Source organism: Pseudomonas aestiva, assembly GCF_039908605.1.
GTDB lineage: Bacteria > Pseudomonadota > Gammaproteobacteria > Pseudomonadales > Pseudomonadaceae > Chryseomonas > Chryseomonas aestiva.
This window is the reverse complement of sequence record NZ_CP150916.1, coordinates 1,465,945-1,696,630: the sequence shown is the minus strand read 5'-3', so window position 1 is coordinate 1,696,630 and position 230,686 is coordinate 1,465,945. Positions and strand designations below refer to the sequence as shown.

At 64.0% G+C, this 230,686-nt stretch carries 202 protein-coding genes, 2 tRNA genes, 2 pseudogenes and 1 riboswitch (2 of these 207 running past the window's edge); of the genes and pseudogenes, 83 read left to right on the top strand and 123 right to left on the bottom strand.

All coding sequences use genetic code 11. The annotated features are described in order from the left end of the window. The 8 genes from AABM56_RS07765 to AABM56_RS07730 all read left to right on the top strand — a co-directional run. A protein-coding gene (locus AABM56_RS07765; RefSeq protein ID WP_347883976.1) for a four-carbon acid sugar kinase family protein crosses the window boundary here: on the top strand, positions 1-1,227 show its 3' portion. Its footprint begins 27 nt before the window's first position; 1,227 of the gene's 1,254 nt are visible here — the last part of the coding sequence; its start codon lies beyond the left edge, outside the window; its stop codon occupies positions 1,225-1,227. After that, the gene (gene pdxA, locus AABM56_RS07760) at positions 1,220-2,233 is read left to right on the top strand and encodes a 4-hydroxythreonine-4-phosphate dehydrogenase PdxA (RefSeq protein WP_347883975.1); all 1,014 of its coding nucleotides are present in this window, start codon (positions 1,220-1,222) and stop codon (positions 2,231-2,233) included. Before AABM56_RS07765 ends, pdxA begins: the two co-directional genes overlap by 8 nt. 11 nt (positions 2,234-2,244) lie before the next feature. Continuing rightward, positions 2,245-3,195 (top strand): phosphoglycerate dehydrogenase, encoded by a 951-nt coding sequence (locus AABM56_RS07755; RefSeq protein ID WP_347883974.1) that lies wholly within the window; start codon positions 2,245-2,247, stop codon positions 3,193-3,195. A 26-nt stretch (positions 3,196-3,221) separates the two neighbouring features. Next, positions 3,222-4,547, top strand: a complete 1,326-nt coding sequence (locus tag AABM56_RS07750; protein ID WP_187978850.1) for an MFS transporter — start codon at positions 3,222-3,224, stop codon at positions 4,545-4,547. Positions 4,548-4,625: 78 nt separating this feature from the next. Then, on the top strand, positions 4,626-6,038 hold the full coding sequence (locus tag AABM56_RS07745; RefSeq protein WP_347883973.1) for a sodium:solute symporter family protein: 1,413 nt from the start codon (positions 4,626-4,628) through the stop codon (positions 6,036-6,038). Next, positions 6,025-7,155 (top strand): exo-alpha-sialidase, encoded by a 1,131-nt coding sequence (locus tag AABM56_RS07740; RefSeq protein ID WP_347883972.1) that lies wholly within the window; start codon positions 6,025-6,027, stop codon positions 7,153-7,155. The genes AABM56_RS07745 and AABM56_RS07740 overlap by 14 nt, the downstream gene beginning before the upstream one ends. An 11-nt stretch (positions 7,156-7,166) precedes the next feature. Next, entirely contained in the window at positions 7,167-7,850 is a 684-nt protein-coding gene (locus AABM56_RS07735) for an SDR family oxidoreductase (RefSeq protein ID WP_347883971.1), read from the top strand. Positions 7,851-7,905: 55 nt separating this feature from the next. After that, positions 7,906-8,667: a DeoR/GlpR family DNA-binding transcription regulator gene (locus AABM56_RS07730; protein ID WP_042135751.1), complete on the top strand. Its 762-nt coding sequence runs from the start codon at positions 7,906-7,908 to the stop codon at positions 8,665-8,667. A 290-nt stretch (positions 8,668-8,957) separates the two neighbouring features. On the opposite strand, the gene AABM56_RS07725 is transcribed toward AABM56_RS07730, so the two are convergent. Further along, positions 8,958-10,286: an APC family permease gene (locus AABM56_RS07725; protein ID WP_347883970.1), complete on the bottom strand. Its 1,329-nt coding sequence runs from the start codon at positions 10,284-10,286 to the stop codon at positions 8,958-8,960. Between the two features lie 107 nt (positions 10,287-10,393). Continuing rightward, entirely contained in the window at positions 10,394-11,209 is an 816-nt protein-coding gene (locus AABM56_RS07720) for a carbon-nitrogen hydrolase family protein (RefSeq protein WP_347883969.1), read from the bottom strand. Positions 11,210-11,348: 139 nt separating this feature from the next. Here AABM56_RS07720 and AABM56_RS07715 point away from each other — a divergent pair, with 139 nt between their 5' ends. Beyond that, complete coding sequence (locus AABM56_RS07715) at positions 11,349-12,131, top strand: helix-turn-helix transcriptional regulator (RefSeq protein ID WP_347883968.1); 783 nt, start codon at positions 11,349-11,351, stop codon at positions 12,129-12,131. Between the two features lie 142 nt (positions 12,132-12,273). Here AABM56_RS07715 and AABM56_RS07710 read toward each other — a convergent pair. Beyond that, a pseudogene (locus AABM56_RS07710) lies at positions 12,274-12,608 on the bottom strand (SDR family oxidoreductase); the annotation flags it as partial. A 284-nt stretch (positions 12,609-12,892) separates the two neighbouring features. Here AABM56_RS07710 and AABM56_RS07705 point away from each other — a divergent pair. Then, entirely contained in the window at positions 12,893-13,228 is a 336-nt protein-coding gene (locus AABM56_RS07705; RefSeq protein ID WP_156045015.1) for a hypothetical protein, read from the top strand. A 329-nt stretch (positions 13,229-13,557) separates the two neighbouring features. On the opposite strand, the gene AABM56_RS07700 is transcribed toward AABM56_RS07705, so the two are convergent. Continuing rightward, positions 13,558-13,905 (bottom strand): helix-turn-helix domain-containing protein, encoded by a 348-nt coding sequence (locus AABM56_RS07700; RefSeq protein ID WP_007159148.1) that lies wholly within the window; start codon positions 13,903-13,905, stop codon positions 13,558-13,560. 319 nt (positions 13,906-14,224) lie between these two features. Here AABM56_RS07700 and AABM56_RS07695 point away from each other — a divergent pair, with 319 nt between their 5' ends. Next, positions 14,225-14,500, top strand: coding sequence for a hypothetical protein (locus AABM56_RS07695; protein WP_347883967.1), 276 nt, complete (start codon positions 14,225-14,227; stop codon positions 14,498-14,500). A 47-nt stretch (positions 14,501-14,547) separates the two neighbouring features. On the opposite strand, the gene AABM56_RS07690 is transcribed toward AABM56_RS07695, so the two are convergent. Beyond that, positions 14,548-15,660, bottom strand: coding sequence for an STY4528 family pathogenicity island replication protein (locus AABM56_RS07690; RefSeq protein ID WP_347883966.1), 1,113 nt, complete (start codon positions 15,658-15,660; stop codon positions 14,548-14,550). Between the two features lie 675 nt (positions 15,661-16,335). Between AABM56_RS07690 and AABM56_RS07685 the strand changes: the two genes are divergently transcribed. Further along, a complete protein-coding gene (locus AABM56_RS07685; protein ID WP_285387328.1) occupies positions 16,336-16,623 on the top strand; it encodes a hypothetical protein in 288 nt (95 codons plus the stop codon). Positions 16,624-16,850: 227 nt separating this feature from the next. Here AABM56_RS07685 and AABM56_RS07680 read toward each other — a convergent pair whose 3' ends face one another. Continuing rightward, entirely contained in the window at positions 16,851-18,524 is a 1,674-nt protein-coding gene (locus AABM56_RS07680; RefSeq protein ID WP_285387330.1) for a DUF262 domain-containing HNH endonuclease family protein, read from the bottom strand. A 2,212-nt stretch (positions 18,525-20,736) separates the two neighbouring features. Here AABM56_RS07680 and AABM56_RS07675 point away from each other — a divergent pair. Next, the gene (locus tag AABM56_RS07675; RefSeq protein ID WP_347883965.1) at positions 20,737-21,024 is read left to right on the top strand and encodes a hypothetical protein; all 288 of its coding nucleotides are present in this window, start codon (positions 20,737-20,739) and stop codon (positions 21,022-21,024) included. Between the two features lie 204 nt (positions 21,025-21,228). Here AABM56_RS07675 and AABM56_RS07670 read toward each other — a convergent pair whose 3' ends face one another. From AABM56_RS07670 to AABM56_RS07630, 9 genes are all read right to left on the bottom strand, one after another. Further along, positions 21,229-21,588 carry a RidA family protein gene (locus tag AABM56_RS07670; protein WP_133859603.1) on the bottom strand — a complete coding sequence of 120 codons (360 nt, stop codon included), beginning with the start codon at positions 21,586-21,588 and terminating at the stop codon, positions 21,229-21,231. After that, positions 21,549-22,715, bottom strand: coding sequence for an FAD-binding oxidoreductase (locus AABM56_RS07665; protein ID WP_347883964.1), 1,167 nt, complete (start codon positions 22,713-22,715; stop codon positions 21,549-21,551). Before AABM56_RS07665 ends, AABM56_RS07670 begins: the two co-directional genes overlap by 40 nt. 13 nt (positions 22,716-22,728) lie before the next feature. Beyond that, positions 22,729-24,108 (bottom strand): NAD(P)/FAD-dependent oxidoreductase, encoded by a 1,380-nt coding sequence (locus tag AABM56_RS07660; RefSeq protein WP_347883963.1) that lies wholly within the window; start codon positions 24,106-24,108, stop codon positions 22,729-22,731. Continuing rightward, on the bottom strand, positions 24,105-24,452 hold the full coding sequence (locus AABM56_RS07655) for a (2Fe-2S)-binding protein (protein WP_347883962.1): 348 nt from the start codon (positions 24,450-24,452) through the stop codon (positions 24,105-24,107). The genes AABM56_RS07660 and AABM56_RS07655 overlap by 4 nt, the downstream gene beginning before the upstream one ends. Then, on the bottom strand, positions 24,442-25,581 hold the full coding sequence (locus AABM56_RS07650; protein ID WP_347883961.1) for an FAD-dependent oxidoreductase: 1,140 nt from the start codon (positions 25,579-25,581) through the stop codon (positions 24,442-24,444). Before AABM56_RS07650 ends, AABM56_RS07655 begins: the two co-directional genes overlap by 11 nt. Beyond that, the gene (locus tag AABM56_RS07645) at positions 25,578-26,375 is read right to left on the bottom strand and encodes an ABC transporter permease (RefSeq protein WP_158891840.1); all 798 of its coding nucleotides are present in this window, start codon (positions 26,373-26,375) and stop codon (positions 25,578-25,580) included. The genes AABM56_RS07650 and AABM56_RS07645 overlap by 4 nt, the downstream gene beginning before the upstream one ends. Before the next feature lie 5 nt (positions 26,376-26,380). Beyond that, positions 26,381-27,253: an ABC transporter permease gene (locus tag AABM56_RS07640; protein WP_347883960.1), complete on the bottom strand. Its 873-nt coding sequence runs from the start codon at positions 27,251-27,253 to the stop codon at positions 26,381-26,383. Further along, on the bottom strand, positions 27,240-28,313 hold the full coding sequence (locus tag AABM56_RS07635) for an ABC transporter ATP-binding protein (RefSeq protein WP_347883959.1): 1,074 nt from the start codon (positions 28,311-28,313) through the stop codon (positions 27,240-27,242). The genes AABM56_RS07640 and AABM56_RS07635 overlap by 14 nt, the downstream gene beginning before the upstream one ends. A gap of 232 nt (positions 28,314-28,545) precedes the next feature. Next, on the bottom strand, positions 28,546-29,619 hold the full coding sequence (locus AABM56_RS07630; RefSeq protein ID WP_347883957.1) for an ABC transporter substrate-binding protein: 1,074 nt from the start codon (positions 29,617-29,619) through the stop codon (positions 28,546-28,548). Between the two features lie 223 nt (positions 29,620-29,842). Here AABM56_RS07630 and AABM56_RS07625 point away from each other — a divergent pair, with 223 nt between their 5' ends. After that, positions 29,843-30,736, top strand: coding sequence for a LysR substrate-binding domain-containing protein (locus AABM56_RS07625; RefSeq protein ID WP_347883956.1), 894 nt, complete (start codon positions 29,843-29,845; stop codon positions 30,734-30,736). 526 nt (positions 30,737-31,262) lie between these two features. After that, entirely contained in the window at positions 31,263-31,514 is a 252-nt protein-coding gene (locus tag AABM56_RS07620; protein ID WP_347883955.1) for a hypothetical protein, read from the top strand. 793 nt (positions 31,515-32,307) lie between these two features. On the opposite strand, the gene AABM56_RS07615 is transcribed toward AABM56_RS07620, so the two are convergent. The 13 genes from AABM56_RS07615 to AABM56_RS07555 all read right to left on the bottom strand — a co-directional run bounded on the left by AABM56_RS07615 (position 32,308) and on the right by AABM56_RS07555 (position 60,918). Continuing rightward, complete coding sequence (locus AABM56_RS07615; protein ID WP_347883954.1) at positions 32,308-34,008, bottom strand: hypothetical protein; 1,701 nt, start codon at positions 34,006-34,008, stop codon at positions 32,308-32,310. Positions 34,009-34,041: 33 nt separating this feature from the next. Next, positions 34,042-35,232 (bottom strand): dsDNA nuclease domain-containing protein, encoded by a 1,191-nt coding sequence (locus tag AABM56_RS07610; protein ID WP_347884116.1) that lies wholly within the window; start codon positions 35,230-35,232, stop codon positions 34,042-34,044. 383 nt (positions 35,233-35,615) lie between these two features. Beyond that, the gene (locus AABM56_RS07605) at positions 35,616-36,602 is read right to left on the bottom strand and encodes a hypothetical protein (RefSeq protein ID WP_347883953.1); all 987 of its coding nucleotides are present in this window, start codon (positions 36,600-36,602) and stop codon (positions 35,616-35,618) included. Then, entirely contained in the window at positions 36,599-39,373 is a 2,775-nt protein-coding gene (locus tag AABM56_RS07600; protein ID WP_347883952.1) for a hypothetical protein, read from the bottom strand. Before AABM56_RS07600 ends, AABM56_RS07605 begins: the two co-directional genes overlap by 4 nt. Then, the gene (locus AABM56_RS07595) at positions 39,370-39,969 is read right to left on the bottom strand and encodes a hypothetical protein (protein WP_347883951.1); all 600 of its coding nucleotides are present in this window, start codon (positions 39,967-39,969) and stop codon (positions 39,370-39,372) included. Before AABM56_RS07595 ends, AABM56_RS07600 begins: the two co-directional genes overlap by 4 nt. After that, positions 39,966-41,210 (bottom strand): hypothetical protein, encoded by a 1,245-nt coding sequence (locus tag AABM56_RS07590; protein ID WP_347883950.1) that lies wholly within the window; start codon positions 41,208-41,210, stop codon positions 39,966-39,968. The genes AABM56_RS07595 and AABM56_RS07590 overlap by 4 nt, the downstream gene beginning before the upstream one ends. A 56-nt stretch (positions 41,211-41,266) precedes the next feature. Then, positions 41,267-42,517 carry a hypothetical protein gene (locus AABM56_RS07585; protein ID WP_347883949.1) on the bottom strand — a complete coding sequence of 417 codons (1,251 nt, stop codon included), beginning with the start codon at positions 42,515-42,517 and terminating at the stop codon, positions 41,267-41,269. Then, complete coding sequence (locus AABM56_RS07580; RefSeq protein ID WP_347883948.1) at positions 42,514-45,141, bottom strand: AAA family ATPase; 2,628 nt, start codon at positions 45,139-45,141, stop codon at positions 42,514-42,516. Before AABM56_RS07580 ends, AABM56_RS07585 begins: the two co-directional genes overlap by 4 nt. 82 nt (positions 45,142-45,223) lie before the next feature. Then, entirely contained in the window at positions 45,224-46,984 is a 1,761-nt protein-coding gene (locus tag AABM56_RS07575) for a hypothetical protein (protein ID WP_347883947.1), read from the bottom strand. Between the two features lie 15 nt (positions 46,985-46,999). Next, positions 47,000-48,529, bottom strand: a complete 1,530-nt coding sequence (locus tag AABM56_RS07570; RefSeq protein WP_347883946.1) for a hypothetical protein — start codon at positions 48,527-48,529, stop codon at positions 47,000-47,002. Beyond that, complete coding sequence (locus AABM56_RS07565) at positions 48,483-52,760, bottom strand: N-6 DNA methylase (protein ID WP_347883945.1); 4,278 nt, start codon at positions 52,758-52,760, stop codon at positions 48,483-48,485. The genes AABM56_RS07570 and AABM56_RS07565 overlap by 47 nt, the downstream gene beginning before the upstream one ends. Before the next feature lie 68 nt (positions 52,761-52,828). Then, positions 52,829-55,672, bottom strand: a complete 2,844-nt coding sequence (locus tag AABM56_RS07560) for a helicase-related protein (protein ID WP_347883944.1) — start codon at positions 55,670-55,672, stop codon at positions 52,829-52,831. Further along, positions 55,669-60,918 carry a DEAD/DEAH box helicase gene (locus AABM56_RS07555; protein ID WP_347883943.1) on the bottom strand — a complete coding sequence of 1,750 codons (5,250 nt, stop codon included), beginning with the start codon at positions 60,916-60,918 and terminating at the stop codon, positions 55,669-55,671. Before AABM56_RS07555 ends, AABM56_RS07560 begins: the two co-directional genes overlap by 4 nt. Before the next feature lie 308 nt (positions 60,919-61,226). Between AABM56_RS07555 and AABM56_RS07550 the strand changes: the two genes are divergently transcribed. Together AABM56_RS07550 and AABM56_RS07545 are read left to right on the top strand one after the other, a co-directional pair. Continuing rightward, entirely contained in the window at positions 61,227-61,445 is a 219-nt protein-coding gene (locus tag AABM56_RS07550) for a hypothetical protein (protein ID WP_347883942.1), read from the top strand. Positions 61,446-62,067: 622 nt separating this feature from the next. Beyond that, a complete protein-coding gene (locus AABM56_RS07545; protein ID WP_347883941.1) occupies positions 62,068-62,565 on the top strand; it encodes a hypothetical protein in 498 nt (165 codons plus the stop codon). A gap of 227 nt (positions 62,566-62,792) precedes the next feature. On the opposite strand, the gene AABM56_RS07540 is transcribed toward AABM56_RS07545, so the two are convergent. From AABM56_RS07540 to AABM56_RS07495, 10 genes are all read right to left on the bottom strand, one after another. Further along, positions 62,793-62,869, bottom strand: a tRNA-Pro gene (locus tag AABM56_RS07540). Positions 62,870-62,933: 64 nt separating this feature from the next. Next, entirely contained in the window at positions 62,934-63,293 is a 360-nt protein-coding gene (locus AABM56_RS07535; protein WP_007159195.1) for a MerR family transcriptional regulator, read from the bottom strand. Next, entirely contained in the window at positions 63,274-63,576 is a 303-nt protein-coding gene (gene ihfA, locus AABM56_RS07530; RefSeq protein WP_007159196.1) for an integration host factor subunit alpha, read from the bottom strand. The genes AABM56_RS07535 and ihfA overlap by 20 nt, the downstream gene beginning before the upstream one ends. Positions 63,577-63,579: 3 nt before the next feature. After that, positions 63,580-65,958, bottom strand: a complete 2,379-nt coding sequence (gene pheT / locus AABM56_RS07525) for a phenylalanine--tRNA ligase subunit beta (protein WP_347883940.1) — start codon at positions 65,956-65,958, stop codon at positions 63,580-63,582. Between the two features lie 18 nt (positions 65,959-65,976). Next, positions 65,977-66,978 (bottom strand): phenylalanine--tRNA ligase subunit alpha, encoded by a 1,002-nt coding sequence (gene pheS / locus AABM56_RS07520; protein WP_347883939.1) that lies wholly within the window; start codon positions 66,976-66,978, stop codon positions 65,977-65,979. Positions 66,979-67,074: 96 nt separating this feature from the next. Then, positions 67,075-67,431, bottom strand: coding sequence for a 50S ribosomal protein L20 (gene rplT, locus AABM56_RS07515; protein WP_007159199.1), 357 nt, complete (start codon positions 67,429-67,431; stop codon positions 67,075-67,077). 30 nt (positions 67,432-67,461) lie between these two features. Next, on the bottom strand, positions 67,462-67,656 hold the full coding sequence (gene rpmI, locus AABM56_RS07510; RefSeq protein ID WP_007159200.1) for a 50S ribosomal protein L35: 195 nt from the start codon (positions 67,654-67,656) through the stop codon (positions 67,462-67,464). A 61-nt stretch (positions 67,657-67,717) separates the two neighbouring features. Beyond that, positions 67,718-68,251 (bottom strand): translation initiation factor IF-3, encoded by a 534-nt coding sequence (gene infC, locus AABM56_RS07505; protein ID WP_158891979.1) that lies wholly within the window; start codon positions 68,249-68,251, stop codon positions 67,718-67,720. Positions 68,252-68,271: 20 nt separating this feature from the next. Further along, positions 68,272-70,194: a threonine--tRNA ligase gene (thrS, locus tag AABM56_RS07500; protein WP_347883938.1), complete on the bottom strand. Its 1,923-nt coding sequence runs from the start codon at positions 70,192-70,194 to the stop codon at positions 68,272-68,274. A 206-nt stretch (positions 70,195-70,400) separates the two neighbouring features. Next, entirely contained in the window at positions 70,401-70,682 is a 282-nt protein-coding gene (locus AABM56_RS07495) for a hypothetical protein (RefSeq protein WP_133859623.1), read from the bottom strand. A 405-nt stretch (positions 70,683-71,087) separates the two neighbouring features. On the opposite strand from AABM56_RS07495, the gene AABM56_RS07490 reads away from it, so the two are divergent. Continuing rightward, positions 71,088-71,795: a YfdX family protein gene (locus AABM56_RS07490; RefSeq protein WP_347883937.1), complete on the top strand. Its 708-nt coding sequence runs from the start codon at positions 71,088-71,090 to the stop codon at positions 71,793-71,795. 573 nt (positions 71,796-72,368) lie between these two features. Further along, positions 72,369-73,538 carry an MFS transporter gene (locus AABM56_RS07485; RefSeq protein WP_347883936.1) on the top strand — a complete coding sequence of 390 codons (1,170 nt, stop codon included), beginning with the start codon at positions 72,369-72,371 and terminating at the stop codon, positions 73,536-73,538. Between the two features lie 296 nt (positions 73,539-73,834). On the opposite strand, the gene AABM56_RS07480 is transcribed toward AABM56_RS07485, so the two are convergent. The 4 genes from AABM56_RS07480 to AABM56_RS07465 all read right to left on the bottom strand — a co-directional run bounded on the left by AABM56_RS07480 (position 73,835) and on the right by AABM56_RS07465 (position 75,876). Then, positions 73,835-73,911 (bottom strand) — tRNA-Val (locus tag AABM56_RS07480). Between the two features lie 88 nt (positions 73,912-73,999). Further along, positions 74,000-74,512, bottom strand: coding sequence for a DUF2937 family protein (locus AABM56_RS07475; RefSeq protein WP_133859626.1), 513 nt, complete (start codon positions 74,510-74,512; stop codon positions 74,000-74,002). A gap of 18 nt (positions 74,513-74,530) precedes the next feature. After that, positions 74,531-75,304: a class II glutamine amidotransferase gene (locus tag AABM56_RS07470; RefSeq protein ID WP_133859627.1), complete on the bottom strand. Its 774-nt coding sequence runs from the start codon at positions 75,302-75,304 to the stop codon at positions 74,531-74,533. Between the two features lie 98 nt (positions 75,305-75,402). Beyond that, a complete protein-coding gene (locus tag AABM56_RS07465) occupies positions 75,403-75,876 on the bottom strand; it encodes an MFS transporter (RefSeq protein WP_187978830.1) in 474 nt (157 codons plus the stop codon). Between the two features lie 89 nt (positions 75,877-75,965). Between AABM56_RS07465 and AABM56_RS07460 the strand changes: the two genes are divergently transcribed. From AABM56_RS07460 to AABM56_RS07420, 9 genes are all read left to right on the top strand, one after another. Continuing rightward, entirely contained in the window at positions 75,966-77,987 is a 2,022-nt protein-coding gene (locus tag AABM56_RS07460; protein WP_347883935.1) for a S9 family peptidase, read from the top strand. Positions 77,988-78,040: 53 nt separating this feature from the next. Beyond that, the gene (locus AABM56_RS07455) at positions 78,041-78,796 is read left to right on the top strand and encodes an SRPBCC family protein (protein ID WP_263258969.1); all 756 of its coding nucleotides are present in this window, start codon (positions 78,041-78,043) and stop codon (positions 78,794-78,796) included. Positions 78,797-79,012: 216 nt separating this feature from the next. After that, on the top strand, positions 79,013-79,864 hold the full coding sequence (locus tag AABM56_RS07450; protein WP_133859631.1) for a MurR/RpiR family transcriptional regulator: 852 nt from the start codon (positions 79,013-79,015) through the stop codon (positions 79,862-79,864). A gap of 41 nt (positions 79,865-79,905) precedes the next feature. Continuing rightward, a complete protein-coding gene (gene ddpX / locus AABM56_RS07445; RefSeq protein ID WP_133859632.1) occupies positions 79,906-80,481 on the top strand; it encodes a D-alanyl-D-alanine dipeptidase in 576 nt (191 codons plus the stop codon). Between the two features lie 106 nt (positions 80,482-80,587). Beyond that, positions 80,588-82,153, top strand: coding sequence for an ABC transporter substrate-binding protein (locus AABM56_RS07440; protein ID WP_347883934.1), 1,566 nt, complete (start codon positions 80,588-80,590; stop codon positions 82,151-82,153). 48 nt (positions 82,154-82,201) lie between these two features. Continuing rightward, the gene (locus tag AABM56_RS07435; protein WP_133859634.1) at positions 82,202-83,218 is read left to right on the top strand and encodes an ABC transporter permease; all 1,017 of its coding nucleotides are present in this window, start codon (positions 82,202-82,204) and stop codon (positions 83,216-83,218) included. Position 83,219: 1 nt separating this feature from the next. Next, positions 83,220-84,095: a D,D-dipeptide ABC transporter permease gene (gene ddpC, locus AABM56_RS07430; RefSeq protein WP_133859635.1), complete on the top strand. Its 876-nt coding sequence runs from the start codon at positions 83,220-83,222 to the stop codon at positions 84,093-84,095. Between the two features lies 1 nt (position 84,096). Next, positions 84,097-85,080 (top strand): ABC transporter ATP-binding protein, encoded by a 984-nt coding sequence (locus AABM56_RS07425; protein WP_133859636.1) that lies wholly within the window; start codon positions 84,097-84,099, stop codon positions 85,078-85,080. Continuing rightward, entirely contained in the window at positions 85,077-86,060 is a 984-nt protein-coding gene (locus AABM56_RS07420) for an oligopeptide/dipeptide ABC transporter ATP-binding protein (RefSeq protein ID WP_133859637.1), read from the top strand. The genes AABM56_RS07425 and AABM56_RS07420 overlap by 4 nt, the downstream gene beginning before the upstream one ends. Positions 86,061-86,068: 8 nt before the next feature. Here the strand turns inward: AABM56_RS07420 and AABM56_RS07415 are convergent, their stop codons facing one another. Continuing rightward, positions 86,069-86,518 carry a YcgN family cysteine cluster protein gene (locus tag AABM56_RS07415; RefSeq protein ID WP_058762427.1) on the bottom strand — a complete coding sequence of 150 codons (450 nt, stop codon included), beginning with the start codon at positions 86,516-86,518 and terminating at the stop codon, positions 86,069-86,071. Positions 86,519-86,655: 137 nt separating this feature from the next. On the opposite strand from AABM56_RS07415, the gene AABM56_RS07410 reads away from it, so the two are divergent. Beyond that, a complete protein-coding gene (locus tag AABM56_RS07410; protein WP_133859638.1) occupies positions 86,656-87,252 on the top strand; it encodes a nitroreductase family protein in 597 nt (198 codons plus the stop codon). On the opposite strand, the gene AABM56_RS07405 is transcribed toward AABM56_RS07410, so the two are convergent. Genes AABM56_RS07405 through rnd form a run of 3 tightly spaced genes read right to left on the bottom strand, consistent with a single transcriptional unit; the run spans position 87,237 to position 89,628 of the window. Next, positions 87,237-88,178, bottom strand: coding sequence for a D-2-hydroxyacid dehydrogenase (locus AABM56_RS07405; protein ID WP_133859639.1), 942 nt, complete (start codon positions 88,176-88,178; stop codon positions 87,237-87,239). The two genes, AABM56_RS07410 and AABM56_RS07405, sit on opposite strands and share 16 nt — an antisense overlap. Beyond that, positions 88,175-88,477 (bottom strand): YcgL domain-containing protein, encoded by a 303-nt coding sequence (locus AABM56_RS07400; RefSeq protein WP_133859640.1) that lies wholly within the window; start codon positions 88,475-88,477, stop codon positions 88,175-88,177. Before AABM56_RS07400 ends, AABM56_RS07405 begins: the two co-directional genes overlap by 4 nt. Beyond that, positions 88,474-89,628: a ribonuclease D gene (rnd, locus tag AABM56_RS07395; RefSeq protein ID WP_133859641.1), complete on the bottom strand. Its 1,155-nt coding sequence runs from the start codon at positions 89,626-89,628 to the stop codon at positions 88,474-88,476. The genes AABM56_RS07400 and rnd overlap by 4 nt, the downstream gene beginning before the upstream one ends. Positions 89,629-89,912: 284 nt before the next feature. Between rnd and AABM56_RS07390 the strand changes: the two genes are divergently transcribed. Further along, the gene (locus tag AABM56_RS07390; protein ID WP_133859642.1) at positions 89,913-91,217 is read left to right on the top strand and encodes an OmpP1/FadL family transporter; all 1,305 of its coding nucleotides are present in this window, start codon (positions 89,913-89,915) and stop codon (positions 91,215-91,217) included. Positions 91,218-91,319: 102 nt separating this feature from the next. On the opposite strand, the gene AABM56_RS07385 is transcribed toward AABM56_RS07390, so the two are convergent. The 11 genes from AABM56_RS07385 to cobO all read right to left on the bottom strand — a co-directional run bounded on the left by AABM56_RS07385 (position 91,320) and on the right by cobO (position 102,385). Continuing rightward, positions 91,320-93,473 (bottom strand): bifunctional diguanylate cyclase/phosphodiesterase, encoded by a 2,154-nt coding sequence (locus AABM56_RS07385; protein WP_133859643.1) that lies wholly within the window; start codon positions 93,471-93,473, stop codon positions 91,320-91,322. Between the two features lie 159 nt (positions 93,474-93,632). After that, on the bottom strand, positions 93,633-94,364 hold the full coding sequence (locus AABM56_RS07380; RefSeq protein ID WP_133859644.1) for an adenosylcobinamide-GDP ribazoletransferase: 732 nt from the start codon (positions 94,362-94,364) through the stop codon (positions 93,633-93,635). After that, complete coding sequence (locus tag AABM56_RS07375; protein ID WP_133859645.1) at positions 94,364-94,915, bottom strand: histidine phosphatase family protein; 552 nt, start codon at positions 94,913-94,915, stop codon at positions 94,364-94,366. Before AABM56_RS07375 ends, AABM56_RS07380 begins: the two co-directional genes overlap by 1 nt. After that, positions 94,908-95,966, bottom strand: a complete 1,059-nt coding sequence (cobT, locus tag AABM56_RS07370; RefSeq protein ID WP_133859646.1) for a nicotinate-nucleotide--dimethylbenzimidazole phosphoribosyltransferase — start codon at positions 95,964-95,966, stop codon at positions 94,908-94,910. Before cobT ends, AABM56_RS07375 begins: the two co-directional genes overlap by 8 nt. Continuing rightward, positions 95,963-96,484 carry a bifunctional adenosylcobinamide kinase/adenosylcobinamide-phosphate guanylyltransferase gene (cobU, locus tag AABM56_RS07365; protein WP_133859647.1) on the bottom strand — a complete coding sequence of 174 codons (522 nt, stop codon included), beginning with the start codon at positions 96,482-96,484 and terminating at the stop codon, positions 95,963-95,965. The genes cobT and cobU overlap by 4 nt, the downstream gene beginning before the upstream one ends. Continuing rightward, positions 96,485-97,936, bottom strand: coding sequence for a cobyric acid synthase (locus AABM56_RS07360; protein WP_133859648.1), 1,452 nt, complete (start codon positions 97,934-97,936; stop codon positions 96,485-96,487). After that, complete coding sequence (gene cobD, locus AABM56_RS07355) at positions 97,933-98,922, bottom strand: threonine-phosphate decarboxylase CobD (protein ID WP_133859649.1); 990 nt, start codon at positions 98,920-98,922, stop codon at positions 97,933-97,935. The genes AABM56_RS07360 and cobD overlap by 4 nt, the downstream gene beginning before the upstream one ends. Continuing rightward, positions 98,915-99,823 (bottom strand): adenosylcobinamide-phosphate synthase CbiB, encoded by a 909-nt coding sequence (cbiB, locus tag AABM56_RS07350; protein ID WP_133859650.1) that lies wholly within the window; start codon positions 99,821-99,823, stop codon positions 98,915-98,917. Before cbiB ends, cobD begins: the two co-directional genes overlap by 8 nt. Next, complete coding sequence (gene bluB, locus AABM56_RS07345; RefSeq protein ID WP_347883933.1) at positions 99,820-100,470, bottom strand: 5,6-dimethylbenzimidazole synthase; 651 nt, start codon at positions 100,468-100,470, stop codon at positions 99,820-99,822. Before bluB ends, cbiB begins: the two co-directional genes overlap by 4 nt. After that, entirely contained in the window at positions 100,467-101,765 is a 1,299-nt protein-coding gene (locus tag AABM56_RS07340) for a cobyrinate a,c-diamide synthase (RefSeq protein WP_133859652.1), read from the bottom strand. The genes bluB and AABM56_RS07340 overlap by 4 nt, the downstream gene beginning before the upstream one ends. Further along, positions 101,759-102,385, bottom strand: a complete 627-nt coding sequence (gene cobO, locus AABM56_RS07335; protein WP_133859653.1) for a cob(I)yrinic acid a,c-diamide adenosyltransferase — start codon at positions 102,383-102,385, stop codon at positions 101,759-101,761. The genes AABM56_RS07340 and cobO overlap by 7 nt, the downstream gene beginning before the upstream one ends. Before the next feature lie 95 nt (positions 102,386-102,480). Beyond that, a riboswitch (cobalamin riboswitch) is annotated at positions 102,481-102,676 on the bottom strand. Between the two features lie 97 nt (positions 102,677-102,773). Here cobO and AABM56_RS07330 point away from each other — a divergent pair. The 4 genes from AABM56_RS07330 to AABM56_RS07315 all read left to right on the top strand — a co-directional run bounded on the left by AABM56_RS07330 (position 102,774) and on the right by AABM56_RS07315 (position 105,262). Next, positions 102,774-103,103, top strand: coding sequence for a four-helix bundle copper-binding protein (locus AABM56_RS07330; RefSeq protein ID WP_133859654.1), 330 nt, complete (start codon positions 102,774-102,776; stop codon positions 103,101-103,103). A 138-nt stretch (positions 103,104-103,241) separates the two neighbouring features. Next, the gene (locus tag AABM56_RS07325; protein WP_133859655.1) at positions 103,242-103,610 is read left to right on the top strand and encodes a YggL family protein; all 369 of its coding nucleotides are present in this window, start codon (positions 103,242-103,244) and stop codon (positions 103,608-103,610) included. 69 nt (positions 103,611-103,679) lie between these two features. Then, positions 103,680-104,513: a metallophosphoesterase gene (locus AABM56_RS07320; RefSeq protein WP_133859656.1), complete on the top strand. Its 834-nt coding sequence runs from the start codon at positions 103,680-103,682 to the stop codon at positions 104,511-104,513. Between the two features lie 131 nt (positions 104,514-104,644). Beyond that, complete coding sequence (locus AABM56_RS07315; protein WP_133859657.1) at positions 104,645-105,262, top strand: DedA family protein; 618 nt, start codon at positions 104,645-104,647, stop codon at positions 105,260-105,262. 3 nt (positions 105,263-105,265) lie between these two features. Here the strand turns inward: AABM56_RS07315 and AABM56_RS07310 are convergent, their stop codons facing one another. The 9 genes from AABM56_RS07310 to ttcA all read right to left on the bottom strand — a co-directional run bounded on the left by AABM56_RS07310 (position 105,266) and on the right by ttcA (position 113,507). Continuing rightward, positions 105,266-107,512: a molybdopterin cofactor-binding domain-containing protein gene (locus AABM56_RS07310; RefSeq protein ID WP_133859658.1), complete on the bottom strand. Its 2,247-nt coding sequence runs from the start codon at positions 107,510-107,512 to the stop codon at positions 105,266-105,268. Then, positions 107,509-107,991 carry a (2Fe-2S)-binding protein gene (locus tag AABM56_RS07305; RefSeq protein ID WP_263258965.1) on the bottom strand — a complete coding sequence of 161 codons (483 nt, stop codon included), beginning with the start codon at positions 107,989-107,991 and terminating at the stop codon, positions 107,509-107,511. Before AABM56_RS07305 ends, AABM56_RS07310 begins: the two co-directional genes overlap by 4 nt. A gap of 2 nt (positions 107,992-107,993) precedes the next feature. Further along, positions 107,994-109,220, bottom strand: a complete 1,227-nt coding sequence (locus AABM56_RS07300) for a cytochrome c (protein ID WP_347883932.1) — start codon at positions 109,218-109,220, stop codon at positions 107,994-107,996. Between the two features lie 278 nt (positions 109,221-109,498). After that, positions 109,499-109,819 (bottom strand): hypothetical protein, encoded by a 321-nt coding sequence (locus AABM56_RS07295; RefSeq protein WP_133859661.1) that lies wholly within the window; start codon positions 109,817-109,819, stop codon positions 109,499-109,501. 54 nt (positions 109,820-109,873) lie between these two features. Next, a complete protein-coding gene (locus AABM56_RS07290; RefSeq protein ID WP_068385323.1) occupies positions 109,874-110,410 on the bottom strand; it encodes a C40 family peptidase in 537 nt (178 codons plus the stop codon). 96 nt (positions 110,411-110,506) lie between these two features. Next, positions 110,507-111,178, bottom strand: a complete 672-nt coding sequence (locus tag AABM56_RS07285) for a C40 family peptidase (protein WP_252977082.1) — start codon at positions 111,176-111,178, stop codon at positions 110,507-110,509. 63 nt (positions 111,179-111,241) lie between these two features. After that, on the bottom strand, positions 111,242-112,006 hold the full coding sequence (locus AABM56_RS07280) for an NAD-dependent protein deacylase (RefSeq protein ID WP_347883931.1): 765 nt from the start codon (positions 112,004-112,006) through the stop codon (positions 111,242-111,244). Continuing rightward, positions 112,003-112,683, bottom strand: coding sequence for a DNA-3-methyladenine glycosylase I (locus AABM56_RS07275; protein WP_133859664.1), 681 nt, complete (start codon positions 112,681-112,683; stop codon positions 112,003-112,005). Before AABM56_RS07275 ends, AABM56_RS07280 begins: the two co-directional genes overlap by 4 nt. After that, positions 112,683-113,507, bottom strand: a complete 825-nt coding sequence (gene ttcA, locus AABM56_RS07270) for a tRNA 2-thiocytidine(32) synthetase TtcA (RefSeq protein WP_263258962.1) — start codon at positions 113,505-113,507, stop codon at positions 112,683-112,685. Before ttcA ends, AABM56_RS07275 begins: the two co-directional genes overlap by 1 nt. A gap of 97 nt (positions 113,508-113,604) precedes the next feature. Here ttcA and AABM56_RS07265 point away from each other — a divergent pair, with 97 nt between their 5' ends. Together AABM56_RS07265 and AABM56_RS07260 are read left to right on the top strand one after the other, a co-directional pair. Next, positions 113,605-114,225: a DNA-J related domain-containing protein gene (locus AABM56_RS07265; RefSeq protein WP_133859666.1), complete on the top strand. Its 621-nt coding sequence runs from the start codon at positions 113,605-113,607 to the stop codon at positions 114,223-114,225. Then, complete coding sequence (locus AABM56_RS07260; protein WP_263258961.1) at positions 114,173-114,745, top strand: SprT family zinc-dependent metalloprotease; 573 nt, start codon at positions 114,173-114,175, stop codon at positions 114,743-114,745. Before AABM56_RS07265 ends, AABM56_RS07260 begins: the two co-directional genes overlap by 53 nt. 43 nt (positions 114,746-114,788) lie before the next feature. Here the strand turns inward: AABM56_RS07260 and AABM56_RS07255 are convergent, their stop codons facing one another. Both AABM56_RS07255 and htpG read right to left on the bottom strand, forming a co-directional pair. Beyond that, the gene (locus AABM56_RS07255) at positions 114,789-115,526 is read right to left on the bottom strand and encodes a dienelactone hydrolase family protein (RefSeq protein ID WP_133859668.1); all 738 of its coding nucleotides are present in this window, start codon (positions 115,524-115,526) and stop codon (positions 114,789-114,791) included. Between the two features lie 55 nt (positions 115,527-115,581). Continuing rightward, entirely contained in the window at positions 115,582-117,486 is a 1,905-nt protein-coding gene (gene htpG / locus AABM56_RS07250) for a molecular chaperone HtpG (protein WP_263258959.1), read from the bottom strand. 200 nt (positions 117,487-117,686) lie between these two features. Here htpG and AABM56_RS07245 point away from each other — a divergent pair, with 200 nt between their 5' ends. After that, positions 117,687-117,968 (top strand): hypothetical protein, encoded by a 282-nt coding sequence (locus tag AABM56_RS07245; RefSeq protein WP_007159246.1) that lies wholly within the window; start codon positions 117,687-117,689, stop codon positions 117,966-117,968. A 55-nt stretch (positions 117,969-118,023) separates the two neighbouring features. Here the strand turns inward: AABM56_RS07245 and brnQ are convergent, their stop codons facing one another. The 10 genes from brnQ to sdhC form a co-directional block, all read right to left on the bottom strand. Further along, complete coding sequence (gene brnQ / locus AABM56_RS07240; RefSeq protein WP_263258958.1) at positions 118,024-119,367, bottom strand: branched-chain amino acid transport system II carrier protein; 1,344 nt, start codon at positions 119,365-119,367, stop codon at positions 118,024-118,026. Between the two features lie 205 nt (positions 119,368-119,572). Then, positions 119,573-120,460: a succinate--CoA ligase subunit alpha gene (sucD, locus tag AABM56_RS07235; protein WP_133859671.1), complete on the bottom strand. Its 888-nt coding sequence runs from the start codon at positions 120,458-120,460 to the stop codon at positions 119,573-119,575. Beyond that, positions 120,460-121,626, bottom strand: a complete 1,167-nt coding sequence (gene sucC / locus AABM56_RS07230) for an ADP-forming succinate--CoA ligase subunit beta (protein ID WP_064306646.1) — start codon at positions 121,624-121,626, stop codon at positions 120,460-120,462. Before sucC ends, sucD begins: the two co-directional genes overlap by 1 nt. A gap of 207 nt (positions 121,627-121,833) precedes the next feature. Continuing rightward, positions 121,834-123,270 (bottom strand): dihydrolipoyl dehydrogenase, encoded by a 1,437-nt coding sequence (gene lpdA, locus AABM56_RS07225; RefSeq protein WP_133859672.1) that lies wholly within the window; start codon positions 123,268-123,270, stop codon positions 121,834-121,836. A gap of 80 nt (positions 123,271-123,350) precedes the next feature. Next, positions 123,351-124,571, bottom strand: a complete 1,221-nt coding sequence (gene odhB / locus AABM56_RS07220) for a 2-oxoglutarate dehydrogenase complex dihydrolipoyllysine-residue succinyltransferase (RefSeq protein WP_133859673.1) — start codon at positions 124,569-124,571, stop codon at positions 123,351-123,353. A 42-nt stretch (positions 124,572-124,613) separates the two neighbouring features. Further along, entirely contained in the window at positions 124,614-127,445 is a 2,832-nt protein-coding gene (locus tag AABM56_RS07215; protein WP_133859674.1) for a 2-oxoglutarate dehydrogenase E1 component, read from the bottom strand. 185 nt (positions 127,446-127,630) lie between these two features. Continuing rightward, positions 127,631-128,335, bottom strand: coding sequence for a succinate dehydrogenase iron-sulfur subunit (locus AABM56_RS07210; protein ID WP_007159253.1), 705 nt, complete (start codon positions 128,333-128,335; stop codon positions 127,631-127,633). 11 nt (positions 128,336-128,346) lie between these two features. Then, positions 128,347-130,119 (bottom strand): succinate dehydrogenase flavoprotein subunit, encoded by a 1,773-nt coding sequence (gene sdhA, locus AABM56_RS07205; RefSeq protein WP_133859675.1) that lies wholly within the window; start codon positions 130,117-130,119, stop codon positions 128,347-128,349. Between the two features lie 3 nt (positions 130,120-130,122). Next, complete coding sequence (gene sdhD, locus AABM56_RS07200; RefSeq protein ID WP_133859676.1) at positions 130,123-130,491, bottom strand: succinate dehydrogenase, hydrophobic membrane anchor protein; 369 nt, start codon at positions 130,489-130,491, stop codon at positions 130,123-130,125. Next, positions 130,485-130,871 (bottom strand): succinate dehydrogenase, cytochrome b556 subunit, encoded by a 387-nt coding sequence (sdhC, locus tag AABM56_RS07195; protein ID WP_026083585.1) that lies wholly within the window; start codon positions 130,869-130,871, stop codon positions 130,485-130,487. The genes sdhD and sdhC overlap by 7 nt, the downstream gene beginning before the upstream one ends. Positions 130,872-131,218: 347 nt before the next feature. On the opposite strand from sdhC, the gene gltA reads away from it, so the two are divergent. Beyond that, positions 131,219-132,499, top strand: coding sequence for a citrate synthase (gene gltA, locus AABM56_RS07190; RefSeq protein WP_017638893.1), 1,281 nt, complete (start codon positions 131,219-131,221; stop codon positions 132,497-132,499). A 135-nt stretch (positions 132,500-132,634) separates the two neighbouring features. Here the strand turns inward: gltA and AABM56_RS07185 are convergent, their stop codons facing one another. The 6 genes from AABM56_RS07185 to ppsA all read right to left on the bottom strand — a co-directional run bounded on the left by AABM56_RS07185 (position 132,635) and on the right by ppsA (position 139,090). Beyond that, positions 132,635-133,690 (bottom strand): OmpA family protein, encoded by a 1,056-nt coding sequence (locus AABM56_RS07185; protein WP_133859677.1) that lies wholly within the window; start codon positions 133,688-133,690, stop codon positions 132,635-132,637. 100 nt (positions 133,691-133,790) lie between these two features. Then, the gene (gene sigX, locus AABM56_RS07180) at positions 133,791-134,375 is read right to left on the bottom strand and encodes an RNA polymerase sigma factor SigX (RefSeq protein ID WP_007159259.1); all 585 of its coding nucleotides are present in this window, start codon (positions 134,373-134,375) and stop codon (positions 133,791-133,793) included. Between the two features lie 55 nt (positions 134,376-134,430). Further along, complete coding sequence (locus tag AABM56_RS07175) at positions 134,431-135,255, bottom strand: mechanosensitive ion channel domain-containing protein (protein WP_133859678.1); 825 nt, start codon at positions 135,253-135,255, stop codon at positions 134,431-134,433. Beyond that, positions 135,256-135,519, bottom strand: a complete 264-nt coding sequence (locus AABM56_RS07170) for a CrfX protein (RefSeq protein ID WP_133859679.1) — start codon at positions 135,517-135,519, stop codon at positions 135,256-135,258. Positions 135,520-135,567: 48 nt separating this feature from the next. Next, a complete protein-coding gene (locus tag AABM56_RS07165) occupies positions 135,568-136,569 on the bottom strand; it encodes a zinc transporter ZntB (RefSeq protein ID WP_133859680.1) in 1,002 nt (333 codons plus the stop codon). A 151-nt stretch (positions 136,570-136,720) separates the two neighbouring features. After that, a complete protein-coding gene (gene ppsA / locus AABM56_RS07160; RefSeq protein ID WP_263258956.1) occupies positions 136,721-139,090 on the bottom strand; it encodes a phosphoenolpyruvate synthase in 2,370 nt (789 codons plus the stop codon). A 126-nt stretch (positions 139,091-139,216) separates the two neighbouring features. Between ppsA and AABM56_RS07155 the strand changes: the two genes are divergently transcribed. Together AABM56_RS07155 and AABM56_RS07150 are read left to right on the top strand one after the other, a co-directional pair. After that, entirely contained in the window at positions 139,217-140,035 is an 819-nt protein-coding gene (locus AABM56_RS07155) for a pyruvate, water dikinase regulatory protein (protein ID WP_133859682.1), read from the top strand. Between the two features lie 48 nt (positions 140,036-140,083). Continuing rightward, entirely contained in the window at positions 140,084-140,713 is a 630-nt protein-coding gene (locus AABM56_RS07150) for a LysE family translocator (protein WP_133859683.1), read from the top strand. Positions 140,714-140,999: 286 nt separating this feature from the next. Here the strand turns inward: AABM56_RS07150 and AABM56_RS07145 are convergent. From AABM56_RS07145 to AABM56_RS07120, 6 genes and pseudogenes are all read right to left on the bottom strand, one after another. Continuing rightward, a pseudogene (locus AABM56_RS07145) lies at positions 141,000-141,656 on the bottom strand (5-methyltetrahydropteroyltriglutamate--homocysteine S-methyltransferase); the annotation flags it as partial. Between the two features lie 215 nt (positions 141,657-141,871). Next, positions 141,872-142,372 (bottom strand): GNAT family N-acetyltransferase, encoded by a 501-nt coding sequence (locus AABM56_RS07140; protein WP_133859685.1) that lies wholly within the window; start codon positions 142,370-142,372, stop codon positions 141,872-141,874. Positions 142,373-142,456: 84 nt separating this feature from the next. Further along, a complete protein-coding gene (locus AABM56_RS07135; RefSeq protein ID WP_133859686.1) occupies positions 142,457-144,859 on the bottom strand; it encodes a TonB-dependent siderophore receptor in 2,403 nt (800 codons plus the stop codon). Between the two features lie 396 nt (positions 144,860-145,255). Next, a complete protein-coding gene (locus tag AABM56_RS07130; RefSeq protein ID WP_347883930.1) occupies positions 145,256-147,253 on the bottom strand; it encodes a CHASE2 domain-containing protein in 1,998 nt (665 codons plus the stop codon). Between the two features lie 10 nt (positions 147,254-147,263). Next, the gene (locus AABM56_RS07125) at positions 147,264-147,887 is read right to left on the bottom strand and encodes an OmpA family protein (RefSeq protein WP_347883929.1); all 624 of its coding nucleotides are present in this window, start codon (positions 147,885-147,887) and stop codon (positions 147,264-147,266) included. Positions 147,888-147,892: 5 nt separating this feature from the next. Beyond that, positions 147,893-148,342 carry a FecR domain-containing protein gene (locus AABM56_RS07120; RefSeq protein ID WP_133859689.1) on the bottom strand — a complete coding sequence of 150 codons (450 nt, stop codon included), beginning with the start codon at positions 148,340-148,342 and terminating at the stop codon, positions 147,893-147,895. A 267-nt stretch (positions 148,343-148,609) separates the two neighbouring features. Here AABM56_RS07120 and AABM56_RS07115 point away from each other — a divergent pair, with 267 nt between their 5' ends. Beyond that, a complete protein-coding gene (locus AABM56_RS07115; protein ID WP_133859690.1) occupies positions 148,610-149,176 on the top strand; it encodes a histidine phosphatase family protein in 567 nt (188 codons plus the stop codon). 6 nt (positions 149,177-149,182) lie between these two features. On the opposite strand, the gene AABM56_RS07110 is transcribed toward AABM56_RS07115, so the two are convergent. Next, a complete protein-coding gene (locus tag AABM56_RS07110) occupies positions 149,183-149,563 on the bottom strand; it encodes a DUF1090 domain-containing protein (protein WP_166655859.1) in 381 nt (126 codons plus the stop codon). Positions 149,564-149,611: 48 nt separating this feature from the next. Next, positions 149,612-150,421, bottom strand: a complete 810-nt coding sequence (locus AABM56_RS07105) for an inositol monophosphatase (RefSeq protein ID WP_133859692.1) — start codon at positions 150,419-150,421, stop codon at positions 149,612-149,614. A 301-nt stretch (positions 150,422-150,722) separates the two neighbouring features. Between AABM56_RS07105 and AABM56_RS07100 the strand changes: the two genes are divergently transcribed. The 9 genes from AABM56_RS07100 to xylB all read left to right on the top strand — a co-directional run bounded on the left by AABM56_RS07100 (position 150,723) and on the right by xylB (position 159,687). Continuing rightward, positions 150,723-151,163 (top strand): hypothetical protein, encoded by a 441-nt coding sequence (locus AABM56_RS07100; protein WP_133859693.1) that lies wholly within the window; start codon positions 150,723-150,725, stop codon positions 151,161-151,163. Between the two features lie 152 nt (positions 151,164-151,315). Then, complete coding sequence (locus AABM56_RS07095) at positions 151,316-151,561, top strand: hypothetical protein (RefSeq protein ID WP_133859694.1); 246 nt, start codon at positions 151,316-151,318, stop codon at positions 151,559-151,561. A 143-nt stretch (positions 151,562-151,704) separates the two neighbouring features. Then, positions 151,705-152,019: a hypothetical protein gene (locus AABM56_RS07090; protein WP_133859695.1), complete on the top strand. Its 315-nt coding sequence runs from the start codon at positions 151,705-151,707 to the stop codon at positions 152,017-152,019. A 214-nt stretch (positions 152,020-152,233) separates the two neighbouring features. Beyond that, positions 152,234-153,559, top strand: coding sequence for a sugar ABC transporter substrate-binding protein (locus AABM56_RS07085; RefSeq protein WP_068385265.1), 1,326 nt, complete (start codon positions 152,234-152,236; stop codon positions 153,557-153,559). Between the two features lie 122 nt (positions 153,560-153,681). Beyond that, positions 153,682-154,614: a carbohydrate ABC transporter permease gene (locus AABM56_RS07080; protein ID WP_133859696.1), complete on the top strand. Its 933-nt coding sequence runs from the start codon at positions 153,682-153,684 to the stop codon at positions 154,612-154,614. Between the two features lie 10 nt (positions 154,615-154,624). Beyond that, complete coding sequence (locus AABM56_RS07075) at positions 154,625-155,458, top strand: carbohydrate ABC transporter permease (protein ID WP_133859697.1); 834 nt, start codon at positions 154,625-154,627, stop codon at positions 155,456-155,458. A gap of 19 nt (positions 155,459-155,477) precedes the next feature. Next, the gene (locus tag AABM56_RS07070; RefSeq protein WP_187978786.1) at positions 155,478-156,575 is read left to right on the top strand and encodes an ABC transporter ATP-binding protein; all 1,098 of its coding nucleotides are present in this window, start codon (positions 155,478-155,480) and stop codon (positions 156,573-156,575) included. Positions 156,576-156,642: 67 nt separating this feature from the next. Further along, entirely contained in the window at positions 156,643-158,118 is a 1,476-nt protein-coding gene (locus AABM56_RS07065) for a mannitol dehydrogenase family protein (protein WP_133859699.1), read from the top strand. A 72-nt stretch (positions 158,119-158,190) separates the two neighbouring features. Then, on the top strand, positions 158,191-159,687 hold the full coding sequence (gene xylB / locus AABM56_RS07060; RefSeq protein WP_347883928.1) for a xylulokinase: 1,497 nt from the start codon (positions 158,191-158,193) through the stop codon (positions 159,685-159,687). 160 nt (positions 159,688-159,847) lie between these two features. On the opposite strand, the gene ybaK is transcribed toward xylB, so the two are convergent. Continuing rightward, positions 159,848-160,318 carry a Cys-tRNA(Pro) deacylase gene (ybaK, locus tag AABM56_RS07055; protein ID WP_133859701.1) on the bottom strand — a complete coding sequence of 157 codons (471 nt, stop codon included), beginning with the start codon at positions 160,316-160,318 and terminating at the stop codon, positions 159,848-159,850. Continuing rightward, the gene (locus AABM56_RS07050) at positions 160,315-161,379 is read right to left on the bottom strand and encodes a diguanylate cyclase (RefSeq protein ID WP_133859702.1); all 1,065 of its coding nucleotides are present in this window, start codon (positions 161,377-161,379) and stop codon (positions 160,315-160,317) included. Before AABM56_RS07050 ends, ybaK begins: the two co-directional genes overlap by 4 nt. Before the next feature lie 223 nt (positions 161,380-161,602). On the opposite strand from AABM56_RS07050, the gene AABM56_RS07045 reads away from it, so the two are divergent. Both AABM56_RS07045 and AABM56_RS07040 read left to right on the top strand, forming a co-directional pair. Next, positions 161,603-162,040 carry an HPF/RaiA family ribosome-associated protein gene (locus AABM56_RS07045; RefSeq protein ID WP_133859703.1) on the top strand — a complete coding sequence of 146 codons (438 nt, stop codon included), beginning with the start codon at positions 161,603-161,605 and terminating at the stop codon, positions 162,038-162,040. Positions 162,041-162,121: 81 nt separating this feature from the next. Then, positions 162,122-163,180, top strand: coding sequence for an oxidoreductase (locus AABM56_RS07040; protein ID WP_133859704.1), 1,059 nt, complete (start codon positions 162,122-162,124; stop codon positions 163,178-163,180). On the opposite strand, the gene AABM56_RS07035 is transcribed toward AABM56_RS07040, so the two are convergent. After that, complete coding sequence (locus tag AABM56_RS07035) at positions 163,174-164,208, bottom strand: acyltransferase (protein WP_133859705.1); 1,035 nt, start codon at positions 164,206-164,208, stop codon at positions 163,174-163,176. The genes AABM56_RS07040 and AABM56_RS07035 overlap by 7 nt on opposite strands. 167 nt (positions 164,209-164,375) lie before the next feature. Next, the gene (rlmKL, locus tag AABM56_RS07030) at positions 164,376-166,547 is read right to left on the bottom strand and encodes a bifunctional 23S rRNA (guanine(2069)-N(7))-methyltransferase RlmK/23S rRNA (guanine(2445)-N(2))-methyltransferase RlmL (RefSeq protein WP_133859706.1); all 2,172 of its coding nucleotides are present in this window, start codon (positions 166,545-166,547) and stop codon (positions 164,376-164,378) included. A 317-nt stretch (positions 166,548-166,864) separates the two neighbouring features. Here rlmKL and rmf point away from each other — a divergent pair, with 317 nt between their 5' ends. Further along, entirely contained in the window at positions 166,865-167,080 is a 216-nt protein-coding gene (rmf, locus tag AABM56_RS07025) for a ribosome modulation factor (protein WP_059232223.1), read from the top strand. Between the two features lie 117 nt (positions 167,081-167,197). On the opposite strand, the gene AABM56_RS07020 is transcribed toward rmf, so the two are convergent. Further along, on the bottom strand, positions 167,198-168,217 hold the full coding sequence (locus AABM56_RS07020) for a quinone-dependent dihydroorotate dehydrogenase (RefSeq protein WP_133859707.1): 1,020 nt from the start codon (positions 168,215-168,217) through the stop codon (positions 167,198-167,200). A 185-nt stretch (positions 168,218-168,402) separates the two neighbouring features. Here AABM56_RS07020 and AABM56_RS07015 point away from each other — a divergent pair, with 185 nt between their 5' ends. Further along, the gene (locus tag AABM56_RS07015) at positions 168,403-169,278 is read left to right on the top strand and encodes a hypothetical protein (protein ID WP_133859708.1); all 876 of its coding nucleotides are present in this window, start codon (positions 168,403-168,405) and stop codon (positions 169,276-169,278) included. 9 nt (positions 169,279-169,287) lie between these two features. Here AABM56_RS07015 and AABM56_RS07010 read toward each other — a convergent pair whose 3' ends face one another. The 4 genes from AABM56_RS07010 to AABM56_RS06995 all read right to left on the bottom strand — a co-directional run bounded on the left by AABM56_RS07010 (position 169,288) and on the right by AABM56_RS06995 (position 175,115). After that, positions 169,288-169,857, bottom strand: coding sequence for a biliverdin-producing heme oxygenase (locus tag AABM56_RS07010; RefSeq protein ID WP_178083870.1), 570 nt, complete (start codon positions 169,855-169,857; stop codon positions 169,288-169,290). 27 nt (positions 169,858-169,884) lie between these two features. Next, positions 169,885-172,296: a response regulator gene (locus tag AABM56_RS07005; RefSeq protein WP_133859709.1), complete on the bottom strand. Its 2,412-nt coding sequence runs from the start codon at positions 172,294-172,296 to the stop codon at positions 169,885-169,887. Between the two features lie 99 nt (positions 172,297-172,395). Next, entirely contained in the window at positions 172,396-172,857 is a 462-nt protein-coding gene (locus AABM56_RS07000; RefSeq protein WP_133859710.1) for a response regulator, read from the bottom strand. Positions 172,858-172,865: 8 nt separating this feature from the next. Further along, a complete protein-coding gene (locus AABM56_RS06995) occupies positions 172,866-175,115 on the bottom strand; it encodes an ATP-binding protein (RefSeq protein WP_133859711.1) in 2,250 nt (749 codons plus the stop codon). A 215-nt stretch (positions 175,116-175,330) separates the two neighbouring features. Here AABM56_RS06995 and AABM56_RS06990 point away from each other — a divergent pair, with 215 nt between their 5' ends. Beyond that, positions 175,331-176,356, top strand: coding sequence for an alpha/beta fold hydrolase (locus tag AABM56_RS06990; protein WP_263258946.1), 1,026 nt, complete (start codon positions 175,331-175,333; stop codon positions 176,354-176,356). Between the two features lie 106 nt (positions 176,357-176,462). On the opposite strand, the gene AABM56_RS06985 is transcribed toward AABM56_RS06990, so the two are convergent. The 3 genes from AABM56_RS06985 to AABM56_RS06975 form a co-directional block, all read right to left on the bottom strand. Next, complete coding sequence (locus AABM56_RS06985) at positions 176,463-181,310, bottom strand: NAD-glutamate dehydrogenase (RefSeq protein WP_263258945.1); 4,848 nt, start codon at positions 181,308-181,310, stop codon at positions 176,463-176,465. 192 nt (positions 181,311-181,502) lie between these two features. Continuing rightward, the gene (locus AABM56_RS06980) at positions 181,503-181,712 is read right to left on the bottom strand and encodes a SlyX family protein (RefSeq protein ID WP_064306679.1); all 210 of its coding nucleotides are present in this window, start codon (positions 181,710-181,712) and stop codon (positions 181,503-181,505) included. Next, complete coding sequence (locus AABM56_RS06975) at positions 181,709-182,125, bottom strand: HIT domain-containing protein (protein ID WP_133859714.1); 417 nt, start codon at positions 182,123-182,125, stop codon at positions 181,709-181,711. Before AABM56_RS06975 ends, AABM56_RS06980 begins: the two co-directional genes overlap by 4 nt. 368 nt (positions 182,126-182,493) lie before the next feature. On the opposite strand from AABM56_RS06975, the gene AABM56_RS06970 reads away from it, so the two are divergent. Together AABM56_RS06970 and AABM56_RS06965 are read left to right on the top strand one after the other, a co-directional pair. Continuing rightward, positions 182,494-183,807 (top strand): OprD family porin, encoded by a 1,314-nt coding sequence (locus tag AABM56_RS06970; RefSeq protein WP_133859715.1) that lies wholly within the window; start codon positions 182,494-182,496, stop codon positions 183,805-183,807. Between the two features lie 154 nt (positions 183,808-183,961). Further along, positions 183,962-185,668, top strand: a complete 1,707-nt coding sequence (locus AABM56_RS06965; protein WP_133859716.1) for a proline--tRNA ligase — start codon at positions 183,962-183,964, stop codon at positions 185,666-185,668. Positions 185,669-185,684: 16 nt separating this feature from the next. On the opposite strand, the gene AABM56_RS06960 is transcribed toward AABM56_RS06965, so the two are convergent. Both AABM56_RS06960 and AABM56_RS06955 read right to left on the bottom strand, forming a co-directional pair. Next, positions 185,685-185,972, bottom strand: a complete 288-nt coding sequence (locus tag AABM56_RS06960) for an acylphosphatase (protein ID WP_133859991.1) — start codon at positions 185,970-185,972, stop codon at positions 185,685-185,687. Next, the gene (locus tag AABM56_RS06955) at positions 185,972-187,219 is read right to left on the bottom strand and encodes a YihY family inner membrane protein (RefSeq protein WP_133859717.1); all 1,248 of its coding nucleotides are present in this window, start codon (positions 187,217-187,219) and stop codon (positions 185,972-185,974) included. The genes AABM56_RS06960 and AABM56_RS06955 overlap by 1 nt, the downstream gene beginning before the upstream one ends. Before the next feature lie 91 nt (positions 187,220-187,310). On the opposite strand from AABM56_RS06955, the gene arsC reads away from it, so the two are divergent. Then, complete coding sequence (gene arsC, locus AABM56_RS06950; protein WP_133859718.1) at positions 187,311-187,664, top strand: arsenate reductase (glutaredoxin); 354 nt, start codon at positions 187,311-187,313, stop codon at positions 187,662-187,664. Next, complete coding sequence (gene wrbA, locus AABM56_RS06945) at positions 187,661-188,263, top strand: NAD(P)H:quinone oxidoreductase (RefSeq protein WP_133859719.1); 603 nt, start codon at positions 187,661-187,663, stop codon at positions 188,261-188,263. The genes arsC and wrbA overlap by 4 nt, the downstream gene beginning before the upstream one ends. A gap of 12 nt (positions 188,264-188,275) precedes the next feature. Here the strand turns inward: wrbA and hda are convergent, their stop codons facing one another. After that, a complete protein-coding gene (gene hda, locus AABM56_RS06940; RefSeq protein ID WP_064306685.1) occupies positions 188,276-188,980 on the bottom strand; it encodes a DnaA regulatory inactivator Hda in 705 nt (234 codons plus the stop codon). 97 nt (positions 188,981-189,077) lie between these two features. Further along, a complete protein-coding gene (locus tag AABM56_RS06935) occupies positions 189,078-190,175 on the bottom strand; it encodes a DUF2066 domain-containing protein (protein ID WP_133859720.1) in 1,098 nt (365 codons plus the stop codon). A 285-nt stretch (positions 190,176-190,460) separates the two neighbouring features. On the opposite strand from AABM56_RS06935, the gene purM reads away from it, so the two are divergent. From purM to AABM56_RS06915, 4 genes are all read left to right on the top strand, one after another. After that, complete coding sequence (purM, locus tag AABM56_RS06930) at positions 190,461-191,522, top strand: phosphoribosylformylglycinamidine cyclo-ligase (RefSeq protein ID WP_133859721.1); 1,062 nt, start codon at positions 190,461-190,463, stop codon at positions 191,520-191,522. Then, entirely contained in the window at positions 191,519-192,187 is a 669-nt protein-coding gene (gene purN / locus AABM56_RS06925) for a phosphoribosylglycinamide formyltransferase (protein ID WP_133859722.1), read from the top strand. The genes purM and purN overlap by 4 nt, the downstream gene beginning before the upstream one ends. Positions 192,188-192,202: 15 nt before the next feature. Next, positions 192,203-192,916 (top strand): DUF3108 domain-containing protein, encoded by a 714-nt coding sequence (locus AABM56_RS06920; RefSeq protein WP_017638949.1) that lies wholly within the window; start codon positions 192,203-192,205, stop codon positions 192,914-192,916. A gap of 343 nt (positions 192,917-193,259) precedes the next feature. Further along, positions 193,260-193,439 (top strand): hypothetical protein, encoded by a 180-nt coding sequence (locus tag AABM56_RS06915; protein WP_133859723.1) that lies wholly within the window; start codon positions 193,260-193,262, stop codon positions 193,437-193,439. Between the two features lie 263 nt (positions 193,440-193,702). Here the strand turns inward: AABM56_RS06915 and AABM56_RS06910 are convergent, their stop codons facing one another. Genes AABM56_RS06910 through AABM56_RS06900 form a run of 3 tightly spaced genes read right to left on the bottom strand, consistent with a single transcriptional unit; the run spans position 193,703 to position 197,438 of the window. After that, positions 193,703-195,928, bottom strand: a complete 2,226-nt coding sequence (locus AABM56_RS06910; RefSeq protein WP_133859724.1) for a xanthine dehydrogenase family protein molybdopterin-binding subunit — start codon at positions 195,926-195,928, stop codon at positions 193,703-193,705. Continuing rightward, positions 195,925-196,911, bottom strand: coding sequence for a xanthine dehydrogenase family protein subunit M (locus AABM56_RS06905; RefSeq protein WP_133859725.1), 987 nt, complete (start codon positions 196,909-196,911; stop codon positions 195,925-195,927). Before AABM56_RS06905 ends, AABM56_RS06910 begins: the two co-directional genes overlap by 4 nt. Then, positions 196,908-197,438 carry a (2Fe-2S)-binding protein gene (locus tag AABM56_RS06900; RefSeq protein WP_133859726.1) on the bottom strand — a complete coding sequence of 177 codons (531 nt, stop codon included), beginning with the start codon at positions 197,436-197,438 and terminating at the stop codon, positions 196,908-196,910. The genes AABM56_RS06905 and AABM56_RS06900 overlap by 4 nt, the downstream gene beginning before the upstream one ends. A 316-nt stretch (positions 197,439-197,754) precedes the next feature. On the opposite strand from AABM56_RS06900, the gene paoA reads away from it, so the two are divergent. From paoA to AABM56_RS06885, 3 genes are read left to right on the top strand one after another with little or no spacing between them, the layout of a single operon-like run. Continuing rightward, positions 197,755-198,423: an aldehyde dehydrogenase iron-sulfur subunit PaoA gene (paoA, locus tag AABM56_RS06895; protein ID WP_133859727.1), complete on the top strand. Its 669-nt coding sequence runs from the start codon at positions 197,755-197,757 to the stop codon at positions 198,421-198,423. Beyond that, positions 198,420-199,400 (top strand): xanthine dehydrogenase family protein subunit M, encoded by a 981-nt coding sequence (locus AABM56_RS06890; protein WP_133859728.1) that lies wholly within the window; start codon positions 198,420-198,422, stop codon positions 199,398-199,400. The genes paoA and AABM56_RS06890 overlap by 4 nt, the downstream gene beginning before the upstream one ends. 10 nt (positions 199,401-199,410) lie before the next feature. Continuing rightward, positions 199,411-201,633: a xanthine dehydrogenase family protein molybdopterin-binding subunit gene (locus AABM56_RS06885; RefSeq protein WP_133859729.1), complete on the top strand. Its 2,223-nt coding sequence runs from the start codon at positions 199,411-199,413 to the stop codon at positions 201,631-201,633. Positions 201,634-201,649: 16 nt separating this feature from the next. On the opposite strand, the gene AABM56_RS06880 is transcribed toward AABM56_RS06885, so the two are convergent. Both AABM56_RS06880 and AABM56_RS06875 read right to left on the bottom strand, forming a co-directional pair. After that, positions 201,650-202,546, bottom strand: coding sequence for a DMT family transporter (locus AABM56_RS06880; protein WP_133859730.1), 897 nt, complete (start codon positions 202,544-202,546; stop codon positions 201,650-201,652). Between the two features lie 22 nt (positions 202,547-202,568). Then, a complete protein-coding gene (locus tag AABM56_RS06875; protein WP_347883927.1) occupies positions 202,569-203,471 on the bottom strand; it encodes a DMT family transporter in 903 nt (300 codons plus the stop codon). 105 nt (positions 203,472-203,576) lie between these two features. Here AABM56_RS06875 and AABM56_RS06870 point away from each other — a divergent pair, with 105 nt between their 5' ends. The 5 genes from AABM56_RS06870 (at position 203,577) to AABM56_RS06850 (ending at position 206,562) form a co-directional block, all read left to right on the top strand. Further along, complete coding sequence (locus tag AABM56_RS06870) at positions 203,577-204,533, top strand: LysR substrate-binding domain-containing protein (RefSeq protein ID WP_263258943.1); 957 nt, start codon at positions 203,577-203,579, stop codon at positions 204,531-204,533. A 54-nt stretch (positions 204,534-204,587) separates the two neighbouring features. Beyond that, on the top strand, positions 204,588-204,965 hold the full coding sequence (locus AABM56_RS06865) for a lysozyme inhibitor LprI family protein (RefSeq protein WP_133859733.1): 378 nt from the start codon (positions 204,588-204,590) through the stop codon (positions 204,963-204,965). Positions 204,966-205,035: 70 nt separating this feature from the next. Next, positions 205,036-205,692 (top strand): DUF2726 domain-containing protein, encoded by a 657-nt coding sequence (locus AABM56_RS06860; protein WP_133859734.1) that lies wholly within the window; start codon positions 205,036-205,038, stop codon positions 205,690-205,692. Positions 205,693-205,708: 16 nt separating this feature from the next. Continuing rightward, positions 205,709-206,035: a hypothetical protein gene (locus AABM56_RS06855; RefSeq protein ID WP_133859735.1), complete on the top strand. Its 327-nt coding sequence runs from the start codon at positions 205,709-205,711 to the stop codon at positions 206,033-206,035. 53 nt (positions 206,036-206,088) lie between these two features. Further along, the gene (locus AABM56_RS06850) at positions 206,089-206,562 is read left to right on the top strand and encodes a GNAT family N-acetyltransferase (protein WP_133859736.1); all 474 of its coding nucleotides are present in this window, start codon (positions 206,089-206,091) and stop codon (positions 206,560-206,562) included. 585 nt (positions 206,563-207,147) lie between these two features. Here the strand turns inward: AABM56_RS06850 and AABM56_RS06845 are convergent. After that, positions 207,148-208,164: a LacI family DNA-binding transcriptional regulator gene (locus AABM56_RS06845; RefSeq protein WP_133859737.1), complete on the bottom strand. Its 1,017-nt coding sequence runs from the start codon at positions 208,162-208,164 to the stop codon at positions 207,148-207,150. Positions 208,165-208,350: 186 nt separating this feature from the next. On the opposite strand from AABM56_RS06845, the gene AABM56_RS06840 reads away from it, so the two are divergent. Both AABM56_RS06840 and AABM56_RS06835 read left to right on the top strand, forming a co-directional pair. After that, entirely contained in the window at positions 208,351-208,884 is a 534-nt protein-coding gene (locus AABM56_RS06840; RefSeq protein ID WP_133859738.1) for a gluconokinase, read from the top strand. 203 nt (positions 208,885-209,087) lie between these two features. Beyond that, positions 209,088-210,440: a GntP family permease gene (locus tag AABM56_RS06835; protein WP_133859739.1), complete on the top strand. Its 1,353-nt coding sequence runs from the start codon at positions 209,088-209,090 to the stop codon at positions 210,438-210,440. Between the two features lie 4 nt (positions 210,441-210,444). Here AABM56_RS06835 and AABM56_RS06830 read toward each other — a convergent pair whose 3' ends face one another. From AABM56_RS06830 to AABM56_RS06815, 4 genes are all read right to left on the bottom strand, one after another. Continuing rightward, positions 210,445-211,998 (bottom strand): alkaline phosphatase D family protein, encoded by a 1,554-nt coding sequence (locus AABM56_RS06830; RefSeq protein ID WP_347883926.1) that lies wholly within the window; start codon positions 211,996-211,998, stop codon positions 210,445-210,447. A 61-nt stretch (positions 211,999-212,059) separates the two neighbouring features. Beyond that, positions 212,060-212,362: a putative quinol monooxygenase gene (locus tag AABM56_RS06825; protein ID WP_347883925.1), complete on the bottom strand. Its 303-nt coding sequence runs from the start codon at positions 212,360-212,362 to the stop codon at positions 212,060-212,062. Positions 212,363-212,450: 88 nt separating this feature from the next. Further along, the gene (locus AABM56_RS06820) at positions 212,451-212,855 is read right to left on the bottom strand and encodes an RcnB family protein (protein WP_133859742.1); all 405 of its coding nucleotides are present in this window, start codon (positions 212,853-212,855) and stop codon (positions 212,451-212,453) included. An 84-nt stretch (positions 212,856-212,939) separates the two neighbouring features. Next, complete coding sequence (locus AABM56_RS06815; RefSeq protein WP_133859743.1) at positions 212,940-213,191, bottom strand: hypothetical protein; 252 nt, start codon at positions 213,189-213,191, stop codon at positions 212,940-212,942. Positions 213,192-213,362: 171 nt separating this feature from the next. Between AABM56_RS06815 and AABM56_RS06810 the strand changes: the two genes are divergently transcribed. From AABM56_RS06810 to AABM56_RS06790, 5 genes are all read left to right on the top strand, one after another. Continuing rightward, the gene (locus AABM56_RS06810) at positions 213,363-214,754 is read left to right on the top strand and encodes an MFS transporter (protein ID WP_166655860.1); all 1,392 of its coding nucleotides are present in this window, start codon (positions 213,363-213,365) and stop codon (positions 214,752-214,754) included. A gap of 122 nt (positions 214,755-214,876) precedes the next feature. Continuing rightward, entirely contained in the window at positions 214,877-216,172 is a 1,296-nt protein-coding gene (locus AABM56_RS06805) for an NCS2 family permease (protein ID WP_027602630.1), read from the top strand. A 61-nt stretch (positions 216,173-216,233) separates the two neighbouring features. Beyond that, positions 216,234-217,322: a tRNA (uridine(54)-C5)-methyltransferase TrmA gene (gene trmA / locus AABM56_RS06800; protein ID WP_133859744.1), complete on the top strand. Its 1,089-nt coding sequence runs from the start codon at positions 216,234-216,236 to the stop codon at positions 217,320-217,322. 287 nt (positions 217,323-217,609) lie between these two features. Further along, on the top strand, positions 217,610-218,446 hold the full coding sequence (locus AABM56_RS06795; protein ID WP_133859745.1) for an AraC family transcriptional regulator: 837 nt from the start codon (positions 217,610-217,612) through the stop codon (positions 218,444-218,446). A gap of 178 nt (positions 218,447-218,624) precedes the next feature. Continuing rightward, complete coding sequence (locus AABM56_RS06790; RefSeq protein ID WP_347883924.1) at positions 218,625-219,218, top strand: LysE family translocator; 594 nt, start codon at positions 218,625-218,627, stop codon at positions 219,216-219,218. A 241-nt stretch (positions 219,219-219,459) separates the two neighbouring features. On the opposite strand, the gene AABM56_RS06785 is transcribed toward AABM56_RS06790, so the two are convergent. Both AABM56_RS06785 and AABM56_RS06780 read right to left on the bottom strand, forming a co-directional pair. After that, positions 219,460-220,380 carry a Gfo/Idh/MocA family protein gene (locus AABM56_RS06785; RefSeq protein WP_133859747.1) on the bottom strand — a complete coding sequence of 307 codons (921 nt, stop codon included), beginning with the start codon at positions 220,378-220,380 and terminating at the stop codon, positions 219,460-219,462. A 50-nt stretch (positions 220,381-220,430) separates the two neighbouring features. After that, positions 220,431-221,315: a LysR family transcriptional regulator gene (locus tag AABM56_RS06780; RefSeq protein ID WP_068385143.1), complete on the bottom strand. Its 885-nt coding sequence runs from the start codon at positions 221,313-221,315 to the stop codon at positions 220,431-220,433. Between the two features lie 109 nt (positions 221,316-221,424). On the opposite strand from AABM56_RS06780, the gene AABM56_RS06775 reads away from it, so the two are divergent. The 3 genes from AABM56_RS06775 to AABM56_RS06765 all read left to right on the top strand — a co-directional run bounded on the left by AABM56_RS06775 (position 221,425) and on the right by AABM56_RS06765 (position 226,810). After that, positions 221,425-222,573 (top strand): YbfB/YjiJ family MFS transporter, encoded by a 1,149-nt coding sequence (locus AABM56_RS06775; RefSeq protein WP_133859748.1) that lies wholly within the window; start codon positions 221,425-221,427, stop codon positions 222,571-222,573. Between the two features lie 152 nt (positions 222,574-222,725). Continuing rightward, positions 222,726-224,372: an acetolactate synthase large subunit gene (locus AABM56_RS06770; RefSeq protein WP_133859749.1), complete on the top strand. Its 1,647-nt coding sequence runs from the start codon at positions 222,726-222,728 to the stop codon at positions 224,370-224,372. Positions 224,373-224,896: 524 nt separating this feature from the next. Further along, positions 224,897-226,810, top strand: a complete 1,914-nt coding sequence (locus tag AABM56_RS06765; protein ID WP_133859750.1) for a methyl-accepting chemotaxis protein — start codon at positions 224,897-224,899, stop codon at positions 226,808-226,810. Positions 226,811-227,014: 204 nt separating this feature from the next. Here AABM56_RS06765 and AABM56_RS06760 read toward each other — a convergent pair whose 3' ends face one another. After that, positions 227,015-227,884 carry a LysR substrate-binding domain-containing protein gene (locus tag AABM56_RS06760; protein ID WP_133859751.1) on the bottom strand — a complete coding sequence of 290 codons (870 nt, stop codon included), beginning with the start codon at positions 227,882-227,884 and terminating at the stop codon, positions 227,015-227,017. Positions 227,885-228,035: 151 nt separating this feature from the next. On the opposite strand from AABM56_RS06760, the gene AABM56_RS06755 reads away from it, so the two are divergent. Further along, positions 228,036-228,659: a DUF998 domain-containing protein gene (locus tag AABM56_RS06755; protein ID WP_133859752.1), complete on the top strand. Its 624-nt coding sequence runs from the start codon at positions 228,036-228,038 to the stop codon at positions 228,657-228,659. A gap of 34 nt (positions 228,660-228,693) precedes the next feature. Here the strand turns inward: AABM56_RS06755 and AABM56_RS06750 are convergent, their stop codons facing one another. Further along, positions 228,694-228,954, bottom strand: a complete 261-nt coding sequence (locus AABM56_RS06750) for a DUF2798 domain-containing protein (RefSeq protein ID WP_133859753.1) — start codon at positions 228,952-228,954, stop codon at positions 228,694-228,696. Positions 228,955-229,071: 117 nt separating this feature from the next. Here AABM56_RS06750 and AABM56_RS06745 point away from each other — a divergent pair, with 117 nt between their 5' ends. Continuing rightward, a complete protein-coding gene (locus AABM56_RS06745) occupies positions 229,072-230,049 on the top strand; it encodes a LysR family transcriptional regulator (RefSeq protein WP_133859754.1) in 978 nt (325 codons plus the stop codon). Here AABM56_RS06745 and AABM56_RS06740 read toward each other — a convergent pair. Then, positions 230,024-230,686, bottom strand: partial view of a universal stress protein gene (locus AABM56_RS06740; protein WP_133859755.1) — the 3' portion only. 189 nt of this gene lie beyond the right edge of the window; only the last 663 of its 852 coding nucleotides appear in the window; its start codon lies off the right edge, out of view; its stop codon occupies positions 230,024-230,026. The genes AABM56_RS06745 and AABM56_RS06740 overlap by 26 nt on opposite strands.

Here is a 230,686-nt window from a genome sequence, read left to right as displayed (position 1 = left end):
GACCTCAGCGGTGCCGCCGACTGCGCCCTGGGCTTTGCCAAGGCCCAGGCGACCCGGGTGCTGCTCGACGCCGCGGCCCTGGATGCCCAGGCACCGGTGACGGCACTGGATCTGGACAGCCGTCGACTGGACGCGCGTGCGGCCGCCGCGCGCCATGCCGCACTGCTCGGGCACCCGGCGTTGGCGGGCGCCGCGCTCTACAAGAAGATCGACTCCACCCTGCGTGGCAATGTCGCCGCCGAGGTAGCGGCCCTCGCCCCGCGCGGCCTGGCCCTGGTTGCGCCCGCCTACCCGGCACTGGGCCGCACGACCCAGGGTGGCATTCAGTACCTGGACAGCGTACCGGTCGACCAGACCGATGTCTGGCGCAACGAAGGCCTGACCGGCAGTGCCGATCTGGTCGCTCAACTGACTGATCACGGCGTCAGCTGTGCGCGGCTGGATCTCGCGACCCTCCGTCAGCCGGTGGCCCTGGCCGCCGCCCTGCGCCGCGCGCTGGACAGTGGTCTGCCCGCGCTGGTCTGCGACGCCGAGCGGCAAACGGACCTGGAGGCACTGGCCCGGGCTTCCGCGCCCGTGGCGCAGCAGCTGTTCTGGGTCGGCTCCGCAGGCCTGGCCGAGGCGCTGCCCGCTGCCCTGGGCCTGACCGGCCACACCGCCCTCCGCCCTCATGGGGACGGCCCGATCCTCACGGTGGTGGGCAGCATGTCACGACACTCCCAGGCCCAGGCCGAGCGTCTGGTGGCGGGGAGCGGCCAACACTGGCAGCGGCTGGCCCCTGCCTGGCTGCTGGAGCCGCAGCGCGCCGCCGAGCGTACCGCGCTGGCCACGGCCCTCGCTCGGCAGCTCGCCCGTGGCGAAGACGTCCTGGTGAGCCTTGACCAGCAGGCCCGCGACCCGCGCCAGGCCGTGGCCCTGAGCCAGGCCCTGGCCGAACTGCTGCAGCCCGCCCTGCAGGAGGCCGCCGCCCTCATGGCCACCGGTGGCGAGACCGCACGCGCCCTGCTCGCCCAGGCTGGCATCACCGCGCTGGACCTGCACGGCGCCCTCGCCCCGGGCGTGGCCCTGGCCAGCACCCGCTGGCGCGGTCGCGCCCTGCGGGTAGTAACCAAGGCCGGCGGCTTCGGCCAACCCGACACCCTCCTCGACGCCTGGCGCCACCTGCGCGCCAGCCTACCCGCACAGGCCGCCACGGCCTCCCTGCAGAAGGAAGCCCACCATGTCTGAACGTCCCGTCATCGGCATCACCATGGGTGACGCCACCGGCGTCGGTCCCGAGATCATCATGAAGTCGCTGGCCCACGCCGCGGTCTACGACAGCTGTCGCCCGCTGGTCATCGGCGACGCGGGTCGCCTGGAGGATGCCAATCGCATCGTCGGCGGCCGCCTGCAGATCAACGCCATCGAGCGTCCCGATCAGGCGCGCTTCCAGCCCGGCGTGGTGGATTGCATCGACCTCGGGCTGATTCCCGCCGACCTGCCCTACGGCAAGCTGTCCGCCCTGGCCGGCGACGCCGCCTATCGCTACATCGAACGCACCGTGCAGCTCACCTCTGCCGGTGAACTCGATGCCATCTGCACCGCCCCGCTGAACAAGGAAGCCCTGCACGCCGGCGGTCATATCTTCCCGGGCCACACCGAGCTGCTGGCGCACCTCACCGGCACCGAGGAGGTGTCGATGATGCTGATGACGCCGATCCTCAAGGTCATCCACGTCACCACCCACATCGGCATCATCGATGCCATCGCGCGCATCGAGCCGGGCCTGGTCAAGCGCACCATCGAACGCGCCCACGCCACCCTGCAGCGGGCCGGCATCCAGGATCCCCTGATCGCCGTCTGTGGCATCAACCCGCACGCCGGTGAGAACGGCCTGTTCGGCTACGGGGAAGAAGAAACCAAGATCCAGCCAGCCATCGACGAGCTGCGCGCCCGTGGCTGGCGCGTGGAAGGCCCGCTGCCTGCGGACACCCTGTTCTTCCGCGCCGGTCGTGGCGATTTCGACTGCGTGGTGGCCATGTACCACGACCAGGGCCACGGGCCGGTCAAGGTCATGGGCCTGGAGGCGGGCGTCAATGTCACCGTCGGCCTGCCGGTGATCCGCACCTCGGTGGACCACGGCACCGCCTTCGACATCGCCGGCAAGGGCATCGCCGACGAGCGCAGCCTCATCGAGGCGTTGCGCCAGGCCACCGAACTCGCCAGCCGGCATCGCGCCAGCCAGGCCGCCTGAGAAGCCTGACCATGAAAGTCGTCTGCACCTCGCCCTCCTTCGCCAAGTACTCCCGGGAACCCCTAGAGTTGCTGGCCCGCCACGGCATCGACGTGGTGACCCTGCCCGCCGACATCGATGCGGAGGGTTTCATCGCCACGGCCGCCGAGTGCCAGGCGGCCATCACCGCCTTCAATGTCTTCGACGCCACCACCTTCGCGGCCCTGCCGCAGCTGCGCCTGGTGTGTAAGCACGGCGTCGGGGTCGACAACATTGACCTCGACGCGGCCCGCGCCCATGGCGTGACCGTGTGCAACGTGCCCAACTCCAACCGCCACGCGGTGGCCGACTACACCTTCGCCCTGCTGCTGGCCTCGGCCCGCCAGGTCGCCCGCGCCGATCGCGAGACCCGCGCCGGCGAGTGGCCACGGCTGTTTGGCGCGGATGTCCACGGCAAGACCCTGGGCATCGTCGGCCTGGGCAGCATCGGCAAGGAAGTCGCGCGGCGCGCCAGTGGCTTCGCCATGCGCGTCATCGCCCATGACCCCTATCCCGATCAGGCCTTCGCCGACCGCGAGCGCATCGAGTTTCGCGCCCTCGACGAGCTCCTCGCCGAAGCCGATTTCGTCACCCTGCACATCGGCCTGTCCGACGCCACTCGCCACCTGCTGGACGCACGGCGACTGGGCCTGATGAAGCCGGGCGCCCACCTGATCAACGCCGCCCGCGGCGGCATCGTCGATGAAGAGGCGCTCTACCAGGCGTTGCACAGCGGCCACCTGGGCGGCGCGGCCCTGGACGTGTTCGAGGACGAGCCGGCCAGCCAGCACCCGCTGTACGGGTTGCCCACCGTGGTGGTGTCACCGCACATCGCCGGCTACACCCCGGGCGCGCTGGACATCCTCAGCCTCACCTGCGCCCGCAACGTGGTCGCCGCCCTTACCGGCAGCAGCACCCTGGAGTCCGTCGTCGTCGCCCCCTGACCCCCTACCCCTTTCGGAACCTGATCATGGATAACAACAACAAGGCCACCAGGATTCGCTGGATCATCGCCGGACTGATGTGGACAGCGATCGCCATCAACTACATCGACCGGGTGGTGCTCTCCGCCGCCGCCCCCTTCATCAGCAAGGAATTCGCCCTCAACGCCACCGAGATGGGGCTGATCATGTCGGCCTTCTTCTGGTCGTACGCCCTGCTGCAGCTACCCGCGGGCTGGCTGGCCGACCGCTTCGGCCAGAAGGCCACCCTGGGCGGCGCGGTGCTCTGGTGGTCGCTGGCGACTGCCCTGACCGGCCTCGCCACGGGCTTCAAGTCGCTGTTCGCCTTGCGCATCGGCCTGGGCATCGGCGAGGCGGCGGCCTACCCGAGCAACGCCGGCATCACCTCGCGCTGGTTTCCCGACAAGGAGCGCGCCACCGTCTCGGGCATCTTCGACAGCGGTTCCAAGTTCGGCGGCGCGGTGGCCATGCCGCTGATCGTCGGCCTGATCGCGCTGTTCGGCTGGAAGTTGACCTTCGTCATCAGCGGCGCCCTCGGCATCCTCTGGGCCCTGGCCTGGTTCGCCTTCTACCGCAACGATCCGGAAGACCACCCGCGCATCAACGAGGCCGAGCTGCGCTACATCCGCGAAGGCCAGCGGCGCCGCGAAGGCAATGGCGAGAAGCCGGCCATGCGCTGGTACGAGCTGCTGCGCTACCGTAACGTCTGGGCCATGTGCCTGGGCTTCTTCTTCATCAACTACAACTCCTACTTCTTCATCACCTGGCTGCCCACCTACCTGGTCAAGGAAAAGGGCATGGACCTCATCTCCATGGGCTTCATGGCGGCGCTGCCGCTGCTGATCGCCATGGTGGTGGAAGTCTTCGCCGGCTGGCTGTCGGACCGCATCTACCGCAGTGGCCGCTATTCGCTGACCACGATCCGCAAGACCTTCCTCATCGTCGGCCTGCTGATGGCCTCCTGCATCGGCCTGGCCGCCTTCGCCGAGTCGGCCTGGATCGCCATCGTGCTGCTGTGCATCGCCAAGTCCGGTACCACCGTGGCTGCCACCCAGGTGTGGGCCATGCCTGGGGATATCGCCCCGCGCGGCATGACCTCGATGCTGGCCGGCCTGCAGAACTCGGTTTCCAACATGGGCGGCGTGGTCGGCCCCATCGTCACCGGCTTCATCGTCGCCACCACCGGCTCCTTCAACATCGCCCTGCTGTTCTCGGCGGCGCTGATCGTGGCAGCCATCCTCAACTACCTGTTCCTGCTCGGCCGGGTGGAACCCATCGTCACCGACGATGACCCGGAGGCGGACCTGCTGGGCGCCGGCCAACCCAGCCACTGACGTTCCTCGCCCAGGGCGTCGGCGGCCTGCCGGCGCCCTGTGAAAAAGCTCGTACAACAACAACACGGAGCGATTTCCATGCAGACGTTCGACGTGCAAAGCACCGCCATCATCATCGGGATGGTGGTGGTCTACATTCTCTTCACCACCTGGCTCAGCATCCGCCTGCGCAGCCGCACCAGCGGCGAATTCATGGTGGCCGCGCGCAGCATGCCGGCCTTCGTGGTGGGCATCCTGATGATGTCGGAATTCATCGGCGCCAAGTCCACGGTGGGCACCGCCCAGGCCGCCTTCGAGAGTGGTTTCGCCGCCTCCTGGTCGGTGATCGCCGCGGCCATCGGCTTTCCACTGTTCGGCCTGCTGATGGCGCGCAAGCTCTACGCCTCCGGCGAATTCACCATCTCCGGTTTCATCGCCCAGAAGTACGGCCTGTCCACCAAACTGATGGTGTCGATCATCATGATCTACGCCCTCCTGCTAGTGAACGTGGGCAACTACGTCAGCGGCGCCGCGGCCATCGCCACGGTACTCAAGATCAACCTGCCCACCGCGGCCTTCATCACCGCCATCGTCAGTACCCTGTACTACGCGTTCGGCGGGCTGAAGAGCGTGGCCTACGTCAGCATCCTGCATACCGCGGTCAAGTACGTGGGCGTGCTCATCGTCACGGGCGTGGCCCTGCACATGACCGGCGGCTTCACCCCGGTCATGCAGAACATGCCAGAGCACTACTTCACCTGGGACGGCGCCATCGGCGGCAGCAAGATCTTCGCCTGGATCATCGGTACCGTCGGCGCGATCTTCTCCACCCAATTCATCATCCAGGCGATCTCCTCGACCAGGAATGCCCGCGCCGCGCAACGCTCCACCTTCCATGCCTCGCTGCTGTGCATTCCCATCTCCCTGGCGCTGGGCTTCATCGGGGTCGCGTCCAAGTACCTGCATCCGGAAATGAGCAGTCTCTACGCCCTGCCGGTCTTCCTGCAGTCGATGCACCCGGTGCTGGCCGGCGTGGTGACCATTTCCCTGGTCGCCTCCATCTTCGTCAGCGTCAGCACCGTGGCCCTGGCCATCGCCTCGCTGGTGGTCCGCGACTTCTACGTGCCACTGCGCAAGCCGACGCCCGAGCGTGAATTCAAGGCCACCCGGGTGATCTCCCTGATCATCGGCTTCGTGCCGCTGTTCTTCGTGTTCTTCGTGCCCGAGATCCTCAACCTGTCGTTCTTTACCCGGGCGCTGCGCCTGTCCATCGCGGTGATCGCCATGATCGCCATCTACCTGCCACTGTTCGCCACCAACCGCGGTGCGACCCTGGGCCTGCTGGCCTCGACCATCACCACCAGCGTCTGGTATCTGCTGGGCAATCCCTATGGCATCGACAACATGTACGTTGCCCTGGCGACGCCCGCCATCGTCGTGGTCATCGAACGTCTCTTCCCCCAATCTGCCGCCAAAGCCGCCCCTGCCGAGGTCCCCCATGTCCACCACTGAAATCGCCATCGCCGGTCGCCAGGACAGCTTCCTGCCGACGCCCTATCCGCAGAACCACGCTGCCAACCTGCTGGCCCAGCCTGACGGCACCCTGCTGTGCACCTGGTTCGCCGGCACCCAGGAAGGCAAGGCCGACATCTCGGTGCTGCTGAGCCGCCGCGATCAATCTAGCGGGACCTGGAGTGATCCCGTGCAACTGTCGGACGACCCGACCCGCTCCGAGCAGAATCCCATCCTGTTCCAGGCGCCGAACGGTCCGCTGTGGCTGCTGTGGACGGCCCAAGTCGCCGGCAACCAGGACACCGCCATCGTCCGGCGTCGGCTGTCCACCGATGGCGGCCACAGCTGGGGCGCCATCGAGACGCTGATCGACACCCCCGGAACCTTTGTCCGCCAGCCGCCGGTGGTGCTGGCCAACGGCGACTGGCTGCTGCCGATCTTCCACTGCATAGCCCGCTCCGGCGAGAAGTGGGTGGGCAGCCATGACACCAGCGCCGTGCTGATTTCAGGCGATCAGGGCCGCAGCTGGACCGAACATGCGGTACCCGAGAGCACCGGCTGCGTGCACATGAATATCCAGCGGCTAGGGGACGGCAGCCTGCTGTCGCTGTTCCGCAGTCGCTGGGCCGACTTCATCCATGCCAGCCGCTCCCAGGACGGCGGTCGCAGCTGGAGCGCCCCCACACCGACGGCCCTGCCCAACAACAACTCCTCGATCCAGTTTATCCGCCTCGCCAGCGGCGAACTGGTGGTGGCATACAACCCCACCAGCGCCGCCGACTACAGCGAGCGCCGCGCCTCGCTCTACGACGAGATCGACGATGGCGACAGCCGCGTCGATCCGGTGGCGAAGGACGGTGAACGCAGCGCTGTCTGGGGCGTGCCGCGCGGCCCCATGAGTCTGGCCGTGTCCACGGACGAGGGTCAGAGCTGGCGGCGTCTGGACGTCGAGGCCGGCGATGGCTACTGCCTGACCAACAACTCCACCGAGAAGCTCAATCGCGAGTACTCCTATCCGAGCCTGGTGCAGGCGGCCGACGGGGATGTGCACCTGGCCTTCACCTACTTCCGCCAACGCATCAAGCACGTCCGCCTACCACTGGCGGCGCTGCGTTAGAGGAGACGGCGATGACGACTCAGCCTCATGCCCTGGTGACCGGCGTCAGCTCCGGCATCGGCGCCGCCATCGGCGAGCGCCTGCTCGCCGATGGCTGGCGGGTGACGGGACTCAGCCGCCGCCCGCCGGAACAGCCCCATCCGGCGCTGACCTGGATCGGCGTCGACCTGGCCGATGACCAGACGCTGGATGCCGTGCTGGCCGACATCGGCCCGCTGGACGCCATCGTCCATGCGGCGGGCTTCATGCGTACCGCGCCGCTGGGCGCGCTGGACCCGGCCGACGGCGCCGCCATGTGGCACCTGCACGTCGCCGTGGCCAGCCGGCTGGTGGATCGCCTGATCGAGCGCCTCGCCGCAGGCGGTCGCATCGTGCTGATCGGCAGCCGCACCATGCAGGGCGCGGCCGGACGCAGCCAGTACGCCGCCACCAAGGCAGCGCTGGTGGGCCTGGTGCGCTCCTGGGCGCTGGAGCTGGCCTCGCGTGGCATCACCGTGAACCTGGTGGCGCCTGGGGCGACCGAGACGCCCATGCTGCGTGATCCAGGTCGCGCCGGCACGCCGCCGCGGCTGCCCCCGCTGGGCCGCTACGTACAGCCTGAAGAGGTTGCAGGCCTGACCGCCTTTTTGCTCGGTCCGGATGCCGGCGCCCTCACGGGTCAGACGCTGACCGTCTGCGGTGGCGCCTCGCTGTGATGTGGGGGAAGCGTGACTGCGCTAGAGTAGCGCGGTCTCTCCCGATGGATTCCCCATGAAGGTCGCCAAACGTCGCCAGGCCATCCTCGAACTGGTTCTCGCCGGTCACACCAACGTCGAAACCCTCTGCCGGCATCTGGGAGTGTCGGAAGCCACGGTCCGCCGCGACCTGACCGCCCTCGCGGAAGAAGGCCAGATCCTGCGGACCTATGGCGGCGCGACTCACATCGGCACCCGTGAGCCTGAACCGTCCCTGGAGCAACGCAGCAACCAGTCCGGTCCGGAAAAGGCTCTGCTTGCCCGCGCCGCCCTCGCCCATATCAACGACCACGACACCCTGGTGCTGGACGGCGGCACCACCACCGCCGCCCTCGCCAAGCTGCTCAACGAAAGACGTGGTCTGCACGTCATCACCAACAACCTGCTGGCGGTGCCGCTGCTGCGCGATCTCCCGGAAGGGCACGTCACCCTGCTCGGCGGCGACCTGCGCCCCGGCAGCATGTCCACCTTCGGCCCGGCGGCCTTCACCATGCTGGAGCGGCTCTCGGCCGACAAGGTCTTTCTCAGCGCCGATGGCGTGGTGGCCGGCCGTGGCCTCTGCGAGGCCAGTACCGAGCAGGCGTACCTCAAGGAGCTGATGATCCAGCAGGCCGCCGAGGTCTTCGTGCTCGCCGACTCGACCAAGCTGGGGCGTGATCGCCAGCAACACTGGACGCCGCTCAAGACGGACTGGACCTTGATTACCGATGCCACGGCGACAGAGGTCCTGACCCCGTTTAGGCAGCAGGGCCTGGTTCGCGTCGAAGTGGTGTCCTGAGTGCTAACGCGCTGATCTATGTAGGGCCTTGGCGTCAGGGTCAGCCTTATAGGCGGTAGGCGGCTTGCGATCCACGCGCCAGTTTCAGTCCAGACGTGCTCTGAGTGCCATCCCTAAACCGCGTCGCCGGCGCCTGACGGCAACCGCCAACGCTTGGGCTGAGTGCATAAGGGCTACCCGCAGCCGATACGGCAATGGTTCGGTATGTGGCCATCCGGCGAAGCAGACGTACTCACACGCCTTCGCCGGCTTGGTTGGGTACCTACCCTGCGCAGTGGAAAGCGCGCTACTTACCCTTGCTCAGCTTCGAAGCTAAGGGCGGGCGGCCGGCTACGAAAACCTCCCGTCAGCCAAGCCAGATAGAGTCCACCGAGCATCAGCCAGCTGCAGCCAAGCATGATCGCCAAGCGGTCGAGGCTGATCATCAGCCAGAGCGTCGCCAACAGACCAATAAGCGGACACAGCAGGTAGAGCACCAGTTGTAGGGGGCCACGCTTTTGGGGCTGACGCGCGAAGTGAACGATCACCGAGAGGTTCACCAGGCTGAACGCCAGAAAGGCGCCGAAGTTGATGAATGAGGTCGAGGTGGTGACATCGAGCCTCAGGGCCAGCAGCGCCACTACAGCGCAGATCAGGATAGCGCCTACCGGCGTACCGAAGCGCGGGCTCAGGGTGCCCAGCAGTGCACGGGGCAGCACGCCATCGCGGCCCATGGCGAACATCAGGCGCGAGGCGCTGGCCTGCGCCGACAAGCCCGAGGTGAACTGGCCCACGATCAACCCGATCAGGAAGACCGACACAAACAGATCACCACCGATATTGCGGGCGATCTCGTAAGCGGCCGCATCGCTGCTTTCAAATTGGGTGGACGGATGGGCCAGCTGAACGAAATACGCCGTGACCACGAAGATTAGTCCACCAATCAGGGTGATCAGCAGGATCGCCCGAGGAATGGTGCGCTGAGGGTCGCGGGTTTCCTCAGTCAGGGTGCTGACCGCATCAAAGCCCAGGAAGGAGTAGCAGGCTACCGCCGCGCCGGCCATCACCAGGGACAGGTTTACGCCCTCGCCCAGGAATGGCTGCAACGACAACAGCGGCTTGCTGGCGTCGCCCAGCACGTAATGCACGCATAGCGCGACGAAGGTCAGCAGCACCAGAAACTGCACCACCATCAGTACGCTGTTGATGCCCTTGGCCAGGTGCAGGCCCACGATGTTGATCACGCTGGTGACCAGGATGAACGTCAGTACCCAAAGCGCCTGGGGCAGCTGCGGGAACGCCGAATGAAGGTAGGCCGCGCCGATCAGCCAGATCGCCATCGGCAGGAAGAGGTAGTCCAGCAACACCGACCAGCCGGCGATGAATCCGAGGTGATCGCTGATGCTGTGGCGCACATAGCTGTAGGCCGATCCCGCTACCGGAAACAGCTTGGCCATGCGCGCATAGCTTAGCGCAGTGAAGAACATCGCCACTGCAGCGGCCAGGTAGGCCGCCGATACGGCGCCGTGGGTGATCTCAGCAAGGATGCCGAAGGTGCCGAGCACGATAATCGGCGTCATGTAGGCGATGCCGAACAGCACCACCGCGCCTAGAGACAAGGATCGTTGCAGACGAGCCATTACTTGTTACTCCCATTTTATATATTGTTATGGCAGGACCGAAGTCGGCAAAAGCGCGCGGCAATGCCGCAACGGGCGCGTCTGTGGCGCCCTTCAGAAGGGAAATGTCAGGGGATCAGTAGCTCACGCACGCCATTGGCATGGTCGATACGCGTACCTGGCAGCGTCATGCGGCGCTCTTCCAGATAGCGGTAGTCGCGGCGGGCTTCAGCTAGGCGATGAAAGTCCAAGGTAATGGACTGCGCGCAGGGCTCTCGACCGGCCTCCAGCAGCAGGCTGCCGTTGGGGTCGACCACCGCACTGCCGCCCGCGAATACCAGGCCGTCATCGCCTACGCCGACCCGGTTGGTCATGACCGCGTAGGCCTGGTTTTCCATCGCCCGCGCGGTGATCGCGGTTCGGTGTGTCGGCCCGTAGGGGTCCATGTTGCCGTTAGTGACGATCAGCAGCTCTGCGCCAAGCTCGCCCAGGGCACGTGCGCTCTCCGGAAACTCGATGTCGAAGCACACCAGCAAGCCGACCCGTACGCCGTCCAGCAGCGCGGTGGCGTAGCGATCGCCCGGCGCGAACACGCCGCGATCCGACGCCCACAGGTGCGTCTTGCGGTAGGTCAGCATAATGTCCTGCCCGTCCATCAACACAGTAGTGTTATAGAACGTGCCGCCGTCGTCTTCGGCAAAACCGATGGCAACAGCCAGCCCGCGCGCAGCCGCTGCCTTGCCGATGGCGGTCAGGCTCGGGCCATTCAAAGGCTCAGCCAGGGCCGCAACGTTTTCTGGCGTCGGAAAGCCCGTCAGGTAGGTCTCTGGGAACACCAGCAGGCGAGTGCCCGTCCTGCACGCCGCGATAGCCTGCAGGGCCTGGGCGAGATTATGGGCCGTATCACCATCACGACCGGTGAGCTGAGCGAGTTCAACTTGCATGACGGGGCTCCGTTCTAGGTGTTGCATCAGGTGGGGGGCATACACAGAATGCGGACACCCCTCCGTCCGGAGTCGAGTATGGAGGCGGAGCCACACAGGCGAAATTACGCACGCGGGGTAACCCCATAGGGGTAGACAGATGACCATGACCTTGCACGACATCGCCTTCCATCAGACCGTGGCCGAACTCATCGAAGCGCTCGAACGCCCGCATTTTTGGCGTGCCATGACCCGCGCGCTGGCGCAGTACGTACATCACGACAGTTGGGTGGCCCTGGTCTTTAGCGAAGGACGCCCGCAGGTGTTGGCCGAAAGTCCCGGCGACGACGGTGCACCGGACCGGCTCTTTCAGGACTACCTGCACGGCCTGTACCTGCTCGATCCGTTCTACATCGCCAGTCGAGAGAGCCAGCGGGAAGGTCTCGTGCGCTTGAGCGAAATTGCCCCGGACTGTTTCGAGCAAACGGACTACTACCAGCGCTATTTCAGCCTCAACGTGGTCGCTGACGAGGTGCAGTTCAATGTCGCCCTCCCCGGTGCTAGAACGCTGTGTCTGTCACTGGGTTCACGGCAACACTTCCAACCTGACCAGATAGCCCTGCTCTCTCTGGTAGCGCCCTGGGTTACGGCACTGGTGCGTCAGCGCCTGAACCACGAGCCGGAACCCAGTGAGCCGACGGCCGCCCCGCCTTGGCAGGAGCGCCTTGAACGGATGGCACGCCAGGTGGAAACAGCGCTGACCGGCCGCGAGCTGGAAGTGGCGCGCCTGGTCCTCAGCGGGTACTCCAGCAAAGAGGTGGCGCGCAAATTAGCCATTTCGGCTGAGACCGTGAAAGTGCACCGCAAGCACGTCTACAGCAAGCTGGGTATCAAATCGCAGTCGGAGCTTTTCGCGGTGTTCCTGCAGGCTCAGCGCGAATGACGCCACAGATTTGCACTGCGCAGTGCAATGAAGAAGGCAACCTGGGTCAGCATACTCCTGAGGGACCTCCTGTCTGCGTGATGGTTGATCAACCGGCGGTGACATTCATGCCGCCATCGGCCATGACCATCGAGTCGACCATTCAGCTTGCGCGGTCCGAGGTGAGCAAGGCGACAATCTCGGCAATTTCCTCCAGCTGCCCAGCACGGCCAATGGGCGCGGTTTCGCCGTGCCGGGCAAGAAAACCCGGGCCGTCGCCGACCACGCCATTAAGGATGTTGGTGACGACGTCGCCAACGACGAACGCGTTGACGCGGATGCCGTGCGCGATGGCTTCGAGCGCGAGCGTGCCGGTTAGTTGGGCTAGTACGCCCCTTAGGCGCCGAGGGTGGGAAACGCACAGCCGGACGCGTATGAGGCCATGGTGACGATAGCTCCGGATTCGTTGGGCATCATTGTCTTGACGGCCTCGCGACACCAGCATTGATTCAGAGGGATCATAGCGAGGAAAGCCGGGAAGACGACTAGGTTTGCAAAGGTTTAGACCGACCCGTAGTCGTTCGGTCGGGACCTAAATCAGCCACAGCCGCCAAGGCCTGCGTTCTTTGACTGACGACCGTGTCTGAGGGCCGCCCGATGTGGGAACGCGGCGCGAGTAGGTGGCGCGCCGCGCATGCTCGCCGTGGGCTGGGCGCTGCCGGCCATCGTAAAAGGTGGCATAGCCCCCACGTATTTTTCCACCAATTAAAGATGGGTACTGTATGTCCAATAGACAGGAGCCGCCATTAGGGCTATCTGCGGGCGATTTCGATGAAGACCCTAGAGATCCGCGGCTCGAGCTGTCGCCTGCTGATATCGCGGCCGAAGTGGAGCAAATTGCTCGGTACCAGGCTGAGCTGACACTGGAGAAGACTCTGCTGGAGATCGACAAGCTCAACATCGAACTCACAGAGCTACGCGTCGACTCATTTCGAAAATGGGCCACGCTTGCAGCAGTAATCACCGGTATTATGATCACGCTTATATCGGCCTTGAATAAGGCCCCGGAGGCGCCGCCCTCCAAAGGAGTAGCGCATGAACGCACAAGCCATAAATGAGTCGAGACGCCGTAGGGTCGAAGCCACACGCGCTGAGGTTGACGCGGTCCTTGAGAAGTCTGCCAGGTACCGTAAGCGTCAGGCCAATCCTCTGTGGATAGCGGTGCCCGTACTCACCGGCGTGGCCTTTACTGCTGGCGTAGCTTATCTCGCCCACCTGCTCGTGTAACTCTGTCGCCGGTGAAGGAGCCCTCTCGCGAGGGCTTTTTTGTGCCCGCTATTCCTTCAAGCGCACAGACGCCAGGTCCCGTGGAGGAGCCGGCGCTGCTCCTTCCCAAGCATCTGCTTGAGAACCTAAGGTGCGGGAATCAAGCACCCTAGTCGCTCGCTCAACCGCGTCCCAGTCGCTGAATCAGACTTTCAAGCAACTCCATGACCAGTTGGCGATCCTCGGCGCTGAGGGTAGCCAGGCGCGTTTCGAGATGTCGGGCCTGATCCTGAGGCCGGGCACTTGCCTCGGTCAGCAAGTCTGCTGCTTCACAGCCGAATACCTCCGCCAGAGACAATAAGCGCTCGATGTTAGGCATGACCAAACCGCGCTCGATGCGCGATACCGCCTCGTTACCTATCCCCAATCGTTCGGCGATCTGCTCTTGGGTGAACCCGCAGCGAATGCGCTGCCGAGCAATGGCTCGCCCCACCAGACCTGCCAATGCCGCCGTATCGTACTCAGCCATGACGCCCTCCCTTCAACCTCAATGGTCGAGCGACACCCTGTTGACATGAAGGACATTTAAGGTTGAATATCAACCTATAGGGTTGTATTGCTAAAGCTCGCCTAGCTGCTCATGGGCAGCTAGTGAGAGGGCCGGAATCCTCTTGGTCACCAGAGACATGGCTGGCTCGGCACCTTGGGCAATAGCACTTGTAAGGCTGCTGCTAACGCTGAGATACCTCCAAACTATCCAGTGCAAGCTGAAGTGCTGAGCGACCTGCCCGGACAGGATCGATTAATCGCCCCCAGACGGACGTTAGGAAAATCGAGGTATACGCATCATGACGCACACCAAGAACACGCGGATTTATCCGCTCCCGCAGAAAGGTATCGACGCCAGCTACTTCGCAAGCGACTTGTCGGACCTTTCAGATGACATCGAGCTGCGCTTTTCCGTACTGAAGGACCTGCTCGATCAGCTTGACGCGTGCACCTTGGAAACAGATTCGCTTCGCGCCACGATTATCAAAATGACCGCGCAAGATCTGTTGGATGAGATGGTCATCATCCATCGCCGCAGCAAAAGCATTACGAACGCCTCAGCACTGGGCCTATGAGCAGTCCAAGCCCGCAGCGTGGCTCAATCATTCATAAGTCACCACGACTAGCTTTCTTCGCTGAGCTGCTCGGACTGAGCTTTGATGTCGTCGAGCACGCGCGACACCCTGACAGGCATGTTGAGCATCCTGCGAAGCGTCGCAATGTGGTTTTCAGCGACTTGGGGCGTTGAGCGCTTTGCGGGGGCTACTCGATGTGCCGGGCGTGGACGATGGTCCATGCCCAGGTCTCTGTTCGCCACGGTCTGCACTGCCGGCCTGTCCCGCAATGCATAGGGCCGGAAACCTCCCGACTGCACACGTCTGATCAAGCCAAAGGCATAGGCCACTACGTTGCGTACCCCGCCGCTACGATGTCTGGCCTCAAGCTCTGCCAATACCTGCTGACGCTGCTCCAGGGTCAACTCATCAAGTGACGTCAGCAGCTCCTGCAACTGCTCCTCATCAATTCCCGCGAGACAGGATGGAAGCGGAGCACTGCCCTTCGTGTTTTCTAGCTCTGAAGGATACGTACGTACTTTATATGTCTTACTACCGTACGTACTGTATTGGCCAATTGGTTCGTCGTGGACTTCGTTGGTCTGTGACAGACCGGTATGGGCTATGCCAGACCCCACAGGCACTGCCTTAGAGATAGGACCCATAAAGTCACCTGGGCTCCGAGCGCCATTAGTCTCTGCATCGTCGCTGCGCTGCCTTTGTTCGAACGTCTGATTGAGATGCTGCGCAATCCGCTGGATCGGATGGCCTGTCTCGTGCAGGCAGGCTTGTAATAGACGGGCAAGCGTCTGGTCGGCAGTGCATGCCTGATCAAGCACTAAGGCACGCTCATGCACCCTGTAGCGCTCGCTCATCACCTTGCCCGTCATGGGGTCACGCTGCACACCGATCAGTGTGATCCAACCCGTCAGGCGCAGTACTTTCAGAACACGTCGCGCCGTCTCATAGCCCGCCCGCTGCCCTAACGGCGTGGTGGTGAGATAGCGTCTTAGCTGGCTCAGGCTCGTAAGCGAACTGAACCCATCCGGGCCGCTCAGCATGCGCAATACCTGCCAGCCGTTGCGCTCCAAGGGCGTCAGCCGCGGATCTACCAGCAGCGCGGTTGGAGTCGTGACCCAGTCAGTCGACGCGTAGCGCTCGTGTGCGGAATATCTTGCCATTTCCTCTCCCCTACCAAGGCCTTTCGGCTGTCAGGCGAGTCTCTTTGGCACCAGCTGGTCTGTCCCGGATAAATCCGATTTAGCCCATTACCGTATTTCTGTTGCATACCAAGTGGTCTGCCGCAGACCAAAAACCGATGAGTCAGAGGTGGGGAGAGCCCCCTAGCTTAACGGCGGAGAAAGTCTAGGACTGTCTGGCAAGGCAGGGATTGGAACCGGTCTGGATGGCCTGACCACCAAACGGTCTCCACCCTGCTGCATGTCGCTCGTGATTAACCAACTGCGATCACTGCTGGGTAGAGCCAGGGACGCTTGTCACCGGTTGCGGTCATGATTTGAGCGCGGTAGATTTGGCTGGTCATGGTCAATCCCATGACTAGGTGTAGCAACCTAAAGCGTTCGAGGCGCGGTAGCGCCATAGTCAGGGAGTCGTACGTGCGCGTATTGGCTTCATGATTCTATGGCGGGCCGTGTAGGGCAGGCTTTTGCCTGGCCGGTTCCCTCGGACGCCGGTTTGCTACCCCTGCACGGTCCGCCTCCCTTACCGTGTAGCAACGGCGGGTGGCGGCTCCTTAATCGTCTGAGGAGCAGTTAAAATGCCTATATCTCCTTTCAAGCCCGAGCTCCGCCTCGGCGCTACTTGCATGCCATATACCTCTACAAAGGAGGTGTGCCATGGCTGAGAAGAAGCCCTCTGTTGTCCCCTTCCCCAGCAAGCCAATCGCGCTTAACCAAATGGATCTTTCCACTCGGTCTATCGAAGCCGATGCGGATCTTCGTGCCTCGATGCTAAGTGACCTGCTAGTTCAGCTGGCAGAGCGCGACTCCGGTCACTCTGACGAGCTGCGGCTAAAGGTTGCCTGCAACATCGCTCAGGAATTGCTAGACGAGATGGTCACGCTATATCGCCGGGCAATCTCTAGTTCCCGGTGCGCCAACGCTCAAGCGACTACCGTCGATTAGAAGCAGTGGCTGGGATGGTCTAGCAACCATCCCAGCCTTAAAAGCCTCACGCCTCCAGCTTTAAGACGTCTGACACCCAGCACCCGCTTCAAAAACATGCGCAGGTCTGTAGCCACATAGGCTGTATCTCTCGCGCAACACCTTTCGGGCTCGTTCCAGGTGTAAAGAAAGTCTCCTGACAAAGGCCCTATGCCGCACGTGTCCATACCCCACCAGATCGAAGCCGCTTAGACCAGCTTCCAGCTCTGCTGTAGCACCTTCAGTAACGTTTCTTGCCGCTGCGCCACTACCTCTGGTGTCCAGCTTTCCGCATGCAGCACCTGACTAGTCAGCGCATAGGTAGTGACACCACTACTGCCGGCAAAGTACGCCGATTTCTTGCGGTCGAAGTCATAGTTCAGCGCTCGTGAATTACGCGCCCGCGTCAACGGCACAAGGTTGGCAAGGCGATGCAGCCAGCGCCCACGCTCTTCGGCATCCGGCCAGGTCACAGCCCAGTTGCCGCTAAGGTCGACGGTCTGTGGCAGCACATGCTCGATAGTCAGTACGTTCGGCGTGTAATTGGCCGCCATGGCAGACACGAAAGAATCTAGGCGAAGGATCAGATAGTTGCGCCGGCGAGCCGTCATTTCATAGACGTTGCCGTCCAGCACCCGCAGCATCTCGTCGCACTCGATCGGTGTCAGTTCGATACAGTCGAAGAGGATGTCTTTCTGAAGGTCATCCAGCACCTGCGCATAGCGCTCGATCCGCTGGTTCACGTTCTTAGCCGTAATGTGCAGATAGGCTGCCAGACGCTCCAGGCGGGTAACGAAATCCAGTACCACTGCCGCATCACCACCATGTCGGGCTAGGAAGGCGATCGCCACGGGCAGCCAGTCGGAGTTGTCGATTCGGTTCAACCAGGTAAACAGCTCGTTGATCTTGTCGGCAGCAGCGGAAGAGACATATTGCGAGTTCTTCGCGATCAGATACGCCTCGGCGAAGGGGGCCACCACCTCCTCTACGAGCGCTACGGATGAAATTACATGGCTCAGCACATGCTCGCGGAACTCTTCCAGCAACATGCGTCGCGCTTTAAAGCGGGCGTAGATCATGCGGATATGCCCGAACAGTTCACTAAAACCATCCCGCCCAGTCGCGACCTCTAGGTCCTCCCAGCGGTCGTTGAAAGCCTCGCGCTTGGCCTCGGGCAACTTGCCGATCACCTCTGCCTTGATAATGTCCGTAGGTAGCAGATCAAGGCCGCGATTGTTTAGTACGGAAAACACCCGGAACGCCGACTGCTGGCTTGGAGTAGTCACAACTACCAAGAAGCAGCGCATTACCAAGAAGGAACCGAAAGCGATCAGACGAGATTCGTCACCCGCACACTTCGCTTCCAAGCGCTCCAGCAACAGTCGAGCGTTGCCTAGGATGTTGCGCTGCGATTCGTTGTCCAGTTGCGCCGGATCGAACTGTGCCAAATCATCGAACTTGAGCGCCTGCACATACCGAGCAAAGAATGCACGATCCCGCTCGCGCAGTGCCAGACGAGCTTTAGGCTCCAGCTGCCGCGCTACACTTCCCGGCTCGCGGATGAAGCCATTGAAGTCTGCACGGTTCTCTCCAGTCAGACGCGAGGTCAGCGTGGCCAGCAGGATGGTCAAGGTCGTAAGGCGCTGCTGCCCATCGATGACCTCAGCCAGCGGCTTACCCTCGTCCTTGATCAGTACGATGGAACCGAGGAAATAGCTATCCTCGGCTTCCTTCTCGAAGAAGTCGTACAGATCGTCGAACAGTTCACCGGCCTGATCGCGCGTCCAAGCATAGGGGCGCTGATACGGGGGGATCACATAGTCGAACTCGGAACTGAAAATTTTCGCCAACGGGTATTCGGCACCACTGATCTTCTTACTCATCTCAATTCGCTCACCTATAACGTCCCGCAACCAGCGGGAACCAAATCAGAAAAATTAAAAAATAGAGGAAGCTTGCGGTAGGGATACGTAGTGCAGAAGTGCTCTCGGCGCTCGTCTTGGCTAGCAAACCGGGCCGCTCAGCGAGGGCATTCATAAACAAATCGTTACCGTGATTACCAAGCCAAGCCCGTGCGGCAGCAACCATTGCACAGACCACGAGAGCAATCATGGTCGGCTCATCGCCGAAGTACGCGTATGAGCTTCAGCGACTCTAGTCAATATCCGATCAAGGCGAAATGCTGCGCCACCTGCCAGCCCAGCGAAAGCAGGGCAAGGCAGGCTACCGCAACAACCGCCAGGCGATTGCTGCTGGACTGACAAGGGATAGCCAGCCACGCAGGGGGGTGGTTGGGTGGTGCTGGTCGGTCGCGGGCGCTTTTCGCCGCCGCCACGTTCAGGTGGTGTTCGTTGATACAGGCACCTTCTTTTTCGCCGTATTGCACGCCCAGTGTGTACTAGTAGGGGCGCTGGACAGGTTGGTGCTGCGATCCTTTTCAGCTCGCTGTTAAGCTTGATCCTCCTGTTGTGACGCACGACTTTTCACGTCGGCCAAACGGCTTGACGAAATATTAGAATTTAAGCACTAACGGATCCGTTAAGGCGCAGCGCTCCATCAAAAGCCAACATCGGGATTTCTACTTCAACGCACACAGCTTATCGGCCGGATGGATGTGGTCTTTAGCCTAAACTCAGCTGTAAGCGGCCGGTAAGCCCAGCTGTCGAACCCTAGCGATAAGAGCACTGGTGAGCACCTGCTTTTAGCGGACGCAATCGCCCTGTCGCTAGGATTACCACGCACCAACGATATTTTTACGACGCGCTATAAACCCCAGGTCGTGCAGGAATGCCTGTAACTTGGAGCCTTAGTTTCAGTGCCGCCATCAGTCACGGAATTAACACCAACGTCATCCGCAAGTGGCTACCCATTTACCGCGATAAGGCTGTCGCGCCACTTACTGCATTTGCACTACTGCAAACCATGCCCAAACGGCACGCTGAAAAAGTGGTGGTTATCACACTGCTATTGGGTGATCAGACCCTCACTGTCAAATGATCTGTCTCCGACTCGGATGGCGACACACGCTTCATGCGTAGCTTTTCGCAACTACCCGTCTCGTGAAGGCACGTTTGATCAAACGCCAAGGCACGCTCATGCACCCTGTAGCACTCGCTCATCACCTTGCACATGGGATCACGCTGCGCACCGACGAGAATGATCCAACCCGTCAGGCGGAGCACTTTCAGAAAACGTCGTGCCGTCTCATAGCCCGCCCTCTGCCCTAACGGCGTGGTGGTGAGATAGCGTCAAAGCTGGCTCAGACTCGTAAGCGAACTCACACCGTCTGCATCACTGATGCATGCGCAAGACCTGCCACCCATTGCGCTCCAGCGGGGTCAGTCGCGGATCTATCAGCAACTTATTAGGCGTCGTGAATCATTCATTTGATGCGTAGCGCTCGTGCGCACATTAGCTTCCCATCTGCTCTCTCCCCCGACGAAAGCCTTTCAGCTGTCAGCGAGTCTCGGGGGACTGGGTTGGTCTGTCCCAGATAAATTCGATTTGGCCCGTTACCGTATTTCTGTTGCACACCAAATGGCCTGCTGTAAACCAAAAGCCGATGAGTCATAGGTGAAGAGAGTCGTCCTAGCTTCACGGCGGCGGAGGTCTGGGACTGTCTGCCAAGGCCTAGTGAGAAAGTGTCTGGATGGCCTGACCAACAAATGGTCTCCACCCTGCCACATGTCGCTCGTGATTAACGAGCCGCGATCATTGCTGGGTAGAACCGGGATGCTCGTGACCGGTTGCGGTCGCGATATGAGCGCGGTAGATTTGCCCGGTCATGGTCAATCCCATGACCGGGCGTGACAACCCGATGAACAAGGGCGCGGTAGCCTAATCGCCCACAGCCAATGCTAAGCATTCGGCTGCGTGCGTTTTATGGCGGGCCGTGCGGGGCAGGCTTCGGCCTGGCCGGTTCCCTTGGTTCCCGGTTGTCACCCCCGTACGGTCCGCCTCCATACCGCGTGACAACGGTGGTGGCGGCTCCTCACCCGAACCAAGGAGCAGCATGAATGCACCGTCTTTCTTTTAAGCCCGAGCTCCGCCTCGGCGCTATCGGCTCGCCATATACCTCTACAACGGAGGTGTGTCATGGCTGAGAAGAAGCCCTCTGTCGTCCCCTTCCCCAGCAAGCTAATCGCGCTTAACCAAATGGATCTTTCCACTCGGTCTATCGAAGCCGATGCAGATCTTCGTGCCTCGATGCTAGGTGACCTGCTAGTTCAGCTGGCAGAGCGCGACTCTGGTCATTCGGACGAGCTGCGGCTAAAGGTTGCCTGCAATATCGCTCAGGAATTGCTAGACGAGATGGTCACGTTATATCGCCGGGCGATCTCTAGTTCCCGGTGCGCCAACGCTCAAGCGATTATCGTCGATTAGAAGCGGTGGCTGGGATGGTCTATAGCAACCATCCCAGCCTTCTAAAGCGTCACACTTCCCGCTACATACGCCTTACATCGGCACCTGTCGCAACAGTCTCCATGGGTCTGTAGCAAAATCGGCTCTACCTCAAAGGAAGTGCTCTACCGGCGTTTCTTGATATAGGCGCAGTGTCTCAGCTACAGGGCGCTGATGCGGCCGCCTTCACTCCGCCGCTGCGACGATGGCGATCTCGACCAGCAATTCCGGCGCCGCCAGCTTGGACTCAACTGTAGCCCGTGCAGGTGCCTCCCCTTCCGGTGCCCAGGCGTCCCACACCTCGTTCATACCGGCGAAGTTAGCCTGGATGTCCGACAGCCACACCTGGGCGCTGAGGATGCGCGTCTTGTCCAGGCCGACCTTGGCCAGGTAGTCGTCGATCTTCTGCAGCACCTGCGCGGTCTGCCCCTTGATGTCCTGGGTGCGATCATTGGCCGTCTGGCCGCCGACGAAGGTGATACCGCCCTTGTACTGGACGACCCGGCTCATACGCTGGTTGGTTTCGATACGGGTAATGGGTTGCATATAGGCTCCTTGAGTGGCCTGGGGGTTGAGGAATCTCTGTGGAAGCGATCGATGGCAAAAGCCGTAAGATCGATCGGCGACGACTCGCCGAGCACCAGTTGCGCAACGCGCTGGCCAGTGCCGAGGCTCATCTGGAAGCCACTACCGCAATAACCAAACGAGTAGGTCAGTCCATCGGCGCGACTGCTGCTTGAGATGACAGGCAGATCGTCCTCGGTGAAGGCTTCGATACCGGACCAGGCGCGGTTGATGCCCAGATGCCTCAGGTGCGGAAAGAGATCCGTCACGGTCTGGGCGCTGGTCACGAGACGAGCGATATCGACCTCGCCGTGGCGGGCATCGTAGTCCAGGGCACCGATCAACTTGCCGCCAATGACCACCGTGCCGTTGTCGAATTGCTTGAACGACAGGGCGCGACCGGTGGCGCCGAGCACCTGCCTGCAGAAGGGCGCCACTCGATGGGTCACCATCAGCATCAGCCCTTGCGGATAGGTGGGTACCGGCTCGCCCACCTCGGCTGCCAGGCGCCCCGCCCAGGCACCTGCCGTCACGACCAGCTGGTCCGCCTCGAACTTTCCCCTGCGCGTTTCGACCTGCCAGCGCGGGCCGCGCTGGGTGATGGATAGCGCAGGCGTCTGCTCATGTAGCACCACACCCAGGCGCTCCGCCGCCTGCCGAACCGCCGTCACCACACGGTAAGGCGTCGCGTAGCCATCGTCCGCCACCCAGATGCCCCCCACCACATGGGGCGCCACCGTCGGGAGGAGTTCGAAGACCTCCTCCCGGTCAATGAGCCCCTCATGGGTGAAACCGTGCGCTTGGAGGTGGGCGACTCGGTCCCGACATTCCCGCAGCTCCTCGTCGGTTTCGGCCAGTTTGAGCTGGCCGCTGGCGACAAAGCTCGCGTCCGTCCCCACTAGCTCCGGCAGGTTGTGCCAGAGTTCTCGGGACGCCAACGCCAGGGGAATTTCCGCGAGATGGCGACCGAGCGTCCGCACCCCGCCAGCGTTCACGCCGGAAGCATGCCGGCCGGCATAGTCGGCTTCGAGTACGATAACCCGCACACCACGCTGCGCGAGATGCCAGGCCGTGCTCAACCCATGCAGCCCGGCGCCAATGACGATCACGTCTGCCGCCCTGTCAGCCACTGGCGAGCTCTCCCAAGGTAATGGGCTTGATCGGTGGCCGAATGCGGTAATAGCCCACCTCGTCGGGCGTAAGTCCGCGGGACTTGGCAATGATCTCGGTGACGGTCAGTCCGCACATGCGCCCCTGACAGGGGCCCATGCCGCAGCGCCCGAAGGATTTCGCCTGATTGGGTCCGCTGCAACCCAGCTCGACGAAGCGTCGGACGTCGCCCGCCGTCACTTCTTCGCAGCGGCAGATGGTGACGTCGTCACGCGCAGGAATCCGGTTCTCCTCGCGCGGGCGATACAGGGCATCAAGGAAGGGGCGAATGCGCAGGTTGCGCTCCAGCTCGGCGCGCAAGGGCGCAGCCTGGGCATCGCGCTGGGCCGGGGTGAGCTGGCCGAGGGTACGCGCCAGCCCCAGCGCGGCAAGCCGCCCCTGCAAGGCGGCGGCCTGGGCACCGCCGATACCCGCGCCATCACCGGCCACCGAAATGAAGGGCACATCAAGGGCTCCCCATTGATCGGTTTCCGGTACGAAGCACAGTTGCGCATCATCCCAGCGATGCTGAGCCCTGAGCGCCTGGGTGAACTGGATATTCGGTACCACGCCCTGGTGCAGCAGCACGGTGCTGGCCGACACCCGTTGTGCCTGCCCGTCGACGACGAAGCTGAGCGCCTGGGCCTGCCCTTCCCCCTCGACCTGTAGCTGCTCGGCACCGGTGTAGTGCGGGACCTCGCCTTTGCGCAGGGCGCGCAGGAGCGAAACACCCTTGCGCAGGTAGGGCCAGGCCCGCAGCGCTGCCAGCAGGTGCCCGCGGGCGCGCCAGTAGTCCTCACGGCGACTGGTGTCCACCAGGGCCGCAATGGGTATGCCCGCCCGCAGGTATTGCCAGCCGAGCAGATAGAGCAGCGGTCCGCACCCGGCCAGCACCACCGGTCCCTGCGGACCAATGCCGGCGGTCTTTAGCAGGATCTGCGCGGCCCCGGCGGTCATCACCCCAGGTAGAGTCCAGCCGGGAATGGGAAAGGGCCGCTCCATGGCGCCGGTCGCCAACAGCACGGCCCTCGCGGCGAAGGAACGTACCCGTCCGTCCTTGAGGTAATGCACCTGACGCTCGCGGGTGATCTGCCAGACGGACGCACCCGCCTCGTGGCGCACGGTCGTGCTCTTCACCGCATCCGCCAAGTGGGCGCCGTCCGCATAATCCGGCCCGAGCAGCGTGCGACGCGCGGGTGAGGCGCTGTCGATACCGCGATAGATCTGCCCGCCGACCGCGGCCTGCTCGTCGAGCAGCACGACGGAAAGACCTAGGTCCGCCAGGGTTCGCGCCCCGGCCATGCCAGCCGGGCCCGCGCCGATGACGACGATGTCCTTAGGTTCGAGATTCATGGCTGCACCTCCATCACCACGGGTTCGGCAGCGGTGAAGGGCAGCTCCCGGGCGCCCTGCTGCGAACGGATGCGCATGCCGTCGGCCGCCTCGATCAGGCAACTCTGCCGACTCGGCACCCCGTCGATCTCGACCAGGCATTCGAAGCACACGCCCATCATGCAATAGGGCGCACGGGCTTCACCGCCCACCGGGGAGGTGCGGAAATGCCGTACGCCGGCCAGCAGCAAGGCGGCGGCAACCGTGAGACCGCTCGGCACCTGGAAGGCCTGGTCGTCGAAGGTCAGGGTGATGAGGTGGCCGCCCTCAGCATCGATGCGGCGAAACAAGGAATCAGTGGGCATGGGAAAACACCTCCCCCGTGAGAAAACGTTCGCTGGCGAACACCGCCAGTTCTTCCGGCTGTTCACCGCCGCGGACCCAGGGCGCGATCCGGGTCGCGTGCGCCGCGGCCAGGGTCACGCCGCTGTGGCAGGTGACGACGAAGGCACCGGGATGCGACGCGGACTCCTGATAGATCGGATAGCCGTCCGGGCTCATGACACGCAGGGCGCCCCAGGCGCGCACCAGGCGCACGTCGGCCAGCAGCGGGAAGGTGTTGACGCCACGCTGGGCGATCCTGGCGAGCACGTCGGTGGTGGTGAGGTCGTTGAAGCCGACCTCCTCCATGGAATCGCCGAGCTGCACACTGCCCTCGTCGGTCTGGCGCACATTGATCGTCGGGTAGTCCAAGAAGGGACGAACCCGCTCACTGACCAGCACCTGCCCACGATTCGGCGCGACCGGGGCATGCAGTCCGACCTGCTCCCCCAGCGGCCGATTGCCCAGGCCCGCTGCCAGCACCAAGCGCGGCGCGGTGAAGCGTTTAGCGGAAGTAACCACAGTGAATTCGCCCGGCGCGGAGTCGATCCGCTCGACCGGCATTCGCCCCAGCACCGTCGCCCCGTGGTGCTGCGCTCCCGCATACAAAGCCCGCAGCAGCTTGAGCGGATTTACGTGGCCATCCATGGGCATGTAGCTCGCCCCGACGACCTTCGGTCCGATGCCGGGCAGGCGTGCCCGCAGATCCGCCTGATCCAGCATCTCGAAGGGGTAATCGCCCAGACCGGCCTGCATACCTGCCAGCCGCGCCTGCCGCTCCGCCAATTCCTGATCGGAAAAACACATGTGAAAGCCGCCGGGCTGCTTCAGGCGGACATCGACGTCCGTCTCTGCCAGCAGATCCTCGGCCAGCCCGGCCCAAGCCAATGCCGAGGAACGCGTCCAGCGAGAATATTCGAGGCGATCAAAGCCCTTGCCCTGCACCCAGACCAGACCGAAGTTGCCCCGGGAAGCGCGGAAGGCGTCATCGCCCTGATCGAGTACGAGCGTTTTGGTACCGGCCTTCGCCAGGCCATAGGCGACCGCCATGCCGACCAGTCCACCGCCAACCACGATGACCTCTGCCGAGGTGGGTACGCTGCTGTCGTTCATTGCTTCTCTCCGATCAGCACCCGATCCAGGCCGACGAGCCGATCGAGCAGCAGCATCACCGCCAGGGTCCCCAGGATCAGCACCGTGGAGGCCGCCGTGATCAGAGGATCGATGGTCTGGGAGATCTGGTTGTACATGGCGACCGGCAAGGTCGTGGTGCCGGGTGTGGCGACGAAGACCGTCATGGTCAGCTCGTCGAAGCTCTGGATGAAGGCAAGCAGCCAGCCGCCCACCACGCCGGTGCGGATCCGCGGCAGGATCACCCGCCAAAAGGTTTGCAGCCGGTTGGCGCCCAGGGATAGCGCCGCATGCTCCGCATCGCGCTCCAGGCCGATGGTGGATGCCAAGGTCAGGCGCAAGGCATAGGGCAGCACGACGATGACGTGAGTGATGCTCAGCGCCCACAGCGAACCGCCCACCTGTGCAAGGGAAAAGAAGCGCAGGAAGGCGATCCCCAGCACCACCGAAGGAATCATCAGTGGCGACATCAGAAAGCCAGTGATCGCCCCGCGTCCAGGAAAGTCGTAGCGACTGATGGCCAGCGCCGCGGGGACCGCTAGCAGGGTGGCGACCGTCGCCGACACCAGGCCCAGCTTGAGCGACAGCCAGAAGGCATCGACCATTTCCTGGTTGGCCCAGAGCGCCTCAAACCAGCGCAGCGACAGGCCACCGGAGGGCAGCGAGATGAAGCCTTCGCCGGTAAAGGACACCGCCATCACCACCACCAGCGGCGCGACGATGAAGGCGATGAAGAGCGTATGAAAGGCAAGGGAGAAGAAACCGTTCCGATACATGGCGATCACTCGAAGACGTGTTTGAAACGGCGCTCGGCCAACCGGCTGCAGCCCACCACGATCACTAGGTTGGCGATCAGCAGCAGCACCGCGATGGCAGCGCCCAGCGGCCAGTTCAGCGAACCGAGGAATTCGTCGTAGGCGGCCGTCGCCACCACCTTGAGGCGTCGCCCGCCGATGATCGCGGGGGTGGCGAAGGCCGAGGCCGCCAGGGCGAAGACGATGATCGAGCCCGATAGGATTCCCGGCACGATCTGCGGCAGCACCACCCGCCTGAAGGTCGTCATCCGCGAAGCGCCCAGCGACAGGCCGGCCTGCTCCACCTGCAGATCGAGCTTTTGCAGGCTGGCCCAGACGGCGATCACTATGAAGGGCACCAGCACATGGGTCAGCGCCAGCACGACACCGAACTGAGTGAACATCATGCGGATCGGAAAATCGATGATGCCCAGCGCCTGCAACGCCTGGTTGATCAGCCCGTTGTTGCCCAGCAGGATGGCCCACCCTAGGGTGCGCACGACGACCGAGATGAGCAGCGGACCGAGCACCACCAGCAGGAACAGCGATCGCCAGGATGCCCGCATGCGGGCGATGATGAGGGTCTCCGGCACGCCGATTAGCACCGCGCAGACCGTCACGGCGAGCGCCATTCCTCCGGTACGCAGAAAGATCTCGTGGAAATAGTCGTCGCCGAATACCTCTAGGTAGTTGGCGAGCGAGTACACTGGGATCACACCCTTGCTGTCGCTGAACAGGTTCAACGACAGCATGGCCGTGAGCACCAGCGGCGCCGCCAGCAGGGTCAGGAACACGAGGAGCGCAGGCCCGGTCAGCAGCCAGGGAGCGCTGCCAACCCGTTCAGCATCATAGGTGGTCATGGGACACCTCCCGTCCTAGTAGGCGCAGGTCATCGTCCAGCCAGGTCAGGCCCACCTCCTCCCCTTCCAGCGGCGGCGGCGCGCCGAGGTTCGGTTGCGTCAGATTCACCGGCCCCAGGGGGCTCTCGACACCGATCAGCCAGAGATTGCCCAGGAATACCCGCATGCGCACCGTGCCACGCAAGCGCGCTTCGGCCGGATCGGCCAGGCGAATCTTTTCCGGCCGCAGATAGACATTTACATCGCCGTCGAACTGATGCCCCTCATGAGGGATATGCAGCATCAGACCGTCGACCTTGACCTCGTAGCAGCGCGGCTTGCGGGTCTGGACGGCACCGGGGAAGGCATTGGTCTTGCCCAGGAAGCTCGAGGCGAAGGGCGACTGGGGCCGCTCGTAGGTCTCGAACGGCGAGCCAATCTGCACGATGCGCCCACCGTGCATCACCGCGATGCGGTCGCTCATGGTCATCGCCTCAACCTGGTCATGGGTGACGAGGATGGTGGTGATACCCAGGTCGCGCTGGATGGCGCGCAACTCGATGTGCATGTCCTCGCGCAACTTGGCGTCGAGGTTCGACATCGGCTCGTCCAGCAACAACAGGTCCGGGCGGATTGCCAGGGCACGCGCGATGGCCACCCGCTGACGCTGCCCGCCCGACAACGCCTTGGGATAGCGCTCGCCCAGGCCCTGTAGCCGAACCATGTCGAGCGCCGACTTCACCCGCTCCGCCCGGTCGCTACGCGACACGCCGCGCATCTCCAGGCCGAAGCTGACGTTTTCGGCCACGGTCATGTGGGGGAACAGGGCATAGCTCTGGAACACCATACCCAGTCCGCGCTTTTCCGGCCGGACATGGGTGATGTCTCGCCCGTCCAGCACGATGCGCCCGGCGGTGGGCTGTACGAATCCGGCAACGCTCTGCAGCGTCGTGGTCTTGCCGCACCCCGAAGGGCCGAGCAGGGACAGAAATTCGCCTTTCTCCACTGCCAGGTCGAGCCCGGCGATGGCGGTGAAGTCACCATAGGTTTTGACGAGGCCGTCGAGGATCAGGAAAGCCATGGGCATGCCTCCGGCGATCACGAGGGCGTGATCGCTGTTCGTCCAAGGGAGGTGGGAGCGACTGGTTCATAGGTGGAATCCAGCGGCTCGATCTTTGAGCGAGTTGGAACCGGACGATGGCGAAATGGACTCAGGACCTGCTGCTACAGCGGGCGGAGGAATAGCCCGAAGCCACCCTCCTCTCCACTCGCAATCCCGCTGTCACTTCATCGCCGTCTGGTGGACACGCCCTCTACCGCTCGATGGTCCTGTTCCAGCGCGTCGTCCACTCGGAACGCTTCTGGTTGATGGTGTCCCAATCGACCTTGAGCAGGCTGTCGACCTTTTCCTGTCCGTAGGGCATACGGGCAGCCAGTTCTGGCGGCAGCTTCACGGTGCGATTCACCGGTGCGAAGCCGTTACTTTCGGACTGGATCTTCTGGATTTCTGGCGACAGCACGTACTGAATGAATTGCTGGGAGAGTTCGGACTGCGCATTGGGCGTGACGGCGCAGGCGGCGACCTGGAGCGCTACGGCGCCCTCCTTCGGATAAATGAACTTGAGCGGAAAGCCGGTGTTCTGCAACGCCACCGCTCGGCCACTGCCGTACACCGCCATGAGCACATCACCGTTCTGCATCATCCCGTCCATCTCGCCCGGGGCACTGGCCCAGGCCAGCACATTCGGTGCGATCTTCTTCTCGAACACCGCGAAGCCCGGATCGATGTCTTTCTCGCCGCCGCCATTCAGCCGCGCCATCTCGATCAGCGAATGCAGCCCGTAGGTATTGGTGATCGGCGGCATGCCCAGCAGCTGCCGGTACTTCGGATCTTCAAGGTCGGTCCAGGACGTCGGCGCCGCCCACCCGCGTTTCTCGAAGGCTTCTTCGTTGTAGCCGATCCCGGTGGCCACCATCCCTACTGCCGTGGCCTCGGGACTCAGGCGCGCCAGGGGATACAGGTCCTGGTAGACAGGTGCATCTATGAGCTTTTCGCAGAAGCCCAGCTGCAGCGCCTGGTACATGGGACCATCGTCCATCATGGCGACGTTGATCTGCTGCCGTCCCTTCTGCGCCTGCAGCTTGGCCAGCGTTTCCGTCGAGTTACCCGATACATAGACAACCTTGACCCCATGCGCTTTCTCGAAGGCGGGAATGACGCGGGTCTTGTACATCTGCTCGGTGGAGCCGCCGACGCCCGCGACATACAGCGTCGTTTCAGCATGAGCGGGAAGCGTCATGCCAGCGCCGGCTGCGGCCAACAGCAGCGCGGACAGACCCTGACGCCAGGAGATGGATGAGGTACGGACGAGATACGGACCGGTCACGGGCAATGCTCCCTTTTTTGCGTTGCGGCAGATCGAGAACGTCGTGAGGACACGACCGGAAGATCCAGGCATCCGCCTCCGAGGACATCGCGGTAACCGCCATTCGGAAACGCTTTCTTTTTATGGGGCCATTTGGCTTGTGACCGAGTATTGTCAGCCTAAACCCATAGGGTCAAATACGAAGGTACGGGTTAAGTATTCATATTTGATATGGAGAGCTCTGTTGAATCTCAGACAGATCGAAGCCTTCCGCAGTGTGATGCGTCTAGGCTCCATGACCGCGGCCGCCGAGGCACTGCACACTTCGCAGCCCAACGTCAGCCGGTTGATCGCACAGCTGGAGCTGAGCACCGGACTCAAACTGTTCGAGCGCGCGGGGGTACGGCTGATACCCACGAAGGAAGGCAGCGCCTTCTTCCAGGAAGTAGAGCGGGCCTACGTAGGGTTGGACAGCCTGCGTCAGTCAGCCAAGAACATCCGCAATCTCGGAACCGGCCGACTGCGTATCGCCGCTGTGCCGTCCACCGGACTCACGCTCATTCCACACGTCATCAAGGACTTCGTTGCGACCCGTCCAGAGCTGACCGTCTCCCTGCACATGAACGCCTCGCCCACAGTGGTGCAGTGGGTGCAGTCTCAATTCTGCGACCTGGGCGTAGTAGTCCAGCCCAGCGACGCCGGCCCTCTGGAGACGCTGCTCATCACCCGGCTCCGCGCCGTCTGCGTCCTACCGCCAGGCCATCGCCTAGCGTCACGGGAGGTCGTCAGGGCTCAGGATCTCCACGGTGAGAACTTCGTCTCCCTCTGCCATGGCGACGGCACCCGCGAGCAGATGGACAGGGTCTTCGATCAGGCTAGTGTGGAACGCAAGCTCGCCGTGGAAGGCCAATACAGCTCCATCACTTGCGAGATGGTCGCCGTCGGCATGGGCACCGCCCTCATGAGCCCGAACGTCGCCCAGGATTTCTTGCACAAGGGCATCACCATTCACCGATTCGAGCCCGAGCTGTTGTTTCCGGTTTACGTGGTTGCTCCCGCGGGGTCGGGTCAAACGCCGCTGGCAACAGACTTTATTCACGCGTTGCAACAGCATTATGCAGCGCACTTTCCGCACTGAGGGCTGATTACAATGCCCCGCTATTCACCTGATGAGAGCAAATTTTTCGCCATCAGGAGTATCGCTGAAAGCACCAACTTGCTTAATAAAATCGTGTTGGTTTTCCCTAAGTAGTCAGCAAGATATGAGGCCATTCATGCGTCTAACTGTTGCTAATGACCTACCGCAGGTTCGGACGCTCTAGACCGACCGAGAGAGTGCCAGGCTTAACCGCCTCCATGCATAAGCCTCATAGCTGAACCCTAACAGCCAGAGCTTGTGCTTTACAGCTTCCCGCTCTTTCATGGGACAGAGTTCAACGATTGTGTTACAAAAATATCAAATATAAAAATCAAGCGCCTTTGAGTAGCTGATTTTCACGTCGGTAGAGCCAGAGCGGCATGACATTCGTACTTCGAACATCGAAGTACTAAAAAGGCTCGCAATCCGCGCAATAGATATGCTCCAAAAGATGTTTGGTACCCCTTCGCAGGCACCAGTCATCTGAATGAAGGTCATAACCTTTGCACACACACGAGGAGACCACATGGCTATCAATGCAGAACTCAAAGCTGAAATCTTGCGCCGCCTGTATCACTCGCATCAAGAAGGCCTGGGTAACGAAATTCTCGATAATCATCACGGCGAAGAGGCAGTCATGGATGCCCTTCAGGACCTGCAAGAGCATGGACTCATCCAGAAAGGCCATCTTTCGGTAGACACCCAAGGACTGCGCTCTCTGACGCCGCCCATAAAGCTGACGTCCGCTGGGGCGGATGTAGCAAAGGACGTTGAGTGATCAGAAGGGCCTAACGCTATCGTTGGGCCCTTCTCCATCAGGCGTGCTGATTCAGCAAGAACGAATGATCGAAGATGACCGGCTACCTGATCGCTGCACGGGCGTCAGGAATACGTCCTAATTTGACATTGATAGTAGTTAGGCTGCAGCAGAAAAAGAAGGTATTGGCAGACGCAGCAACACCGAGCCTCAGGCTTTTTTACACTGTACGGACCGTCAAGATTTAGTAGAGCCCACTGCGCCCACTTCGCTCACAGGGTCGGCTTGGCTACCAGCCGGCAGCCTCATCTCAGGACTGGATTCTGGTTGGCCCTGTGCGTGGCCGCCTGGATATGAACACAACCACCGATGGATCTGATCCCAGCCCAGAAACGAAAAAGGCCCAAGCTACTAATTGCTGAGCCTTCTCGTTAATTTGCTCGGGACGGAGTGATTCTAACACTCAACCCCTTGCACCTATGCGAATAAGGTAGCAGCGAAGAGGCAGTGCTGCCCATGAAGGCGCCGATTCGCATAGAGTTGGGTTGATGGCCAAGCAAGGAAAAAGGCTGTTCTTTCTTTGAGGTTGTCCAGATGTACCGGGATGGATTTCCACCGCCTGCGCCTTGGCCAATGCAGCAATCTCAATATCCCTGATTCAGCCAGGCATGACGCTCCAAAGACGAATTTCGCTGTGCCACAGCTGGGCGGACTCAAAAGTGCTTCCAATACGCTGATAAATGGTCCGCTGCCGCCTAAGTCCACAGCAGCTCAGACAAGAAGACTACCAATCCGCCATCTCGTCGCCCAGGTCCTAGGCATCGGTTTTCATCGTCGCGTACATCTCCTTGAGCATTGGCTCGACAATGCGCTCTGCGTCCTCCCATTGATCCTCCCGCAACATCGAGTACTGAATGTCCAGGTGTATTTCCTTATCGAAGGGAAAATCCGTTGAGGTTTCTAAGCCAACAATTAGCTGGATGTCCTCTGGCAGCTCCTTGGAGATGAACTGAAGCACAGCTGGAAGATTGATGTCGTCTTGAGCTTGTTGGTTTGGTGAATCAATGACGATGGGTATGTCATACGTGCCCGTCGCACCTTGGCAGGTCCGCCACAAAGCGGCATAGTAGGCGAGAATCGACCGAGGACCTCCGCTTCCTGATAGATCCGGGCGACCTGTGAGCTTCATTTTCGATGCATCGACATAGGGCAACTGCAGTGCAATACGTCCGGTCACGTAGAAGGATCTAAAGTCATCCAATATCGCTCGCGTTCTTTTCGCGGCACGCAACGACTTCATTTTCTCATCCAAGGCGTCGACCGCACTGAGAGCCATATCGATGGCCTCTTGCAGATCCTTACGCTCGGCTTCGAAGGCAGCGAACGCACTCTCTGCGCCCATGCTGCTGACGACGTCCTGGAACTTGAGTTCTCCTTTGCGTGTATCTAAAAGCCTCGAGATACGCTGATAATTTTCGTTGAGCATGCTCAGTTCTGCCAACGCGTTGCCGCATCGATGCCGTACTCGGGTTGCGTCATCCCTAAGACATCCAGCGAGCTCACGGAGCACACGCGCGTCCTCGGCGAAATTGAGCAAATCGAGGAACGACTTTGTGTGCTCAGCATTGCAAGTCGGACAAATCAGCGGCTCCGAATGTCCGGCACGTAAGTACTTCGTATCTTGGCCATAAGCTGCGAGCGCATCGTCGGCCAATCGAATCTGTTGCTCCAGACTCGAAAGTAAGTCTTGCTCGCGGACAACCGCACCTCGCAGCACTTCCTGCTTCTGATTGAGCTCGTTGACCTCTTGGGTTAGCAGAGCAATCTCATCTGCAAAATTCTCGGCTCTGACCTTTGGCCCAGAAAAGGACAACGTGCGACTAAATCGCTCTATAGCACGCTCAAGGAGCTTGTACTCACGTCGATATTCCTCAAGAACCTTAGATTCTTGAGCCCTCTCAGCTCTAGCACGATAGTACTCTGGGGGACACACACCGGTGAAATACTCCAAAATGGCGCCCCAAGGGGAGCTGAATCTTCTAAGCCCGCCAAAGGTGTTCCACTCAGACTGCCAACTGCCGTCCTGGTTTACATAAAAGGGCAAGAAGAAACATGCAGGGTCGGCGGGCCGAATCTCAGACTCCTTCTTGTCGGTGAACATCAGGTTGAAGTCAGTAACCTCACAGAAGTTCTGAGACCACTCTCCGAAATTCGAGGTCGCGACAATCATCTCGCGATTGGCATGGAACAATGCGCGCCGCCCACTCTGGTGAAGTGCAAAGAAGTGACGACCATCGATTGAAAACTCGAGGAGGGAGGCTGTGCTTTCATCCCAAGCCTCCAGCTTACCCTGAGGTTTGGCGCCAAGAGTCTCAAAGAGACTCCGAATCAGACTCGTCTTGCCTGTGTGGTTCCTTCCCCTCAACAGATTCTTCTTCGGGTGGAAGTTGACGTGCCTTGCTTTCTTGTCGCGATGCGAGAGCAGCCAGATGTTTTCGAATCGGAAGCTTTTCATAGTTCTTAGTTCTCAGGCTACGAACGAGCAGTCTCAGTTCGGGTCCACGCATTTTTTAATAGCCCTCATCGCAAAGCGCGCTAGGAGTTCTGCATCGCGAAAGCCGGTGAACTCCCTTCTCAGCGCGGATAACGCTGCCTCCAAATACGGGCGCAGGTCAGGTCCGTGCGTATTGGAGTTGAGCCAAGAGTCACAGAAATCATGAAGAGGCTGAACGGCGGGCAGTGTTGCGCCCGTGAGCCGCTCTCGAACGACTCGGGCTGCCTCCGCGCGCATAGCAGTTACCATCATGAAATCCATGCCCTCCTTCTGCAATTGCGCAAGCCAGTCGTTTAAGTGGGCAGAGTGATCTGGGATGCTCTCAAGTGCACCGAGCGCAGACATAAACTCCTGTCTTGAGAACCCACGCTGCTTCACAAGCTCGTCAAAGTTTGAACAAGTATCGGTATGGCGGCCCAGAGGAGAAATCTTCGTCACAAGAGATTCCACAAACGACGCGGCCTGGCCCGCATGAGGCGGGCTGCGCACCGTTAATAGATCCAGAGCCGACTTGATTACATGACTGCTGGGCTCATCAGGGTGAATAGCGACCTTCTTCAACCTGAGCTTCGTTAGATCCGGAGCAGGCGAGCCGGTTTCACAAAGCAAATGCAGCGCTTGAGTCAATAAATGCACATGCTCTGGAGCGAAATCTGCCAACGAGCAAGGCATCGACGTTGCGGCATTTCCTCCGGCTGCTAGGGGAATATCGCAGCCAGCGTTTGAGATGAAGTACGCTTCGACAGGAAGTGTATCGAAGGCTGCAAGACTGAGCTGAAGCTTCCCCAGTGCGCTGTCACTGACCTTTTTAAACGTAGGTGCTGCCGCCTTTGATGCTGACTTTAGGCTTTTCTTTTTAGGAGGCGTCGATGTCCCAGTAAGTACGGACCAACTCCACTCTCCACGATCCTTCTTCTTCACCTGATAAACACGGGCACGCGCGGGAGAGATTACTGAATCCAGCTCCGTGACATCTTGCACGGTCTCAAAAAGAAGCAAGAAGTCCGGCTCATTCGCCTGCTCCATTTCCACCATTCGGAGCACTGCCCACCAGCGCTGAAAGTCCACGCCCTTAGCGCCGTGACCTCCGCCAGTCTCCGTTAGGCCAGGTTTGTTTGCGACGAGCAGTATCTCTCTGGCGCCAGCCGATGTCGTCAAGGCACCCTCCCTATACGCTATTGCCACCCACGATGGCGGCCCCAACAATTCCACTTCAGCATTATCGGTCACATTCGGGGGGGCTGTAAAGAACGCGAACTTGCCGCTTACTTAATATATTTCCCATATTGTAAGAATCCGTATTGCGAGCGGCCAGGAAGGACCGCCCTGTCTGCTTTAGATGAAGTAGCGACGAGGCTTTGGTAACGGCGTGCTAGAGGAAAGGGAGAAGGATGCAGCACAATCGTCGGAGCTCTACCCCGAGGCTGAAGCACTGCCGCTACGACCATATCCGAAATCAATCCTGCCAAACGCACTTGGCTGAAACGCTCGACGCACCCGTACCGCAATCATTGGAGCAACTTTCTTTTTTCGCATTTCCCAATAGAGCCGCGCCACATGGCCCAGACCTACAAGTTATCCGGATTGAACGGAATGGCCGCTTCATCTGAACGACCCCTAGCAATTTCGATCAGCTCAAGGTTGTCTGACTGATCTTTATTCACGAGATACTGAGATTTTCCTGGCAGTAAAAACACACTCTCCTGCTCCAATGCCAAGCCCGTGCCTTGCAGAGCATCACACAGCTCGGCCAACTCGCTGGGCATGCCCAAAGCTCGCAGACGCCTAACCGCATCCTGATAGTTCGCCAAGCTGTCCTGCCAAATCTGCTGGTTGCCATACAGACTCAACCGCACCTGCCAATCCGGCATCAGCCAGAATTTGCAGGCGTCCCCCATAAGCTCATATAGCCGGGCGAAGTTCTGCAGCCCAATTCCGTCGTAATCAGGGAACAGGATCACCTGTGAGGCGCGCGGCCTCTCGGCCAGCCAGGTCAGCAGCAGGCCGCTCAGCTGTCCGGAGTAGTAGCACACAGTGCCGCTCGAACCGGCAGGCAACCAGCTGATGTCGTCGAACAGGGCCTGGTTCTCGATCAGCCACAAGGGCGCAGCCGTGTGCCAATCATCGTCGATCTTCACCGCCAGGGCGGCAGCGCCACATGTCTGCGTCAGCTGCGAAACATCGAGCACTACGCCTTTGCCATCACGCCAATACTGCCCACCATTGACGGCTTTGAGCAGCAGATACTGAACCGCGTGCCGCGCAGCACCGCTTTTACTATCGCGGTTACGCACCACATTGAGTGCACGCAGCGGGATTTCGCCGGCCGGCCGGCCTGAGTGAGCCGGCCTGAGTTTGGACAGGTGGACCTCAACTTGCTCAGGGGCAGCGATTTGATAAAGGCTGCCGCGACCACTGACCGCCAAACGCACCGCCTGGGTTCTACAGGCAAACTCCTCCAGCGCACGGCGCTGCGCCATCGTCAGCTGGCTGGCAGCCAGCTTCCCGCCCGCACCAAGCAGCTTCCCCAGTGCATCGGCCAGTGAGCGGCTCATACGCCAGTCTCCACCACGCGCGGCTCCAGCTCCTGCCAATTCTTGCGACTAACGTGATTGTGTCCGCCGTAGCGAGTGATTGGTACGCAGTAACGAACGGTTGCCAGCGGCGCGGGAGAGGCGAAGATAAGCGCAAAACCGAACTCAGCAGCCGTTTCGATCAAACTCGTCTGGTTCGGCCCATCTAACGCCAGCGCCTCATCCAGGTAGCAGGCAGCCCGAACCGAATAGCGCTTGTCCTGCATCTGGTGCAGCAGCGCCAGCCCCGTGACTAGCTTTGCCATCAGTACAGTACCGTTGGAAGCTGCGCTATCCAGATCAGCAAAAGACTCGGGCTTAAGGCCCTCCTTGCCAACGATGAAGCTCAGGCGAAACAGATGCTCAACAGCCAGACCACCTCGGGCATCACCCTCTCGGATAAGCAGGGCCTTCGCCCGCGTGAGACTCTCATCATCGAGCACACTCCCGTGGTCGAACAGCTCAAAGCTCTGGCCTGAATCCACCTGCTCCGCTGTGTTGATGAGCGCCTCGATCGCCCAGACCAGCTCCTGCTCGTCTTCAGGCTCGATCTTGAATACCGAAAGATCGGACAATTGACGCCGGCCAATCAACTGGTTGAATTGGCGCATCTTGGCCTTGAAATCGTTCAGGCTGCCTCGCAATTGCCGCAGGCACGCCGTGACGTTGACCACCGCTGTGCGCACCTTACGCTCGATGGCCTCGAACTCCTGGGGCAGATGCCGGCCAAACTCGACCATCAGGCGGATCTCTTCGTCCGGATCGTCGGCCGTCTGAAACTTGGTCAAACCACCCGCGTGCAGCTCGGCGAGCAGCCCACGTACATCACTTTCAAGGTTCAGCAGCCGGCCGCAGTCCTGCTGATACTCTCGCAGGTGCTCGGCCAGCTGCTCAATAGCCAGCTCTGCAGTCCCAACCCACCTGTGATGGGGCAGATCCGCCAGATAGCTGAAGATAGGGTCACCATCGCTGCGCCGATCGCGGCCGTTACAGATCCCCCCGTGCTGGCCGTCGAGCTCATCCTGCTGCTTACGTATGCCCTCTAGCTGTTCACGAAGACGCTGCACCTCGGCCCGAACACCTCTCAGTTTGGTCTCCAGATCAGCCAAAGCGCTCTGGCAGTCCCGCAGAGAACGCTCGCGCCCAGCCCAACGCTTGCGCAAGGTGGCGAGCTCATCAAAAGCTTCTAGATCGCGTAGGGTCTGCTGGTAGTCATGCTCTCGTTCAAGCTTCAGCGCCTCAGCTGCTCGAATCTGCTCCGCAACCTGTAGCTGCTCATCGAACTGAGCCAGCTGGCGCTGAAGATCGTACAACTCCTGATCGATTTCTTCAGCGCTGCGCTGGCGGTGCTGATCGGGCAGGTCAGCCAACTGCAGATCCAGTCCCGGCAGCTCAAGGCAACCAGCCTGGCTGAGCCATTTTTCAAGGCTTTGACGCAGCTGCTCGCCGTTTAGCCGGAAGCCGCTCTCCGACAGCGTCATGACCTCCTGTGCAAACAACCGGTTCAGGGCAGCCAGCTGCTCCGCGTTCAACTCTTGCTGCAGATGTTGATACAGGCTGCCCGTCAGGCTTGCTCTTTCGCGGCCGAGCCGCTGCACGTACTGCGTCATCCTGTTGCGCTCGCGGACAATCTCATTGAGGCTTCGACCCTGCACTCCGGCAACAAGCGCAACCTGGGCCTCGTAGGCTGCACGCGCATGATCGATGCTACGCTCCAGCGTCTCGCGTCGGTCGATCAGCGCGAACCGGCGCTCCAGTTCAGCCTGCCGGTCATCCTCGCGTTTCAGCACAGCCTCAGTCTGCAGACTGCGCTCACGGGCAGTTGACCACTCTACCCGGTCATGTTGCAGCTGCTCTTCGGCCTGCTCGATGCTTGCGCGGGCCTGTTGCAGGTCAGCTGAGCGAGACTGGTAATAGCTCTGCCAATCCTGTAGCGCCCGATCGATCAGAGGCCGGAAGTGAAACAGCTTGCCGCGCAACTGCAAGCGCTCCTCCTGCAGCGTTTCAAGAAGGCCGATACACTCCAGCAGCTTCATGGCCGCTTGGTACTGCTCACGGTCGGCATTTACATCAGCGAAAGCTTTGTCCCACTCCTGTTTGAAGTCGATACCCGCATCAGAAAGATCTCGGTGAAAGATCTGCAGCAGGTAGTCCTTCACCTCTTTGGATTGAAGCTTGTCCAAACGCAGAGTTCGGGTGAGCACACGCTGGAATACCTCAGCGTGGCGCGCCTGCTCCAGGCGAAACACCGTAAAATCACCGTTATCTCCACGCACCCGCCGGCTATTGCCATACACCATGCTGGTGAATTCGCTACCGCTGTAGCGTTGGGCGAGCAAGCCGCGAGTGGCCAAATGACTCAGCAACTGCGGTTGAGCCACCAGACAGCCGTCATCGCGCCGATAATCGTCGAGATTCAGCTGGCCACGGTAAGCGAAGTACTCATAGTCGTTGCTAACACCCTTGCCAACACATCCCAGCACCACATTGCCTGAATCGGGCAGCAGCACCTCCAGCAGGATGTAGGCGCTGTTGTTGGGGAAATAGAAACGCCGACTGCGCTCTACGTCGTAGGCACCAAAGTCCATTCGTCGTCGATCGATGATCAGCAAGAACTGCAGAGCATTGATCAGACTGGTCTTGCCTGTATTGTTGGGGGCCACCAATGATACAGACGCATCCAAAGGTAACTCTGCGCGCTCGTAGCCTGCACTGTTAAGCAGCACCAGCCTCTGAAATCCATAATCCATCATGCCGGCTCATCCTTTTCGCTGGTCTCGATGGCACCGGTCACATCAACACCCTCTTCAAGCTCGTCGTCCTGCTCCCCGGCCAGCTTCACAAAATGGTCCAGATACCTCCAGACGGCAGGTAGTAGCCGCCATCCTCCAGCAGCTGACTCTGCAAAACCATACACGCAAGCACGGTCAAGCAGCCCTACGAGCGACTCTTCCTCTAGCCCCTCAGCCAAAAGCAAGTCGTGACCACGCTCCAGCAACTTGGCCAGCACGGCGCGATCAATGATCCAGTCACCGAAGCGGTGCAGGTGCATACCTTCATCGGCCTTCAATTCGAACAGCAGCATAAATAACAGCGCCAGCTGGCGTGTGGTGCGGCTGACGTTGCTGCTCGCATTGTCGAAGTGGAACCAGGCAAACCCGCGCCTATCCACGTGCAGTGTGAAGCCAAGACGCCCGAACAGCTCCTGGTACTGCTCCTGCTCTTTCTCGAGCTCAGCCCACAGAATGGGGTCTGCAATGTGATTTAGGTGCTTGCCCGCATTGAACAACTCGAACAGCGGCCCAAGGCTCGGCAAGCGCCCCAGATGAAGTGTGACGGCTTGATTCATCGTGCGGGTATTCCATGAGGGTAGTGAGTGACGCGCAGCCGATTAAGGTCAGTACTGATCTTCTGGTCGTCCTGCTGGAACTCCAACTCCCGCTCCCTGACAAGCTCGTGGTAAAGGCGAAGGACAGTGGCATCATCCAGATAGGAGTAGTTCGTCCGTATCCAGTCAAGCAAGCTAGGCACAGGGCCACTGGCAGCCAGGCGCTCGCGCAGTTCGACACCATCGACGAACTGCAGCTCCGTTGCTGACTCAGCTGGAGCCTCATCGGGGAAAGCCTGACTCAAAGGCTCATATGCCAGGGCCTCAGCCATGATGGTGAGCACCTCATCGCCAACCGTTACCCGCCGGGGACGCTCTGCGCGCCAGACAGGGAAGTCAGGTTGGCGGAATGTGCGCGACAAGCCGCGCTTTCGCACCTGTCCGATTAATTGGCTGACGGCAGCAGACAGGCTGTTATGCCGCCTGAGCTCTTCACGCAACGGTAAAAGCGTGTCACTGCACTGCTTAAGCACCTCCCGGCCCAGCCGACGCAGTTCTTTGACCTGAAAGCCGGTCTGACGTACCAGCATACGTAAGGTGTAAAGCGCACCCTGAACAACGAGTTTCTCCTGGCAGTAATCAATCTGCCGCTCTGCATCCTCCAGCAAGCGGTAAAAGCTGCCGGACGGGCCACTATCCATCATTTCCGCTATCGGCTCGATGTAGTCATCATAGGCCTGCAGCACTTGACGATAACGCCGCTCGGCCGGCACATGAGCCTCAGTGCTCTTGGCTTTCTCGGCGATCTCGAGAATGGCGTGGCGATCCTGATCCAGCTGCTGGGCAATCTGGCGAAACAACTCGGTAAGCTGTACAGCGCACTGGCGCAGTAGATCCAGGTCTTTACCCTCGATCGCCTCATTCAGGCGCTCAGTAGCATCGCGAACTCCTTGTACTCGAGCCTGGAGCACTGCAGATAGGCCAAGCTCATGCTCTCTGGTCAGGCCACGGACGAATTCGAGCACGTAAGGATTTAGGTGCAGCAGCTCATCCCTTGGAAGCACTCGGAGAATTTCGCTGTTGATCAACGCTCGCAGAACAGTTTCCCGGGCGTCTCCCGACATGCTGGGATCGACCTTGCCGATCAGCGCCAGCACCTGCACTGCTTCAAAGGCTGGAATCTCACGAGATCGCTGTACAAGCCATTCGACCACCGACCAGTGGGTATATAGAGCGAAAACCAGAGAGCGTGGGCTAGCCATAGGCAATCTTCATCCTCAATCCTTGGTGAAACGGCCACATCGGCGTGCCGCATACATCAGCCCTCAACAACCCAGCTGCGTAACTCGTCGAAAACGGCATCACTACTAATCAACACGCCCGCCAGATCAATGCTGTAGATCGCAAGCTGAACTTCCGATCCCTCGATAGTTAGCTTTTCACGCAGCCCAGGGCTTACACCTTCCATAGCCGGGTAAATTAACGCCAACCTTTGACATTGGTAACGCAAGGCATAACTAACAAGCTGGTATAGATCAGCCGAGGCAATGCCCAACATGCGCTCTTCAGGGCTCAGGATCTTCCACTTGGCATCGGCAATAAGAACCACCTGCGCGCCCTTCAAGACAGAAACATCAGGCCGCAACTGAAACACTCCTTTCCCCACCTGATTAGAAACTAGGAAGCGACGTGGCCCCTGCGGCTGGATCTGCAGCCCCTTGAAAGTGCGGCGTGCTCTCCAAGTAACGTAGCTTTCGAACAGTCGGTTCATGTCAAACATTAACGCCAGAGCAGGCATACCACCGGCGGTAACGTTAGGGTGCAAACCACGCAGAAATTCCGCACAACGCTTGAAGATTGGCTGCCAGCGCTGATTCAGCCGATCAAAATCCAATGCCTCCACCTGCTCTGGCGTGAAGGAACGGCTTGATGCAGGTGCCAGGTGGGCAAGTAGCTCATTGAGTCCACGCTTGATGGCCGGGTGATGAGTTCGATGCAACAGCATGACCACTACATAGCTCAGTACTTGGTTGTATGGGTTGTCGATATCGAACTCATCGAAGCGACAATGTACACGCTGAGGCGAGAAGGCGTTGAGGCGCACCTGCCTGACCAGATCGATACGCCCGCGCACGGTTGCTAACTCATCCTCCATCGGAACATATCGACGGATCAACCCAAGTTGCATCTGCTGAGCGACCATGCCGCGAAAGTGCTCGATGAAGACATCAAGCAATGCATGCCGCTGTTGACCCAGTGTCGCCTCCCCAACCTGCTGCGGCGGCAGTGCCCCGGTCACCTGCAACAGCCGCACTAGTACCTGTTGGCAACGCAGCACGTCCCGCTCTTGGCGGGCGATCTTGGGGAGCACCTCGATAGCCAGGTCCCCGAGCTGAATGACCCCGCAAAACTGGGTGAACTTCACAGCAGCCCGGCGCCACTCAATCGCACGCGCTGGCAGAGAATCCGCAAGCCGTTCTAGAAGAGCGGCCTGATGTACATTGAGTGACTGACCACCTCCAGATCGAATGGGCAGCCACTCATGCTCGAGCACCTGCAGCAACGTCATACCAGTGGCTCATAAATCTTGCGGACAGCCTCCGGCGTGATCTCATCAGGCGCACAGATCTGAAAGCGCTGCGTCTCTGGCAAGCTATCTTCCAGCTCGCCAAAAACATCGATCGCTGAGTCCGTGAACTCGCGGACGATTTGCAACTCAAGGGGAGCCTTTACATCCCCAAAGATCAGCCGAATCCGCTGCCAGTCGTTATAGAACGTCTCCTGCAGGAGTGGGATGACTTCCCGGCAAAGCACACCACGCAGCCCCTGCATGTCTCGAACGCGAGTAAAGAAGGCATGGCCGATGGTCTGATCCCGGTGCAATAGGTAGGAGATTCGGCGATTAATCGTGTCAAGCAGTGCACGCAGGTTCAGTACGCCCCCCTCACCATCAGGGATATAGCCATCGCCCTGAGCCCCGGAAATCACTAACGAGTCTGGCATCAGCTCGCGGAACTGAAAGCGCCGCCGCAATGCCGCATCCAGCAGCGCAATTGAACGATCAGCAGTGTTCATACTGCCGTAGATATCCAGATTGCGCGGCACCCCGAAGTGCTCCCCGGAGTAAGGCAGCGTCAGCTCCATACCATCGAGTAGAAGACCGTCCGAATCATAGTGCGCACGCTTATCGACCTCGATCAGCGTGATCAGCTCACCCAAAATCTTGGCCACATTTCCGCGATTGATCTCATCGATAAAGATCGCATAGCGATGTTGGGGATCTTTCCTTGCACGCTCGCACAGGCGTTTAAAAACACCAGGTTTGACCTCATAAATAATCCCCTGCCCCCCAGCCGCAAGCTGAGGGCGAATTCCTTCGATAAAGTCCTCATAGCTGTATGACTGGTGAAAAGTGACAAACTCATAACGCTTGAATTGCTGCTCAGCGGCATTATGAGGCCCGCGCTTGATCAGCTCTGCACGTTCGACCCACTCAGCGCAACTCTCCTTCCAGTCCCCCGCAAGGATCCAGTTGCCCTGGTGATCCCTGTCGAATACATACGGCGCTCGCCGCGCTGATGCGTCTCGTTGAACGGTTGTCGAATCCAACACTGCATGACTCTGCAAAGCCTCCCAACAGGTAGACCTCAGACTGCTATTACCCGCTCTGAACTTAGCCTTGGCGAGAAAATAATCATGCTCAAGGAGCTGGTTAACACTCGCTTTGCCATCCAGCACATACAGCGCCATAAAAAGGACTTGCCACCAGGCCGCATCCTCCACGTTGACCCCAAGCCACTCCGCCAACGTCAGCTTGCTGATTGACTCCTCGTACATGGGAAGACGCGATCTTAGGCTATGCGTCTTACCGGTACCGGGCGGACCGAAGAAAATTAGATTACGCGCTGGTTCGACGAGCAACGGCTTGCTGCTATAGGGCTGTTTAGGCGGTGCAGGCTTTGCCAATGCACTCCAGCGCTTCATGAGTGCAGCAGCAACTTTAGGCTTGATTTCGATACCGGAGGATTGGGGGTTCCATTGCTGATCGTCAGCACCCAAGGCTTCCAGTTCGCTCCAAGAAACATAGCCGTCCTTGTGGGGATCACGCAGATCAATAATATGGATATCTACGTAATCCAGCATGCTGCCCTGGGCAGCTTTAGTCTCATCCCAGTGGGCATCTTGATAAGGCCCGTTAACAATACTGCCGCAGGCAATGATTCCCTTCGGATCAACCCCCCTGCGAAGTAGAAATGCAGCGTCTCCGAGTTTCACCGCGCTACTGGTACAACTCCAGCGCACGATAAGCTCGCCACCCTCCAAAACCTTTTGACGATCCTGCGCAAACTGGCTCCAGGCATAGCGTGATGGATTCCAGCAAAATAACCAGGTGCCTGGCTGAGGCCGCCACCGTTCAAGCCAGGGACTCTCGTAAAAATCCACCTCTGGACCTACGCTGGCCTCTTCTGCCTGGCGAATAGCAAGCAGGCTCTTATCCAGATCGATTAGACGCCAAGCCTTGACCGTGGTGACCGCCAGCTCTTTGTAAGCTGCCACAACCGCAGCCTTGTCATTCGGGCTCGCCATCCGCTCGAAGCGCTCAGGGAAAAGCAGGTGTAGTAAGATATGCCGCATCTGTCGCCCACGAGCCCATGGCTGAGCATCCAACCATTCAGCACACCCCCAAGGCTCGCGTAGATATTGCTCACGTTGTCCCTGTGGCAGCTTCTTGAAAGCGTCGACCATCCGGATCAACCAAGCCAACTCATCGGCGCGATACCGATTGAAACCCTGCCCAGCCGATCCAAGCCCCGTGATCACCTCATCAGTCATTAAGGGCTGAGCAACTGGGAAATCGCTTCCGGACCAACTCCATACGTACTCAATGTTCTCGCGCTTTTTACCCGCGCTCACATTGCTCTGGAAAAGCATCAGCACCCAGAGCATTTCGGCCATCAGCTGGATAGCCTCCGGCGAAGCCTCAGCCAGCTGCCCTTTGAGCTTTTCCAGAAATACTGCAGAGGACTCATCAGGACTCTCGACGAATCGCTGACGCAACTCATCCAATAGGTCAGCGGTCCAGCGCGGACCGACTGCAAAGAGCGATTGTCCACCGATGAGGCATTCCTGCTTCCACTGCTCGAAAGCGGCAAAGATGGGCGTTGCATTGTGAACGGGGTTGTAACGCGACATAACACTCCTTTATTTCAACGCTCAGCTATCTGTTGCGCGCGAATGATCAAGCTGGTTGCTCAACAGCCAACACTACCCTCGCTCAGTGGCTATAGAAGCCCGAAAGCACCGGCTGACCTTGAACATCACCCGCAGTAACTCGCGCTTTGCCCTGAAGCGAAATCAGACTCTTGCGCGCACCTCCCAGGGAGACAGCAATCCGCGGGAAGTCATCCTCAAGCTCCGGATATTCCTCCTGCAGCCACCGCGGGAAATCGGGAGCGTGGATCCGTGACACTGATTGCCCATTGAGATCAAGCTGGCCGCTCGCCAAAGCTTTCACCATCGGCAGCTTTGCTCCACCGCCGGTAAGTACTATGGCCAAGCCCCCGTTCTTTTGAGCTACCTGAACCCAACTGGAGTCCACACTGCTCAGTACATCCAAGAGACACTGTTCCAGATCCTGAGAAAACTTCTGAACGGCCTCGAGCTCCATGAACTCCTGTAACGACACATCAACGAGCTCACCTTCCAGCAACCGGACAGTCAGGAAGCCATCGTTAAAAAGTGCTTCCTTGTAATCGCGCATCCTCAGAGACAGGTCACGTTGAGTTTTCAGTTTTCGCGAATGATCGTTACCAACACCGCCCTTACTGAGCAACAAGTGAATTAGTGCCTGGTCGAGGTAGTTGCCCGCTCTGGTAATGCCTCGCGCGGACCCATCTACCTCAAAAGCCTGACGAACTGGCGTATTCGGGTTGGACTGCAAACGGTACAAGCTCATATCGCTAGTGCCAGCGCCAACGTCTACGACCAAGGTTACGCTATTGGTGCTACCAGCACTACTTAACAGGGCATTGGCAACGCCCAATGGCTCGGTTATCTGCTCAGTGACAAATTCATAGCTCCGTACTTCATTTCGCAATTGCTGCACTGCACGGATGAACGCACCAAGCGGCAAGCCGCTCTGCAAACGGTCACCCAAGGTATCAGCCAGCACCTGGGCCTCACCTAGCAACACTCGCAGCCGAGCTGCCACCTCTCGACTTTTTTCTTTCTCAAAGCAGGGCATAGCAAATCGGCGCTTAAGGTTGCGCGGCATATCGTGATCAGTCAGGCACTCATTGACCGTCCAGGTCATGAAGGTCAGATAGGCCAGGAGCAGGTCACCGAACAGGATGGAAATATCAGTAGGGTTGTAGGGCGTAGGCACGGGACTATGCAACGCATCCTCGGAGAGGAACCGCTTGACGTTGTCGACCCGCATGCGCTCGCCCTCACCGGCCTCCACTAGCGAAAAATCTACTGCGTTCTTGCCAAACCACAGCGTCCCGCCGTTATCGATATACACGGAGGAAATCAGCATGGTTTCACTGACCTCGGGCTGATCTCCCGGAATGCCGAGGTTCAGAACGTGAATCTCCTCGTAATCGTCTGCGTCAATCACCAGCGTTGCTTTGGACATGGCCGTGCCAAAGTCCATACAGAGCCTGGCATTCTCAGGTGCCTCAGGCAGCTCAAATACACTCAGATCGAGTTCAGCGGACAGACTAGGGGGGCTCTCCTCTTTTCCCCCTACAAAACTGTCCGGCTGAGCTTCGGCTTCGGCTTCGGCTTCGGCTTCGGCTTCGGAAATGATCGTCTGCGATGTTGGAGCAACAATCACTGGCGCTATTACTACGTCGGGACGCTTTACGACTACCTGAGGCGCCCCCTCCAACAGTGCTAAGGCATACTGCAGAGCCTCAAGCTCGTCTTCCGTAAGAACCCCGGGCAGCTCGAACTGCTGGGAGTCCAGAGGTTTGATCCGACGCAGCAGGTTTTTCAGCAGGATCCGCGCTTCAATACATTCCATCATGGCCATCCTTGTGTCTTTTGATCAGTTGTGCGGCTCGACTCGAGGCTTGATAAGCATTTTGATACTGCCGCCAAAGTCCTTCTGAATCCCATCGCGAACCACCTTAACCGAGCGAACACCCTGGCGAACGTCGCTCAGCAACTCATGTTGCAAGGGGTTGAACTCCACAACCTCGCCCTTGAGAGCGGTTTTGCTTAAACGTCGCATACGCGCCAGCATCAAAGCATTACGTGCGATATCAGCGTAACCTGCAGCGGCACCTGTAACCTTCTCAGCCGAAATCGGGTCATTAATTTCAAGTAGAGGCGCTACTGAGTCCCGTAATGCCTCCATGAAAGGTTGGGTGTTGAGCACCTCGATCAAAAGTTCGCCGATCATCTGGTCTTCAGAAATACCCACCTTGTGCACCACGGCACGCGAACTACCAGTGACAACGCCGGCATTGACCCACCACTGGCGCACCTCAGGATCGAGCTCCTGAGCTTTATCAAAGTGGCGAGTCAGATCCTTCATCAGCTGCGCCTTGGACAGGTACAAGGACTGCATCACATCCATTAGCGACTTGTCGGTTTTACCCTGGCGGGCCAAAACTAGCGCGGATTCACGCAGGCATAGATTGACCGCCTCACGGCTACGCGAATGGTTAAGGAATTGAATCCAATGAGCGCGACCCAGCAGGCTGCGTGCCCGCCCTATCACCTGATAAGTGTCCGAGAGCATGGCATGGGAAAAGCGCAGCTCAATTAACCGCAGCAAGAGGTCAAAAGAATCATCCACGATGCTGAATAGCAGACTCTCATCCACATCTTTGTTATCACCTTGCAGCAGTGCAGCGACCCACTCACTCAATGCCGCACCGGATTGTCCGCCCGGCTCGAACGAGCCACCTCGCAATACCTCCAGCCAAGCTCCGCTGATACGTCGCGCACGGCGTAAACGCGACTCGGGATTGCTGATCTCTTCCAACTGCTCCAGCGCCTCGACATGCGCCGCCCACGCTTCGGCAACACTCGCAAAGCGCTTCAACAGCAATTCGATGAGCAGTTTTCTGGGCTTCTCTGCAGTATCCAGCACCACAGATTCGCGAAGCGCATAGTCATTCAGCCAGTAAGTATCCAGCTGCAACAAGCATTGTGCGGCATACGCCTTGCCGTCACTGTCCAGCCCTTCCATGCTCGGCAGGTCATGGTCGGGCGATAAGGCAACCACAGCGCGGTTTACCGCGCCTTCGCGACCTCTGGCCACCGCAGCCAGCCTCCCCAGCACTGCCAAGGCCTGAAGACTGGCCGCTTCATCATCCTCAGCCTGTGACAACTCTTCGACCCGAGCGAGGACCTTGCTCAACCCCTCATCTTTAAGAAGAGCCTGGATCTGCAGTTGCGCCATGCTCTGGGTCAGCAGCTTGTCCAGCTCGATCAACGACGCGGCATCAGCGATGGCACGCAATTGCTGCATGACCGGATCGACTTCGTTTTTCCCTTGTGCGCTCATCTCAATCCCCATCTCAGTGCTTCGTAGCGCGACCAGAGAACTCAGCGGCAAGCCGCTCATACTCCGCCATCACCCGCACCTGCGTGCGGTACTCACCGAACTCGGCCAGCTCCTTGCGTTTAAGGGTCGGGAAGGTGACAGAGGGGTAGTCCTCAGGCATGACATTCTGCGGGTCGAGGATGTAGAGCAGCTCGTCGCGGGTCAGGCCGTAGAGGTGGGCGTAATAGGCGTCCAACTCGCACTTGAACTGGTGGCGGCGGTCGGGGTTCCAGGGGAAGGGCTCGCCCTCATAGCCCAGATCCTCGGCGAAAGGCTTGAGGTCATGGGCGGTGTAGGCCAGTTCCAGCACACGCGGGACGATATAGTCCAGGTCAGCTTCGGTGTAGGAACCGGGAGATAGCACTGGAAGTTGCTCAATGTAATAAAAGCTGAAGTTGACCCCCCCCACTTTCTGACGAGCAATCCAATCAAAAACCAAGCTATCCAGATTTGCATACAAGCCTGCCACCTGTGCTGCGCTAGGCCCTTTCGGCTGCATGAGGAAATAACTATCTCCGACCGCAGACCAAGGAACGAGTCCAGAGATCATGGTTCGCTCGTCCGTATTTCGGCAGCTTCGCCTCCACCCCAGCAAAAACCTCGGGCACCGAACCCGCAACAGCTCCTGCCCCCAGCGTAATGCCGCATCCTTGTACTCGCTCAGCACTCCAGGCAACAGGCCATGCAGCTCCTCGGCATCCAGCGGCGAAGCAGCCTGCAGGGCTTCGGCGGCGCGGGTATCGCGCTGGACGAACAGATCCTTGCCGCTGGCTGGGGCGAAGCGCTCCAGCAGCTTGTCCACCACCGGGTGCCCCTGCGCCAGCGCCGCGCCGAGCGCCCACTGGCCGAGCAGCTCGAAGGCGGCTTCCAGCTCACCCTTGTTGTAAGCCTTGACCAGCTCCTGCGGTGCGGTGCTGGTACGCAGCACCACCTGCCACTCCTCCACCCAGTATCGCGACAGCGGCAGGCAATCGGGCTGCTGCTTTTCCGCGTCGGTCATGTCGCGGGAGGTCTCGCCATCGCGCTCATAGGTGGCCCAGCGGTGGTCGTAGTGGTGCGCCAGCTTGCCCTCATAAAGCGGCAGGTAACGCACGCCATGCAGGGTGATGCTGTTGCCCTTGAGGATGCCGCCCTGCTCCATCAGCTCGTTATAGGTACGGAACAGGTAACTGGCCGTGTTCATCATGAACATCAGCATAAAGTTGATGCCCCACGGGTTGACCTCAGGCTGATCGCCATTGGCCTTGCGGATGAATACCCCGGCTCGCCGATAGAACTTCTTGGTCAACTCGGCATCAGCCTGCGAGCGGAATACCGGGCAGGTCATTGTATTTGGATTGAGCAGCGTGAACTCGTCTGGCGTTAACGAGAAAATGCGCCGTTCATCTCCAACCTGGTCCGTGCTGGTCGCAAAAAACTGAAGTGATGCTGAGTTAAAGCCACGCCCAACGGTGAGCGCACAAAATTTGTAGCTTCGGTGAACACCCTTGAAAAGCCCTTGGCTATTCTCAAAGTCAACTAGGCTCACTAGGCGCTTATCTTCAATCAGATGCCTGAAGAAGTACTGGGTGAAGGAGTCTGTTGCGATTCCCGAGGGGACGATCAAACCCGCACGCCCAGTTGGACCGTGCAGCTGGGTGGTCATTTCGGCAAACAGAGGAGCTAGGTTGATACGGCCGTGACTGGTATACGGATACCTGTCTGAGCCATGCACGAAGGACTGGCCTCTCACCACAGCATCACGCACCGTCTCGAACTCGCTGTAAAGCGTTGGGTTAGCCGACGAAAGTTCTTCGATCATCCGCTCACGCGCAGCCATATGCTGCGCGTTGGCAATCTCCGGCGCACGGGAAGCAAAGAACTCCTGCGGATCGAACTGCAGCATTTCCCACGGCGGATTCCCCAGCACCACATCAAAACCAGCGTGCTCTCGTTCGAACACCTGCGGAAAGGCCAACTGCCAGTGAAAGAAGTGCTGACGGCGGGCGATGCCCTGCGCCAGCTCGGCCACATCCGGGCTGAGCTGGCCCTGATGAGCGGCGATCAGTTCCTGATTGGTGGGGATCAGCAGTTGGTGCTCGGCATCCTTGGGCACGAAGAAGGCCGCGGTGTAGAGGTCTTCCAGCAGCCGCGCCTGGCGGGCTTCATCGCCCTGCTGCGCGGCCTGCCAAGCGGCCTGCTTGGCGGCGACCTGCTCGACGGTATCTTCCGGTAGCGCTTCCCAACTGCTGGCCAGGCTGCCGCTCATGCGCAGGCTGACAGCCAGCTTTTTGGCTGCCTGCTTGTTGCGCTTCTTCGCCTCGCTGGCAATGGTCTTGCTGTCGCCAGTCAATACCTTGTAGGCATCATCGGGAATGCCCGCCTCCAGCACTGTCGGATCGAACACCCCAATCAGCGCGTTACCACACTGGATATGCGCATCGAGAAAGCCCAACGGTTTGCCTGGCTCCAGCGCCTCCAGCCACAGGGCCGTCTTGCACAACTCGATAGCCATCGGGTTGAGGTCGACGCCATGGATGCAGTGCTGCACCACTTCACGCAGCGCATGGCGATACTGCTCTTCCGTGTATTGGTCACCCTGAGCATCCAATTCAGCCACTTTCGCAGCCAAACGGCGTGCGGCTGCAAGCAAGAAGTGACCGCTGCCACACGCAGGGTCACACACCTTGATCGACAGCAGTGCGGCACGCGGCTGCTCAGGATTGGTTTTGAAGCGATGTTCGATTACAGGCAGTAGTGCAGACTTAATTAGCTCCTGAACCAGGCTGTCCGGGGTGTAATACGAACCACTGGTTTTACGCGCATTACCCTGATCGCTTTCACCTTCAGCATCGCCGATAAAACCGAACTGCCAAGGTGAAGTCGCTGGATTAACGCGCGGAATAAGTTCAAGCAAGGACTCGTACACCGAACCCAGTTCTTCGGTATCCATGTCCCGATAATTGATGCGGGTGGCGCCAGTCTTACGTTGTGCCCAGGTCACGGCACGAATGGCGCTTAGTAGCGCCTTGTTGCCGAGCTGGCCAGTGTCTAGATCAGGACATTGGTTGCTGGCAAACAATCCACCCAGCGCTGGCAGGCCAAGTAGGGGCTGACCGCTGTGCAAGGCTGTGAAAGTGGTACTTAGGGCCTGCCAGAGATCCGCATAGCCGTCGTAGAAGCGCCGTTTGCGTGCCCGCTCGCGCAAGAGGCTAAGACTGTAGCCTTGGACATACAACCGGCGTGCCTCTGCTGTAGCGGTAGCCGGATCATGCAGGATGTTGCGATCCTCAGCTGTGAGCAGGAACAGCAGACGATAGACCAGGCGCAGTAACTGCTGGAAGTAAGCGTTCGGACTGAGCTGCCCGCTGGACAGCGCCTCGCGCAGAGTTTGGTTGGCCGGATGAGCGACAAAGCCGGTGCCCAGCTCACGCAATGCCTGCTCTACTCCGGCGCGCAGATGCTCGCGCGCGCGCTCGCCCTCTTCAACCGCCTGCTCGCGCCACTGTTCCAGCCAGCACTGGGCGATTTTTCCGTTCAGGGATAGAAAACGACTGCCATGCAGCGTTAGCCAGAGTGCAACAAAGTCAGAGTACAGGTCGTCTTCGAGCAGGCGGGCTAGGTCCACTTCAACAAAGGCTGGGCGCGTCATCGACGGGTTATCACGCAGAATGCGCAGAACCAGGCCGTTACTTACAATGCCCCAGAGTGCCCCTGAGCTGGCGTTCAGATACTCCTGCAGCAAACCTTGCGGCGAGCGACGGCGGCCCTCATCCCCGAAAGCTGGATGGCTCTTGTCGAGGCTGAAATCAGGGTTCGTAAGCACCATCGGAATATGGGCTATACGGCGGCGCTCATGACCAACATTCTCGCCCAATGCAAAGCAAGAATCGGCCAAATCCTGCTCAACAAAGCCTGCCTCGTGGGTCAGAGGAAAACGCCGCTCACCCAGATAGCGTGGATTGCGGCAGGGTTGCAGATCAGTGAAGGCGAACACATGCTGGAGTAAGGGAACCAGAAAACGCTCTACAGCCAGCGCGGTTCGGTCAGTATCTTGTCGTTGGCGGGCTTCGTTGAAAACTTCCCACTCTGCCTTGGCGATACGCCAGTAACGACTGATCTCATCGCGGAGTTTCAGGGTGCGATGCAGGCCATAGTCAGTGCTGTCCTGCCCTTTGAGTTTGAGCTCGCGCACGGCATTAAGAAACTCGCCGGGAAAGATACCGCCTTCGATACGCAGGCTGTCGAATTCGCGGTGGATAGTGCGGGTCATGGGGTGATTTCCATTACTAGTTTGCCGGCCAAGGCCTGCAAACAATCATTCATTGCTGTCTGGGTGCTTCAGATCAGTTGAGCGTCCGGCATCAGTACGTAGAGACCTACCACATCAACAGGCAGCTGCGGATAAACGTCGTAGGTGCCCTTGGCTTTGGCGGCATCGCGCACTCGGCGGTGATCTCTCAGCAGCTCATTGGCTCGCTGACTAGCAATCTCGTCGAGTGCCGGCTGCCAGGTCTGCACCTGCTGTAACGCTTGTTCAACCTGGCGCTGGCGCATCTCAGGGGCCATGTTGCGGCTCACTGGCTGCTGCATCAGCACAAGTATGTCCGCAGGGGAAATCACTTGCGGTGCGCTTTGCCCGCTTACGACAACCGCGATGGCCTCCTCAGCCAGCAGCTCGCGGCGCTGGCTGGCACGTGTCATCGTCAGCTGGGTTCGCAGGCGCACCAGTAGCACGGTGGTCCGGATGGCAACCGCTTGGGTGAACCAAGCCCCTACCCGACTGGCTACTGCATTGCCGTCCCCTTTTAGCGCCTCCTCAGCCAGCTGATCAGCCAAACCATCCACTAGTGGATGCGTGCGGTGTACATGCTCCGCTGCGCCTGCCGGCGGGTAGCTGAAGTCGATATTACGTAGGCTTTCGATACCAGACTGGGCCAAACGCTCACGCAGCGACTCGGGTAGTTCGCCGTACGGAAGACGCATAATTTTCTGGTACTGACCTAGCGGCGCATTCAGCGCCTGACAGGCAGCGGTAACGAAACGACGTACATCCGCGTCGTTGCCCAGCACCTCGGACATGCGTGCGAACTCCGGAATTACGTCCTCTGGCTTAAGTGCCCGCTGAGCGAAAATAGTTTGGTTGCGGCGCGCCTTGTCTTGGGCGTTCTGCCATTTGCTCTCAAAATCGTCCTCGATCGACTGTTGACTGTCGAAGCCAAAATCCAAAGAAAAGTTGTGCTTCATCTCGTCACGAGTCATCAGCACCGTCTGCATAATGGCTTGGCTAATGCGGGCTTCATCCTCAGGCATTGGTACAGAAATGCCCAGCGCCTTGCGGATGCTCTCGGCCTTACGAATGATGACTTGCAGAACAGCACCGTCGACCGGATTGTCTTCGCCGTAAAGGGTCATAGCCCTAACTTTGCTTGCGCGCTGGCCAAAACGATCAACACGGCCTTCACGCTGCTCGTGACGAGTCGGGTTCCATGACAGGTCGTAATGCACCACGGCATCGAATACGTCCTGCAGGTTGATACCCTCAGAGAGACAGTCTGTGGAAACCAGGATTGCCGGCTTATCGATATCGCGTAGAGCAAGAATCTGCTCCTCACGCTCGCCGGGACTGAGCTCGCCAGTGACACTCCCTACTTCGTGTTCTTTGAAAAGAGGCTTTAGCGCGGCAGCCACGTAGTGAGCGGTGGCGATGTAGCGACAGAACACCACCGGCTTGTAGCCTTGTTTGGTTAGCGCCTTGATCTCGACGATCAACTGCTGCAGCTTGGGGTCGTTATCACCTGCCAGGCCATCTGCCCTACTCACCAGTTTGCGCAGACGCTCGGCATCCTCGCCCACCACGGCACCCGGCTCGATATCGTCGGTGGACAACCCCAGTTCACTGGATCCATCAAGAACGGTATTGATGCCAATAGCCTCGATATCGGCTAGCTGGTTGGAATCGCTAACAGTTCCATCAGCTGCGGCGCGCCTGAGGCGTGTCTGTAATGCACGCACAGCCGCGGCAGGCGATGAAGAAATACACCTCAACAACGCGAGCGCGGCCCACCAATTTAGACGCTGGTGCAGCGTATCCAGCCCCTCAGACTCACGAACCAACTCGCGAGCGTAGTCGAGCACTTCGTTGAAGAGCGCCCCCCAGGCGCCACTGAGCTTATAGGTTGACTCGGCTGTTTCTCGCTGCGGAAAGCTGGTGCTGTCCTGCCATTCGCTGATGTCGATGCGGCGGCGTTGAACCAGGTGATCACCGAGCTGCTTGTACAGCGGGTGGTCGGCACGGGACACATCCTTCAAACCCACAAAAGCCGGATTCAAAAGGCCAAGCAGGTTGTAGTAAGCATCCTCGTTGCCGCTATGGGGAGTGGCGGTAAGCAGTACCAGGTGACGCTCGGTGTTATCGGCCAAAGCACGTAGCAGACGATAACGCTGATGCTTGCCGCGACTAATACCTTCAGCACAGGTGTGGGCTTCGTCGACGATAACCAGTTCAGGACAGGCGTTCTGAAACTCATCACGACGTCGGTCAGACTTGATGTAATCCAGGCTGACCACAGTGAATGGGTATTCCGTGAAGATTGAGGTGTGAGTCTGCAGACCACGCTCCAATCGTTCGACGGTGCCAGTGGTTACCACCTCTGCGCGGATGTTGAACTTGCGCTGCAATTCGTCCTGCCACTGCTCACACAGGTGAGGCGGGCAAAGCACGGCGAAGCGCTGGATCTCACCCCGATCAAGCATTTCTCGTGCGATCAGCCCTGCTTCAATGGTTTTACCGATACCGACATCGTCAGCGATCAGCAGGCGAATCACTTCGTGCTTGAGCGCCATCAGCAACGGCACCAACTGGTAGGCCCGCGGCTCTACATTGATGCGCCCGAGCGCACGGAACGGACCAGCCCCAGCGCGCAGTTTTAGCAGCAAGGCATCGCGCAGGAGCAAAGCTGAACTCTGCGTGCCACGTTGAGCTTGGTTAGCATCAGGCAACGGAAAAGTAGCCGGCTTGGGCGGGTCTCGTTCAAGCAGCGCATGGATGACAATCACATCGTCGTCCGAACCACCGAGTGAGCGCAGGTGTAAGCGTGGGCCGTCGGACTCGGGTAACACAATCCATTCGCGCCCGCGGGCACTCACGATGCTGCCGGGCTGAAACTCCTGAAAAGCGCTCATGCGCGAATATCTCCAAAAACGTCCGGATAGCGGCGCACGACATCGGGCCAGTAGCTGGTATCACGGGTAAAACGGATGACTGTATAGCCGTAATCGGATAAGTCACGAGTCAGCTGCTCATCAAAGGCACGCTGACCCGGCTGCTCGTGTTGCGGGCCGTCGATATAGATCAGCGCCTGCGCATCCTGGTAAACGAAGTCCGGACGAGTCTGCAGGGCTTTTAGATATCGCTGGGCTAAATCCGGCTTGCGTAGCTGGTGCTGCTCGATGAAGTCCAGCCAAGCCTGCTCCAAACTGCTAGCAGACTGCCAGCGCAGGTTAGCCATGTGATCTTGCCCCTCACCGTCGAGGTGACCGACCTCCAAGGTACCTCCCGCCAGTGCGCAAAGCAGGTCAGTGACTTCGTTGAGTTTGCGATCCAGCAGCTTGTGGTCAGGCTGGTTGTGGTAACTGAGCAGGCAGCGGTAGCAGGCGGCATCGCACTCCTCGCTGGCGTTCTCCAGCGTGACGGGCGACCAGCTGTCGTCCGGGCTGCGGTAATGCATGATCTCCAGCGCCCGTCGGGCGACGCGCGGCAGGCCGGCCGGATCGGTAGCCAGCCGGGTGAGCACACCGGCACCGCCTTCAGCCGACTCGTAGAACAGCATGCTGTTGCGCTCGTCCCGGCCGGGCATCGGCTCGACCATAAGCTCGCTTTCCTCCAGCTGAAACTCGGCCTCGATGCCGCGCTTGAGGGCGTACTGCAGGGTGGCCATCGCGTCTTCATCCAGCGGCAGCGAAGGCTTGATCAACAGGATGTTGCGGCGATCCTCAACGAAGGGCGAGATGCGCTGAGCCTGGATCTTGTCGAGTTCGGCGTTCTCGTTCTCTTCCTTGGGTGCCTGTTCGTCATTACTCCAGTAGCCGCTGACCGGATCGATCTTGAAGCCGTAGATCTCCGTATCCCTGCGCCGCCGCCAGCCCAGGTTCATGCGCCACACCGTAGCGGCCGGGGCGTATTGCAGGTCGAGCAGCGACGCATCGCCCTGCAGCATCAGGCTGCGCACCACCTTTGGCACGCCGTTTTCTTCCTGGAACTGCAGGGTGGTACGCACCTCGTAGCCCTGGCGCATGCGCTCTTCTTCGTCGCAAGTGATGCGGGTAGCGCGCTGGGTGCTGACGTTCTCGATGCGAAACAGGTTGTTGATGACCTTGCCGCCAGCCAGTGGCGCCTGGCAGGACAGGCACTGCTCGTAGTGGCGCTGGTTGCGAAAGTGCCCGTAGCCGCAGGCCGGGCACAGCAGGGCCTCCTCGGTGACGATCCGTGCCTCGTTCGCTCCCTGGTTACGCACGCCAAGGATCACCCGCTTGACCCGGTACTGGCTGCCTTCGTGGTAGATCAGGCTGAGCGGCCCGAACTCGGAGATAGCCAGGAAGCGCGGACGGGACAGCACGCTGTCGCGACCAACGCCGCCCATGCGTCCTGGGATGAAGGCGGATAGCGGCAGGCGCGGGAAGTTGTAGCCGGGCAGGAAGCCCTGGCTGGCCAGATAGCGGTAGGTCTCGAAGTCCGAGTGGCTGCCGCCGCTGGTTTCCAGCAGCAGGTTGTGCTGAATCATTGCCTCGCGGTGACGGCGCTCGGCGATCTTGCGCTCCTTCTCGGGCGCAGCCGGGTTGGTCATGATCGCGCTGGCTTCGTCGATTTGCCGGCGCGTGGAGGCGTATAAATCACGCCAGCGCTGCAGGGCCTTATCGAAGCGCAGGTAGGCGGAGCCGAGCTTGGCATCCAGCCACTGAGCGGCGGCCTCCTCCACCGGCTTGCCGCGCTCCAGCCAGATGCCCTGAGCACTGGCCAGCTCGCCACGCAGCATGTGCAGCAACCGGGTACCGCGCTTGCACGCACTCGCCAGCGCGTTCTTGTTGCCTAGGGCGACCAAATAGTCGTCGAGTAGCGGCATCTCGCTGGGGTTTTCCATGTCTAGCATGGTGTTGATGGTCGAGGGCAGCTTGCAGCCGGTTTCCGCCAGCCAGGTGGCGAACAGGTGGCTTTCCACCAGATCCTCATTGGCCAGGTCGAGGGTGGGCGGGCTGACCTCGCCGTAAACCATGCGCCGCGGCTCCTGGAAGAAGTACTGGTCGTGCGGACTGAGCGCCGCGCAGTAGGTGATGATCAGCGCCGGCTGCCCGGAACGCCCGGCCCGGCCGCTGCGCTGGGCGTAGTTGGCCGGAGTCGGCGGCACGTTGCGCAGGTAGACGGTGTTGAGCGAGGCGATGTCCACGCCCAGCTCCATGGTCGGCGAACAGAACATGGCGCGCAGATCGCCAGCGCGGAAGCGCTCTTCCCGCTCCTCGCGTAGCTCCGCCGGTACCTGGGCAGTGTGTTCGCGGGCTTCGAGGGTGAACAGGTCTCGCTGCTGGCTCTCCAGCATGTCGGCCACGCCGTTGTAAAGCCGCTGAAAATAGGGGTTGCGGGTGACCGTCTGGTTGAGCGGATTGGGCTGCGGGCTGCCTGTCCCTAGGCGCCAAAGCAGCGCCTCGCCGAGCACCTGATAGCCGCGGATGCCCTTCTCCAGCTCAACGCCGTCGATCAACCCATAGCTTTCGACGATATCCAGCAGGTCCTGGATGAACTGCGCGTAGTTGGCCTCGGTCAACGGCTCATGGTGGCCGCCCTCCCAGAAGGACGGCGCCTTGATGGCCTGACCGAAGCGGGTACGCAGGCCAAGGGTCACGGTATTTAGATCCTTGCGCGGCTTGCTCAGGGTGGCGTAGCCGGCTTCGGCGAGCATCTCATCCTCGGTGAAAGCCCAGGGCTCCTTGAGGTGCTGACGGCTCTTGTTCTTCCACTCTTCGAGATTGTAGCGATCGAGGTAGCGGGTTTTGATGCACAGGTTGCGGCGCATGACGTCCAGCAGCATCTGTACCAGTTTCTGCCGCACCGCCGGGCTGGCCAGTGCCAGCATCGGGTGAACCTGACGCTCGCCGGGTGATCCCGGCCTGGCGGTGCTCTGCCAGCGGGTATCGTCGCTGCACAGGGACGGCAGATCCTCATACTCAATACGCAGCAGATCGAGCTGTTCGAGGTTGGGATTGTTGAAGCGCCATCCGCGACGCAGGTCGAAATACAACCGGTAACCGAGGATATTGCGCATGGTTTCCTCGGCATCGCGGCGCAGCCGAGGCGCGATGTTACCGGAGTTCTGCAGGTATTCGCTGCGGATCAATGGGTCATCGATGGCAAAGCCCAGGGCTTGGAAGACCTGTTGAGTGATCTGGCTGTCGCTGAGCGGATCGTTGCCACGCTGGCGCATGCAGCTGAACAGGGCACTACGCATCAGCAGGATCTGCATGAAGTCGTTGAAGTGTCCGGCCTGCAGGGATGCGTCCTGGCGGTTGTCGGTGAAGCCGAGCAGCTTGCGGGCATCGGCGGCCAGCTCGCTGTCCGCTCCAAGCATGTAGCGCAGGGCGGAAATGCTCAGAATGGTAGTGGCCGAGCTGCGGCCTTCACCGGACAGACCAGACAGCCGCGTCCAATCCCGACCGCGCGACTGGTTGGCGCCGCAGCACAGACAGAAGCGGAAGCCGCCGGGGATGAACCAGCTGCGCACACCCTGCAGGTGGCTCTGCCCGTTGCTGGCGACGAACACCTCCTGCGGCTGGTACTTGCGGTAGGCCGGCTTGATGCGTGGCTCCCTTCCGGCCAGGTCCACCCAGTTTTCTGGGTAGCTTTCGAGGTTTTCCCCATTCCAGCTGCGCTCGGGATCCGTCATCAGGAAACCGTGTCTCACGTCTTCGTCGTCGTGACTGGTCTCCTTGATGCTGCGCGGTGCAAAGGCACGGCTACCCTCCTCGATCTCGTCCCAGACCGGGTAGTACTCCTGGCCGCAGTTGCGGCAGAAATGCACACTGTAGAAGCGCCGCTCGCGGTCCCCGGCCACTGCAAGCTGGCCGGACAGATCCAGCTTGCGGGCACCGGGCGCCTCCAGAGTCGCGAACAGGTCGGCGGCACCGGAGACGAACTGGTGCAGGCGAAAGGCGAACAGCGGCTTGCCGTTGACGTCCTTGCACTGGTAGGCGGTCAGCAGGAACTCGGACAGATAGGCAGCGCACTGCTCGCTCGCGACACCACTGGCCTCGGCCAGCTCACCGGCAGACTCTTCAATGCTCAGCGGCTTGGCGCGTACCCAGCGGCCTTCGGTGTGCGACAGGCCAAGAGTTAGCTCCACCCAGGCGGAAATCGGGTGTTCGCGCAGACTCTTGAAGTCGGGGGTCTGCGGCACACCGGCAGCGATAGCTTTGGCTAGCACATCCGCAGCAGGAATCGTCAGCGCCGGCGTTACCCGCTGCAAGGTCTCAGTGATGATGTTTTCAGGTTTGACCGCTGCGCCGAAAATCTTGCTGGCAACCTCCGCCACCACCTGGTTGCGCTGGGCCAGGGGGCCCTGGGTCGACATAGTGGCCGAGGTGCCGATGCACAGCAGGTTGCTATTGAGGCGCTCGCGCACCCTACGCACTAGCATGGCGACGTCCGCGCCCTGACGGCCACGGTAGGTGTGCAGCTCATCGAGTACCAGGAACTGCAGCCCTGCCGCTGCCTGGATGATGGCACGATCTTGCTCGCTCTGCCGGGTCATCAGCAGCTCTAGCATCATGAAGTTGGTAAGAATGATGTCCGGCGGAATGACGCGCATCCGCTCGCGCTCCTCGGACTTCTCCTGGCCGGTGTAGCGGCCATATGTCACCGGGCGTTTGCCATCAGCATAACTAGCCAGGAACTTCTCCAGCTCCTCGCACTGGCTGTTGGCCAGGGCGTTCATCGGATAGATGATGATGGCCTTGATGCCCGGCTTGGCGCCTTGCTCCTTGCCCTTGAGGATCGCATCGAAGATCGGGATGAAGTAGCTGAGCGACTTGCCCGAGCCGGTGCCGGTGGTCAGCACATAGCTCTCACCGGCCTGGCAGCGGGTAATCGCTTCCTGCTGGTGCTTGTGCAGGCTTGCCGGCACGCCCGGTTTGCCGCCTTCCTTACCGAAACGAAAGATGTGCGCGCATTCGAGATGCAGGATGCGGCTGGCTACCAGCTGCTCGACGTTCTGCCCGGCAACGAAGAACGGGTTGACCTGGATAAGCGGCGATGGCCAATAACGCCCAGTGCCGTACTCGGCATCCAGGTAGCCGCGGATGTCTTCCGCCCTCGGGTTGGTGAAGCTGCGAGCGAACTGCTCGTAGTCGCGTATGACCTGATCGCGAAAGCTAAATGCATCCACCTTGATGCGCTCCTTAGGCTAGAAAGCTAGTGGGACATTAATCCCTTATATCTGCGCCGCATCTTAACTGCATATGAGACTCAATAGACGAGCCCCTTGAAACACCGGACACCGTTTCCCGCTTACCATAAGGGATAGGCAAACGGTCGTGTTTATGGCTACCAGCAAGTCAGACATATCGTAGTGCTCGGCCAGGAGCGGCGTCGCCGGTGGACGGTCGAGAAGAAGCTCGCCATGGTTCGTGAGACCAGCTACAGCGTCTAGGTGGTTACCAGGCGCAACCACCTCAACCCCAACCAGCTGCTCCATTGGGCAAGCTCTACCAGAACAACAGCCTGTCGGAGTCAGCGCAGGAGAAGCCGGCGTCTAGCTCAGACCTGGCTGACGCGATGAAGCAGATCCGTGAGCTGCAATGGATGCTGGCCAAGAAGACCATGGAAGCCGAAGTGCTCAAGGAAGCCTTGGAGATCGCCCGCTCGCGAAAATGGATTGCACACTCACCCCTGTTGCCGGGTGACGACCGGTGAAGCTAATCAGTGAAAGTCTCGGTGTGTCGCGCTCACAACTGACGGCTCGAATCAAGCTAGTCCCTAAATACGAGAAGCTCGCCGCCAGCGCGCGCTCGACGATACGGCGTTGGTGGAGCGAATCAACCTAGCCATCGCGGACTTGCCCAGCTATGGCTATCGCCAGGTATGCGCGCTACTGCGACGCCGGGCTGAGCAGCAGGTACCACCTGCCGCTAATGCCAAGTAGGGCTCATGCCTGTGCTCCGGCCCAGCAATGATGACCTCCAGCAGAAAGCGGCCATCCGGGCCACATGCTGAAACCGCCCTTGAATAACGCTCAAAATACAGAACCATGCCGGATCCAAACTAAAAAAGCAGATATTTTGCACTCTGTATTTTTCATGTCAGTTTTATATATCTGTTACTTATAAAACATACTCTTAATACTTTACAGAAATAGAGCATCCAGAAAGCCGCTCACGCCCCCTGCGCGGCGCTTTCATGAGGAAACGCCAGCACGGCGATTGCAGAGGACGTCAGAAATATTCTCAAGGACGGAGAACCCAGCCATGAGGTCGTAGAGGAGATCATTCGACACCTAACAAGGACTGAGCGCGGTCTCGACCTTATAAAGCGCCTCATGAATGCCCTTCGTCAGCACAGGTATCGCTCATTTGAGAAGGGCAAGATAATATGCACGTTTGCCCTGCCAACCAGCACCAAGAAGGCCCTGCGCAAAAATGCAGAAAGGCTGGGCAAGAGCGAGAGTGACCTCGTTGACGAAGCCTTTAATCAGTCCGAGAGGTTAATTGAGGAACACCGGCAGCGGGAACAGCGGCTTGAGAAAGCGCGCGAGCTTGAGCGCAAGCGGGCGAAGCAGCGCATCGAGTTACTTAGGGTCAAACACCACGAAGCGATGAGGCAAATCCAGAAGCTCGCGACATGCCTCTCCATCTGGGAGCTGGCTCTTAGGGCGGAGCATCCCGAGATCAACGTCGATCACGGCATGCTGCCCGATACAGCGAAGGAAAAGACCAGGCCGTCAAGAAAGCCATCAAAACCGCTGTGGCCAGGTGGGACTTTCTCCAGGCGAGGGTATGACAGCCGAGGTATCCACCTCCACGTAACGCCACAGTAGTGACCAAGCCCTGACCCTCTCGGAGGCTATCGCTTTCTTCGGCGCATTCGTTGCGGCAGAACTGGGTCGCCTATAGGTAGTAGTCCTTCTCAACCTGCTCCAGTGCAGCGAAAAAGGGGTGAAAACCCGCGGTGTACCGAAAAGTGGGGCAAAAATCGGAAGCCCTCAAAAACCACCTGACATAAAAAATCCAGTCACCGCTAAGTGACTGGATTTTTTGGGGTTTATGGTCGGGACGGAGTGATTCGAACACTCGACCCCTTGCACCCCATGCAAGTGCGCTACCAGGCTGCGCTACGCCCCGACTGTGTTCCTCTAGGGAACGGCGTGCATCTTACTGCAACGCTTTGATTAATGGAAGCTTTTTTTCACTTCTTCAGTACGACGAGGACTTCTTCGAGTTCACTGATCATCTGGCGGATGAGCTGGTGGTATTGCGAACCCTCGTCGCGGGTCTCGTCGCCCTGGGTGAGGCGCTGGCGCGCCCCGCCGATGGTGAAGCCTTCGTTGTACAACAGGGAGCGGATCTGGCGGATCATCAGCACGTCGTGGCGCTGGTAGTAGCGCCGGTTGCCGCGGCGCTTCACCGGGTTCAGCTGGGGAAATTCCTGCTCCCAGTAGCGCAGCACGTGCGGCTTGACCAGGCAAAGGTCGCTCACCTCACCGATGGTGAAGTAGCGCTTGCCCGGTATGACCGGCAGCTCGTCGTTATGACTTGGTTCCAGCATAGGCCTCGACCCTGGCTTTGAGTTTCTGCCCGGGGCGGAAAGTCACCACACGGCGCGCCGTGATGGGTATCTCCTCCCCTGTCTTGGGATTGCGTCCGGGGCGCTGGCGCTTGTCGCGCAGGTCGAAGTTGCCGAAGCCGGACAACTTGACCTGCTCGTTGCTTTCGAGCGCATGACGAATTTCTTCGAAGAACAGTTCGACCAATTCCTTGGCTTCACGTTTGTTCAGACCGAGCTCTTCAAACAGACGTTCGGCCATCTCAGCTTTCGTCAGGGCCCCCATGCGCTATTTCCTTAAGGTGGCGTTGAACCTTCTTTCCAGAGAAACGAGGATTTTCTGCGTCGTTTCGTTGACTTCTTCATCGGTTAATGTGCGCGATGGATGTTGCAAGGTCAAGCCGATGGCGACGCTTTTTCTATGTGGATCAATGCCTTTGCCTTGATAGACGTCGAACAGACGCAGCTCCTTGAGGCCTTCTCCGGCGTTTTCGCGGATGTCAGCCAAGAGGTCGCCTGCGGCTACGGTTTCGTCCACCACCAGCGCCAGGTCACGACGCACTTCCGGGAAGCGCGACAGCTCGCCAAAGCGCGGCAGGCTGCCGGTGGTCAGGGCATCCAGGGCCAGCTCGAAGAGGAACACCTGACGATCCACGTCCAGTTCGCGCGCCACTTCCGGATGCAGGGCACCCAGGTAGCCCACTGGCTGCCCTGCCCTTTCGATCAGTGCAGTCTGCCCCGGGTGCAAGGCCGGATGCTCGCCTGCGACGAAGCGGAAGTCAGAACCCGCACCCGACTGGGCAAGCAGTGCTTCCACATCGGCCTTGACGTCAAAGAAGTCCACCGCCTCACGCCCGGAGGACCAGCTTTCCGGCAGACGTGAACCGCAGACCGCACCGGCCAGGACATTTTCCTGCACCAGGCCTTCCAGCTGACCGACGAATCTCAGCCCCGACTCGAACAGCCGGACGCGGTCCTGCTGACGGTTGAGGTTGTACTGCACGGCCTTGACCAGACCGGGCCACAGCGACGAGCGCATGGCGGCCATGTCGGTGGAGATGGGATTGGCCAGCATCACCGGCTGCGCCTCAGGGGCGAACAGACGGAAAGTCTTTTCGTCGATGAAGCTGTAGGTGATGGCTTCCTGGTAGCCGCGAGCCACCAGCAGGCGACGCAGCTGGCTCAGCTCGCCCTTGCTCTCGGGCAGGGGCTGCGGCGCCAGGCGGGCCTGGGGGAAACGGATCGGCAGCTGGTTGTAGCCATAGAGGCGCGCCAGCTCTTCGATCAGGTCCACTTCGATGCTGATATCGAATCTGTGGCTGGGCACGCCTACCTGCCAGCGACCGGCTTCCAGGCGCGCTACGGCCAGACCCAGGCCGCTGAGCAGACGCTCGACCTGGGCATCGTCCAGGGTCAGACCCAGGACGCGCTCGATGCGCTCGGCACGCAGCAGGATCGGCTCGACCTGCGGCAGGTGCTCGGCACTGACGGCCTCGATGACGTGACCTGGTTCGCCGCCGACGATGTCCAGCAGCAGGCGAGTAGCACGCTCCATGGCCTTGCGCGCCAGCTCGAAGTCCACGCCCCGCTCGAAGCGGTGGGAGGAATCGGTGTGCAGGCCATAGGAACGGGCCTTGCCGGCCACGGCGATGGTGTCGAAGAAGGCGCTTTCTAGGAACAGGTCACGGGTACCGGCAGCGACACCGCTGTGCTCGCCCCCCATGATGCCGGCGATGGCCAGGGCGCGTTCGTGGTCGGCGATCACCAGGGTGTCGTTGCGCAGCTCGATGTCCTGGCCATCCAGCAGCACCAGGCGCTCGCCGGCATCGGCCAGGCGCACGCGGATGCCGCCCTTGATCTGGTCCAGATCGAAGGCATGCATGGGCTGACCCAGTTCGAGCATCACGTAGTTAGTGACATCGACGGCGGCGTCGATGCTGCGCACGCCACTGCGGCGCAGGCGCTCGACCATCCAGTCCGGCGTCGGACGGGACAGGTCGACGTTCTTGACCACGCGACCTAGGTAGCGCGGGCAGGCCTGAGGCGTCAGTACCTCGACCGGGCGGGTCTCCTGGTGCGTAGCGGCTACGGCCTCGACCTGCAGTGGCTCGACCGTGGCGTTGTACAGGGCACCCACTTCCCGCGCCAGACCGGCAATGGACAGGCAATCGCCGCGGTTCGGGGTCAGGTCGACGTCGATGATGGCGTCGTCCAGTTGCAGGTAGCTGCGGATGCTCTCGCCCACCGGCGCGCCGGCCGGCAGCTCCAGCAGGCCGCTGTTGTCGTCACTGATCTGCAGTTCGCTGGCCGAGCAGAGCATGCCGTGGGATTCCACGCCGCGCAGCTTGGCCTTCTTGATGGTGAAGTCGCCCGGCAGCGTGGCGCCGACGGTGGCGAAAGGCACCTTCAGGCCCGCGCGCACATTGGGCGCGCCGCAGACCACCTGGAAGGATTCCTGACCGTTGCTCACCTGGCAGACGTTGAGCTTGTCGGCATCGGGATGGCGCTCGACGGAGACCACCTCGCCGACGATGACGCCCTGGAAACGCCCGGCCGCCGCTTCGACGCCGTCCACTTCCAGGCCGGCCATGGACAGCCGGGCAACCAGATCCTCGTGCGTAGCCGTAGGGTTCACCCAGCTACGCAGCCATTGTTCACTGAATTTCATAGGACTCCCGTCTGGCAGCTAGCGGAATTGCGCCAGGAAGCGCAGATCGTTGTCGAAGAAGAGGCGCAGGTCGTTGACCCCGTAGCGCAGCATGGCCAGGCGCTCCGCGCCCATGCCGAAGGCGAAGCCCTGGTACTTCTCCGGATCGATACCGGCCATGCGCAGGACATTGGGGTGGACCATGCCGCAGCCCAGCACTTCGAGCCAGCGCGAAGCCGGTTCGCCCTCGCGACTCGGGCGGCGGATGTCCACCTCGGCCGACGGCTCGGTGAAGGGGAAGTAGGAGGGACGGAAGCGGACTTCCAGCTCTTCCTCGAAGAACTCGCGCAGGAAGGTAACCAGGGTGCTCTTAAGATCGGCGAAGCTGACTTCTTCGTCGATCACCAGGCCTTCGACCTGATGGAACATGGGCGAGTGGGTCTGATCGCTGTCGCAGCGATAGACACGACCCGGACAGATGATGCGGATCGGCGGCTGCTGGCTCTCCATCGTGCGGATCTGCACCGGCGAGGTGTGGGTGCGCAGCAGCATGTTGGCGTTGAAATAGAAGGTGTCGTGCATCGCCCGCGCCGGGTGGTGGCCGGGGATGTTGAGCGCTTCGAAGTTATGGTAGTCGTCTTCGATCTCGGGACCGGTGGCGACGCCATAGCCGATGTTGGCGAACAGACGCTCGATACGCTCCAGGGTGCGAGTGACCGGATGCAGGCCACCGGAGGCCTGACCGCGCCCGGGCAGGGTTACGTCGATGCGTTCCGCGGCGAGGCGAGCGGCCAGGGCGGCCTGCTCCAGCGTCGCCTTGCGGCCGTTGATTGCGTCCTGGACACGTTCCTTGGCGGCATTGATCAGCGCGCCAGCCTGGGGACGCTCCTCCGCGGTGAGGTGGCCCAGGGTCTTCATGATCTGGGTCAGCTCACCCTTCTTGCCCAGGTAATTGACCCGGAGCTGTTCCAGGGCATTGGTGTCTTCGGTGTGCCGCACGGCCTCCAGTGCTTGGGAGACCAGCGCATCCAGGTTTTCCATCTAGGGACTCCAGATACAAAATAGGGGAAGAGCTATGAGGCTCTTCCCCTATTGATAACGTTGCTTCGCGCCAGAGGCGCGAGATTGCCGGGGGGCTTAAGCCAGCGAAGCTTTAGCTTTCTCGACAATCGCAGCAAACGCCGCTTTTTCGTTCACGGCCAGATCGGCCAGTACCTTGCGGTCGATCTCGATGGCCGCTTTCTTCAGGCCGGCGATCAGACGGCTGTAGGACAGACCGTTGATACGAGCACCAGCGTTGATACGAGCGATCCACAGAGCGCGGAACTGACGCTTCTTCTGACGGCGGTCACGGTAGGCGTATTGGCCTGCCTTGATTACCGCTTGCTTAGCGACGCGGAAGACGCGCGAACGGGCACCGTAGTAGCCTTTTGCGAGCTTCAGGATTTTCTTGTGACGGCGACGAGCGATAACGCCACGCTTAACACGAGCCATGAGTAACTTCCTTTAAATTCTTAACCAGGATTAACGAAGGCGCAGCATGCGCTCGACCTTTTGGACGTCGGATGCATGCATCAGCGACGTACCGCGCAGCTGACGCTTACGCTTGGTGGTCATCTTGGTCAGAATGTGGCTCTTGAAAGCGTGCTTGTGCTTGATGCCACCAGCAGTTTTCACGAAGCGCTTCGCAGCGCCGCTTTTGGTTTTCATCTTTGGCATGTTCAGATACTCCGCATTGAGTGATTACGCATAACAGCAAGGCCTGCCAGTGCCCTGGTAGTTACTTTTTCTTCTTGGGGGCGATGACCATGATGAGTTGGCGTCCTTCCATCTTAGGATGCTGCTCAACGGCGCCGTGTTCGACGAGGTCAGCTTCGACCCGCTTCAACAGCTCCATGCCCAGCTCCTGGTGGGCCATCTCCCGGCCGCGGAATCTCAACGAGACCTTGGCTTTGTCCCCCTCGGTTAGGAAACGTACCAGGTTGCGTAGTTTTACCTGGTAATCCCCTTCTTCCGTCCCTGGACGAAACTTGATTTCTTTGACCTGAGCCTGCTTCTGGTTCTTCTTCGCCGCCGCGACTTGCTTCTTCTTCTCGAAGACATGCTTGCCGTAGTCCATGATCCGGCAGACCGGAGGTAGGGCGTCGGCGGTGATTTCCACCAGATCCAGCTTGGCGTCTTCAGCAGCCTGCAGGGCCTCCTGGATGGAGACGATGCCTACTTGCTGACCATCGGCGCCAATAAGGCGAACTTCCCGGGCGGTGATATTTTCGTTGATCGGTGCCCGGGGTGCGGCTCGCTTGTCTTGTCTCATGTCACGCTGCTTGATAGTGATTACTCCGAATCTTGCCGGCCACGCCGGGAAACCGCTTGCGTGAGCAGCTCGCGGAAACGCTCGACGGGCATGGAGCCTAGGTCAACGCCTTCACGGGTACGCACGGCAACGGATCGTGTCTCAACCTCCCGGTCTCCAATAACCAGGAGATAGGGAACCTTGAGCAAAGTATGCTCACGGATTTTAAAGCCGATCTTCTCGTTTCTCAAGTCGGCTTTGGCTCGGAAGCCCTCAGCGTTCAATTCGCCGACGACCTGCTGGGCAAAATCAGCCTGCTTGTCGGTGATATTGAGCACCACCGCCTGGGTCGGAGCGAGCCACGCCGGGAACAGACCGGCATAGTGCTCGATGAGCATGCCGATGAAACGCTCGAAGGAACCGAGGATGGCGCGGTGCAGCATCACTGGACGCTGACGGCTGTTGTCCTCGGAGATGTAGCTGGCATCGAGACGCTCCGGGAGGTTCGGATCGTATTGCAGGGTACCACACTGCCATTGACGACCCAGGCAGTCCTTGAGGGTGAATTCGATCTTCGGCCCGTAGAAGGCGCCCTCGCCCGGCTGGTATTCCCAGTCCAGACCCGAGGCATCCAGCGCATCGGCCAGGGCCTTCTCGGCGCGATCCCACAGCTCTTCGGAACCGACGCGCTTGGCCGGCCGGGTGGAGAGCTTCATGATCACGTCGGTGAAACCGAAGTCGGCATAGACCTGCAGGGTCAGCTTGATGAAGTTATCGGCTTCCTGCTTGACCTGCTCCTCGGTGCAGAAGATGTGGGCGTCATCCTGGGTGAAGCCGCGCACGCGCATGATGCCGTGCAAGGCACCGGACGGCTCATTGCGGTGGCAGGCACCAAATTCGGCCAGGCGCAGTGGCAGGTCGCGGTAGGACTTCAGGCCCTGGTTGAACACCTGCACATGGCAGGGGCAGTTCATCGGCTTGATCGCGAAGTCACGACTTTCCGAGGCCGTGGTGAACATGCCTTCGGCGTAGTTGGACCAGTGACCCGAACGCTCCCACAGAACGCGATCGACCACCTGGGGCGTCTTGATCTCCTGGTAGCCGTGGTCGCGCTGGACCTTGCGCATGTACTGCTCGAGCACCTGGTAGACGGTCCAGCCATTGGCGTGCCAGAACACCATGCCGGGCGCCTCTTCCTGCAGGTGGAAGAGATCGAGCTGCTTGCCGATGCGGCGATGGTCGCGCTTCTCGGCTTCCTCGATGCGCTGGATGTAGGCTGCCAGCTGCTTCTTGTCCGCCCAGGCGGTGCCATAGATGCGCTGCAGCTGTTCGTTCTTGGCGTCGCCACGCCAGTAGGCGCCGGACAGCTTGGTCAGCTTGAACGCCTTGAGGAAGCGGGTGTTGGGCACATGCGGGCCCCGGCACATGTCGACGTATTCCTCGTGGTAGTACAGGCCCATGGCCTGCTCCTCGGGCATGTCGTCGATCAGGCGCAGCTTGTACTCCTCACCCCGGGCCTTGAACACCTCGATGACTTCGGCGCGCGGCGTCATCTTCTTGATGACGTCGTAGTCCTTGTCGATCAGCTCGCGCATCCGCGTCTCGATGGCCGAGAGGTCATCGAGGGTAAAGGGACGTTCGAAGGCGATGTCGTAGTAGAAGCCTTCATCGATCACCGGGCCAATGACCATCCTGGCGGTCGGGAACAGCTGCTTGACCGCATGACCCACAAGGTGGGCGCAGGAGTGGCGGATGATCTCCAGACCGGCCTCGTCCTTGGCGGTGATGATCTGCAGATTGGCATCCTGCTCGATGACATCGCTGGCATCGCACAGCTGGCCATCAACGCGACCGGCGATGGTGGCCTTGGCAAGACCTGCGCCAATGGACTGGGCGACTTCGGCCACGGTGACGGGCTTGTCGAATGGACGTTGGCTACCGTCTGGGAGAGTAATGACAGGCATGGCGCCTCCTCAACTCAGTGGTGACCCATACCAAGGGCCACATGGTGGGATTGGCCAGTAAGCAGCCGCACCGCTGGAAATCCCGCCGCACAGTGGCAGGGCCGCAAGGCATTCCGGGCGACACGAAAGGATCACTGGAAAGTTTGGGACGGAAATCCTTTCAGAAACTGAGACCTAGCGCAACCTCGCAAGGGACTGCCGTCTCTCTAGCGGGCTGCGTCGGGGTACTTCTTGAGGAACTGCTTCTGCATTTCCTGGCAGTTTTCCATCAGCGCCTGGCGATCCGCCGGCGAGGTGTCCGCGGCATTGGCCCGCGCCAGGCACTGGTCGATGGCCTGCTGCTCGTTGGCGCGGCTGACCGGTGTCGCATTGTGGCGATAGACGTAGATGATGGAGCCGAAGATCACGACCGCGAACAGGATCGACAGCAGGATCAATCCCAGGCAACCACCCTTGCCGATCTGCCGGCCTTCACCACCCTGCGTCATCACTCGCTCCTCGCGGTAACGGGCCTGCTCGCGCCTGGCGAAGCAACGAAGCCCCAAGAAAAATCGTCCGCCAGTCTACGTGAAAACCCGGGGCCTCACGACCGAGGCAAGCGGTCACACCCCTACTCGGGAGCCCTGCAGAAGACCGACGCGGACTTTCGGAAAGTTCTACCGCGCCAAACAAACTCACGCCGGACTTGATCAAATATGTACCTTGATCAGGTACGGCAAGTTCACCCGGATTTATCCACGCAAACGTGTTCAGCGGCCATTCAAGAAAAGCCCTGCTCTTATTAATCCAGTGTTAAGCGATACGGCGGAGTATCGATTCCAGGCACTGCAGAACTTGGTTCTGGTACCTGAGCGATAGCCTTACTTCAATTGCATATCCGCTGGAGGCAGCAAATGAACGTCAAGAACACACTGGCAAAGAGCATGCTGGTCGTCGCCATCGTAGCCGCCTGCTCGTCTGCGGCCATCGCCGCGAACCAAGCCCCCTCGGCAAACGAGCTGGGCAGCTTCCAGGCCCTGTCCACCCAGGGGCAACGGGCCTTCACCGACATCTCCGTAGCGCGCCTGGAACTCTTCCAGGGGCAAACTAAGCAAGCGGTGTCCCATGTCAAGGACGCCCAACAGGCACTCAAACTTGCGCAGTCGGATAATACCGCGCTGAAAAAAGCCGCGAGTGAATTACAGGTCAAGGACAATCAAGGCAAGGCCGATACCAGTACCACCGTAACGGCCTGGTTGCCGATCTGGGGCGATACCGTGGTGCAGGACAGTTATATGGCCAGCCCGCAGAAAGTTAAGGCCGTGGCCGATGCCAATAACAAACTCAAACATGGCGACGCCAAGGGTGCTGCGGAAACCCTGCGCCTGGCCGATGTGGATATCGATACGGCCATTGCCCTGGCACCGCTCAAGCAGACCATGACGGACGTCGACCAGGCGGCCAAGCAATTGGCCAGCGACAAGTTCTATGAGGCCAACCTGACGCTCAAGCAGGTTCAGGATGGCGTGCGCTATGCCTCGACGGCCCTGGACTTCACGGCGAACAAGCACGGGCTGCAGCCGGCAGGCTCCTTCACCGAGACCGTTACTCCGAGCAGCTGATGGCTTGGGACGCACAACAGGGCGATCGCAAGGTCGCCTGGTTAAACGAGCCGATACCCAGCACTTCCGGCTCGATCACGGCGTGCAGCACGGACAAATACGAAAAGGGCGACCGCTTGGATCGCCCTTTTCCAATGCCCATCAAACGCCCGATTTCGTTTGCCAGGTCCGACGGGCCCTGAACCAATACCCCTTCTGCAAAAAGCTTTGGTAGGGCCCGCCAACAGCCGTCGGCATCGAAAATCTCAAGGTGCATGGACCTAGGCTGCCGCTGTACCGGAGGCAGTCGGTACGGCTGACACCCGAGCCTGTCGACGGGTTGAAGCACTGTTCCGCCCATAAATTTCCAGGGCTATCACCCCCCCTCTCTGCAGGCAGAGCTACCAGACCCTGGCCGCTACCTCGACGCCAGCCGGCTGCCAACCCGCTCGGGACAGGCACAGCCGACTCACGCTACGCCTACCATGCATGATATGCACGATTGTGCGTGGTATTGCTTAATCATGCATGATCAGCTCACACTGGTACGAGGTGTTATCACTCCTGCCGACACCTTATTCCGGAGCATGGCCCATGCAACACGTGCAACTCGCCGCCCAACAGCCTTCGGGGGCAATCGAGCAATGGGCGACCCGCGCCGGCTTTCTCATTGCGGGTTCGGCCATGGCCGCGTGGGCACCCCTGGTGCCCGTCGCCAAGGCGAGGATCGGCGCCGATGATTCGACGCTAGGCCTTCTGCTGCTTTGCCTGGGCCTGGGATCCATTGTCGCGATGCCCATCATCGGCATCCTCGCCAGCCGCTTCGGATGCCGCGCGGTGATCGCGACCAGCTCGGTGGCACTGGCGCTGGTGCTGCCGCTGCTTGCCGTCGCCGATTCGCCTCTCGGCATGGCCATAGCCCTGGCCCTGTTCGGGGCCAGCGTTGGCGCCCTGGATGTCGCAATCAACATCCAGGCCGTGATGGTCGAGAAGGACAGCGGGCGCAACATGATGTCCGGCTTCCACGGCCTGTTCAGTGTCGGCGGGATCGTCGGCGCCGGCGGCATGAGCGTTCTGCTGGGGGCTGGAATTCAGCCGCTGGTTGCGACCCTGGTGTTCAGCGCGCTGTTGATCGTTCTACTCGCGGCCTCAATCAAGGGTCTGCTGCCCTACGGCAATCATGACGCCGGGCATACTCCGCTGTTCACACTGCCGCGCGGGATCGTCGCCTTCATCGGCCTGCTCTGTTTTCTGATCTTTCTCGGCGAAGGCGCGATCCTGGACTGGAGCGCCCTGTTCCTGATCGATGCGCATGGCGTCGACCCGGCACAGGCCGGCTTCGGTTACACGGTATTCGCGTTGGCGATGACCATTGGCCGCCTGACCGGCGACTGGATCGTGAAGACGCTGGGTGGCCTGAAAGTGGTCGTAGGCGGCGGCCTACTCGCCGCGGCAGGCTTCCTGATGGCGGTCCTGGCACCTACCCAGCCCTTTGCCTTCGCCGGCTTCCTGCTCGTCGGCCTCGGGGCGTCCAACATTGTCCCCGTGCTTTTCAGCGCCGCCGGCAGGCAGACGCGGATGCCCGCAAGCCACGCCATCGCAGCTATTACCACCATCGGCTACGCCGGCATTCTCATCGGTCCAGCCGCCATCGGCTTCGTCGCGCAGCATTGGAGCCTGAGTGCGGCGTTGCTGCTGGTGGGTGGAGGGATGGCGTTCGTGGCGCTCACGTGGCCGATGACTGCCCGGCAGCGAGACGCCTAGCGCCTCGCCTTCCCGGGGGCAAAGACCCTGGCCCAGCAGCACGCCATTGGAATGACTCAGGTCATGCAGCATGCCGAGCAGCAGCGCCAGCGGCCTGCCGAGAGGGCCTGGTGGCTACTCAAGGGCAGCTGGCGACGGTGGAATGGCGGTGCCGCGCTATTGGTCATCAGCCCCAAATCGCCAGGACGGATCTGAAGCCCTGACCACTGGGTACTTTCCCAATCCATCCCCAAACGAAAAAAGGCGACCCTTTCGGATCGCCTTTTTTCTTGCCCGCCAGCAGTGCGGGCTTTGTTTGGTAGGCACGATTGGATTCGAACCAACGACCCCCACCATGTCAAGGTGGTGCTCTAACCAACTGAGCTACGTGCCTGCTGTGGGTGCGCATTCTACAGCGCGGGACTTTAGCGTCAAGCCCTTTTTTCAGCTAAACGCCTGAAAACGTGAAATTTTTTAGATGGCTAGGACACCCGGCGGGCTGGACGCCGCGGATAGAGCAGGATTGAAAGCCAGAGCGCGAGGGTTTCCACCGTCACCGCCAAGGCCAACCCCAGCCCTATCCCCCAACCGATGGCTTCGGGGGTAAGCACCACCTGATAGCGATACTGCTGCAGGGTCTCGTTCCGCAATTCGGCGTTAGGTGCTACCAGGATGTGCCAGGCCCGCTGGTACCAGGGCCCCTGCAGCGCCTGCCACTCCTCGTTGAACAGCGCATTACGGCGCAGCAACACGCCGAGGCTGTCGGCATCACTGCGAAAGACCGGATCCTCGCTGGCCCGGTAATGCGCCAGCAAGCCGTCGAGACTGCCTTCGAAATACTGTTGCGCGGTCCGTCTGAAACCGCTCAGGGCCTGATCGGACTCCAGGCGATGGGCATCCACGCGCTGCTCGTAGTCGAGCATGAAGCCGGGAATCTGTACCCCTACCAGCAAGGCCAGGGTGAACAACAGCAGACGAATATAACTGCGCAGCATCGTGGTGTGGCTTCCTGTCTAGACGCGGCCCTGGGAGACGATCTCGCCATCCCACCAGAGATGCCATTCCCCTGGCTGGTGCAGGGTCCAGACCTCGTCGGAGGTCAGCGGCTCGGTGGCGATGATGGTGACGACGTCCTTGGGCGAGGTCTCGGCCTTGAAGTCGATGTGGACTTCCGCATCGCGCAACTGGGCCGGACCGAAGGGGGCGCGGCGGGTGATATGGGCCAGCTTGGTGGTGCAGAAGCTGAACAGCCAGTCGCCGTCGCTGAGCAGGCAGTTGAAGACGCCCTTCTTGCGAAAGCCATCGCAGGCGTTCACCAGCTGCGGCAACAGCATCTCCACCGGGACGGGTTCGGGAAAGCGCTCGCGGACCTGATCCAGCAGGCTGCAAAAGGCCGTCTCGCTGTCGGTATCGCCGACCGGCCGGTAGAAGCGCGGCTCGGGATGGAAATCCTGCAGCTGGCCGTTATGGGCAAAGCTCCAGTAGCGTCCACCCAGTTCCCGCACGAAGGGATGGGTGTTGGCCAGATTGACCGACCCGACGTTGGCGTGACGGATATGGCCGATTACCGTATGGCTCTTGATCGGGTAGCCTTGGACCAGCTTGGCCACCTCGGAATCGGCGCCTGGCAGGGCATCCTTGAACAGGTGCAGTCCCCTGCCCTCGTAGAAGGCCACGCCCCAGCCATCCCGATGCGGACCGGTGCGGCCGCCGCGCTGCATGAGGCCCTGGAGACTGAAGACCAGATCCGTGGGCACGTTGGCACTCATGCCCAGCAATTCGCACATGTCCGTCCCTCCGGGGTGGCTGCCTAGTTCAACGGCGGCTGCAGCCGCTGCCCTTCGCCAGCATGCTGAAGGGGTCACGTCCCGGGCGCAAGCCTGGATTACAGGCGGGGTTCGACGCGCTCGCCACGTCCCCGGGGTTCGCGGCGCTCGACCGGGGCTGCCGGGGCCCGCGGGGCCACCGGCGATTCCGGTTGCGGATCATCCGTCGGCGCCGCTGCGGCGACCGGCGCCGGACGCGGATGGGAGCGCCGGTACAGCCAGCGACAGAGGACGAAGATCAGATAGAGCACTATGCCAATGGTGCCGGCGGCCGCCAGGTTGGCCACGGCCGACCAGGCGCTGTTGCCCACCTTGAACACCAGATCCAGCACCGTCACGGCGATCGCCGGGGCGTAGAGGCCATGCTCGGCATCCACCAGGGCCGGCGTCACCAGCAGCACGGCCACCACCAGCCGGATGGGTTCGCGCAGCCAGCGCCAGAGCCAGCCGGTGGCCTTGAAAGACACCACCAACAGCAGCAGCGCGGCGATGGCGTAGACGGCCCAGGCGATCAGGTACTCTTGCTCGGTCATTGCGATCCATGGCGATAGCGGAAAGGAGAAGCCTATGATAGCGGTTTTGCCCCGCCCGCGTGCTCTTGCGCGGCGCCCAAGGAGCCCGCATGACCCAAGCCCCCATTGCCCGCCGCGCCCCCGGTGACGATCCCTACGCCTGGCTGGAGAGCCGCGACGCCCCCGAGGTGCTGGCGCACCTGGAAGCCGAGAACGCCTACCTGGAAGCCGAGCTGGCACCCGAGGCCGCCCTGCGCGAACAGCTGTTCGAAGAGATCCGCGCGCGCATTCGCGAGACGGATCTGTCGCTGCCCGTCCCCCGCGGCGACTATCTCTACTACCAGCGCACCCAGGCCGGTGACGAATACGGCCGTAACTATCGCTGCCGTCGCCCCGCCAATGGCGACCTGACGCCCGATCCGGCGACCGAGGAGCTGCTGTTCGACGGCAATGCCATCGCCGACGGCGGCTTTCTTTCGGTCGGCCGGTTCACCATCAGTCCGGACCAGACCCGCCTCGCCTACAGCCTCGACCAGGTCGGCGACGAGACCTACCGGCTCTATGTGAAGGAGCTGGCCACCGGCCTGGTGACCGAACTGCCCTTCGAGGAGTGCGACGGCAGCCTGACCTGGGCCAACGACAGCCGCACCCTGTTCTTTGGCGAGCGCGACGAATCCCATCGTCCGCACAAGCTCTATCGCTACCACCTGGGCGATGCCGAGCCGCAACTGGTCTTCCACGAGACCGACGGGCGCTTCTTTCTCGGCTGCTATCGTTCGAGCTCCGAGCGCAAGCTGCTGCTGCTGTCGCACAGCAAGACCACCAGCGAAGCCTGGGTGCTGGACGCGGATCGGCCGGACGAGGCCTTTGTCTGCCTGGCGCCCCGCGAGGAAGGTCATGAGTACTTCCCCGATCATGGCGTCGATGGCTGGTACATCCGCAGCAATCAGGACGGCATCAACTTCGCGCTCTACCAGGCCGCCGAGGACAGCCCCACGCGCGCGCACTGGCAGCCGGTGGTGCCCCATGACCCGCAGGTGATGCTGGAGGATGCCAGTCTCGGCGCCCAGGCGCTGGTGCTGAGCCTGCGCAGCGCCGGCCTGCCGATTCTTGAGGTGCGGCCCTACGGCCAGGCGCCCTATCGGGTCGACCTGCCGGACGAGGTCTACAGCCTCGATGCCATGGACGTGCTGGAATTCAACAGTCCGGTCATGCGCCTGCGCTACGAGGCGCTCAATCGTCCCGCCGAGATCCGCGAACTGGACCTGGCCAGCGGTACCCAGCGGGTGCTCAAGCAGGTCCCGGTGGAAGGCCCGTTCGACGCCGATGCCTACGAGAGCCGCCGCCTGTGGGCCACCGCCGCCGATGGCACCCGCATCCCCATCAGCCTGGTCGGTCGGCGCGACCTGCCGCAAAGCGCCCCGCTCTATCTGTATGGCTACGGCGCCTATGGCCACAGCCTCGATCCCTGGTTCTCCCATGCCCGCCTGAGCCTTCTGGATCGAGGCGTGCGCTTCGCCATCGCCCATGTGCGCGGCGGCGGCGAGCTGGGTGAAGCCTGGTATCGCAGCGGCAAGCTGGAACACAAGCAGAACACCTTCGACGACTTCATCGCCTGCACCGAGCATCTGCTGGAACAGGGTCTGACGACGCCGCAACAGGTGGTCATCAGCGGCGGCAGCGCCGGCGGTCTGCTGATCGGTGCGGTGCTCAACCAGCGTCCGGACCTCTATGCCGCCGCCATTGCCGAGGTGCCCTTCGTCGACGTGCTCAACACCATGCTCAAGCCGGACCTGCCGCTGACCGTGACCGAGTACGACGAGTGGGGCGATCCGAACGAGGCCGAGGTGCGCGCGCGCATCGCCAGCTACGCGCCCTACGAAAACGTCAAGGCCCAGGCCTATCCGGCCATCCTGGCGGTGGCCGGCTATCACGACACCCGGGTGCAGTACTGGGAAGCCGCCAAGTGGGTGGCGCGGCTGCGCGAGCGGCGGACCGATCAGGCGCCCCTGCTCCTGCTCAAGACCGAATTCGGCGCCGGCCACGGCGGCATGAGCGGGCGTTACCAGGCCTTGCGCGACGTGGCCCTGGAATACGCCTTCGTCTTCCGGGTACTGGGCCTGACCGGCTAGGGAACGGCGGGGGCTCTGGGCAGGTCTTTTCCACAGCTAAAGGAGAATCTGCCATGCACCTAGATGCCCCCACTCCCACTCTCGCTCCTCCGCCTCGCGACGCCGCTGCCATCAAGGGCGTCGAACGCCTGGCCTCCGTGGCCGGCGGTGGCCTGCTGATCAGCCGCGGCCTGGCGCGTGGCGGTCTGCTCGGCCTGCTGACCGGCGCCACTGGCGCCTGGCTGCTGAAACGCGGCCTGCGCGGTCACTGCTCGATCAAGAGCACCCTGACCAAGGTGCGTTTCGAGCGCGACGTCCGCCGTTCGCTGGCCTGGCATTCGGCAGCCTCCCAGACCCGCCGGATCGTCATCGCCCGCCCCCGCGATGAGCTCTATCGCTTCTGGCGCGACTTCTCCAACCTGCCGATCTTCATGCGCCATATCGAACGCGTGGACGTGCTCAACGACCGCTATTCCCACTGGGTGGTCAAGGCGCCCATGGGGCGTTTCGAATGGGACGCCGAAGTCACCGACGACGAACCGGGCCGGCTGATCGGCTGGCGCTCCTGCGGTTACGCCGGCCTGAACAACCTGGGTTGGGTCAGCTTCGCCGATGTGCCCGGTGGCACCGAGGTGACGGCAGTCATGGCCTACGAGCCGCCAGCCGGGCGCCTCGGCCATCTGTTCGCCCGCCTGCTGCGTCGCGACCCCGGTACCCGCATCGCCCAGGACCTGGCCGAGCTGAAGGTGCTGCTGGAACGCGCCCATGCGGTCGGCGATCACTATGGCGCCGTCGAGCGCACCTCGCACATGGAGTCGCCGCTGGGCTGACCTCAGGCTGTAGCGCGGCGTCTCGTCCGGGACGCCGCTACCCTCCTCCCAGGCCATTCAGCCCCGATTGGCTTATCTCGTAGCGACCCCTGAATCCGCTTTGCGACACCTCGGTGACAACCGGCGTGTGGCCTCTTGCGACGCCTGGAAAAGCGATGTTAGCTTTCGAACAACAGAGCTTTTAATGACAGCTCGATAACATTGCGGATCCACACCTTGACCAAGCCGCTGTTCTTCCAAGCCCTCGAAGGTGCCTTCGCCGACCTTACGCCCACCGGTAAACGCGTCGCGGGCTACCTGTTGGCCAATCCGGAGAAGCTGCCCTTCGAGACCGCCGACAGCATCGCCCAGCGCACCAACACCACCGGCATTTCCGTGGGCCGGCTGCTGCGCTCGCTGGGCTATCGCAACCTCGACGACGTCAAGCAGAGCCTGAGAGACGAAGGCCTGGAAGCCTGGCGCATCACCGACCGCTTCAGTGCCTTTCGCCAGCAGAGCGGACGCAGCGACGCCCTGGACCGCTCCCTGGCCGCCGAGCTCGCCGCCATCGAAGACGTCTACCAGCTGGCCCGCGGACCGGTGTTCGAACAGGTGGTCCGGCAGCTGACCGGCGCGGACGCCGTGTTCATCGCCGGTATCCAGACCACCCGCGGGGTACTCGGCAGTTTTCACAGCCTGCTGGAATACATCCGGCCCAAGGCCTTCTATGTCGATGGGCTGTCGGGCACCTACGCCGACATCTTCAACAGCGGCTTCGCCCAGCCCTACCTGGTGGTGGCCGACTTTCGCGCCTACTCCAGCGTGACCCGCAAGCTCTGCGAGAGCGCTCGCGATGCCAGGCTGCCCATGGCGCTGATCACCGACTACCACTGCCCCTGGGCCCGGGATTACCCCGCCGACCTGCTGCAACTGCGCCTGGAAGTCGACCAGTTCTGGGACTCCCTGGCGCCGCTGGCCTGCCTGCTGAACCTGCTGGTGTCGGCAGTGGCGGATCGCTCGGGCGATGCCCTGGAACAACGGCTGGCCAGCAACCGCGCCCTGCAGCAGCGCTTCGGGCAATTCGAATGAGCCCTGGCCCTCTTCTTCACCCCAAGGAAGCACCCCGTACCGTGAACCATCCAGAACTCGTCGAGATCGACGCCGACCACTACGGCGTAGCCATCCACCTGGTCTATGCGACCGCCGACAACCTGGCCGGCAAGGTGCTCTACCAGGACGCCCACTGCCTGCTGCACCGGGATGCCGCCGGCCGCCTGCAACGCGCCAGCGCGCTGGCGCAACAGGCCGGTCTGCGTCTGCAGGTGCTGGATGCCTACCGCCCGCCCTATGCCCAGCAACTGCTGTGGCGGGTGCTGCCCGACGCCCAGTACGTGAGCGATCCGGCGCAGGGTTCGCACCACAGCCGCGGCGTGGCAGTGGACGTGACCCTGCTCGACGAGGCCGGTGAACCGCTGGACATGGGTACCGGCTTCGACGACATGCGCGAGCTGTCGCATCTGTTCAATCCGGCGCTGCCCGCCGCCGCCCAGCGCAACCGCCTGCTGCTGCTGGGCATCATGCAGAGCGCCGGCTTCACCTTCATCCCCAGCGAGTGGTGGCACTTCGAACTGCCCGACGCCCGTCGCTATGCGCTGATCGACTACCACCATCTCAGTCAGGAGGAGCTCGCCGCCCTGCTGAACTGATCCTGCCGGCGACCGGGTCATTCGAATCCGGCGCCGCGAGCCCTTCGCTCGACCGCCTTGCCCACTGCCGAAACACCCATAAACCCAAACAATCCGAGGTACCGGCATGTTCTCGTCTTCGCGCACCCACGTTTCATCGGCGTCCCGCGTGCTCGCCCTGGTTTCCCTGCTGGGCCTCGGCGCCTGGCAACCGGCCAGCGCCGCCACCGCGACCGACACCCTGGTCATCGGCAAGCCTGCGGATCTGCAGACCGTCGATCCGGGCGTGACCTTCGACAACAACGACTGGACCGTGACCTACCCGGCCTACCAGCGCCTGATGCGCTACAAGGTGGAAGACAGCAAGGGCAGCACCGATGTCGAGGGCGACCTCGCCAGCGGCTGGACCGTATCCCCCGACAACCTGGTGTGGACCTTCACCCTGAAGCCCGGCAACAAGTTCGACGATGGCAGCGAGGTCACCGCCGAGGCGGTCAAGTTCTCGGTCGAGCGCCTGATGAAGCTCAAGCAGGGCCCGTCCAGCATCTTCCCGGCGGACATGACGGTGACCGTGGTGGATCCGCAGACGATCAGATTCACCCTGCAGAAGCCCTTCGCGCCCTTCCTCTTCGCCCTGGCCCACGACGGCGCCAGCGTGATCAACCCCAAGGTGGCCAGCACCCACGGCAAGGACGTGGACGCCTGGCTGGCCGGCCATACCGCCGGCTCCGGCGCCTATCGCCTGGCCGCCTGGCAGAAGGGCCAGTCGCTGACCCTGGAGCCCAACCCGCACTACGCCGGCCAGGCGCCCACGCTCAAGCAGGTGGTGATCCGCATCATCGCCGAGCCTTCGGTACGGCGCCTGCAACTGGAACAGGGCGATCTGGACATCATCGAGGACCTGCCCGAAGACCAGGTCAAGGCGCTGGCGCAGAAGTCCGGCTTCGTCACCACCGCCTACCCCTCGCTGCGGGTGACCTACCTCTACCTCAACAACAGGCGCGCACCCCTGAACGACGTCAACGCGCGCAAGGCCGTGGTCGACTCCCTCGACTACCAGGGCATCGTCGAAGGCATCGCCATGGGCAAGGCCAAGCTCATGAACGGCCCGATCCCGGACGGCATGTGGGGGCATGATCCGAGCCTGCCAATGCCCAGGCAGGACCTGGAAGCCGCCCAGGCCGCCCTGGGCAAGGCGCCCAAGGTGCGGGAGCTGCAATTCCTCTACTCGGACAAGGATCCGGCATGGGAGCCGATCGGCCTGACCCTGCAGGCGGGCCTGGGCACCCTGAGCGTCAACCTGAAGATGGAGAAGCTGGCCAACGCCACCTTCCGCGAACGCCTGGGCAAGGGTGACTTCGACGTCGCCATCGGCAACTGGAGTCCGGACTTTGCCGACCCCTACATGTTCATGAACTTCTGGTTCGACAGCACCAATGCGGGACTGGCGGGCAACCGTGCCTTCTACAGCAACCCCAAGGTGGACCAGCTGCTGCGCGACGCCGCCAGCGTCAGCGACGTGGCCCAGCGCAAGGCGCTGTACCAGGAGGCCCAGAAGATCGTGGTGGGCGACGCCGCCTACGCCTACCTCTACCAGAAGGCCTACACGGTGCCGATGCGCGCCGCGGTCAAGGGGTACGTGTTCAACCCCATGCTCGAACAGGTCTTCGATTTCGCTGCGATGTCCAAGTAAGGGCGACGGGTGCCGGCGCGCTCCGGCACCCGCCTCGCGAGGTATGCCATGGCCTTCTTCCATCTGCTGCGCAAGCAGCTGACCGATATCCTCATCGTGGTGATCGGGGTGTCCCTGATCACCTTCGTCATCTCCCACCTGATCCCGGGCGATCCGGCGCGGCTGATCGCCGGCGAGCGTGCCAGCGATGAAATCGTCGCCGGCATCCGTCAGCAGCTGGGCCTGGACCTGCCGCTCTACCAGCAATACTTCCGCTACATGGGGGACCTGCTGCAGGGCGACCTGGGCCAGTCGATCCGCACTCATCGCCCGGTGCTGGAAGACTTGCAGCTGTTCTTTCCGGCCACCCTGGAGCTGGCCCTGGCCGCGCTGTTACTGTCGATCCTCATTGGCGTGCCCCTGGGCGTGCTCTCGGCGGTCTACAACAACCGCTGGATCGATCACATCAGCCGTACCCTGGCGGTGGCCGGCATCTCCACCCCGGCCTTCTGGCTGGGCCTGGGGCTGATCGTGCTGTTCTACGGGCACCTCGGCTGGCTGCCCGGCGGCGGGCGCCTGGACCAGGGGCTGACGCCACCGCCAGCGGTGACCGGCTTCTATCTGATCGATACCCTGCTGGCGGGCGATCTCACCGGCTTCGTCAGCGCGGCCAGGCACCTGTTGCTGCCGGCGGTGACCCTGGCCTTCGTCAACCTGGGCGTCATCACCCGGCAGATCCGCGGCGCCATGCTCGAACAGCTGGGCGAGGACTATATCCGCACCGCCCGCGCCTATGGCCTGTCGCAGACCACCGTGGTGCTGCGCCACGCGCTGCCCAATGCGCTGATTCCCTCCATCACGGTGATCGGCCTGGCGCTGGGCGACCTGCTCTATGGCGCCGTGCTCACCGAAACCGTGTTCGCCTGGCCGGGCATGGGCGCCTATGTGGTCAAGTCGATCCAGGCGCTGGATTTCCCGGCGGTCATGGGCTTCGCCATCGTGGTGTCCTTCATCTACGTCCTGCTCAACCGCTTCATCGACCTGCTCTACCGGCTGGTCGATCCCCGCATCGGCAAGGTGAACTAGCATGACGACCCTGATCGCTGCGCGCCCCCGCTGGCGCGAGCAGACCGCCTGGCTGGCCTGGCGCATCCGCCGCAATCCGCTGATGCTCACGGGACTGGTGATTACCCTGCTGGTGCTGCTGTGCATGGTTGCCGCGCCCTGGCTCGCGCCCTATCAGCCCAACGCGCTGAAACTCACCGCCCGCCTGCAGGCACCCAGCGCCTTGCACTGGTTCGGCACCGACGAGGTGGGTCGCGACCTGCTGAGCCGGGTGATCTACGGCAGCCGCCAGTCGGTGGGCGTCGGCCTGTTCGTGGCCTTTGCCGCCTGCGCCAGCGGCGGCCTGCTCGGCTGCCTGTCGGGCATCGTCGGCGGCGCCTTCGACCGGCTGATGATGCGCCTGATGGACATCATCCTCTCGGTGCCTTCGCTGGTGCTGATCATGGCCCTGGCCGCCGCCCTCGGGCCGAGCCTGTTCAACGCCATGCTGGCCATCACCCTGGTGCGCATTCCCTTCTATGTGCGCCTGGCGCGCGGCCAGACCCTGAGCATCCGCCAGCTGGCCTACGTCCAGGCGGCGCGCACCTTCGGCGCCGGCAAATGGCACCTGGTGCACTGGCACGTGGCCCGCAACGCCATGCCGCCGCTGCTGGTGCAATTCAGCCTGGACATCGGCAACGCCATCCTCATGGCCTCGGCGCTGGGCTTCATCGGCCTGGGCGCCCAGCCGCCCACCGCGGAATGGGGCGTGATGGTCGCCAGCGGCCGCAATTTCATCCTCGACCAGTGGTGGTACTCGACCTTCCCGGGCCTGGCGATCCTGGTCACCGCCATCGGTTTCAACCTGCTGGGCGATGGCATCCGCGATCTGCTCGATCCTCGCCAAAAGGGCAAATGACATGGGCCAGCCCGTTCTGCACATCGACCAGTTGAATCTGGAGTTCCCCGGCTTTCGCAGCAGCGCCAAGGCGCTCAACGGCGTCAGCCTGAGTGTGGCCCCCGGCGAGATCGTCGGCGTGGTGGGCGAGTCCGGTTCGGGCAAGTCGGTCACCGCCATGCTCACCCTCGGCCTGTTGCCCCCCGGCAGCTACCGGGTCACCGGCGGCAGCGTCAACCTGGTGGGCCACGACATGCTCGCCTTGAGCGAGCGCCAGCTGATGGAGGTGCGCGGCCGCGAGGCGGCGATGATCTTCCAGGAGCCGATGACCGCGCTCAACCCGACGCGGCGCATCGGTCGCCAGCTGCTGGACGTGATTCGCCGCCATACCGCGCTGGATGCCGCCCAGGCCCGCGCCAAGGCGATCGAGCTGCTCAAGGACATGCACATCGCCGATCCCGAGCAGATCCTCGAACGCTATCCCTTCGAGCTGTCCGGCGGCATGCGCCAGCGCATCATGATCGCCCTGGCCTTCTCCTGCGATCCGCAGCTGCTGATCGCCGATGAGCCGACCACCGCGCTGGACGTCACGGTGCAGCGCCAGGTGCTGCTCCTGCTGCGCGAAAAGGCGCGGGCTCGGGGCACCGCCATTCTGCTGATCACCCATGACATGGCCCTGGTCGCGCAATTCTGCGATCGCGTCTATGTGATGTACGCCGGCGGCATCGTCGAACAGGGGGCTACCGCGGCGGTCATGCAGGCACCTCGGCATCCCTATACCCAGGGCCTGATGGCCTGCCTGCCGGAAAAGGCGGTGCCGGGCAGCGACCTGGCCAGCATCCCCGGCCAGGTGCCCAACCTGACCCAGCTGCCTGGTGGCTGCAGCTTCAAGGATCGTTGCAGTCGGCGCCATGAGCGCTGCGAGACGCGCCCCGCGCTGCTGCCCACGGACACCCCCGATCACCTGAGCGCCTGCTGGCTGCAGGCGGAGGACGCCCCGGCATGAACACCCTTGCTCCGCCTGCCGTACCGCTGCTGGAACTCAGCGGCGTCGAGGTGCGCTATCCGGTGGGCCGCGACTGGCTCGGGCGCACCAAGGGCCAGGCCCATGCCCTTAACGGCATCGACCTGCGGCTCTTTCCGGGTGAGACCCTGGGCGTGCTCGGTGAATCCGGCTGCGGCAAGAGCACCCTGGCCCAGGTCCTGATGGGGCTGGTGGAGCCGGTGGGCGGCACCCTCACCGGCGCCGCCCGTGGCGAGCGCAATATCCAGATCGTCTTCCAGGACCCCCAGTCCTCGCTGGATCCGCGCCTGCCGGTGTGGAAGCTGATCACCGAGCCGCTGGTGGTACGGGGTCGCAGCTCCACCGCAGCCCTGCGCGCCCTTGCCGAGCGCCTGGCGGTGCAGGTCGGTATCCGTCCCGAATACCTGGATCGCTACCCGCACCAGTTTTCCGGTGGTCAGCGTCAGCGCATCGCCATCGCCCGGGCGCTGTCGTCGGACCCGGACGTCATCATTCTCGACGAGCCCACCTCGGCCCTGGACATCTCGGTGCAGGCCCAGATCCTCAACCTGCTGGCCCAGCTGCAACGCGATCGCGGCCTGACCTTCGTGCTGATCTCCCACAACGTCTCGGTGGTGCGCCACCTGGCCGACCGGGTGGCGGTGATGTACCTGGGGCAGATCGTCGAGCTGGGGGCGGCGGCAGAGGTGCTGGAGCAACCCAGCCACCCCTATACCCGGCTGTTGCTGGAGGCGGTGCCGCGGCTGGATCAGCCGCTCACGGGCGATGCCGCGGCGCAGCGCACCGAGTTGCCGGGCAACCGGGTGCTGCCGACGGGCTGTTTCTTTCGGGATCGCTGTCCGCAGGCGGGCGCCGGTTGCGAACGACCCCAGGCACTGCTGCCAGGCACGTTGGCGGAGGTACGCTGCCATCGCGCGGCGGACCTGGCCGTACCGCTGCGGACCAGCCCTGTGGTGGCCTGAAGCCGTTATCAGCCCGCGCGGAAGATCAGATAGTCTTCCCAGTCGTCTTCGGCGACCTGGGTCTCGCTGAGCATGCGGCCGGACTGGGAGATGCCGGCCTTGTGCACCGCCTCGCGGTCGTCGCAGATCAGCGGGTGCCACTCCGGCAGATCCTTGCCTTCGGCCACCAGGCGATAGCCACAGGTGGGCGGCAGCCAGGCGAACTGGTCGGCCTGGGCCGGCGTGAGCTGGATGCAATCGGGAACGAAGCGGGTACGCTCGGCGTAACGGCTGCACTGGCAGGTCTTGAGATCCAGCAGTTTGCAGGCGATGCGCGTGTAGTAGACGGCGCCGTCGTCCTCGTCTTCGAGTTTCTGCAGGCAGCACAGGCCACAGCCGTCGCACAGCGACTCCCATTCCTGGGCATCGAGCTGATCGAGGGTCTTGCGCTTCCAGAACGGCTGGGTGATGGCGGCCATGGCAGAGATCGTGGCAAGGAAAGGGGGCGCGCAGTCTAGTGCCGCACGCCGCGAGCGCCAAGCACCGTTCGCGCCCTTGTCGACTCCGCCCGACCGGATTACCGTGCCGGACTCCCCTTTCCTCCCGTGGTGAAGCCATGACCAGCAGCAGCCGTACGCCCCAGTATCCCGTCGATTCCCAGTTCGTCCAGCGCTGGTCGCCCCGCGCCTTCGACCCGGTCGCCATCGAGGAGGAGACACTGCTCGGCTTCATCGAGGCCGCGCGCTGGGCGCCGTCAGCCTTCAACGCCCAGCCCTGGCGCTTCCTCTATGCACGACGCGACGACGCCCACTGGGCGCTGTTCCTGTCGCTGATCAGTGAATTCAACCGCGGCTGGGCGCAGCACGCCTCGGCGCTGGTGATCATCCTGTCGAAGACCACCCTGCTGCGCGCCAGCAGTGGCGAGGAAGTCCCCTTCCCCAGTCACAGCTTCGATGCCGGTGCGGCCTGGGCCTACCTGGCGCTGCAGGCGACCAACGCCGGCTGGCACGCCCACGGCATGGCCGGGATTGATCGCGAAGGCATCCAGCGTGAATTGAAGGTGCCGGCGGCGTTCAAGGTCGAGCTGGCGGTGGCCATCGGCAAGCTGGGCGACAAGGCCAGCCTGCCGGAGTCCCTGCAGGGGCGCGAGTTGCCCAGTCCGCGCCTGACCGTCGAAGAGCTGGCGGTGGCCGGCCCCTATACCTTCGACTGAGCGGCCAGGTCGACGGCGCCACGCAGGGGCTGCCCCTGTTGCAGGCGCTGAAGATTGTCGAGAAACAACCGGACCGCCGCCGCCGGCGGCGTGGGCCCGGCGACATGGGCGGTGAGATGCAGGTTGGGTGTCTGCCAGAAGGGATGCTCGGCCGGCAACGGCTCCTGGCGGAACACGTCCAGCACCGCCCCGGCCAGCTGCCCGCTCTCCAACGCGGCGATCAGCTCGGCGTCCACCACGCTGGTGCCGCGTCCGGCATTGATGAACAAGGCACCCGCAGGCAAGGCGGCGAAGAAGTCCGCATCGTAGAGATCCCGGGTGCTGCCGCTGTCCGGCAACAGATTGACCACGAAGTCCGCATCCCGCGCCGCCTGGCGCAGTTCCGCGAGCGTCACCACCCGGGCAAAGCCAGGCAAGGTTCGTGCACTGCGGGCGACGCCGGTGAGGATCATGCCGAACGGCGCGAACAGGCGGGCGATGTCCTGGCCGATGTCCCCTGCCCCGACCAGCAACAGCCGCCGCCCGGCCAGGGTGCCTGGCGCCCGGGTATCCCAGCGTCCTTCCTGCTGACTGAGCTGCCGCGCAGCCACCTGGCGCTCAAACTGCAGCAGATAGGTCAGGACGTATTCGCCGATGCTCTGGCCGAACAAGCCCACCGCCCTGCTGAAGCGATAGTCGCAGGGCAGATCCGCCGCCAGCAGCGGTGCGTAGCCGGCCCAGGTCGATTGCAGCCAGAGCGGCTTGACGCCCTGGCGCAACAGGGCCGCGGCGCGATCGGGCTGGCCGAGCCAGTAGCACGACTGCTGTGCCAGACGCACGGCCTCAGCCGGGTCCGCCGGTACCTGCAGGTCCAGCTCCGGCGCCCACTGGCGCCAGGCAGCGGCATAGCCGGTCGGCGCGTCCTCCAGCAGCAGGACGGCGGTCATAGCGGATCGTTGAGCCGCAGCAGTTCTTCAGGCAGGTGCTCGAGGTAGTCATCGCGCTCCAGCTCCGGCGGCGGCATCTGCAGGTGATAGCCCTGCTTGGCGATGTTCTCGAGGACCTTGGCGACGTCTTCCCGTGCCAGCTTGCGCTCCGGGGTCAGCACGAATTCGAAGGCCAGCGCCGGCGGGCCGAAGGCTGCGAGCAGCCCCTCGGGGACGGGTTTCAGGCCCTTGAGCTTGTCGACATAGAGGTACATTTCCGGCTTGTGCGGACTGCGGTAGATGGAGCAGAGCAATTTCATGGGGTGTCTTCCAGGGGCACCGGCGGGGTGCGTTGCGCCTGCAGGTGAGCGAGAAGGGCCTGGCCGAAGCGCTCGCGACGCCAGCCGCGCAGATTCGCCGGCAACTGGTAGTCGCCAGCGGGCCAGCCGGTGAGCAGCAGGGCTTCAAGCACCTTCTTGCGCAGCATCAGTTCCGGCGCCATGCCCAGGGCCTCGGCATCCCGTTCGCCGATGGCGCGCAAGGCCTTGAGCAGCGGCGACGCCTCGTGGGGCAAGGGTTCGGCCTGCAGCGCCGGCCATTGCTCAGCCGGGGTGGCGGCGCCTTCGGCGATCAGTTCCAGCAGGGTATCGCCATCCTGGCGCACGGTGCGCGGATGCATGTCGTCGATGCGCGCCAGGGCCTGCTTGTCGGTGGGCTGGAAACGCGCCAGCGGCCACAGCGAGCGCTCGCGCAGCACATGGTTGCGTGGCTGGTCGCGCTCGCGGGCCTTGACCTCGCGCCAGTGGCAGAGCACCCGCAGCACTGCCAGTTGCTGGCGCGACAGGCGCCAGGCCAGCTTGACGTCGCGATAGGCTTCCCAGGGATCGCTGATGCGGCGCAGATTGGCCACCAGCTCGGCGCCATCCTCCAGCAGCCAGGCACGCCGCTGGTCATCCAGGCGCGCGTCGAGATAGAGATAGACGTCGACCAGATAGGTCACGTCGGCCGCCGCGTAACGTTCCTGCAACGGCGTCAGCGGCCGTTGCAGCCAGTCGGAGCGGGTTTCGTCCTTGGGGATGTCGATCTTGAGCACTTCGCCGACCAGCCGCGAGTAACCCATGGAATGGGCAAGCCCCAGATAGGCCGCCGCCAGCTGGGTGTCGTACAGCGGCTGCGGCAGGCTGCCGGTCAGGCGCAACAACACTTCCAGGTCTTCGCTGCAGGCGTGCAGCACCTTGACCACCGCCGGGTCCTCCAGCAGCGCGGCGAAGGGTGTCCAGTCACCGATGCACAGGGGATCGACCAGGTAGGCCTGTTGGCCGTCGCCGATCTGAATCAGGCCGGCCTTGGGATAGAAGGTGTCGACCCGCATGAATTCGGTGTCGAGGGCGATGAAGGGCAGGGTCTGGCACCGCGCGCAGAGGGCGGCCAGCGCCGCGTCGTCGCGGATCCAGTGAGGGGCAGAAGTCAAGGGCGCACTCCGAACAGATGAGCCGACAGTATAAGCCACCCGGGCCGGTTCTTCGGTGCCGCTTGACGCCCCCGTCACGCACCGGGAAGCGTGGCATTCAGCGGCTTTCCAGGCGGGTTCGTCGGATGAACGCCTGATGACCGCCCCGAACCAAACGTGACCGAATAGTTTTTTTTGTATTCGCAAGCCGGGCCTGCTAAAAGCTGAGTGTGCGCAGGTACTCACTCGGACTTGGGAATCCGCGGAGGTAAGCGCTTCTCGCCTTTCAATGGAGCTGCAAGAGCATGAAAACAATAAAACTGACCCTACTTGCATTGGCCGTTTCGAGCGCTTCCGGCTATGCCCTGGCGAACGGTCTGGCTATCAACGAACAGAGTGTCAGCGGGATGGGTACCTCCTTCGCCGGACGCTCTTCCTCCGCGCAGGACGCTTCCACCGTTTATGGCAACCCGGCCGGCATGTCGCGCCTGGGCCGCGAGGTGTCCCTCGGTGGCGCCTACATCCACGCCAAGATCGACATCAAGGACGCCAGTGGCCGCTACGCCAACGGCCAGGCCGTCCAGGGCAGCAACGACGGCGACATGGTGCCCAACTCGGTGGTGCCCTTCGGCTACTTCGTGACGCCGGTGGATGACCGCCTGCACTTCGGCCTGGGTGTGTACGTCCCCTATGCGCTGATCAGCAACTACGAGCACGCCTTCCAGGGTCGCTACCAGGGTCAGGCGAGCAAGGTGGAAGTCATCACCATCCAGCCCACCGTCAGCTACAAGATCACCGACAAAGTTTCCATCGGCTTCGGTCCGACCATCAACCGCATCGAAGGCAAGCTCAACAGCAACGTCAACTTCGGCAGCACCCAGGATGGCCAGGTCAAGATCGATGGCGACGATACCGCCTATGGTTTCAACGTCGGCCTGCTCGCGGACCTGACCGATGACCTGACCTTCGGCCTGACCTACCACTCCAAGGTCACCTACAAGCTCAAGGGCAACACCGAGGTCACAGGCGCCAATAGCCAGGCCAGTCCGATCACCAACGCCCTGGTCAGCCGGCTCAACGGCAAGTATGACGCCAGCCTCAGCATCACCCTGCCGGAAAGCAGCGATGCCTCCTTCACCTACCGTCTGAACAACGACTGGACGATGTACGCCGGTGCCACCTGGACCCGCTGGAGTCGCCTGAAGTCGATCGACGTGGAGAACGAGGGCACCCCCACCCTGCCGGTGCTGGGTTCGCCCCTGGCGACCGTGACGGAAGAACTCAACTGGAAGGACACCTGGTCCTACGCCATCGGCGCGGCCTATCAGCTGAATCCCCAGTGGGTGCTGCGCGCGGGCATGGCCATCGACCCGTCCCCGACCGACAACGGCGACCGCAACGTGCGCATCCCGGTGGGCGATCGCAAGACCTTCTCGGTGGGCGCAGGCTGGTCGCCGACCAAGGACATGACCATCGATGTGGCCTATGCCTACCTCTGGGAAGACGACGTGTCGATCAATCGCCCCGCCACCTCCACCAAGGCCGGCTACAGCGCCAAGTACGACAACAGCGCCCACGGTCTGGGCGCCCAGCTGACCTATCGCTTCTAAGCCTCAGGTCCGCTACCGAGGCCGCCGCCAGGCGGCTTCGTGCTTTCCGGGACCGGGATCGCGCACCAGCCATCCGCGGCGGCGAACAGCCGCGATCCTGGTCTAGGCCCTGAGCCCCCAGTAACCCTGCTCCTGCTCCGCGTACCAGCGCTGGAAGTCGTCCAGCGACAGGGCGCCGGCCACCAGCTGGCCCTGGATCTGGTCGCAGCCCAGCTCGGTGAGGACCTGCAGGGCCTGGCGGGTTTCCACGCCTTCGGCCACCACCCGCAGCCCGCGCAACTGGCCGAGCTGGACCAGCAGCCTGATGACCTCCTGATCGCCGGGCAGCTGGCAGTGCTCGATGAATTGCCGATCGATCTTCAGCTCGTCGATGGGAAAGCTGCTTAGGCAGGCGAGCGAGGAATGTCCGGCGCCGAAGTCATCCAGCGACAGCTCGAAGCCCATGGCCTTGAGCTGGCGCAGGCAATCGAGCACCTGCACCGGATTGCTCATGGCGCGGGACTCGGTGATCTCCAGGCAGAAGCCGGCGGCGACGGCGCCGGTCTCGTCCAGCAGCCGGCCGATGCGGGCGATGAAGGCCGGATGCTCGAGGTCCAGCAGTGACAGATTGACGTTGAGCTTGAGGGCGCCCAGCTGCCGCTCGCGCTGCAAGCGCATGCAGCGCTCCAGCACCCAGAGGGTGATGTCGCAGATCTTGCGACTCTGCTCCGCGATGCCGACGAAGGCGTCCGGCTTGAGCAGCCCCAGTTCCGGATGCTGCCAGCGGATCAGGACCTCGGCGCCTTCCACGCGGCCGTCAGGCAACGCGATCTTGGGCTGCAGATAGAGGCGCAGCTGATCGTGGTCCACGGCCAGGTCCAGGGCGTCGAGCATGGCGATGCCGAGCTGGCGCTGACGTTCCTGGTCCGGATCGTGGAAGGCGAAGGGCAGCTGGCGCCGGCGCGCATCCTGCAGCGCGGTCTCGGCGTTGGCCAGCAGGGCCTCGGCGCTGGCGCCATGCTCGGGGTAGCAGGCGATACCGAAGGTGATGCGCAGCGACACCCGCTGGTTACCGCTGACGAAGGGCTTTTCCACCAGGTTGCGCAGCGACAGCAGCGCCGCCTCCGCCGAGGCGTCGTCGAACCAGGGCAGCAGCAGGACGAAGGTGTCGGCGCCGATCCGCGCCACGCCATTCTCTTCCGGCGCCGCGACCCTCAGCCGACGCGCGAGGTGGCGCAGGATCTTGTCGCCACCTTCCTGGCCGAGCAGTTCGTTGATGTTGCGGAAGTTGGCCACGTCCAGCAGCAGCACGGCAAAGCGCCCAGCCGCGGCATGCTCGATGCGCTGGCGAATCTCCAGGACCAGCCGCACCTGGTTGGGCAGCCGGGTGAGCATGTCGCGAAACGCCAGCTGGCTGATGCGCCGCTCGCGCGCGGCCAGGGCGGCGCCCATCTGATTCATGGCGCGACCGAGCCTACCGACCGGATCGCGGCCTTCCTTGAGGCCCAGCTGATAGTCGCCATCGGCGATGCGTTCGGTGGCCTGACCCAGACGGAGCAGATAGCGATTGAGTGCGCCTGCCAAGATCCGGCTGACCAGAGCGCCCATCGCGAAGATGATCGCCCCTATGAGCAGCGAATCCAGCAGAGCCGACTGCTCCGCCGCTGCTATTCCTTCCATGAACATGTCCGCCCCTATGACGACTGCCTGCCCGTTCTGTCCTGGAATGGCCAGGAACAGCGAACGGAAACTGCCAAAGTTATCCTGGTATTCCGCGAAACGCGGTTGATGATCGGCAAACACCGCTGCGAGTTCCGGGGGTGCCTGCTCGTAGAGCTGGCGATAGTCGCCGAAATAGCCAACGCGGATTTCCTCCTCGTTGGCCGAATCCATGATGAAGCGAAAACTCGAGCCTTCCTTGACGAAGGCATAGAGCGAGGCCAGCCCGGCCTTGCGGGCATAGCGATCCAGGGTGATTAGCGTCCGCTGGTAGCGGTCGGGATCGGCCTGGACCGGATCCTGCAATTGGGCGAGATAGTCCTCGCCGAGAATTTCCGGCAGCGCCAGGGCCGCGCTCATCAAGCGATAGTCGATGCTCTGGCTGCTGGCTTCGCGCGCCTGGTGGTAGCTGTGCAGAGTGAACAGCAGGGTGCCCAGGGCATCCACCAAAATGAACGCCAGAAAGAACTTGGCGAACAGGCTGCGTGGCTTGAGGCGGAGCCGCGACGCGGGGGCAACTTCCCGAGGCGAGGCGGCGCTGTGAGGCGCATCGAGCATTGGGGCTCCTTGTCCAACTGACGACGACTCCCCCTGGACCCGCTCGTGCCGAGGCGGTTTCGCTGGACGCGCAACCAGGCGCCTTCTTAACGGTTTAACCGATGTCGTTCAAGGACCAAGGTCGCAAAATCCCGGGTGCCTCACGCTTGGGCCGATTTTTCAGCCCAGCGTCAGGGCCAGCGCGACCAATACCCCGGTCTCGGTGAATTCCAGCAGGGCCCCGGCGGTATCGCCGGTGGTACCGCCGAGACGCTGACGCAGGGCGCGTCGCACCAGCAGCGCGACCCCGGCGGTGACCAGCAGTGCGGTCCAGCCCTGGGGCAGCAGGAGGATGGCTAGCGCGCCCAGCAGCAGCACCCGAGTCAAGGTTGTCCGCGGCAGGTGGCGACTGAGCAGTTCGCCCAGACCGCCAGGACGTACATAGGGGGTGGTCAGCAACAGCCAGGGCAGCGCCAGGCGACCGGCCAGGGGCGCTAGCCACAGACAGCCCGGCGCGTGCGGCAGGAGCACCACCAGGGCGCTCCATTTGAGCAGGAGGGTCAGCAGCAGCGCCAGGACGCCCATGGGTCCGCAGGCCGGATCCTTCATGATGGCGAGGGTCCGCTCGCGATCGCCATAGCCGCCGATCCAGGCATCCACGGTGTCGGCCAAGCCATCCAGGTGCAGGCCGCCGGTGAGGATCACCCAGCCGGCCAGCACCAGGGCCGCCTGCAGGAAGACGCCGCCCGCGGCGCCCAGCCAGGCGATCAGACTGAGGAGCGCACCCAGCAGCAGGCCGACCGCCGGATACCAGAGCACCGAGCGGCCAACGGCCTCGGCGGGCGGCACGCCGGGCAGCCGGACCGGCAGGCGGGTCAGAAACTGCACGGCGATCAGCAAGGGTAGCGGCATCAGCCCTCCTCCAGCGCCAGTGGCTGCAGGGTCGCGTAGGGCGCCTCGACCTGCAGCAGGTCCCTAGCCGCCAGACCCCGCTGGCGGGCCAGCAGCAGGCGGATGACGCCGCCATGGGTGACGATCAGGCTGCGGTGGCCCTGCAGCCGGGGCCGCCAGCGTGTCACCGCCCCCAGGACCCGTTCGGCGAAGGCCGCCACGGGCTCGCCCTCGGGCGGGGTATAGGCATAGGGATCGGCCCAGAACCGCCCCAGGGCCTCCGCCTGGTCCTGCATGAGCTCCGCGGCGCTACGACCTTCCCAGGCGCCGAAATCCAGTTCGCGCAGATCCGCTTCCAGCACCAGCTCGGCGCCCTGCTCCGCCGCCAGCCACTCGGCGAAGCGCGCGCAGCGCTGTTGCGGCGACGTCAGGATCAGCTCGAAGGGCGGCTGCGTGGCGACGGCGGCGCGCAACTGCGCCCAGCCCTGCTCCGCCAGCGGCGGATCGAGGCGTCCGCGAAAGCCTTCGGGGCCTTCGGTGACGCCATGGCGCAGCAGCCAACAGTCAGTCATGGGCGCGGCTGGAGACACTGGCTTCGGCAAAGGTCGCCATCTCGCTGTGCAGGCGGCAGGACAGTTGCAGCAGCGGCACGGCCAGCGCCGCACCGCTGCCTTCGCCCAGGCGCAGGCCGAGGTCCAGCAGCGGCTCGCCGCCCAGCGCCAGCAGCACCGCGGCATGGCCAGGCTCGGCACCGCAGTGGGCGAACAGCAGCCAGTCGCGGGTAGCGGGTTGCAGGCGCTGGGCGCAGAGCGCTGCCACCGAGCAGATGAAGCCGTCGATCAGGGTCGGCAGGCCCTGTTGGGCACAGGCCAGATAGGCACCGGTCAGGGCCGCCAGCTCGAAGCCGCCCAGGCGGCGCAGCAGCTCGTAGGGATCGTCCAGGGCGTCGCCATGGCGCAGCAGCGCGCGCTGGATGACCGCCACCTTGCGCGCCACCCCATCGGCGTCCAGGCCGGTACCGGGCCCGGCCAGGGCCAGCGGCGAGGTATCCAGCAGCACACTGGCAATGGCGCTGGCGGCGGTGGTATTGCCGATGCCCATCTCGCCGCCGATGAACAGATCGGCACCCCCGGCGCAGGCACGCAGGACGGCGTCGCGCCCGGCCTGCAGCGCGGCCTGGCACTGCTCATGGGTCATGGCCGGGGTCAGGGTGAAGTTGGCGGTACCGCGGCCCAGGGGCAGGTCGATGATCCCGGGCAGGGCTTCCAGCGGCGTGACGGTACCCAGGTTGATGACTTCCAGGGCGGCGTCCAGTTGCCGGGCGAGCACGCTGATGGCGGCCCCGCCACGCACGAAGTTGCGCACCATCTCGGCGGTCACGGACTGCGGATAGGCCGAGACGCCCTCTTCCACCACCCCATGATCACCGGCGAAGACGGCGATGGCGGTCCGCTGCAGCAGTGGCCGCGGCGTGCCCTGCAGGGCCGCCAGCTGGATGGCCAGCACTTCCAGATCGCCGAGCGAACCGCTCGGCTTGGTCAATACCGCCTGCCGCTGGCGCGCGGCTTCGGCGGCGGCGGTATCGGGTTGGCGGCAGGGTCCTTGCCACCAGGGCATGCTCATAGCAGGGTTCCTTTGAGGGTGAGGGGGAGACCGGCGACGGCCAGCACCACGCGCTCACAGCGCGCGGCCAGGGCCTGGTGCAATTCGCCGGCGGCATCGACATAGCGGCGCGTCAGCTCGCCCAGCGGGACGACGCCCAGACCGGTTTCGTTGCTGACGAAGATAAGGTGGCCGGGCAACTGCGGCACGACCTCGAGCAGCTCCGCGCAGGCATTGTCGAGGCGCCGGGGATCGTCGAGCAAGAGCAGATTGGTCAGCCAGAGGGTCAGGCAGTCCACCAGCAGGCAGGCATCCGGCGCCGCCAGAGCTTCCAGGCGTTCGGCCAGCGCCAGGGGTTCTTCCACCAGCGCCCAGTGCGCCGGCCGGCGGGCGGCATGGCGCTCGATGCGCCGGGCCAGTTCGGCGTCGTTGCCGCCGGCGGTGGCAATATAGGTGACGGCAAGGCCGGACTCGGCGGCCAGGCGCTCGGCCAGGGCGCTCTTGCCGGAGCGAGCGCCACCGAGGATGAATTCGCGCATCTAGAGCTCGCAGAGGGCGCGCAGGCGCCCGGTGTCCAAATGGTGTTCGACCAGATCGGCCAGGCGCTCCAGATCGCGCTCGCGCAGGGCGTGGTAGTCCAGCTGCTGCGGTTCGGCGAGACCCGCCCAACGCAGCAGGGCGACGCTGGCGGCGGGCGATTCGAACAGGCCGTGCAGGTAGGTGCCCAGCACCTGGCCGTCGTCGCTGAGGCTGCCATCCACGCGGCCATCGGCAAAGCGCAGCACCGGCCGCTCCAGGGCCGGGCCCTGGCTGACACCGGCATGGATCTCGTAGCCGGCCACCTCGGCGTCGCCGTCGCTCAGCCAGCCGTGCACGTTGCGCAGCTGCTTTTCCGCCGCTAATTCGGTGCTCATGGCCAGGAGGCCCAGACCGGCGCTGTCACCCGGCGCGCCTTCCAGCCCGAGAGGATCGGCGATCCGCTCGCCGAGCATCTGGAAGCCCCCACAGATCCCCATCACCCGCCCGCCGTATCTCAGGTGGCGGGTGATGGCCGCGTCCCAGCCCTGGGCGCGCAGGAAGGCCAGGTCGCTGCGCACGCTCTTGGAGCCGCCGAGGATGATCAGGTCGGCGGCGGGCAGCGCCTCGCCCTGACGGACGAACAGCAACTCCACCTGGGGATGCAGGCGCAGGGGATCGAAATCGGTGTGGTTGCTCAATCGCGGCATCACCGGCACCGCCACCCGCAGACGCGGTCCCTGCTTGGCGACCTGGCCGGTGGCCAGGCGATCCTCGGCTTCCAGGTGCAGGTCGTGCAGATAGGGCAGCACGCCGAGCACCGGCTTGCCGGTACGGGCTTCGAGCCAGTCCAGCCCGGGTTGCAGCAGCGCCAGGTCACCGCGGAAGCGGTTGATGATGAAGCCGGCGACGCGCGCCTGCTCGCTGGGTTCGAGCAGGTCGAGGGTGCCGACCAGATGGGCGAAGACGCCGCCCCGGTCGATGTCGGCCACCAGCAGCACCGGGCAGTCCACCGCCTCGGCGAAGCCCATGTTGGCGATATCGCCCTGGCGCAGGTTGATCTCGGCCGGCGAACCGGCGCCCTCCACCAGCACCACCTGATAGCCCGCCGAAAGGCGGGCATGGGAGGCCAGCACCGCCTCCCGGGCTATCGGCTTGTAGGCGTGATAGGCCTTGGCATCCATGCTGGTGACGGCGCGACCGTGAATGATCACCTGGGCGCCGACATCGGTGTTGGGCTTGAGCAGCACCGGATTCATGTCGGTATGGGGCGCCAGGCCGCAGGCCTGGGCCTGGACCGCCTGGGCCCGGCCGATCTCGCCACCATCGGCAGTCACGGCGCTGTTGAGCGCCATGTTCTGCGGCTTGAAGGGCACCACGGCCACGCCCTGGCGATAGAGCCAGCGGCACAGGGCGGCCACCAGGGTGCTCTTGCCGGCGTCGGAGGTGGTGCCCTGCACCATCAGCGTACTCATAGGGGACTCCGGTAGCTGGCGAGGCCCTGGTCCAGGCGCTGCCAGCCGGACTCGTCGCCGGGCAGCCCGAATCTCAGGGCGCCAAGCGCGGGAAACAGGCGGGTAAGGATGGCCTGGCGGGCCAGGTGTTCGTGCAGCTCCGCGACGTCCGCGCGCTGCAGCAATTGAAAGAGGGCGCAGCCACCGCTAGGCGCGAGGGCGTGCCGGGCCAGCAACGCCGCCAGGCGCTCACCGGCCTTGAGCAGCGCCTCGCGCTGACGCTGCTGGCCCGGCTGATCGGCCAGCAGTTGCCGGGCGAGATGACGACTGGGGCCGTTCACCGTCCAGGGACCCAGTTGCTCGTCCAGCTGCGCCAGCAGGCTCGGCGCCGCCAGCACGAAGCCCAGGCGCATCCCGGCCAGTCCGAAGAACTTGCCAAAGGAGCGCAGCACGATCAGCCCGGGCAGATCGCTGAAGGGTGCAAGACTCGCTGCCGGGGTGGGATCCATGAAGGCCTCGTCCACCACCAGCCAGCCACCGCGGCGTTCGAGGCGGGCGTGCCAGTCCAGCAGCCGGGCCGGCGACAGGCGTTCGCCCGTGGGATTGTTGGGATTGACCACTACCACCACGTCCAGCTGGTCGAGGTCGGTCGCGATCCGGGCTTCGCCCCACTCCAGCACCTCGTGCCCGGCGCGACGCCAGGCCAGGGCGTGTTCGGCGTAACAGGGCGCCAGTACCGCGACCCGCGCGGGTGCGCGCAGGGTCGGCAGTGCCTGGATGGCGGCCTGGGAACCGGCCACCGGCAGCAACGCGCTGGCCCGGTAACAGGCACCGGCAGCCTCCACCAGGCCGTCATCGGGCTCCGGCAGCCGGGCCCAGGCACTGGCCGGAATCTCCGGCAGCGGCCAGGGCCAGGGGGCCAGACCGGTGGACAGGTCCAGCCAGTCGTCCAGGGGAATGTCGTAGCTGCGCGCCGCGCGCCGCAGCCGACCGCCGTGCTCAAGCAAGCAGCAGTCCTCCCAGGGCGATCAGCGCGGTCCACAACCAGGCGCCACGGCGCACCAGTTTCAGGGCACGGGTGATGGCCAGGAAGGTCGGCACCGGTCCACGGCCCAGCAGCGGACGCTCGTGCCATTCGCCGTGGTAGCGAGCCGGGCCGCCCAGGCTCACGCCCAGGGCGCCGGCACCGGCCGCCATCACCGGACCGGCGTTGGGGCTGTCCCACAGCGGTGCCTGGGTGCGCCAGCTTTCGATGGCGCTCCAGAAGCGGCCGAGACCGGCATAGGTCAGGGCCACCAGGCGCGCAGGAATATAGTTGAGGACATCGTCCAGCCGCGCCGCGGCCCAGCCGAAACGCTCAAGGCGCGGCGTACGATAGCCCCACATGGCGTCCAGGGTATTGGCCAGGCGATAGAGCACCACACCCGGGGCACCCAGCAGGGCGAACCAGAACAGCGCGGCGAAGACGGCATCACTGCCATTCTCCAGCACCGATTCGGTGGCGGCGCGGGCCACGGCGGTCTCGTCCAGCTCGCTGGTCTCGCGGCTGACCAGGTAGCCGACCCGCCGCCGTGCCTCGGGCAGATTGTTGCGTTGCAGGGCGCGGGCCACCGGCTCGGCGTGCTCGCCGAGGCTACGCAGTCCCACGGCCAGATACAGCGCCAGGGGCTGGATTATCCAGGCCAGCCAGTCGAGCTGGCAGAGCAAGGCGGTGAGCAGCACCCAGGGCAGCACGGCCAGGCTCCAGGCCACCACGCCATGGCTGCGCCAGCCACGGCCACCGGGATTGAAGCGGGCTTCGAGGCTGTCGGCCAGGCGCCCGAACAGCACCAGGGGGTGGGCGCGGCGGGGTTCGCCGAACAGCAGGTCGAGCAGCATGCCGCTGACGACCGCGAAGGCCAGCATCATGGTTTCTGGCCCCAGTGATTCTCGAAGACCAGCTCCTCCAGCGGCCGCCCCTGGCGCCAGCCCTCCTCTTCCAGCATCGGGCGCGGATAGAAGGCTTCCACCGGTCCCAGGCAGAGGATGGCCGCCGGCTGCGCGCCTTCCGGCATCTCCAGCAGGCTGCGCACGGCTTCCGGCTCGAACAGCGACACCCAGCCCATGCCCAGGCCTTCGCAGCGCGCCGCCAGCCAGAGATTCTGGATGGCGCAGGACAGCGAGGCCAGGTCCATCTCCGGCAGGGTACGACGGCCGAAGACATGGGCTTCGCGGCCGTCCATGAGCGCGGCCACCAGCACCTCGGCGCAATCGAGGATGCCCTGCACCTTGAGTTTCATGAAGTCGTCGCTGCGCTCGCCGAGGGCGTCGGCGGTGGCGCAGCGCTCTTCTTCCACCAGCTCGTGCAGGCGCTGGCGCAGGGCCGGATCGCTGATGCGCAGGAAGCGCCAGGGCTGCATCAGCCCGACGCTGGGCGCCTGGTGGGCGGCACCGAGCAGGCGGGCCAGTTGCTCGGGGGGCACCTCGCCACCGCAGAAGTGGCGCATGTCGCGGCGCTCGGCGATGGCTCGGTAGACGGCGGCTTGTTCGGCGGGGGTATAGGGGGTCGTGGTCACGGCTTGAGCATCGCGGCGGCCGCGGCGGGTGCCGACGGCATGTAGAAGTGAATATAGCTGGCGGTGAGGCGACCGTCGCGGTAGACCGCCTCGGCGACCGCCTTGCCGTTGGGGCACAGCCCGCGCGCCCAGGGCACCTCGGATGACTCGAGGGCCGAGTGATGATAGGTGTGGCCACGCAGGGTGCCCTGCTCGAACTCCACCGACTGCAAGGCCAGGGCGGTGAGGCGCGCCTGCATCCGCGCGCTGCCCGGCAGCAGTCCGAGCAGGCTGGCGGATTCGCCGGCCTTGTCGGTCAGTTCGTCGAGCAGATAGAGCATGCCGCCGCACTCGGCGAGGATCGGTTTGCCGGCCGCATGGTGGGCGCGAATGGCCGCGCGCATGCCCAGGTTGTTGGACAGCGTCTGCAGGTGCAGCTCGGGATAGCCGCCGGGCAGATAGAGGCTGTCCACCGCTGGCAGCGCCGTGTCGGTGAGCACGGAAAAGAACTGCAGCTCGGCGCCCAGGGCGCGCAGCAGATCGAGATTGGCCTGGTAGATGAAGGCCAGCGCCGCATCCCGGGCCACGCCGATCCGCACCCCCGCCAGCAACGGCTCGACCACGGTCGGCGGCGGTGCGGCAAAGGCCACTGGCGGCGGCACTTCAAGGGTGGAACTGGCGCCCAGGGCATCGGCCGCCAGGTCGAGACGACGATCCAGGTCGGTGACCTCGTCGGCCTGGATCAGCCCCAGGTGACGACTGGGCAACTCGATGCCGGCATCGCGCGGCAGGCTGCCAAAGAAGGTCATGCCCGCTGGCAGGCTGCCGCGGATCAGTTGCGTCTGCCGCGGACTGCCACTGCGATTGGCCAGCACCCCGGCGAAGGGCAGGCCCGGCCGATAGTGGGCCAGGCCATAGGCCAGGGCGCCAAAGGTCTGCGCCAGGCCGGCGGCGTCGATCACTCCCAGCACCGGTACGCCAAAGCGCTCGGCCAGGTCGGCCGCCGAGGGCTGGCCGTCGAACAGGCCCATGACGCCTTCGATGAGGATGAGATCGGCCTCCCCCGCCGCTTCCCACAGCAGGCGCCGGCTCTCGGCCTCGCCGATCATCCACAGATCGAGCTGGTAGACGGGTGCGCCGCTGGCGCGGGCGAGAATCATCGGATCGAGAAAGTCCGGACCGCACTTGAACACCCGTACCCGCCGCCCCTGGCGGGCGTGCAACCGGGCCAGGGCAGCGGTGACGCTGGTCTTGCCCTGACCGGAGGCCGGAGCGGCGATCAGCAGCGCCGGGCAATGCCGCGTCTCGCCTACCATTCGATACCCTGCTGGGCGCGGACGCCGGCCTGGAAGGCATGCTTGACCAGACTCATGTCGGTCACGGTATCGGCGGCCTCGACCAGCGCCGGCGGCGCACCGCGCCCGGTCACCACGACATGCTGGTGCGCCGGGCGCCCGGCCAGATCGGCCAGCACCTGATCGACGTCCAGGTAGCCGTGCTTGAAGGCGATGTTGAGTTCGTCCAGCAGCACCAGGCCGATGGCCGGATCGCGCAGCAGCTCGACCGCCACCGCCCAGGCCGCGGCAGCCGAATGCAGATCGCGGGCCCGGTCCTGGGTATCCCAGGTGAAGCCCTCGCCCATGACGTGGTAGCGCACCTCGTCCGGGAAGCGCCTGAAGAAGAGTTGCTCGCCGGTGTCGCGGCGGCCCTTGATGAATTGCACCACGCCCACCTTCATGCCATGGCCGAGGGCACGCGCCGCCATGCCGAAGGCCGAGCTGCTCTTGCCCTTGCCGATGCCGGTGTGGACCAGCAGCAGGCCGCGCTCGTCCTGGGCTTCGGCGATGCGGGCGTCGATCACCGCCTTCTTGCGCACCATGCGCGCACGGTGGCGCTCGTCGCGCTCGGGGCTGGTCGAATCGGGGCTATCGGTCATGGGTGGTTCTCCGGGTGCGGGCGCGGCGGAGAAACGGGCAGAGACGCCGCCCGCGCAAGGCAGGTGGCGACGCCGCGCGACGCCCTCCGCATCGCCGAGATGAACGCAAGCGTGGCCGGTCTCCGGGCTGGTGAGCCGATGCCCTGGGGGCATCCGCTGCGCCCCTTCCCGGCCAGGGCCAGTGGGTGTCGCGCAGCTACTGCTCAACTACCGTTGCGGGGGCAGCGCCGGCTCGACCGGCTTCCCTGTTTCACCCCGGCGAGGCGGGGCACCACGTGCAAGGGCGCAGGGTACGGACTACCCGGGAGAGCGTCAATCGATCGCACCGGCCGAACTCGGCGCCAGCCGACCGGGTCCACCCTAGGCACCCCACACCAGGAGCTACCGGATGAACGATGCCACTCTCGCCGCCTGTATCAAGGCCTGTCTCGACTGCGCCGCCGCCTGTGAAACCTGTGCCAGCGCCTGTCTGGGGGAAGCCAATCTGGACATGATGCGCGACTGCGTCCGCCTGGACCGGGACTGCGCCGATGCCTGCCGCCTGGCCGCCACCTTCATGCAGCGCAATAGCGACCGCATCGCCGAAGTCTGTGCTCTGTGCCTGGCCACCTGCCGCGCCTGCGCCGCCGAATGCGGCAAGCACAAGGCCGATCACTGCCAGGCCTGCGCCCGGGCCTGCGAAGCCTGCGCCGATGCTTGCGCGGCCATGGCGGCCTGAGCAGGTCCTTCCGCTACTGCGCCCTCCGGTCGCAGGCAAAAAGGTCCGGCCGACCCACCGCTGGAGCGGTCGGCATTGGCATTACCCGTCGACGCCAGGGATAATGCCCGCCCTTTAATCGATATCCAGGCCTTCGCCATGACCGATACCAACCAAGATCCCCGTTTGAGCCGCATGAAGCGTCGCCTGCGCAAGAAGCAGTACCTGGGCGAATTCCAGGAACTGGCCTTTGAAATCAAGGTGAGCTTCAAGAACGAACTCAGCGAAGACGATCTGGACACCTTCCTGGGCGACTTCATCGACTACGTCGAAGAGCGCACGCTGGACTACATCGGCGGCTTCGACAACGCCTGGGTCGAAGGCACCATCATGGCCAACAAGCGCTACACCTCGCCCACCGCGGAAGACCGTACCGCCCTGCTGGACTGGCTCAAGGCCCGCACCGAAGTCGGCGAAGCCAACGCCTCCGAGCTGCATGACGCCTGGCACCACGACGGCGAAGTCTAACTAGCCTTCGCCGGATCGCTTGGCGCCCGTTGCGGTCGTAAAGGGGAATCCGTTGGAAACCAGGTCCTCATGACGACCCTCCTGCAAATCTCCGATACCCACTTCGGCACCGAGCAACCCGCCGTGGTCGCGGCTCTGGAAGCCCATGTCCGCGAACACGGCGCCGATGTTCTCATTCTCTCCGGGGACATCACCCAGCGCGCCCGGCGCGAACAATTCGCCGCAGCCAAGACCTTTGTCGAACGCTTGGAAAGCCACGGCATTCCGCAAACCCTGGTGATCCCGGGTAATCACGACCTGCCGCTGTACAACGTCTTCGCGCGTTTCCTGACGCCCTATGGCAACTATCGCCACCATTTCGGTCAGGATCTGGAGCCCAGTATCGAAAACGACGAGCTGTTGCTGGTCGGGCTCAACACCACCGCTCCGCAACGCCACAAGGATGGCGCGGTAAGCACCGAGCAGATCGAGCGGGTGGCCGAGCGCCTGCGCCGCGCCGGTCCGGGCAAGCTGCGCATCGTCATCGCCCACCAACCCTTCGGCGCCCTCGAACTCAGTGACCTGAGCAATCTGCAGCACAACGCCGATCACGCCCTGGCCACCTGGGCCGACGCCGGACTGGATCTGGTGATGGGTGGGCATATCCACCTGCCCTATGTGCTGCCGCTGAGTCGCCAGTACCCCACCCTGCCCCGCGAGGTCTGGATCGTCCAAGCCGGCACCGCCCTCTCCTCTCGCGTGCGCGGCACCTCGCCCAACTCCTTCAATCGCCTGCTGGTCGGCGAAGGGGCGAAGAAGACCGTGGACGTGGAACGCTGGGACTTCCAGGGCGATCGTTTCGTCGTCGGCGAGCGCCACGCACTGCGCTGGCAGGCTGCTCAGGACGCTCTGGCGAAAAGTTGAGGCGTCCAGTCGGGGGCGCCGATGCGCGCTCCTGCGCACTTCCAGCAATGGAAATTGATTCAAGCTGTTGAAACGGCTGGCAGGCCACGGGCGCCAAGTAGTCTTAGGACTTTCGGCAAGAGTGGCCTCCCATGGAATCCCTGACGCAATCGCTGCTTGGCTTTATCGAAACCCACCAGGCCTGGGCGCCGCTGCTCGTCGGCCTGCTCGCCTTTGGCGAATCCCTGGTGCTGCTGGGCGTCTTCATTCCGGCCACGGCCCTGCTGCTGGTGGTCGGCGGCCTGGCCGGCTCCGGAGTGCTCTCGCCGGTGCCGCTGGTGCTGGCCGCCATCGTCGGCGCCATCCTCGGCGACATCTGCTCCTACATCATCGGCCGCTGGCTCGGTCCCAGTATCGTCCACCGCCCGCCCTTTCGCCGCTATCGCAAGCAGGTGGCCAGGACCCGGCTGTTCTTTCGCCGCTATGGCTTCTTCGCGGTATTCGGCGGGCGCTTCCTGACTATGATCCGCAACACCGTGCCCCTGGTGGCCGGGATGATGGCGATGAACCAGCTGCGCTTCCAGTCGGCCAACGTGCTTTCGGCCATCGTCTGGGCGCCGCTGATGATGGGCCCGGGTTATCTGGCGGCCAAGGGCGCCAACCACTTCAGCTTCGCCGGCAACGAGTCGCTGTGGATCGGCGCGGCGATCATCGCCGTGCTGGGCGCCGGCGCCGCACTGTTCTTCAAGCAGCGGCTGAAACGCGTCTAGCGGCTAGCGGCTAGCGGCTAGCGCCTCGCGCAGACGCTGGCGATTCAGCGGTACCTCGCGCAGGCGCAGACCGGTCGCTGCCGCCACGGCATTGGCGATGGCCGCGGGGATGGCCGCGGTGGTGGCCTCCCCGGCCCCCACTGCCGGTTCTTCAGGCCGATCGATCAGCTCCAGTTCCAGCTCGGGCAATTCGTTGAAGGTCAGCGGCGGATAGGCACCCCACTCCAGGCTGGTCACTCCCTGGTGATCGAAACGCACCGCCTGCTTGAGGGTCCGGGCGATGCCCTGGATCACGCAGCCTTCCAGCTGATTGCGCAAGCCATCCGGATTGACGATCAGACCGCAGTCATGGGCCACCACCACGCGGGTGACCCGGATCCCCGTCGCCTCGCTCACCGCCACCTCGACCACCGCGGCCACATAGGCGTTTTCGTTTTCGTAGTGCAGGAAGGCCAGCCCCTGCCCTTTCGCCTGGGCACCGTCCCAGACCTTTTCCTGCCGGGTGGGTGGTTGCCAACCGGCCTTGGCGGTGGCGGCCTGCAGCACCGCTCGTGCGCGAGGGTCCTGCAGATAGCGCAGGCGGAATTCCAGCGGATCGACCCCGGCCGCCAGGGCCAGCTCGTCCATGAAGGATTCGTTGGCAAAGGTATTGCCGACCGCTCCCAGAGCGCGCAGGGCCGAGGGTCGCAGCGGCGAATCCCCGGCTTCCAGCCAATGGGTCGCCACCTGGACGTTGAGCAGGTCGTAGTCCAGCGGCGCATTGCGATTGCCACCGCCCCGCCCACCCTTGAGCGGCAGGTTGTAGGCCAGCTGCCCGGCGAGCAGCGCCGCCTTGCCGGTCTGGCCATTGGGTCGGGTCAGGTGGGTAGGCGTCCAGTTGGCGAAGCGCCAGGCGAGCAGATCACCAGCCGCGCTCAGGCCACCCGCCAGACGCAGCAGCATGGCCGGGCCCTTGGGATTCCAGCCGTGCTCGTCGGCCCGACTCCACTGCACCCGCACCGGACGGCCGCACAGCTTGGACAGCAGCGCCGCATCGGCCGCCGCGTCATCGGCGCCGTTATGGCCATAGCAACCCGAAGCCTGCTGATAGATGACATGGATACTGTCTTCCGGCAGCGCCAGCAGATCCGCCAGTGCCGCCCGGAGCTGGTAGACGCCCTGGGTACCGCTCCAGACCGTGGCGCCGTCGGCACGCACGTCCGCCACCGCGCAGGAGGGACCGATGGAGTCATGGTTCTGATAGGGCCAGCGATACTCGGCGTCCAGCCGCTGCGCGGCATTCGCCAATTCGCCCGCGACATCGCCGGCCTCCTGCTGGATGTCGGCCGGTCCGGCCTTGGCTTCCAGCTGGGCGTAGAGTTCGCCCGGCAGCGGCAGATCCGGCACCAGGCTCCAGTCCACCCGCAGCGCCGCCGCGCCCTGCCGCGCCAGCCAGGGCTGCTCGGCCACCACCGCGACGAAGGCGCCTTCGTACACCAGCTGAGCGCCAGCCGGCAGCGCGCTGGCATCGATACCGCGCAGGCTCACCCCCGCCAGCCGCGCCGAACCGGTGCAGGGTGGCCGTATCACGCAGCCGTGCAGCATGCCGGGCAGGCGCCGGTCGTGGACGTAATCGAAGCTGCCAAACAGCTTGGCGGGGATGTCCTCGCGCGGCACCGAGGTGCCGACTAGGCGGTAATCCTTGACGGCGCGGGTACGCACGGCCTGATTGACCAGCCGCCCCAGGGGTCGTCCGCCCACCAGTTCGCCATAGCTGACAAAACGCCCGGTGGGATCGCCGCGATAGACCACGCGGCCATCCACCGTATCCACCACCGCCAGATCCAGCCCCAGGCGTCGCGATCCCTCCAGAAACAGGAATTGCCGCGCGCTGGCGGCGGCCTTGCGCAACTGGGCGCCGCCCACCTGCAGACTCTTGCTGCCGGCGGTGATGCCCTGGTCCGGGGTCAGCCGGGTATCGCCCTGGATCAGCCGGGTGGCGGCAAAGGCCACGCAAAGCTCCTCGGCCACGATCTGCCGCAACGCCGTGCTGACCCCGGTACCCAGTTCCACCTTGCCGCTGTAGACGGTGACCTGGCCCTGGGCATCCACCGCCAGCCAGGCGTCCAGCTGGCGCTGATCGAGGGTCTTGGCCAGGTCCGCCGGGTCAGCCGGTGCAGGCAGCACCTGGGCGGCGACCGGTCGCTGCAGGCTGAAGCCCAGCAGCAGCACTGCGCTGCCGCCGAGAAAGGCACGTCGCGACAGCGTCATGCCGGAGCCTGCCCGTCGCGCAGGAGCACCGCCGCCCGCTTGACCGCCCGCAGGATGCGATAGTGGGTACCGCAGCCACAGAAGTTGGCCGCCAGCGCCTGGCGGATCTGCGCATCGCTGGGATCGGGCACGCGTTCGAGCAGCGCCCGGGCGGTCATCACCATGCCGGGGATGCAATAGCCGCACTGCGCCGCCTGTTCCTCGATAAAGGCCTGCTGCAGCGCGTGCGGCGCCTCAGGCGTACCCAGACCTTCCAGGGTCAGCAGCTCGCGACCGGCAAAGGAGACTGCCGGCAGCAGACAGGCACGCACCGGCTTGCCATCCGCCAGCACCGTACAGGCGCCACACTCGCCCAGGCCGCAGCCGAACTTCGACCCCTTGAGACCCAGTTCGTCACGCAAGGCCTCCAGCAAGGGCATGCGCGGATCGACGTCGAGTTGTCGCTGCTCGCCATTGACCTTCAATTCGATGGCCGCCACCGCTATTTCTCTCCTTCGCGCGCGGCCGCCACGTCCGCAGGACGGATGTCGGCGGCGTGACCGCCAAAGCGGCGGCCGATGTAGGTGGCCAAGTCGGCCAGTTGCTGATCGCTGAGCAAGTCCCGATAGGCTGGCATGAAGGCATGTTCGGTCCGCCCCTGGCGATCGAGGCCGTCGAGCAGGACACGCACCAGGTTGGTCCCCGCGGGATCGCGCACCGCCGAATAGTTGCTGAAGGAGCGCGGATAGGGACCAGCCGGCCCCCGGTCGTCCGGGGCATGACAGCTGGCGCAGGCGGATTGCAGCAAGGCCGCGCTTTCCGCCTCGGCGGCGGTGAGCGGCCCGGTTTCCCCGGACGGCTGCACCTCGGCCCGCGCCGGCACCGCTCCGGGCTGCGCCGGCAGGGTCCGCAGATAGGTGATCAGGGCGCCGAGGTCCGCATCGTTCAGATGACGGGTACCGCCGCTCACCACTTCGGCCATGGGTCCCGCCGCCACGGCTTCGCCACGCTGATGCCCTTCGCGCAGATAGCTGGCCAGTTTGGCATCGCTCCAGCCGCCAAGGCCGCGGGGATCCGCGGTGAGATTCCAGGCGGTCCAGCCTTGCTGGGTCGCGCCGGCATAGGCCCGGCCGCTGTCGAGACCCTGGCTCCAGGTCCGCGGCGTATGGCACTCCTGGCAGTGTCCCACCGCCTCCGCCAGGTAGGCGCCCCGCGCCACCTGAGCGTCCGTCACGGCGGGCAGTGGACCCTCACGGAAGTTCAGCCATTTCCAGCCACGGATCAGCGCGCGCTGATCGAAGGGAAAGCGCAGCGCGTTGGCCGGCGGTGCATAGGGCACGGGGCGCTGGACCTGCAGGTAGGCGAAGATGGCCGCGACATCCTCGTCGCTCAAGCGGGTAAAGGCCGTATAGGGAAAGGCCGGATAGAGCTGCTCACCCTCGCGCCCGAGGCCTTCGTGCAAGGCCCGGCGAAACTCGTCTGCCGTCCAGTCCCCCAGTCCGTGTTCGCGATCCGGGGTGATGTTGCTCGAATAGAGACGGCCAAAAGGCGTCTCGAAGGCGACGCCACCGGCGAAGGGCGCGCCATCGGGACGGGTATGGCAGCCCTGGCAGTTGCCCAGGTGGGTCAGATATTCGCCACGCGCCAGGGGCGTCTCGTCGGCGTGGACCAGCGCGGTCCTGGACAGGAGCAGCATCCCCGCCAGCAGGGGCAGGGCCAGGGATCTCATCAGCTCTCCTCGTGAGGTCGAATCGGACTGGCCGATTACGCCGTGGCTTTGCCTTCATCCTAATCGCAGCGGCAAGCCGCCGTGACGTTCGCCCCCGGAGGTGAGATACAGACGACAGTTTCGACCCGCACCTTGACGACGGCCTTTACATTCCCACCCTGGTCCGGCTTCGTCCTGATGCGTGCCCTTGGAACGCTGCCTGCCTCGGATCCTGATTACCTGCACTCCGAACAGGAAGGAAACCACCCAGACGTGAAACTCTACAGGGGTGGTATTACTCAACGCTTGGGCACGAAGCCATCGGGCTTGGCCGCCAGCCAGTCAACGAACTGGCGAATGCGCGGATCGCTGAGCAGCAATTCGCGGCTGTTGTATTCCAGCGCCAGGGTCTTTTCGTCGAAGGTCTGGTGGATATGGTTGTGGCAGGGCCGGCAGACCCAGAGGGTGGCGGTGATCCGGCTGATGCGGTCGAATCTCTTGCGCACGTAGGCCTTGTCGTGCAGCGAGCGAGGGATCAGATGATGGCGGGTGAGCGGCGCCGCCCGACCGCACAGCTCGCAGCGAGCCGGCTGGGGCGGCAGACGTATCGCCTGGGGCATGATGGGCTCCGCACGGGCTGGATACCCATTCGAGCGGCCCGGGCGAAACGGGGTTCAATAGCCGCCGGCGAGACTCGGCGTGACCAGCACCCGCTTGGCCTGCAGGTAGCTGTTCTGCCAGTAGGGCTTGGCCAGGCTGTCCAGGCGCACGGTACCGCCGGTACGCGGCGCATGGACGAAGCGCCCCTCCCCCACATAGATACCGGCATGGCTGACCTGACGGCCACCGGCGGTGGCGAAGAAGATCAGATCACCGGGCTGCAGGGCGTTACGCGCCACATTGGGCGAGCCGAGGGTGATCATCTCGCGGGTCGAGCGCGGCAGGGTCACGCCAGCCGCATCGCGATAGACGTAGCCGATCAGACCGCTGCAGTCGAACCCACCGGCCGGGGTGTTGCCGCCGTAGCGATAGGGGGTGCCGACCAGGCCGATGGCCCGAAAGAGTACATCGTTGGCCGCCTGGGCCTGGCTTTCCAGCAGGGGACGGGAGACGACCGGGGCGGCCGGTGCGGGGGCCTGGGGCGGCCTGCCGGCACAGGCGGCCAGCAGTACGAAAGCGCAATACAATCCGAGGCGAGCCGCATGCGGCATTGGAGACATCCTTAGTTATCCATCGATCACCGTCGGCCTGCCACGCAGCCACGACGGGTCCTCGAAGCGCACCGGCGAAGATCGCGGCGATACGCCTCAGCGCAATACGCGCTTGCCTTCCAGGAAACTCACCTTCCAGTACTGGTCGTTCAGGCTGTCCACCCGCACCCCGCCGCTACGACGACTGGAGGAATGGATGAACTTGCCTTCGCCCATGTAGATACCGGTGTGACTGACCCGGCCACGGCCGTTGCTATTGAACAGCAACAGGTCGCCAGGTTCCAGGTCGTTCTTGCTGACTACCGGTACTTCGAGATCGATGATCTCGCGGGTGGAACGCGGCAGGGTCATGCCGGCGCGCTCGCGAAAGACGTAATTGACGAAACCGCTGCAGTCGAAACCGGCCAGGGTGCTGCCGCCACGGCGATAGGGCGTCCCCACCAGCTGGGTGGCACGATTGAGGATCTGGTCCGCCAGATTCGGCAGCGCCTGGCGCGGGCCGACCTCGCGCTCCCAGTCGAGCTGATGCGGCGATTGGGTATGCGGAAAGACCGGACGTTGCTGAGCACCCTCGGTCTCCACAGGCGCGGAGCCGTTACCAGCGCCACCCAGACCATGCAGCGAAGCGGTCTGGAACGTCCGGGAAGTATTGGAAGAATCCTGGCTAACGACGGCATCGGGACTTTGCGGCGCACTCGCACAGGCGGCGAGCAGACAGACAAAAGACAGGGGCACGAGGGGTGCGAGGCGGTTCCTTGGCATGGGCACGACCGTGTCGTTTTTTCAAAGTTTCGACACCTTGCCGACCTGGATCACAGATGGCAAGTTTTTTTAGCCCTCGATGTGACTCAAAAGCCGAGGAAGGACGTCTACGGCCCTTTTTTCCAGTTGAACGGTCGCCAGGCCACGCAGCGACGAACGGTCCGGGTTGATCTCGATGAGGTCACCACCCTGCGCCAGGGTCTGCCCGATCGGCGCCTGGATATAGCCGAAGGCAGCCGTGGTGCCGACGGCGATCACCAGGTCGAAGCCCTCCTCCACCGCCTCCTGCAGACGCTGCAGTTCGGTGACCAGCAAGGCTTCCTCGAACAGCACCACGGGTGGCCGCAGCATGCCGCCGCAGGAGGGACACCGCGGCGGCAACGGACCGGCCAGGTAATCCTGAGTCTCCTCGACGGCCTGCGCGCAACTCATGCAGGCGAGCGGCTCCAGTTGTCCGTGAATCTCGATCAGCCGCTCCGATGGAAAACCCGACTGGCGATGAAAGCCGTCGATGTTCTGTGTCAGTACCCAGCTGCCGGGATGTCGAACGCCGAAATCGGTGATCGCCTGGTGCGCCGCATTGGGCACGGCCGCGGCGCAGGCGCGGCCGAGTTGCGTCAGATAGCGCCAGCAGAGCTCCGGACGCTGCCGGAGCATGCTGCCGGACAGCGCCGCCTCGATGGGGATGCCTTCCTCGGTGAGGCCGTTGTACAGCCCGCCGAGGCCGCGATAGGTCGGCAGTCCGGAGTCGGCGGAAAGCCCAGCCCCGGTGATGAACAGCACCCGCCCGGCCCGCGCGAGCAGACCCCGAGCGCGGGCCAGGGCGTCAGTCAATGATTCACCGTCAGGGCCAGCATCACCGACAGCTGGCAGAGCGGACGCCCGCTCTGTTCCTGCCAGAGGTTGAAGGCCTCCTGCATCTTCTGCCGATCACGCTTGGCGGTAGGCGCCTTGTCGAGGATGTTCTGCGCCTTGAGCGCCGTCACCACATCGTCGGTCGCCAGGAAGGTGTCCTTGCCGGCCATGCGCAGGAAGCGCTGCGCCGACAGGCCGCCCAGCTGGTTGCCACGCTTGGTCAGTAGCTCCCACAGGCCAACGATGTCCTCTGTCGGCCATTCGGCCAGCAACTGACCGAAGCTGCCGTGGCTGCCGTGGCTGCGCTGGAAGTCGAGCACCATCTGGGCGTTGATCGGCACGCTGCGCAACTTGCCCAGGTGGCGGATCAGCCGCGCATCCTGCATCAGCCGCTCCAGGCGTTCGCCGCCCATGAGCACCACCTTCTCCGGATCGAAGCCGAAGAAGACCTCCTCGAAGGCCGGCCACTTGGCATCCACCAGGCTGTGCTTGAGTCCGGCGCGAAAGATGCGGCGGGTCAGTAGCGACAGATAGCGGTCATCACCCACCGACCTCAGGGTCGCGGCGTCCACCGGTTGCGGCAGTCGCGCCTCCAGGGCCGCACGCGAGCCACAGCGGTTGAGGGCGTATTCGAGCAGCCAGGCGTAGTCCCGCATCAGAGATTCATCACCTGGACGAAGCGCGGGGTCGCGCTGTCATCGATCTTGAGACTGACGAAGTCGAACAGCTCGCGATCGGCCAGCTGCGAGGGCACCACGTTCTGCAGGGCGCGGAACATGATCTCGGTGCGCCCTGGCGTCTTGCGCTCCCACTCCAGCAGCATCTCCTTGACCACCTTGCGCTGCAGGTTTTCCTGGGAGCCGCAAAGGTTGCAGGGAATGATGGGGAATTCGCGCAGGACGGCGTAGGCCTCGATGTCCTTCTCGTTGCAGTAGGCAAGCGGGCGGATCACCACATTGCGGCCGTCATCGGCGCGCAACTTGGGCGGCATGGCCTTGAGGGTGCCGCCATGGAACAAATTGAGGAAGAAGGTTTCTACCATGTCATCGCGATGATGGCCGAGCGCCATCTTTGTCGCGCCGATCTCGTCGGCGAAGGTATAGAGGATGCCCCGGCGCAGGCGCGAGCACAGCGAACAGGTGGTCTTGCCCTCGGGGATCTTTTCCTTCACCACGGAATAGGTATCACGTTCCAGAACGTGGTACTCGACCCCCAGTTCCTGCAGATACTGGGGTAAAACGTGTTCAGGAAAGCCCGGCTGCTTCTGGTCGAGGTTGACCGCCACGATCTCGAAGCGAATCGGCGCGACCTTCTGCAGATAGAGCAGCATGTCGAGCAGGGTGTAGCTGTCCTTGCCACCGGACAGGCAGACCATGACCTTGTCGCCGTCCTCGATCATGTTGTAGTCGGCGATGGCTTCGCCGGTAAGACGGCGCAGGCGTTTTTGCAGCTTGTTCTGGTTGACCGAAAGGATGCCCATGGATGAATCCGCGAAAGGAAAAAACGAAAGGCCGGCATTTTACGCGCAAAGCTTCCGCCGCCCTACCCCGAACGTCAGTCCGCGGCGACCGGCAGCCATGAGCGAAACCCAGGCGCTCATGACGGCGCTCCATCAGGAACTGCTCGGGGCCCAGACCAGCCTGTCGGAGTACGAGTTGCTGCAGGCCTTGCGCCGGGCGGGTTCGCCCCTGGTGCCGCCGCGCCCGGTGACCGACAACTACGAACTCTTTCGCCTGCATTTTCGCGTCTTCAATGCCCTCTACCAGCTGCGCGACCAGTTGCGTGCCGAACAGCGCGCCGAACTGATCATCAGCGCCCTGCGCATCGAGCTGCGACCCTATCTGCGTGCCCGGCCCGGGTTGATCGTGGCCGATCCGCTGCGCGCCTATTACCTGGATCTCACCCAGCTGGAGACCACTACGCCGGAAGACGTGGCCAACCTGCTCAATCACTTCTGGGCGCTGGTCAATGGCGAGTCCGAACTGCTGGAAGCCCTGCGCCTGCTAGGCCTGGATCGTTCGGCCGACTACGGCCAGATCCGTCGCCGCTATCGCCAGCTCGCCAGTCGGCACCATCCGGATCGTGGCGGCAGCACCGGTCGACTGCAAACCATCAACGCGGCCATGGATACGCTGAGGCGGCACTATGGCCACCAGCCGACCGCGGACGCTAGGGCGCAGGCACCAGCTTCGGCATAATCACCCGCCTCGCCAGAGGTTGCCCATGCCTGAACAACTCCACGCCCGGGTCGAAGACTGCTATCGGCAGGCCGAGGCCTTCTTCAAACGTCGCTTCCCGCGCCCTGACGTCGGCCTGGCCCTGCGCGGCCAGCGCGCCGGCGTCGCCCATCTCACCGAGAACCGGTTGAGATTCAACGGGCAGCTCTATCAGCAGAATCGCGCCCACTTCCTCGAACAGACCGTGGCCCACGAGGTGGCGCATCTGGTGGCGCACCAGTTGTTCGGTGGCAGCATCAGGCCTCATGGCGAGGAGTGGCAGCTGATCATGCGTGGTGTCTATGGCCTGCCGCCGGATCGCTGCCATACCTACGAATTGCCGCAACGGGCCCGCACCCTGTACCTGTATCGCTGCAACTGCCCGGACGGTCGCTTCGAATTCACCGCCCAGCGTCACGCCCTGGTGCGCAAGGGACGGCGCTATCTGTGCCGACGCTGCCGCGGGCCCCTGGATTTCACCCAGGAAGTCATCCGCAGCTGACCCTGCCGGGCCCGACCCGGGCTCCGGCAGACAACGAAAATCATCAGCCCTGGGCGAAGACTTCGTCGAACAGGTTGTGCATCGCCAGGAAAGCACGCTTAGCCACCACCGGGTGATACTGCTGCTTGCCCGGATTGTTGGCTTCGGGATCGGTGAAGGAATGCACCGCGCCGCCATAGCTCAGCAGTTGCCAATCCACCTGGGCGGCATCCATCTCCTGGCGGAAGCCGATGAGCTGCTCGTCCGGCACCATGGGATCGGCGGCGCCGTGCAGCACCAGCACCGGACCGGTGATGCGGGCCGCATCGGCCGGGTTGGGCGTATCCAGATTGGCGTGGAAGGTCACCACGGCGCTCAGCGGCGCCCCATCGCGCGCCAGTTCCAGCGCCGCGCAGCCGCCAAAACAGAAGCCGATGGCAGCGATCTGGTGGACGTCCACCGCCGCCGTCTCGGCCTGGGCGAGCAGCGCCGCATGAGCCGCCTGCATGCGCTGGCGCAACAGCGCGCGATCACCGCGGATCGGCGTCATGGCCGCCAGGGCCTCGTCGGCATTCTGCGGGCGCACATTGCGACCGTAGAAATCCACGACCAGGTAAGCCAGGCCGTCGGCCTCGGCCAGCGCCTTGGCCTGGTCGACGGCGCCATGGGACACTCCCATCCAGTTGGGTGCGAAGAGCACGCCCGGACGAGTCGGATTACTGCTGGTGGCGTACACCAGCTGGCTCTCGAACGGCTGGCCATCGATTTCGTAGGCAACGGGTTTTACAGTGACTTCGACCATGGGGTCCTCCAAAGGGTAGATAAGAAAAAGCCCGCCGAGGCGGGCTTCTCCATCTTCAAGCGGACAATTCCACCAGCAGTTTGTTTAACCGGCGGACATAGGCGGCGGGATCCTTGAGGCTGTCGCCCGCAGCCAGCGCAGCCTGATCGAACAGGATGTGCGACAGGTCGGCGAAGCGGTCCTCGTCAGGCTCGCCATCGAGTTTCTCGATCAGCGGGTGCTGCGGATTGATCTCGAAGATCGGCTTGGAATCCGGCGCCTTCTGACCGCTGGCTTCCAGGATGCGGCGCATCTGCATGCCCAGATCCTGCTCGCCGATGGCCAGGATCGCCGGCGAATCGGTCAGGCGATGGGACACGCGGACTTCGCTGACCTGGGCCTCCAGGGCCTGCTTGAGGCGCTCCACCAGGCCTTCCTTGGTCTTGGCGACCTCTTCCTGAGCCTGCTTGTCTTCTTCGCTGTCGAGCTTGCCGAGATCCAGATCGCCACGGGCGACATCGACGAAATGCTTGCCGTCGAATTCGGTGAGATAGCTCATCAGCCACTCGTCGATGCGATCGGTCAGCAGCAGCACCTCGACACCCTTCTTGCGGAAGACTTCCAGGTGCGGGCTGTTCTTGATCTGGGCATGGCTCTCGCCGGTCAGGTAGTAGATCTTGTCCTGACCTTCCTTCATCCGGCCGATGTAGTCGGCCAGGGACACGTTCTGGGCATCGTCGCCATTGTGGGTCGAGGCGAAACGCAGCAGGCCGGCGATCTTCTCGCGGTTGGCGAAGTCTTCCGCCGGACCTTCCTTGAGCACCTGGCCGAAGTGGCCCCAGAACGACTGGTACTTCTCCGGCTCGCTCTTGGCCAGCTTCTCGAGCATGTCCAGCACGCGCTTGGTCAGCGCCGACTTCATGGAGTCGATCACCGGATCCTTCTGCAGGATCTCGCGGGACACGTTCAGCGACAGGTCGTTGGAATCCACCACACCCTTAATGAATCTCAGGTACAGCGGCAGGAACTGGTCGGCCTGGTCCATGATGAAGACGCGCTGCACATAGAGCTTCAGGCCCTTGGGCGCTTCACGCTGGTAGAGATCGAAGGGCGCACGGGCCGGCACGTACAGCAGCGAGGTGTATTCGAGCTTGCCCTCGACCTTGTTGTGGCTCCAGGTCAGGGGATTCTCGAAGTCATGGCCGACGTGCTTGTAGAACTCCTGGTAGTCCTCGTCCTTGAGTTCGGTACGCGGACGGGTCCAGAGCGCGCTGGCACGGTTGACGGTTTCCCACTCGGCGGCGGTCGGCTGCTCGTCCTCGCCACCCTGCTGCTCCTTGGGCAGCTCGATGGGCAGGCCGATGTGGTCGGAGTACTTCTTGACCACGTTGCGCAGGCGCCAGCCATCGGCGAACTCGGTTTCCTCGGGCTTGAGGTGCAGCACGATGCGGGTACCGCGTTCGGGCTTGTCGAAGTTCGCGACCTCGAACTCCCCTTCCCCCTTCGACGACCAGTGCACGCCTTCGGCGGCGGGCTGGCCGGCACGGCGGGTGTAGACGTCGACCTGATCGGCGACGATGAACGCCGAGTAGAAGCCCACGCCGAACTGACCGATGAGGTTGGAATCCTTCTTCTGGTCGCCGCTGAGATTCTTCAGGAAATCGGCGGTACCAGACTTGGCGATGGTGCCGAGGTGAGCGATCACCTCTTCGCGGCTCATGCCGATGCCGTTGTCTTCAAGGGTGACCGTGCCGGCCTCCTTGTCGAAGCTCAGGCGAATCTTCAGCGTATCCCCGCCTTCGAGCAGTTCGGGCTTGGACAAGGCCTCGAATCTGAGCTTGTCGGCCGCGTCGGAGGCGTTGGAAATCAATTCGCGCAGGAAGATTTCCTTGTTGGAATACAGCGAGTGAATCATCAGGTGAAGCAGCTGCTTCACTTCGGTCTGGAAGCCTAGGGTTTCCTTTTGAGTCTCCACACTCATGCTACGAACTCCGCTATCGATAGGTACGCACCAGATGCCTGGCGATGTCGCGGAGATGGGGGCGCCCGATGACATTTCAACCTTGGCGCGCTCGGTTCGCGATGCAAGTAGGAATTTGCGCGATGCCTGGGCTAGACGCGGAACTTAACTTTTAACGGGGCGCTCGAACGGCTGTCGTGTAGTTCATAAGGAGAAAACACATGAAAAAGCCCTTCGCTATTGCCCTGCTCTTCACTGCCGCCTTCGGCCTCGCCGCCTGTGACAAGCCTTCCGAAAACAAGGCTCAGGATGCTGCCAAGACCGAACAGAAAGCCCAGGAAAACCTGAACAAAGCCGCTGAGCAGAGCAACAAGGCCGCTGAGCAGCGCAACGAAGCCGCCAACGAGGCTGCCAAGGAGCAATCCAAAGGCGAAGCCACCTCGGTCAGCCCGGCAACCGGTACCGCCAACGGCAACGCGCCGGCTACCCAGCCCAAGCCGTAAGCTGTCTGGATATGAGAAAAGCCCGCTTATGCGGGCTTTTTTGTGGGCGGCTGATTCAGGAACGCGAGGGATCCGGTTCGACCTCGTCCTCTTGAACGCGTTCGCCAGGCCGCAGGCTTTCCAGCGTCAGGGCGACCAGCCCCACCACCACGGCCGGCAACAGCCAGCCCAGCCCCGAGTCGGCCAGCGGCAGCCACTGTACGGCACCGCTCAGATAGCGCACCGTCAGGTGCGCCGCCTGCAGGCCATCGAGGATGCCGAAGGCCAGGGCCACCAGCAGCACCGGCCCGAGGATGCGCCCGGGCGCCACCCAGCGGGCGGTGAAGAAGCTCATCACCACCAGGGCGATGCAGGGCGGATAGATGGCGGTCAGGATCGGCACCGAGATCTGGATCAGCTGGGTCAGGCCCAGGTTGGACACCAACAGCGAGAACGCCGCCAGCAGGACCACCAGACTGCGATAGCTGAACGGCAGGAATTCGCTGAAGAACTCCGCGCAGGCGCAAGTCAGGCCCACCGCGGTGACCAGGCAGGCCAGGGTGATCAGCACCGCGAGGAAGTCGCTGCCGACGCTACCGAAGGTGTGCTGCACATAGGCATGCAGGACCTCGGCGCCATTGCTGGCATGGGGCACCAGCACTCCGCTACCGGCGCCGAGCTGGAACAGACTCAGGTAGACCAGCACCAGCCCTGCCCCGGCAATCAGCCCGGCGATGATGGTGTAGCGCGTCAGCAGCTGCGGCGCCGTCACGCCACGGGCACGAATGGCGTTGACGATGACGATGCCGAATACCAGGGCGCCCAGGGTATCCATGGTCAGGTAGCCGTTGACGAAGCCCTGGGACAGTGCCCGCGAGGCGTAGTCCGGTGCCGCCGTGGCAGGACCGCCAGCCGGCCAGAACAGCGCGGCGCCGCCCAGTACCGCCAGCGCCAGGATCTTCAGCGGACCGAGAAAGCGCCCCACGGTGTCGAGCAGGCGTCCCGGATAGAGCGAGACCACCAGCACCACCAGGAAATAGGCCAGGCTGTAGAGGAACAGCGGTATGGGTCCGTTGCCCAGCAGCGGCGCGACGCCGACCTCGAAGGACACCGTGGCGGTGCGCGGCGTGGCGAACAGCGGGCCCACCGACAGGTAGCAGACAATGGCCAGGGTGCGGGCAGCGGTCTGGCCGAGCGGCTTGCTCAGGGCGTCCATGCCGCCTCCGACCCGTGCCAGGGCGATCAGCGTCAGCACCGGCAGGCCGACAGCGGTCAGCAGAAAGCCCAGGGCAGCGCTCCAGACGTGCTCGCCCGCCTGCAGACCGACGATCGGGGGAAAGATGATGTTGCCCGCGCCGACGAACAACGCGAACGTCATGAATCCAAGGGCCAGGACATCCCGGCTTTGCAAAGCTTTCATGGAAGGCAGTACCAGCAATGAGGAAAACGAGGCAGCCCGCCCTCATGGGAGCAGGTCTTGGCGGGGCCACGGGGTGGCCGTTGGAGCGGAAGGTTGCCATCCTAACGAATTACCGGCGAAAAGGCAGCCGGCAGCTGATGAGGCGTCATGGTCGCGCCCATGAAAAAGGCCGCCCGAAGGCGGCCTTTTCTATCGTCAGTCAGGCTCAGGCCTTCTTGACTTCCCAACCGGTCAGCTCGGCCAGGGCCTTGCCGATGTCAGCCAGGGAACGCACGGTCTTCACACCCGCGTCCTGCAGGGCGGCGAACTTCTCGTCCGCAGTACCCTTGCCGCCGGAGATGATGGCGCCGGCGTGGCCCATGCGCTTGCCGGGCGGTGCGGTGACACCGGCGATGTAGGACACCACCGGCTTGGTCACGTTGGCCTTGATGTAGGCCGCGGCTTCTTCTTCAGCACTGCCGCCGATCTCGCCGATCATCACGATGGCTTCGGTCTGCGGATCTTCCTGGAACAGCTTCAGGATATCGATGAAGTTCGAACCCGGAATGGGATCGCCGCCGATGCCCACGCAGGTGGACTGGCCGAAGCCGGCGTCGGTGGTCTGCTTCACGGCTTCATAGGTCAGGGTGCCGGAGCGCGACACGATACCGACCTTGCCCGGCAGGTGAATGTGACCGGGCATGATGCCGATCTTGCACTCGCCGGGGGTGATGACGCCGGGGCAGTTCGGGCCGATCAGGCGTACGCCCAGCTCGTCGCACTTCACCTTGGCATCCAGCATGTCGAGGGTGGGGATACCCTCGGTGATGCAGACGATCAGCTTGATGCCGCCCAGTGCCGCTTCCATGATGGAGTCTTTGCAGAAGGGAGCCGGCACATAGATCACCGAAGCGTCGGCGCCAGTGGCTTCGACGGCTTCACGCACGGTGTTGAACACCGGCAGACCCAGGTGGGTGGAGCCGCCCTTGCCGGGGGTCACGCCGCCGACCATCTGGGTGCCATAGGCGATGGCCTGTTCGGAGTGGAAGGTACCCTGGCTACCGGTGAAGCCCTGGCAGATGACCTTGGTGTCTTTGTTGATCAGGACGCTCATTACTTACCCTCCGCGGCCTTGACGACCTGCTGGGCAGCGTCGGTCAGGCTGGTTGCCGCGATGATGTTCAGGCCGCTTTCGGCCAGGACCTTGGCACCGAGTTCGGCGTTGTTGCCTTCCAGGCGAACCACGACCGGCACCTTCACGCCAACTTCTTTCACGGCGCCGATGATGCCTTCGGCGATCATGTCGCAGCGCACGATGCCGCCGAAGATGTTGACCAGAACGGCCTTCACGTTGCTGTCGGACAGGATGATCTTGAACGCCTCGGTCACGCGCTCTTTGGTCGCGCCACCACCAACGTCCAGGAAGTTGGCCGGCTTGCCGCCGTGCAGGTTGACGATGTCCATGGTACCCATGGCCAGACCGGCACCGTTGACCATGCAGCCGATGCTGCCTTCCAGGGCCACGTAGTTCAGTTCCCACTTCTGCGCATGGGCTTCACGGGCGTCGTCCTGCGACGGGTCGTGGAAGGCGCGCAGCTTGGGCTGACGGTAGATGGCGTTGCTGTCGATGTTGATCTTGGCATCCAGGCAGTGCAGGTTGCCGTCCTTCTTGATCACCAGCGGGTTCACTTCCAGCAGCGCCAGGTCGTAGTCCTGGAACAGCTTGGCCAGACCGACGAAGATCTGGGTGAACTGCTTGATCTGGTCACCTTTCAGGCCCAGCTGGAAAGCCAGGTCGCGACCCTGGTAGGGCTGAGCGCCCACCAGCGGATCGATGGTGGCCTTGAGAATCTTTTCCGGAGTGTCGTGAGCGACTTTCTCGATGTCCACGCCACCTTCGGTGGACGCCATGAACACGATACGGCGGCTGGAACGATCGACCACGGCGCCCAGATAGAGCTCCTGATCGATGTCGGTGCAGGATTCAACCAGGATCTTGGTGACCGGCTGACCGTTGGCGTCGGTCTGGTAGGTCACCAGACGCTGGCCCAGCCACTTGGCGGCGAATTCCTTGGCTTCTTCCTTGCTCTTGACCAGCTTCACACCACCGGCCTTGCCACGGCCACCGGCATGTACCTGGGCCTTGACGACCCACTCGTCGCCGCCGATACGGCCGCAAGCCTCGTAGGCCTCCTGGGGGGTGTCGACAGCGTAGCCTTTGGAAACGGGCAGGCCGTATTCAGCGAACAGCTGCTTACCCTGATACTCGTGGAGATTCATGCTTGTCTACCGTCTTCGTTGGGTATTGCGCATTCGACGCTGTGCGTTATCCGAGCCGTCCTCCGGACGGTCGCGGGCACCGCGCCACCTGTGACCCCTGCCCTAGTAAGGTGTCTCACACCCCACTAACAAGAGTCCGAGGTGCCTTCCTGCGGTGGAGCCCTGAGGCTCCACGGCGGTCGGCAACCCCGTGGTTCTGTAAATCTCTTACCGCTTCTTGCGATTCACCGCGTGGATCGCATGACCGTTCACCGCCAGGGCGGCTTCGTGCAGCGCCTCGGACAGCGTCGGGTGCGAGAACACCATCATGCCCAGGTCTTCGGCGCTGGAGCCGAATTCCATGGCGATGGCGCCTTGCTGCACCAGTTCCGCCGCGCTCGGGCCGACCACATGGACGCCTAGGACGCGATCGGTCTTGGCATCCGCCACGACCTTGACGAAGCCGGCGGTGTCGTTGGCCGCCAGGGCACGACCGCTGACCGCGAAGGGGAAGGTGCCGACATTGACTTCGACGCCTTCGGCCTTCAGGGCCTGCTCGGTCTTGCCGACCCACGCGATTTCCGGGTGGGTGTAGATCACCGAGGGGACCAGATCATAGTTCATCTGGGCCTTGTGACCGGCGATGCGCTCGGCAACCATCACGCCCTCTTCCGAGGCCTTGTGGGCCAGCATCAGACCACGCACGCAGTCGCCGATGGCGAACACGCCCGGCACGCTGGTAGCGCAATGGTCGTCGACGTAGATGTAGCCACGCTCGTCGCTTTCCACGCCGCTGTCGGATGCCAGCAGGTCGGTGGTGACCGGACGACGGCCCACGGCGACGATCAGACGATCGAAGGTGATCTGCTTTTCTTCACCGGCTTCGGTGTAGTTGACGGTGACTTCTTCGCCGTTCACTTGGGAACCGGTCACGCGAGCACCCATGCGGATGTTCAGACCCTGCTTGGAGAGGATCTTGTAGGCTTCCTTGGATACCTGCTCATCGGCGGCGACCAGGAACTTGTCCAGGGCTTCCAGCACGGTGACTTCGGCGCCCAGACGGGCCCAGACCGAACCCAGTTCCAGGCCGATGACGCCGGCACCGATCACGCCAAGACGCTTGGGCACGCTCTGGAATTCCAAGGCGCCGGTGGAGTCGACGATGACCTTCTGGTCCACCGGAGCCGGCGGGATGTCGATGGGACGCGAGCCGGACGCCAGGATGACGTTCTCGGCCTCGACCACCTGGACGTTGCCGTCCAGACCGGTGACTTCGACCTTCTTGCCGGACAGCAGCTTGCCGTTGCCTTCCAGCAGGGTCACGCCGTTCGCCTTGAACAGGGTGGCCACGCCGCCGGTGAGGTTCTTCACGATCTGGTCCTTGCGGCCGATCATGGTGGGCACGTCGATGGTGACGTTCGGCGCGTCGATGCCGTGGACCTTAAAGCCCTCGTGGGCCTCGTGGTACTTGTAGGAGCTGTCCAGCAGCGCCTTGGAGGGAATGCAACCCACGTTCAGGCAGGTGCCGCCCAGGGCGACCTTGCCTTCCTTGCCCTTGTAGCGCTCGACACAGGCCGTCTTCAGACCGAGCTGCGCGGCGCGGATGGCGGCCACGTAGCCACCAGGGCCTGCGCCGATCACCACTACGTCGAATTTGTCGCTCATACACTAATCCCCTTGGAGCAGCTTCAGGCAGGAAAACTTGAAGCGGTGCGTGGCCCCTGCCCCGCACCGCGAGAGCCGGATCAGATGTCCAGCAGCAGACGAGCCGGGTCTTCCAGCAGGTCCTTCATGGTGACCAGGAAGGTCACGGCTTCCTTGCCATCGATCAGGCGATGGTCGTAGGACAGCGCAAGATACATCATCGGCAGGATCACGACCTGGCCGTTCACCGCCATGGGGCGCTCCTGGATCTTGTGCATGCCCAGGATCGCGGTCTGCGGCGGGTTGACGATGGGCGTGGACAGCAGCGAACCGAAGACACCACCGTTGGAGATGGTGAAGGTACCACCCTGCATGTCGTCCATGGTCAGCTTGCCGGCCTTGGCCTTCTTGCCGAAGTCGGCGATGGTGCCTTCCACTTCCGCCAGGCTCATGAACTCGGCGTTGCGCAGCACCGGAACCACCAGGCCACGGTCGCTGGACACGGCCACGCCGATATCCTGGTAACCGTGATAGACGATGTCGTTGCCGTCGATGGAGGCGTTGACGCCCGGCTGACGCTTGAGCGCCTCGGTGGCGGCCTTGACGAAGAAGGACATGAAGCCCAGGCGCACGCCATTGTGCTTCTTCTCGAACATGTCCTTGTACTTGGAGCGCAGGTCCATGATCGGCTTCATGTTGACCTCGTTGAAGGTCGTCAGCATGGCCATGCTGGACTGGGCTTCCACCAGGCGCTCGGCGACCTTGGCCCGCAGGCGGGTCATGGGCACGCGCTTCTCGGTACGGTCGCCAGCAGCGGTCACCACCGGAGCGGCGGCGGCAGCGGGCTTGGCAGCCGGAGCGGCGGCGCCGGACTTCTTGGCCTCGACAGCGGCGACGGCGTCTTCCTTGGTGATGCGACCGCCCTTGCCGGTGCCGACCAGGGTAGCCGGATCGATGCCGTTCTCTTCGGCGATCTTGCGTGCGGCAGGAGCCAGAATCGGGTCTTCTTCACCACCGGCGGCCGGCGCGGCAGCCGGAGCGCTGGCAGCGGTCGGCTGGGCAGCCGGCGCGGCGGCGGCAGTGGCACCCTCTTCCACGCGAGCGATGACCTCTTCGCTCAGCACGGTGTCGCCTTCGTTCTTCAGGACCTCGGCCAGGACACCATCGACAGGTGCCACGACTTCCAGCACGACCTTGTCGGTCTCGATGTCAACCAGCAATTCGTCACGCTTGACCGCTTCGCCCGGCTTCTTGTGCCAGGTGGCGACGGTGCCGTCAGCGACCGATTCCGGGAAGGTAGGGGCTTTGATCTCGATAGCCATTCTATGAATTTCCTTAGTGATCTCTAGTAGTCGCGTGGCGAATCAAACGGAGAAAGCATCGTTCAGCAGTTTTTCCTGCTGCTCGGCGTGCATGGAGGCATAGCCGCAGGCCGGTGCGGCGGACGCATCGCGACCGGCGTATTCCAGACCCAGACCCTGCTTGTAGGCGGACACGGCGCGGCGCATGTGATGCTGGCTGCAGTACCAGGCACCCTGGTTCATCGGCTCTTCCTGGCACCAGACCACGCGCTCGAGGTTCGGGTAGCCCGCGAGCACCTCGGCCAGATCGTCTTCCGGGAACGGATAGAGCTGTTCCAGACGCACGATGGCGATGTCCTGGCGATTCTCGCTGCGGCGCTTTTCCAGCAGGTCGTAGTAGACCTTGCCGCTGCACAGGACCAGGCGCTTCACCTGCTGGGCATCGATCTGATCCAGCTCGTTGATCACGGTCTGGAACGAACCGTGTGCCAGGTCTTCCAGGGTCGAGATGGCCAGCTTGTGGCGCAGCAGCGACTTGGGCGTGAGCACCACCAGCGGCTTGCGCAGCGGGCGGATCACCTGACGACGCAGCAGGTGATAGATCTGCGCCGGCGTGGTCGGTACGCAGACCTGGATGTTCTGCTCGGCGCACAGCTGCAGGTAACGCTCCAGACGAGCCGACGAGTGCTCCGGACCCTGACCTTCGTAGCCATGGGGCAGCAGCATGGTCAGGCCGCACAGACGACCCCACTTGATCTCGCCGCTGGTGATGAACTGGTCGATGACCACCTGGGCGCCGTTGGCGAAGTCACCGAACTGGGCTTCCCAGACCACCAGCGCATTGGGCGTGGTGGTGGCATAACCGTATTCGAAGCCCAGCACCGCTTCCTCGGAGAGGAAGGAGTCGTAGATCTCGAACGACGGCTGGTCTTCAGCCAGGTGCTGCAGGGGCACGTAGGGTACGGCGTCCTTCTGGTTGTGCAGCACCGCGTGACGGTGCGAGAAGGTGCCACGGCCGACGTCCTGACCGGTGATGCGGATCGGATGGCCTTCGTGCAACAGGGTGGCGTAGGCCATGGTCTCGGCGAAGCCCCAGTTCAGGGGCAGGCCGCCAGCAGTCATCTTCTGGCGGTCTTCGAGGATCTTGCCGACCTGACGCTGGACCACGACGCCTTCCGGAACCTGCAGCAGCTTGTTGGCCAGGTCCTGCAGGGTCTTGAGGTCGAAGCCGGTGTCGTGCCGGGCGGTCCAGGCGTGGCCGAGGTAGGGTTTCCAGTCGACGAACAGGTCGCGATTGGGTTCCTTGACCAGGCTGGCCACCACGTGACGGCCCTCGTCGAGGGCGCCGCGATAGGCTTCGAACTGCGCCTGGACCTGCTCGGCGGTGACCACGCCGGCCTGGGTCAGGGCATCGGCGTAGAGATCGCGGGTGGTGCGCTGCTTGGCGATCTGCTGGTACATCAGCGGCTGGGTGCCGCTCGGCTCGTCGGCCTCGTTGTGGCCGCGACGGCGGTAGCACACCAGGTCGATGACGATGTCACGCTTGAACTGCATGCGGTAGTCGACCGCCAGCTGGGTGACGAACAACACCGCCTCGGGATCATCGCCGTTCACGTGGAAGATCGGCGCCTGGATCATCTTGGCGACGTCGGTGGCGTACTCGGTGGAGCGCGCGTCTTCCTGGCGGTTGGTGGTGAAGCCCACCTGATTGTTGATGACGAGATGCAGGGTGCCGCCGGTCTTGTAGGCGCGGGTCTGCGACATCTGGAAGGTTTCCATGACCACGCCCTGGCCCGCGAAGGCCGCGTCGCCGTGGATGGCGACGGGTACGACCTTGTCGCCGGAGCGATCGCCGCGGCGATCCTGGCGGGCACGTACCGAACCTTCCACCACCGGAGAGACGATCTCCAGGTGCGAAGGGTTGAACGCCAGCGCCAGGTGGACTTCGCCGCCCTGGGTCATGACGTTGGAGGAGAAGCCCTGGTGGTACTTGACGTCCCCGGAGCCCAGCTCGACCAGCTTCTTGCCTTCGAACTCGTCGAACAGGTCGCGCGGGTTCTTGCCCAGGGTGTTGACCAGCACGTTCAGGCGGCCACGGTGGGCCATGCCGATCACCAGCTCCTTGACGCCATAGGAACCGGAACGCTGGATGATCTCGTCGATCAGGGGAATCAGACTCTCGCCCCCTTCCAGGCCGAAACGCTTGGTGCCCGGGTACTTGGTGCCCAGGTACTTTTCCAGGCCTTCAGCGGCGGTCAGGCGCTCCAGCAGATGGGTGCGGACTTCAGGGGAATACTGCGGGCGGCCACGGACGCTTTCCAGGCGCTGCAGGAACCAGCGGCGCTCCTCGGAATCGACGATGTGCATGAACTCCGCACCGACCGTGCGGCAATATGTCTCTTGCAGCGCATCCCTGATTTCACGGAGAGTTGCCTCCTCTTTGCCGATGAACAATTCACCGGTGCGGAAGGTGGTATCCAGATCGGCATCGGTCAACCCATAGTGGTTGAGCAGCAGATCGGCAGGCGGCTGACGCTTCCACAGACCCAGGGGGTCGAGTTGGGCAGCCTGATGACCCTGCAGACGATACGCCTGGATCAGACGCAGGACTTCGACCTGCTTCTTCTCGTGTTCGGAACTGACGGTACCGGCCGAAACCGGTTGAGCTCGTCGCTGGTTCTTGCCCAACAGCACGAAATGGTCACGGATCGCGGAATGCGCGACGTCCGGCGAATTGCCAGTGACCGCAGGCAGCTTCTGGAAGTAGGTGCGCCACTCTTCCGGCACAGCGTTGGCATCGTGCAGAAACAGCTCATAGAGCTCTTCCACATAGGCAGCGTTACTGCCGGACAGGTGAGCGCTGTCCCACAGTTGCTGCATCTGACTTTCGTGCATCTAGTTCACCCCTTCGGCAGAGATAGCATCAGCCGATAACCAGTCTCGACGCGAGACCTGGCCTCCCTACGGCTGCGCCAATGCCCGGATGCTGTTCCGGGTATCCCTGAATGGACATTGGTTGAATCAAGCTATCGAGGTCGCTAACGAACCCGCCCGGCACAACTGGCCGGGCGGGACGTGGATCAGGTACCGCTCTGCAGCAGCATCGCCCGCACATGGCCAATGGCCTTGGTCGGGTTCAGCCCCTTGGGACAGACCGCCACGCAGTTCATGATCGACCGGCAGCGGAACACGCTGAACGGATCGTCCATGGCCGCCAGACGTTCCTGGGTCTTGGTGTCACGACTGTCGGCCAGGAAGCGATAGGCCTGCAGCAGCGCGGCGGGGCCGAGGAACTTGTCGGGGTTCCACCAGAAGGACGGGCAGGACGTCGAGCAGCAGGCACACAGGATGCACTCGTACAGACCATCGATCTTCTCGCGGTCTTCCGGGCTCTGCAGGCGCTCGATGGCTGGGGCCGGAGTCTCGTTCTGCAGGAACGGCTTCACCTTCTCGTACTGCTTGTAGAAGATGCTCATGTCGACGACCAGGTCACGGATGACCGGCAGGCCGGGCAGCGGCCGCACGACCAGCTTGTCGTTCTTGACCACGGCCGACAGCGGCGTGATGCACGCCAGGCCGTTCTTGCCGTTGATGTTCATGCCGTCGGAGCCGCACACGCCTTCGCGGCAGGAACGACGGTAGGAGAAGCCTTCATCCTGCTCTTTGATCAGAGCCAGGACGTCCAGCACCATGAGGTCCTTCCCACCGGTATCGACCTGGAACTCCTGCATGGACGGCAGGCCGTCCTGATCCGGGTTGTAACGATAAACGCTGACTTTCAACATGGTGGTCACCTTTAGTAAGTCCGAACCTTGGGTTCGAACATCGGTACGGTCTTGGGCGCGAAGTTGACTCCACGCTTACTGACCCGCTTTTCACCGGGGAAATAGAGGGTGTGGCACAGCCAGTTCTCGTCGTCACGCTCTTCGAAGTCTTCACGGGCGTGAGCACCACGGGACTCCTTGCGGTTTTCGGCGGCGATGGCAGTCGCTTCGGCCACTTCCAGCAGGTTCTGCAACTCGAGCGCCTCGATACGGGCGGTGTTGAAGCCCTGGCTCTTGTCGTTGATCTTGACCTTGGCGATGCGCTCGCGCAGATCGGCCAGCTCGGCGATGCCCTTCTGCATGTACTCGCCGGTGCGGAACACCCCGAAGTAGTTCTGCATGCAGGTCTGCAGCTGCTTGCGCAGCGTGGCGACGTCGTCGCCAGTGGTCCGCTCATTGACGCCGGACAGACGCTGCAGCGAGGCTTCCAGGTCGCTTTCCGAAGCACCGCGGTGCTCGATGCCGTCCTTGAGCGCCTTCTCCAGATGCAGACCGGCCGCACGACCGAAGACCACCAGGTCCAGCAGCGAGTTGCCACCCAGGCGGTTGGCGCCGTGCACGGACACGCAAGCCACTTCGCCCACGGCGAACAGGCCTTCGATGATTCTGTCGTTGCCGTTGGCGTCCTGAGTGATGGCCTGACCATGAATGTTGGTGGCGATGCCGCCCATCATATAGTGGCAGGTGGGGATCACGGGCACCGGCGCGACGACCGGGTCGACATGGGCGAAGGTCTTGGACAGTTCGCAGATGCCGGGCAGACGGCTGTGCAGCACGTCTTCACCCAGGTGGTCCAGCTTCAGCAGCACGTGATCGCCATCCGGACCGCAACCGTTGCCGGCCAGCACCTCCTTGACCATGGAACGGGCGACCACGTCACGGCCGGCCAGGTCCTTGGCGTTGGGCGCATAGCGCTCCATGAAGCGCTCGCCGTGCTTGTTGATCAGATAGCCACCCTCACCACGGCAACCCTCGGTGACCAGCACCCCGGCGCCGGCGATGCCGGTGGGGTGGAACTGCCACATCTCGATGTCCTGCACCGGCACGCCGGCGCGCAGCGCCATGCCGACGCCGTCACCGGTGTTGATCAGGGCGTTGGTGGTGGAGGCATAGATACGGCCCGCGCCGCCGGTGGCCAGCACGGTGGCCTTGGCCTTGACATAGACGGTCTCGCCGGTCTCGATGCAGATGGCGATGACCCCGACGATGACGCCGTCCTGGTTCTTCACCAGATCCACGGCGTACCACTCGTTGAGGAATACCGTGTTGTTCTTCAGGTTGCCCTGATAGAGGGTGTGCAGCAGGGCGTGACCGGTACGGTCGGCCGCAGCGCAGGTCCGCGCGGCCTGGCCGCCCTTGCCGTAGTCCTTGGACTGGCCGCCGAAGGGACGCTGATAGATGCGGCCCTGCTCGGTGCGGGAGAACGGCAGACCCATGTGCTCGAGTTCGAAGACCGCTTCCGGGCCTACGGAGCACATGTACTCGATGGCGTCCTGATCACCGATGTAGTCCGACCCCTTGACGGTGTCGTACATGTGCCAGCGCCAGTCATCGTTCGGGTCGGCCGAGGCGATGGCGCAGGTGATGCCGCCCTGGGCGGACACGGTATGGGAACGGGTCGGGAAGACCTTGGTGATCACCGCGGTCTTGTGACCGGACTGGGCCAGTTGCAGCGCTGCGCGCATACCGGCGCCGCCGCCACCTACGATGATGGCATCAAACGAGATATGACGAATTGTGGACATAGATCAAACACCCCAGAAGATCTGCACGCCCCAGACGAAGAACGCAAACATCGCGAACCCGCATACCGCCTGGAATAGGAAACGCACGGCGGTAGCGCCCTTGCCGATAGCCATGGTGGTCAGGTAGTCGGTGGAGATGGTCCACATACCAACCCAGGCATGAACGCAGACGGACACCAGCGCCAGCAGGCTGAAGATGCGCATCAGGGTGTGGGAGAACAGGCCGTGCCATTGCTCGAAGGTGAGCCCTGGGTGAAGGATCAGGTAGCCGATGATAAAGAGGAAGTAGACCGCAAGGACGACTGCCGAGACCCGTTGAGCCATCCAGTCGTAGAGACCGGAACGCGAAAGATTGGTGACGTTGGTTACCATACCCAAACCCCTGCCAGAATGATCAGAACTGCGGAAATGACCAGCACAAGCTGCGCACCCAGCTTGCCACCCTGCAGGGTTTCGCCGGCGCCACCATCCATGATCAGGTGCCGAATGCCGGCGACCAGGTGGTAGAGCAATGCAGACAGCAGACCCCAGATCACGAGCTTGACCAGCGGATAGGCCAGAAAAGCTTTCACTTGGCCGAAGCCTTCCGGACTGCCCAGGGACAGGTGCAGGCCATAAAGCATGACTGCAATGCCGAGGAACAGGATGACGCCGGAGATACGGTGAAGAATCGAGGTATAAGCTGTGATAGGTAGTTTGATGGTCCTGAGATCTAGGTTTACAGGTCGTTTGCTATTCACGGCTTCTTTCACACTGAGGGCCCAATTGCGGTCGGGCTAGTTATAGGAGATTCCACATCTGCTACACGCTTCCTGTTGGAAGCGTCTCGACCGCTCGGCATCAGCTCGCCGACCCGGTACGGTCGGGCGAGAATTATAGACAGTTAGCCTACTCATGACAAACGCGGATGCCCGATTCCGACGTCGCCAGCTGATATTCAGAAGCCTGCGTGTTAAGGTCTTTTCGCCGCACAATCCGCCCAGAAAGAGCCTTTAGGGTGATATTTTCGTAAATTGACTTTCAAATTTATCCCTCTATAGTGGGCGAGGCCCTGAGTGGAGGGTTTATTGATGATTTCAAAGCAAAATAAGGAGGCCTAATGGCTGACAAGAAAGCGCAGTTGATCATCTCGGGAGCGGATCCGGTTGACCTGCCCGTTATGTCCGGCACCCTTGGCCCGGACGTGATCGATGTTCGCAACCTCACCTCCACTGGTGTGTTCACCTTCGACCCGGGCTTCATGTCCACTGCCTCGTGCGAGTCCAAGATCACCTATATCGATGGTGACAAGGGCATCCTGCTGCACCGTGGCTACCCGATCGAGCAACTGGCAGAGAAATCCGACTATCTCGAGACCTGTTACCTGTTGCTCAAGGGTGAATTGCCGAACGCGCAAGAAAAAGCGCAGTTCGTTGACACCATCAAGAACCACACCATGGTTCACGAGCAACTGAAGAACTTCTTCAACGGCTTCCGCCGCGATGCGCACCCCATGGCGATCATGTGCGGTGTGGTCGGCGCCCTCTCGGCCTTCTATCACGACTCCCTGGACATCACCGATCCGCAGCACCGCGAGATTTCGGCGATGCGCCTGATCGCCAAGATGCCGACCCTGGCAGCCATGGTGCACAAGTACTCCATGGGTCAGCCGATGATGTATCCCCGCAACAACCTGGGATACGCGGAAAACTTCCTGCACATGATGTTCAACACCCCGTGCGAGGAAAAGCCGATCAGCCCGGTGCTGGCCCGCGCCATGGATCGCATCTTCATCCTGCATGCCGACCATGAGCAGAACGCCTCCACCTCCACCGTCCGCCTGGCCGGTTCGTCGGGCGCCAACCCCTTCGCCTGTATCGCTGCCGGTATCGCCGCCCTCTGGGGCCCGGCGCACGGTGGAGCGAACGAAGCGGTACTGAAGATGCTGGACGAGATCGGCGATGTGGCCAACATCGACAAGTTCGTGGCCAAGGCCAAGGACAAGAACGATCCGTTCAAGCTGATGGGCTTCGGCCACCGCGTCTACAAGAACTTCGATCCGCGCGCCACGGTGATGAAGCAGACCTGCGACGAGGTCCTGGCCGAGCTTGGCATCAACGATCCGCAGCTGGAACTGGCCATGCGCCTCGAAGAACTGGCGCGCAAGGACCCCTACTTCGTAGAGCGCAACCTCTACCCGAACGTGGACTTCTACTCCGGCATCATCCTCAAGGCGATCGGTATCCCGACCAGCATGTTCACCGTGATCTTCGCTATGGCGCGGACCGTCGGCTGGATCTCGCACTGGCAGGAAATGCTGTCCGGTCCCTACAAGATCGGCCGGCCGCGCCAGCTGTACACCGGCGTTGCCCAACGCGACATCTCGGACGATCGCGGCTGATCGATCCGCCAGAAAGAACCCCGCTTCGGCGGGGTTTTTTATGCCTGTAGCACCTTAATCGAAGTCGGGCGCGAGAAACGTTAGGCATGAAAAAGCCCGCACTAGGCGGGCTTTTTCGAGTCTGGATCAGGCAGCTTACTTGGCCTGAGCTTCGACTTCGGCTTCTACGCGACGGTTGACAGCGCGACCGGCTTCGGTAGCGTTGTCAGCAACCGGGCGGGATTCGCCGTAACCAACAGCATTCACGCGGCCGCCCTGCACGCCGTACTGGTTAACCAGGACGTTACGCACGGCGTTGGCACGACGCTCGGACAGCTTCTGGTTGTAGGCGTCGGTGCCGACGGAGTCGGTGTGGCCTTCAACGGTGGTCGAGGTCTGCGGGTACTGCTGCATGAAATCAGCCAGGTTCTTGATGTCGGCGTAGCTGTTGGGCTTGACCACGGCCTTGTCGAAATCGAATTTCACGTCCAGCTCGACGCGAACGGTTTCGGCAGCAGCCGGGCAGCCAGTAGCGTCAACGGTGACGTTGGCCGGGGTGTTCGGGCACTTGTCGACGTTGTCGCAGACGCCGTCGTTGTCGGAATCGGTGCAGACGTCAGCAACGGGGGCCGGAGCCGGAGCCGGAGCGACTTCTTTCTTGGTGGAACCACCGAAGTTCAGACCAACACCTACAGCAGCGCTCCACTCGGTGTCGCCGTAGTCGATGTTGTAGTTAGCTTGCACGCCGGTACGGGCATACAGGTTCTCGGTGAAGTAGTACTTCAGGCCGGCACCCAGGTTGGCGTAGGTGGAGTGATCACGACCACCTTCGTTGATGTCGCGGTTGCTGATGGACTGGTGAGCGAAGCCACCGGACACGTACGGACGCAGGCCGACGCCGGGCTGACCGAAGTGGTAGTAGGCATCTAGAGCGGCCAGGCTGCCCTTGATGTTCTTGTGACCCAGGTCGTGGTCGCCACGGGCGTTGTGGTACTCACCGTAGGACAACGCCAGCTCAACGTCATCAGTCAGGAAGTAGCCAACGGAACCGCCGTACAGGTCAGCATTGGTCATGTTGCGCTGGCTGTCGGTGAACAGACGGCTGCCGAACAGCTCGGTCTCGACGGCGCCTTGACCTTGTGCCAGGGCGCTCAGCGAGGCGCTTGCCAGCAGGGAGCCGATAACGACGCCCAAGGTGCTCTTCAGTTTCATCCTTTGTATCCCCATTTTAGTGGTACTAATTCCGGCAATCTCCGGAGGCTTCGACAACAAGTTTTCGTGAAGTTCAAAAACTTACGACCGACACATCTGGTCAGCCCTCAACTTCAGCTGCGAACTTGTCACGCAGTTTGTCGAGTGCCCGCTTGTACCGCATCTTGGTGGCACTGAGGCCCATGTGCATGATGTCGGCGATCTCCTGGAACTCCAGCTCGGCGACGAAGCGCAGCACCAGAATCTCCCGATCGACCTGACCCACATGGACCAGCCAGCGATCCATCCCTCCCTTCTCTTCCAGCTTCGGCGCCCGTTCCTCGGAGGCTTCCTCCATCGGATCCAGACTTAATGCCTCTACCAGCCGCCGCTTGCGACGTTCCTTGCGGTACTGAGTGATGCACTCGTTGTAGGTGATGCTGTACAGCCAGGTCTTGAATTTCGATTTCCCCTCGAAATTCTTCAAACCGTAAAGCACCTTCAGCATGATCTCCTGGCAGACATCGTCTGCATCCCGGTCGTTCCCCAGGTAGCGGGCGCAGACGTTGAACAGGGTGCGCTGATAACGGCGCATCAGTTCTTCGTAGGCTCGCGTCACGTGGAAGAGTTCACCATGCGCGCGCTGGACCAACTCTTCATCACTGAGCGTAGTCGGGTCGTAGGCATGAGGGGCAGGCTTGTTCAAGACGGAGTTGGCTACCAAAAAGTGGCGGGCATGATAGCCATCTCCGCGGCGCCTGTCAGCGGCTGCGCACCTGAGCCTCCAGTAATAGACGGTTCGGAACCGAAACGATATCGCCCTCTTCGGTCATGATGAGGGTCTTGGCAGTCCCGATTTCCTCGATCTCGCCTTCGACGTCCGCCAGGGTCACCCACTGGCCGACGTCGTAGAGTTCGCGCACGTAGATGCCGGCCAGAATCTGCGACACCAGTCCCCGGCTGCCCAGCCCCAGGGCCAGGGCGGCGGCCAGGGCGAAGGCGGTCAGCACGATGGCGATGACCAGATTCAGCAGCTCGGTCTTGATCTCCAGCTGACCGACCGCGACCGAAATCGAAATGATGATGACCAGGCCCTGGGCCAGGCGCCCCAGCCCCGCGGCGTAATCCAGGCCGACACCCTCGGCGGCGCCGTGGACCAGGCCACTGACCAGTTGCGCCAGCAGCACGCCAACGATGAGCACCAGGGCGGCACCAAAGATCTTGGGTACATAGAGCGCCATGACGTCCAGGGTGGAGGACACGCGCTGCAGGCCCAGGGATTCGGCGGCCGACACCAGGAACACCAGCAGGACAAACCAGTAGACGATCCGGCCGATCAGGGTGGTGACCGGGATGCGGATGCCGATCTTGGCCAGCTGTTTGGTCACACCGGCACCGGCAAGGATACGATCCAGGCCGAGCTTGGCGAGGACCTTCGACAACACGGTGTCGAGAATCTTGGCGACGGCGAAGCCGGCGAGGATCACCACCAGGGCGCCGAAGACGTTGGGGATGAAACCGGCCACCTTGCTCCACAGGGTGGTCATGGCGGACAGCAGACTCTGGGTCCAGATATCGAATTCCATCTACTTCAGGATCTCCGGGGAAGATTCGCTACGCCGGGTGCGACGTGAGCGCGGCTTCAGATGAGGGGCACCGTTGCCCAGCGCCAGCAGCAGCACCGATACCCAATGCCGCCCGATCAGATCGAATAGCGCACCCGCGCCCACCTGGCGGTTGGCGGTCTTGAGCACGCGGTGCAATCGCGCCTGGTCATCGCCCTCCTCGTCCTGAGCGTTGGCCGGGGTATTGAGGAGCGCCTTGAGGGACGCTTCGAAAGGATCGTGCATAAGCACCTCGCTGGTCGTTTCCTCTTGACGCAACGAGGTGGAGGCGGGTCACAGCCAGCGCAGTCGGCGAAACAGCCAGACCTGGAAGATCGACACCGCCGCGATCAGCAGGCAGGCGGCCACGAAGCCGAAGGGAGACGACGAACCTGGCAGGCCGCCCATGTTCATCCCCAGCAGACCGGTGATGAAGCTGATGGGCAGGAAGAAGCCGGTGATGATGGCCAGCAGATAGAGGGTGCGATTGGTCTTTTCCGTGGTCGCCCGCTGTTCGGCGTCCTGCAGCAGCGCCACCCGCTCGCGCATGACCTCGAGTTCTTCCAGGTTGCGCACCAGGCTGTTGTGCAATTCGCTCCAGTACCCCTGACTGGCCGCCTCGACGAACCAGGCGGGCTTGCCGCGGGCCAGATCGCCATAGATGTCGCGCTGCGGGGCCAGGTAACGGCGCAACCCGGTCGCGCGACGCCTGAGGGTGAGCACCTGGGCATGGTCGGGCAGGCTGTTCTCGTCTTGGTCGACCTGCTCTTCGAGACCATCGAGCTGGTCGGACAGGCCGCGCACCAGGTCATCGACCCGGCTGGTCATGTAGCTGGCGAGATAGAGCACCAGTTCCTCGGCGCTCTGGGCGCCGATGCCCGCTTCCAGGTCTTCCTGGACTTCGGCGGCAGCCTTCATGGGTCTCATGCGCAGCGAGATCACCCGGCGTTTGTCGACGAATACCCGCAGCGACACCATGTCTTCGGGCACGGCGCCAGGATTGAGGTTCACCCCGCGCAGGAACAGCAGCAGGCTGTCGTCGGGCTGATTGACCAGCCGCGGGCGGGTCGCCTCTTCCAGCAGCAGGTCGCAGGCGAATTCGCTCAGGCCGCTGGATTGCCGGAGCCAGGCCTGGGCTTCGGGAACGCTGCGATCCCAGTGCAGCCAGAGCACCTCGCCGGGGCCCGGCTCGGCCTCGGCCAGTTCCCGGCGGCTAAGGCGTCTTCCGCCGCCACGGCCATCGAGGAGATAGCCATAGATGAGACCCTGTTCCACATCGCTGTCGTACTGCTGCATCTGACATCTCTTGCAGGGATCGCGACCGCTTCCGCTCGGCGATCCGGCAAAGGTGGACCTGGGCAGGGCGCAGGCGCCACCTTCGTGGGGGAATGAGGGAGTTAATCCTGGAAAGGCTCACCCCGCCTGCCAGGCGGGGTGAGCCCTGGGATCAGGCGTTGCCTTCAGCCAGGAAGAACCAGGTGTCGAGCACGGAGTCGGGGTTGAGCGAGACGCTCTCGATGCCCTGCTCCATCAGCCACTTGGCCAGATCCGGGTGATCCGAGGGGCCCTGACCGCAGATGCCGATGTATTTGCCGGCCCGGTTGCAGGCGGCGATGGCATTGGCCAGCAGCTTCTTGACCGCCGGATTACGCTCGTCGAACAGGTGGGCGATGATGCCGGAGTCGCGATCCAGGCCCAGGGTGAGCTGGGTCAGGTCGTTGGAGCCGATGGAGAAGCCGTCGAAGTGCTCGAGGAACTCGTCCGCCAGCAGGGCGTTGGAGGGCAGCTCGCACATCATGATCACGCGCAGGTCGTTCTCGCCGCGCTTGAGGCCGTTCTCGCCGAGCAACTCGACCACCCGTGCCGCCTCGTCCAGGGTGCGCACGAAGGGCACCATGAGCTCGACGTTGGTCAGGCCCATCTCTTCGCGCACCTTCTTCATGGCGCGACATTCCAGCTCGAAGCAGTCGCGGAAATTCTCGCTGATATAGCGGGAGGCACCGCGGAAGCCCAGCATGGGGTTCTCTTCCTCGGGTTCGTAGAGCTTGCCGCCGATCAGGTTGGCGTACTCGTTGGACTTGAAGTCCGACAGGCGCACGATGACCTTTTTCGGCCAGAAGGCAGCAGCCAGGGTGGCGACCCCTTCCACCAGCTTCTCGACATAGAAGCCGACCGGATCCGAATAGCCGGCGATACGCTTGTCGACGCTTTCCTTCACCTCGAAGGGCAGGCTGTCGTAGTTCAGCAGCGCCTTGGGGTGCACGCCGATCATGCGATTGATGATGAATTCGAGGCGCGCCAGACCCACGCCGGCGTTGGGCAGCTGGGCGAAATCGAAGGCACGGTCGGGGTTGCCGACGTTCATCATGATCTTGAACGGCAACTCGGGCATGGCATCCACCGAGCTCTTGCGGATGTCGAAGTCCAGCTCGCCTTCGTAGATCAGGCCGGTATCGCCCTCGGCGCAGGAGACGGTGACGGTCTGGCCTTCCTTGAGCAGGCTGGTGGCATTGCCGCAGCCGACCACCGCCGGGATACCCAGCTCGCGGGCGATGATGGCGGCGTGGCAGGTACGACCACCCCGGTTGGTGACGATGGCGCTCGCGCGCTTCATCACCGGCTCCCAGTCGGGGTCGGTCATGTCCGAAACCAGGACATCGCCAGGCTGGACGCGGTCCATCTCGCTGACGTCGCGGATGATCTTGACCTTGCCGGCGCCGATGCGCTGGCCGATGGCACGGCCTTCCACCAGCACCTGGCCCTTGTCCTTGAGCAGGTAGCGCTCCATGACGGTGGCGCTGGCCCGGCTCTTCACGGTTTCAGGACGGGCCTGGACGATGTAGAGCTTGCCGTCGTCGCCGTCCTTGGCCCACTCGATGTCCATCGGCCGTCCATAGTGGCGCTCGATGATCAGCGCCTGCTTGGACAGTTCGGTGACCTCAGCGTCGGTGATCGAGAAACGCGCACGATCCGCGGGCTCGACATCGACGTTACGGACGGAGCGGCCGGCCTTGGCTTCTTCGCCATAGACCATCTTGATCGCCTTGCTGCCCAGGTTGCGCCTGAGGATGGCCGGGCGACCGGCTTCCAGGGTGGGCTTGTGGACATAGAATTCGTCCGGGTTCACCGCGCCTTGCACCACGGTCTCGCCCAGGCCATAGGCGGCGGTGACGAAGACCGCATCGCGGAAGCCGGATTCGGTATCCAGGGTGAAGAGCACGCCGGCGGCGCCGGTTTCCGAACGCACCATGCGCTGCACGCCGGCGGACAGGGCGACCAGCTTGTGATCGAAGCCCTGGTGGACGCGGTAGGCGATGGCGCGGTCATTGAAGAGGGAGGCGAAGACTTCCTTGGCCGCGCGAATGACGTTGTCGACGCCGCGGATGTTGAGGAAGGTTTCCTGCTGGCCGGCAAAGGAGGCATCCGGCAGGTCTTCGGCGGTCGCCGAGGAACGCACGGCCACGGCCAGATTGGGGTTGCCGGCCGAGAGCTCGGCGAAGGCCCGGCGAATCTCGGCGTCCAGGTGCTCGGGGAAGGGTGCGTCCATGACCCACTGGCGGATCTGGGCGCCGGTCTTGGCCAGGGCGACGACGTCGTCGACATCCAGGGCATCGAGGGCGGCGTGGATACGCTCGTTCAGCCCGCTCTGCTCAAGGAAATCGCGATAGGCCTGGGCCGTGGTGGCGAACCCGCCCGGCACGGAGACGCCCGCGTTGGCCAGGTTGGCGATCATCTCGCCGAGAGATGCGTTCTTGCCGCCCACGCGCTCGACGTCGTGTACGCCAAGCTGCTCCAGTGAAATTACATACTCGTCCAAGGTCTTCTCTCCATCTTGTGTCTTTGTGGGAAAGCAGTACGCCTCGGCGCCCGCCCCATGGACAGTGGACGGCGGTAGGTTACAGTGCAGCGATCCCTGCCCCGTACGCCACCAGGACGTCCCTCCATGCAACGAACCGCCTTTTTCATTTCCGACGGTACCGGCATCACGGCCGAAACCCTCGGTCAGAGCCTCCTGGCCCAGTTCGGGGACATCACCTTCAGAAAGATCACGCGCCCCTACGTGGATACGCTGGACAAGGCCAGGGCGATGGTACAGCAGATCAATGCCGCCGCCGTCCAGGACGGTGCGCGACCCATCATCTTCGATACCATCGTCAACCGTGACATCCGGGCCATTCTGGACCAGTCGAACGGGTTCATGATCGACATCTTCTCCACGTTTTTATCCCCGCTCGAACGGGAACTTTCCGCCGAATCTTCGTATTCGGTAGGGAAGTCACATTCGATCATGCACAATAGTCACTACATGGAGCGGATCGAGGCCGTCAATTTCGCACTCGAAAACGACGACGGCGCCCGCACGACCCACTATGCGCAGGCCGATCTGATCCTGGTGGGGGTCTCGCGCTGCGGCAAGACGCCGACCTGCCTCTACATGGCGCTGCAATATGGCATCCGCGCGGCGAACTATCCGCTGACCGAAGAGGACATGGAGCGCCTGCAGTTGCCCGCCTCGCTCAAGACCTACAAGGACAAGCTGTTCGGGCTCACCATCGACGCCGAGCGCCTGGCGGCGATCCGCCACGAGCGCCGGCCCAACAGTCGCTATGCGAGCTTCGCCCAGTGCGAATTCGAACTGCGCGAGGTGGAGAGTCTGTTCCGTCGCGAGAACATCTCCTTCATCAACACCACGCATTTTTCCGTGGAGGAGATTTCGGCGAAGATTCTGGTGGAGAAAGGCGTGGAAAGACGGTTTAAATAGCCGACCACCCTCCTCTTCAGCGCCTGCGTGGCGCGCCAGGCGACCGCCATGAACCTCGTCGATGCCCTGCTGTTCTTTCCGGTCGCCCTGCTCATCGCCCTGACCCCCGGCCCCAACAACTTCTGCTCGCTCGGCAATGGCATCCGCCATGGCGCGGTGACCGCGGGCTTGGCGGCCCTGGGTCGCGATGTGGCCTTCGTGATCTTCCTGGTGATCTCGGCGGTGGGCCTGGGCGCCATGCTGCTGGCTTCGGAGACGGCCTTCACCGTCATCAAGTGGATCGGCGCGCTCTACCTGCTATACCTCGGCGTGAAGAGCTGGCGCAGCCGGGCCTTCGACGGCCTGGACCTGACCGAGACCGGGGCGGCCCAACCGCGGGCGCTGCATCGGCTGATGCTGCAGGAATTCCTCATCGGCATCAGCAATCCCAAGGCGATCCTGCTGTTCGCCGCGGTCTTTCCGCAGTTCATCGATCCCAGCCAGCCGACGACCCAGCAATTCGTCTACCTGGGTGGCACTCATCTGTTCGCGGAAATGGTCGCGGCCTTCATCTATGGTCTGTTCGGCCGGCAGATCCGCCGCTTCATCCGCGGACCCCGTGGGGTCCGTCGCCTCAACCAGGCTACCGGAGCCTTCTTTGCCGGCGCAGGCGGTCTGTTGCTGACCGCCCACCGCTGATTCAGGACGACACCAGCCCGGACTGGGCGGCGCCCAGCTTGGCCAGGGCCGCTTCGATCGCCGACCAGGGCTGCTGCCTGGGCGCTACCGGCTTGTCCACGGCTGCCTGGCGAGCGGTCCGCACCAGAGCGTTGAATTCGGCTGTCAGAGCAGCGGCCTGGGCCGTGTCCGCATCTCCGGTAAAGACCACGGGCGACAGCCAGAGGCGCTCCTTCAGGCGTTCGCCGATCTGGTAGGCGAATTGCAGCCGCCGCTGCTGGCCGATCTGCCCGGCCTCGGTGTCTTCGACCAGGCCCAGCGACAGCGTCTTGTAGGCCGGCAGCCGATCGAGCAGACCCTGCTGGGCCTGGACCGAACGCGGCCAGTCGACATGCAGCCCCTCCACCGGCAGAGCGGTAGCCAGGCCCAGGTTGTCGATCAGGTCACCGTGACGCACGCCCAGCAGCTTCTTCAGCGGCTCGCGCTGCAGCAGGTTGTAGGCCCTTTCGAAGGCGGTACGCCAGGCCAGCGGCAGCTCCAGCGCCAGCAGCGGCTCGTCGAGCTGGATCCATTCCACGCCCTGGGCGGCCAACCGCGCGAAGATCTCGCCGTAGACCGGCAGCAGCGACTCCAGCAGCTCGAGGCGGTCGAAGGCGGGATCGAGTGCGCGACCAAGCCACAGATAGCTCAGCGGCCCGAGGATTATCGGCTTGACGGCCAGACCGAGCGCCTGGGCCTCGGCGACCTCATCGAAAAGCTGTTCCCAGCCGATGGCAAAGGACTGGTCCGAGGTGAATACGGGAACCTGACAGGTGCCGGCGAACCCGTGATCGTCCGCCGGCTCGACATGGGCGGCAGCGCCTACCAGATAGGAGTGCGCCAGCACCCGATCGCCCCAGCCAAAGTCGCCTACCGTGAGCCACTCACAACCCGCAGCCTGCTGGGCACGCCACGCCTGCCGACGCTGCTCGCGTTCCTGGGCGATCAGGGCGGCGCGGTCGCAATTGTCGAGAGACGCCAGGGACGCGTCACCCTGTTGCTCGCTGCGCGCGGAACCCTGGGAATGAATCTTGACCATTGCACACCTCCACCTGACAGGCTAAAGATTGTCTTCCCGCGCGACGCATGAAACAAACTCAGGTTTCTCGTGATTAACTCAAGTTTCTTTCATACACCCGATCAGGGCTTGAAGCGCGCCATGCTGTAGACGTCGGTGAACACCCCATCGCGCAGGGCATAGCGCCGCAGCAGACCTTCTTCTTCGAAACCGAGCTTGCGATAGAGCGCCAGGGCCGGCTCGTTGTCGCTGAAAACCGTCAGCTCGACCCGTTGCAGATTCATCCAGTTGTCGGCGAGGTCGAGCAGCGCCGTCAGCAGCTGGGTGCCTATGCCCTGCCCCTGGCAATCCCGGGCCACGCCCATACCGATGGCACCACAATGCTGGCGGCGAATACGCGGCTGCTGTTCGAGACTGGCGCTGCCCACGACCCGCCCCTGCTGCAGGGCGACCAGCGCCACCCGGCCTTCGCGCTCGGCACTCTGCCGTTGCCGCCATTGCTCGGCGGTCTGATAGGGCAATTGCAGCACCTGTCGCGCAACTACCGGATCGCCATAAAGGGCGGCCAGGCCCTCGGCGTGACGATCGGCATAGCGTTCCAGGTGGACGAGCGAGCTGGACATGGGTGGCACTCCTTCGCGGAAGTCCGCAGCTTCGCCCAGGTCCGGGGGATTGGACAAGGGCGAAGCGTGCGAGTCACGCGCCGGTTACAGCGTCCACTTCAGGCTGAGCATGACGTTGCGGGGATCGCCGTAGGTGCCACTTCCGGTACCCGTCGGGATGCCCTGCCAGTATTTCTCGTCGAAGATGTTGTTGAAGTTGACCCGGCCATCCCAGTGCTCGTTGAAGCGGTAGCCGGCCATCAGACCCACCAGGGCATAGCTATCCTGCTTGGCTTCGCCGGTGCCGACGCGCTCGAAGGTCTCGCTCTGAGCCTGCAGATCGGCACCGATACGCCAGTTGCTCAGGCTACCCGTGAGTTGGTAGCTGGTGGCGGCCTTGAACAGGTGCTTGGGCTGCTCGGGCGCGAAGCGGCGATCCTCGTAGGTGACATCCTTGGTGTATTGGCTGAGGACCAGGGTATAGGCCGCAGACGCCTGCCAGTTTGGCGTCAGTTGGCCGGAGATTTCCGCGTCGATACCGCGACTGCGGACCTCGCCCGCAGCGCTGTAACAGCTCTGCGCGGGGTAGCCAGGGCAGAAGGTGGCCTGGTTGGCTGGCAGGTAGGCACGATTCTCCTGGATGGTGTCGAACAGCGCCACGGAGGCATTCAGCGCGCCATCGAAATAGGCACCCTTGAGACCGATCTCGTAGCTTCTGCCAGTCATGGGCTCGAGGACCGAACCTCCGGAGTTCTGCTCGCTTTGCGGCTTGAAGATCTCGGTATAGCTGGCATAGACCGAATAGATGTCGTTCAGGTCGTAGATGATGCCGGCATAGGGCGTGACTTCGCGGGTGGCCTTGTAGTCGTTGTCGCTGTAAAGGTTGTCGAAGTCATACCAGCTGACTCGTCCCCCGACGATGACGTGCAGCGGGTCCACCGGATTGAAGCGCGCTGCCGCATACACCGCCTCTTCGGTGGTGGTGTTCTTGCTGGCATAGGGTGTCAGGCTGTCCTTGGCCGGCTTGGGGATGCTGCTGGGGCGGAAGTTGTAGATGTCCACCGGAGTGGCACCCGAGTAGCCGCCACGCTGATAGAACTTGTCCTGCCGCCGACTGATCCCGGCCATCAGTTCGTGCTCGCGACCCAGCAACTGGAAAGGCCCGCTCACCGAAGCATCAAGGTTGAGCTGATCGGAATCGGTGCGATAGGCGCCGGAGGCGGTACCAAAGTCACTGACCGAGCTGTAGCTAAAGTCCGCGGCCGTGGACGTCAGGTAGTTGGAGTAGGTATCGGAATTGGCCCAGACCTGCTGCGCCGCCAGCTTGGCCTTCCAGCCGTTGTCGAAGGTGTGGGTGATGTCGGAGAACAGGGTGTAGTTGTCCTGATCCCAGTAGGCCCAGTCGCCGCTCAGGAAGGTAGAGCGCGACAGGTGCAGGTTTTCCCCATTGGGACCGCTGGGCAGGCTGCCCCAGTCGGAGGTCTTGTCCTCGCGCTGCTTGGACGCGCCGATGGTCCAGGTGGTGGCGTCGCTGAGATCCGCTTCGAGGACGCCATAGAAGGTCTGGCGCTTGCGCTCGCGCACGTCCTGGAAGCTGTGGCCGTCTTCATAGGCGGCCACGGCGCGACCGCGCAGGGTGCCGGCTTCGTTGAGCTTGTTGGAGGCGTCGACCTCGGTACGGTAGCGGTCCCAGCTGCCGGCGCTGGTGGTGACGCTGACCTGGGGGAAGGCGGTCGGGCGCTTGCGCACCAGATTCAGGGTGGCCGAAGGATCGCCGGCGCCGGTCATCAGGCCGGTGGCACCGCGAACCACCTCGACACGGTCGTAGATGGACAGATCGGCCGAGGACAGACTGTCGAGGGTGAAGGTCCCGGCCGTGGTGGGCAGGCCGTCGTACATGACGTTGTCGATGCGGAAGCCGCGGGAGAGAAATTCCTGGCGGTCGCCGCCGAATTTGCGCAGCGTTACGCCCGGGGCATATCTGACCACATCATTGAGATCGGTCATGCCCTGGTCTTCCATGCGCTGCCGGGTGATGACGCTCACCGACTGCGGCGTCTCCCGGATCGACAGGGGCAGGCCGGTGGAGGTGCTCATGGCGCCGGTGGTGTAGGAGCGTGTCCCTTCGGTGGTCGTCCGGCCCGTCAGGGAGCCATCGTCCGCGCTGATGGTGGTGGCCTCCAGCGCCACGCTGCCGGCCGCCGCCTGGGTGGCCACCGGGGCGACGGTCGCGACCGAGCCGCTGACCGAGGCCGCCAGGCCACTGCCCGCCAGCAGGCGCTGCAGGGCGACATCCGGCTCCATCCGTCCCGCCAGTGCCGGGGCTCGCTTGCCCACCAAGGCAGCAGGATCGTAGTTCACCTGGAAGCCACTCGCGCGCGCGAAACTCTGCAAGGCATCGGCCAGCGGCTGCGCCGGTTGCGACAGCGCCACGGGGGCGGCCTGGGCGAGGGTCGCCACGCCCAGGGAGACGGAAAGCGCGATGAGACGAAGTGAGAAGAGCTGCATGTCGTTGGTCGTCCTCTAGGGAAACACCGACCCGTCCGTACCCCACGTAAGGACTCGCTGGAGGCTTTCCAGGGACCGGTATCCATTGCCGTCTTGCGCGGCGGAACGCAGGCTATGCAACCTGAATGCATCTGTAAATGCAAATTAATATCATAAGCGAACGCAAATCAGCCAATTCATCTGAGGAAGCGCTCAAGGACGCGCCTCTGCCGGTATCAGCCTTCCATCGCCCTGCCCGGGCTATTTTCGAGAAAATGTTTCAAGGAAACAGCGACTGCCCTGCCTGCCTTGTGTGGCAGTAGGCAAAGCTGTTGCGCGAGCGGTGGTCTGTCGCTGTTGTGAAGGCGGAATTGGAAATGGAGGGCTGGGAGAAGCTGCAGACGGCGGCGGGCCGGTTCAGACCAGCCGCCTGGAGCCACCCACCCCCTCGTCGTGAAAGCGCTGGGCGATGGCGCAGATCTGCGGCTCGATGGCCAGGAAGGCGTCGAGCACCAGGGGATCGAAGGTGCTGCCGCGCATCTCGCGCATCATCTGCAGCGAATGCGCATGGCTGAACGGCTCCTTGTAGCAGCGCCGACTGATCAGGGCGTCATAGATATCGGCCACCGCCATGATCCGGCCGGCCAGCGGGATGCCGGTACCGGACAGTCCGTTGGGATAGCCGCTGCCATCCCACTTCTCGTGGTGGGTGCTGGCGATCTCGGCGGCCAGGGCGAGAAAGTTGTCATCCTCCAGATGGCTGGCCGTGCTGAGGATGATCTGCCGACCGAATTCGGCATGCCGCTGCATCACCTGCATCTCTTCCGGGGTCAGCCGACCGGGCTTGAGCAGGATGGCATCCGGCACGCCGACCTTGCCGATGTCGTGCAGGGGCGCGGACAGGAACAGCAGCTTGATGTAATCGGGCGTGAGTTGCTCCGGCGCGTGGCCGGACAGCCGCAACTGCTCGGCGATGGCGCGAACGTAGTACTGGGTGCGCTTGATATGGGCACCGGTCTCGGGATCGCGGGTTTCGGCGACCGCCGCCATGGACTCGATGGTGACCTGCCGCGAGCGTTCCAGCTGCCGGCGCCAGCGCTCTTCGTGCTGACGCGCCAGGATGATCCGGGTGATCAGCGCCAGCGCCGAGAGCATCGCCACCAGCAGCAGAGGCGCGGCCAGCGGCAGGAAGACGTCATGGCGAACGAACAGCCAGGCGCCCAGCAGTTGCGGCAGGACGATCAAGGCGGCCGCCAGCAGGGCGAAGCGACGCTGACTGCGATTGAAGAGAAAGCCAACGGCGAGAAGCAGGCCGCCGGTCAGGCATAGCACCAGTTGCAGCACGCCGGCGAACTGGGGAATCCGTACCAGGGCATCGTCCAGCAGGTCCTGGGTCAGGGCGGCCTGCAGCCTGACACCGGAAAAGATCTGGCCCAGCGCCGTCGTGTGCAGGTCGTTGAAGCCTGCGGCCGAGACGCCGACGAAGACGACCTTGCCCTTGAGGGTGGCCGGCGCCACCGCGCCGCTGAGCACCGCCACTGCCGAGACCTCCGGATAGTGCTCGGCCCCGCCGTGCAGCCGCAGCAGCGTCTGGCCGTCGCGATCGAGTGGCAGCCGGTGATCGCCGAGTCGCAGCGTCGGCCCGGCAAGGCCGCTCTCCACCACCGCCTCGTTCAGCCCCAGGGCGCGCAGGGTGGCGGCCAGCGCCAGACTCGGATAGAGGATGCCCTGGTGGCTGAGCAGCAGGGGGACGCGCCGCAGGATGCCATCGCTGTCACGCTGGCTGTTGATGAAGCCGCTGAAGCGCGTCTGGCTGGCGATGGGGGCCACGTTGTCCAGCGCGCCGCTGGCTGCGGGCAGCTGAAGGGCGTCGAGGTCGCCGGTGAAGCCGACCCCTGGCCGCAGTCCGCCGGAGACGGGTTGCTGCAGATCGAGAAAGAAGAAACGGGCGCCGACGGCCCCCGTCTGCCCCATGACGTAGCCGAGATAACCGTCATTGTCCTGCAATTCCACAGGCACCCCGGAAAAGTTCAGGTCCACACCGAAGTCGTCGCGGAAACTCTGCTGCAAGGCCTTGAGCGAGGTCCGGTCCGGCTCGCTGAACAGGACATCCACGGCGATCGCCGCCGGCTCGGCCTCAGCGATGCGGGAGAGCAGCTGAGCGACCCGGTAGCGGGGCCAGGGCCACTGCCCGAGCGCCGCCAGACTCGCCTCGTCGATGGTGACCACCTGGACATCCGTGGCATCCTCGGTGCTGGCCGCAAGGCGACTGAGCTGGTCGTAGGCCAGGCGATCGAGGTACTGCAGCGGCGGCAACTGCGCCAGGGCAGCGAGGCCGAAGGCCAGCGACAGCCCCAGGCTGACCAGGAACATCCAGGGCGCGCGCCGGCGCAGCAGGGTCGCAACGGAGTTCATGCCCGCGAACCTAGAGAATCAGGACTTCGACACGCCGGTTGCGCGGCTCGGATTTGCCGGGACGGGTCGGTACCAGAGGCACGGTATCGCCGAAAAACTCGACATTGATGCGCAACTTGGGATCGAGCCGCTGCAGCAGACCGGCCACCTTGCGGGCACGCTGCCCCGAGAGGTCGAGGTTGTAGGAAGGCGCTCCCGAGCCATCCGCATGGCCGAAAACCGAAATCTCCGTGGGGATGCGCTGCCGTGCCTTTTCCAGCACCTCAGGAAGGAGCGCCTTGGACTGCGGCGTGAGCTCCATGCTGTCGGAGAGGAAGTTGAGGATGTAGGTCTTCGGCGGCGACGGCTGAGCCGCCAGCACCTGTCGATGCTGCTGCTCGAAAAGGGGTTGGGCCACCGCCTGCACAGCGGTCGGCGCCTGCCCCGGTGCGCCCACCGTGACCTCGCCGAAGCCCTGGTCGATGGCCTGGCGACCGGCCGGGCTGGTCACCGAAACGGCGCCGACATGGCCGTCTTCATCGGGCATGAGGATGACTCGCGTCTGCGGCGGCGGCGGACTGGCACAGCCGCCCAGCAGCAGCGCGGACAACAGCACGCTCAGTAGCAGACGCCCAGGGGACGCGACAGCGACCATCGCGTTCATTGGGCCTGGACCAGGAAACGGGTGCCGCGCACGCCGATGGTAGCGGTCGGCGTTTCGATCTTGACCGTGTCGGGGGCGACCTTGCCGATCTTGCCGGACGAGTAGATGGCGGAGCCCTTGGTCAGGTATAGCGAGAAGCCATAGCGACTGCGCTTGGGCTCGAAGAGATAGTCACGCAATTGCACATCGGCGTCGCTGCCCAGGGTGAGCAGGGTGCCGTCGAGAAAGACGATGGCGGCGGTGGCATCCGGACCGGCCTGCAGGCGATCGGCCACCTCCAGGGTGGTACCGGCCTGAGCGTCCAGGGTGGCATTCTGGCGCACTACCTTGACGTTGCCCGAGACGCTCTTGATCAGCGCCACATGCGCCTCTTCCGCGGCCGTGACCGGCGCAGACCCCAGCAATTGCAGCCCGAGCAGCGCCAATGCGAACAGTGTTGTCTTCATGCTTTCCTGGTCCCTGGATGGAAGGGCGTGGCCGCCGTGGGGGCGACGGATTGCCGGCAGGACCTCGGATGGAACCTTGAAGCGGCCTGCTGCGCAGCGGTCAGGGCTCCAGACTCGTGAACCCAGTCACCTTCTACCAGATAAACAAGCCAAGCGGCACGCAAAGTAGTACGAATGGCACCTGGCCACTATTCATGCCATCACGACCCCGCGAGACGAACGGCACCGGCAGCGGTCTAGTGAGCAATCTTTCCAAGGTTACCTTTCATGCAGATCATTCTGGTCCGTCACGGCAAGCCCGATCTATCCAGCAAGGCCCGCTGCGCTCCAAGGGAGATGAAGGACTGGGTCGCACGCTACCAGAAGGCGCCGGTGCCCGCAGGCCAGGAGCCCGCGGAGACGCGGCGGCTGGCGCAAGAGGCGGGTTATGTGGTGAGCAGTCCCCTGAGTCGCTGCGTGCGCTCGCTCGAGTACCTGATGGGGCGCCCCGGCAGCCCGGTGGATGACCGCTATGCCGAAGCCCACCTGCCCTATCTGGAGCTGGATACGCCGCGACTGCCGGTCAAGGCCTGGCGCCTGCTGTTCAGATCCGCCTGGTTCGTGGGTTTCGCCGCCCATACCGAGTCCATCGGCAGTTCCTCGGTACGCGCCGGCCAGGCGGCCGATCACCTCATCGAACTGGCCGAACGCCACGGTTCGGTACTGCTGCTGGGGCACGGCATCATGAACGTGCTGATCGCCTGGCAGTTGCGCAAGCGCGGCTGGCGCGGCCCCCTGCACCTGCTGCTCAAGGACTACTGGAAGCCGAGCATCTATCGCAAGGAAACGCGCTGAGATCGCTCAGCGGTCCGCCCTGGCGCGGGCCTCTTCCAGTTCACGGCGCGCCTCGGCCAGCTTTCGGGTGCGCACCTGGATCTTGTCGGCGTCGCCCTTGGCCTGGGCGCTACGCAGATCCCGTTCTCGCTCGGCCACCTCGCGGCTCCGGGCCTGGATGACGTCCAGCCGCTGCTGGCGCAGGCCGGCGTCGGTGCAATGCGCTTGCACCGCGCCGAGTGCCCGCCGCAACCCCGCCAGCCGCCCTGCATCGCCTTGCGCCTGCGCCTGGGCGATCTGCCGCTCCAGCGTCAGGCGCTTCGCCGCGCAGCCGCCGTCGGCCGCCACAGCCAGGCCGGGCAGCAACAGGGTGGTCGCGAACAGCACTGTCCTGGTTCGATCTTTCATCGGCATTCCTCCGGACATTGAAAGGCGAGCGCTTCCGGGTCGTTTCGCTCAAGCGTCCAGCGACGGCCCGACCAGCGCGGCGAGCTGATCGTAGACGCCGGGCGCTGCCACCAGCAGGGGATTGCCATTGATCAGGCCATCGTTGCGCAGGAAGGCGTTGTGGCGCCCCCCTGCCTCCTGGATCAGGACCAGGCCCGCCAGGCAGTCCCAGCCATGGATCAGGGTTTCGTAATAGCCGATCAGCCGGCCGGCGGCGACATAGGCCGTCATCAGGGCACCCGAGCCATTGCGGAAGAATTGCCCCCCCTCGGCGAGCAGACCGGTCACGAACGGCAGGAAGTGTTCCTTACCGCGTCTATGAGTGGTACCCAGCCCGGTCAGGCCCTGGCGGATCTCGGTGGCCGCATGGACGCGCAGCGGCTGGCCATTGACGAAGGAGCCGTGCCCGCGCAGGCCGTGGAAGAGTTCGTCGTGATTCGGATCCATGATGGCGCCGAGCAAGGGCTCGCCCTCGTGCATCAGGCCTATGGACAAGCACCAGTTGTGCAGGCCGTTGAGAAAGGGCGCGGTGCCGTCGATGGGGTCTATGACCCAGAGGTAGGGCGCGGACAGGTCGGTGGCGCCGCCCTCTTCGCCCAGCAGGCCATCCTCCGGAAAGCGCTCGCTCAGGCGTTGGCGGATGAGCTCCTCCAGCGTCTTGTCGGCGATGCTCACCACGTCCTGCAGGTCGCTGCCCTTGTGGTCCACCTGCAGCGCACCGCGCCGGCGATAGAAGTCGAGGCCGAGCTGCGCCGCTTCCCGGGCGATGTCCTGGACAGCGCGGTAGCGTTCGGCGATGGCGGGGGCGATAGCGGTCATGAGCGCTCCTGGAACGGGAAAAGGCGTCAGGGTGCCAGTTCCACCGGTGGAAAAGAATAGTCGCGATCCTGCCCGTCAGCGCCTTTGACGCTGGCCCCGGTCAGACCGCGGCCGTGCACTGGCCAAATTCTGCCGATGTCGGCAAAGGTCCGACTAGAAGCCCCTGGTCATGGCCGTGTCATCTCGGCGGCGCAGGCTGTCGGGTATTGGCACTCAGGACGGCGAAATGCAGCGACGGACCGCACCAAATCCGCCCGCCGCCGTCAGAACAGTTGAGTGCTCGTTGTACCGGGAGGACGCCATGACCGCACAAACTTCGCTATTCCACGGCAATGGTCAGCTGCAGCAGTTGCGGCGACTGATTCCCAGACAGCACTTCGAAGGTCTGGAACGCCATCTCGAGTTGCTGTCGCAGGAATTTCCGCTCTTCGATCATCCGCCGTTGAGCATCGATTGCGCCGTTGCCGAAACCCTGGAGAACCTTGGCATTCGTGCCTTCCAGTGGCAGGGCAGCTGCGATCTGCCGCAGCGGATGGCCCTGGGCAGTGCCCTGATGGGCGAAGGATTCATGGCTCAGTCCAGTACGCCGGAATACACCCTCTATCTCAACGTGCGAGGCGAGAAGGTGCTGTTGCGGCAAGAGCCCGCCGGTGGCCAGACCCTGGTCAGCCTGGTGTCGGATTGCCCACCGCTCTTCGCTTATCTGGCGGCCAAGCACCGCGAGCCGCTACCGGTCGCCTGAGCGACTCGCCATCCGCTTGTCGGTAGCGTGACCGACCGGTATCGAGGATGACGAACGGGATCACAAATACGCAGTAACGTCAGACTAAGCGGGAACCAAATAGGCAGTGGAATGGTAGATTCGCGCTTCGGATCTACCAGGAGACCCAAGGAATGGGAATTCGTATTCTGGCCAGCGTCATCGCAACCTTCGCCGCCTTCCATGCCGAAGCTGCCACCCTCCCCGCCGTACCGCCGCTCAAGCTGGCGGACCTCACCCTTCAGGTCCCCCTCTCGAGTACCGATGCCATCCCTGCCAGAACTGACGCCCAGTTGCGCGACAGTCGACAGCCAGTGAATGGCGCCCGCTGGCTGAATGAACATCGGACCCTTGCTCAAGAGCAACGCTGGGTATTCTAGTCCGTTGGATTGATGTCGACGGATGGTTTCCCATTCGTATGCTTTTTGATCCTGCCTGGGGAATGAATCGCTTTTTTGCAGGTCCGTCTGGTTCTACGGGCAGCTCAACTCTTCTGCCCTTTCAACCTGCACGCGGAGCCGTCATGAAACGCCTGTCCCTTCTCCTGTTCGCCGCCCTGTCGGCCTGCAGCTCGGCTCCCACCCAGCCCCCGGCCGATCCGTCGCAATTCGGCGGCCGTACCCAGGAACAACTCCGGCAGAGTTTCGGCTCGCCGCAGCGGGTCGCGCAGCTCGATCGCCTGGTGGTCTACGAATATCGCAACCTGCGCGCCCCGGGCAGTGCGACGCCGGTCTATTCCTTCCTCATCGAAAACGAGCGGGTGATCGAATCCACCCCCGGAACCTTGCAGCTTTATCGCGAGGACGGCATCACCAAGGTCAAGGCGGAAAGTCTCTAGGCAGAGCCGCCGGCCGGATCGCGCGTCCCGCGCAGCCTGCGCGGATGTGCAAAAAAATACCGATTTTGGTGTCTTTCAGCATTTGTTTCCCGGGCGGCAACGGGCTGTAATCGGTCCGTGGCTTCCGCTGCAAAGGCCGTCACAGCCGGCCGCGTAGTGGGTTACAACAACAAGAAAAGCGTCTGCTGCAGTTGCACAGGACGCGGAGTGCAAGATGAAAACAACACCAAAAGCGCTTTTATTGTCCGCTGTCACCCTCTCTGCAGGCCTGACCTTCTCGCTGGCCCTCCAGGCCGCTGAAACGGTCACCATCGCCACCGTCAACAACAGCGACATGATCCGCATGCAGCGGCTGTCCAAGACCTTCGAAGAACAGCACCCCGACATCAAGCTCAACTGGGTGGTGCTCGAGGAAAACGTGCTGCGGCAGCGGCTGACCACCGACATCGCCACCCAGGGCGGTCAGTTCGACGTCCTGACCATCGGCATGTACGAGACCGGCCTCTGGGGCGCCCAGAACTGGCTGGAGCCCATGAAGGACCTGCCCGCCAACTACGACCTGGACGACCTCTTCCCGTCGGTTCGCGAAGGCCTGTCGGTCAAGGGCACCCTCTATGCGCTGCCCTTCTACGCCGAAAGCTCCATAACCTATTACCGCAAGGACCTGTTCCAGCAGGCTGGGCTGACCATGCCCGCCCAGCCCACCTGGACCCAGATCGCCGAGTTCGCCGGCAAGCTGCACCAGCCGGACAAGGACCAGTACGGTCTCTGCCTGAGAGGCAAGGCCGGCTGGGGCGAGAACATGGCCCTGGTCACCACCATGGCCAACGCCTTCGGCGCGCGCTGGTTCGACGAGAAGTGGCAACCGGAATTCACCGGCCCGGAATGGACCGCGGCGGCCAACTACTACGTCACCAACATGAAGAAGTACGGTCCGCCCGGCGCCTCCAGCAACGGCTTCAACGAGAACCTGGCGCTGTTCAACAGCGGCAAGTGCGCCATCTGGGTCGATGCCAGCGTTGCCGGCTCCTTCACCATGGACAAGAGCCAGAGCAAGGTCGCCGACAGCGTCGGCTTCGCCGGCTCGCCGCGCGAGGTCACCGACAAGGGCTCCTCCTGGCTGTACGCCTGGTCCCTGGGTATCCCGACCTCCTCCAAGCACAAGGATGCCGCCAAGACCTTCGTGACCTGGGCCACCTCCAAGGACTACGCCAAGCTGGTCGCGGACAAGGACGGCATCGCCAACGTGCCGCCGGGTACCCGCAAGTCCACCTACAGCCAGGCCTACATGGACGCGGCGCCCTTCGCCAAGGTCTCGCTGGACATGCTGCAGCACGCCGACCCGGCCCATCCCTCGGCCAAGCCGGTGCCCTATGTGGGCATCCAGTACGTGACCATCCCCGAGTTCCAGGCCATCGGCACCTCGGTAGGCAAGCTGTTCGCCGCGGCCCTCACCGGGCAGATGTCGGTCGAGCAGGCGCTGCAGGCGGCGCAGCAGTCCACCGCCCGGGAAATGAAGCGCGCCGGCTATCCCAAGTAGCGCTGGAGCCCTGGGTCCGCACCCCGCGGACCCAGGCCTAGCGGCTTTTCCTGCCTGATCCGTCGCTGGCGTCGCGAGACGCCAGTGCCTCGTCACGGCCCACTGCCTTGCGGAGCATCGCCATGCAGACCTCCACCCTCAAGACGCCCGCCGTCGAAACCCCTGCCGCTCCCGCCCGTCGTCAACGCCGTCGTGCTAGTCCCGGCTGGTTCCTGATCAGTCCTTCGGTGGCTCTGCTGCTGGTGTGGATGCTGGTGCCCCTGGGCATGACCATCTGGTTTTCGCTGATCCGCTACAACCTGCTCTATCCGGGCGAGCACGCCTTCGTCGGCCTGGAGAACTTCGAATACTTCGTCACCGATGCCGGCTTCTGGCCCGGCATGAGCAACACCCTGCTGCTGGTGGGCAGCGTGCTGCTGATCAGCGTGGTCTTCGGCGTGCTGATCTCGGCGCTGCTGGAAGCCAGCGAGTTCCTTGGCCGCGGCATCGTCCGCGTCCTGCTGATCTCGCCGTTCTTCATCATGCCCACGGTCAGCGCCCTGATCTGGAAGAACCTGATCTTCCATCCGGTCTCCGGCATTCTCGCCGCGGTCTGGAAACTCTTCGGCGCCACCCCGGTGGACTGGCTGGCCACCCATCCGCTGCTGTCGATCATCCTGATCGTGTCCTGGCAGTGGCTGCCCTTCGCCATTCTCATCCTGATGACCGCCATGCAGTCGCTGGATCAGGAGCAGAAGGAAGCGGCCCGCCTGGACGGCGCCGGGCCGCTCGCCATCTTCTGGCACCTGACCCTGCCGCACCTGGCGCGGCCCATCGCCGTGGTGGTGATGATCGAGACGATCTTCCTGCTGTCGGTGTTCGCCGAAATCTACACCACCACCAGTGGCGGTCCGGGCTTCGCCTCCACCAACCTCGCCTACCTGATCTACAACCAGGCCCTGCTGCAGTTCGACGTCGGCCTGGCCTCCGCCGGCGGCCTGATCGCCGTGCTCATCGCCAACATCGCCGCCATTATCCTGGTGCGGATGCTCGGCAAGAACCTGACCCAACAGTGAGGACCCTGACATGCTGACGCTCAAGCAATCCCGGCGCCTGCAGAGCCTGCTGCTGGGCCTGCTCGCCTGGCTGGTGGCCCTGGTGCTGTTCTTCCCGATCTTCTGGATGGTGCTGACCAGCTTCAAGACCGAGATCGACGCCTTCGCCACGCCGCCGCAGTTCTTCTTCACGCCCACGCTGGAGAACTATCTGACCATCCAGGCGCGCAGCGACTACTTCCACTTCGCGCTGAACTCGGTGGTGATCTCCTTTGGCGCCACCCTGCTGAGTCTGCTGCTGGCGCTGCCGGCGGCCTATTCCATGGCCTTCCACGAGACCAAGAACACCCAGCGCCTGCTGCTGTGGATGCTGTCCACCAAGATGCTGCCGGCGGTGGGCGTACTGGTACCCATCTACCTGCTGGCCAAGCAGTTCGAACTGCTCGACAGCCGGCTGCTGCTGATCGCCGTCTACACCCTGATCAACCTGCCGATCGTGGTCTGGATGGTCTACACCTACTTCAAGGACATCCCCAAGGACATCCTCGAGGCCGCGCGCCTGGATGGCGCCACCACCTACCAGGAAATCGTCCGGGTGCTGCTGCCGATCGCCAAGGGCGGCATCGCCTCGACCATGCTGCTGTCGCTGATCCTCTGCTGGAACGAGGCCTTCTGGTCGCTGAACCTGACCTCGTCCAACGCCGCGCCGCTGACCGCGCTGATCGCCTCCTACTCCAGTCCCCAGGGACTGTTCTGGGCCAAGCTGTCGGCCGTCTCGACGCTGGCCTGCGCGCCCATCCTGATCTTTGGCTGGATCAGCCAGAAACAACTCGTCCGCGGCCTGTCGTTCGGCGCGGTGAAATAAGAACAAGAGGACTCCTGTCATGGCCAATCTGAAAATCCGCAGCCTGCGCAAGGGCTTCGACTCGCTGGAAATCATCAAGGGCGTCGACCTCGACATCAACGACCGCGAATTTGTAGTCTTCGTCGGCCCGTCCGGGTGCGGCAAGTCAACCCTGCTGCGCCTCATCGCCGGCCTGGAAGAGGTCAGCAGCGGCACCCTGGAGCTGGACGGTCGCGACATCACCGAAGTGTCGCCGGCCAAGCGCGACCTGGCCATGGTGTTCCAGACCTATGCCCTCTATCCGCACATGAGCGTGCGCAAGAATCTGTCCTTCGCCCTCGATCTGGCCAAGATCGACAAACAGGAAGTGGAGCGCAAGGTCGCCGATGCCGCCCGCATCCTCGAGCTGACGCCGCTGCTGGAGCGCAAGCCGCGTCAGCTCTCCGGTGGCCAGCGCCAGCGGGTGGCCATCGGCCGCGCCATCGTCCGCCAGCCGAAGATCTTTCTGTTCGACGAACCCCTGTCCAACCTGGACGCCGCCCTGCGCGTGCAGATGCGCCTGGAACTGGCGCGTCTGCACCAGGAATTGCAGGCCACCATGATCTACGTGACCCACGACCAGGTGGAAGCCATGACCCTGGCGACCAAGGTGGTGGTGCTCAACGGCGGCCGCGTCGAACAGGTCGGTTCGCCCCTGGAGCTCTATCACCATCCGGCCAACCTCTTCGTCGCCGGCTTCCTGGGCACGCCGAAGATGGCGTTCTTCAAGGGCAAGGTGGTGGCCACCGACGCCCAGGGCGTGGAGGTGGAGCTGGCGGCCGGTCCGCGGCTGCACCTGCCACGCCGTGGTGACGACCTCGCGATCGGCAGCCCGGTGACCCTGGGCATTCGCCCGGAACACCTGCGCCTGGCCGCCGACGGCCAGCTGCCAGTGATCAGCGACGTGGCCGAACGCCTGGGCAGCGACACCTATTGCCACATGGTCACCGAGGCCGAGGAGCCGCTGACCGTGCGCGTGCCGGGTGACTGCGCCGTCGCCTACGGCGAACGCCAGCGCCTGGCGCTGGACGTCGACTTCTGCCACCTGTTCGACGAACAGGGCCGCGCCGTGGCGCCGCTGCTGCGCAAAGCCGCCTGACCCCTCTCCCCTTTCCTGCCCCGGCGCCCCGCACGCGCCCGGGGCATCGCCTTGCAGGATCGCCATCGTGAAACTCAATCGCCAGCACCTCGAACAACTTCCCGACTACATCGCCAAGCCCGGCTATGCCGCCTGCCAGCTGCGTCAGGGCATCGTCCACATCGGCGTCGGCGGCTTCCACCGCGCGCACCAGGCCATCTACACCGAGGCCCTGCTCAATCAGGGCCGCGACCTGGACTGGAGCATCTGCGGCGTCGGCCTGCGCGCCGAAGACCGCGCCATGCGTGATGCCCTGGCCGGCCAGGACTATCTCTACACCCAGGTGGTGCTGGCCGACGAGCCGGACACCGAGGTGCGCGTCGTCGGCGCCATCAGCGGCATGCTGCTGGCCGAAGACGGCACCCAGACGCTGATCGACAAGCTGGCCCATCCCAGCACCCGCATCGTCTCCCTCACCATCACCGAGGGCGGCTACTGCATGGATGACAGCACCGGCGAATTCAACTTCAAGCTGCCCCAGATCCAGCACGACCTGCAGCATCCGGGCGATCCGCGCAGCGTCTTCGGTTTCCTGCTGGCGGCCCTGGCCAAGCGCCGCGCCGAGGGCACCGGTCCCTTCACCGTGATGTCCTGCGACAACCTTCCGCACAATGGCCAGGTCACCCGCAAGGCCCTGCTGGCCTATGCCGCCCTGGTGGACGAAGAGCTGCACGGCTGGATCGCCGAGCACGTCAGCTTCCCCAACGCCATGGTCGATCGCATCACCCCCATGACCAGCACCGCCCATCGCGAGGCACTGCTGGCCGAACACGGCGTCGAGGACGCCTGGCCGGTGGTCTGCGAGCCCTTCCTGCAGTGGGTGCTGGAAGACAGGTTCGTCGCCGGTCGTCCGGCCTGGGAAGACGTCGGCGTCCAGTTCACCGATGACGTTACCCCCTACGAGGAGATGAAGATCAAGCTGCTCAACGGCAGCCATCTGGCGCTGACCTACCTGGGCTTCCTCAAGGGCTACCGTTTCGTCCACGAGACCATGGCCGATCCGCTGTTCGTGCGCTACATCCGCGCCTACATGGACGAGGACGTGACCCCGCAGCTGGCACCGGTGCCCGGCATCGATCTCGACCAGTACAAGGACACCCTGATCGAGCGCTTCTCCAATCGCGCCATCGCCGACCAGCTGGAGCGGGTCTGCTCCGATGGCTCGTCGAAGTTTCCCAAGTTCACCGTGCCGACCATCAACCGCCTGATCGAAGACGACCAGGCCATGGATCGCGCCGCCCTGGTGGTGGCCGCCTGGGCGGTCTATCTGCGTGGCGTGGACGAGACCGGGGCGACCTATCGCATCCCCGATCCGCGCGCCAATTACTGCGAGGAACTGGTGCAGGATCAGAAGAATCTCACCGAGCGCCTGCTGGGCGCCGAGGAAATCTTCGGTAAGCACATCCCGAAATCCGCGGCCTTCGTTGCCGCCTTCGAGCGGCAGCTGTACAACTTGCGTACCCACGGGGTCAGCGCCACCTTGCAGACCCTGCTCGGCGACTAGCCCTGGCAGAAAGCTGCCTGCTCAGCGTCGACTTTTCAGACAAGCCCTAACAACAACAAGGAGCGGCCAGGCATGAAGTTTCTCGGGATCGACTGCGGCACCCAGGGCACCAAGGCGGTGATCCTGGATGTCGAGCGCGGGGTGGTACTGGGCGAAGGCAGTGCGCCGCACCCCTTGACCGAGGCCGCCAACGGCCGTCGCGAGCAGAATCCGGCGGACTGGATCCGGGCGCTGGTGGCGGCCACCCGCGCCGCTCTGGCGCAGGCCGGCAGCGATGGGCAGGACATCCTCGGCGTCGGCGTCTCGGGCCAGCAGCATGGTCTGGTACTGCTCGACGACAGCGGCAAGGTCCTGCGTCCGGCCAAGCTCTGGTGCGACACCGAATCCACCCCGGAAAACCAGCGGCTGCTGGACCACCTGGGCGGCGTGGAGGGCTCCATCGAGCGCCTGGGCCTGGCCATCGCGCCGGGCTACACTGTCTCCAAACTGCTCTGGACCAAGGAACAGCACCCGGAGGTGTTCGACCAGATCGACCAGGTGCTGCTGCCCCACGATTACCTGAACTTCTGGCTGACCGGCCGCGCCGTGGCCGAATACGGCGACGCCTCGGGCACCGGCTATTTCAATGTGCGCACGCGCCAGTACGACCTGGAGTTGCTGCGCCATATCGACCCCAGTGGTCGCCTGGAGCGCGCCCTGCCGGAGTTGATCGAAGCCGACCAGCCGGTCGGGCGGCTGCGACCGGAGGTCGCCAGCCAACTGGGCATCAACGCCCAGGCGCTGGTCTCCAGCGGTGGCGGCGACAACATGATGGGCGCCCTGGGCACCGGCAACAGCCGCGCCGGCCAGATCACCCTGAGCCTGGGCACCTCGGGCACCCTCTATGGGTATTCCGACGAACCTCGCATCAGCGAGCATCCCGCCGTGGCGGGTTTCTGCTCGTCCAACGGCGGCTGGCTGCCGCTGATCTGCACCATGAACCTGACCAATGCCAGCGGCCAGATCCGCGAGTTGCTCGGCCTGGATCTCGCCGAATTCACCCGTCTGGTGGCGGAGTCGCCCATCGGCGCGGAGGGGGTGCTGATGCTGCCCTTCCTCAATGGCGAACGGGTACCGGCGCTGCCGACCGCCACCGCCAGCCTGCATGGCCTCACCGCCACCAACCTCACCCGCGCCAACCTGTGCCGGGCGGTGGTCGAGGGAGTGAGCTTCGCCCTGAGATACGGCTTCGATCTGCTGCGCGACCTGGGCATGCCCGGCGACACCCTGAGACTCATCGGCGGTGGCGCCAGGAGCCCGGTGTGGCGCCAGCTGATCGCCGATCTGATGAACACCCCGGTGGTCTGCCCGATCCACGGCGAAGCCGCGGCCCTGGGTGGCGCGCTGCAGGCCGCCTGGTGCTGGAGTCGCGAACAGGGGCATCCGGAGTCGCTCGACAGCCTCACCGAGCGCTGCGTGCATCTGGACCCGGCCAGCCGTGCCGAACCGGATCCCGCACGGGTCGCCGAGTACGAAGCGGCCTACCAGCGCTACCGGCAGCAGCTGCGTGAGAACTACGGAATAGCCTAGCGGGCAGAGGGGGTGGAAAACGCCAGGCGGTTTTCACCCTACTGGAGGTCGGCAACCAACCCGTCGCTGGGTGGACAACGACGCAGCCTTGTCCACCCAGCAGCCCGAGCGCGCGTGGAAAACGCTACGCGGTTTTCCACCCTACCCGAAAGACAGGCGCTCAGGCCTTGCCGATCGGCACGAAGGGCGCATCCAGCAAGCGGGCGAGGTCCGTAGGTGCCAGGGCCACTTCCAGCCCCCGGCGTCCGGCGCTGACATGGATGCTCGGCAACTCCGCCGCAGACCCGTCGATGAAGGTACGCAGCCGCTTCTTCTGTCCCAGCGGACTGATACCGCCGACCAGGTAACCGGTGCTGCGCTGGGCCTGGTCGGGCTTGGCCATCTCCAGCTTCTTGACGCCGGCCGCCTGGGCCAGGGCCTTGAGATCCAGGGTCCCGGCGACCGGCACGATGGCCACCAGCAACTCCTGCTTCTCGCTCGCCGCCAGCAGGGTCTTGAACACCGTCGCCGGCGCCAGACCGAGTTTTTCGGCGGCTTCCAGGCCGTAGGAGGCGGCCTTGGGATCATGGTGGTAGCTCAGCACCTCGTGGGGCACCTGGCTTTTCTTGAGCAGTTCTATCGCCGGGGTCATGCCAGCACTCCTTGGGGATCGGCCACCTCGGCCCGCCCGCGGCCCTGCGCCTTGGCCCGGTAGAGGGCGAAGTCAGCGGCCTGCAGCCAGTGGGCGACGTCATCGTAGGCCCGGTCGAATCCGGCGACGCCGCAGCTCATGCCGACGCGGACGTTCTGGCGATCGCCAGGGCCGCCCGCCTGCATCTCGTGCAAACGCTCCTGCAGCCGCCGAATCAGGTCCAGGGCCCGTTCGGGCGAGGTGTCGGGCAAGAGGATACCGAATTCATCGCCACCAAAACGACCGGCCAGGTCGCTGGTGCGGATGGTCCGGGCCAGCAGGCCGGAAAATTGCCGCAGCATCTCGTCACCGGCCTGGTGACCGAAGCGATCGTTGACCAGCTTGAAGTTGTCCAGGTCGATCATCACCAGGCTGGCCGTGGCGCCGCTGCGCTTGCAGCGGGCGAATTCGCGCTGCAGCAGCTGATCCCAGTGGGTGCGGTTGTGCAGGCCGGTCATGCCGTCCTGCTTGCTGATCAGCTCCAGCTCCTGCTGGCGCCGCGACAGCTGCCGCGTTAGGCGAAAGCTTACCAGGCCCAGGGCCCAGGGATAGGCGACGATCATCGGCAGGCAGGCATAGATCTGCGCGGTGGAGGTCTCGAGGACGACCGGATGGCGCAGCACCACCAGGCCGACCAGGATGCCCGCCAGCTGCGCGAGCAGGCCCCGGCGCCAGAACGCCAGGCCACCGGCGCCGAGCATGTTCATACCGGTCATGGCGAGCAGGGTCACGCTGGGCAGGAGATTGAAGCCCATGCTCGCCGCCCAGAAGCCGGCCGAGCCGCAATCCAGCAGCAGATTGCCCAGCTCGGCGCGATAGGGATCGCGCGCGCGGGCGGCGCGCCAGTAGGCGAGCGGCGACCAGCACAGCGCATTGGCCAGCAGCAACAGCCATAGGCCGATGGACACCGGCTGGGTAAGCTGCACCGAGACGATGCAACTGAGGCTGAGCAACAGACCTATCGCACGGGGTAGCCAGAGCCGCCGGGCAAAACTGCGGCCACGCGTGAGCACATCTGGCATTGACGATCCCCACTGCGACGGACGATGAGAGGTCGCGCATTATCAGTGGATAAGGGCAAAACGCCAGCGACCCGCGACTTGAGCGTCGTTTTTCGAAAGTTGCGACGCGCCTCAACACTGCCAGAAGGAAACATCGGGTGACACGCACAACGGACGAACAGCCTTGAACCTCGGCCTGACCGGCCTCATCCAATGGTCAGGCCCGTCAAAAAGAGGAAGCCGCATGCAAGTCCAAGTCAACAGTGATCACAACATCGAAAGCAGTGCCGGTTTGCAGAATTGGGTGGCGTCCGTGGTGGAAGACCGCCTGGATCGCTTCGACGAACTCCTGACCCGTGTCGAGGTACACCTCAACGACGAAAACGCCGGCAAATCGGGTGCTCAGGACAAGCGGTGCCAGATGGAGGCCCGTATCAAGGGGCACCAGCCGCTCTCGGTAACTCACAAGGCCGATTCCCTCGACCTGGCAGTGGAAGGTGCAGCGGACAAGCTGCTGCGAGCCATTACCCACCTGTCCGGCAAACTGGAGAAAAAGCGTCTTTCCAGCGGCGAACTCAATGACCCCCTGGCCCTGGAGGACTCCGAGGAGTTCAAGGACTCCCTGCGGCAGGACGAATTCCTCGAAAGAGAGCAACTGGCTCACGATCACGAGTTGAAATAGGGCAACCTCTGGTTTCCGCGTTCAACCGAGGCCGCTCCCTGAGCGGCCTCGCTCTTTTCCACCCCGGCACAAGGATGCCTCATGCCCTCCCCCTTTCGCGTCGCCCTGATCGGTTACGGCTTCGTCGGTCAGACCTTCCATGGTCCCCTGCTGGGGTCGATTCCCGGTCTTAGCCTGGAGCTGGTGGCCTCACGGGATGCCGCGCGCGTACAGGCCGACCTGCCCAAGGTGCGCGTCACCGCGGACTACCTGGCCGCGGTGCAGGATCCGGCCATCGACCTGGTGGTGATCGCCTCACCCAACCAGACCCATGCACCCCTCGCCAGCGCCGCCCTGGCCGCCGGCAAGCACGTGGTGGTCGACAAGCCCTTTACCGTTACCCTCGCCGAAGCCAGGCAACTGGCCGCTGAAGCCGAACAGGCCGGCCGGTTGCTGTCGGTGTTCCAGAATCGCCGCTGGGACAGTGATTTTCTCGGGCTGCAGGCGGTACTCGCCAGTGGCGCCCTGGGTGAGCTGACCAGCCTGGAATCGCGCATCGAGCGCTTTCGTCCCGAGGTACGCACGCGCTGGCGCGAAGCGGCACTCCCCGGCAGTGGACTCTGGTTCGACCTCGGCCCCCACCTGCTGGATCAGGCGCTCTGCCTGTTCGGCCTGCCCGAGCGCCTGCAGGCGCAGCTGGTGCGGCAGCGCGCCGGCGCCCTCACCGACGACTGGTTCCAGGTGCAACTGGACTACGGCACCCGTCAAGTGACCCTGAGAGCCGGGATGCTGGCGGCAGGCGGTGTGCCGCGCTTTCTCGCCCAGGGTACCGCGGGCAGCTGGATCAAGCAGGGAGCGGATTGCCAGGAAGACGCGCTCAAGGCCGGCGTGCGCCCCGGTGGTCCGGACTGGGGCCAGGATCCGGATTCCGGCTGGCTCATCACCGGCGATGGCGAACGCCAGGCGTTGCCGACGCCGGCGGGCGATCACCGCCGCTACTACCTCGCCCTGGTCGAGGCCCTCGCCGGGCGCGCCGCCAATCCCGTCCCTCCGGCCCAGGCCTGCGCGCTGATGGCCCTGCTGGAAGCCGCCCAGCGCTCCTCGGCGGAAGGTCGGGCCCTGCTGCCCGAACTCACCGCCGCCGAACGCGCGTCCTACTGACCGGCCACCCACTGCGGACGCCGTCCCGCCAGGCGTTCGCCCAGCTGGCGCAGGGTGCGGGAGAGGCGTCGCTCGATCCATTCGTAGCTCCCCCAGGCCAGCAGCAGGATCACCGGGAGACAGACCGCCAGGGTCTGGTAGGGGCTGAAACCCCACTGCTGGTGCAGCCAGTAGTCGCCCAGCCAGAGCACGATGACGTGCACCAGATAGACCGAATAGGACCAGTCCCCCAGCGCCTTGCACAGGCGCGAGCCGGCGAACCAGGGCTCGAGGATCACGCAGGCGCCCACCAGGACCGCACTGGGCACGCCCCAGGTCAGCAGGCGCCAGGGATGGTCGGCCGGAAAGGCCACCAGGCAGGTCAGGGCCGCCAGGGCCGCCGCCAGCGCCAGCGGCCGGGGTCCGCGCAGGGCGCCGCGGCGATAGAGCGCGGCCAGGCTCACGCCCAGCAGGAATTCGAAGATGATCGGATTGCGATAGAAGCTGCTGACAAAGGACTCGCGGGCCAGCACCAGGCTGACCAGGATCACCAGCAGGCTGACCACGCCGATGCGCCAGCGCTCGGCCACGCCAAAGGACAGGGCGAACAGCAGGTAGAACAGCATCTCGAAGTTGAGCGTCCAGCCCACCGGCAGGATCGGATAATGGCCGAAGCCCGCGGGGTTCTCGCTGGGAATGAAGAACAGCGAGAGCAGCAATTCACGGGCGGCGACGCCATAGATGGGCATCACGTCGCTGGCCAGATAGAGGATCAGCGCCGTCACCGCGGTGTACAGCCAATAGGCCGGGACGATACGGGCGATGCGGTGCCAGAGGAAGGTGCTGCGCCTGAGCGATCGGCCGGCGGTGGACAGGTAGATCACGAAGCCACTGAGCACGAAGAAGATATCGACCCCGACCTGTCCCCGGGTGGAGAGCAGATGACCGCCGAGGCTGTCGGCGTGGAAGTCGAAGAACACCTGCATGAAGTGATGAAAGACCACCAGCCAGGCGGCCAGGGCCCTGAGAGCCTGCAGTGAAACCAGCATTGTAGAACCTTTCCCTCCTCGTCCCGCCAGGCACGACCCAGCGCCGCGCCGTCATTGTGGACGGCATGGCGGGGTCGGGTGTTCCCGGGAAAAGGCTGGATTGCGCCGGGTCACAGGCTGAACGGCTCGATGCCCGACCCGTTCAGCGGCAGTTCAGGCGGCGGACCTCATTGCAGGCTGAACCGCCAGGCGCGATGGATCTTGGGATTGCGCGCGAAGTCCGGATCCAGGGTGCTGGCGCTGATCTCTTCGACGCGATAACGCTCGGCGAGGCCTGCGTCCAACTCGAACTTGCGGAAGTTGTTGGAGAAGTACAGCACGCCATTGCGACTCAGGTGGGCCATGGCCGAGTCGATCAGGGCGACGTGATCGCGCTGGACGTCGAACACCCCTTCCAGACGCTTGGAGTTGGAGAAGGTCGGCGGATCGACGAAGATCAGATCATATTCGCCACGATCGTTTTCCAGCCAGTGCAGCACATCACCCTGCTCCAGGCGATGCCGCTCGGAGAAGCCGTTGAGGGCCAGGTTGCGCCGGGCCCAGTCCAGGTAGGTTCGCGACAGGTCGACGCTGGTGGTGCTCCGCGCCCCGCCTACTGCGGCCTGCACCGTGGCGGCACCGGTGTAGCAGAACAAGTTGAGGAATCTCTTGCCCTGGGCTTCCTGGCGCAGCCGCAGGCGCAGCGGACGGTGATCGAGGAACAGACCGGTATCCAGGTAATCGGTGAGATTGACCAGCAGCTTGGCACCCGCTTCTTCCACCTGCAGGAACTCACCCTGGGCGGCCTGGCGTTCGTACTGCTTGGTACCACTCTGTCGCTCGCGCCGCTTGACCACCACCATTGACGGATCGATGTCCAGCGCCTGGGGAATGGCCGCCAGGGCATCGAGCAGACGGGCCTGGGCCTTGTCCGGATCGATGGAGCGCGGCGGCGCGTATTCCTGCACGTGCACCCGATCGCCATAGAGATCCACCGCCACCGCATACTCGGGCATGTCGGCGTCATAGAGGCGATAGCACTGCACGCCCTGGTTACGCGCCCACTTGCCGAGCTGCTTGAGATTCTTCTGCAGGCGATTGGCGAACATCTGGCCGCCCTCGCTGAGCTTGGCCGGCTCGGCCGCCTGGTCGGTGGTCGAACGCTCGCCGTTGCGGCTGCCAGTGACGAACTGACGGGTCTCGACCTCGAACATCAGCAGCTTGCAGGGCAAGGCGCCGTTCCAGAAGGCGTATTGCTTGTGGCTGCGGATGCCCATGCGCTTGCCCAGCTCGGGCGCGCCGGTGAAGACCCCCGCGCGCCAGCCCAGGCAGGCCTGACGCAGCCGCTCGCCGAGATTCTGATAGAGGTACAGCAGGCTGGCTTCATCGCCCAAGCGCTCGCCATAGGGCGGGTTGCAGATCACCAGGCCGGTCTGGCCCTTGTCCGGCCGCGGCTCGAAGCTGGCGACCTCGCCCTGGTAGACCTTGATCCACTCGGACAGCCCGGCCCGCTCGATGTTGTTGCGCGCCGGCTGGATCAGTCGCGGATCGGCTTCGTAGCCACGGATCCAGGTCGGCGCCTTGGCCAGACCCGCAGCGGCGCGGGCTTCAGCCTCCTGATGCAGCTGCTGCCAGAGCGCGGGCACGTGGCCCAGCCAGGCGGAGAAGCCCCAGCGCTCGCGGCGCAGGTTGGGGGCGATGTCCGCCGCCATCAGGCCGGCCTCGACCAGAAAGGTACCTACCCCGCACATGGGGTCGGCGAGCGCGCCGCCGGCCGCGGCCAGGGCCGGCCAGCCGGCGCGGATCAGCACCGCGGCCGCGAGGTTTTCCTTGAGCGGCGCGGCGCCCTGCTGCAGGCGATAACCACGCTGGTGCAGACTCTGACCGGAAAGATCCAGCGAGAGGATGGCCTGGCCACGCTCCAGGTGCAGGTGAACACGCAGGTCCGGGGCGATCTTGTCGACCGTGGGCCGCTGCCCGGTGCGCTCGCGCAGGCGATCGACGATGGCGTCCTTGACCTTGAGGGCACCGAAATGGGTGTTGTCGATGCCGGCGCCCTGGCCACTGAAGCCCACCGCCAGGGTACCGTCGGGGGCCAGGTGTTCTTCCCATTCCACACCGTGCACGCCCAGGTACAGGCCCTGGGGATCTTCCACCGGGAAACGGGCCAGCACCAGCAGCACCCGGTTGGCCAGGCGCGACCAGAGGCACAGGCGGTAGGCGTCCGCGAGACTCGCCTCGCCGCGCACCGCCGCGGTCTGGCTGCGGGCTTCCTGCAGGCCGAGGCCCTGGGCCTCTTCCAGCAGCAGGGTCTCGAGCCCCTTGGGACAGGTGAGGATGAGTTGTTGCATCGCGGACATCGTTGAATCCATAGGTTAGCGCGAGGAGCTTTCTGCCTTTGGTCGGATTGACCGCCAAAGACAGCTCCTCGCGAGAAGGTTTGACTGCGTCTCAACAAGCCGCAGTGACGGCATTCCAGCGGCGGTTTATCGCCATTTCATTTCGATTTGATTACGGCTTATAGCTAAAAGGTCGTTCCCAGCCGGAGCCCCTTTGGTTAGTAATTGACCACCCGCAGCGCGAAGGTGCGGGGCGGATGTCAGGACGCCGGCTCTGGCATCCAGGCCTGCAACGGGCCATGGACAATCTGCAAGTCAACCTACGAGGGCACTACCCTATGAGAAGACTCAAGCGTGATCCAATGGAACGAGCTTTCCAGCGTGGTTATCAGCACGGCATTGTGGGCAAATCGCGGGACCTCTGCCCCTTCACCCAGGACGCCGTCCGGCAGGCCTGGCTCAATGGCTGGCGTGAGGGCCGTAGCGACCAATGGGACGGCTACGTAGGCACCGCCGGTCTTCAACGCATGAATCAACTTCAAGCCGCAGGCTAATTCGATTTCACTAGCGGAAGCCCCGGGCTTCCACAGCGTTCTGGTTTCTTTCCAGTCAGATCCTCTCCCGGGATCAGGGACCCGGTCCCACGGGGGCTCCCAGCGAGCCCCCTCCCCTCAGGGGCGCGCCGCGGCGATCGCATCCACGGCTTCCCGGATCAACGCCGGTCCGCGATAGATGAAGCCGCTGTAGAGCTGCACCAGACTGGCGCCCGCCGCGATCTTTTCCGCCGCATCTTCCCCGGACAGGATCCCACCCGCCGCGATGATCGGCAGTCGACCACCCAGCTCAGCGGCCAGCACCCGTACCACATGGGTACTCTTCTCCCGCACCGGAGCACCTGACAAGCCACCGGCCTCGGCGGCATAGGGCAGATTCTCCACCCCTTCCCGGCCCAACGTGGTGTTGGTGGCGATGATGGCGTCCATCCCGGCCTCGCGAATCGCCTGGGCGGTCAGCACGATCTCTGCATCGGTCAGGTCCGGGGCGATCTTGATGGCGATGGGCACCCGCCGGCCGTGCCGGACCGCCAGGTCTTCCTGACGCTGGCGCAGGGCTTCCAGCAGGCTCTTGAGCGCATCGCCGAATTGCAGGCTGCGCAGGCCGGGCGTGTTGGGCGAGCTCACGTTCACCGTGATGTAGCTGGCGTGGGCATAGACCCGCTCCAGACCGATCAGGTAGTCGTCCACCGCCCGTTCCACCGGGGTACTGGCGTTCTTGCCGATGTTGATCCCCAGTACGCCCTGGAAGCGGGCAGCCTTGACCCGCTCGATCAGGACATCCACGCCCGCATTATTGAAACCCATGCGGTTGATGATGGCGTCGGCCTGCTCAAGGCGGAACAGCCGCGGCTTGGGATTGCCCGGCTGCGGCCGTGGCGTCACGGTACCGATCTCGATGAAGCCGAAGCCCAGACCGGCAAAGCCGTCGATGGCGGCGCCGTTCTTGTCGAGTCCGGCGGCCAGACCCACCGGATTGGGAAACTCCAGACCCATGACCTGCACCGGCAGCCGGCCCGGCCGCCGACCGAGGCCCGTCAGGCCCAGCCGACCCGCGGCGCCGATCAGGTCCAACGCCAGATCATGCGATCCTTCGGGAGACATTTTGAAAAGCAGAGGACGGAGCGCGTCGTACATGGCGGACTCACAGGCAATTCGGAAAGCGCGCATTATACAGGCTTGCCACCCGCCATACGTCGCTCGCCCCGAACTCGAACGGTCACTCGCACAAAAGATCCTACCTTTCAGGAATCATTTGACGATAACGCTGTCTGTCCCACGCTAGAATCGGTCGTGCAGTTCCTATCCGCCCCGGAGACCTCATGAGCAACAGTGCCAACCTCCTGGGCAGCCCCTGGTCTTCACTGGCCTTGCATCTGCATCCCTCGCTGGCCAGTCGCCGCATTCAGCGTTGCCTGGAACGCCTGGCCGATGCCTTTCTCCCCCTTCCCGCGCCCAGCGCCAGTCTTTGGTGGGATGAAGGCCACCCCCTGCATCTGCTCCTTGGCCTGCCACGCGCCGCCCTGTCCGGTCCGACCCAGGAAATCAAGAGTCGCGCCCATGCCCTGCTCAGCCAGCTGGTGATCGTCGATACCCAGCAGGTCGCCGCCCTGGACCTGCGCGCCATTGAAGGCCTCTGCCAGCGGCTGGGCGACAGCGCCTCTGACTCCGCGGTGCAACTGGAAGAACTGGCCGCCCTGCCTGCGGCTCGCGAGCAGGTCCGGATCATCGGCTATCGGGATTTCCAGGCGGCGCTCTATCGCACCCTGCCGAATCTCTCTGCGGAGCAGCCCTTGCGCCTGCGCCAGGCCAGTTGGCGAGGTACGCGGCTGTTCCTGGAAAACGAGGCGGCCACCACCCTCGCCCTTGCCAGCATCATCGCCTACGCCCGCATCCGCGGTATCGCCGTGGAAGTGCCGGCGCAGATCCAGTGCCTGAGCCTGGATCAGGCGGCCATCAACCGCCTGCAGGAGGCCTTCGCGGTCTATGCCCTGCCCAATGCGGTCTGGAATCACCCGGACTTCGTCCAGGTGCTGCTGGGGTTAAAGCTCGACTATGCCCGCCTGCCGCTGCCCGCACCTGGCCAGGATCTGGAGTGGTTGTTGCTACCCAATGAAGTGGCGACCACCCGCGTCCTCGCCGAGATTCTCGAACGCCTGGGTGCCGCCGAGGTGATCGGCTATCTGCAGGCGTTCTAGGCAAGCGTCTCAGCCGGCAGCGACCGCAGGCGCGTGACGCTGCCCCGCCGCCAGGAACACCTCGAAGGCCAGGCGCTGACCGGCCAGCATCGCCGGATGCAACTGCGCGTCGCTGCCCGCCTCGTCCAGTCGCTGCAGGAATCCCGGCCAGGCACCGGTGGGCGGCACATGTCCTAGATAGGCCCGGGCGTCGCGCACCGCCTCATCAGGACTCTCGCCGGCATGACGATCCAGCAGTCGCGAGCCCAATCGGGAACCCTCCAGCACATAGGCCACCCCCCAGCATTCCCCTTCGTCGAGCAGGCGCTCGAGGACGACGGGTTCGGGACTGTCGGCGGCCAGACGCTGCAGATCCTCCGCCAGCACCCCGCGGCGGCGACGCTCTGCCCAGTCGGGCAACAGCCGCTGGATGCCGGAGCGCTCCAGCAACTCTTCGAGGCCGATCAGGGCCTGGGCATGGGCCTGGAGAAAGGCGGTGTAATGGGGTCGCGTCTGCAATTCATAGCGGCCAAAGGTGGCATCGACCTGCTGGTGCAGGGCACCGCCCTCGGCACGCAACATTTCACGGATGGTGGACACGCAAATACCTCGTAGTGACCGCGGTTTTCAGAGCGGCGAAGGCTGGGGCTTCTCGCCGCGCAGGGCGGCCTGCAGCCGTGCGGCCAGATCCGCCTCGCGAAAGGGCTTGGGCACGATGAATGACTGTTCGGGATCGAGTTCGCCCAGTTCGGCGTAGCCGGTGATGAAGACCACCGGCAACTGCGGCAACCGCTTGCGCACCTGGCGAGCCAGCTCGGCACCATTCATGCCGGGCATGGCGAAATCGGCCAGCAGCAGATCGATCTGCGGATCACGCTCCAGGGCGCTCAGGGCGGCGAAGCCGTTGCTGGCCTCCACCACCTGATAGCCGAGATCCGCCAGCAGCGCGGCGGTCACGTTGCGCACTGCATGATCATCGTCGACCAGCAGGATGCGTCGCTCGGCGGCCTGTTCGTCCCGACCCGGGGTCGGTAACCCGACCGGATCCACGGCATCTTCCGCCTCGGTACGCGGCAGATAGACCAGCACCGTGGTGCCGCTGCCCATCTGCGTCTCGATGCGCACGCCACCGCCGGACTGCTTGGCGAAGCCGAACACCTGGGCCAGGCCCAGACCGGAGCCCTTGCCCACCTCCTTGGTGGTAAAGAAGGGTTCGAAGGCCTTGGCCAGCACCTCTTCGCTCATGCCGGTGCCGGAATCCTGCACCGCCAGCAGCACGTACTCACCCGGCTCGGGTTCTTCCGGGCGCTGGGGTGGCTCGCTGATGGTCTGGTTGGAGGTGCTCAGCCGCAGGGTGCCGCCGACCGCCATGGCATCCCGGGCATTGATCGCCAGATTGAGGATGATGAGTTCGATCTGGGTCGGGTCGACCAGGGCATGCCAGCAATCGGCGCGCAGGTGGGTCTCGATCCAGACGCTGCCACCCATGGTGCTGCGCAGCAGTTCGAGCATGCCTTCGACGGTTTCGTTGAGCTTGACCGGCTTGGGCGCCAGACGCTGACGGCGGGAGAAGGCCAGCAGCTGGGCGGTGAGCTTGGCGCCCCGCTCGCCCGCTTCGCGGATGTTCTGCACCCGCCCCTGGGTCTTGTCGCTCGCTTCGAGGCGCGTCAGATCCCGCTCGAGGAAGCTGGCACTGCTGAGCACCACGGTGAGCAGGTTGTTGAAGTCATGAGCCACGCCGGCGGTGAGTTGACCCACGGCCTCCAGGCGCTGCATCTGCTGCAGGGTGTCTTCCACCCGCTCGCGCTCGTCGATCTGCTCGCGCAACTGGCGATTCGCCGCGGCCAGCTCTTCCATCGCCAGGACTTCGGAGGAGATGTCCCGTCCGGAGCAGTAGGTCATGCCGGCATCCGGCACCGCCGTCCAGGAAATCCAGCGATAGCTGCCGTCGCGGTGGCGGATACGATTGACGAAGCGCTGACTGGTCGCACCGGTGGCCAGCTGCTTGAGTTCGTTGTCGGTGATGAAGCGCTCGTCGGGATGCACCAGCGCCAGCAGCGAGGAATCGAGCAGCTCCACCCGCGACCAGCCCAGATTTTCTTCCCAGGCCGGGTTGAGCGCTACCAGGGTGCCGTCGGGTTTGCACACCAGCAGCAGATCGCGGGTGAGATCCCAGGTCCGATCGCGCTCGCGGGTACGCTCCTCGACGCGCTCACCGAGACTGACGTTGAGTCGTTCAAGTTTCTCCGCGGCGTCGCGCTGCTGGGTGATGTCGAGCATCACGCCAAGGAAGCGGGTGCAGACGCCAGCATCGAAGAAGGGCTGGCCGCGGGTCTCGACCCAGCGCTGGGCGCCATCATCAAGGCGGATGCGGTATTCGCTGCGGTAGTCGTCGTCGCGCTCGTCGGCGCCCGCCTGGCGGACCGTATCGAGAAAGCGTTCGAGGCCATCGCTGCCGCACAGGCGGGCGAACACCTCGAGATCGACCACCGCATCGGCCGGCAGGCCGAACATGGCCTTGCAGCGCTCGTCCCAGACCAGCGTACGGCTGGCCGGCAGATACTCCCACATGCCCAGCCGGGAGGCGTCCATGGCCAGGCGGGACCTGACTTCCAGGCTGTGCAGAGCCTCTTCGGCGCGGCGCCGCTCGCGGCGCTCGTGCACCACCAGCAGTGCCCGCTCGACCGCCTTGGCCAAGAGCTCCATGCTCTGCTTGAGCACATAGTCGTTGGCGCCCAGGCGCATCATCTCCACCGCGTGCACTTCACCGAAGATGCCCGAGACGAAGATGAAGGGGGTTTCCGGCGTCAGCGCCCGCGCCACGCGCAGGGCCTCAGCACCGGAGAAGCCCGGCAGGATGATGTCGGAGAGAATGATGTCGTAGGTCTGCTGGCTCAGCGCCAGGGTCAGACCGGTACGTTCATAGACGATCTTGGATTGCAGCTCGAAGCCGTGCCTTTCCAGCTCGATCAGGATCAGCTCGGCATCGAGCTTGCTGTCCTCTACCAGCAGGATCTTGATCTGTTTCGAGAGCGGCATAAACGGACGTCGGCCTTGAATCTGTTCACTCAGGGAAGCCGGATCGCGCATATCGGCCGGTCGCGGATGACTGGATGCGGATGCACTGATCTTCACTCGCTAGCGGCCAATGCGCCTGGTGACACGACGCGATCCTGGCGGCGGCTCATTGAGCACGGCCCAGAATACGCCGAGGTCGCTGATCGCGGCGACGAAATCACGAAACTCGACCGGCTTGACCACGTAGGCATTCACGCCCAGCTCGTAGGCCTTCTCCAGATCCGGCTCTTCCCGTGATGAAGTCAGCATGACCACGGGAATGCTGCATAGCTCAGGCGTCCGACGAATCAGTTCGAGCACTTCCAGGCCATCGACCTTGGGCAGCTTGAGATCCAGCAGCATCACGGCAGGATTGCCCGGCTCGCGATCGGCATGGGGTTCGCGCCTGAGCAGATAATTGACCGCTTCGGCACCGTCACGCAGGACCACGACATCGTTGGCCAGCTGGCTGCGCTCCAGAGCCACCAGGGTGAGCTCCAGATCGTGCGGATTGTCTTCGACCAGCACAATGGGTTTGAGCATGAACAGAACTACCTTTTGTGTACCGGGGACGGACGTTGTTTGGGAAGGGCGAAAAAGAAGGTAGCGCCCTCGCCGATGGCACCCTCGGCCCAGACTCGACCGTCATGACGCTCGATGATGCGTCTGACACTGGCCAGACCGATGCCGACCCCTTCGAATTCATCGGCATGGTGCAGGCGCTGGAAGACGCCGAACAGCTTGCCCACATAGTCCATGTTGAAACCGACACCGTTGTCCCGAACAAAGATGATGTCCTCGGAATCACTCGGCAAGGTGCCGATCTCGATCACCGCCGGTTCTTCGTAGCGACTGTATTTGATGGCATTGGCCAGCAGGTTGCGCAAGGCGAGATGGACGAATGCGGCATCGGCGATGACGACAGGCAGGGGGCCGATGTGCCACTCCACCTGCCGCTCGGCATAGTCCGGGGCCATCTCTTCGCGAATGGCTTCCACCAGGGCGGTCAGATTGACGTCGGAATAGCGGATCGCCGCCCGCCCCATCTGCGAAAAGCTCAGCAGGTTGTCGACCAGGCTGCCGGCGAAGCGCGCCGACGACCCGATGTTTTCCAGGAAGCGCCGCCCCCGGTCCGACAGCTTGCCGCCTTCGATGTCGCCCAGCAGCTCGGCATAGCCGGCGATGTGGCGCAGCGGCGCACGCAGGTCGTGGGACACGCTGTAGGAGAAGGCCGCCAGTTCCTTGTTGCTGCGTTGCAGCTCCTCGGCCAGCTCGGCCATCTCCTCGGCCTTGCGCAGGACGATCCCGCGCACCGCATTGCGCAATTCGATGGCGCTTTCCAGCTCGAGCGGCGACCAGGGTAGCGACAGGCCGCGGACCGTCTCCTGCCAGAGCACGAAACTCTGTCGGGGCGACAGGCGTCCATCGCTACCTTCCTGCTTGGCTGGCCGCCCGGCCCAGTTGACCACCTGCACCAGCTCGCTGCGAAACCAGATCAGATAGTGGGAATGCAATTCGGAAATGGGTACGGCAAGCACCCCGGCCGCATACTGGGCCAGCTGTGGCAGCGCGGCGATGTCCTTGGCCAGGTTGTCGGTGACGTAGTGATCCTTGACGTTGACCGACAGCCACTCGACCAGGCTATCCACCACGTCGCGCGGCGGCGCCTGGCCGATCAGCTCAGTGCCGTCGGAGGAAATGATGGCGGCGCCCTGTGCCCGGGCGAAATCCAGATAGACCTGGGGCAGCTCCAGCAGTCCCTGGCAGACGCTGTCGCGGTCGGCCATGGTCGAGAGCATCTGCACCATGGCTTGACGCAGCGCCAGTCGAAGATCGGATTCCGCGTGGGTCTCGGCGGCATCGATCTGCAGCGACAGCACCCGACCGAACAGTTCGCAGGCGGTCCGCGTCTGGAAGGATACCCGCTGCGGCTGGCGATCGTGACAGAGCACCAGACCCCAGAGACGGCCGCCGACCACGATGGAAACCGACATGGAGGCCAGGGTGCCCATGTTTCTCATGTACTGCAGGTGCACCGGCGACACGCTGCGCAGTTGCGCGAAGCTGAGGTCGAGCGGCTGGCCGGTCAGCGGATTGGTCTGCGGCTGCAGCGGCGACGGCTGGTAGTAGGCGTTGCCGATCACCCGGATGCGGTTGGCCAGGTACAGGCGGCGGGCCTGTGCCGGGATGTCCGAGGCGGGAAATCTCAGCCCCAGATAGCTGGGTACGCCGGGATCGCACTCCTCGGCCAGCACCTGTCCGTGACCTTCTTCGTCGAAGCGATAGATCATGGTGTGGTCGAAGCCGGAGATGCGCTTGGCTTCGCGCACCGCGAGCGTGGCGATGGCATCCACGGTTTCGGCCTGGTGCAGTTGTTCGATGAACACCCGCACCATGGGATAGAGGGTATTGAGGCCGAGCCGGCTGTCCACCGGCGCCTCGAATTCGACGATCAGCACCCCACCGAAGCGATGCATGAACAGCGCGAAGGTCTGCCGCTGCGGCCCCAGGGTGACGTCGCCCTGATAGATGGGATTCTGCTCTTCCTGGGTCAGGGCCCCGAGCATGGCCGGCAGATCGCACCCCGGCAGCAATTCGCCAAGCGTGCGACCCAGTACATCCTCCACGGCGACGCCAAGGTACTCGCGCACGTTGGCGCTGGCCTGGACAATGCGCAGATCCGGCTCTTCCACGGCGAACAGGAAGCCATGTTCCTGGATACTGCCGGGAATGTGGATCGGCTCATTGGCACAATCGGCCAGAGCGTCGGGCTGCGTCTTGGAAGGTGACTCGAGCGCCAAACCGGGAACCTCGTGTGATCGGGAAGAAGCGCAGGGAAAGCGGTGCGCCGAATTGGAAACAAAGGTCATCCAGACTATCAGACCCGGGGCGGGAGGCGAAGCGAAACGGCCCGCAGCCCGGACACCCGCAGCAAGGCCGACAGCGTTCGAGGCGCGATCCGGAATCTTCTCCACCGGCGTCCGGTCGGAACTGGTTTAGCCCCAGGATCCTGCCCATGTCCCTGCGCCTCGCCCTCCCCCTGGCCGCCCTGCTGCTGAGTCCGCTCAGCCAGGCGGCGCCCGTCTATGGCGAACGTCTCGAAGGCTTCGCCTACGACTACCCGGTCAGGACCTTCAGCTTCGACTCCCAGCGACAGCCTCTGGAAATGGCCTATCTCGACGTCGCGCCGAGCGGAAAACCGAACGGGCGGACCCTGGTCCTGCTGCACGGCAAGAACTTCTGCGCCGGTACCTGGGCGCAAAGCATCCAGGTGCTGAGCGCTGCCGGCTATCGGATAGTGGCGCCGGACCAGATCGGCTTCTGCAAGTCGAGCAAACCGGCGCACTATCAATACAGCTTCCAGCAACTGGCCGCCAACACCCGCGCCCTCCTCGACCGCCTAGGCATCGCTCGGGCGACCCTGATCGGTCATTCGACCGGCGGCATGCTGGCGACCCGCTACGCCCTCCTCTATCCCGAGGCCACCGAGCAGCTGGTATTGGTCAATCCCATCGGCCTGGAAGACTGGAAGGCACTGGGCGTGCCCTATCGCAGCGTCGACCAGTGGTATGCCCGGGAGCTCAAGACCTCGGCCGCCGCCATCCGCGACTACGAGCGCAGCACCTATTACGCCGGCCAATGGTCTCCCGCCTACGATCGCTGGGTGGACATGCTCGCGGGTCTCAACGAGGGACCGGGCAAGGAGCGGGTGGCGTGGAACTCCGCCCTGATCTACGACATGATCTACAGCCAGCCGGTGGTCTACGAATTCGACCGACTGCGCATGCCCACCCTGCTGCTGATCGGCCAGCGCGATACCACCGCCATCGGCAAGGATGCGGCGCCGGCCGCCCTCAAGGCGCAGCTGGGCCACTATCCCGAACTGGGCAAGGCGGCGGCGCAGCGCATTCCCCAGGCGACCCTGGTGGAATTCCCGGAGCTGGGCCATGCGCCGCAGATGCAGGCGCCGGAACGCTTTCACCAGGCGCTCCTGCAAGGGCTGAGCGCCCTCAAGGCACCCTCGACCCAACCGAAACCCTGAGCTGATCCAGGCACAAAAAAGGCGGCGTCCCCAGGGGCACGCCGCCTTTGCTATCGTCTGATCGGGTCAGGGCATCCGCGATGACCACTCGCGAATGCCCGTCACCTCAGACACTGCTGCTGGCGAGATCCGCCAATTCACGACTGGCGACGCTGTACATCGCATAGTCCTGACCGCTGGCATTGCGCAGATCCACCAGCAGACCGCGCCAGCGTTCCACCGCCGCCCGGTGACGCTCCAGCCATAGCGACAGCCGGGCTTCCGGATCACTGGGCGCCTCGCTCAAGTTGAGCATGCCGATGGTGATGGTGCGTTGCTGGAGATCCACCTCGTCGCGGAACGCCTCGCGGGCCAGGGCCTGCCAGGCATTGGCGACCGGCAACTGGTTGAGCTGCTGTTGATACCAGGCCAGATCCAGCACATCACCCGCCGCGAACCAGGTGGCCGCCACCTCCAGCGGATCCTGGGCGGTGACCTCCGCGGCCTGGATCACCGGCAACAGGGTATAGATGTGGTTGGTCCCGGCGACGACCCGTGCCAGCAGTTCAGGCACGCCCGCCTCGGTGTAGGCGCGGAAGCGCTCTTCCCAGTCCTGGCGCGGTTCGCCCTGCAGCAGCTCGTCCAGCCGTACGCCCAGCGCGGCGATACGTGGCCCGAAGAAGGCCGCCACGGCGCCCGCGTCCAGGCCACTGCGATGGCTGCGCAGGAACCAGCGGGTCGCCCGCCGCCCTAAGCGCATCAACTCGCTCATCAGGCGCAACTGCAATTCGGCCGGCACCTGATGATCCAGGGCCTCCACCTGACGCCACCAGTGCGGCAGGTGCAGCACATCGCGCATCACCACATAGGCGCGGGCGACATCGGCCGCGCTCATGCCGGTGGACTCGCACAGGCGCTGCACGAAGGTGATGCCCATGTGGTTGATCAGGTCGTTGGCGATCTGGTTGGCGACGATCTCGCGCTTGAGGCGATGGCGCGCCATCGCCTCGGGGAATTGCTCGGTCAGGCGCTGCGGGAAGGCGCCCTGCATGTCCCGGGCGAGGTATTCGTCGTCCGGCATCGAAGAGGCCAGCAACTGTTCCTTGAGGTCGATCTTGCTGTAGGAGATCAGCACCGACAGCTCGGAACGGGTCAACCCCTGCCCCTTGGCGGCGCGCTCGGCCAGCACCTCGTCGCTGGGCAGGAATTCCAGGGTGCGATCCAGCTTGCCGCGACCCTCGAGATCCACGATCAGCCGCTGGTATTCGGCCAGGTGGGTCCGCGCCCGATATTCCGCCAGGGACAGGGCACCGGTCTGCATGTAGTTGTTGGCGACCACCAGCTCGCCGACCTCGTCGGTCATCTCGCCCATCAGCGTGTTGCGCTGCTTGACGGTCATGTCGCCAGCGGAGACCACGTCGCCCAGCAGGATCTTGATGTTGACCTCGTGGTCGGAGCAGTCCACGCCACCGGCGTTGTCGATGAAGTCGGTGTTGCAGGCGCCGCCGTGCAGGCCGAATTCCACCCGTGCCAGCTGGCTCATGCCCAGGTTGCCACCCTCGCCGATCACCTTGGCGCGCAGGTCGCAGCCGTCCACGCGCAAGCCGTCGTTGGCCTTGTCGCCGATGTCGGCGTGGGTTTCGAAGCTGGCCTTGACGTAGGTGCCGATGCCGCCGTTCCAGATCAGATCGACCGGCGCCTTGAGCAGCGCATTGATCAGTTCGTTGGGCGTCAGGTGATCGGCCTGCAGAGCGAAGCGTGCCTTCATCTCGGGGCTGATGGCGATGCGCTTGGCGCTGCGCGGGAAGATGCCGCCGCCCTGGGAGATCAGGCTGGCGTCGTAGTCGGTCCAGCTCGAACGTGGCAGGTTGAACAGCCGCTCGCGCTCGACATAGCTGCGTTCGGCATCCGGATTGGGATCGATGAAGATGTGCAGGTGGTTGAAGGCCGCCACCAGCTCCAGGCTCCGCGAACGCAGCAGACCGTTGCCGAAGACGTCGCCGGCCATGTCGCCGATGCCCACCACGGTGACCGGATCGGTCTGCACATCGATGCCGCACTCGCGGAAGTGGCGCTGCACGCTGACCCAGGCGCCCCGTGAGGTGATGCCCATCTTCTTGTGGTCATAGCCCGCCGAGCCACCGGAGGCGAAGGCGTCGTCGAGCCAGAAACCGTAGTCTTGGGCGATGCCGTTGGCGATGTCGGAGAAGGTCGCGGTGCCCTTGTCGGCCGCCACCACCAGGTAGGGATCGTCGCCGTCGTAGCGCACCACCGCAGCCGGCGGGACCACCTCGCCATCCTTGAGGTTGTCGGTGATGTCCAGCAGGCCACTGATGAAGATGCGGTAGCAGGCGATCGCTTCGGCCTGGATATCGTCACGGGAGCCACCGGTCGGCAGACGCCGCGGCACGAAGCCGCCCTTGGCACCCACGGGGACGATCACCGAGTTCTTGACCTGCTGCGCCTTGACCAGGCCCAGCACCTCGGTGCGGTAGTCTTCCTCGCGATCCGACCAGCGCAGGCCGCCGCGGGCGACGCTGCCGAATCTCAGGTGCACCCCTTCCACGCGTGGGCTGTAGACGAAGATCTCGTAGCGCGGCACCGGGCGCGGCAGCTCGGGAATGGCCTTGGGATCGAGCTTGAAGCTGAAGTAGGCCTTGGGCTTGCCGGCGGCGTCGGTCTGGAACACGTTGGTTCTCAAGGTCGCCTTGATCAGGTCCAGATAGCGCCGCAGGATGCGGTCTTCGTTGAGCACCGCCACATCGTCGAGGGCGCTGAGGATGGCCTGCTCCAGACGCTGCTGCTTGTCGTCCAGGTCCTCGCTGGTCATGCGCCGTGCCAGGTAGAATTTCATGCGGAACAGCCGCACCAGCTCCCGGGCGATGTCGACGTGGGCATTGAGGGTGGCGGCGATGTAGCCGATGTCGAAGCCGATGCGGATCTGCTTGAGATAGCGCGCATAGGCACGCAGCACCGCGACGTCCCGCCAGGGCAGCCCGGCAGTCAGTACCAGGCGGTTGAAGCTGTCGTTTTCCGCCTGGCCGTCCACCACCTGGACGAAGGCGTCCTGGAAGGTGTCGTTGAGTTGCTGCAGGTCCAGCTCCAGGCCGGCCACGGTGGTGAAGGCGAAATCGTGGATCCAGTAGCGGCGGCCATTGCGATGGCGCAGCTCGTAGGGGAATTCGCCGAGCACGCGCAGACCGAGATTTTCCAGGATTGGCAAGACGTCCGACAGCGCCAGGGGCGTATCGGCATGGTAGAGCTTGCAGTGCAGGATGTTGTCGCCGGTCTGGGTCAGTGGCTGGTAGAAGCCCATGGCCAGACGGCGATCATCCTTCAGGTCCAGCAGGTGACGCATGTCCACCACGGCCAGGTGCGGAGCGAAGCGCTCGCGATAGCCAGCCGGGAAGCCCAGCGGATAGTCGGCCAGGATGGAAGTGCCCTGGGCTTCGCCGAAGCTGTCCACCATCAGGCTGGCGAAGTCGTCCTTCCAGCTGCGACAGGCCTGCACCATCTCCTGCTCCAGGCGCGCCGGATCGACGTCCTGCGGCTGCAGCGGATCGACCCTCAGGATGAACTGCACCCGCGCCAGCACGGATTCGGAGAAGAAGGTCCAGAATTCACAGTCAGTGCCATGCAGGCGATCCATGAGGATCTGCTGCATGCGCTGGCGCACTTCGGTGGAGTAGATGTCGCGCGGCACATAGGCCAGGCAGTAAAAGAACTGACCATAGGGATCACGGCGCAGGAAGACGCGGACCTTGCTGCGTTCCTGGATCTGCACGATGGCCATGGCCGTGCTGAACAGATCGTCCACTGGGGTCTGGAACAGATCGTCCCGCGGCAGGCCCTCGAGGACCTGGGCCAGTTCCTTGCCGAGGTGGGCGCTGCTGTCGAAGTCGGCGCGGCGACGCACCTCGTCGACCTTGCGGCGGATATAGGGAATCTCCCGCACGCTGTCGTTGTAGACGCTGGAGGTATAGAGGCCCATGAAGCGGTGCTCGCGCACCACCCGGCCGCTGGCATCCACCTCGCGCAGGGAAACGAAATCGGGATAGGCCGGGCGATGCACCCGGCTCGGGTCGGCCGCCTTGGCGAAGGACAGCAGCACCGGCTCGCGCAGATAGCGCAGCGGATCACCGGACAGCGTGATCTCGGCGGTCTCGGGCCGGCCACGCAGGCGGCGCGACAGCCCCAGCAGGGAATCAGGCACATAGCGCTGAATCGCCGTCTCGCCATCGCCTTCGACAGTGAATTCCTCGTAGCCGAGGAAGGTGAATCTGTCGTTGCGCAGCCAGTCGAGGAAGGCCTTCACCTCGGCCAGTTCACCCTCCTCCACACCGGCCGGACGCCGATCCAGCCAGGTCAGCAGATCGGCGACCTTGGCCTTCATGGCCGCGAAGTCACCAACGGTCAACCGGACCTCGCCGAGGATCTCCTGCAGCGCCGCCTCCAGGGTGCGCAACTCGGTGGCGGCCGCACAGCGGTCGATCTCGAGGAACATCAGGGCTTCGCGGGTGACCCCTTCGCCCTGCTGGCCCTTGGGCAGCAACTCGAGCAGGCGACCCTGGGCATCCCGGCGCACGCTGAGGACACTGTTCTGCAAGGTATGGACGCTATAGCCATGGCGGTTGAGCTCCATCCGCACCGAATCCACCAGGAAGGGGGAATCGGCGTGCAGCACCTCGACCACGGTGTGGCTCGATTGCCAGCCGTGCCGCTCGTAATCCGGATTGAAGACCTGCACCCGCGGCTCGGCCGGATCGAAGACGTCCAGCAGGCGCCAGGCCGACAGCACGCAGCCGACCAGATCGGACAGCCGACGCTGGGTGAGTTCTTCCAGCGGGACGATGCCGAAGAACTGGGCGGTGAAGCGATCCAGTTGTTCGAGGGTATCCCCTTCGACATGGGCCGCGAGGGCATTCTTGAGTTGTTGTTGGAAATCCGCTTGGCTGGCAGCGGTGAAAAACGCCATAACCGTACTCCGTCCTGAAGGTGCTGTGGGCTTCGCTCCGCAGAGGACAGGCCTCTCCCGGAGCGAGTTCCACAAGGGACGAGGCCGGACTGCACCAAAAAAGTGCAAGGATGCAGTGCCGCTAGAGTAGCCGGCAAAGCCGCCTGCGCACGTACGTCAGGGCGACAACAAGATTCAGCTGCGGAACGGATCTCAATAGTGCGGCGGCGGGGCTTCGTCCGGCATGCCGCCACCGCCTGCGCTCTGCAACTCCGCCTGGCGTTCGGCCAGCATGCGGATCTGCGCCGCGCAGCGATCCAGGGTCCGCTGCTGCTCGACGATGATGTCGTTGAGGGTCTGGATAGTGTCGTCCTGGAAAGCCTGGCGCATCTCCAGGTCGGCGATACGTTCTTCGAGAGTCATGCCTGTGCCTCCTGTTCAAGCTGCACCCGCCAGCGCTCGGCCGCGGCATGGCCAGCCTCGGTAGCATAGGGCTCGCGTGGCGAGTGCCCCCACACCGGGCCGGGCCAGGCCGGATCACCTTCCTGCCGCAGCAGGACATGCAGGTGCAATTGCCGGACAACGTTACCCAGGGCGCCGATGTTCAATTTGCGGTCAGGGTGAGCGTTACGCAACACCTGGGCAACAAGTGTCACCTCTCGCCACAGTTGTGCCTGGTCCCGCGGTGACAGGTCGAGGACCTCGGTAACACCTTCGTGACGGGGCACCAGCACTAGCCAGTCATAGCGGCGATCGTTCAGCAGCAATACCTGGCACAGCGTCAAGGACGTCACTTCCAGGGAATCGCCGGCCAGTCGTGGATCTATTTGGAACATCTCATCTCCTGCTAACACCAGTCAGCACTAAAAGTGTGCACGGCTTGGGGAACGTGAAACCTTTGGTGTCACAAAGGTGCAATCAACCCGCCCGAAACTGCCCGTCACCCGGGGAGAGGCCTGACGATAGACAGGCGGGCTCGGCGTTTGGGGATTTGTGCACGCTTTTTGCTATCACGATCCGGGTACGACGATCGGACGGGAACTCTTAAAGAGCTTTCTTAAGAGTCACGGTTAATCCGCTCATCACACGCAAAATTTTGATGAAGCCTATCGCCCCTCTGAGAGAGGTGCTATATGTGCCGCCATTAGAACAAACAGCCACGGCTGACACGATGGCTGACTTTCAACCCAAAGGAGCATTTCTGATGCAAGCGATGAAGTGGAGCATTCTCGCCCTGGCCGTAGCCGCAGGGACCACTCAACTGGCTTTCGCCGACCAGCAGTCCGAATCCAAGGGCTTTGTCGAAGACAGCAAGCTGACCCTGTTGAACCGCAACTACTACTTCAACCGGGATCTCAAGAACGGCGCCAACGATCGTAAAGATTGGAGCCATGGCTTCCTGATGAACTACGCATCGGGCTTCACCCAGGGCACCGTGGGTGTCGGTGTGGATGCCTTCGGCTACCTGGGCCTGAAACTGGACGGCGGCCGCGGCCACGTCGGTTCCGGCAACCTGCAGATCGACAGCGACGGTCGCAACAAGGACGAGTACTCCACCGCTGGCGCCGCAGTGAAACTGCGCGTCTCCAACACCGTCCTGAAGTACGGCAACGTGCAGCCCACCTCCCCGGTCTTCGCCGTGGGTGGCAGCCGCCTGTTCCCGCAGACCGCTACCGGCTTCATGCTGACCAGCGAAGAAATCGAGAACCTGTTCTTGGAAGCTGGCCACATCACCGCTGCGCGTGACCGCACCAACACCTACCATGACGGCAACTTGGGCGCGACCTACGCGTCTGGCATCACTGCCGGCTCCGCCGACTACCTGGGCGGCAAGTACAAGATCAACGATCAGCTGAATGCGTCGCTGTACTACGGCCGCATGGAAGATCTGTGGAACCAGTACTACGCCAACGTCAACTTCGTGCAGCCGCTGGCGGCCAACCAGGCACTGACGTTCGACTTCAACTACTACTACACCAAGGACGCTGGCAGCGCCAAGTTGGGTGATTTCACCAACAATGCCTACTCGCTGGCCGCCGCCTACAGCATCGATGCCCACACCTTCACCCTGGCTTACCAGGGCGTGAGCAGCGACTCGCCGTTCGACTACGTCGGCGTCGGTGGCAAGGGTGCCAACACCGGCAACGGTGGCGACAGCATCTTCCTGGCCAACTCCATCCAGTACTCCGACTTCAACGCCTCCGGCGAGAAGTCCTGGCAGGCGCGCTACGACCTGAACATGGCCACCCTGGGCGTACCCGGCCTGAGCTTCATGGCCCGTTACATCTACGGTCACGACATCGACGCGCCCAAGGGCGGCACCGCCTACGCTGGCCTGTACCAGGACGGCGACAAAGAGCGCGAGACCAACGTCGAAGCCAAGTACGTCCTGCAGAGCGGCCCGGCCAAGGACCTGTCCTTCCGCGTCCGCCAAGCCTGGCACCGTGGCGACGCCAGCACCGGCGGCACCGTCAACGAGTTCCGCCTGATCACCGAGTACCCGCTGAACATCCTCTGATAGAGGCCAGCGTCACTCGCACGATCCAGCAGCCCGGCATTCGCCGGGCTGTTCTTTTCCGACCCTTAGTCGGTGCTACCCGCGTCCCTGTACGCCCTGCCCCACCCCGCCGTACAATGCCGGTCCCGTCTCGATGCCGACAGACCGCCTAGCCATGCGTACCAGCCAGTTCCTGCTGTCCACCCTCAAAGAAACCCCTTCCGATGCCGTGGTGATCAGCCACCAGCTGCTGCTGCGTGCCGGCATGATCCGCAAGCTGGCCTCCGGCCTCTATACCTGGCTGCCGCTGGGCCTGCGCGTGCTGCGCAAGGTGGAAGCCGTGGTGCGCGAGGAAATGAACGCCACCGGTGCCCTGGAGGTGCTGATGCCGGCGATCCAGCCCGCCGAGCTGTGGCAGGAATCCGGTCGCTGGGAGCAGTACGGCCCCGAGCTGCTGCGCCTGAAGGATCGCCATCAGCGCGATTTCTGCGTGGGCCCGACCCACGAGGAAGTCATCACCGATCTGATGCGCAACGAGTTGAACAGCTACAAGCAGCTGCCGATCAACCTGTACCAGATCCAGACCAAGTTCCGTGACGAGATCCGCCCGCGCTTCGGCCTGATGCGCGGCCGCGAATTCGTGATGAAGGACGCCTACTCCTTCCACCTGAACCAGGCGTCGCTGCAGCAAACCTACAACGCCATGTACCAGGCGTACTGCAACGTCTTCAGCCGCCTGGGTCTGAATTTCCGTCCGGTGCAGGCCGACAACGGCTCCATCGGTGGCAGCGGTTCCCACGAATTCCATGTGCTGGCCGGCTCCGGTGAAGACGACATCGCCTTCAGCGACAGTTCCGACTACGCCGCCAACATCGAGAAGGCCGAGGCCCTGCCGCGGGAAACCGCGCGCGATGCCGCCAGCGAAGAGTTGCGTCTGGTCGATACCCCCGACACCAAGACCATCGCCGATCTGGTGGAGAAATTCGGTCTGGCCATCGAGAAGACCGTGAAGACCCTGGTGGTACGCGGGGCCGAGGAAGGCAAGCTGGTCGCCCTGGTGGTGCGTGGCGATCACGAACTGAACGAGATCAAGGCGGCCAACCTGCCGGAAGTCGCCAGCCCCCTGGTGTTCGCCACCGAGCCCGAGATCCGCGCGGCCATCGGTGCCAGCCCTGGCTCCCTGGGCCCGATGAATCTGTCGATTCCCTGCATCGTCGATCGCTCGGTCGCCCTGATGAGCGACTTCGGCATCGGCGCCAACCAGGAAGACAAGCACTACTTCGGCGTCAACTGGGAGCGCGATCTGCCGCTGCCCCAGGTCGCCGACCTGCGCAACGTGGTGGCCGGCGATCCGAGCCCCGATGGCCAGGGTACCCTGGTAATCAAGCGCGGCATCGAAGTGGGCCATATCTTCCAGCTGGGCACCAAGTACAGCGAGGCCATGAAGCTGTCGGTCCTGGGCGAGGAAGGCAAGCCTACCCTGCTCACCATGGGTTGCTACGGCATCGGCGTGTCCCGCGTGGTCGCCGCCGCCATTGAGCAGAACCACGACGAGCGTGGCATCCGCTGGCCGGCTGCCCTGGCACCGTTCAACGTCGCCCTGGTGCCGATGAAGTACGAGAACGCCGCGGTGAAGGACGCGACCGATCGCCTCTATGCCGAACTGAAGGCCGCCGGCTTCGATGTGCTGCTGGACGACCGTGACAAGAAGACCAGCCCCGGTGTGAAGTTCGCCGATATGGAGCTGATCGGCATTCCCCATCGCCTGGTGGTGGGTGAGCGCGGCCTCAATGAAGGTCTGGTCGAATACAAGGGCCGTACCGACAGCGACAGCCAGAACATCGCCCTGGCCGAGATCGTCGACTTCCTCAAGGCCCGCTGAGGGCTACCGCTCCAGGTCAGGCGTCCGTGCGCCTGACCTGGAAGTCGGTGAAGCCTTCACCGCCCACCTCTTCCAGCACCACCCCGGTCACCCGGGCCGCTGCCGGCCCCTGCCAGAGCCAGCGTTCCAGCTGGGCAAGTGCCTCGACCGAACCCTCCAGGTGGCACTCCACCCGGCCATCCGCCAGATTTCGCACCCAGCCGGTGACGCCCAGGCGCTGCGCCTCCTGCCGCGTGCTCTCGCGGTAATAAACGCCTTGGACGCGGCCACTGATCAGGCCGTGACGCGCCGCTCCGTCTCTCATCATTGGGCGCCCCTCTCTTCCAGCACCTGCGCGACCTTGAGCCAGTGGGCCACGCTGCCGGCGAGCAGTTCATGACGCTGTGCCTGCAGCCGCGCGAAGGCTTCCCGCAGCTGCGGATACCAGTCACCGGGAAAACGTTCGGCGGGCGGCCAGCAGTCCGGTGCGGGAGGCGCCCAGGGCGCGCGATCCAGCAGGTCCAGTAGCGCATAGCCATGCAGATCGCGGCAGAGCACCCAGTGGCCGCTGTCGTTCTGGCACACCAGGCGTTCCTGTTGCAGGAAGGCCAGCACCGCGTGCCATTCATGCTCCGGCAGCTTCCAGCCGGCCTGGTGCAGCCGTCCCAGGTGCAGGCTGGAGCCGCTCTGCTGGCGCTCCAGAAAGGCCCGCAGCACGGCGAGCAGGATGAAGAAGGCCGGCAAGGGCGCGCGGCGCCAGTGATGGGTGGTGGACAGGCTGCAGACCACCTCCGCGCCCAGCAGCACGATCAGCCAGCAGACATAGATCCAGACCAGGAACAGCGGCACCGTGGCGAAGGCGCCATAGATCAGCTGGTAGCCGGGAAAGTAGAAGACATAGAGACCGAACAGACTCTTGGCCGCCTCGAACAGCACCCCGGTCAGGGCCCCGCCGATCAGCGCGTGGCGCAGCGGGACCCGGGTGTTGGGCACGGCCGCGTACATCAGGGTGAAGGCGGCGATGCTGAACAGCAGCGGCGTGACCTTGAGCAGCGCCTGGGCGCCGGACATCCCGTAGGAGCCGAACACCAGAGCCACCGAGGCCAGGTAAGTGCTCATGGCGAAGCCGGCGCCCAGCAGCAGGGGCCCCAGGCTGAGCACGGCCCAGTAGAGCAGGAAGCTGGAGACCCCGCGCCGCGGAATACGCACGCGCCAGATGTCGTTGAAGGTCTTTTCCACCGTCACCAGCATGAAGAAGGACGTCACCGCCAAGAGGGCCACGCCCAGCCAGGTCAGGTGCCGGGCCTGCTCGATGAAGTTGCGCAGGTATTCCTCCAGGGTCGCCCCGGTGGAGGGCACGAAATTGCGGAAGATGAAGGCCTGGATCTGCACTTCGGTGCCCTGGAAGGCGGGTATCGCCGAGAGCATGGCGAAGGTCACGGTCATCACCGGAACCACGGCGAACAGCGTGGTGTAGGTCAGGGCCGCGGCGTTGTTGGGCGCGCGATCCTCGATGAAGCGGTCGGCGAGGTAGCGAACGAAGGACAGCAGTTCACGCAAGCGGGCCGGCATTGGCGGTTCCTCGAAAGGCACGGTCAAGGGCTGGCGCGGCAGTCCTCGCCAACCCGCTACAATGGGCATCTTACCTTCTATGGATCAGCCCATGAGTGAAATCGTCCTCTATCACAACCCTCGCTGCTCGAAATCGCGGGCAGCGCTTGAGCTGCTGCAAAGCCGCGAGCTAGCCGTGTCGGTGGTGCCCTACCTGGAGGCGCCGCCGGATGCCAGCGCCTTGCGCGAGCTGCTCGGCAAGCTGGGCCTGGAGGCGCGCCAGTTACTGCGTACCGGCGAGGAGGCCTATCGCGAATTGAACCTGGCCGATCCGGCGCTGGACGAAGAAGCCCTGATCGCGGCCATGGCCGCCCATCCCAAGCTGATCGAAAGACCCATCGCCGTGTGCGGCGAACGCGCCGTCGTCGGTCGTCCCCCCGAGCGTGTCCTGGAGATCCTGCAATGACCCCCGAAGCCTACGTCCTGGTGCTCTACTACAGCCGCCATGGCGCCACCGCCGAGATGGCTCGCCAGGTTGCACGCGGGGTCGAGATGGCCGGCATGGCCGCGCGCCTGCGTACGGTGCCGGCGGTGTCCGCCGAGTGCGCTGCTGTTGCCCCGGCAGTGCCCGAGCAGGGTGCGGTCTATGCCACCCTCGATGATCTGCGCGACTGCGCTGCACTCGCCCTGGGCAGCCCGACGCGCTACGGCAACATGGCCGCCGCCATGAAGTATTTTCTCGACGGCACCAACAGCCTCTGGCTGACCGGTGCCCTGGTGGACAAGCCCGCCGGCGTCTTCACCTCCACCGCCAGTCTGCACGGTGGTCAGGAGAGCACGCTGCTGTCCATGGCCCTGCCGCTGCTGCATCACGGCATGCTTATCACCGGCCTGCCCTACAGCGAGAGCGCCCTGCTGGAAACCAGGGGGGGCGGTACGCCCTATGGCCCGAGTCATTTCGCCGGGGCGGATGGCAAGCGCGCGCTGGACGAACAGGAAACGGCGCTGTGCCGGGCCCTGGGCAAGCGCCTGGCGACCCTGGCGGGTCGCTTGCAGAAGAAGTAGGAGCCGGCGCGGCTACCAGCCCATGATTTCCTTGACGAAGGGAATGGTGAGCTTGCGTCGCGCCTGCAGTGACGCCTGATCCAGACGTTCGAGCATGTCGAACAGGGCGTCCATGCTGCGGGTATTGCGTGAGAGGATGAAGCGGCCGACCTCGTCGGTCAGGTGCAGGCCGCGGCGGGAAGCGCGCAGCTGCAGGGCGCGCAGCTTGTCTTCGTCGGACAGCGGGCGCAACTGGAAGACCAGCGCCAGGGTCAGCCGCGACTTGAGATCGGCCAGCTGCACCGGCAATTGCCGCGGCGCCGCGGTGCTGGAGATCAGCAGCCGCTTGCCGGCATCACGCAGACGATTGAACAGGTGGAAGAGCGCCTCTTCCCAACGCCGCTGGCCGGCCAGGGCGTCGAGATCGTCGAGGCAGACCAGCTCGCACTGCTCGAGGTTGTCGAACAGCTCGACGCCGTAGTCGGCCAGTTCGCCCATGGGCAGGTAGATGGCGCGCTCGCCCAGTTCCTCCAGGCGGTGACAGGCGGCCTGCATCAGATGGCTGCGACCGGCGCCCGCGCCACCCCAGAGATAGATCAGACTTTCCGTCCAGCCGGCATCCGCATCGCAGAGACGCTCGACATAGCCGAGCGCCGCGGCATTGGCGCCAGGGTAGTAATTGACGAAGGTGGCGTCGTCACGCAGACGAATGCCCAGGGGCAGCTGTAAAGGCATCATGCCAGCTCGAACGGCTCTTGGCAGTTTCGCGAGGGCGCCAAGTCTAACCAAATCCCGGGTCCCTCGCAGCAGCCGCTTCAGTCTTGGGTGTCGGCCCTCATGGCCAGCGGAAATACAGGGTGGTACGCGCCGGCTGAGCGGATGGGCCCGGCTGGGCCGCAGGCGCGTTCGGCGTGGCCGTGGCGTCGACGGGCGTGCCCGGGGTCGCCGCTGGCGGAGTGGCAGGCGCAGCATTGGCGGCAGGCGCCGAGGCGGGCTGCAGCCCGGCAAGACCGAGTTGCGCCTGCAACTGGTCGGGATTGGCGGTGAGGTCGTAGGTCAGCTGAGTCCCCTCGATCTTGACCAGGCGGCTCGACAGAGGCTCCAGGACTTTCTGCAGCTGGGCATAGCGCTCGAAGTTGGAATTGTCGGCCACCAGTGTCAGCGGCTGGGTGGTGCCCGGACGGGAAACGAATTTCTTCGACAGGCGCGCGGCCACGTCCTGCAATACCGCAGCCGCCAGGGCGTCCTGATCGGCCGCCTGGCTGCTGCCCTGCTCCGCGGCGCCGTTGTTCCACAGGCGCCACTGGGCCTGCCAGCCATTGCCCTGGGGCTTGGCGTGCACCGCCAGCAGGGCATTGGCGCCATAGCGCTCGGAGGCCTGGCGCAGGGCGGTCGGGTCGTTGGCGTCGATGTTGGCGGCAGTGCCGGCCAGTTGCTCGTTGAGATCGGCCAACGGCAGGCGGATCGGCAGGCCGGCGCGCTGGGCGCCACGCTGGACGCCGGTGCTGGCGGGCTGGCCATCACCCACCAGGGTCGCCCCGCTGTCGGCGTCGTTGAGCCACCAGATCATCACCACCGGACGATTGGCGCCCCATACCGAGAGCCCCGCCTGGCCCAGGGCACGCTCGGTAGCGGCCGGGTCGAAGTTGGCCACCAGCACCTCCGGCGGGCCGGCGTCATAGCTGTACTGGCTGATCAGGGATTCGGGCGCCGCCAGGGCACTGGCAAGACCCGGGGTCTGGCCGGCCTGGGGATTGCCGGTCAGGCGTCCGGCCAGCACCTGCAGGGCGCGCTTGAGGGCGGCATTGCGCTCGTCCGGTTGTTGCGAGGTCACCGGCTCGCGGACCTGGTAGAGGTTGTCCACCACCTCGGCGCGGGCGAGCGGACTCAGGACCAGCAGCGAGGCAAGCAACGGAAGGACGAGACGGCGCATGGCGATTCCATAGAAAGGGCAAGGGGCATACCTTAAAAGCCGCCCGATCCGCGAGCAAGGGCACTGGGTCGCGGGCTGCGCAGAAGGTAGCGGAAGAGACTGCCCGCCCGGCGAACGGATGGGCGACCAGGCTCAGACCACGGCAGGCTGGCCGGGTGCCATCGCCGCCCGGACCGGAGGCCGCGGCCGGCCGCGTGCTTTGGCACGGCTTCTGGTAAAATCGCCCGCCTCATTGCCGGCTGGCGCCAGCCGGCTCGTTTCGCCATTAGCCAAAGGCCAGGATTCATGAGCAAACAACCCCAGCTGAGCTACAAGGACGCCGGTGTAGACATCGACGCCGGTGAGGCTCTGGTAGAACGCATCAAGGGCGTCGCCAAGCGCACCGCCCGCCCGGAAGTCATGGGCGGCCTGGGGGGCTTCGGTGCCCTGTGCGAGATCCCGGCAGGCTATCGCCAGCCGGTACTGGTCTCCGGCACCGACGGCGTCGGTACCAAGCTGCGCCTGGCCATGAACCTGGCCAAGCACGACAGCATCGGCATCGACCTGGTCGCCATGTGCGTCAACGACCTGGTGGTCTGCGGTGCCGAGCCGCTGTTCTTCCTCGACTACTACGCTACCGGCAAGCTCAATGTCGACGTCGCCGCCCAGGTGGTGACCGGTATCGGTACCGGTTGCGAACAGGCCGGCTGCTCCCTGGTGGGCGGCGAGACCGCCGAGATGCCCGGCATGTACGAAGGCGAAGACTACGATCTGGCCGGCTTCTGCGTCGGCGTGGTGGAAAAGTCCGAAATCATCGACGGTTCCAAGGTGGCCACCGGCGACGCCCTGATCGCCCTGCCCTCCTCCGGCCCGCACTCCAACGGCTATTCGCTGATCCGCAAGATCATCGAGGTGGCTGGTGCCGACATCGAGAACATCCAGCTCGACGGCCAGCCGCTGACCGAACTGCTGATGGCGCCCACCCGCATCTATGTGAAGCCGCTGCTCAAGCTGATCAAGGACACCGGCGCGGTCAAGGCCATGGCCCATATCACCGGTGGCGGCCTGCTCGACAACATTCCGCGTGTGCTGCCCGAAGGCGCCCAGGCGGTGCTCGACGTGGCCAGCTGGCAGCGTCCGGCGGTGTTCGACTGGCTGCAGCAGCAGGGCAACGTCGACGAGACCGAGATGCACCGCGTGCTGAACTGCGGCGTGGGCATGGTCATCTGCGTGGCCCAGGATCAGGTCGAAGGCGCCCTGCAGGTGCTGCGTGCCGAGGGCGAGCAACCCTGGGTCATCGGCCGTATCGAACAGGCCGCCGAGGGCGCCGACCAGGTCGTGCTGAACAATCTGAAACAGCACGGATGAGCCCTGCCGACTGCGCCGTGGTGGTGCTCATCTCCGGCCACGGCAGCAACCTGCAAGCCCTGCTCGACGCCGCGACGCCACCCGTGCGGATCGCGGCGGTGATCGCCAACCGCGCCGAGGCCTATGGCCTGGAGCGGGCCCGCCAGGCGGGGATCGCCACCCGGGTGATCGATCACCGCGAACACGGCGATCGCGACAGCTTCGATGCGGCCCTGGCGGCCGCCATTGACGCCCAGGGTGCTGATCTGGTGGTCCTGGCCGGCTTCATGCGCATCCTCACGCCCGCCTTCGTGCGGCGCTACCAGGGTCGCCTGCTCAATATCCATCCCTCGCTGCTGCCCCTGTACAAGGGCCTGCACACCCACCAGCGCGCCCTCGATGCCGGCGATGCCTGGCACGGCTGCAGCGTGCATTTCGTCACCGAAGAACTGGATGGCGGTCCGGTCGTCCTGCAGTCGCGGGTGCCGGTACAGGCCGAAGATACGGCGGAGAGCCTCGCGACACGGGTACACGCCGCCGAGCACCTCCTTTATCCTGTGGCCGTGCGGTTGTTCGCCGAAGGTCGTCTGCGGCTGGGTACCCTGGGTGCCGAGCTCGATGGCGAGGCACTGCCGCCTACCGGGGCCACGTTGCCGTCGCTGACGGCCGCGGCCTCCCTTTCCTGATCCAAGGAGAAACTGATGCGACGTCTGTTGTTCCTATTGGCCACCCTCTGCAGTGCCTCGGCCTTCGCCTTCGACCTGCAGCCGTTCACGGCCAGCTACACCGCCGACTGGAAGCAGATGCCGGTCAGCGGCTCGGCCGAACGCTCGCTGGAGAAAGAAGCCGATGGTCGCTGGGAGCTGAAGTTCGAAGCCTCCATGCTGGTCGCCGGCCTCAACGAGTCCAGCACCTTCCGCCACGAAGGCGAAGCCTTCCTGCCGGACACCTACCAGTACAAGCGCAGCGGGCTGGGCAAGAGCCGCGAGAGCGAGCTGACCTTCGACTGGGCCGCCAAGAAGGTCACCGGCAAGGACAAGGACGATCCGGTCAGCCTGCCCCTGGATCGCGGTCTGCTGGACAAGTCGACCTATCAGCTCAAGCTGCAGCAGGACGTGGCCGACGGCAAGAAGAGCATGAGCTACCAGATCGTCGACGGCGACAGCATCGACACCTACGACTTCCGTGTCATCGGTCCGGAGCGCATCCGCACCCCGCTGGGCCTGTTCGATGCCATCAAGGTGGAGCGCGTGCGTGATCCCACCAAGAGCAGCCGCAAAACCGAACTGTGGTTCGCCAAGGACTGGGACTATCTGCTGGTGCGCCTCTACCAGCAGGAGAGCGACGGCAAGGAATACCAGACCAGCCTCAAGGAAGGCTCGGTCAACGGGCGCACGGTGAAAGGCGCCAACTGATCCTGGCGGCAAGCGAAACGCCCTCTTCGGAGGGCGTTTTCCTTTATCCACCAAGCGGGCGTGGTTGCTGTCTCAGCAGTAAGGCGATGCGTATCCAGCAGCCCTCTTCTGGCGTTTTACAGAGGCGCCTATCGCGGCCATGGGCCGCTCCTACATACTTGCTGATCCTGCAGGAGCGGCCCAAGGCGATGATGCCGCCGCCGGATAACAACTGCAGGCGCGACAGATTGTCGCAGAAGTTGTAACGACTTGTTGCCGAGATACGCCTTGGTCCTGAAGCGAAACGCTCTAGTATGGGTTTTCAAGCCCTGCCGTAGTGCGGGCTCGACCAAGGAGATACAGCATGACCATTACCGTAACCGAACGTGACGAAGACCATATGTCCCGCGAAGCCCGTGGCCTGGGCATGCATCTGTGGGACGTGAAACAGGAAGGGGAATTGGTCGGCGTCTACCAGAGCGAAGCCGATGCCCTGGAGTACAAGGAGCAGATCGAACACGAAGGCGCGTCGCACGCCGAGTGAGTCGAAAGACCTTTTTACCGACTGCCTGAAAAAGGCCCGTCTCTTGGAGCCGGGCCTTTTTCGTTTCACGGCGGAGCGAGGGGTTGCGGTAGGAGGGGTTGAGCGTAGCCAAGCCCAACATCACCTGGCCCAACGGTGTGCTCGGCATCCCTAACCCCAGCCCTCTCCCAGGGGGAGAGGGCTGGTCTGGCATAGGTCAGTGTCCCGTAGGTTGGGCTGAGACGGCTTTATCGTCGAACCCCAACATGGCCCCAACCTCGCCCTTAGTGCAGCAGCTCGTCGGCGAAGACCTTGTCCAGGGTGATGGGCAGATCCCGGACCCGCTTGCCGGTGGCGTGGAAGATGGCGTTGGCGATGGCTGCCGCCACCCCGACGATACCGATCTCGCCAATGCCCTTGGCGCCCAGCGGATTGACGATCTCGTCGTGCTCCTCGACGAAGATCACCTCCAGCTGCTGGATGTCGGCCTGCACCGGGAAGTGGTATTCGGCGAGGCTATGGTTCATCCAGCGACCTTCGTGGGTGTCCATCATCCCCTCTTCCTGCAAGCCCATGCCGATGCCCCAGACGATCCCACCGGCTACCTGGTTCTCGCCGGTCTTGAGATTGAGGATGCGGCCGGCGGCCACCGCGGTGACCACGCGACTGACCTGGACGCTGCCGAAGTCTTCGTCGACCTTGACCTCGACGAACACCGCCGAATGGGTACCGGTGGCGTAGTTGTCGCGCTCTTCCGCCGGCTCGGCGCTGGCCAGGGTTTCCATGGACGGCGAACCCGAAGTCTTGAGGATGGCGGTGAAGTCGACGCGCTGGGCCGGATCGGTCTTGAGACTGATGCCGCCATCGGCGAACACCACCTGCTCCAGTTCGGCCTTGGCCAGCGGGGAGTCGTCCATCTCCTTTGCCGCATCCAGCAGTTGCTGACGCAGCTGGTCGCAGGCCAGTTTTACGGCGGTGCCCACCGAAGACACGGTAAAGGAACCGCCTTCGAGGGGTGCCTTGGGCAGAGTGGAATCACCGAGTTTGAAGGTCACCTTGTCCAGCGGCAGACCGAGGTTCTCGGCGGCGATCTGGGTCATCACCGTATAGGTGCCGGTGCCAATGTCGGCCGTGGCACTGGCCACCACCAGGCTGCCGTCGATGTTCATCACCGCCTTGGCGGTGGCAGGTTGCTGCATGGCTTCCCAGACCCCGGTGGCCATGCCCCAGCCCACCAGCTGGTTGCCGTCGCGCATGGAACGCGGCGCCATGCTGCGCTGTTCCCAGCCGAAACGCTCGGCCGCCTGGCGATAGCATTCCAGCAGTTCCTTGCTGGAATAGGGCTTGCCCTTGGCCGGATCCGTGTCGGTGAAGTTGCGGATGCGCAATTCCAGCGGATCGATGTCGGCGGCATAGGCCAGTTCGTCCATGGCGCTTTCCAGCGCATAGACACCCAGCACCGCGCCGGGGGCGCGCATGTCCAGCGGGGTGTAGACGTCCAGCGCGGCCAGTTGATAGGCCAGCTTGACGTTGGGACAGGCATAGAGCGACGCCGACCAGACCAGCACCATTTCGGTGAAGTCTTCGAAGCGCGAGGTGATGCCGAGGGCGCTGTGGTCGATGGCCTGCAGCTTGCCGTCGCTGTCGCAGGCCAGCTTGATCTGCTGATAGGTCTCGGGACGATAGCCGAAGGTGAACATCTGCTGGCGGGTCAGGGTCACCCGCACCGAGCGCTTGAGCTGCAGCGCGGCCATGGTCGCCAGGACCAGCTGGTATTGCGGACGCAGACCGGAACCGAAGGCGCCACCGACGAAGGGCGAGATGACCTTCACGTCGCCTTCGCCCAGACCAAAGATGCTGCTGACGAACTGGGCGCTGTTCTGCACACCCTGGGTCTTGTCGTGCACCGTCAACTTGCCGTCCTTGTGGTAGATGACGGTAGAGGCATGCATCTCCATGGGGTTATGGAATTCCGCCGCGGAGTGGTATTCGGCTTCGATGCGGGTAGGCGCCGCGGCCCAGGCTGCCGGGGCGTTACCCCGATTTTCCGGCAACTCCATGGGCGCTTCGTGGGCCTGGTCGCGAGCCTGGGCCAGGTCGGTGGCGTGCTCCTCTTCGCTGTATTGGGCACGGATCAGCGCGGCAGCGTGGCGCGCGGCCTCGAAGGTCTCGGCCACTACCAGGGCGATGGGCTGGCCACTGTAGAGGATGCGGTCGTTGTACAACGGCCGAAAGGGCTTGCCGTCAGCCGCATCCATGTCGGTATAGCTCTCGTCATAGCTGGCCATCTTGGGTCGATTGAGGTGGCTGAGCACCTCGATGACACCGGGCTGGGTCAGGGCTTCGCTGACGTCCAGGCCGAGCAGGCGACCCTTTGTGATGGTGGCGTTGACCACGAAACCAAAGGCCAGATCCGGCACGCTGAATTCGCCGGCATACAGCGCCTGGCCGGTGACCTTGAGCGGACCATCGACGCGGGGAACGGCTTTTTGCAGATGGACGACGGTCATTGCAGGGTACCTCCGGCGGCTTCGGTAAGGGCACGCACGATGGCGCGCCGTGCCAGTTCGATCTTGAAGCTGTTATGGGCGAAGCCCTGGGCGCCTTGCAGCAGGCGATCGGCCAGCTGGCCGAAGGCCGCCTTGTCCGCCACCTGGCCGATCAGTGCCTGTTCGGCCTCCGGCAGCCGCCAGGGCTTGTGGGCCACGCCGCCCAGGGCGACACGGACCTGCTTGATGCGCTCGCCATCCAGCTCCAGGGCTGCCGCGACCGAGACCAAGGCGAAGGCATAGGAGGCGCGGTCGCGGATCTTCAGGTAGGCGCTGTGGGCGGCCAGGCTTTCCACCGGCAGGGTCACGGCGGTGATGAGTTCGTCGGTGGCGAGGTTGGTATCGCGCTCCGGGGTATCGCCGGGCAGCCGATGGAAGTCGGCGAAGTCGATGACCCGCTCGCCGTTGGGACCGCTCACCTCGACTCGGGCTTCCAGCGCAGCCAGGGCCACGCACATGTCCGAAGGGTGGGTGGCGATGCACTGCTCGCTGTGGCCGAGGATGGCGTGGATGCGATTCTGCCCTTCACGAGCGCCGCAGCCGGAGCCGGGTTCGCGCTTGTTGCAGGGGGTGCCCACGTCATAGAAGTAATAGCAGCGGGTGCGCTGCAGCAGGTTGCCGCCGGTGGAGGCCATGTTGCGCAATTGCGGGGAAGCGCCGGCGAGGATGGCCTTGGCCAGCAGCGGATAGCGACGTTGCACCTCGGGGTGGTAGGCCACCTCGGCATTCTTGACCAGGGCGCCGATGCGCAGACCGCCTTCGGCGGTGGTCTCGACCTCGCGCAGGGGCAGGCCGTTGACGTCGATCAGTTGCTCGGGACGCTCGACGTTTTCCTTCATCAGGTCCAGCAGATTGGTGCCGCCGGCGATGAAGTGGGTCTGGGGGCCATGCTGGCGGATGGCATCGGGCACGGCGTTGGGCTTGGCATAACCGAAGCGGTTCATTCGCGACCCTCCCCTTGCTGGCAATCCGGACGCGCCCGCTCGATGGCGGCGCGGATGTTCCGATAGGCCCCGCAGCGGCAGAGGTTGCCGCTCATCTGCTCGGCCACCTCGGCCTCGCTGTGGGCGTGGCCCTCCTTGAGCATGCCGATCGCCGAGCAGATCTGCCCAGGGGTGCAATAGCCGCACTGGAAGGCATCTTCGGCAACGAAGGCGGCCTGCATGGGGTGCAGCTGGTCGCCCTGGGCCAGGCCCTCGACGGTGGTGACCTCGGCGCCGTCCTGCATGACCGCCAGGGCCAGACAGCTGTTGATGCGGGTGCCATTGACCAGCACGGTGCAGGCGCCGCACTGACCATGATCGCAACCCTTCTTGGTGCCGGTCAGGTCGAGGTGGTCGCGCAGGAGATCGAGCAAGGTGGTCCAGGGCTCCACGGCCAGTTGCAGCTGCTTGCCGTTGAGGGTCAGGGCGATGGTATGGGACTCGGGTTCGGCCAGGGGCTGAACCTGGCGCGCGGGGGTGGCGTTCATGGCGGACCTCACGGTTAAAGCCGCGGGGTGCAGATTGCCCCCGTGGTCGGAATAGGCGGTGGCAGCGAAGGGCCACCTCAGGTAAGGGACTGTCCCCGACCGGAACCGGTTCAGCACCCCTGCCCAGCGGTATTCAACGTAACGTTGAAAGCCGCTCAGCGAAACGGTAAGAGTCCCGATCCAGAGCCTTTCCTCGGCGTCAGGACATATTCGGTATGGCGCCTGTTCATGCCAGCAGCCCAGTGGCCTGAACCCCACTGCCACCGGGGTAGTCATCAGAACTCCCGTGATGTGCCCTAACGATGAGAATCCGACCATGGCTTCCGACTCCGATGCACGCTGGCGCCTGTCGCGGCGGCAGTTTCTCGGCACCTCCGCGGTGCTGGTGGCGACCAGCGCCATTCCCGGCTACACCTTCGCCCAGGCCAGTGGTGGCGCACCCCTGACGCCCCAGGCCATCGCCGCGCGGCTGCCGCAACTGCTGCCGCTGACCCTGCAGATCAATGGCGAGGCGCGCAGGCTCAAGGTCGACAGCCGTACCACCCTGCTCGATGCCCTGCGCGAGAACCTGCACCTCACGGGCACCAAGAAGGGCTGCGACCATGGCCAGTGCGGCGCCTGCACGGTGCTGGTGAACGGCCAGCGCATCAATAGCTGCCTGAGCCTGGCGGCCATGCACGAAGGCGACACCATCACCACCATCGAAGGCCTGGGCAACGCCGAGCGCCTGCATCCCATGCAGGCGGCCTTCCTGGCCAAGGACGGCTTCCAGTGCGGCTATTGCACCCCGGGGCAGATCTGCTCGGCGGTGGCTCTGCTGGACGAGGTCAAGGCCGGCATGCCCAGCCATGTCTCGACGCGCCTCGACGGGCCGATGCGGCTGAGCGAGGAAGAAATCCGCGAGCGCATGAGCGGCAACCTCTGCCGCTGCAGTGCCTATCCCAACATCGTCGCGGCCATCCAGATGGCGGGGGGCCAGGCATGAGGGTCTTCGACTATCAACGCGTGCAGACCGAAGCCGATGCCAGCCGCCAGGGCGCCCAGGCCGGCAGCCGCTTCATCGCCGGGGGCACCAATCTGCTGGACCTGATGAAGCTGGAAATCGAAACGCCCAGCCAGGTGCTGGACATCAATCGCCTGCAGCTGGACCAGATCAGCGCTACCCAGGAGGGTGGCCTGCGCATCGGTACCCTGGTGCGCAATTCCACCCTGGCCGCCGACCCCCGGGTACGGGGGCGCTATCCGGTGCTCTCCCGTGCGCTGCTGGCCGGCGCCTCGGCGCAATTGCGCAACAAGGCCACCACCGGCGGCAACCTCCTGCAGCGCACCCGTTGCTCCTACTTCTACAACACCGCCATGCCCTGCAACAAACGCCAACCCGGCAGCGGTTGTGCGGCCCTGGGCGGCTTCAATCGGATGAACGCGGTGATCGGCGCCAGCGACCAGTGCATCGCCGTGCATCCCTCCGACATGGCGGTGGCCATGCGCGTGCTGGACGCCACGGTGGAAACCCGGGAAGCCACTGGCCGCACCCGGCGCATTCCTATCGCCGACTTCCATCGCCTGCCCGGTGACACCCCGCAGATCGAGACGGTGCTGCAACCCGGCGAACTCATCACCGCCGTGACCCTGCCGCCGCCACCGCCCGGCATCCAGGTCTATCGCAAGGTGCGCGATCGCGCTTCCTATGCCTTTGCCCTGGTGTCCATGGCGGCCATCGTCGAGCTGGACGGCACGCGTATCCGCAGCGGTCGCGCGGCGTTCGGCGGCCTGGCGCACAAGCCCTGGCGGGTGGCGGCGGCCGACCGGGCCTTTGCCGGCCAGACCCTGGACAGCGATCTGGCGGCCGTGGGCGATGCCCTGCTCGCCGGAGCCCGTGGCCATGGCCACAACGATTTCAAACTCGAGCTGACCCGTCGCATCCTGCGCGCCGGGGTGGCCGACGCTCGCCAACAGGCCTGAGGACAGCAGCATGGAAATGAATGAACCCGCTGGCCGCAACCTGATCGACGAGAATCGCGGCGGCCTGATCGGCAAGCCCATCGATCGCGTCGACGGCCTGCTCAAGGTCACCGGCCAGGCGCCCTACAGCTTCGAATTCCGCAACGATCGCGTCGCCTACGGCTTCATCGTCGGCGCCACTATCGCCAAGGGCCGCATCCGGCGCCTGGACACCTCGGCTGCGGAGAGCGCGCCCGGTGTGCTCAGCGTGCTGACCTATCGCAATGCGCCGCGCCAGGCCGCCCGCGAGCCGGACAACAGCGGCCGCTTCACCCGGCCCAAGCCCTACCTGGACAGCGACCAGGTGCGCTATTTCGGCGAACCCGTGGCCTTCGTGGTGGCCGAGACCTTCGAGGAGGCGCGCCTGGCGGCGGCCCTGGTGGAGATCGACTACGCGGCCGAGCCGGGCGTCTTCGACCTGGCCGCCAACCTCGGCCAGGCGGTGAAGCCGCCGGATGCCGATCAGCCCACCGACACCGCCTCGGGCGATGTGGATGCCGCCTTTGCCCGGGCGCCGATCAAGCTCGACGAGCGCTACACCACGCCCTACCACATCCATGCGCAGATGGAGCCCCACGCCAGTCTCGCCCAGTGGGACGGCGACCGGGTGACGATCTATTGCTCCACCCAATTCGTCGAGCAGGCGCAGAGTTGCGTGGCCAATACGCTGCAGCTGCCCAAGGACAAGGTACGCATCGTGGCGCGCTATATCGGTGGCGGCTTCGGCGGCAAGTTGCCGATCTATGCCGATGCCCTGATCGGCGCCATGGCCGCCCGGGCCATCGGCCGGCCGGTCAAGGTCACCCTCACCCGCCAGCAGATGTTCCAGATCACCGACCATCGCTCGGCCACCGTGCAGCGCATCCGCCTGGGTGCCGACCGCGATGGTCGTATCCAGGCGATGGCCCACGAGGGCTGGTCCCATTCCGCTCGTGGCCTGACCTACTACGAACCCACCGGCCTGTCCTCGCGTACCCTCTATGCCGGCGATGACCGCCTGGTAGCGCACCGCATGGTCGAGCTGGATTTGCCCGAGTCCGGCTCCTGCCGGGCGCCCGGCGAAGCCGTGGGGATGCTTGCCAGCGAAAGCGCCATGGACGAGCTGGCGGTCATGCTCGCGCTCGATCCCATCGAGCTGCGCATCCGCAACGAACCCAGCCAGGACCCGGAAAAGCACATCCCCTTCTCCTCCCGCAAGCTGGTGGAATGCATGCAGGACGGCGCCCGCCGCTTCGGCTGGACCAAACGCAATGCCAAGCCCGGTCAGGTGCGCGACGGCGACTGGCTGATCGGCATGGGCATGGCCGCGGCCAGTCGCGCCAACATGCTCAGGCCGTCCCAGGCCGGGGTCCGCCTGGAGGCCGATGGCACGGCCACAGTGAAGACCTCGATGACCGATATCGGCACCGGGACCTACACCATCCTGGCGCAGATCGCCGGCGAGTCGCTCGGCTTGCCGGTGGAGCGAGTCAAGGTGCTGCTGGGCGACAGCGACGATCCGGCCGGGGCCGGCTCCGGCGGCTCCTTTGGCGCGGCCAGTTCCGGCTCCTCGGTCTATGTCGCCTGCGAGAATCTGCGCCTGAAGGCGGCGCAAGCGGCGGGCCTCGATCCGGCCAGCGCCCGCTTCGTCGGTGGCCGGCTGATCGCCGACAACGGCAGTCGCGACCTCGCCGAACTGGCGCGCGAGCACGATCTCCAGGCCATCGGCGAGATCAAGCCGGGGCAGACGCTCAAGGACTATTCCCAGCAGGGCTACGGGGCCTTCTTCGCCGAGGTGGGGGTGCACGCCCTCACCGGCGAGATCCGCCTGCGGCGCATGCTCGGGGTGTTCGCTGCGGGGCGCATCCTCAACGAGAAGACCGCCTATTCGCAGATGCTTGGCGGGATGATCTGGGGGGTGGGCAGCTCCCTGCACGAAGAAGGGGTAATCGATACCCGCCACGGCCATTTCGTCAACCATGACCTGGCCGACTACCACTACCCCTGCCATCTGGACATCCCGGCCATCGAAGCCCATTTCCTGCCGGAAGTGGATGACAAGGCCAATCCGCTGAAGATCAAGGGCGTCGGCGAACTGGGCATCTGCGGCGCCGGGGCCGCCCTCACCAACGCCGTCTACAACGCCTGCGGGGTGCGCATCCGCGACTATCCGCTGACGGTGGACAAGGTGCTGGCCGGACTCAAGACGGCCTAGCGACGGGCGGCGCGGTTCAGCGCGCCGCCTTGCTTCCCGCCCGCGTTGCCAGCAGCACCCCACCGATGGCGATGACCATGGCCACCCAGGCCAGGGGCGGCAGGGTTTCGCCCAGCAGCAGCCAGGCGCTCAGGGCGGCGCCCGGCGGCACGCAGAAGAACAGCGCACTGACCCGCGCCGCCTCGCCGGCGCGGATCATCCACACCAGCAGGCTGATGGCCAAGAGCGAGTTGGCCAGCACCAGATAGGCCAGGGCACCGATGAAGGCCGGCGCCCAGTGCACCGGGCTATGCTCGAACAGCAGCGCCAGGGGCGCGCAACACACCAGGCCGACGCTGTACTGCACCAGGTTGTTGGTGACCGGATGCTGGGCCACGCCCAGGCGCTTTTCGTAGAGCACGGCGCTGGTCATGCCCAGCAAGGCGCCGACCGCCAGGCAGATGCCGAACAGCGACTCCACGGCGACGCTGGCGCGCGCCACGATCACCCCGATGGCGCCGAGCAGTCCCAGGGCCAGTCCCAGCCACTGCAGCGGCGCCACCCGCTCGCCCACCAGCAGGGGCGCGCCCAGAGCCACCAGGATGGGTTGCAACGAGGCGACCATGGCCACCACGTTGGCCGAGGCACCCATCACCAGGGCGCCATAGCTCATGCCAAAATAGACGCCCTGGATCAGAAAACCCACCACCGCCAGATTCGCCCATTCCCGCCGGGTGCGCGGCAGCGGCGGACGCAGGAGCAGGAAGGCGATCAGCAGCACGCTGAAAGCCAGGGCATAGCGCATCGCCAACAGGGTGAAGGGGGGCGCATAGGCCAGGCCCACCTTGGACACGGCGAAACCGGCGGACCACAGGGCCAGGAACACCAGGGGGATGAGGCGCAGTAACCAGGGATTCAGCGAAGTGGACGACATCGGACGCTCAGGGCCAGGCGAGTCAGCGGGACGCGACTCGCGAGCGGGAAGGATAGCTGACGATCAGCAGGCCGCTGAGCACCAGGGCCGTGCCGGCGAGAAAGCCCGGCCCCGGAGTCTCGCCCAGCAGCCAGACGCCCATCAGCACACCGAACAGCGGCGTCAGCAGGGTCAGCACGCCCAGGGGCGCCGCGCGATAGCGACTGAGCAGGACGAACCACCCGAGCAGGCTGATGCCGGCGACGATGAACACCTGGAAGGCCAGACTCGACCAGGCCAGGGAATCCAGCCCGGCCAGATCCAGTCGCTTGCCAAGCGGCAGGGCCAGCGCCAGCAGCACCACCCCGGTCACTCCGAGTTGATAGAACAGGGTGCGCAACGGCGGCGCCTCGGCCAGGGCGCTGCGGCGGATCAGCACCGTGGTGGCGCCCCAGGCGGCACCGCCGACCAGGCCGATCAGGTCGCCCTGCCAGCTGGTGCCGCCGCTCGGCTTGCCGACCAGGAAGGCGCAGACCACGCCACTGGCCGCCAGCAGTATGCCCAGCCACTGGCGTCCCGACAGCCGCTCGCCTGGCACCAGCCAGTGCAGGCCGCAGGCGGCGAACAGCGGCGCCGTATAGATGAACACCACCATGTGCGCGGCGCTGGTGTACTTCAGGCCCACCGCCATGCAGAGGAACTCCAGGGCGAACAGCGAACCGGCTAGCAGCCCGGGAATCAGCGTCCGGTCACGGCCCAGGCAGCGGATGCCGCGCCAGCGCGCCAGGCCATAGAGCAGCCCGGCCGCCAGCAGCGAACGCCAGCCGATCTGCAGCAAGGGGTCCACCTGCTCGGCGATGGCCTTGATCGCCGTCTGCTGCAGGCCCCAGACCAGGCAGAGCACCAGCATGACCAGCACGGCGGGGAGGTCGAGATCCTTGCGCATGGGCGTCGTTCCAGGAAAAAAGTGAGCCTGCAGGATGACCGTGGCTGAACAGGTCGGACAAACGATGTTTAATGGGCGTCAGGCTCAGGAAAATTAAGGCTCAGCGTGACCACTGCCCCTTCCCTCAACGCCCTGCGCGCCTTTGCCGCCGCTGCGCGACACCAGCACTTCGCCAAGGCCGCGGACGAGTTGCATGTCACGGCCGGCGCCATCAGCCGGCAGATCCGCCTGCTCGAAGCCGAGCTGGGGCAGCCGTTGTTCGAGCGCCTGCCCCAGGGCGTACGGCTCACCGCCCAGGGTCGCGCCCTGGCCGGGGAGATCGCGCCGCACCTCGACGGCCTGACCCGCGCGGTCGCCCGGGCCCGGATCAAGAGCAGTGTCCTGACCGTCAGCGCGCCCCCCACCTTTGGCCAGGAATGGCTGTTGCCGCGGCTGGAAGACTTCCAGCGCCAGCATCCGGATATCGAGGTCTTTCTCGACGCCTCGTCCGCCATCGTGCCGCTGGGCACCGAGGGCGGTGCCCAGGCGGCGATCCGCTATGGCCGCGGCGACTGGCAGGATGGCGAGACGCGCCTGCTGCTGCGCGAATGGATCTTTCCGGTGTGCAGCCCGGCGCTGATCCCGGCGCCGCTGACAGGGCCCGCTGCCTTGCTGGACTATCCGCTGCTGCATGCCGAATGGCCCGGCGGCTGGCGTTCGGGTCGCCCCAGCAGCCGGTCCAACGCCTGGCAGGACTGGTTCGCCAGCCAGCAGGTGCCCCTGGGCGACAGTCTGCGCGGTCCGCGCTATTCACTGAGCGGCATGGCCCTGCAACAGGCGGCCGCCGGCAAGGGCGTGGCGCTCGGCGGCGGCGTGCTGGCCCAGCGCCTGCTGGCCAGCGGAGCCCTGGTCCGCCCGCTGCCGGATCGGTTCGACCAGCTGTCGGCCCAGGCCTACTTCCTGGTGTTGCCCAAGGGCGCGGTGGATGCACCAGTACAGCGCTGGATCGACTGGCTGCTGGTGCAGATCCGCCATTTCCGCGAGACCCAGGGCGAGCCGCAGGAGACCGGCGGCGCCTGGTGAGCGCCGGGCTTTTACGGCAGTCTAGGCGGCCTGCCCTTGCAATAGTCAGCCTGCATGATCACCTGTCGCCTGTCCGCCCTGCTCGCCCTGCTGCTCTCGACCGCTGCCCTGGCCGCCGAACAGGCCCCGGCCACCTGCGATCGCCAGGGCAGCGAGTCGCAGCTGGCGGCCTGCGCCAGCCAGGACCTGGCCGTGGCCGAAGCCCGGCTGGCCGACGTCTACGGGCGCCGGCTGGCGGGTCTCTCCGCTGCGCAACGCCCCGCTTTCGAACGTCTGCAACACCTCTGGCAGGACGATCGCGCCCCCCGCTGCGCCACCGCGACGCGGGGTTTCCAGGGCGCCATGCAGCAGCTGCAGTATCTGAGTTGTCTGAAGTCGGTGACCCTGCTGCGGCTGGACGATCTGCAACGGCAACTACCGCGGCGCGACTGACACTTCGTCGCCACCGCTGCTGTCCGGCGCCGGAACTCACTATCATGGCGCCCCGCTGTTGGAGTTCGAGATGTACGAGCGTTACCTGCCCCTGCTGGTCCTGGCCGGACTGCTGCTTCTGGGGGCGCTGTGGTGGTGGCAGCGCCGGCGCCAGGCCGCCTTTCCCTACCGCCAGGTCGAAGCCCTTTTCACTCCCGCCGAACAGGCCTTTCTCACGGTGCTCGACGAAGCCGTGGGCGACGACTACCGGGTGTTCGGCAAGGTGCGCATCGCCGATGTGGTCCAGACCCTGCCGCTGCGCGACCGCCGCCGCTATCTGATCGCGCAGAACCGTATCAACTGCAAGCACTTCGACTTCGCCATCTGCCGGCGTGACGACCTCGCCGTGCACGCCGTGGTCGAACTCAACGACAGGTCGCACCTGCAGCGCCATCGCCAGCAGCGCGATCGCTTCGTGAGGTCGGTGTGCGAGGCCGCCCAGTTGCGCCTGGTGGAGATTCCCGCGGCGGCGCGCTATTCCGCCACCGCCGTGCGCGATGCCGTGTTCGGCGGGCGCCGTCCGCGCACCCGGGTAGCGCCCCCCAGCCAGGCGCTGGCGCCGGAATGCCCGGAGTGCCAGGCTCCCATGGTCCGCCGTCGCGCGCGCAGCGGTCGCCACCAGGGGCGGGAATTCTGGGCCTGCTCGAACTACCCGGATTGCCGCGCCCTGCTCGACATCGACGACTGACCAAGGGGCCCCTGCCATGCGTTATCCCACCACCCCGGACGGACGCTACTTCGTGGTCAGGGGCCGGCTCTGGCGCTGCGCCGATCCCAGCCTGCCCGCCGATCGCCGCGACGCCCTGACCCATGAGCTGATGGATGCGCGCCGCCAGGTGGGCGTAGCCAAGCGCCAGGTTGACGAGGCTGCCCTGCGCAGCGCACGCGCCGCGGTGGACGCCGCCAAGCACGCCCTGGGCGAGCGCGGACCGGTCTGGTGGACCGACGGCGAACCCGACTACAACCGGCGGATGGCCCGGAATACCCCCTATGCCGACTGGTACCGGCAGCTGGATGTCGAGACTTCCTGAGCCGCACCGCGCGGCGTAAGGTGAACGGCTGAATCCTCTTGCGAGCACCGCTCTTGCGTATCCGCCCCGCCTTCGTCACCGACCTCGCCGCCATCTGCCGGCTGGCCGAACAACTCGCCGAGCAGCATCACCGGCAGGCGCCGGCGACCTTCGCCAAGCCCTCCGGCGGCTGGCGCGACCAGGACTACTGGGCTGCCCAGCTGGAGCCGGAAGACGGGGTGCTGTTCGTCGCTGACGCCAGCGACGAACTGGTCGGCTTCGTCACCGCACGCCTGTCCGATACCCGCTCGATTTCCTTTCTGCAGCCGCTGATCCTCTGCCGGATCGGCACCCTGGTGGTGTCTGCCAGCCACAGACGGCAGGGCGTGGGTGCGCGGCTGCTGGAAGCCGTGGAAGCCTGGGCCCGGGACAACGACGTCGACGAATTGCGCCTGGAGGTGATGGAGTTCAACGAGGACGCCCAGGCCTTCTATGCCCGCCAGGATTTCCAGGGGCAGTCGCGGATTCTGGCCAAGGCGTTGCGGTAGGGTTGGCTGCCGCGCGATCGCGGCCATGAGTGCGATGGACCAGCACCCTCACCCCAGCCCTCTCCCAGGGGGAGAGGGGGTTAGCGGAGCGGTCGGCGGCCACCGCGCAGGACCCTGTAGCTTGGGCTGAGCGCAGCGAAGCCCAACAGACCTACTCCAGGCGCCCACTGTTGGGCATCGACGATGGCACCATCTCAACCCAACCTATACCGGCACCGTAGGTTGGCGCTGAGCGCAGCGAAGCCCAGCACACCCACTCCAGGCGCCCACTGTTGGGCTTCGACGATGGCACCGTCTCAACCCAACCTACATCGGCACCGTAGCGTGGAAAACGGCGTAGCCTTTTCCACGAGGAGCCCGCCACGAGGGCTTGCCTCACACCCGCCCTTCCCAGGAGAGAGAGCAGACGCTTGGAGCGGATGCTCGTTTTCGATGGCTCAGGCGATAAGAAAGCTGCTCCCAATGGAGACATCGACACCTACTGCGAGTAACTGTCCTATCGCGGCCATGGGCCGCTCCTACAGGAGAGATCGGTACCTGTAGGAGCGGCCCATGGCCGCGATGATCCGACGCGAGCGACCAGCCCTACACACTCTCCCGACTCACCAGCTCGAATCCCAGATCCACGCAGGTCGGTTGGCTGCGGCCGTCGAGCAGCCCCAGCAACAGGGTCGCGGCCTGGCGCCCTACCGCGGCGCGGGGGGTCTGGATGGAGGTCAGCCGGGGCACGGTATGCGCCGAGCCGGGCAGGTCGTTGAAGCCCAGCACCGAGATCCGTTGAGGTATGGCAATGCCCAGCCGCTGGGCCTCGAACAGCGCGCCCTGGGCCAGGTCGTCGTTGCAGAAGAACAGGCCGTCGACCTCCGGCCGCCGGGCCAGCAGTTCGCGGAACTGGCGGGCGCCCAGGCCCACGGATGACGGCTGTGGATCCAGCACATCCAGACTCGGGTCATAGCAGCCCGCCGCGCGCAGCACCTCGCGAAAGCCCTCGCCCCGGGCCAGCGCCCGCGGGTCGAGCTGGGCAGCGACATAACCCAGGCACTTGCGCCCCGCCGCCAGCAGATGCCGCGCCGCCGCGGCGCCGGCGGCGTGCTGGGAAAAGCCGACGCTGGGCACCGACCCCGCCGGATCCAGCTCCATCATGTGCACTCGCGGCACCCCGCTAGCAGCCAGCAGCTGGCGTGCGGCGTCGGTACGGTCGAAGCCGGTCAGCAGCAGTCCGCGGGGCTGATAGGCCAGGTAGTTGCGGATCAGCTTCTCCTCTTCCACGGGATCGTAGTGGTAGTTGCCGATCAGCACTTCCAGGCCACGGGGACGCAGCACCTCGTGGATGGCCTCCAGCGGCTCGATGAACAGATGGTTGGACAGCGAGGGGACCAGCACCACCACCGAATGCCCCTGGGCGGAGGCCAGGGCGCGGGCGGCCGGATTGGTGACATAGCCAAGGCGCGCGGCAGCTTCCTGCACGCGGGTGACCAGCTCGGGCGCCACGCTGGCGACACCGCGCAGGGCACGCGAGGCCGTGATGGGGGAAACACCAGCCTGCAGCGCCACCTCGGTAAGGGTGGGCCGACCGGAACTACGAGAACCCGTTCGATTCATTGTTATGGTTTCAGGCTTGTCAGAGACGGAGAACGCGCCTAAGGTAGCGCTGTCTCACCAGACACTACAAGCCTGGCGTGCCCTTCCAGGACACGTCGGCATTCGGCCTAACAAGATCGACAAGAACTGGAAGCCGCTACCTTTTTCCTTTTCCGGGGTAGCGCTGTCTCCAGACCGGAGGTGACGATGAACATTCCCATTCCCGCGCTGGTGGTCATGGGCGTCGCAGGCTGCGGCAAGAGCAGCGTCGGCGCGGCCATTTCCGAGCAGGACGGTGGCCGCCTGATCGAAGGCGATGCCTTCCACCCCGCCGCCAACATCGCCAAGATGAGCGCCGGCATTCCCCTCGACGATGAAGATCGCGCTGGCTGGCTGACCCGCCTCGGTGAGGAACTGGCCGCCGCCGTGGCCGCGGGCGAACGCCCGGTACTCACCTGCTCCGCGCTCAAGCGCCGCTACCGTGACCAGTTGCGCCAGGCCGTGCCCGGTCTCGGCTTCGTCTTTCTCGAACTGACTCGCGAGACCGCCGCCCAGCGCGTCGCCAATCGTCCGGGGCACTTCATGCCCGCCAGCCTGATCGACAGCCAGTTCGCCGCCCTCGAAGCACCCCACGGTGAACCGGCTACGCTGGTAGTGGATGCACGCGACAGCCTGCCCGCCATCGGCACCCAGGTGTCGGCCTGGTGGACCACCTCGGCGCGCCTGGCCCAGCCGGCCTGACGAGACAGCGCTATCCATTCCAACCCTTGGAGTCTGTTCAAAGTCTCGCGAGCTAGAGACAAACAAGGCGAAAAGGGCTGAGGAAGCGGAGTTTACGAAGGGTAAATGAGCATTCCGAAGCCATTTTCAACGCAGTTTGGCCGACGCGCAGCAGACTTTGAATAGGCTCTTACAACGCCCACAACAACAATAGGAGAGGCGCCATGTTCGGCATGGACCACAACAGCTTCCTTCTGCTCGACGCCCTGGTCACCATCATCGGCCTGGTGCTGCTGATCACCAAGTTCAAGGTCCATCCCTTCATCGCCCTGACCATCGCCTCGGGCTTTCTCGGCCTGACCTCCGGCATGCCGGTGGAAAAGGTCATGAAATCCTTCCAGGACGGCTTCGGCGGCGTACTCGGCTTCGTCGGCATCCTGCTCGGCCTGGGCACCATGCTCGGCAAGCTGATGGCCGATTCCGGCGGCGCCGACCAGATCGCCCAGACGCTGATCCGCGCCTTCGGCATCAAGCGCGTGCACTGGGCGATGATGTTCGCCGCCTTCCTGGTGGGCATCCCGTTGTTCTTCGAGATCGGCTTCGTGCTGCTGGCACCCCTGGTGTTCATCGTCGCCCGCCGTACCGGGCTGTCGCTGGTCAAGCTGGGCATCCCGCTGCTGGCCGGCCTGTCCGCCGTGCATGGCCTGGTGCCGCCGCACCCGGGTCCGCTGCTGGCGGTCGGGGTGTTCGGTGCCGACATCGGCAAGACCATCTTCTATGGCCTGCTGGTCGGCCTGCCCACCGCCATGATCGCCGGTCCCCTTTTCGGTGCCTGGATCTCCAAGCGCATCCCCGGTTCGGCCAACCCCGAACTGGTCGCCCAGATCGCCCAGGAGACCGACAACCGCAATCTGCCGGGCTTCGGCATCACCGTCTTCACCGTGCTGCTGCCGGTGATCCTGATGCTGCTCAAGGCCTTCGCCGACATCTTCTTCGCCGCCGACAACCACTTCCGCATCTGGATGGACTTCATCGGCCACCCCATCACCGCCCTGCTCGCCGCCCTGCTGCTGAGCTTCTACAGCTTCGGCACCGCCTGCGGCTTCTCTCGCGAGAAGATCGTCAAGCTGCTCGACCAGAGCCTGGCGCCAGTGGCGGCCATCGTGCTGATCGTCGGCGCCGGCGGTGGTTTCAAGCAGATGCTGGTGGCCAGCGGCGTGGGTGAGGTGATTGGCAACCTGGCGGTGCAGACGCAGATCTCGCCGATCCTGCTGACCTGGCTGGTGGCAGCGGTGATCCGCGTGGCCACCGGTTCCGCCACCGTGGCGACCATCACCGGCGCCGGCATCGTCGCCCCCGTGGTGGCGCTGATCCCCGGTGTGAACAAGGAATTGCTGGTACTGGCCGCCGGTGCCGGTTCGGTGATCCTCTCCCACGTCAACGACGCCGGCTTCTGGCTGGTGAAGCAGTACTTCAACATGACCGTGGCCGAAACCTTCAAGACCTGGTCGATGATGGAAACCATCCTCTCGGTGGTGGCCCTGGCCTTCATCATGCTGCTGTCGCTGTTCGTCTGATTCGCTAGGCCGGGACGGCCCCTGGCCGCCCCGCCTCCACCACGAAGCTCGCCCGGGTGCCGCGTCCGGCATCCGGGCGCGTTCGATCACTGATGGTGCGCAGGTCCACCTGCAACCGCTCCCGCGTCAGCTCCAGGGCCAGATAGCCACGCTCCCGGCTGTCGAAGAAGCGCACCTGGGGATTCTCCGGCAACAGCGCCTGGAAACGGCGGTAGTCCGGTCCGTCCGAGGTGATGGAGGTGCCGACGAATTCGCTCGCCACTACAGGACTCCGCTCGTCTTCCGGCTCGCGGTGCAGGTCCGTCACCCAGAAGGAATGGATGTCCCCGCCCAGGGTTACCGGATTGGCCAGGCGACTGTCGACCATGGCCGCGAGCAGCCGCTCGCGAGTCGCCGGATAGCCGTCCCAGCCATCGGTCCAGCGCGCCGGATCGCCATCCGACAGCCGCTGCCGCAGGGGTGCCAGCAGGAGATCCTTGGCGATCAGATTCCAGCGGGTGGCATTGTGGCGAAAGCCATCCAGCAGCCAGCGCTCCTGCGCCTGCCCGAGCATGCTGCGCGTGGCGTCCCGCAGACCCGGGCAATCCGGGGCGACCAGCTGGCCACCGCGGGTCCTGGCCGTCGCGCAGGCCGGTTCGCTGCGGTATTGCCGACCATCGAGCAGATGGATCTCCGCCAGGTCACCGAAGCGCCACCGGTCATAGAGACGCAACGCCGTGCCCTGGGTCCGCCACCCGCGCAGTGGCGCATGTTCGCGAAAAGCCTGGTAGGCAGCCTGCCGCCGCGCGGCGAAGGCAGCCAGACTGACCCTGGGGTCCGCCGCCCAGGGACCGGAATAGTCGTTCTGCACCTCGTGGTCGTCCCAGGTCATGAGACTGGTGACATTGGCGTGCAGGTACTGCAGATCGGGATCGGTGCGGTACAGCGCATGGCGCCGGCGGTAACTGGCCAGGTCCCGGGCTTCCGGCAGGCCATGCCGACGCACCGCCGGCAGCGCCAGGGGCACGTTGACCTCGTAGATATAGTCCCCAAGGAACAGCGCCAGATCCGCCTGTTCGTCCGCCATGTGCCGATAGGCGCTGAAGAAGCCCTTCTCATAGTGGGAGCAGGAAGCGGCCACCAGCTTCAGGCGCTGCGGAGCGCTGGCTGACGGCGGTAGCGTAGTGGCGCGCCCGATACGACTCTGGTGGCCCAGCGCGGTGAAACGGTACCAGTAGGGCCGTCCCGGCAGCAGACCGGTCAGGGGGATGGACAGACAGAAAGCAGACTGTGGCTGTGCCTGGATTACTCCGCGCTGCACCACCTGACGCAGCCCCGGATCCAGGGCCACTTCCCACCCAGCCTTGACCGGACCATGCAGACCGCCCAAGCCGTCCTCGGCCAGCGGATCGGGCGCCAGGCGGGTCCAGATGACGAAGCCGTCGGTGGCAGGATCACCACTGGCGACGCCCAGGGTGAAGGGATCCGGCTGTGGCGTGCGAGCGCTGCAACCGGCGAACCAGGGTGCGCTCAGACCCAGGCCGAGCAGGCCCAGCGCTTGACGTCGAGAGGTACTCATCCAGGCCTCCAGGAAAAGAGGCCAGGGTGGCTCAGGCAGGTGACAACGGCATGTCGGCGGCTCAGGCCAGCGGCAATTCTTCGAGGATCATGACCTGTGGCGCATCGACCAGCAGACCGTCCAGATCGCTCAGCAACTGCTTGAAGTGAGGGGTTTGCTCGTGCTCGGCCAGGGCTTCGCGACTGGCCCAGCGTTCGACGAAGACATAGCGATCTGCATGGCTCGGATCGCGGTGCGGGGTATAGAAGTGACAGGCGGCTTCGGCGCGGGACGGCGCGACGATGGCACGCATGGCGTTTTCGACAGCCTCGGCCTGGCCGGGTTTGGCCTGCAGGATGGCGACGACACGGATTTCACTGGTCATGCAAAAAACTCCAGAAGGGGTGCTTCAGCCTGGCGGCTGGACATCCCGAATGCCACCGGGGCCGAGGGCCGGCCCCGGTCATGGTGGATCACTGTTTGGCTTTGACGATCTTGTCGATCACCGCATTGCTGCGCTTGATCAGCACATAGTCGGAGCCGATCTTGACCCATTGGCTGTCTTCGCCCGGCTGCTCCAGACCATGCTTCTTGAAATCCTTGATCACGTACTCGTCACGGATGTACTTGCGCGGCGCCCGGCCACCCTCTTCGAGTTCAAAGGTAGGATGATCAGGGTCGTGGGTGACCGCCTCATCGCTCTGACTGGCGTCCTTCTTGTTGACCTTGTTCTGGTACTGCGAGCTGGTGGGCTCCGAAGCGGCCTTGTCGGCGGCCGGCTTGGTTGGGGTCATGGATTCGGGCGCTGCCTGGACGTGCAGGGCTCCGGTCAGGACGACGGCGCCCAGCGCCAGGGAGAGCAGTGATTGCTTGGTCATGGGGTGTTTCTCCTCTGCGTTCGAGGTTTTGACCCCGGGGCCGGAGAAAAAGCTCCACGAATACCTACGGTTGCGCTGCTGGCCTTACAACCGTTCGTCCCGGTCGGCCTTTACCAGGGTCAGCACCCGCGGCAACTGGCGCGAGCGCTCGGTGGAAAAGGCGTCCAGCGCGCAGCTCAGCCGATAGGACTGCTGACTGAGTCGCGAGGCTTCCTGGCGCAAGGTGAGGAAGTTGAGGAAATAGCGCTGGTGCTGACGCTTGGCCTGGCTACCCCGTTCAAGCAGGCGCCGGGCTTCCGCCATGGCCACGATGTGGCTGTCGGTCACGTCCTTCATGCAACGGTTTCCTCGTGGCGATGACAATTATCGAACCTGTTTCTTCTCGACTTTAGCAGCCCGTCCGAACAGGGTGGTGAATCCTTTGACTTTTTATCGGCAAGCCAGGGCTGGCGTGCCTTGCGACGCCTCAGGCAGAGTAGCCCACCCCCCTGCCCAGAGGTGCAGCCCTTGGAACGCTGGAAGCTTCTCGCCGGCCTGGTGAGCTTCACCTTTTTCATGGAAAACCTGGACGCCACGGTGATCGCCACGGCGCTGCCGCAGATGGCCCTGTCCTTCGGCCGCGATCCGGTGGACCTCAACCTGGGCATCAGCGCCTATCTGCTGGCGATCGCCGTGGGCATCCCGGTGAGTGGCTGGATAGCCGAGCGCTTCGGTCCCCGCCCAGTCTTCACCCTGGCCATCGGCGTCTTCACCTTGGCCTCGCTGCTCTGCGGCATGGCCCAGTCCCTCGAACACTTCATCGCCGCGCGCATCCTCCAGGGGCTCGGCGGCGCCCTGATGGTGCCCGTGGGGCGTCTGGTGGTGCTGCAGGTCACCGAGAAGCACGAGTTGGTGCGCGCCATCGCCCTCATCACCTGGCCGGGCCTGGTGGCTCCCGTGCTCGGCCCGCCCCTGGGCGGCCTGATCACCACCTATGCCGACTGGCGCTGGATCTTCTACCTCAACCTGCCGCTGGGGTTGATCGCCCTGCTGCTGGCCTGGCGCCTGGTGCCCACCGACCTGCCGACCCAGCGCCATCCGCTGGACTGGCGCGGCTTCCTGTTGCTGGGTGGCGCCTGCGTGGCCTTCATGTGGGGCGTGGAGCGCCTCGGCCAGAACCATGGCAGCCTGGGCGTTAACCTGGCCTGGATGGGCATAGGGCTGATCCTCGGCACCAAGGCGGTGCGCCACATGACCCGGATCGAACGCCCGCTGATCGATTTTGGCACACTGCGCATCCCCACCTACCGCGCGGCCATCCTCGGTGGCGGCCTGTTCCGCGTCACCATCGCCACGGCGCCCTTCCTGCTGCCCCTGCTGTTCCAGCTGGCCTTTGGCCTGGACGCCTTCCAGGCCGGCCTGCTGCTCCTGGCACTGTTCGCCGGCAACCTGGCGGCCAAGCCCTTCACCACCGCCACCATGCGCCGCTTCGGCCTGCGCACCATCCTGACCGTCAACGGCCTGCTCAGCGCGTTCAGCCTGCTGGCCTGTGGCCTGCTCACCCCGGACTGGCCCTTGCCGGCGATCCTGCTCCTGCTGTTCTTCAGCGGGGTGTTCCGCTCGCTGCAGTTCACCGCCAGCAATGCCCTGGCCTTCGCCGACATCCCCAAGTCGCGGCTGAGCCATGCCTCCACCCTGTTCAGCACCAATTTCCAGCTGGCCATGGGCCTGGGCGTGGCCATCGCCGCCCTGCTGCTACGCGCCTCGATGGACTGGCACGGCCACCTCGATCCGCAACTGGCGGACTTTCGGCTAGCCTTTTGCATAGTGGCCGTGCTCGGCATCCTGAGCACCCTGGATGCCTTCCGCCTGGCCCGCAACGCAGGCGATTCGGTCAGCGGCCATACCTCTGGAAGTTGACCAGGCGGACAGGGCTCCAGGCGATGTCGATTGGGGGTTAGGGCTTAGCGTCTTACCCGTGTTTACCGACCTGTTATGATGCGCGCCTTTTTCCGATCAGACCGGCGCGCACGAGGCATCCCATGCTGGAAAGACTCTTCCAACTCAAGGCCCACAACACCTCTGTCCGCACCGAACTGCTGGCCGGGGTCACCACCTTCCTGGCCATGGCCTACATCCTGTTCGTCAACCCGAGCATCCTCGGCGCCACCGGCATGGACAAGGGCGCGATCTTCGTCGCCACCTGCCTGGCCGCCGCCATCGGCTCGGCGCTCATGGGACTCATCGCCAACTACCCCATCGCCCTCGCCCCGGGCATGGGCCTCAACGCCTTCTTCACCTACACCGTGGTCCTGCACCTGGGCCATACCTGGCAGGTGGCCCTGGGCGCGGTATTCCTCTCGGCGCTGATGTTCTTCCTGCTGTCGATCTTTCGCATCCGCGAATGGATCATCAACAGCATCCCGCTCCCGCTGCGCTCGGGCATCGCCGCCGGCATCGGCCTGTTCCTGGCGCTGATCGCCCTGCAGACCGCCGGCATCGTGGTGGGTAATCCGGCGACCCTGGTGGGCCTGGGCGACCTGTCCAAGCCGGGTCCGCTGCTGGCCATCCTCGGCTTCTTCCTGATCGTCGTGCTCGAGGCGCGCAAGGTCACCGGCGCGGTGCTGATCGGCATCCTGGTGGTCACCGTGATCGCCATCGCCCTGGGCGTCAGCGCCTTCGGCGGCCTGGTCTCCATGCCGCCGTCGCTGGCACCGACCTTCCTGCAGCTGGACATCCGGGGCGCCCTGGACGTCGGCCTGATCAGCGTCATCTTCGCCTTCCTGTTCGTCGACCTGTTCGACAACTCCGGCACCCTGATCGGCGTGGCCAAGCGCGCCGGCCTGATGGGAAAGGACGGCCATCTGCCGAAGATGGGCCGCGCCCTGATCGCCGACAGCTCCGCCGCCATGTTCGGCTCGCTGCTGGGCACCTCCACCACCACCAGCTACATCGAATCCGCCGCCGGCGTTTCCGCGGGCGGGCGTACCGGCCTCACCGCCGTGGTGGTCGCGGTGCTGTTCCTGCTGGCGCTGTTCTTCGCTCCCCTCGCGGGTAGCGTGCCAGCCTTCGCCACCGCCCCGGCGCTGTTCTTCATCGCCGTGCTGATGACCTCGGGCCTGGCCGAGATCGAGTGGGACGACCTGACCACCGCCGCCCCGGTGCTGGTCACCGCCCTGGCCATGCCGCTGACCTATTCCATCGCCAACGGCATCGCCTTCGGCTTCATCACCTGGACGGTCATCAAGCTGCTCTCCGGCCGTACCCGCGAGCTGAATTCGGCGCTGATCGTGCTGTCGATCCTGTTCGTCATCAAGCTGGGCTGGTTCAACGCCTGACCCCTCCCCTCGGGGCTCCGGCCCCGAGGTCTCCCCCGCCCCACCCTGCTCCGGATCTACCATGTCCCAACCCTCCTTCGTTCCCGCCGACTACCAGGCTCAACTCGACGCCAAGGCCGACCGCCTGCGCGAACTGCTGGCGCCTTTCCAGGCCCCCGAGCCGGAAGTCTTCGCCTCGCCGCTGCAGCACTACCGGCTGCGCGCCGAATTCCGCCTGTGGCGGGATAACGAGGAACGCCACTACGCCATGTTCGCCCCGGGCGACAAGCGCACGCCGATCCTCATCGAGGCCTTCCCCATCGCCAGCCAGCGCATCAACGATCTGATGCCGCGCCTCAAGGCCGGCTGGCAGGCGGACGTGGCGCTGTCGTTCAAGCTGTTCCAGGTGGAATTCCTCACCACCCTGAGTGGCGACGCCCTGATCACCCTGGCCTACCACCGCCCCCTGGACGCCGCCTGGCAAGCCGCCGCCGAGCGCCTGGCCGCCGACCTGGGCGTCAGCCTGATCGGTCGCTCCCGCGGCCAGCGCCTGGTGATCGGGCGTGACCATGTGCTCGAAGAACTGGAGGTGGCCGGGAGGACCTACCGCTATCTGCAACCCGAAGGCGGCTTCACCCAGCCCAATGGCACCGTCAACCAGAAGATGCTGAGCTGGGCCCACACCGCCCTGGGCGAGCGTGACGACGATCTGCTGGAGCTCTATTGCGGCAACGGCAACTTCACCCTGCCGCTGGCCAGCCGGGTCCGTAAGGTACTGGCCACCGAGGTGAGCAAGACCTCGGTCAACGCCGCCCTGCACAACCTGGCCAGCAATGGCGTGGACAACGTCACCCTGGTGCGTCTCTCCGCCGAGGAACTGACCCAGGCGCTCAACGAGGTCCGTCCCTTCCGCCGCCTGGCCGGCGTGGATCTCAAGAGCTACCAGTTCGGCACCGTCTTCGTCGACCCGCCCCGCGCCGGCATGGACCCCGACACCTGCGAGCTGACCCGCCGCTTCGAGCGCATCCTCTATATTTCCTGCAATCCGGAGACCCTGGCCGAGAACATCGCCCAGTTGCAGGACACCCACCGCATCACCTGCTGCGCCCTGTTCGACCAGTTCCCCTGGACGCACCATATGGAAAGTGGGGTATTGCTGGAGCGGCGTTGAGCATCGAGCTAGCCCGCGTGGAAAAGGCTGCGCCGTTTTCCACCCTACCCAGGGGCTGAGCGCCCACTCCTTGGGGGTCATTAAGCCGTAGGTTGGGCTGAGACGGCCCTATCGTCGAAGCCCAACAGGTCCGGGCAGCGTTGGGCTTCGCTACGCTCAGCCCAACCTACACGAGCCCCGTCTTGACACCCCTCTCTCTCGGGGAGAGGGCGGTTTCAAAGGCTCAACGTGGCGACAATCATCGCTAAAGAACGCATGCTGAGCCTTCAGATCAGTCAGCATCGATCATGGCGCCCAGCAAACTCCCTTTCGTGCGACCGCTGCCCTGCAAGCAACCAGGCATTGAAGCGATGGTGGCCGATACGTCCTGCACCTTCGCCCGTCATACCCACGACGACTTCGGTATCGGCCTGATCCACCGGGGCGCGCAGAAATCCCTGAGCGGTCGAGGGCTGGTCGAGGCCGGTCCAGGGGATGTCATCACGGTGAATCCCGGTGAGGTACACGACGGGGCCCCCCTGGATGAAACCGGCCGAGCCTGGCGCATGCTCTATCTACAGCCCAGCCTGGTCGCCAACATGGGACAGGAGATTCTCGGGCATGCGCGCCAGGTGGAGTTCAGCCAGCCGCGGCTTGCCGATAGACGCCTGTCACAGGGCTTCGCCAACGCCTTCATCGCTACGGTGAACCCAGTCACCGAGGCCAGCGCCCTGGCATGGGAACAGAACCTCATCCTGTTGCTGAGCGGCTTGCTCCAGCCCAGACCAGCAGAACGTTGCGTCATTCCAGCCGGCATTGCACGCGCACGAGAGCAGCTCGATGACGCTCCGCTGATGGCACACACCCTCGCCGAATTGGCTGACGCCACCGGGCTGAGCCGCTATCAGTTGCTCCGCGCCTTCACCCGAGCCACCGGACTTACACCCCACGCCTATCTCATCCAACGCCGACTTCAGCAGGCACGTCGTCTGATCGCAAGTGGACTGTCGCTGGTCGAGAGCGCCGCAGCTACGGGCTTCGCCGACCAGAGCCATCTCACTCGTCTGTTCAAGCGTACCTACGGCTACACGCCTGGCGCCTACGCCAAGGTGGCAGCCCACCTGCAATTTCGTTCAAGACGCTGAATGCCAATGCCAGCCAGGCTAAGACCCTGCTCCCCTGACAGGTATCAGCCGTGCACGCACCCAAAGATTACCCCCCGGCCTCGCGCCAGACAGCTACAGACATCGGCCGTGGCGCCTGGGCAGCCGTTATAGGCCAGGCGTTTTCTGAGGCGAGTCACCCGTCATGACACTCGACTTCTTGCTGACCACCTTCATCGTGGTCGCGTCGCCAGGGACAGGCGCCCTGCTGACGATAGCGGTCGGCACCACCTATGGCCGCCGCGCCGCGCTGTTGGCCGCCGCAGGTTGTACCCTCGGAATCCTGCCTCACCTACTGCTGACCCTTTGTGGCCTGACAGCGCTGCTACAAACCCGACCACTAGTGCTGGAGGGTCTGCGCTATCTGGGAGTGACCTATCTGCTCTATCTGGCCTATCGGCAGATCCGCAATGCCAGCGCCCTGAGCGCGGGCGCTACCTGCCCCAGCGGGGATCGACAGATCATCCGGCAAGCCGTCCTGCTGAACCTGTTCAATCCCAAGCTGACCCTGTTCTTTCTTGCCTATCTGCCGCAATTCCTGGACCGGCAATCCGCCGTGCCGCTCACCCAGGTGCTACTGCTGTCCGGGGTGTTCATGGGTATGACGTGGGTGGTATTCACCCTGTACGGCCTGCTTGCAGCGCAGATGAGGACGCGCCTGGTTGCCAGCCCACGCCTGGCGCAAGGCCTAAGTATCGGTTTCGCCTGCGCCTTTTTCGGCATGGCCATCCGCTTGTTGTGGACGAGCCTATGAGGGGATGCGAGGCGTAGCCCTGTTGGACTTCGCTGCGCTCAGCCCAACCTACAAGAGCACACCATGACGCCCCCTCTCCCTTGGGATAGGAGACCGAGCCGTAGGTTGGGTTGAGACAGCTTCACCGTCGAAGCCCAACAGCCAAGTTCCCCTGTTGGGCTTCGCTACGCTCAGCCCAACCTACAGGAGCCCATCATGACGCCCCCTCTCCCTTGGGGAGAGGGCCGGGGTGAGGGTCGCCCTACTCATGAAACTCCGCCACCGTCTCGCGACGGCCATAGAGGAAGGCATCCGCCACATGGCGCAGCGGGGCCACGTCCACATCGGAGCGGTTCTGGGCGACCAGCTCGGCGAAGCGGGCATAAAGGCCGGCGTACTCCCGGTCCGGGCCCTGGTGGCTCAGTTGCCCGTCCAGGTACAGCTCGCTGCCGCCCTTGCTCAGGGTCAGCCGACCGCCATCGGTGTCGACATGGATGTCCCAGGTCTGGGGACCGGTCTGCAGGAAGTCGAAGTCGGCGGCGATGGGCACGCCGGCGCTGTCGACGAAGGCCAGTTGCGCGGCCACCGGGGTCTGGCAGTTGCCGGGCACCTGCAGCGTCGCCTCCTTGAGAAAGAACGGCCGTGGCAGGATGGTGGTGACGATGGACAGGGCATTGATGCCCGGATCGAAGACGCCCATGCCGCCCGGCTCCCAGATCCAGGCCTGACCCGGATGCCAGACGCGCACGTCTTCCTTCCACTCGATCCGCACTGCCTGGATGCGCTTGTCTTCCAGCCATTCGCGGGCTGGCTGGACGCCCTGGGCATGGCGGGAATGCCAGGTGGCGAACAGCGACAGACCCGCCATCTCGGCCTGCCGCGTCAGGGCTTCCACTTCACTCAGGGTCGCCCCCGGCGGTTTTTCCAGCATCACGTGCTTGCCCGCCGCCAAGGCCTCGCGGGCCTGTTCGTAACGTACCGCCGCTGGCGCGCAGAGCGACACGGCGTCGATCGCCGGGCCGTCTTCGAGCAGGGCGCTCAGGCTGGGATAGTGGGCGACGCCGTCGAGCTGGGCGTTGCGGCTGGCCACGGCGACCAGCTCGTAGTCAGGATTGGCGGCGAGCGCCGGCAGGTGCTGGTCACGGGCGATCTTGCCCAAACCGACGATGGCTATTCTTATCATGATCGTCCTCGGTAGACGGTAGGAGTCCGCCGCCTAGGATCGGGTAATCATCACACCAAAGCAACAGCTTCGCGGTCGGTCTGCAGGCTCTCGCGCAACTCCAGCCAGCTGCGCAGATTGGCCCCCTCGCGGCCCTTGCGCCACATCAGCCAGGTGGTGGCCTGAGCGAAGCGCGCCTGGATCGGATGACGCTGCACCCGCTCGCGGCCGGGCAGGCTGTCGAGCATGGATTCCGGCATTAGCGCCACCCCGCCGGTGATCACGCAGGCCAGCATGCTGTGGTAGGACTCGATCTCCATCACCGGTCCGCTGGGCACCCCCGCCGCGGCGTACCAGGTGTCCAGGTAGCGTCTATAGGAGCAGCCGGCACGAAAGCCGAACACCGGGCGTCCCGCCACGTCGGCCGGTGAACGCACCGGACCGAGTTCCAGCCCGGTGATCAGCACCAGCCGCTCCTCGAACCAGGGCTGGCCTTCCAGCGCCGCGTCGGGCGCCGGGCCGTCCACCAGGGCCGCGTCCAGGCGACCGGCCAGCAAGCCTTCCACCAGTTCGCCGCTGGGGCCACTGTGCACCTGCAGGTTCACCTTGGGATAGCGCTGGTGATAGCGCGCCAGCAGCCCTGGCAGATGGATGGCCGCGGTGCTGAACATGGACCCCAGGACGAAGGTACCGGCCGGCTCGCCGCCCTGCACCGCGCTGCGCGCCTCGTCGGCCAGGGCGAACAGGCGATGGGCGTAGTCCAGCATTCGGTGGCCGGCGGCCGTCAGGTGCAGCCGCTGGCGTTCGCGCAGGAACAGCTCCACCCCCAGCTTGTCTTCCAGCTGGCGCAGGCGCGTGGAGAGATTGGACGGCACCCGGTTGAGTCGCTCGGCGGCCTTCACCAGGGAACCTTCCTCGGCCACCGCCTGGAAGATGCGTAACTCTGCGAACTCCATGGATCACCACCTTTCTCTTTAGCTGAACATCTATTTCTCTATTATTCGTTTTTATTGATCAACTTCAAGGCCTAGGCTGTACTCATCCGCTCGCTATTGGAGTCCTGCGATGACCGCCACTACCCGCCTGCTGGCCTGCCTGCTGGCCCTGGCCACCGCCATGGGCATCGGCCGCTTTGCCCTTACCCCCGCCCTGCCCCACCTGATCGCCGAGGGTCAGATCGACCTCACCGGCGCCAGCCTGCTGGCCGCGGCCAACTACCTGGGCTATCTGCTCGGCGCCCTGGACGCGCTCTTCGCCCGTCGGACCCATGCGCGCCTGGTCGGGGGACTCTGGCTCTGCGCCGGCCTGACCCTGGCTTCCCTGCTGGCCGATGGCCTGGCCGCCCAGGCGCTACTGCGCTTCGGCACCGGCCTGGCCAGCGCCTGGGTACTGGTGATGGTGACCGGTCTGAGCCAGCCCCTGGCCGCCGAAGCCGGCCGGCCACGCTTGGGCGCCCTGGTCTTTACCGGGCCCGGAGTAGGCATTCTCATCAGTGGCCTGATGGCCCTGGTCAGCAATCGCCTGGGTGGCGATTCCAACCAGCTGTGGCTGAGCTACGGCCTGCTTGCCAGCGTGGCCACCCTGGCCCTGCTGCCCCTGCTGCCGCGGCGTGGTCCCGCCACCCCGCTGCCTACCACCGCCGCGGCGCCGGCCAAGCGCTCGCCCGCCTTCAACCGTTTGATCCTGGCCTATGGCCTGGTGGGCGTCGGCTACATCCTGCCGGCGACCTTCCTCTCGCAGATGGCCGCCAGCCGCTTCCACGGCCAGTGGCAGGCCGACCTCTTCTGGCCCGGCTATGGCCTGGCGGCGGCGCTGGGCGTGGTACTGGTCAGCCTGAGACGCCCGGGCACCGATACCCGCCGCTGGCTGATCGCCACCCTCTGGCTGCAGGCCGCGGGTGTGCTGCTCTGCCTCCTGCCGGGCAGCCTGGCGCTGTTCCTCGGTGTGCTGCTCTGCGGTGGCCCTTTCCTCGCCTGCATGCAGTTGGTGATGCAGTACGGCCGCGAGTTGGCACCGGCCACGCCGCAGCGCAATGCCGGGGTGCTGACCGCCAGCTTCGCCAGTGGCCAACTCGTCGGTCCGCTGCTCGGCGCAGCCAGCAGTCATTTTGCCGGCGACCTGCAACCGGCCCTGGTGATCGCCGCGCTGGGCCTGCTGTTCGCCGGTCTGCACCTGCGCCACGCCCGGGCCTCGCTCCAGCGCTGCGTCGCCTGAATCGTTTCCGCTGCGGCCTTTCGTCACAGAAGTAAAACTGGGTGGTTCCTTGTTTTGAAATGTTTCGCCGTTCCTGAGTACAGTGACCGCCGCGCCTCATAGAGGAGGCGCCTCAGGCGCTCGCCACCCACCCTACAAGGAACACGACACTCATGATGAAGGCCTCCGATCTGGTCGTTCGCTGCTTGGAAAACGAGGGTGTGGAATACATCTTCGGCATTCCCGGCGAAGAGAACCTGGACCTGCTGGAATCCCTGCGGCGCTCCTCGCAGATCAAGCTGATCCTGACTCGCCACGAGCAGTCCGCCGGCTTCATGGCCGCCACCTACGGCCGCTTCACCGGCAAGACCGGTGTCTGCCTTTCCACCCTCGGTCCAGGCGCCACCAACCTGGTCACCGCCGGCGCCTACGCCTACCTGGGCGGCATGCCGATGCTGATGCTGACCGGCCAGAAGCCGATCAAGAAATCCAAGCAGGGGCGTTTCCAGATTCTCGACGTGTGCCGCATGATGGCGCCGCTCACCAAGTACACCCACCAGTTCGCCTCCGCCGACAACATCCCGTCGCGCATCCGCGAGGCCTTCCGCCTCGCCGAGGAAGAAAAGCCCGGCTCCGTGCACCTGGAACTGCCGGAAGACATCGCCGACGAGCACACCGAGAGCCTGCCGGTCCCGCCGAGCCTGAGCCGCCGTCCGGTCGCCGAAGCCAAGGCCATCGCCGCCGCCGTCTCCAAGCTGGAAAACGCCCGCAGCCCGGTGCTGGTACTGGGTGCCGGCACCAACCGCAAGATGACCGCGCGGGTGCTGCGGCAGCTGATCGAGAAGACCGGCATCCCCTTCGTCACCACCCAGCTCGGCAAGGGCGTGGTCGACGAGCGCCATCCGCGCTTCCTGGGCAACGCCGCCCTCTCCGCCGGTGACTTCGTGCACCGCGCCCTGGAGTCCGCCGACCTCATCGTCAACATCGGCCACGATGTTATCGAGAAGCCGCCGTTCTTCATGACCCGGGGCGGCACCGAGGTCATCCACATCAACTTCCGCTCCGCCGAAGTCGATCCGGTGTACTTCCCCCAGGTCGAGGTGGTCGGCGACATCGCCAACGCCATCTGGGAGATCAAGGAGCGCATCGAGGTCCAGCCCACCTGGGACTTCGACCGCCTGCTGCACATCCGCGAAGCCAACGAGGCCCATGTCGCCGAAGGCGCCACCGATGACCGCTTCCCGGTCTACCCGCAGCGCCTGGTGGCCGATCTGCGCAACGTGCTGCCATCCGACGGCATCGTCGCCCTGGACAACGGCATCTACAAGATCTGGTTCGCCCGCAACTACAAGGCCTACATGCCCAACACGGTGCTGCTGGACAACGCCCTGGCCACCATGGGCGCCGGCCTGCCGTCGGCCATGGCCGCGCGCCTGGTGCATCCCGGCACCCCCATCGTGGCGGTATGCGGCGACGGCGGCTTCATGATGAACAGCCAGGAACTGGAAACCGCGGTACGCCTGAAGATGAACCTGGTGGTCATCATCCTGCGCGACGACGGCTACGGCATGATCCGCTGGAAGCAGGCGCAGATGGGCTTCGAGGACTTCGGCCTGGACTACGGCAATCCGGACTTCGTCCGCTACGCCGAAAGCTACGGTGCCTACGGCCATCGCGTGGAAAGCGCGGCCGCCTTCGCGCCGCTGGTGCAGCACTGCCTGGACACCCCTGGCGTCCACGTCATCGACTGCCCAGTGGACTACTCCGAGAACGACCGCATCCTGCATCAGGACATCAAGGAACGCAGCGCGGCGGTCTAATCGGCCAGCCCGGCGATCCAATTGACGCCCCGGCCTCCAGGCCGGGGCGTTTTTCATTGCGGCCGAAGGAAATACCCCGTCCTCTCCGGACCCTCAATCCACCACTCATATCGTCAAACTAATAGACGGGAAAACTCAGTAAAAACAAACAGATACGACATGGGATCACTCCGGATACTGCCGAATATCCAGGTAATCACGCAGCCTATCGTCCAGATTCGAATATTACGGCGATTCGCGTTCTATTAAGCAGGCCTTAAGAATCGTAGCCATGGATATGCCCGTCCTTGAGCCCTCGCTGTCGCCTGCCATCCCCTCGGCGCGGTGGCGGATCGAGCGCCAAAGGCCCGACGATTCCTTGGGGCCAATCCGTGGTTACCCGCACAAGCGGCCAAGCGCCCCTTCGCACCGACCGGTCCTGCCGGGCGGTTGACGAATCGACAGAGGCTGCCGTAACCGCGAAGCACGAGGCGCGAGGTCTCCAGGTCCGCACCTTCCAACGCTCCGCTATCCAGGTAGTCCACATGCAGCAAGTTGGCTGGAATCCATTAAGCAATATAAGCGTCAGGGCCAAGCTGGGCCTTGGCTTCGCCCTGCTCATCGGCATGATCCTGCTGGTGGCCTACACCGGCTGGTCGGCCACCGATACCCTGCGCGATCGCAGCGAGCGCATGAACGATATCGCCGGCTACAGCACCCTGGCCCGCGACATGCGCATCGAACGGCTGGTGTATTTCACCAAGGCCGATGACGCCCAGGCGGCCAAGTGGCTCGCCGCCCTGGACAAGACCGAAGGCCAGCTGCAGGCCATCCTTCCACACTTCAACTCGCCAGCGAACAAGGCCTTGCTTGACGAGGCCGGGGCCGCGCTCAAACGCTATCGCGACTTCTACAACCAGACGATCACCGCCACCCGCGAGCGGGAATCCATCCGCAAGATCGCCAGCAGTGCGGCAGAGGCAGCCAATGCCCAGTTGCTGACATTGGCCGAAGAGGCGAATGGCGAGACCGGTCGTCCTGCCGATCGCCAGCAGTTGGCGACGCTCTTCATCGGTGTGCAGCGGATGAGGGTCGATTTCCGTGGCTACGCCACCGCACCCGGCAAGGACAGCGAGCAGACCGCGCGCACCTCCGTCAATGCCGCCCTCACCCAGGCCAAGGCGCTCGGCGCCACGGCGTTGCCGACCGAGACCGTGCAAAAGCTCGTCGATGAAATCTCCGGCTACGGGCAGCGTCTCGATCAGTTGGTGGCCGCGCAGGCGCAGGTGGATCAGGCACAGGGCGGTATCACCACGACCATCACCACCCTGCTCGGCATCGCCGACAAGCTCACCGGCATCCAGCAGGAATTCCGCACGGCCGACGTGGCCGGTGCCCGTCAGCTGCTGCTGATCTGGCTGGCCGTCGCCATCGCCCTGGGCCTGGCCTGTGCCTGGCTGATCACCCGTTCCATCGTCAAGCCCTTGCAGGACACCGTGGCCTTGGCCGAGCAGGTCGCCAACGGTGATTTCACCCATCAGCAGCAGGTCACCCGCAAGGATGAACTGGGCGCCCTGCAGACCAGCATGCAAGGCATGACCGGCAACCTGCGACGCCTGATCGGCGAGGTACGCGACGGTGTGGTCCAGGTGGCCAGTGCCGCCGAACAGCTGTCGGCGGTCACCGAACAGACCAGCGCTGGCGTGCAAGCGCAAAAGGTCGAGACCGACCAGATCGCCACCGCCATGCAGGAGATGACCGCCACCACCCACGAGGTGGCGCGCAACGCCGGAAACGCGGCCAAGTCCGCGCTGGAAGCCAGCCGCCAGGCCCTGCAGGGCGAGCAGTCGGTGAGCAAGGCGGTCGACCAGATCCAGGTGCTGGCCCGGGAAATGGAATCGACCAAGACGGCCATGGCCACCCTGCGCGGCCATGCCGACAGCATCGGCGGCGTGCTCGACGTGATCAAGGCGGTTTCCGAGCAGACCAATCTGCTGGCGCTCAATGCCGCCATCGAAGCCGCCCGCGCCGGCGAGGCGGGACGCGGCTTCGCCGTGGTCGCCGACGAGGTCCGCGGTCTGGCCCAGCGCACCCGCTCCTCGACGGACGAGATCGCTCAGCTCATCACCGGTCTGCACCAGAGCACCGACCGCATGGGCACGGTGCTCGACCACAATGTGCAACTGACCGAAAGCAGCGTCGGCCTGTCGCGCGAGGCGGGCGAGATGCTCAAGCGCATCACCCGCTCGGTGAAGGACATCGAGTCGATGAACGAACAGATCGCCTGCGCCGCCGAGCAGCAGAGTTCGGCTGGCGAAGAGATCAGCCGCAATGTCACCAACGTCCGCGACATCTCCGATCAGACCGCCGCCGCCAGTGAAGAGACGGCTTCCTCGAGCATGGAGCTGGCCCGCATCGGCGTACGCCTGCAGGAGATGACGGCGCGCTTCAAGGTGTGATCCTGACGGACGCTCCTTCCCCTCACCCCGCCCCTCTCCCCAAGGGAGAGGGGCGCCTGGGATGGACTTGCAGCGGGAAGGAAAACGCGGCACAGAAGGTAGGTTGGGCCGAGCGCAGCGAAGCCCAACACCTGTCGGATGAATGCTGAACCGTCGGGCTTCGACGGTGGAGCTGTCTCGGCCCAACCTACGGCTGGATTTCTTTCACCTCACTCTCGCCTCTTCCAGCAACCACCGCTCGAAGTTTGCCAGCGCCGGATCGCTCTCCTCCGCTGGACGGGTGACCAGCACATAGCGTTCGCGCAGTTCCGGCAGGACCGGCCACGGCGCCTGGAGCCGCCCGGCTACCAGCTCTTCCTCAATGTAGTGCTCAGGTACCAGGGCCATGCCGAAGCCGGCCTTGGCGGCCTCGATCAGCAGCGAGTAACGATCATAGGTGGGGCCAGCCGTCGGGGCGCCCAGGGATAGCCCTGCAAGTGCGGCATAGCGGGTCCAGCTGTGCGGGCTCTCCCGCTTGTGCAACAGCGGCAGGCTGACGGGAGGCTGGTCAGCCAGACGGGGATGACAGACCGCCACCAGTTGCGCCTCGAACAGCCGTTGCACCCTCAGGTTCTGCCAGCTCGGATGCTCGTAGTTGATCGCGGCATGCAGACCGCTGTCTTCCAGGGCAAAGGGCTGCGTCCGCTCACGGAGGTTGACCTCGATGTCCGGATGGCGCTCGCGGAAGCGCGCCAGCAGGGGAATCAGCCAGCGACCGGCCAGGGTCGGGATAACGCCGATTTCCAGTGCCGTGGCGCCGCGGGCCTGGGCTATCAGTTGCTGGGTATGGCGCTCGATGTCGGCGAGCGCAGTGCGCATATGAGCGGCATAGCCGGCACCGGCGGCGGAAAGCTCGACGCGATTGCCGACCCGATTGAACAACCGGACGCCCAGCGCAGCCTCCAGCTTGGCGATCTGCCGGCTGATCGCGCCCTCACTCAGTGCCAGCTCCTGCGCGGCCTTGGCGAAACTGAGATGGCGGGCGGCCGCTTCCAGGGCCACCAGCGCCGTGGTGCTGGGCAGGCGTCTAGTCATCAGCGGTCATCCTTGGCAGCGGAACGGCACAGGATGACGCCTGGGCAAGCTGCCTTGCAAAAAAATCGGTAACGCTCGCCGCCAGCGCCTCCTAGCATGAGCGGATCTCGAGACCCAGGAAGCGCGCGCCATGATGACGAGGACGTCCACCTTGAACAGGACCGATCGGGTTCTGCTGGGCATGGGTCTGGTGATTCCTGTCTGGTTGGTGATCGGTGTAGGACTGACCGCCCTGGCCTATCCCGGCTATAGCCATATGGACCATGCCTTGAGTCGGCTGGGTGCAGTCGATGCCCCCACCCAGGGCTTTTCCGCCTGGATCAACAACATGCCGCTCGGTGTGCTCTTCGTGCTGGCCGGCCTGGGCCTGGTCCGTCGCTTTCGCAGATCGCGCCTGGCCTGCCTGAGTGCAGCCCTGATCCTGCTGCATGGCCTGGCCAGCTTCGCCACCGGGTTTTTTCCGTGCGACCAGGGCTGCGCCCCGGTGCAGCCGTCGCGCTCGCAAGCGCTGCACAACCTGGCGGGCCTGGTGATGTTCCTGTCGCTGACCCTCGCCAGCGCACTCTGGGGCTGGCTCGGCAGGCGCCTGCTGGCCTCGCCGGGCTTTGCCTGCTTCTCGATCCTCTGTACCGGCATGGCGCTGGTCACCGCGGCCCTGATGGCCGGAGCGGTCACCGACGGCCAGGGCTTCGGCCTGTACCAGCGCCTCAATTACGCCGCGGGCGTCTGCTGGCTCGCGGTCTTGGTCTGGCTGGCCCGGCGCGAACGCGGGTAATCGACGACCCACGGCGAGCGCCACAGCGGACGCCTCAGCCCTGTACGGTCAGGGCGACCAGTCGCGCCACCAGCGGTCGTACCAGCAACACGCAGACGAACGCCGAAGGCATCGCCACCTGATAGGCATTCATCACATTCCTCAAGTAATGGGCATCGAACCCGAACTCGGCCAGGGTGATCACCAGGCACATCAGCAAGGCCATGATGGTCGACATATAGAGCGCGAACACATAGGGCGTCACACCCTTGGGCAGGCGTCGTCTGGCGGGAAGCGCTGGAGTCTGGGAATTCATCGGCTAGTCTCTGGTGGATGAGCGAGGCCAAGCTAACAAGCACCGGAACCGGCCGGTAGCCGCCTCGTCGTTGGTTCACCTTCAACAGAAATCAACGAATACACCGACAGGAATCTCGTGGACATCCTGGGTTTGATCAGTACCTACATCAAGGTCGTGGAAGCCGGCAGCATCGCCGGGGCTGCCCGCGGCCTGGGCCTGAGTGCGGCCGCGGTGAGTCAGAGCCTGACCCGGCTGGAGGCCCATCTGGGCGTGCGCCTGCTGTCGCGGACCACGCGCCGCCTGGCCATGACGGAAAGCGGCGCCCGCTATTTCGACAAGGTCCGGTACATCCCGCAGGAGGTCGAGAGCGCCGCCCAGTCGGCGACCCTGGAAAGCGAACCCCAGGGCGCGCTGCGAGTGGCGACCACCGCCGCCTTCGGCCGGCATCTGCTGGCGCCGCTGCTGCCGACATTCAAGCGCCGCTATCCCGGCATCGACATCGAACTGATCGGCTCCGATCGGCGCCTGGATCATCGCCTGGAACAGATAGACGTCAGCCTGAGGATCAAGGCGCAGCTCAGCGACAGCCTGGTCGCCCGGCGCATCGCGTCCCGCGCCTTCCTGTTCTGCGCGGCGCCCGCGTATCTGGCGCACGCGGGCACGCCACACACTCCGGAAGACCTGCAGCAGCACGCCTGCCTGCTGTTTCGCTACCCTACCGACGGTCGCTATCTGCCCTGGCGGTTCGAGCGCGACGGCCAGGTCTTCGAGGCGGCCACGCGCCCCGGCTTCGTCTGCGACGACATCGACATGCTGGCGCAGATCGCGGTGAACGGTGGTGGCATCGCGCGCCTGGCGGACTTCGTCGCCCTGCCGCTGATCGAGGGCGGGCAGCTGGTACCGCTGTTCGGCGCAGAGGGCCAGGGCGTCACGTCGGCCCGGTCGGAAGCCATGGATATCTATGCCTGCGTCGCCGAACGCTCGGCACTGACCGGCAAGGTGCGCGCCTTCATCGACTTTCTCGAACAGGCCTTGCAGCCGAAATCCGGCCAGGGCCCTGGTCGCGATCCTGACCAGGGCCGCGCGCTCAGGCGCGCAGTACCAGGATGTTGATGTCGGTGTGCCGCAGCATGTGAGAGGTCTGACTGCCCAACAGGAAGCGCCTGGCGGCGGAATGGCTGTAGGCGCCCATCACCAGCAGATCGCCCCGGGTAGCCTGGACCCGATTGGGAATCACCTCTTCCGGATGCCCGGGAACGAGCTGCGTCGTCACCACACTGCCACAGGACCTCAAGAGATCCGCGGCGGCTTCCAGTCCGGCCAGCCGGGCCGGAGTGGCGTCGCCGACCTGCAGGATCTCGCCTTCGAGCCCAGACAACAGCAGGCTCTTCGCGACACGTAACAAGCCCTGATGGGTGGCTTCGCTGCCATCGTAGGCGACCAGAAAGCGCCGGGGCTCGGTGAAGTCGGTAGCGCAGACCAGGATGGGTTTGTGCAGCGTCCGCACCACCGTTTCCAGCTGGCTGCCGATGCCACGACTGCCAGAATGCTGCCCGCGCTTGCCGATCACCAGCACACCCAGCTCCGCCTCCAGCTCGTGCAGGGTATCCGCCAGATAGTCATGGCGCTGGAGCGTCGTTGGGACCGCCGCCACGCCTCGCTCGCGCAACCGCTGCAGAGCCCCATCCAGCAGCGCCGCGCCGTCAGCCCGCGCCAGACGGGCACGCTGCTCGTCCAGGCGGGCCAGCTC

Bases quoted from the DNA above. Each gene is read 5' to 3' on its own strand.
- AABM56_RS06875 (WP_347883927.1), bottom strand. From the start codon at position 203,471: ATGCGCAAGGATCTCGACCTCCCCGCCGTGCTGGTCATGCTGGTGCTC.
- AABM56_RS06980 (WP_064306679.1), bottom strand. From the start codon at position 181,712: ATGACTCTCGAAGAACGTATCGCCGACCTGGAGATGCGCCAGGCTTTC.
- AABM56_RS06835 (WP_133859739.1), top strand. From the start codon at position 209,088: ATGTTCGGCATGGACCACAACAGCTTCCTTCTGCTCGACGCCCTGGTC.
- AABM56_RS07080 (WP_133859696.1), top strand. From the start codon at position 153,682: ATGCAGACCTCCACCCTCAAGACGCCCGCCGTCGAAACCCCTGCCGCT.
- AABM56_RS07620 (WP_347883955.1), top strand. From the start codon at position 31,263: ATGGCTATCAATGCAGAACTCAAAGCTGAAATCTTGCGCCGCCTGTAT.
- AABM56_RS07425 (WP_133859636.1), top strand. From the start codon at position 84,097: ATGGGCCAGCCCGTTCTGCACATCGACCAGTTGAATCTGGAGTTCCCC.
- AABM56_RS07210 (WP_007159253.1), bottom strand. From the start codon at position 128,335: ATGTTGAAAGTCAGCGTTTATCGTTACAACCCGGATCAGGACGGCCTG.
- AABM56_RS06905 (WP_133859725.1), bottom strand. From the start codon at position 196,911: ATGAACCGCTTCGGTTATGCCAAGCCCAACGCCGTGCCCGATGCCATC.
- AABM56_RS07040 (WP_133859704.1), top strand. From the start codon at position 162,122: ATGCCCTCCCCCTTTCGCGTCGCCCTGATCGGTTACGGCTTCGTCGGT.
- AABM56_RS06970 (WP_133859715.1), top strand. From the start codon at position 182,494: ATGCAAGCGATGAAGTGGAGCATTCTCGCCCTGGCCGTAGCCGCAGGG.
- ddpC (WP_133859635.1), top strand. From the start codon at position 83,220: ATGACGACCCTGATCGCTGCGCGCCCCCGCTGGCGCGAGCAGACCGCC.
- odhB (WP_133859673.1), bottom strand. From the start codon at position 124,571: ATGGCTATCGAGATCAAAGCCCCTACCTTCCCGGAATCGGTCGCTGAC.
- AABM56_RS07120 (WP_133859689.1), bottom strand. From the start codon at position 148,342: ATGAAGACAACACTGTTCGCATTGGCGCTGCTCGGGCTGCAATTGCTG.
- AABM56_RS07560 (WP_347883944.1), bottom strand. From the start codon at position 55,672: ATGAGCGCTTTTCAGGAGTTTCAGCCCGGCAGCATCGTGAGTGCCCGC.
- AABM56_RS07380 (WP_133859644.1), bottom strand. From the start codon at position 94,364: ATGCCGCTACCCTTGCTGATCGCCGTGCAGTTTCTGACCCGCCTGCCG.
- AABM56_RS07635 (WP_347883959.1), bottom strand. From the start codon at position 28,313: ATGGCTTTCCTGATCCTCGACGGCCTCGTCAAAACCTATGGTGACTTC.
- AABM56_RS06910 (WP_133859724.1), bottom strand. From the start codon at position 195,928: ATGACCGTCGTCCATCTGCAAAAAGCCGTTCCCCGCGTCGATGGTCCG.
- AABM56_RS07410 (WP_133859638.1), top strand. From the start codon at position 86,656: ATGACCAGCAGCAGCCGTACGCCCCAGTATCCCGTCGATTCCCAGTTC.
- AABM56_RS06885 (WP_133859729.1), top strand. From the start codon at position 199,411: ATGGAAATGAATGAACCCGCTGGCCGCAACCTGATCGACGAGAATCGC.
- AABM56_RS07045 (WP_133859703.1), top strand. From the start codon at position 161,603: ATGCAAGTCCAAGTCAACAGTGATCACAACATCGAAAGCAGTGCCGGT.
- AABM56_RS07110 (WP_166655859.1), bottom strand. From the start codon at position 149,563: ATGAAAGATCGAACCAGGACAGTGCTGTTCGCGACCACCCTGTTGCTG.
- AABM56_RS07460 (WP_347883935.1), top strand. From the start codon at position 75,966: ATGACCCAAGCCCCCATTGCCCGCCGCGCCCCCGGTGACGATCCCTAC.
- AABM56_RS06805 (WP_027602630.1), top strand. From the start codon at position 214,877: ATGCTGGAAAGACTCTTCCAACTCAAGGCCCACAACACCTCTGTCCGC.
- thrS (WP_347883938.1), bottom strand. From the start codon at position 70,194: ATGCCTGTCATTACTCTCCCAGACGGTAGCCAACGTCCATTCGACAAG.
- trmA (WP_133859744.1), top strand. From the start codon at position 216,234: ATGTCCCAACCCTCCTTCGTTCCCGCCGACTACCAGGCTCAACTCGAC.
- AABM56_RS07000 (WP_133859710.1), bottom strand. From the start codon at position 172,857: ATGCTCAAACCCATTGTGCTGGTCGAAGACAATCCGCACGATCTGGAG.
- AABM56_RS06855 (WP_133859735.1), top strand. From the start codon at position 205,709: ATGCGTTATCCCACCACCCCGGACGGACGCTACTTCGTGGTCAGGGGC.
- AABM56_RS07570 (WP_347883946.1), bottom strand. From the start codon at position 48,529: ATGAGCGGCTTGCCGCTGAGTTCTCTGGTCGCGCTACGAAGCACTGAG.
- AABM56_RS07140 (WP_133859685.1), bottom strand. From the start codon at position 142,372: ATGTCCAGCTCGCTCGTCCACCTGGAACGCTATGCCGATCGTCACGCC.
- AABM56_RS07595 (WP_347883951.1), bottom strand. From the start codon at position 39,969: ATGAATCAAGCCGTCACACTTCATCTGGGGCGCTTGCCGAGCCTTGGG.
- purM (WP_133859721.1), top strand. From the start codon at position 190,461: ATGAGCAAACAACCCCAGCTGAGCTACAAGGACGCCGGTGTAGACATC.
- AABM56_RS07185 (WP_133859677.1), bottom strand. From the start codon at position 133,690: ATGAAACTGAAGAGCACCTTGGGCGTCGTTATCGGCTCCCTGCTGGCA.
- AABM56_RS07650 (WP_347883961.1), bottom strand. From the start codon at position 25,581: ATGAACGACAGCAGCGTACCCACCTCGGCAGAGGTCATCGTGGTTGGC.
- AABM56_RS06795 (WP_133859745.1), top strand. From the start codon at position 217,610: ATGGCGCCCAGCAAACTCCCTTTCGTGCGACCGCTGCCCTGCAAGCAA.
- pheS (WP_347883939.1), bottom strand. From the start codon at position 66,978: ATGGAAAACCTGGATGCGCTGGTCTCCCAAGCACTGGAGGCCGTGCGG.
- pdxA (WP_347883975.1), top strand. From the start codon at position 1,220: ATGTCTGAACGTCCCGTCATCGGCATCACCATGGGTGACGCCACCGGC.
- AABM56_RS06985 (WP_263258945.1), bottom strand. From the start codon at position 181,310: ATGGCGTTTTTCACCGCTGCCAGCCAAGCGGATTTCCAACAACAACTC.
- AABM56_RS06965 (WP_133859716.1), top strand. From the start codon at position 183,962: ATGCGTACCAGCCAGTTCCTGCTGTCCACCCTCAAAGAAACCCCTTCC.
- AABM56_RS07660 (WP_347883963.1), bottom strand. From the start codon at position 24,108: ATGAATCTCGAACCTAAGGACATCGTCGTCATCGGCGCGGGCCCGGCT.
- AABM56_RS07050 (WP_133859702.1), bottom strand. From the start codon at position 161,379: ATGCCAGATGTGCTCACGCGTGGCCGCAGTTTTGCCCGGCGGCTCTGG.
- AABM56_RS07090 (WP_133859695.1), top strand. From the start codon at position 151,705: ATGAAACGCCTGTCCCTTCTCCTGTTCGCCGCCCTGTCGGCCTGCAGC.
- AABM56_RS07150 (WP_133859683.1), top strand. From the start codon at position 140,084: ATGAACCTCGTCGATGCCCTGCTGTTCTTTCCGGTCGCCCTGCTCATC.
- rlmKL (WP_133859706.1), bottom strand. From the start codon at position 166,547: ATGTCCGCGATGCAACAACTCATCCTCACCTGTCCCAAGGGGCTCGAG.
- sucC (WP_064306646.1), bottom strand. From the start codon at position 121,626: ATGAATCTCCACGAGTATCAGGGTAAGCAGCTGTTCGCTGAATACGGC.
- AABM56_RS07325 (WP_133859655.1), top strand. From the start codon at position 103,242: ATGACCGATACCAACCAAGATCCCCGTTTGAGCCGCATGAAGCGTCGC.
- AABM56_RS07435 (WP_133859634.1), top strand. From the start codon at position 82,202: ATGGCCTTCTTCCATCTGCTGCGCAAGCAGCTGACCGATATCCTCATC.
- AABM56_RS07155 (WP_133859682.1), top strand. From the start codon at position 139,217: ATGCAACGAACCGCCTTTTTCATTTCCGACGGTACCGGCATCACGGCC.
- AABM56_RS06830 (WP_347883926.1), bottom strand. From the start codon at position 211,998: ATGAGTACCTCTCGACGTCAAGCGCTGGGCCTGCTCGGCCTGGGTCTG.
- AABM56_RS07085 (WP_068385265.1), top strand. From the start codon at position 152,234: ATGAAAACAACACCAAAAGCGCTTTTATTGTCCGCTGTCACCCTCTCT.
- AABM56_RS07275 (WP_133859664.1), bottom strand. From the start codon at position 112,683: ATGCGGGACTACGCCTGGCTGCTCGAATACGCCCTCAACCGCTGTGGC.
- AABM56_RS07165 (WP_133859680.1), bottom strand. From the start codon at position 136,569: ATGCAGCAGTACGACAGCGATGTGGAACAGGGTCTCATCTATGGCTAT.
- AABM56_RS07115 (WP_133859690.1), top strand. From the start codon at position 148,610: ATGCAGATCATTCTGGTCCGTCACGGCAAGCCCGATCTATCCAGCAAG.
- AABM56_RS06935 (WP_133859720.1), bottom strand. From the start codon at position 190,175: ATGCGCCGTCTCGTCCTTCCGTTGCTTGCCTCGCTGCTGGTCCTGAGT.
- AABM56_RS07535 (WP_007159195.1), bottom strand. From the start codon at position 63,293: ATGCTGGAACCAAGTCATAACGACGAGCTGCCGGTCATACCGGGCAAG.
- AABM56_RS07330 (WP_133859654.1), top strand. From the start codon at position 102,774: ATGAACGATGCCACTCTCGCCGCCTGTATCAAGGCCTGTCTCGACTGC.
- hda (WP_064306685.1), bottom strand. From the start codon at position 188,980: ATGATGCCTTTACAGCTGCCCCTGGGCATTCGTCTGCGTGACGACGCC.
- purN (WP_133859722.1), top strand. From the start codon at position 191,519: ATGAGCCCTGCCGACTGCGCCGTGGTGGTGCTCATCTCCGGCCACGGC.
- AABM56_RS07315 (WP_133859657.1), top strand. From the start codon at position 104,645: ATGGAATCCCTGACGCAATCGCTGCTTGGCTTTATCGAAACCCACCAG.
- AABM56_RS06765 (WP_133859750.1), top strand. From the start codon at position 224,897: ATGCAGCAAGTTGGCTGGAATCCATTAAGCAATATAAGCGTCAGGGCC.
- AABM56_RS07290 (WP_068385323.1), bottom strand. From the start codon at position 110,410: ATGCCGCATGCGGCTCGCCTCGGATTGTATTGCGCTTTCGTACTGCTG.
- AABM56_RS07695 (WP_347883967.1), top strand. From the start codon at position 14,225: ATGACGCACACCAAGAACACGCGGATTTATCCGCTCCCGCAGAAAGGT.
- AABM56_RS06920 (WP_017638949.1), top strand. From the start codon at position 192,203: ATGCGACGTCTGTTGTTCCTATTGGCCACCCTCTGCAGTGCCTCGGCC.
- sucD (WP_133859671.1), bottom strand. From the start codon at position 120,460: ATGAGCGTCCTGATCAACAAAGACACCAAGGTCATCTGCCAGGGCTTC.
- cobO (WP_133859653.1), bottom strand. From the start codon at position 102,385: ATGACCGATAGCCCCGATTCGACCAGCCCCGAGCGCGACGAGCGCCAC.
- AABM56_RS07340 (WP_133859652.1), bottom strand. From the start codon at position 101,765: ATGGTAGGCGAGACGCGGCATTGCCCGGCGCTGCTGATCGCCGCTCCG.
- rplT (WP_007159199.1), bottom strand. From the start codon at position 67,431: ATGGCTCGTGTTAAGCGTGGCGTTATCGCTCGTCGCCGTCACAAGAAA.
- AABM56_RS07400 (WP_133859640.1), bottom strand. From the start codon at position 88,477: ATGAAATTGCTCTGCTCCATCTACCGCAGTCCGCACAAGCCGGAAATG.
- cbiB (WP_133859650.1), bottom strand. From the start codon at position 99,823: ATGATGCTGGCCTTCGCGGTCGTCAGCGGCATGCTGCTCGACCTGCTG.
- infC (WP_158891979.1), bottom strand. From the start codon at position 68,251: ATGAGACAAGACAAGCGAGCCGCACCCCGGGCACCGATCAACGAAAAT.
- ihfA (WP_007159196.1), bottom strand. From the start codon at position 63,576: ATGGGGGCCCTGACGAAAGCTGAGATGGCCGAACGTCTGTTTGAAGAG.
- AABM56_RS07100 (WP_133859693.1), top strand. From the start codon at position 150,723: ATGACCGCACAAACTTCGCTATTCCACGGCAATGGTCAGCTGCAGCAG.
- AABM56_RS07255 (WP_133859668.1), bottom strand. From the start codon at position 115,526: ATGGTCGAAGTCACTGTAAAACCCGTTGCCTACGAAATCGATGGCCAG.
- paoA (WP_133859727.1), top strand. From the start codon at position 197,755: ATGGCTTCCGACTCCGATGCACGCTGGCGCCTGTCGCGGCGGCAGTTT.
- AABM56_RS07420 (WP_133859637.1), top strand. From the start codon at position 85,077: ATGAACACCCTTGCTCCGCCTGCCGTACCGCTGCTGGAACTCAGCGGC.
- AABM56_RS07260 (WP_263258961.1), top strand. From the start codon at position 114,173: ATGGCCACCAGCCGACCGCGGACGCTAGGGCGCAGGCACCAGCTTCGG.
- AABM56_RS07070 (WP_187978786.1), top strand. From the start codon at position 155,478: ATGGCCAATCTGAAAATCCGCAGCCTGCGCAAGGGCTTCGACTCGCTG.
- AABM56_RS06975 (WP_133859714.1), bottom strand. From the start codon at position 182,125: ATGTTCCAAATAGATCCACGACTGGCCGGCGATTCCCTGGAAGTGACG.
- AABM56_RS07705 (WP_156045015.1), top strand. From the start codon at position 12,893: ATGTCCAATAGACAGGAGCCGCCATTAGGGCTATCTGCGGGCGATTTC.
- AABM56_RS07475 (WP_133859626.1), bottom strand. From the start codon at position 74,512: ATGCTGCGCAGTTATATTCGTCTGCTGTTGTTCACCCTGGCCTTGCTG.
- AABM56_RS07735 (WP_347883971.1), top strand. From the start codon at position 7,167: ATGACGACTCAGCCTCATGCCCTGGTGACCGGCGTCAGCTCCGGCATC.
- AABM56_RS07135 (WP_133859686.1), bottom strand. From the start codon at position 144,859: ATGCAGCTCTTCTCACTTCGTCTCATCGCGCTTTCCGTCTCCCTGGGC.
- AABM56_RS07490 (WP_347883937.1), top strand. From the start codon at position 71,088: ATGAACGTCAAGAACACACTGGCAAAGAGCATGCTGGTCGTCGCCATC.
- AABM56_RS07075 (WP_133859697.1), top strand. From the start codon at position 154,625: ATGCTGACGCTCAAGCAATCCCGGCGCCTGCAGAGCCTGCTGCTGGGC.
- AABM56_RS07170 (WP_133859679.1), bottom strand. From the start codon at position 135,519: ATGCACGATCCTTTCGAAGCGTCCCTCAAGGCGCTCCTCAATACCCCG.
- wrbA (WP_133859719.1), top strand. From the start codon at position 187,661: ATGACCCCCGAAGCCTACGTCCTGGTGCTCTACTACAGCCGCCATGGC.
- sdhA (WP_133859675.1), bottom strand. From the start codon at position 130,119: ATGTCCACAATTCGTCATATCTCGTTTGATGCCATCATCGTAGGTGGC.
- AABM56_RS06775 (WP_133859748.1), top strand. From the start codon at position 221,425: ATGACCGCCACTACCCGCCTGCTGGCCTGCCTGCTGGCCCTGGCCACC.
- AABM56_RS07310 (WP_133859658.1), bottom strand. From the start codon at position 107,512: ATGACGCTGTCGCGACGTGCCTTTCTCGGCGGCAGCGCAGTGCTGCTG.
- AABM56_RS07730 (WP_042135751.1), top strand. From the start codon at position 7,906: ATGAAGGTCGCCAAACGTCGCCAGGCCATCCTCGAACTGGTTCTCGCC.
- AABM56_RS07590 (WP_347883950.1), bottom strand. From the start codon at position 41,210: ATGGCTAGCCCACGCTCTCTGGTTTTCGCTCTATATACCCACTGGTCG.
- AABM56_RS07470 (WP_133859627.1), bottom strand. From the start codon at position 75,304: ATGTGCGAATTGCTGGGCATGAGTGCCAACGTGCCCACGGATCTGGTC.
- lpdA (WP_133859672.1), bottom strand. From the start codon at position 123,270: ATGAGCGACAAATTCGACGTAGTGGTGATCGGCGCAGGCCCTGGTGGC.
- AABM56_RS07105 (WP_133859692.1), bottom strand. From the start codon at position 150,421: ATGACCGCTATCGCCCCCGCCATCGCCGAACGCTACCGCGCTGTCCAG.
- AABM56_RS07725 (WP_347883970.1), bottom strand. From the start codon at position 10,286: ATGGCTCGTCTGCAACGATCCTTGTCTCTAGGCGCGGTGGTGCTGTTC.
- AABM56_RS06815 (WP_133859743.1), bottom strand. From the start codon at position 213,191: ATGAAGGACGTGACCGACAGCCACATCGTGGCCATGGCGGAAGCCCGG.
- ttcA (WP_263258962.1), bottom strand. From the start codon at position 113,507: ATGGGCATCCTTTCGGTCAACCAGAACAAGCTGCAAAAACGCCTGCGC.
- pheT (WP_347883940.1), bottom strand. From the start codon at position 65,958: ATGAAATTCAGTGAACAATGGCTGCGTAGCTGGGTGAACCCTACGGCT.
- AABM56_RS07545 (WP_347883941.1), top strand. From the start codon at position 62,068: ATGAATGCCCTTCGTCAGCACAGGTATCGCTCATTTGAGAAGGGCAAG.
- AABM56_RS07465 (WP_187978830.1), bottom strand. From the start codon at position 75,876: ATGACCGAGCAAGAGTACCTGATCGCCTGGGCCGTCTACGCCATCGCC.
- AABM56_RS07745 (WP_347883973.1), top strand. From the start codon at position 4,626: ATGCAGACGTTCGACGTGCAAAGCACCGCCATCATCATCGGGATGGTG.
- AABM56_RS07655 (WP_347883962.1), bottom strand. From the start codon at position 24,452: ATGCCCACTGATTCCTTGTTTCGCCGCATCGATGCTGAGGGCGGCCAC.
- AABM56_RS06915 (WP_133859723.1), top strand. From the start codon at position 193,260: ATGACCATTACCGTAACCGAACGTGACGAAGACCATATGTCCCGCGAA.
- cobT (WP_133859646.1), bottom strand. From the start codon at position 95,966: ATGAGCATGCCCTGGTGGCAAGGACCCTGCCGCCAACCCGATACCGCC.
- ybaK (WP_133859701.1), bottom strand. From the start codon at position 160,318: ATGACCCCGGCGATAGAACTGCTCAAGAAAAGCCAGGTGCCCCACGAG.
- AABM56_RS07245 (WP_007159246.1), top strand. From the start codon at position 117,687: ATGAAAAAGCCCTTCGCTATTGCCCTGCTCTTCACTGCCGCCTTCGGC.
- AABM56_RS07715 (WP_347883968.1), top strand. From the start codon at position 11,349: ATGACCATGACCTTGCACGACATCGCCTTCCATCAGACCGTGGCCGAA.
- AABM56_RS07020 (WP_133859707.1), bottom strand. From the start codon at position 168,217: ATGTACGACGCGCTCCGTCCTCTGCTTTTCAAAATGTCTCCCGAAGGA.
- AABM56_RS07585 (WP_347883949.1), bottom strand. From the start codon at position 42,517: ATGACGTTGCTGCAGGTGCTCGAGCATGAGTGGCTGCCCATTCGATCT.
- AABM56_RS07175 (WP_133859678.1), bottom strand. From the start codon at position 135,255: ATGGAATTCGATATCTGGACCCAGAGTCTGCTGTCCGCCATGACCACC.
- AABM56_RS07690 (WP_347883966.1), bottom strand. From the start codon at position 15,660: ATGGCAAGATATTCCGCACACGAGCGCTACGCGTCGACTGACTGGGTC.
- AABM56_RS06865 (WP_133859733.1), top strand. From the start codon at position 204,588: ATGATCACCTGTCGCCTGTCCGCCCTGCTCGCCCTGCTGCTCTCGACC.
- AABM56_RS06785 (WP_133859747.1), bottom strand. From the start codon at position 220,380: ATGATAAGAATAGCCATCGTCGGTTTGGGCAAGATCGCCCGTGACCAG.
- AABM56_RS07605 (WP_347883953.1), bottom strand. From the start codon at position 36,602: ATGAGCCGCTCACTGGCCGATGCACTGGGGAAGCTGCTTGGTGCGGGC.
- AABM56_RS07615 (WP_347883954.1), bottom strand. From the start codon at position 34,008: ATGAAAAGCTTCCGATTCGAAAACATCTGGCTGCTCTCGCATCGCGAC.
- AABM56_RS07485 (WP_347883936.1), top strand. From the start codon at position 72,369: ATGCAACACGTGCAACTCGCCGCCCAACAGCCTTCGGGGGCAATCGAG.
- AABM56_RS06955 (WP_133859717.1), bottom strand. From the start codon at position 187,219: ATGCCGGCCCGCTTGCGTGAACTGCTGTCCTTCGTTCGCTACCTCGCC.
- AABM56_RS06900 (WP_133859726.1), bottom strand. From the start codon at position 197,438: ATGAACGCCACCCCCGCGCGCCAGGTTCAGCCCCTGGCCGAACCCGAG.
- AABM56_RS07300 (WP_347883932.1), bottom strand. From the start codon at position 109,220: ATGAGATCCCTGGCCCTGCCCCTGCTGGCGGGGATGCTGCTCCTGTCC.
- cobU (WP_133859647.1), bottom strand. From the start codon at position 96,484: ATGCGCGAATTCATCCTCGGTGGCGCTCGCTCCGGCAAGAGCGCCCTG.
- AABM56_RS06845 (WP_133859737.1), bottom strand. From the start codon at position 208,164: ATGAATCGAACGGGTTCTCGTAGTTCCGGTCGGCCCACCCTTACCGAG.
- AABM56_RS07390 (WP_133859642.1), top strand. From the start codon at position 89,913: ATGAAAACAATAAAACTGACCCTACTTGCATTGGCCGTTTCGAGCGCT.
- AABM56_RS07680 (WP_285387330.1), bottom strand. From the start codon at position 18,524: ATGAGTAAGAAGATCAGTGGTGCCGAATACCCGTTGGCGAAAATTTTC.
- AABM56_RS07600 (WP_347883952.1), bottom strand. From the start codon at position 39,373: ATGATGGATTATGGATTTCAGAGGCTGGTGCTGCTTAACAGTGCAGGC.
- AABM56_RS06770 (WP_133859749.1), top strand. From the start codon at position 222,726: ATGATGAAGGCCTCCGATCTGGTCGTTCGCTGCTTGGAAAACGAGGGT.
- AABM56_RS07645 (WP_158891840.1), bottom strand. From the start codon at position 26,375: ATGTATCGGAACGGTTTCTTCTCCCTTGCCTTTCATACGCTCTTCATC.
- AABM56_RS07580 (WP_347883948.1), bottom strand. From the start codon at position 45,141: ATGTCGCGTTACAACCCCGTTCACAATGCAACGCCCATCTTTGCCGCT.
- AABM56_RS07130 (WP_347883930.1), bottom strand. From the start codon at position 147,253: ATGAACTCCGTTGCGACCCTGCTGCGCCGGCGCGCGCCCTGGATGTTC.
- AABM56_RS07740 (WP_347883972.1), top strand. From the start codon at position 6,025: ATGTCCACCACTGAAATCGCCATCGCCGGTCGCCAGGACAGCTTCCTG.
- AABM56_RS07685 (WP_285387328.1), top strand. From the start codon at position 16,336: ATGGCTGAGAAGAAGCCCTCTGTTGTCCCCTTCCCCAGCAAGCCAATC.
- AABM56_RS06750 (WP_133859753.1), bottom strand. From the start codon at position 228,954: ATGAATTCCCAGACTCCAGCGCTTCCCGCCAGACGACGCCTGCCCAAG.
- AABM56_RS07385 (WP_133859643.1), bottom strand. From the start codon at position 93,473: ATGCTCGATGCGCCTCACAGCGCCGCCTCGCCTCGGGAAGTTGCCCCC.
- AABM56_RS07755 (WP_347883974.1), top strand. From the start codon at position 2,245: ATGAAAGTCGTCTGCACCTCGCCCTCCTTCGCCAAGTACTCCCGGGAA.
- AABM56_RS07415 (WP_058762427.1), bottom strand. From the start codon at position 86,518: ATGGCCGCCATCACCCAGCCGTTCTGGAAGCGCAAGACCCTCGATCAG.
- xylB (WP_347883928.1), top strand. From the start codon at position 158,191: ATGAAGTTTCTCGGGATCGACTGCGGCACCCAGGGCACCAAGGCGGTG.
- AABM56_RS07375 (WP_133859645.1), bottom strand. From the start codon at position 94,915: ATGACTGACTGTTGGCTGCTGCGCCATGGCGTCACCGAAGGCCCCGAA.
- AABM56_RS07495 (WP_133859623.1), bottom strand. From the start codon at position 70,682: ATGACGCAGGGTGGTGAAGGCCGGCAGATCGGCAAGGGTGGTTGCCTG.
- AABM56_RS06990 (WP_263258946.1), top strand. From the start codon at position 175,331: ATGTCCCTGCGCCTCGCCCTCCCCCTGGCCGCCCTGCTGCTGAGTCCG.
- AABM56_RS07005 (WP_133859709.1), bottom strand. From the start codon at position 172,296: ATGCCGCTCTCGAAACAGATCAAGATCCTGCTGGTAGAGGACAGCAAG.
- AABM56_RS07320 (WP_133859656.1), top strand. From the start codon at position 103,680: ATGACGACCCTCCTGCAAATCTCCGATACCCACTTCGGCACCGAGCAA.
- AABM56_RS07360 (WP_133859648.1), bottom strand. From the start codon at position 97,936: ATGAGTACGCTGATGGTGCAGGGCACCACCTCCGACGCCGGCAAGAGC.
- AABM56_RS06760 (WP_133859751.1), bottom strand. From the start codon at position 227,884: ATGACTAGACGCCTGCCCAGCACCACGGCGCTGGTGGCCCTGGAAGCG.
- AABM56_RS06880 (WP_133859730.1), bottom strand. From the start codon at position 202,546: ATGTCGTCCACTTCGCTGAATCCCTGGTTACTGCGCCTCATCCCCCTG.
- AABM56_RS07675 (WP_347883965.1), top strand. From the start codon at position 20,737: ATGGCTGAGAAGAAGCCCTCTGTCGTCCCCTTCCCCAGCAAGCTAATC.
- AABM56_RS06780 (WP_068385143.1), bottom strand. From the start codon at position 221,315: ATGGAGTTCGCAGAGTTACGCATCTTCCAGGCGGTGGCCGAGGAAGGT.
- AABM56_RS07405 (WP_133859639.1), bottom strand. From the start codon at position 88,178: ATGACCGCCGTCCTGCTGCTGGAGGACGCGCCGACCGGCTATGCCGCT.
- AABM56_RS06960 (WP_133859991.1), bottom strand. From the start codon at position 185,972: ATGAGAGACGGAGCGGCGCGTCACGGCCTGATCAGTGGCCGCGTCCAA.
- AABM56_RS07095 (WP_133859694.1), top strand. From the start codon at position 151,316: ATGGGAATTCGTATTCTGGCCAGCGTCATCGCAACCTTCGCCGCCTTC.
- AABM56_RS07575 (WP_347883947.1), bottom strand. From the start codon at position 46,984: ATGGCCATGATGGAATGTATTGAAGCGCGGATCCTGCTGAAAAACCTG.
- AABM56_RS07565 (WP_347883945.1), bottom strand. From the start codon at position 52,760: ATGACCCGCACTATCCACCGCGAATTCGACAGCCTGCGTATCGAAGGC.
- AABM56_RS07670 (WP_133859603.1), bottom strand. From the start codon at position 21,588: ATGCAACCCATTACCCGTATCGAAACCAACCAGCGTATGAGCCGGGTC.
- AABM56_RS06825 (WP_347883925.1), bottom strand. From the start codon at position 212,362: ATGACCAGTGAAATCCGTGTCGTCGCCATCCTGCAGGCCAAACCCGGC.
- rpmI (WP_007159200.1), bottom strand. From the start codon at position 67,656: ATGCCAAAGATGAAAACCAAAAGCGGCGCTGCGAAGCGCTTCGTGAAA.
- AABM56_RS07125 (WP_347883929.1), bottom strand. From the start codon at position 147,887: ATGGTCGCTGTCGCGTCCCCTGGGCGTCTGCTACTGAGCGTGCTGTTG.
- AABM56_RS06890 (WP_133859728.1), top strand. From the start codon at position 198,420: ATGAGGGTCTTCGACTATCAACGCGTGCAGACCGAAGCCGATGCCAGC.
- gltA (WP_017638893.1), top strand. From the start codon at position 131,219: ATGGCTGACAAGAAAGCGCAGTTGATCATCTCGGGAGCGGATCCGGTT.
- sdhD (WP_133859676.1), bottom strand. From the start codon at position 130,491: ATGGTAACCAACGTCACCAATCTTTCGCGTTCCGGTCTCTACGACTGG.
- brnQ (WP_263258958.1), bottom strand. From the start codon at position 119,367: ATGAAAGCTTTGCAAAGCCGGGATGTCCTGGCCCTTGGATTCATGACG.
- AABM56_RS07265 (WP_133859666.1), top strand. From the start codon at position 113,605: ATGAGCGAAACCCAGGCGCTCATGACGGCGCTCCATCAGGAACTGCTC.
- AABM56_RS06820 (WP_133859742.1), bottom strand. From the start codon at position 212,855: ATGACCAAGCAATCACTGCTCTCCCTGGCGCTGGGCGCCGTCGTCCTG.
- AABM56_RS07750 (WP_187978850.1), top strand. From the start codon at position 3,222: ATGGATAACAACAACAAGGCCACCAGGATTCGCTGGATCATCGCCGGA.
- htpG (WP_263258959.1), bottom strand. From the start codon at position 117,486: ATGAGTGTGGAGACTCAAAAGGAAACCCTAGGCTTCCAGACCGAAGTG.
- AABM56_RS07295 (WP_133859661.1), bottom strand. From the start codon at position 109,819: ATGCCCCAGGCGATACGTCTGCCGCCCCAGCCGGCTCGCTGCGAGCTG.
- AABM56_RS07455 (WP_263258969.1), top strand. From the start codon at position 78,041: ATGCACCTAGATGCCCCCACTCCCACTCTCGCTCCTCCGCCTCGCGAC.
- AABM56_RS07700 (WP_007159148.1), bottom strand. From the start codon at position 13,905: ATGGCTGAGTACGATACGGCGGCATTGGCAGGTCTGGTGGGGCGAGCC.
- AABM56_RS07440 (WP_347883934.1), top strand. From the start codon at position 80,588: ATGTTCTCGTCTTCGCGCACCCACGTTTCATCGGCGTCCCGCGTGCTC.
- arsC (WP_133859718.1), top strand. From the start codon at position 187,311: ATGAGTGAAATCGTCCTCTATCACAACCCTCGCTGCTCGAAATCGCGG.
- AABM56_RS07015 (WP_133859708.1), top strand. From the start codon at position 168,403: ATGAGCAACAGTGCCAACCTCCTGGGCAGCCCCTGGTCTTCACTGGCC.
- AABM56_RS06860 (WP_133859734.1), top strand. From the start codon at position 205,036: ATGTACGAGCGTTACCTGCCCCTGCTGGTCCTGGCCGGACTGCTGCTT.
- AABM56_RS06840 (WP_133859738.1), top strand. From the start codon at position 208,351: ATGAACATTCCCATTCCCGCGCTGGTGGTCATGGGCGTCGCAGGCTGC.
- rmf (WP_059232223.1), top strand. From the start codon at position 166,865: ATGAGAAGACTCAAGCGTGATCCAATGGAACGAGCTTTCCAGCGTGGT.
- AABM56_RS07640 (WP_347883960.1), bottom strand. From the start codon at position 27,253: ATGACCACCTATGATGCTGAACGGGTTGGCAGCGCTCCCTGGCTGCTG.
- AABM56_RS07035 (WP_133859705.1), bottom strand. From the start codon at position 164,208: ATGCTGGTTTCACTGCAGGCTCTCAGGGCCCTGGCCGCCTGGCTGGTG.
- AABM56_RS07720 (WP_347883969.1), bottom strand. From the start codon at position 11,209: ATGCAAGTTGAACTCGCTCAGCTCACCGGTCGTGATGGTGATACGGCC.
- AABM56_RS07215 (WP_133859674.1), bottom strand. From the start codon at position 127,445: ATGCACGAAAGTCAGATGCAGCAACTGTGGGACAGCGCTCACCTGTCC.